Source organism: Intrasporangium mesophilum (genome assembly GCF_054783095.1).
The window spans coordinates 230687-461372 of the sequence record NZ_BAAGRF010000029.1 but is presented as its reverse complement, the minus strand read 5'-3'; the positions used below and the strand labels follow the sequence as shown (position 1 = coordinate 461372).

Here is a 230686-nt window from a genome sequence, read left to right as displayed (position 1 = left end):
AGGTGTCAGGCTCGCGTGGGAATCGGAGGTCGATCGTGTCCAGCACGACGGTGTCCGCGCCACCGATCAGCACCGGCTGGTACGTGCCTTCGTCCGGAGGTCGGAAGTCGGGGATCTCGAACCCGACGGCGGCAGGGATGGTCAGCGGCCTGCCCGGCGCCAGGTCCGACAGGTCGGTGCGCGGCGAGGGCGACTGCGCGGGAAGGCCGATCGAGAGCTGGGGCAGGCCGGCGAGGTCGGCTCCAGGTCCGACGACGTACTCGACGCCGCCGGCCGCCGGTAGCCAGCCACCGGGCGGCATCCACGCCGACGGTGCCGAGGCAGGAGGCGCCGGGAGTGTCACCAGTGGCACTGTCCCGCTGGCGGGCTCCTCGGCAACAGGAGTCTGCGACGGCCCTCGGGCCGGCCGATCCTGCCCGGAGACCACCCAGGACGTCCCGCCGGCGGCGAGCAGGGCCACGAGGACGGCTGCCGCGATGAGCCCTCGCCGTCGTCGCGACCGCCATCGTCGGCGAGCCGCCCCCCGCCAGGCGCGCTCGGCGCAGTCGACCTCGTCGACGTCGGCGGCGATCTCCTCGAGCAGCTGCCCAAGTCGGTAGAGGCTCCATGGCCCACCGCCTTCGGTGACCGCGAGGGACGGGACGAGCTCTCGGATCCGGGCCAGGGCGTCGTGGGTCTGGCTCTTCACCGTTCCGATGGAGACGCCCAGCGTGTGGACGGTCTCCGCCTCGCTGCGGTCCTCGAAGAACCGGAGCACGACGACGGCTCGCTGGCGTGGGTTCAGCTGCCCCAGAGCGCGTTCGAGGTCTACCCGGGTCGCGACAGGGGTGTCTCCGGCAGGTCGCGGGAGCACGGGGACGGCGATCGGCTGCGGGAGACGGGTCCATCGCCGGGACGGCATGGCGTCCCAGTAGAGCACCGTGCGCACGAACTCGTCCGGGTGCTCGTCGCGAGTCGTGTCCCAGCGCAGCGCCAGCTTCTCGAGGGCAACCTGGACCAGGTCCTCCGCGCCCTGCAGGTCACCGCACAGCAGGTATGCCGCCCGGAGCAGCTGGTGCTGCCGGGCCCGCACGTAGATGGCGAAGTCTCGGTCGACCTCACGCATCGGCTCTCTTCCCATCACCTAGTAGAACGCTTGGCGCGCCCGATCGGTTGGGTCCACAGCCAGCCACGAGGTCTCCTGACTGGGTTCGCCACGCGGCCGACCCGTCCGCCGGACCCTGAGCATCCGAGGTGGGCCCGCCTGCCTCAGGCCGTGACCCGGTCGTCCCTGCGGCGGGTCCAGGCGGCCAGCGCGATCGACAACGCCCCGACGAGGGCGGTCATCGCCCCGAGGAGCACGTGGTAGTCGACGAGCGCGACGAGGCCGGCACCGATGGCGATGGAGATGACCTGGGGCGTGCCGATGAGGGCGTCGAGCGTCGTGGAGACGCGGCCCATGAGGCGGTTCGGAGTGCGGATCTGGGTCAGTGTGTTGATCGCGACGAGAAGGACGGGTATGCCGAACCCGAGTGGGATCGCGCCGATGACGACGAGGACGAGGTTGGGCGCCAGGGCGATCACGGCCAGGCTCAGGGTGAAGAGCATGAGTGACAGGACGATCGCCCGCACATGTCCGAGTCGCATGACGATCCGGCCCGACAGCAGCCCGCCGGCGAGCGCACCGACTCCCTGGACCGAGACGATGACCCCGACGAAGGTGGCCGGTCGGCCGAAGGCGTCGGTGATCGCGTAGACGATCGACTCGAGGAAGCCGAACGCGAAGATGCATCCGGCGATGGCCATGAGCGGCCACCAGAGCAGCTTGTCGCGGTAGACGTGCGTGATCCCCGCGACGAACTCCTGCCGCCACCGGAGCTCGGGCGGATGCACCACGTCGCCCTCGATCCGGAGTGTTGTGACGGCCAGGATCGCGATGACGTAGGCACACGCGATGAGCACCAGCACGCTGCCGACGCCCCAGGCGGCATACATCGCGGCACCGAGCAGCGGGCCGAAGAGGCGCAGCCCTTCGCGGAACGTACTGCTCGCTGCGTTCGCGTGAACGAGCTGCTCCTCGGGCACGATGAGCTTGAGCAGGCCGGTGACGGCCCCGGGCAGCATGACGAGCGCGATCCCGTAGGTGAACGCGACCGAGTACACGATCCATACGTGACTGGCGTCCTTGACCCAGGCGAGCGGGACGAGGCTCGCCACCGCGAGCGGGTATGCCGTCAGCAGGAAGCGTCGGCGGGGGAACTGGTCGACGACCCAGCCAAGGAGTGGGGCGACGAGGGATGGGGCGACGACCCAGAAGATCGCCATACCGGCGGCGCCGCTGTTGCCGGTCAGCTCCTTGGTCATGATGCCGAAGGACAGCAGCAGGACCGAGTCGGCGACCATCGTGGCTGCGAGCGCGACGAAGAGGTGCCGGAAGGCCGGGATCGCGAAGGCCTGCTTCATCGCGGGTCCACGCTCGTCAGGGCCAGCACGTGCACGTGCCGGGCGTCGTCGGGGACGGCGTCGTCGCCGGTGAGGCGCCCGTGGTGGCGCAGGATCAGCTGTTCGAGGTCAGCCGAGAATGCCTTCGCCTCGTCCTCGGTGAGCAGAGCGACTGTCTCGGAGACCCCCAGACCACCCCAGTTCCGTTGCCCTGCAGCGAGATTGCGCCGCCACCGCGCAACCTCCCGGTCGACGAGCTGAGCGGCAAGGGCCTGGCCGGCGGCACGGTAGCCGGGGGAGTCGTCCGCGGTCTCGTCCCAGGTCAGTCCTACCCGCGACACCCGCCACGGTCGGCGTCGGCCCAGGCCGTCCCCGGTCTCCTCGACGAAGCCGTGCTCGGCGAGCTTGCGCAGGTGCCACGAGCAGTTCGCCGGCGTCTCCCCGAGCGCTGCGCCCAGGTCGGAGGCGGTCATCGGTCCGCGGAGCGTGAGCTGCTCGAGGATGTCGAGCCGGAGCGGATGAGACAGCGCCCGCAGCTCGTTCGACGTGGCCAGCCGCCGAGGGTTGAAAGACATGTTTCGACACTAGGGTATGGAAAGGTTTCTTTCAATACCCGGATCGACGATTGCGGCGTAGTGTGCGCGCATGCGGTTTGGTCTCGTGGGTACCGGTCCCTGGGCGACGATGACACATGGTCCCGGGCTGGCCGCGGCCGGCAGCGCGGACCTGGTCGGCGTGTGGGGACGCAGCCCGGACAAGAGCCGGGCGCTGGCCGAGAGCCTGCGCACGACCGCCTACGAGGAGTACGACGCGCTGCTCGCGGCTGTCGATGCGGTGGCCTTCGCCGTCCCGCCCGATGTCCAGGCGGAGCTGGCCCTGGCTGCCGCGCACGCCGGGAAGCACCTGTTGCTCGACAAACCCGTGGCCATGGATGTCGAGAGCGCGCGCGGTCTTCGTGATGCCGCCCTCGATGCAGGGGTAGCCACGCTTGTCTTCTTCACGGACCGGTTCGTCGAGGTGTCGCGGGCCTGGTTCGGCCAGGTTGCCGCCCAGGACGGGTGGCGCGGAGGCTGGCTTCGATGGTTCAGCTCGTTGCAGGACGCCGACAACCCGTTCGGCTCGTCGCCGTGGCGCCAAGAACGCGGAGCGCTGTGGGACACCGTCCCGCACGCCATATCGACCTTGAGCGCGTGCCTGGGTCCCGTTCAGTCAGTGACCGCGGCCAGTGGTGCGGGAGACCTGGTCAACCTCGCGTTCCGGCACGAGTCCGGCGCGCTGAGCACGGCGACGCTGACGCAGTTCGCGCCACCCGGTGCAGACGGTTTCGAGGCGGCGGTCTGGGGCGAGGCCGGCCTGTCCTACATGCCCCATCGACCCGACGATGCCTACGTCGACGCGTACCGCTCTGCCACCGACCAGCTCGTCGCCGCCGCCGTGAACGGCCAGCCGCACGCGCTGGACATCGTCTTCGGCACCCGAGTGGTCGAGCTCATCTCCGAAGCCCAGGCCCAGCTGGACGCCTGAGGGAGAACGCGTTCCGCGTCCTCCCTGGTTTGCACGCGTCATCCTGCGGCCGGCGTCGAGATCCGAGGTGGTTCGCGTCCACCCAGTTACGAGGTGCACTCGATACTCTGCGACGACTGGTCACACTGAGCGTCAAGAGCCACAGGAGGCGCCATGATCATCGACTGTGCCCTGTACCGAGACGGACGTCGCCAGCACGTCGACACCCTGACCTTGGAGCAGGCGGCCGCGTTGCACCAGGACGGCAGCGAGGGGTTCGCCTGGCTGGGGACCTTTGAGCCCGATCCAGATGAGCTGCTCCACATCCGCGACAGCTTCGGCCTGCACGAGCTCGCGGTGGAGGACGTCCAGAGCTTCCACCTGCGACCCAAGGTCGAGCAGTACGACGAGGGGGTCGAGCTCGTCATCTTCCGCACCGCCCGCTACGACGACACGCGCGAGGAGGTGGACTTCGGCGAGATCAGCGTCTTCATCGCGCCGACGTTCGTCATCACCGTTCGGCAGGGGCCCGCGAGCGAGCTGCACTCGGCCCGCACCAAGCTCGAGCACCATCCTGACCTGCTGACCATCGGCACCCCGGCGGTGCTCTGGGCCGTCCTCGACCAGGTCATCAAGAGCTACGGACCGGTGGTCGCCGAGCTCGAGCGTGACATCGAGCAGGTAGAGAGCACCGTCTTCGCCGGTGAGGCCGCACCGACCGAGCGGATCTACTTCCTGCGGCGCGAGGTGACCGACTTCTACCGCGCCGTCCACCCGCTACTGACCGTCCTCACGACGATCGAGAAGTCGCACCGGGAAGGCCCCCTGGCACCGTACTTCCACGACGTGCACGACTACCTGCTGCTCATCAACGAGGAGGTTGCGGCCCAGCGCGACCTGCTGGCCACCATCCTCGAGGCGAACATGGCGGTGATCTCCGTCGAGCAGACGCAGCTCAGCGTTCATCAGGGGCGGACGATGGAACGCCTGACGATCCTGGCCACCGTGTTCCTGCCGCTGACCTTCGTCACCGGGTTCTTCGGACAGAACTTCCAGTGGCTCGTCGACAACATGGGCGGGTTCGGACACTTCCTCGTGCTCGGGATCGGTCTCCAGATCGTGCCCCTGATCCTGCTCTGGTGGTTCATGCTCCGGCGCGACCGCGACCGTCCCACCTGACCGGCGGCGAGATCGCTTTCGTGGACGAACGCCATCAGGCCGCGTCGACCAGGGCACCTCGTCCCGACCGTCACAACCAGGGCAGCCTGACCGTGCTCGTGTACTGATCCCACGAGGTGCCGAAGTCCCGCGACAGCTCGGCCTCCTCCGCCGGCGCGTACCTCCGGGTCCCGACGTACATCGCGATGCCGAGGGCGGCGCCCAGCCAGGTGTCGAGGAGGAAGCCCGCCCAGGGCAGGACCAGGAGCGCCACGCCGGTGTAGAGCGGGTGCTTCACAACGGCGAACGGTCCGGTCGTGATCAGCTCTGCCCGAGGGACTTTCGTAAGGATGAGCACGACGGACCAGGCCCACACCACGATGCCCGCGACGAGGATTGCGATGGACGCAGCCCGGAGGCCGGGGGGTGGCCCACCGACCTCGAACGCTGCGGGGAACGCGATGTTGAGGCTCAGCCCGACCACGACGAACGGCACCATGAACAGGCCGATCCGGTCACCGCTACCCACGAGTTCCTTGACCTTCATCTCGCCCTCCTTCAGGCGTGGATCGCGTCGCAGATGACACGACGCGCCTGGATCCGCCAGGTCACCCGCGTCTCGGTCGACGTGCCGGCTCTGGCTTCGACCGGGCCGGCATCGGCGGGGACGGCATCGGTGGGGACGACCACGACGTCGCCGCGGAGCTGCACGTAGCGCGAGGTGTTGTCGGGGTCGACGACGAGCAGGGCGACCCGCGCGTCGACCCGCAGGTCCCGGTCTGGTTGACCCTCCCGCGAGGTGGTCACGAAGGCGGCGTCGCCGTCGTAGGCAACCGACACGAGGCTCGAGTGAGGCTGTCCGGTGTCTCCAATCGTCGTGAGGACGCCGTAGGTCGCTCCGCTGAGCAGGTCGACGTGTGAGGGCGGCACCAGGCACTCGGAGAGCGACCCTGTCGGCGTCGTAGGACTGCGCTTCGGCCGCGTGTCTGTGGGGCTCGACGCGATCGGGCCCTGGCCGACGACGACACAGGTCGGCGCGATGCGGCACAGGACAGGAATCTCGGTTTCGGCGAAGCGAGCGGGGATCACGTCGCCGAAGTAGCTGACCCGCCGGCCGGCATACCTCGAGGCGATGTCGTCGAGATGGGTCCGCGCGCCGTCCTCGATGAGATCGACGACGATGCCGCGTACCTCGAGGTAGCGGGCGAGTCGTCGAGGGTCGTAGCAGAGCAGGGTGACCCGCGGGTCGCGGCGCATGTTGCGCTCCTTGGCGAAGCCGCGCATGGTGTTCACTTGCACGAAGCCGCCGTCATAGTCGCACCAGACGACCGAGGTCTGCGGGGAGCCGTCGCGCGAGACCGTCGTGAGGGCGGCGACCGGTGGGCACTGGACGAGGTCGACGTGCCGGGCCGGGATCTCCCCGATGGCGTGCCCTCGAAGCAGGTCGGTGGCTGGACTCCTCATCTCTTCAGCCTCGCGACATCGCGGCCGGGCGGTCAGGGCCGAAGGTCCTCCAGCGGTCGGCACGTCAGCGCTGACGGAGCGCGGCGCGGCCGCGTGCGAGGGCCTCCGCGTCGATGTCTCCACGGGCATAGCGCATCTCGAGCTCGGCCTCCGCGGGGCTGCCCGCGGCACCGTCTGTCGCCGACACGTCTTCATCGGTTCGCCCTCGGTCGCGGGCCCGCTCATCCCGGGACAGGACGAGCACCGCAACCACCGTGCCTCCCGCGATGAGCGCGAACAGGACCACCCAGAACAGGACCTGCGAGCTCCCCATGCTCATGTGTCCCCAATCCCACATCATCGACCGCACTCCTTCGCGTTGCACGGAGACTCTCTCCAGCACCTTCACCGTCGTTCGTGACGCTCGGCGAAAGCAGTGCCGAAGGTCCTGACATGGCGGCTCGTCGCCATCGGTCGGCGCACCACACGGCGTCGAGCTCGGGCGTTTCCCCCGGCTGACGGGGGATCGTCCAGGGCGGGGAGCGGGCGTAGCCTGATCGGCGGACACGTTTGTCACGGCCCAGGCCATCCCCTGTGGTGAACGCTCCGCTTGCCCGGACCTGGGTCGCGCGGAGAGGAGTCCACCGTGCGTTTCTTGCGACGATGGCTGGTCCTGGCCACTGCACTGGAGCTCGGCGTGGCCTTCGGAGCTCAGGCGGCGTATGCCGCACCGGCCTCCGACGCGCTGGTCAGCGTGGCCAGTCCCACTGACCACCATCCACAGAACTCGTCCAACGAGCCGTCCCTGGCAGTCAGCGCCGTTCGGCCGAACGTCCTGGCTGCCGGCTCCAACGACCTGGTCGACATGCAGCCGTGCTCCCAGGCGGCCGCAACCCAGCATGCGGCCTGCTCGTTCCCGCTCGGTACGTTCAACCTGGGCGTCGGCCTGTCCGCCGTCCACTTCTCTTTCGACAGGGGCCACCACTGGGTCCAGCCGACCTACTCCGGGCTGACCGCGGCTGACTGCAGCCCGACCGTGGAGCCGTGCACCCCCCACGTGGGCCCGATCCACACGGTGCCCAACTTCTACGAGAACAGCCTGCGCTCGCGAAGCGACACCGGAGTGACTTTCGGGCCGGCACCGGGGCCCAACGGGTTCTCCTGGGCCAACGGCGACCGGCTGTACTTCTCGAGCCTGGCCACGAACCTCACCGACACGGTGATGCGCGACGTCAGCCAGGGCCAGAACGGCACCTTCGGCGTGACGGTGTCGCACATCGACAACGTGACGCCGAGACGGGTCGCGGACCAGTCCAACTGGTCGCGCCCGTACTTCGCGGCTGCGCACGCAGCGTTCAGCTCGGGCCTGGACAAGGAGCAGGTGTGGGCGGACAACGCGGCATCCAGCCCCTTCTTCGGCAACGTCTACGTGTGCTACTCCGACTTCCACAGCCTCAGCGGTGGCAACTCGTTCCCGCTCAAGCCGATGGTGTCAACGTCTCGTGACGGCGGCGTCACGTGGAAGCAGCACCAGGTCGCCCCGGCGATCGCCAACGCCAAGCAGGGCCTCTACGACGGGTGCACCGTGCGGACCGACAGCCATGGCGTGGTCTACGCCTTCTTCACGCACTACGGCGGGTCCGGCCTCGCCGGCAACCACGCCGTCGTCAAGTCACTCGACGGCGGCCAGACCTGGCGGGCGCCGCAGGACGTGGTGGCGATCACCGATCCGTGCTTCCACACCGACAGCGTGACCGGCCGATGCATCATCGACGGCATCGCTGGTGCTCGGACCGACCTGGCCGCCATGCCGAGCGTCGACATCGCCAACGGTGCGCCCACCGGGGCGCAGGCGACGAACGAGATCGTCGACGTCTGGGTGGATGGGGCCCAGGGCCCCGACAAGGAGCAGACGATGTTGGCGTACTCGACCGACGGCGCCGCCTCGTTCAGCACGCCGGTGGCGATAACCCAGCCAGGCGACATCCCGACCTACGCAGCTCCGGCGATCAGCCCGAACGGTGGTCGGGTGTACGTCGTGTACCAGGCCTTCACCGTGCCGTTCCAGACAACTACGGCCGCTGAGCGACCCGAGCACGGCGTGCTGCTGTCTGCGGCTCTCGGGGCAGGTGGTGCGCCCGGCGGCTGGGTGGCTGAGTACACAGGGCCGCTCGGCGATGCTCGCGGTGCGACTCAGGGCCGGATCCTCTACAACGAGTTCCTCGGTGACTACGTGTACGCCGTTGCGACGGAGTCCTACGGTGCCGGGGTCTGGACCGATACCCGGCGCACCGTCGACTGCCCGGCGTTCGACTCCTGGCGTCAGGCGTCGTCGGACGCAGGACACGTGGTCCTGCCGGCGCCGTGGCCGCTCGACTGCGCGGGCGGCTTCGGCAACAACGACATCTTCAGCGCGACCACGGGTTGACAGGGCGGCGTTCCGGCAGAACTTCACTAGAGGCGGGTCAGGGATCCGGCCCACATGGCCCCCTCGAGTGACTGGTGGGACGGGGCGCTCACTCGACCACGAGGGAGGCCCGGTCGGCTGGACCGGTGCCAGGGTCGCTCGCCGTCAGGGTCGCTCGGCGCCAGGACTGCTCGCGGCCAGGGTCGCGCGCAAGTCACCCCTGGCGGGTGTGCCGTCGCACAGGCCATCGCCAGCAGCATGGATCCGACCGCACCGGGCTCCCCGCGAGGCCTAGGTCCGGTGTGGAGGCGAGGAGGGTGCGATGGTCGCGGCGATCTGTGTGTTCGCGCTGCTGGTCATCGGGTTCGTCAGCCTCTCGGCCCGCTTCAGCCGCGCCTACCTGACCGGACCGATGGTCTTCCTCGTCGCGGGCAGTGGTCTTGCGCTGCTGTCGGTGATCAAGCCTGACGGCGAGGGTGCAGCGATCCGGACGCTTGCCGAAGTCACGCTGGTCCTGGTGCTCTTCCACGATGCAGCGGAGCTCCAGCCGCGTGAGCTGCGGTCGGACGCGGGCTTCACCGCGCGACTGTTGCTCGTGGGTCTGCCACTCACCATCGGCGCGGGCTTCCTTCTGGCGCGGTTCATGTTCCCGGAGATCGGCGTGTGGCTCGCGCTGCTGCTGGCCGCGGCCCTTGCGCCGACCGACGCCGGCCTGGGCGCCGCGACCGTGCAGAACCCTGTCGTGCCTTCACGGGTCCGCCGCATCCTCAACGTCGAGAGCGGCCTCAACGACGGACTGGCAACTCCCATCGTCCTGTTCGCGGTGGCCGCGGCCAGCGGGTTCGCCGACGGCTCCGTGGAGCATGGCTTCGTGACGGCCGTGCGGGAGATCGTCGTCGGTGCCGTCGTCGGCGCCTGTGTCGGATACCTTGCCGGGCTCCTTGTCGAGCTGGCCCGAAACCGCGCCTGGGCGGAGCGGGCTCTGCTCCCGCTCGCGGCGCTTGCCGTCCCGGTGCTCTGCTACTACGGCGGGCACGCCCTGGGCGGCAACGGCTTCATAGCCGCGTTCGTGGCCGGGACGGCATACGCGGCGAGCCAGACGAGCGTGACGGACGCGCACGACACGGTCGCCTACACCGGTCTGACCTCGACGTTCCTGGGCTTCGGCGTCTGGATGGTCTTCGGTGCCGTCGCGACGGCACATCTTGCGCCGCTTGTCACGTGGCAGAACCTGGTGTTCGCACTCCTGTCGCTGACGGCGCTGCGCATGGTGCCGGTCGCTCTGTCGCTTCTCGGGTCCGGGCTGCGGCCGCAGACCATCGCGTTCGTCGGCTGGTTCGGCCCGCGCGGACTGGCGTCGATCATCTTCGCGCTGATCGCGTACGAGTCGCTCGATGCTGAGCCCGCGGTCGCCACCGTGCTGAGCGTCGTCGCGATGACAGTCGTGCTCAGCGTGCTCGCGCACGGCCTCACGGCGTCGCCGTGGGCGCAGCGCTACGGGTCGTGGGCCCGCAGCACCCGTCCGGCGGTCGAGTCTGCCGACGCGGTCGAGCCACTACGCCGCCATGGCCACATTTCGTCGCGTGGCGAACGCACGTAGGACCGCCCGCCCCGGCCCTGCCAGCTTCGGAGGTTACCGCGTCGCCCAGCGTGGACGCGGCACGGCTGACAGCAGCAGCCGGGTGTACTCATGCCGCGGGTTGCCCAGCACCTCGGCCGTGGCACCGTCTTCGACGACCTGGCCCCGGCGCATGACCAGGGTGTGGTCGCACACGTAGCGGACGACAGCAAGGTCGTGGCTGATGAACACGAGCCCGATCCCGGTGTCGCGCCTGATATCACCGAGAAGGTTGAGCACCTGCGCCTGGACCGAGACGTCGAGCGCCGACACCGCCTCGTCCAGGACGAGCACCTGGGGCTCGACGGCGAGCGCCCGAGCGATCGCCACGCGCTGGCGCTGGCCTCCCGACAGCTGCCGGGGGAGTGCATTCGCCTCCCGAGGGCCAAGCCCCACCTGGTGCAGCAGCTCGGTAGCCCTGGTGCCACGGGCGCGACGCCGCAGACCGGTGTGCAGCCGCAGAACGGCCTCGATCGCAGCGCCGACGGGCACCCGGGGGTCGAGCGAGAGGTACGGGTCCTGGAACACGATCTGCATACCCTGTGCCCGCGCCAGCCTGGCCCGTCGCCCCCGGGATCCAGCCGGCGCGGCCCCGTGCAGGAGGATGTGCCCGGCGTCGGGCTCCTCCAGCCCGACCAGCAGCCGGGCGGTGGTCGACTTGCCCGACCCGGACTCGCCGACGATGCCGAGCGACCGGCCCGGTCGGAGTGTGAACCCGATCCCGGAAACCGCGTCGACCGTGGTCCCGTGACTCCGGTAGCTCTTGCGCAGGTCCCGCACCTCGAGCAGCGGGGGAGCGGTCGTCGTCATGTCGTGCTCCTCGCGATCTCGCGCGACCCGTCGAGAGACTCGCCGAGCTCGTCCTCGCGGACACAGCGCAGGGACCGGCCGGCTGACTCGACCAGCGGTGGAGTCCCGCTGTCGCAGACCCCCGGCCGTGCGAAGGCGCAGCGCGGTGCGAACGCGCAGCCCGGGGGGTCCTCGTGCAGGCTCAGCGGGCTTCCCGGGATGGGCACGAGCCGGGTGCTCACCGAGTCGAGGCGAGGCGTCGAGCTCAGCAGCCCGGCAGTGTACGGGTGACGCGGTGAGTCGAAAAGCTCACGGGCAGTGGCGTGCTCGACGATCCGCCCGGCATACATGACATACACGCGGTCGCAGACCTCGGCCGCGAGGTCGAGGTCGTGGGTGATGAACAGCATCCCCATCTCCTGCTCCCGGTGAAGCCGCCCGAGGATGGTCATGATCTCTGCCTGGGTCGTGACGTCGAGGGCTGTCGTGGGCTCGTCGCACAGCAGCAGGCTCGGGCGACCCATCAGCGCGCCGGCGATCATGACGCGCTGCAGCATTCCGCCGGACAGCTCGTGAGGGTACTGACGCAGGTGCCGTTCGGGGTCCGGGAGCCCCACGGCGCCAAGGAGCTCAAGGGCACGAGTGGTGGCCGCGGCGACGTCGACCTTGGCATTGAGCCGCAGCGACTCCGTCAGGTAGTCGCCGATCCGCCGCAGCGGGTTGATCCCCGCTCGGGGGTCCTGGAAGACCATTGAGACGGTCTCGGAGCGGAGCGCCCGGAGCGCGTCCGTCCTCGCGGAGAGGACGTCGACCCCGTCCACCGTGATGCTGCCCGACACCTCAGCACCTCGGGGCAGCAGGCCGAGGACCGCGCGCGCCGTGACGGACTTGCCTGACCCGGACTCGCCGACAAGGCCCACGACCTCGCCCGGCCTCAGCGTCAGGTCGACGTCGGCGAGCACTGGACGTGCAGCGCCGGGTACCTGCACGGTGAGGCCGGACAGGTCCAGCAAGGGCCGACGGTAGAGCGAGGCGGTCATCTGTTCCTCCCCGAGATCCGGTCGCCGATCTCCTCGCCGACCACGTTGAACGCGACCACCGTGAGGATCACTGCGAGCGAGGGCACGACGGCGCTCAGCGGCTCCCCGAGCAGCACCGCGCCGCGGCTCTCGTTGATCATCGCGCCCCAGTCGGGCGTCGGCGGCTGCACGCCGAGCCCGAGGAACGACAGCGCCGCCAGATCCAGGAGCGCGTAGCCGAACATGACGGTCGCCTGGGCCAGCACGGTCGGTGCGATGTTGGGCAGCACCCGGCGGAAGGCAACGTCCGTGGGGGCGAAACCCTGCACGAGGTATGCCGCGACGTAGGTTCGCGACTTCGCCGACAGCACGAGCCCGCGCACCTGCCGTGCCAGGAACGGCGTGTACGCGATCGCCATCGCGACGACGGGAGCCCCCAGGCCCTTTCCGAACAGCGACACCGCGAGAATCGCCAGCAGCAGACCGGGGAACGCGAACAGGATGTCGAAGACGCGGCTCAGCGTCGCGTCGAGCCAGCCGCCGCGCCAGCCGGCGACGAGTCCGAGGACGACGCCGAGAAGCGTGGACACGACGACGACGGCGAGCGGGCCGATCAGGCTGCTGCGAGCGCCGAAGACCAGGCGAGACAACGTGTCACGGCCGAGCTGGTCCGTGCCGAGCCAGTGCTCCGGGCTGGGTGGGGCGAGCGGGTTGGCGAGGTCGGGAGTCGTCGGGTCGTACGGTGCCAGCAGCGGCGCGAGCAGGGCCACGAGGACGAACGCCAGCAGGACAGCACCGGACACGACGACGAGCCAGGATCCGCCCCGCCTGCGCAGCGCGGTCATGCGACCCGAGCCGAGCGCGGTCGCGGCCAGCGCGGTCATCGGGCACCTGCCCCGGCGACCGTGCGCGGGTCGATGACCGGCTGCAGGAGGTCGACGACGAGGTTCACGAGCACGAAGGCCGAGACCACGATCAGGACGATTGCCTGCACGACGGGGAAGTCGCCGATATCGACCGACTGCACCAGCAGTGACCCGAGACCGTTGAGCCCGAAGGCGGACTCGACGACCGAGCTGCTGACGAGCAGCCCGGCCACGAGCAGACCGGAGATCGTCGTGATGGGTCCGAGTGCGTTGCGCAGGACGTGCCGACGCACCACGGTGTGCCGAGGCAGTCCCCGGCTCATCGCGACCTCGACATGCTCGCGGCTCAGCTCCTCGAGCATGGCCGACCGCGTCACGCGTCCGACGAGCGCGATGAAGGTGAGAGACAGCGCGACGGCCGGCAGGACGAGATGCTGGATCCGGTCCCACCCTCCGTCGCCGGGACCGAAGGTCGGGAACCACCCGAGCCGGACCGCGAACACGGAGATCAGCAGGATCGATGCGACGAAGGATGGCACCGCGGCGAGCACCGTCGTGAGCACGAGCACGGAGCGGTCGGCGAACGCACCCGCGGCGAGGGACCCGATGATCCCTGCTCCGAGGCCGACCAGGGTGATCAGCACTGCTGACATCGCAAGCAGCGTCAGCGTGGTGCCGAGCCTCGCGCTGATGAGCGTCCCGACGTCCTCCCGGAAGAGGAACGAGCGGCCCAGGTCACCGTGCAGCACCCCACTGAGCCAGTGAAGGTACTGCGAGAGGAACGGCTGGTCGAGCCAGTACTGCGCCTTGACCGCGGCGACCGCCTCCGCCGACGGGCTGCGACCCCGGATGAGGAAGTCGATCGGGTCACCCGGTGCGACGTAGAGCGATGCGAACACGAGGAACGACGCCGCGAGCAGGGTCGTCAGTACGGCGGCGAGCTTCCGTGCGACGTATGCCGCCCCCGACGTCATGGGGTCGGCCACCATTCGCCGCTGGTGGTGAGGGCCAGGGCGCGTTCGAGGGCGGATCCCAGCCGGAAGACGGTCACGTCGTCGTACGTGCGCCCGACGATCTGGACACCCGTCGGCACGCCGTTGGGCGAGCTGCCCGATGGCACCGAAAGCACGGGGACCCGACCGATGATGTTGAACGGCACGGTCAGCAGAGCGTCGATCCAGGGGACGAGCCGGTCTCCGACGGAAACGAGCGGCTCAGCGTCGTCAGGCGCGGCTTCGATGCCCTGGGTGCCGACCGTGGGGCAGAGCAGCGCGTCGTATCTCTCCAGGAGCTCCCCGAGGGGCTGGTACACCTCGGCCTCGGCAGCCAGCCCGGCGGCATACGAGGAGCTCTTCTCGCGCCACTCGCGCGCTCGGGCGGCGAAGCTGCGCGTGTAGGCCATGAGCTGGTCGCCCGACTCGCCGGCGACCTCGTCGATGAACGGCCCGAAGATGGCCCCGAAGTGCGCCCAGGCGGTCTCGGCCAGGCGCTGCCGCACCCACGGCAGCGTGACCTCCTCCACGACGACCCCGTCCGAGCGGAGCGCCTCGGCCGCGGCCCGCGTGTTCGCCTCGATCACCGGATCGACCTCGTAGTCGCCCAGGTTCATGCAGAGTGCGACGCGCATGCCGCCCACCGGCCGCGAGTCGGCCGGCACCGCGAGCGCGGGTCGCAGGGACGCCTGGTCACTCGGGTGCGGCCCGGCCAGGACGTTCTGGAGCAGCGCCACGTCGGCGACGCTGCGTCCCATCGGCCCGTCCGCGCAGTAGGTGTCGGAGTTGAACGGCGCCATGCCGGGGACCCGCCCGAATGGCGGCTTGAAGCCGACCACGCCGCAGAAGGACGAAGGGATCCGGATGGACCCGCCGATGTCGGATCCCGTTGCCAGCACGGTCTCCCCGGCCGCGAGCACGGCTCCGGCGCCACCAGACGATCCGCCGGGTGTCAGGTCCAGGTTCCACGGGTTCCGGGTGACGCCCCACAGCTTGCTGTGGGTGAAGGGGGCGCAGGAGAACTCGGGGGTGGTGGACCGGCCGTGCACGACGGCACCCGCGCCATACACCCGTTGCACGATCGGGTGGCTCACGTCGGAGGTGCGACCGCGCTCCAGGATGGACCCCTCCTCGATCGTCCGACCGGCGATCGGCTGCTCCTCCTTGAACACCAAGGGGATTCCCTCGAGCGCGCGCGGCTCGGGACCGTCGCCGGCGAACCGCCGCTCCGCCTCGAGCGCCGCGTCGTAAGCCTCGTCCAGCATCGTCTCGGTGAGCGCGTTGACGAGCGGCTCGACCTTCTCGGCACGCGCGACCACCGCATCGAGCAGCTCGACGGGCGAGAGCTCGCGCCGACGGAACAGGTCACGGGCCTCGGTGGCGGTCAGGTGGTGCAGCTCCATCACCGGGCTCCGATCGTCGCGGCCCACGGGTAGTACATGAAGTCGATCGAGGGCTGGACTCCCGTGATGCGGTTGCCAAGCCACACGCTCGTCGGCGCGGTGTAGAGCGGCAGCCAGGGCAGCTCGTCCATGGCGATCTTCTCGGCGTCGGCGATGTGCTGGTTGCGCGCCGGATCGGTCACCGGGGTCGCGATGGCGCTCTCCATGGCCGTGTCGAACGCCTTGTTCGACCAGGCTCCGTAGTTGCTGAACTGTCCGGTCTGCAGGACGCTGTAGAACTCGACCGGGTCGGCCGACGAGGTGTACCAGACCGTCAGGAACAGGTCGATTCCCTTGCGCGCCGCGGGGTCCGAGAACAGCGTCGTGTACTTGTCCGGCGAGATCGTCTCGATCTTGGGGTCGAGGCCGATCTCCTTGGCTGCCTGAGCGACTGCTGCGGTCGCGACGTCAGAGGCCTGGAAGACGGGGCTCGTCGCGATGACGATCCGCTGGCCCTTGACGCCCGCCTGCTTGGCCAGCGCCTTGGCCTTGGCCGGGTCGTACGTGTACCTCGGCAGCGCGCCGGTCACGGCGCTCAGCTGCTCCGACGACATTCCGGAGCGGGTGCTGTCGGTGACGAGGGAGGAGGCGATCTCGGCCACTCCCTGCTCGCCGGTCCTGACCACGCCGGCCCGGTCGGTGGCCATCAGGAGCGCCTGCCGCACACGCTTGTCTCCGAGGATGCCGGAGGTGTTGCTGACGATCTGGTCAACGACGGCAGTGTTGACGCCGTAGTAGACCTTGCCGGCGCCGCTGGCGTTGAGCTGAGCGTAGGCGTTTGCCGGCACCATCCAGCCGCCGTCGACCTGCCCGGAGGACCACGCGTTCACGCGGGTGTTGGGGTCCGAGAGGAAGACGAACTTCACCGACCCGGCCTTGGCCTTGAGTGCCGGGTCCCAGTAGCCGGCGGCCCGCTTGAGGGTGATGCTCTCGCCCGGCTGCCAAGAGTCGAAGGCGAAGGGGCCGGTGCAGTTCACGCCGGTCGAGGCGTTGCCGTAGTTCTTGCCGGACGCGGCAAGAGTCCGCGCCGACTCGACGGTGCCGGGGCTGGCCGCCATGAGCTGGTTGAACATCGAGTCCGGCTTGACGAGGGTGACGGTCACCTGTCGGTCGCCCGTCTTCGCGATCGACTTGACGTTCTGGAACACGCTGGCCCAGTAGGACCCGACGTTCGGGTCCAGGTGGCGCTCGAGCGATGCGACGACGTCGTCCGCCGTCAGGGTCGTCCCGTCGTGGAAGGTCACGCCGTTCCTGATCGTGTAGACCCACGTGGTCGGGGTCGGGTTCTCGTACTTCTCCGCGAGCCCGGGTGCGACGGTCAGGTCGGGCTTCCAGCGCAGGAGGCTCTCGCAGACGTTGGCGAGCACCTGGTTCGGCGGGTAGTCGAACGCGTACGCGTAGTCCAGCGAGCCGGGCTCGGCGTAGACCGACCAGGTGAACGAGTCGATGTCGCCCCTCGGCTGTGGGGTGGACTCCGTCAGCCGGTATGCCGCCTGGGCGGCTGAGGCGTCACCGCCCGGCTTCTGAGCGGCAGTGCCGCTGCACGCCGTGGCTCCGAGTGCGAGGGCGACGAGCCCGGCCCACAGGGCGGGTCGACGCGCGGTGCGCAGGGTCATGGGTTCCTCCGACGTCATTGTTGGGGAAGGGATTTCGGGTACTTCGAGGTCTGTCAGAAGGGTGCAGCTGGCGGGCTCGGCCGGCCGGTGGCCGGGTCAGGTGGCCGGGTCGGGTGGGTCAGGTGGAGGTCGCGTCACCCGGCGGCATACACGAGCTCGCCGCCGACGTAGGTGCGAGTGACCTGCGTCTCGGCGATCTCCTCGGGCCGACCCGCGAACGGGTCGCGGTCCAGAACCGCCAGATCGGCCAGGGTGCCCACGCGGAGCTGTCCCGTCTCGTCCTCGTGATGGTTGATGCGGGCCGATCCGAACGTGTATGCCGTGAGTGCCTCGGCCAGCGTGATGCGGTTGCGGGGGTGGAAGGGACGCGGGTGGATGGCGTTCGGGTACGTCCTGTTGACGGCAACGTGGATGGCCGCCATCGGGTCCGGGCTGCTGACCGGCCAGTCACTGCCCGCCGCGACGGAGCTGCCCGCCGCGACAAGGTCGCCGAACGGGTACTGCCAGGAGGAGCGGCGCTCGCCGAGGAACGGGATGGTGAGCTCGTCCATCTGGGGCTCGTGGCAGGCCCAGAGGGACTGGATGTTCGCCGTCGCGTCGAGCCGGGCGAAGCGCTCGATGTCGTCAGGGTGGACGACCTGCAGGTGGGCGAGGTGGTGCCGGTTGTCGCTGGGGCCGTTCGCGCGGCGCGACGCCTCCAGCGCGTCCAGTCCCTCGCGGACCGCGCGGTCGCCCAGCGCGTGGAAGTGCACCTGGAACCCCTCCGCATCGAGACGGGTCACGAACTCCCGCAAGGAGATCGGATCGATGAAGGAGAGGCCGCTGTTTCCGGAGGCGCACCCGCAGCCGTCGAGGTACTGCTCCGTCATGGCCGCTGTGAAGTTCTCGGCGACCCCGTCGAGCATCATCTTGACCGAGCGGGGGCGGAAGCGACCGACCGTGCCTCGAGCTCTCAGGTCGACCAGCTCCTCGACCTGTTCGATGCCGCGGGCGCGGTCCCACCACAGGGCGCCGACGACCCTGCCCTTGAGCTCGCCGGACTCGGCTGCCTTCACATACACCTCGAAGACGTCGCCGAGGCCGAATACGTCGCCGACCGCTGCGTCCTGCCACGAGGTGATGCCGTGGCTGAACAGGACGTCCTGAGCGGCGAGGAGGCCCGCGTACTGGTCGTCGAACCCGACTGGGCCCGTGTGGTTGGTCACGAGTGCCATCGCGCCTTCGTGCAGGGTCCCGCTCGGGGTCCCGTCCTGCTCGCGTTCGATCCGGCCGTCTGCGGGGTCGGGGGTCCTGGCGTCGATTCCCGCGCGGACGAGGGCAGCCGTGTTGACCCAGGCGCCGTGCCCGTCGCGGTTGGTGAGGAAGACGGGACGGTCCGGCACGACGGCGTCGAGCAGCTGGCGCGTCGGAGTGCCACCGGCGAAGAACTCCATGGACCACCCGCCGCCGGTGATCCACTCTCGCCCAGGGTGAGCCGCGGCATACTCGGCGATGCGGTCCGCGCACTCCTGCGCGGAACGGGTGCCGTGGAGCTCGCAGCGCAGCAGGTCCACGCCGGCCATGACGGGATGAACGTGGGCGTCCTGGAAGCCGGGCACGAGCAGCCCGCCGGCGAGGTCGACGACCTCGGTGTCAGTGCCGATGAGCTCGGCCGCGTCGTCGCCCACGGCGACGATCCGGTCATCCGTGACGGCGAGTGCCCCAGGGCGAGAGTGTGCAAAACCCGCGGTGAACAGGGATCCGTTGACGAACACGACATCTGCGTAGGGACCCATCAGGACCTCTCTCACTCGGTGTTGCGGCGAGAGTAGGTGGCGTCGGACAATGCAGTCAACAGTGTTGACTACGTTGTTTACATCGAGGTTGGATGGTCGGTGCCGCCGGATCTGTCAGGATCGGCGAACGCCCGACCGGGCGACGCCCGACCGGTGGGCGAACTTCGAGCGGGAGACCCAGATGAGTGTGGAGCGCGTCCAGCGGGTTGGTCGACGACGCGCACAGCTGAACCGCGAGTCGATCCTCGAGGCGACGAGAGGCATTGCGGCAGAAGGCGGCCAGATCACCTTCCGTGCCCTGGGCTCGGCCCTCGACGCGGACCACACCGCGGTCTACCGGCACTTCCGCGACAAGGAGGAGCTCGTCCGCGCGACCTTCGACCAGCTCCTGTCCGAGGTCTGCGAGGCGGTCGACCGGACTCTCCCGTGGCGTGACCAGGCCTACGCGCTCGCGCGGCTGACCTGGGACGCATGCGCGTCGCATCCCTCCATCGGTGTCGAGGCGCACACCCTCACCACAGGCGGCCCGGGCGAGATGTGCTGCGTCGAGATCCTCCTGTCCCTTCTGACGAAAGCCGGCCTGCCCGCGAGCGAGGCCGTGCACTTCTACGCAGTCCTGTCGAACTATGTGCTCGGAGTGGCAAGCACGAAGGCCGCACATCGGCTGGCCGGTTCACCGGGCAGCAGCGACGTCACCGCGACCTGGCTCGGCGACCTCGCCCCCATCGACCCCAGCGTCCACCCGCATGTCGCCCGAGTGCGGGCCGAGCTGAGCTCGCTGCGTGACGACGACGTGTACGCCATGGGACTCGACGTCATCCTCGACGCCGCCGAGCGCACGGTTGACCGGGGGTCAGCCGGACATCCGTAGGTCGCACACGCTGGGACACGTCTGCCCGCCGCCGTGGGCTGGCGATCAGGTTGCGCGGTGGGGTTCCATGAGTCCCGGCTCTTTCGGCTCGCGTGCGAGCGGCACGCCGCGTGCGGTCGCAGCGGCTGAGTCGCGGGGCTAGGGTCGGAGACGTTGGCTCGCGGGAAGGGTTCTCATGACCGATCGGATCGTCGTCGGCATCGACGGCTCGCCTCAGAGCGGCCGGGCGCTCGAGTGGGCTGTGGCCCGCGCGCGCCTCGGGAGTGAGCAGCTCGAGCTCGTCCACGCGTACAGCCTCACTCCCGATCTCGACTTCTTCGGCTACCACGGGATGGCATCCAGCCAGCCCGCCGAGTGGTTCGTGCAGTTCTCCGAGGAGGTGCTCGAGGCCGCGGCAGCGCGCGTGCACGCGCTGGCGCCCGCTGTGACCTGCACCCTGAGATCGACGCTGGGCCATCCGGCCCCCACGCTGGTGGCGGCTTCCGAGGATGCCGTCATGGTCGTCGTGGGCCGGCGCGGTCTGGGCAGTGCCGCGAGTGCCCTGCTGGGTTCGGTGAGCAACCGGCTGACTGTCCAGGCGAGGTGCCCGGTCGTCGTCGTGGGGGAGGGGGAGCTCCCGACGACTGGCCCGGTCGTCGTCGGCCTCGACGACTCGCCGTTCGGGACGAACGCTCTGCGCTACGCCATCGCCGAGGCGGCTGTGTGTGGGACTGGCGTGAGGGCCGTCGCCGCGTACGACGTCATGCACCAGGCGTTTCCGGCCGACCCGGAGCTCATCGAGCGGTTGCGCGCCGGCGTGGAGGCGGAGGTGGAGGAAACCATCACGCGGGCGCTTCGCGACGCGCAGGGCGGCACCGCGTCGGTTGAGGTCGAGCGTGTCGCGGTGGAGGGCCTTGCCCCAGAGGCGATCCTGAGCCATGCCGACGACGCGCAGCTGATCGTCGTCGGCACGCACGGCAAGGGCCTGGTCCGCCGGGCCCTGCTCGGCTCGGTGAGCCGGCAGGTTCTCCACGACGCCGACCGGCCGGTGGCCGTCGTCGACCTTCCTGAAGCCTGAGTATGCCGTCCGGGCGGCTGAGGCATGCCGGCCGGCTTGCGTGACCGGCCCTGCAAGCCGCCGATTGGCGGGCTCGCGACGCACACTGTAGGGGTGAGCTCCGCGGCGCAGCAGGAAGCAGGAATCGGTCGTCCCGAGTGCTGGTGCTGTGGCGGCACCTTTGAGGAGTCCGAGCTGACCCGGCTGGGCCAGCACCCGGAGGTCGGGGTCTGCGCCGACTGTGCGAGGTGGCTGCTGCGCCGGTCACGATCCGGGGCCGGCCAGGGACCACCGTCGATGTCGGCACGCTTCGCTCGGACGGTCGACTCCGTCCGCGGCTTCGTGATGGAGCACCACTGGCACGAGAAGCCGGTGGTCGGACCGCTGCTGCGCCGCCTCGACCGGCATCTGCCCTGATCCCGAAGCGGCCTAGCCGGCGTCCGCGCCGCCGGCGCCGCGGACGAGTCCCTGCCCGCTCCAGGTCGACAGGCAGAACGGGTGTCCAGCCGGGTCGGCATACACGAAGCAGTGATCCGCGTTGGGCTGGAAGTCGAGCAGCCTGGCCCCGGCGGCGACGACTCGCGCGCCGGTCGCCTCGAGGTCCTCGACGAAGAAGTCGAGATGCATCTGCATCGGGACGTCGTTTCCGGGCCACTGCGGGGGCCGGAAGTCCTCGACCTGCTGGAAGGCGATGCACCCGTTCGGGCCGGTGACTGCTGCCCGGTGCGAGGTGCCCGTCGCGACGCCGCCGGTGATCTCGGCATAGAACTGCGCCAGCGCGAGCGCATCGGGTGCGTTGACCGTGGTCCCGTCCAGCGTGATGAGGTCGGACATCATTGGGTCGCCGGGTCCAGGTACGCAGGAGTGAGCTCGGTCCAGCGCGCGTGCCAGCCTGCTGCCGGGGTCTGCTCTGACCAGCCGCCGGCATGTACCGGCCCGTCGATCGCAAGCGATCGTCCGAGGTCCTCCAGGTGGGCCTGCCAGCCGGCCCCGTGGAAGCGCAGGGCGCTGAGCGGCAGGCCGCGCTCCTCGACCACGAGCCTGGTCTGCCGACCCTCTGCGGTGAGCCAGGCCTCGACCTGGCCCTCGTCGTCCGTGCCTGGCTCGGACGTGAGCAGCAGATGGTGGGGGGCGTCGCAGACCTCGATCCTGGCGGGGCCGCTCCACGTGCTGGTGAAGACGGCATGGACCGTCCCACCTTCGCGCAGGTCGCCGGAGACGTGGGCCATCCAGCGCGCGAGCCGCTCCGGGCTGGTGCACGCCTGCCACAGGTCTTCGATGTCGGTGTCGTAGACGTCCTCGACGCGCACCGCTCCGCGGGTGTCGTCGAGTGCCCGCATGGTTCCGATGGTTCTCATCTCCTCGCCTTCTTTCCTCGTGCGATCTCGGTGTGCAGCGCATCGAGCCGGTGCTCCCACAGCGCGCGGTACCCCTCCAGCCACTCGTCGACCTCGATCAGCGCCTCGGGCCGCAGGCTGTAGATCCGTCGCTGCGCCTCCTGGCGTACGTCGACCAGCCCGGCCTCCCGCAGCACCCGCAGGTGACGGGACACGCCCGGACGGGCGATCGGCAGTGCATCGGCCAGCTCGCCGGCCGTCGCCGCGTGGTCCCTCAGGATCTCCAGCACCGTGCGGCGGCTGTGATCTGCCAGAGCCTGCAATACCGCGTCCATTCCCATAACGTACCCAATCAGTTACGTAACCGCAAGGGTACGCCGCGACGGATGACGCTCTCATCTCGCCGCGCATCCCTCGGGACTTTCGTCCGTTGGCATGGGCCGTGGCGAACACGAGCATCGTCTCGAGGGCTGACGGTTCGGCCATCGGGACCGGACCGCGCCCCCCACGACCAGGAGGGTTGTCCCATGAAAGCGCTCGTCTACCACGGACCCGGTCAGAAGGCCTGGGAGGACGTACCTGACCCGACCATCAAGGACCCGACGGACGCCATCGTCCGCATGGAGACGACGACCATCTGCGGCACGGACCTGCACATCCTCAAGGGTGATGTCCCCGCCGTGACCGACGGTCGGATCCTCGGCCACGAAGGTGTGGGCGTCGTGACCGAGGTCGGTCCTGAGTGCACGACGACCAAGGTCGGCGACCGGGTCATCGTCTCGTGCATCAGCAAGTGCGGGACCTGCGAGTACTGCCGGTCGGGGCTGACGTCGCACTGCCAGACGCTTGGCGGCATCGGCTGGATCTTCGGCCACCTCATCGACGGCACCCAGGCCGAGCTGGTCCGGGTCCCGTTCGCCGACAACGGCCTCATCTCGCTCCCGGAGGGAGTCACAGCCGAGCAGGGTGCGATGCTCAGCGACATCCTGCCGACCGGATACGAGATCGGCGTGCTCAGCGGCGCGGTCAAGCAGGGCGATGTCGTCGCCGTCATCGGCGCCGGCCCGGTCGGCCTCGCCGCGATCATGACCGCGACCCCGCAAGGTGCATCGCGGATCATTGCGGTCGATGGCAACGCGTACCGGCTTGCGCAGTCGAAGGACTTCGGCGCGACGGAGACCATCGACATCACGACGACACCAGACGTGGTCGGCGAGCTCAAGCGCCTGAGCCGTGACGGGCTCGGCGTCGACGTTGCCATCGAGGCCGTCGGCCTGCCTGCGACGTTCGGCACGGCGCTCGACTCGATCCGTCCCGGCGGGCGCGTCGCGAACGTCGGCGTCCACGGTGCGCCCGTCTCGTTCCCCATCGAGCGCGACTGGATCAACAACATCACCATCACCACCGGTCTCGTCAACGCCACGACGGCGCCCGACCTTCTCGAGCAGATCACCAAGGGCGAGATCGACCCGGGCAAGTTCGTGACGCACCGGTTCACGTTCGACCAGATGCTCGAGGCCTACGACACCTTCGCGAATGCCGCAGAGCAGCACGCGCTCAAGGTGGTCATCAGCACGGAGTGACCAGTCCGCGCGGCTGAGTCCACCGACAACGTATGCCGCCCACCTCGCTCGCGCGCCCGAGCCGACTTCCCGGCTCGGGCACGAGTGCATCCGTAGCACTCCTACATTCACGAGGCAGTAAAGTACGGCTGCCAAATAGTAGGGTGAGTCATGAGTTTTGGCTGGGAACTCCATAAAGAACCTATAACGATTCCGGCGACGCCGAGATGGTCCTGGGACCGGCTATTCCCGTTCTAGGTCAAGCAACGCGGATCCAGTTCGGTTGGTGCACAACGACTTTCAGTCACGCCACCGATGACTACCAGTGACTCCGAGAAACTGCCCATCTTTTGGAAACGGGACATCTCCGGGTGATTGACGCGGCGCGCAACTTCGAGGACGGTTCGCGTTCGAAGCGCCATGTCGGAGTGGCGTGTGCGTGGGTCACGAGTTCACAGGGGTGTGATGTGTCGCAGGCGAGGGGTTCTTACAAGCGCTCGGGACGTGCGCGTCGGTTCTGTTCGGTGATGGCGGCTTTCGCACTTGGGGCCTGTCTTCCAGGCGCGGTGGTCAAGGCCGAGGCCACCTCCGCGGCAGCCACTCCCGGGGCACCGGCCGTCCTCGGAGCAGACGCAGCCGCGGAGCAGGCCCGGTCCTCTGGCGTTGCCGTGGAGGTGAGTGCGGAGACATCGGAGACCGAGCAGCGGTTCGCGAACCCGGATGGGTCCTTCACCCTGAAGGTGGCCTCGGAACCGGTGCGTGTGCGTTCCGGCTCAACATGGGTGCCGGTCGACACGACCCTCATGCAGCAGCCGGACGGGACCTGGTCCCCGGTCGCCGCTACCTCGCTGATGTCGTTCTCCGGTGGCGGCAGCTCGACGCCGCTCGTGTCGTTCTCGCGAGGTGGAACGACGATGGCCTGGTCCTGGCCCGGCACCCTGCCCGTGCCATTGGTCGCGGGTGACACCGTCACCTACCCGGACGTGTTCACGGACGTGGACCTGCGACTGGTAGCCCATGCGGACGGGTTCGGCGAGGCATTGGTCGTCAAGTCAGCGCGTGGCGCGGCGCAAACCCAGCTGGAACACATCGCTCTCGGCGTCCACACGACCGGCGGCTGGCTCGCGCGAACGGCACAGGGCGGGTTCGAGGTCCGCAGCGACTCCGGAAGCCTTGTCATGCAGGGCGGAAGCCCGTTGATGTGGGACGCCTCCGGGGCGCTGCTCGGTAGCGGCCCGAACGCGCCCTCGGTCGATGGAGCGGGCGCCTCGACGAGGCTGCAGCAGCCCGTGGCGGGCGACCACGCAAGCGGCGTCGCCCTGGCCGTGACGTCATCCGCGATGACCATAGCGCCGAATCTGGCTCTCCTGCGGGGGGACTCGACCCAGTACCCGGTTGTCATCGACCCGGACACCTACAGATCGTCCCAGTCGGCTCACGCGATGGTGGACAAGAGCTGGCCGACTACCTCCTACTACAACTGGAGCGACACCGACCAGGGCGTCGGCTACCAAGACTTCTCCGGCGTCTCGACCAAGCGGCTGCTGTTCAAGTTCTCGCTGGCGAAGATCGCAGGCGCCAAGGTCAAGACGGCGACATTCTCGGACGTGGAGACCTACGCGTCCACCTGTACAGCGGAGCCCCTCGAGCTGTGGCAGATCGGGTCCTTCGGGACGGCGCCGACGTGGAACGCCCAACCATCCTGGACGAGCCGACAGGACACCCGCTCCTACTCGTACGGCCGGGCCGGCTGCCCGACCTCGAGCAACCAGAGCCCCAACGACACGACTGCAGAGTTCACCGCCACAACTGCGGTCGCGAACCTGGCCACGGCCAAAGCAGGCGTCGGCTACTTCGGACTCAAGGCACCGAGCGAGACCAACGACCTGGAATGGAAAAGGTTCAAGTCGGCCGCCATCCTCAGCGTGGACTACGACTTCCCGCCGAACACACCAACGAACCTGTCGGGACCCGGAGGATGCTCTTCATCGACCGCACCAGCGGTAGTCCCCACGACCACAGTCACGGTCCAGGCGAGCATGACCGACCCGAACCCCGCCACCAGCACGCTGGACCAGCTGACCGGGACCTTTGCCATGTATCCCGCCTCAGGATCGGCCACGACCAAGTCCGTCGGACCACACGCCCAAGGGACCTTCCAGACATCGTTCACCCTCGCGCCCGGCGCATACCACTGGCAGGCATATTCGTCGGACGGCCGCTACACGAGCCCAACAGCAGGGACCTGCTACTTCACGATCGACACCTCTGCGCCGTCGGCACCGGCCGTGACTCTCGATCTCGGCGGGACTCCCACGGCCCCGCCTGCTGACGGGTCATCGGTGACCGTCGCGGCCGGTACCCCGTTGTCGTTCACGTTCGCTCCCGGCGCAGTCAACCCGAATGACACGGTCAAGTACCGGTGGTCCGTCAACAGTGACACCCCGAACGCTGAGTGGCTGCCCAGCTCAACAGCGACCACGGGTGGGATCTCCCAGTCCAAGTCGATCACCTTGGCCGCGTCCGGTCCGAACCTGCTGCGCGTGTGGGCCTACGACAAGGCCGGCAACCAGTCCGGCCTCACCCAGTTCCCGTTGTGGACCGACGGACTGAACCCCGCGCGGTGGTCGATGGACGAGGCCACCGGCCCGTCCGCCGTCGACCCGACATGCATCCCGACCGGGGTTGGCCCCGCCGCGTCACCCATGACGTGGGGGACTGGCGTCACTGCCGTGCCGGGCCACAAGAACCAGGCTATGCCCGGCGACATGGCCGTCGAGGTCGGCGGCACCGCCACAGTGAGCACGACGGGGACGTCGCCCGTTGCGAACGGTACGAGCACAACCCAGAGCGTCGGCTCCACCACCACAGCGTGGGTGCACCTGGATCCATCGATGATCGACCGGACGGACCCGAACAACCTGAAGCTGGCAGCCGGTGGGCCCCGGGACATCCTCAGCATGGCGGGAGCCACCACGCCCGCTGTCGCCGTACAGCTGAAGGCCGATCCGACAACCGGAGAGCCTCGGTTCTCGGCCACGGTGACTGGCACCGGCAAGACATTCACCAGTGTGTCGGTGATGGATGTGACCACGCCGGTGAACGACAGCGACTGGTACGAGCTCGCCGTGACCGTCGACCCTGCGGATCGGCTCATTGAGCTGGTTCTCGTGGACGACGACGGCTACACCACACCGGGCGCCGTAGTCAGCCAAGGGACGTGGGCCCAGCAGGACCTGTTCACGCCCCAGGCTGTGGCCGGACCGCTGCGTCTCGGAGTGAGCGCCCTCGGCACGGGCTGGAGCGGCGCGATGGACGAGGTACGCCAGTTCCGCGGCGGTTTCGTCTCGCCGAACAGCGCCACCGCGTCAACGCAGCTCAATCAGTGGCTCAGCGCGGTACCGCCCTTCACCACCGGCACCTCGAGCCCCTGCACCTGACCCCGCTCAGCGGAGTCCCTCGTCAAGGATCCCGGCCCGCGACAGGGCCGCCACCCCACGCGTCAACCCACGCCCTTCTCGCCTGATGTCCCGCCCGCTCCGCGGGTGGACTCGCCAACCGGAGGTGCCCCATGCGGACTCACCCGTCACATCGCCTCGCAGGCATTACTGCGGCAGCAGTCGCGATCCTTGCCGCCCAGACCTGCTTCGCCACCATTGCCGACGCCCGGCCCGCGGGGAGCCCGATCCGGCTCACCGCCCACCAAGACCGTGCAGTCGATCTCACGTCGATCGCGCCCAAGCATCAAGCCTCTCCGCCGACGCCGCCGTCCGCAGGAGTGGTGCCCGACCTGCAACCATCAGCGGCCGCGGACGCGACCATCACCGTCCCTGCGCGAGGGACGGTAGCCGTCGCGGGGACCCCGGTTCGGCTCGCGCGCACCTCCACCTCGTCCGCCAGTGTCCATGTCCACGTGTTCGACTCGGCGACACCTTCCGCCCTCGGGCTGGGTGACCGTGCCATGCTCGTCGGCATCTCCAGCGCGGACCACGCGCCCATGACGGCCACGCTCGACGTGAAGGCGATAGCCGCCGGATCCGGCGGTGACTGGCTCGCACGCGCCCACCTGGTCCAGCTCACCGGCTGTGCTCACGCCAACAGCGGTGTCCGTTCCGTCAGCCCAACCTGCTCCGGCCGGACCGACCTGCCCACTACCAGCGACGGCCACGGACACCTCTCTGCGAGGCTTCACGCCGATAGCACCTCTGCGAGCTCGGCCGGCGGGGCGAGCGGCGCCGGGTCGGCGACTGCACTGACGTCGACGGGGACTACAGCACCCGCGGTCGAGCAGACGATGATGGTCGCTGCCACCGCAGCGCCAGCAGGTTCCACCGGCACGTATGCCGCGACGCCACTGGCACCGGCGTCCTCCTGGCAGGCCGGCGGGAAGGACGGATCCTTCACCTGGACCTACCCCATGCCCGTCCCGCCCGTCCCAGGCAGCCTCTCACCCACCGTCGAGATCAGGTACGACTCCGGGTCCATTGACGGGCGAGTCGCCGCAGCAAACAACCAGCCATCCTGGGTCGGCGACGGGTTCGACCTCGCCCCAGGCGGATACATCGAGCGACGCTTCATCGGCTGCGCCGACGACATGACCGGCTCCAACACCACCACCAAGACCGGGGACCTGTGCTGGAAGAGCGACAACGCAACTATCAGCCTCGCCGGCCACTCCGGGCCAATGGTCAAGGACAAGACCTCCGCGGCATGGCGGATCTTCGAGGACGACGCCTCCAGAATCACCCATTACGGCACACTCGGATCCCCGACGGAGTACTGGACGCTCACCACCACCGACGGCACGGTCTACACGTTTGGAAAAGGCACACCCGCCGTCGGCACGACCGCGACCAACAGCGCCTGGACCGTTCCGGTCTTCGGCAACCAGAGCGGTGAGCCCTGCTACGTCGCAGGCAACTTCGCCGGATCCGCCTGCGCCAGCACGATCTGGCGATGGAACCTCGACTCAGTCGTCGACATCCACGGCAATGCCATGAACTTCTACTACAAGAAGGAGACCAACGAGTACGGCGAGAACCTCAACCACACCGTCGTCTCCTACACCCGAGGCGGCCACCTGCTGCGCGTCGAGTACGGCCTACGCACTGACAACGCCACCAAACCGGCCGCCGCCGAGGTCGTCTTCAACGGCACCAGCCGTTGCATCAGCACCTCCACGCTGACGTGCGACACGACCGGCAAGATGAGCAACTGGCCCGACATCCCGACGGACCAGGTCTGCACCGCCAGCCTGGGCACAGTGGCTACGCCCTCCACCGGCGGGTGCGTCAACAAGTACTCGCCCACCTTCTTCACCGACACCCGCCTCACCAGCCTCGACGCCGACGTATCCAACGGAGCGACGCCACCGGCATACACGCCGGTCGACTCCTGGGCGCTGAACCAAAGCTTCAAGGACCCCGGCGACGGCACCTCGAAGGTCCTGTGGCCCGACTCACTCGTTCAGACGGCCAAGGACGGCGGGACCATCATTGCGCCCACCGTGGCACTCCAGACCACCCCGGCCACCCCGAACCGGGTCGACGCCGTCGGCGACGGGGCACCCCCGATCAACCGCTTCCGCCTCTCGGCGATCACGAACGGCCTGGGCGGCACCGTCAGCATCGGCTACACCCCGATCGACTGCACCGCCACGGACAGGCCTGCCAACGCGGCCGCCAACAACAACACCCGACGCTGCTTCCCCGTCCAGTACGTCATCCCCGGCGCGACCAGCCCCACCCTCAACTGGTTCCACAAGTACCTCGTGTCCCGAGTCGACACCAGCGACGCCGTCGGCGGACAACCCGACCTCGTCACCTCGTACCAGTATCTCGGCGGTGCCGCCTGGCACTTCGACCGTGACGACCTGGTCCCAGCCAAGCAGCGCACCTGGGGCCAGTTCCGCGGTTACAGCACAGTGCGGACCATCACCGGCGCGCCAGGCAGCACCCTGTCGGCCACCGAGGACACCTACATGCGCGGCATGGACGGCGACTGCATGGACTCCGCCTGCGCCACCAAGCGCACCGCCACCGTCACCGACTCCCGAGGCGGCAGCATCACCGACGGCGATCTGGACAACGGCGTCCACCGCGAGACCCGCGCGTTCGCAACCGTCACTGCGAGCTTCGACAGCGCCGGCAACGTCACCGGCTCGACCCTGTCAAACCCCGTCACGGAGGAGCTGCAGACCCCCGTGCTAGGAGCCATCACCGCTGACGACGGCACCCGCCAAGCCAGGATCCGCTCAACGGGAACCCGTTCAAGCCGGACCATCCGCAACGACGGCACCTACCTCCAGCGCGACGACACGAGCACTTACGACACCTACGGCATGCCAGTCACCCAAGAATCGGCCACCAGCGACGCCGGCACGACCTGTGTGCGCACCACCTATGCCAACGACACCACCCACTGGATCCACACCGCCAGCACCAGCGTGCAGAGGGTCAAGGTCGGCTGTGCCGCAACCCCAGCCATCCCGGGGGATGTCGTCTCCGGAAGCGAGACCCTCTACGACGGAGCAGCCACCTGGACCGCGAACCCGGCCCTGACGAAGGGCGACCCGACCAAGGTCCTCACGCTCAAGAGCTACTCCGGCACGACGCCGAACTACGTCACCACCGCGACGACGACCTATGAGAGCACCTACGGCAGGGTCACCAGTGTGACCGACGCCGTAGGGCACCAGACAACGACCAGCGACACGCAGAACACGGCCGGTCTCACGTCCTCGCAGACCGTGACCACCGGAGCAGGGACCACCACGCCCCAGGCGACGACGACCACCTTCGACGTCAACCGAGGGCTGCCGCTGACGGTCACCGACCCGAACAACAAGGTGACCACCACCACGTACGACGCGATGGGGCGCCTCACCGGCGTCTGGCTCCCCGGCCGCGCGACCACCGCCACAGCCAGCCGCACCTTCGGCTACACCCTCGGCAACGCCACGGCCCCGAGCCTCGTCTCCGCCGGTGAGCTGCGTAACAACGGCACGTACACCACGGCATACGGGTACTACGACGGGATGCTGCGCCCGGTCGAGACCCAGACACCTGCCGCCGACCTCACCACAGGCACCAGGATCGTCACCCAGACGCTGTACGACTCCCGAGGACTCACCGCTAGCACGCTCGGACCCGTGAAGGCCACCGGAGCACCCGGCACGGGGCTGGTCAATGCCGACAACGGCGCCCTGCCCGCCAGAACCGACTTCACGTACGACGGCGACAGCCGCCAGCTCACGTCCACCATGCGCGCCGGGATCGGCACGTACCACTACTACCCGACCGTCACGGCATACGACGGCCCGACCACGACGGTCACCCCACCCTCCGGAGGCACCGCGACCGCCACGGTGACAGACTCCCGCGACCAGGTCATCACTCGTCGGCAGTACACCACCACCTCGGGAACCGCCGGCGCATACCAAGACACGACCTACGCCTACGACGCCAACGGCAACCCCACCGCAATGACTGACCCCGCGGGCAACTCCTGGACCCGCGGATACGACCTCATGGGACGCCGAACGACCAGCACCGACCCGGACGCCGGGACGAGCGCCACCAGCTACAACGATGACGGCACCATCGCCACTACGACCGACAGCACAGGATCCACGCTCGCGTTCGTCTATGACCCGCTCGGCCGCAAGATCGAAGAACACACCGGCAGCAGCGCGGGCCCCAAGACCGCCTCCTGGCTGTACGACACCATCGTGAAAGGCCAGCTGACCTCGTCCACCACCTACGACGCGGCCGGCAACGCATACACCCGTGCCGTCACCGGCTACAACAACCTCTATCAGCCCACCGGCACCAACCTGAGCATCCCCGGCTCCGAGACCGGACTGTCCGGCACCTACACCACCACGGAGACGTACAACCTCGACGGGGGCGTACGGACGTACGTGCAGCCCACCATCGCCGGAGTCGCGGCCGTGGGCCAGGGCCCTGGCTATGACTCCTTGGGCCACCCGTACAGCCTCAACGGAGGCTCCAGCGGCCTTGTCGCCGGGACGTCTTACTCCGCCTACGGAGAGGTCGGGCTGCTGACCGAGGGCGTGGCCACGTCCAGCATCTACACGGCATACAGCTATGAGGACGGCACCCGGCGTCTGCTCAACCGGCAGGTCACCCGCGACAAGGGGACCGGCTACCTCGAGAACGAGAGCTTCACCCGCGACGACGCCGGAAAGCTCACGTCGGTCGTGGACAGCCCGACCGACCCGGGAGCGGGAACCACGTCAGACACCCAGTGCTTCGGCTACGACCCGCTGGGCCATCTAACTCTTGCCTGGACACCCGGCAGCGGCGGGTGCGCCCAGACCCCGGCCGCCGGCCTGCTCGGCGGGCCCGCGCCCTACTGGCAGAGCTGGACCTGGGACAACGCCACCGGGAACCGCACCACCCAGACCAGCACCACCACAGCTGGCGATACCACGACAACCAGCTACGCCTACCCAGCGGCCCAGGCTCGCCAGCCCCACACCGTGTCCCAGGCGTCCACGACGGGCGCAGCCTCCTCGAGCACCACCTACGGGTGGGACGCGGCCGGGAACGCGAAGAGCATCAGCACCGGCTCCGCGACGACGACCCTAACCTGGGACGCCCACGAGCGGCTCACCGGAACGAGCGGGCCAACGGGTACGACCTCCAACGTGTACGACGCGGACGGCAACCTGCTCATCGCCCGCGACGCCGGCGGCGCCACCCTCTACGCGGACCAGGGCCCGTTCGGGTCCACCGAGATCCGGTACGCCACCACCAGCGCGACCGCGAGCCTGGTGCACCACTACACGTGGCTAGGCCAACCCATCGCCGACCAGACCGGCACCGGTAGCGTGACCTTCGTGACCTGCGACCCGCACGGCACCGGCCAGCTCGCGATCACCGACGCCAACCAGGTCGTCGGGGTCCGCCGGCTCAACCCCTTCGGGGAGACCCGCGGGCCCGGCGGCCTGACGGGCACCACAGGGACCTGGCCTGATGCTCATGGCTTCATCGACAAGCCGGTCAACCCCACCACCGGGTTCAGCCACATCGGGGCGCGGGACTACGACCCCGGCCTCGGGCGGTTCCTGTCCACCGACCCGGTCATGGACCCCGACGACCCCTCCGGGTGGAACCCCTACAGCTACGCCTCAGGCAACCCTGTAGACAATTGGGACCCGTCTGGCCTGATGCGCGTCGCCGACGATCTCGGCCCCTCCTATGTCCCGCCGCCGGTCCACCACACCCAGGCCGCGTCGACGTCGCACCGGTACGTGCCCGCGGCACACCACGGGTTCCGGTACGAGTTCGAACAGGAGCGGCACGAGATGCTCGCCCTGCGTGCCAGGGGGCGCACCCTTCAGGCCGATCGCCGGGTGGAGCGCCCCGCCGAACCGCATGAGAGCACATTCGAACGCATCCATGGCGGCGGCGAAGCGTCACACGTCGCCACCGACTACGTCATCGCTCAGTCCGCCAAGGGAATTGAAAAGACGGACGAAGCCGCTGCAGAGATTCTCCGCGGCTCGCAGAAGAGCGATGGTCTCATCACGGGCCTGGACGTCGCCAAGAAGTGCTTACTAGGAGTTAGCGGAGTACTTGCTGCGGCTGATAGTTGGCAGCACGACTCGGAGCACGATGGGACATCCGAGCAGATCGACAACACCACCAAGCTTCGACACGCGTTGGTGATCGGCGGCTTCACCACCGCCTTTACGGCCGGCGGCGCCGCTCTCGGCGAAGGCGCGGGAGGCGTCTGCGGAGGAATCGGCGATCTGATCTGCGGCCCAGTGCTCGGCGTGATTGGCGGATATTTTGGGGGTGTAGGCGGCAGCGCCGTTGGCGAGAAGGTAAACGGGTTTATCGACTCTCTCGTGGTCGGGCCGACTGATCCGGAGGATTATACATGGGTCCCAGCGATCTAGGGAGTGGCGCGGCAGGCTCTCCTGTGCAGTCGTACTATTGGGCCCACGGACGTGAATCCCTCATCGGACGCATTAGCCCCTTGGGTCTCGGCGCGGGCGGAATGATGTTCATCACGGCCGGAATGGCGTTGTCTCCGAGAATTGCCGAACGCCTCCCCGAGGCGCCTCTTGTGGCGTTGAGCGCGACATTCTTGATACTCGCGATGCTCGACATTGGCCTCGCCGTGCTTGTTGGGGCGCGCCCGCCGGGCTCGATTCCATCGCGGAAGCTCGGCGGTTCAGTCACCTTCGGATGTGACCGGCAGAGGCTGGTCTCAACCGTCGTGGGTCTGATTGGGCTTTCCACATTGGGTGCCGCGCTCGTCAGCACCGGCAAAGTTTCGAGCTGGTTCGGCATCTTCGTTCCCGTGTGTGCCGCCGGCGCCGTCTGGGCCTGCTACCTGGTCGCGCGAAGCAAAACGCTGACGGTCCGCATGGACGATGACGGGGTGCATGACGACTCGTTTCCCTTCCGGCGGCGTCTGGCAGCGTGGGGGGACATCACATCGGTTGGTATATCCGCGACGACACCGGCAAGCGCCCAAGTTGTTCTGCATGTGAATCTCGAGGCCGAGCATAACCGCGAATCAAGGTTTCGTCGCCGAGATGACCGCCACCTGCGCGTCTCAACCTCGTTTCTGACCGTGTCAGCTTCAGAGTTACGTGATGCGATCCTGTCCGATCCGGCATTTCACGTCACTCGTGCTGACGAGCGTGGACACTAGTGGTCTGGCGCGTCGAGCGCGAGTGTTTGGGCTGCAGACTGGGCAGCCGCGACGACATTCGCCGTGCCCGGCGCCGGCTGGATGGCAGGCGCGACGCCCGGCCTTGTGGCCGCCGCGCGTGAAGGTGCCGCGGTCGGCTCGGCTGTGCCGGCGGTTGGGCAGCCGTCGCCGCGGGAGGAACGCAAGGCTCGAGAGCTTGAAGTTGAGGCGCAGCGGCAGAGGCACGATGGCTAGGCGTCACGTCCATCAGCCCGGGTCCGATTGCGGATCTGTTGCCGTGATTGGGCGGGTATGTTGACGCGGGATGTCTGTGAATGGCCGGGATTCAAAGTCGGACCCGCCGATGGAGGCGGGCACCAGCTGATCTTCGTTCCGAGATTTACATGGCGAACCGGCGCTGGAACGTTCTTCTTGCATGCGTTGGCCATACGCTTGTTGCGATCTCGGGCTCGAGAGATTCCGAAAGTTGGAGGCTTCGTGCGCTCTTATTGGGAGTTCTCGCCGTCTGCTTTCACTTATGGCACTGCCGTTAGCCGTCTTCAAGCTGGGACAGTTGGTCCTCTCACCTCGTGGTGTGATAACCAGGGCGCGACGCGATGTGGTGACATCGGAGTGGTCCTTGCGGGATTGTCTGTCTCATCGGCGTCGCTTTTCTGTGGGTGGTGGTACTGTCCGCGATTGACGGTGCCGCCGCATGAGCGGGACCAGCCATCGCCGCGGCAGCAGCGGAAGGCCCGGCGTCTAGCTGAGCCAACGGAGGCCAGGAGTGAGCAGCGCCAACGAGGAAGACAGCGTCGGATTGATGATCTTTCGACGTAACCGGACGTGGCAGGACATGATCAGAAAGTACACAATCGAAGTCGATGGTCACGATGTCGGTCGAATCTCCAGTGGAGGGACTTTATCCGTGGCGGTCTCCCCTGGAATTCACGCATGCAGGGCCAAGATAAGCTGGACGGGAAGCCCTGTGATATCTGTAAAGGTGTTGCAAGGGCGCCCAGCCGTCGTGTGGGTGACGCCGGGACGCACGGGCTCGCTCGAAAACGCAGCGTCAGAAGACCAATATCTGGCAATATCCGTTGAGGAGTCCGGCGGCGACTAAGGTCACGAACTGTTTCCGGTTTCGATGATGCGGTCGGAATGGTTCGGTGGAGCTTTGATCTGGAGGATATGAATCATCGATGAGTGCATCAAGAACGAACGGCGGGACGTCAGGAATTGCGAGTCGCACGAGAACCATTTTCGGGCTTTGGAGTCATTCCTGGGTGATCTACCCTGGTGCAGTGCTGCTGTTCGCCGGGTACGCCTTGGCGCACTGGGTAGATCAACGTCACTCGATCATGTGGACGATCGTCTCATTCGTCGCGGTGCTTGGTGTGATCATTGACGTTATCTGGTGTTATGTGCTGCCACATGACGGCCGGCCGCCGGATCGGTAGCCAACGAGGTGAATGTTCCAGAGCCTTCGCACCCCAGGAGTCGCCCGTAGGTGATGTCCGGGCTGCCGCGGCGACGCTGGGTCCCGCTGCAGAACCGCCTTCCAGGGGTGATGCCCCTCGCCGGGCAGCGGTCGCAAGGTGGGTCGCAAGAGCGCTCGAAAGGCCACGTCATGACCGACCTCCCCCGTACGTCCTTGCCGATTCCTGACCCCGAGGTGACCTCGCCGCCTGTCCTCGATGCCAAGGACCCGGCCGCGACCTATCCGCCGATCGAGCCCATGTACCCGCCCCAGGGGGCTCCCAACGTGCTGGTGGTGCTCATCGACGACTGTGGCTTCGGCGCCTCGAGCGCGTTCGGCGGGCCGATCCGCACCCCGACCTTCGACCGGCTGGCCGCGGCGGGCCTGCGGTACACGCGTTTTCACACGACGGCCTTGTGCTCGCCGACACGGGCGGCGCTGCTGTCCGGTCGGAACCACCACACGGTCGGGATGGGTGGCGTCACCGAGATCGCGACCTCGGCGCCCGGATACAACTCGCTGCGCCCCAAGAACTGCGCACCGCTTGCGGAGACGCTCAAGCTGAACGGCTACTCGACCGCCCAGTTCGGCAAGTGCCATGAGGTCCCCGTCTGGCAGACCAGCCCGATGGGCCCGTTCGACAACTGGCCCTCCGGTGGCGGCGGGTTCGAGCACTTCTACGGGTTCATCGGCGGCGAGACCAACCAGTACGCGCCGGCGATCTACCGCGACACCGTCCCGGTCGAACCAGACCGCACTCCGGAGGAGGGGTACCACTTCACGGACGACATGACCGACCACGCCATCGACTGGGTGCGCCAGCAGAAGGCCCTCATGCCGGACCGGCCGTTCTTCGTCTACTACGCACCAGGTGCGACCCATGCTCCGCACCATGTCCCGACCGAGTGGTCCGACCGCTACCGCGGTGAGTTCGACGCCGGGTGGGACGTCCTGCGCGAGCAGACGCTGAGCCGGCAGAAGGAGCTCGGAGTCGTCCCTTCCGATGCGGAGCTCACCGCCAGGCCGGACGAGATCCCGGCATGGGACGACATGCCCGACGACCTCAAGCCGGTGCTCGCCCGCCAGATGGAGGTGTATGCCGGCTTCCTCGAGCACACGGACCACCACGTCGGGCGGCTCATCGACGCCATCGACGAGCTCGGCGTCCTCGAGGACACGCTCGTCTATGCGATCGTCGGCGACAACGGGGCCTCGGCGGAGGGCACGCCCGAAGGGTGCTTCAACGAGCTCATCGTCCTCAACGGCGCCAACGCGCTGCAGACCACCGAGTTCATGGCCTCGCGGATCGACGACTTCGGCACCCCAGCGGCATACAACCACTACGCGGTCGGCTGGGCCCACGCGATGGACACGCCGTACCAGTGGACCAAGCAGGTCGCGTCGCACTGGGGCGGCACCCGCAACGGCACGATCGTCCACTGGCCGCGAGGCATCGAGGCCAAGGGCGAGCTGCGGCACCAGTTCCACCACGTCATCGACGTCGCTCCGACCATCCTGGAGGCTGCCGGTCTGCCTGAGCCGACGTTCGTGCACGGCATCCAGCAGCGCCCTTACGAAGGGGTCAGCATGGGCTACACCTTCGACGCTGCGAGGGCAGAGGACCGGCACCGCACGCAGTACTTCGAGATGTTCTGCAACCGCGGCATCTACCACGAGGGATGGACCGCGGTGACGCGGCACTCGACCCCGTGGATCATGGAGGCGCTGCCGTCGTTCGCCGAGGACCAGTGGGAGCTCTACAGTCCGGACGACTGGACACAGGCTCGCGACCTGGCCGCCGAGCACCCCGACCAGCTCGCGCGGCTGCAGTCGATGTTCCTGCTCGAGGCCGCCAAGTACAACGTGTTCCCGCTCGACGACCGCCGCGTCGAACGGTTCGACCCGGGCATGGCCGGCCGTCCCTCCCTGATCGCCGGCAAGAGCCAGGTGCTGTTCGGGGGGATGGGCCGCCTCACCGAGAACTCCGTCCTCAACATCAAGAACCGATCGCACGCGGTGACGGCCGATGTGACGATCCCCGGCGACGGAGCCAGGGGAGTGGTCGTCGCCCAAGGAGGATCGTTCGGTGGCTGGAGCGTATACCTCCATGAGGGCGTACTCGCCTACTGCTACAACCTTTTCGGCATTCGGCTGTTCAAGGTCTACGGCGAGGAGCCCGTCCCGGAGGGCAAGCACCAGCTCCGCGTCGAGTTCGCTTACGACGGAGGCGGCCTGGGCAAGGGCGGCTCGGTCGGCCTGTTCGTCGACGGCCGGCGTGCCGGCGGCGGCCGAGTCGAGGCCACGGTCCCGATGGTCTTCTCCGCCGACGAGACCATGGACGTCGGCAGCGACAGCGCCACCCCCGTCAGCGACGACTATGACCTTCGGACCGGGATCTTCACGGGCAGCGTCCGCCGGGTCCAGATCGACGTCGACGAGAACGCCGAGGACCCAGACCACCTCATCAGCCCCGAAGACCGGATGCGAATCGCGTTGACCCGGCAGTAGCGTGGGTCTTCGACGAGGGTGCTCGCCGCGGACGTGTTAGCAGATGTAGCGAATTGGGGTTGGCGACATGTCGTTGGCCATGCGTATCGAAGTGCTCCCCGCCCGACTGGGAGACTGCCTGCTCGTCGAGTGCCTGCGGCCCGGTGACCGACCGTGGCGAATGCTCGTGGACGGCGGTCCGCCGGACACCTGGCCGCTTCTCGAAGCGCGCCTGAGACGGCTTCCCAAAGACGACCACACCATCGACGTCGCCCTCGTCACGCACATCGACAGCGACCACATCGGGGGCATGCTTCCGCTGCTGTCGAGCGACCTCGCCGGTGACATCAGGGACTTCTGGTTCAACGGCCGCACGCATCTGCCCGGCGCAGACGGCAGAGCTCGCAGCATCGAACAAGGCGAGGGGGTGGTCGCCGACCTGCTCGGCAGCCCTGGTCCAGGGGCAGGCGCCGCCAGTCGCGCCGCACTGCCGTGGAACGTCGCCTTCGGGGGTGGGCCGATCGACCTGGGGACGCAGAAGGGCTTCCCGAGGGTCAACGTGCCGGACGGACCCACGATCTCGGTGGTGTCTCCCACGACCGAGCGGCTCCGCGCCTTGAGCGCGAAATGGGCCCAGGCGCTTCAGGACGCTCGACGTGCAAGCCGGCCCCTTCCGGCCCCCGACGTCCTCGAACCGTTGGACGACCTCGTGCGCATTGCCGCCCGCAAGACAGCCCGGGACACGTCGGTCCCCAACGGCAGCAGTGTCGGCCTCATCGTGGAGCATCGCGGGGTGACTGCGGTGCTCGCGGGGGACTCCTACGGGACGGTGCTCGCGACCGGCCTCACCGCCGCTGCGAAGGCCCGCGGCAAGGACCGGCTCGACGTCGACGTGTTCAAGCTGCCGCACCACGGGAGCGAGGCCAATGTGCTGCGTGCCCTCGTCGCTGCGGCTCCGGCCAAGAACTACATCGTCTCGAGCAACGGCGACGTCTTCCACCACCCCGACGACGCGGCCGTCGCCAGAGTCGTCACCGGCGGTCCACCTGGCGCGACGCTCTGGTTCAACTACAAGAACGACCGGACTGCGCGCTGGGGCGATCCCGACCTGATGAGCCGCTACGGCCACTCGGTCGTCTACCCAGACCCGGCGGACCCGGCCGCGGGTGTCGTCCTGGAGCTCCCAGCCGGGTGAGGGCCCGACTGCTGACGACCCGAGGATCCCCGATCTCACCCCATGGCGGATCGGGCCGCGTCCCAAGGCAGTCGGGAACCTCTCCCGACCGTCCGGATCCCCACTGCGGGCTCGCCAGGCGTCCCTCGCTCACCGCGGGGTCGGGTCATCGAGCTCCGAGCTTGCGGCCCGGCCTTGCACCCCACTGCGTCAGCGGGGGCCCTCCTCCCACGTGGAGTCGCGGTGGAAGTACGAGATCGAGTTCGTCGCCGCCGCGATCGGGGGCCAAGCGGCGGCACCGTTGGTCTCCGTGGGCCGGGCAGACGATGTCGGCCTCGGGGCAGTCGCCGACGGCTCGCTCGGCCGCCACGGATCACTGGGCTGCCACGGCGGCTCTGTCGCCGAGGTCGGCGCAGGCCCCGCGGGTGGCTGGCCTGCTGCGGACCCGTACGTGCCGGGCGTGGGCCGCGGGGCCTCCCGCGTGGCTGGAGGTGCCGGCGGTGCGGCCCGTGGTGCGGGCGGTGGTGCGCTCGGCGCGGCGGGCGCCGAGGCGCCCTCGGCCATCGCCGCGAGCTGGTCGAGCTCGTCGTTGAGAGCCGCAAGCACCGACTTGAGCTGGGTGTGGGCCACGCGAGCGTAGGTCCGCACGTAGGCAAGCTGCTGGGCGTCCACGGCGCCACCGCCACCCCCGGCCTGCTCGGCGCGCGCGCCTTCGGCGGTGGCCACCTGCTGAGCGGCCGTCTGGGCACGCTGGAGGATCTGCCGGTACTGCTCGCGGGCGGACTTCTCGAGGTCGCGTGCGTAGGACTGGGCCTCGGCGACGGCCTCGTCCGCCGCTCGCTGTGCCTTGGCGAGCAGCTCGACTGCGCGGAGGCTCACCTCCGTGTACTTGTCTTCCTGGGACGTCGTGACGTTGTTCGCACCGTCGTTCACGGCAACCCTCCTATCTTGTGGGCTGACCGACGGCCGTCGCCTCGACCGGCGGTTCCGAGGTGATGGCGAACTCCTCGAAGGAGATGGACTCGGGAGCCCGCGGGCTCGCCATGAGGGCCGCCGCCGTGTGCGACACCATGAGCGGCGACCCGCAGACAAGCGCGTCATACGCCCCGGGCATCGTCACCGAGGCTGCCACGTCTCCGACGAGACCGCGAGGGCCGGGGTAGGTCGGGTCGTCCGACACCGCCTCGGTCGCAGAGAACCAGGGGTACTGGGCGAAGTGCCGCAGGCGGTCGCTGGCATACAGGCTCCACGCGAAGCGGGCGCCGTGGACGAGGTGCACCCGACGGGTCGTCCGGCCCGCGAGCCAGGCCCGCTCGATGTCCTCGAGGAGGGCAAGGAACGGCGCGATCCCCGTGCCTCCGCCGACCATGAGCAGGTCCTGCTCGGCCGCGGCGTCGATGGTGAGAGCCGTGCCGACCGGGGCGCCGAGGCGGATCCGGTCGCCCGCTCGGGCGGACGCCACGAACGGCCGGCTGACCAGGCCACCGGGTACCAGGCCGACGTGGAACTCCATCCAGCCGTCGTCCCGGGGGGCGTTCGCCGGGGTGAAGTAGCGCCACACCCGCGGCGCCTGCGGGATGGTGACAGCCAGCGACTGCCCGGACTCGTACGGGACGGGGGTGTCCGGCCGGACCCGGACGATGGCGATCTCCCGGCTCACCCGGGTCGCCTCCATGATCTCAGCGTCCCACCAGGCAGGCTGCGTGTCCTCGGCCGCCTCGGCCGCCCCGACCATCGTCGTGGCGACGACGCCGTAGGCGTCGGCCCAGTCGCGGGCCACGTCTGCCGACCACCCGTCGCCGAGGAAGTGCTTCAGGGTCCACAGCAGCGAGGCACCGACGGCGTCGTAGTGCTCGGCGATGACACTGAACCGGCGATGGTCGCGACCGAGCTGCTCGACGTAGGGCACGACCTCGCCCAGCTGGTCGACGTTGCTGACGATGCGGCCGAGCGCGCCGACGAGGCGGTCGCGCTGGGCGTCCATGGTCAGCGGGAACATGTCCCGCAGCTCTGGGTGCGTGACGAACAGGTGCGAGTAGAAGTACAGCGCTACATCGTCACCGTGCAGGGTGACCTCGTGCCAGGTCGACTTGAGTCGATCTGTGTCCATGTGGTCAGGGTGCGGTCACGATGGACTCGCGCACCTGTCCGAGCGCAGCCCCCACGCGGCCCTGGATGTCGTCCGGCACGCCGGCGTCGTCGAGGGTGGACATGAGGTGGGAGCCGACGCGGTCGTAGTCGCCATGAGTGATGCCGAGTGGCGCGTGTGCCTCGTCGAGAGCACGGCCGTCGTACCCGTTCGGGCCACCGAGGATGGTCGTGATCATGAGCACCTGGTGGCGCTTGAGGGTCGGGAGCGACACGTCGTCGAAGTAGTGGCTGACCTGGTCGTCCGCGGTGAGCCGGCGGTAGAACTCGTCAACCACCGCGCTGACGGCGGGGCCGCCGCCGATCCGCTCGTAGTCACTGGCCATGTCGTTGCCTCCAATGCGTTCGATGTAGCCGGGCACTGGGCGCCACTTAACCACAATCAGCCCGAACAGCGCAGGTCGGAGAATCTGGACTAAAAGTTGCGGATTCGCCAACACTGTGATCCCGCGGTCATGCGCGTATCCTGCCCGGCCGGCCGGGCGGCATACGGTGCCCGCCCAGGGCTACCGCCTCAGACCACGGCGCAGCAGTCGTCAAGCGAGCGTCGGCAGCCGGTCAGGCATCGAGCAGGGGGAACCCTGCGAGGATCTGCTGCAGGTGCATCACCTGGCGGGGCACGAACTCGGCGATGGTCATGGCCACGACAGCTGAGGCTTCGTCGACGTCGGCGATCACGCGGCGGGCCTGTGCGCTCGTGAGCCCGCCGCGGTCGGCGCCGAGGCCCAGCTGGATCTCGTCCGCGTCGATGGTGTCGACGTCGAAGTGGATCGCCACCTTGGTGGCACCCGTACGAGCAAGCCAGTCGAGGAGCGCGGTACTGCTTGACCGCAGCGTGTCCGGTGCGAACACGTGCAGGCCCCAGTCCGCAGCGATGGCGGGCAGGGTCGGGTCCGTCCAGTCGTGCATTCCCACGAGCGCAACCATGCCCGCGTGAGTGGTCGCTGGCAGGACGCCGAGCACGTCGGGGTCGCCATGACCCGTCAGGGCGGACACGACCATGGCGTGGAACCCCGGGTATGCCGTCTCGCCGGTGCCCATGTCAGGGTGCGAGTCGATCCAGATGATGGCGAGGTCGTCGCCGTGCTTGGACAGCAGGTGCGAGAACGGAGCCAGGCTCACGTCGGATCGACATCTGCTGCCGCCTCTCTGGCGCCCGCCTGATGTCATCTCCGGGGCGAAGAGCTGGATCTGGACATCTGGCCGCTTGTTGCGATTCCGCCGTGGGCGGAAGGGAAGAGCGGGAGCATGGAGGCATGCCCCGTCCCTGGACGGTGGTGCGTCGCCTACCCCTGACGAGCGCCCTCGTCGTCGCCATTCTGGCGCTCTCGGTCGTGACCCGGACTCTGTGGAACCCGCTCCTCGACCAGCCTTTCCATGCCTCGGTGGCGTACGGCCTGCCAGCCTTCGAGGAGGGCAGGTGGTGGACCGTCGTCTCTGGCGCGTTCTTCGCGACCCAGCCGCTCAGGTACATACCGATCCTTTTGGGGCTCATGGCTTTCGGCGGTTTCGCCGAGTGGCGTCTCGGGACGGGCCGGTATGCCGTGGCCTTGGTGACCTGTCACGTCCTGGCCGTCGTGGGCGCCGCCGGTCTGTTGTGGCTGACGCGGGACCACGGCTATCTCTGGACGACCACGCTCGCGCGAGCCGTGGACGCTGGGCCTTCTGCCGGCTTTCTCGGGGCGGCCGCCGCGGCCTCGGTCACCCTTATGCCGCCATGGCGAGGCCGGCTGCGAATACTGCTCGTGGCGTATGTGGTGCTGTTCGTCATCTACATGGGCTCGCTGGCGGACGTCGGGCACGTCATCGGCGTCGCCTGGGGCCTGGCCCTGGGGCCGCTGCTCTATGGCAGGGCACCGTCTCTGACGTTCCGCCAGCTGACCCGCCGCGACTACCGGCTGCTCGCCTCGGGACTGTTCGTGCTCGCCGCGATCGAGGGCCTCCTCCAGCCCTTCACTACCGCGAACGGCCCGTTCGACACGACCCTGTCGGCGGCCGCACGGGCGGAGGAGCTGGCGAACCGCGACCTGCTCGCCGGCACGATCCTGGCGGTGATCTGGCTCTGGCTGGCCCGGTCGCTGTACAAGGGCCGGCGCCGGGCCTGGCGCTGGGCGATCGGGGTGCTCGTCGTCGTCATGGGGATCCAGGTGGCGAACCTCGCCTACATGTTCGTCGTCGGCGAACCGGGAAAGGTCCCGATCGTCTGGGACCTGTTCGGGAACTCGCTCGGCCTCGCGGTGCTCCTTGTCGGCCGTCGTGCCTTCCGCAACCCGTCACCCCGACGGGCTCGCCGCACGACCGGGAACCTCGTCGCACCGGCGGACGACGACCAGCGGTCCCGAGCCGCGGACCAGCTGCGCAAGTACGGCACGGTCAACCGGCTCGCGTGGATGACGACGTGGCCGGAGAACCGGTGGTTCGAGTCGCGCACGGTGCCCGGTTTCGTCGCCTACCGGGTCCACGCCGGGGTGGCGATCGGGCTGTGCGACCCGGTCGCGGCGACGGCCACAGACCGGTCGGCGCTGCTCGGCGACTACGCCGACACCGTCCACGCCCAGGGACTCGTGCCGTGCTTGTTCACGGTGACGTCCGAGGCATCGGCCCAGGCGAAGGCCCGGAGCTGGCACTGCCTCCAGGTGGCCGAGGAGGCGTGGATCGACCTGCCGACGCTCGACTTCGTCGGCAAGGCGTGGCAGGACGTCCGGACCGCGCTGAACCAGGCGGGCAAGCTCGGCGTGCGGTTCCGGCTCGGACCCCTGGCCGACATGCCCCGCGGGATCCAGATGCAGGTCAAGGCGATCTCGTCCGAGTGGGTCGAGGACAAGGGCCTGCCCGAGATGGGCTTCACCCTCGGCGGTGTCGACGAGGCGCTCGACCCGGATGTCCTCGCGGGCCTGGCCATCGACGAGGACGGGACCGTCCACGGCGTCACGTCCTGGATGCCCGTCCACCCGGGCGGGGGCGCTGACCCGGTGGGCTGGACGCTCGATGTCATGCGCCGGCTGCCCGGAGGCTTCCGCTACACCATGGAGTACCTCATCGCGTCCGCGTGCATGGACTTCAAGCAGCAAGGGTGTGCCGTCGTCTCCCTGTCGGGTGCTCCCCTCGCCCGGACCGCGGCATCGGCGGGTGACGAGGGCCTCGACCGCGGGACGCTCGACACCTTCCTCGACCGGCTCGGCGCGTCCCTGGAGCCCTACTACGGGTTCCGGTCTCTGCATGCGTTCAAGGCGAAGTTCCAGCCCCGTCCCGAGCCCTTGTTCCTCGTCTTCCCCGACGAGGCCGCGCTCCCGCGCATCGGGCTGGCGCTGAGCCGGGCCTACCTGCCCGAGGCGAGCGTCCGTGACCTGGTCGCCCTAGCCCGGTCGGGGCACGGCTGAGGCGTAAGTCTGCTGCGGGCAGCCTCAGGCCGGAACGCCGTTGCGGGGGGCGTGCGGCCGCGTGAAGGCACGCACGATCTCCGAGCACGCGAGCGCGCCGACCACGGTGCAGCCCATGACGAAGGCCATGGCGATGTTGCGGGCGCGAGGCGCCAGTGTCTGCAGGGTCATCTCGACCTCCTCTCGCGTTCCCCGATCTCCGGTGGCCGACCGTTGGGCCATGGCCACGCTTCCTCCTTGACAGAGTCGCGAAGCCCATGGGCGATACTCACCTTCGCGTCCTCATGTGGTCTCGAAACGGTTGCGGAGACCGCCAGGGCGGGGGAGGGCCGGCGCACGCGGAGGCCGCTCTCCTCGAAGGGCTCGCACGGCATACTCACCGGCTGGTGAGCCCACCCGGCAGGTCGGTCACGGTTCAGGCCGTGACCTCCGACATCGCCGCCAGGACCAGCTTGCGGACGTCGTTTGCGCTGGGCATGGTCAACGCGCGCTGCGCCAGCGCGGCGCATCGGTCGACATTGAGCTCTCGGACCGCCGCCTTGACCCTCGGAACGGCCGGAGGCGCCACGCTGAGCTCCCGTACGCCGAGGCCGGCCAGCACCGGGATCGCCAGATCGTCCGATGCGGCCTCGCCACACACGGCGACGTCGATGTGCCCCGCTGCCGCGCGACACACGTGGTCGACCAGGCGCAGCACCCCTGGGTCGAGAGCGTCAGAGAGAGCAGCGACGCCGCTGTTTCCCCGCTCGGCCGCGAGCGTGTACTGGGTCAGGTCGTTGGTGCCGATGCTGACGAAGTCCACATGGGGCAGGAACGTCTCGATCTTCAGGGCGGCCGAGGGGACCTCGATCATCGTGCCCAGTCGCAGGCCGGCCGGGAGGCCGGAAGGTCCCGCAGCGTCGGTGAGCACCTGACGTGCCTCGACGACCTCGTCGAGCGTCGACACCATCGGGATCATGATGCTCGTGGGGTAGCGACGCGCCGTGTGACACATCGCCACCAGCTGGTCGCGAAGGAGGTCTCGATGCTCGAGGCTCAGGCGTATGCCGCGCCGGCCGAGGAAGGGGTTGGCCTCGTCGGCCATTGTCAGGTAAGGCAGCGGCTTGTCCCCTCCGACGTCGAGCGTTCGCAGCGTGACCCGCCGCCCGCCCATCGCCTGAGCGATCCGGCCGTACTCCTCCTGTTGCTCCTCGACGCTCGGTGCGGCAAGTCGGTCGAGGAAGAGGAACTCGGTGCGGACCAGTCCGGCCTCGTCGGCGCCGGCGTCGTGCGCCGCCTGAGCGTCGCCCACCGACCCCAGGTTGGCGGCAACGACGAACTGCACGTCGTCCCGGGAGACCGCCGGCTGGTCCGCGAGGGCCACCTGCTCCGCACGCAGGCGTGCGGCATCCGAGGCACGTCGGTCGAACTCCTCGACCACGCTCGAGGGTGGATCGACGTGCAGCTCACCCGTGTCTCCGTCGAGCACGACGACGGTTCCCTCTCGGACGTCCAGGACCTCGGGCCCGGCGGCAACGACGACCGGAATGTTGCGGGCCCGGGCCAGAATGGCGGCGTGGGAGGTCGGACTCCCCTGAGCGAGAACGACTCCCGTCACAAGAGTCAGATCCAGAGCTGCGGTCTCGGCGGGCGTCAGGTCGTCGGCCACGAGGACGCCGGGTCCCGTCATGGCGCGGGCGAGTCGACCCGTCATCGCCCGGAGCACCTGGTCGCTCACGGCGCGGACGTCTGCGGCCCGCTCTCGCAGATAGGGGTCGGGAAGGCCTGCCCATTCGCGCTCCACGGCGGCAAGGCTGTCCGCCCATGCCGCATCGGCCCCCATGCCCGCGCCGATGCGAGCCTTGACATCGGCGAACAGCTCGGCGTCGGACAGGAGCGACAGGTGTGCGTCGAAGATGCCGGCCTGCTCGGCCCCGGCTTCGCGCGCGGTCAGGACCCGGACGTGCTCGATCTCGCGACGCACGGCCGCAACGGACTCCACGATGCGTCGCCACTCGGCCGCGGGCTCGCCGATGGGGTGCGCCTCGACGTCGACCGGGGCGGCGACCAACCGCCGGACGGGTCCGATGGCGATTCCCGGCGACGCGGGGACCGGCCCGGTGCTGCCCGTGGCAGCCGAGCCCGGGCGGGACGACTCGATGACCCTCTGGGCCGGCTCGACCGAGGCCGGCGACCCGACCGGTTCGTCGAACCGGCGCTTGGCCAGAGCGAGCACATGCTCGACGGCCTCCTGGGCCTGTGGCCCCGACGCACGGACCTCGACGTCGTGGCCTGACAGGGCGGAGAGGGTCGCCACGCGGCTCAGGCTGCCGGCCGGGACCGGGCCCACGCCGGTAGTGAGGTTGCGGAGCTGGACGGTCGCGTCGAGCGCGCGCACCTCGCTGACCAGGTGGGCTGCAGGTCGTGCGTGCAGCCCGTGGGGGTTGTCGACGCGGAAGACTGCGACGACCTCGTCGAGACTCACGTCGGCGACCTCGGGCTCCTTGCCCTCGACAGTTGTCGACAGGTGAGCAGCCTTGCCCATCAAGGCTCCCCGCGCCTCGGCTGCGACCTCTGCTCGGCTGGCCCCACCCGCAGCTGCGACGGCTGCGACGACGAGGCCCTCGACGAGAGGAGCGGGGGACAGCGTCACCCGGTCGCGGACGGACGGATCCGGAAGCAGGTCGAGCGCGAGCTCGGCACTCAGCAGGGCACTGCCGAGATCCATGAGGACGACGACGCCAGCGGGCCCGTCGGCGCGCTCGATCGCCTCCATGATGCCGACCGCGTCCGTCCCGAACGTCGTGTCGTCCAGTCCGGCGGCGACCTCGACAGTCAGCGGGCGGCCGTGGAGCATCTCCGCAGCCAGCGCGACGGCGGCACGCGCCAGCGCACGGCTGTGCGAGACGACGACGAGTCCGACCCGCGTCTGGTCGTCCGGCGGCGGCGCGTCGGCCGTAGGGCTCTGAGTCATGTCCACTGCGCTCCTCGCTGGTCAGCCGTTCGTATGCCGTCGGCGATGTCCCGGGTCATGTGCCGGTGTCGGCCGCACCGTCCACGGCGGCCGCATCGTCCGCACTGTCCACGGCGGCCGCATCGTCCGCCCTGATGGCGCTGGGTGCGCCCGCCGCGGCTGCAGCGGCGGCCTCGAGCAGCAGAGCCACGCTCGCAGCGCCGGGGTCCTGGTGCCCGACGCTGCGCTCACCGAGGTAGCTCGCCCGGCCCTTGCGGGCCAGCATCGGGGTGGTGGCGTCGCGACCGGCCGCTGCGGCATACCGGGCTGCTTCGAGCCCCTGCGCCAGCGAGCCGTCGACGGCAAGCGAGCGCTCGAGGGCCTCGACGGCGGGGGCCAGGGCGTCGTACATCGTCTTGTCACCGGGTGCGGCCTTGCCGCGGTCGACCACCCCCCCGAGCCCGGCTCGAAGTGCGGCCGCGAACGCGTCGCCGGGGACCGTGTCGCCCGACATGGTCTCGCCGGCGGGTCCGAGCGAGGCCCCCATGCGCATGAACATCGTCCCGAACAACGGCCCGCTCGCTCCACCGACGGTGGAAACCAACGTCATCCCCACCTTGGACAGCAGCGCGGAGGCGTTCGGCGGCGGGTTGTCGTCCAGCGCGGCCACGGCGGCCTTCATACCTCGGTCCATGTTCGACCCGTGGTCGGCATCGCCGATCGCCGCGTCGAGCTCGGTGAGGTGCTCCCGGTTCTCCGCGATCAGCTGGGCGAACCTGCGCACCCAGTCCTCGAAGACCGCCGTGGTCACGTCGTCGCTCATGCTCAGATGCCCCATCTCAACGCGGGAGTGTTCACAGGAGCGTCCCAGAGCGAGAGCAGCTCGTCATCGACCCGAAGCAGGGTCACCGAGACGCCCGCCATGTCGAGTGAGGTGATGTAGGTCCCCACCAGCGACCTCGCGACGGGCAGGCCGTGCTGGTCGAGGAGCTGCTGGATCTCGTTGTACATCACATAGAGCTCGATGAGTGGAGTGCCGCCCAGGCCGTTGACGAAGGCGATCACCGGCTCGCCCTTGGCGAACGGCAGGTCAGCGACGATGGGCTCGACCAGCATCGAGGCGATCTCACGCGCGGGCGCCAGCGGGACCCGCTCCCGACCGGGCTCGCCGTGGATCCCGACACCGAGCTCCATCTCGTCCTCGCCGAGGTCGAACGTCGGGTGGCCCACTGCGGGCACCGTGCACGACGTCAGGGCAAGGCCCATGCTGCGACCGTTCGCGTTGACGGAACGGGCGATCCGGGCCACCTCCTCGAGATCTCGCCCCTGCTCGGCGGCGGCCCCGGCGATCTTCTCGACCAGAACCGTCACGCCGACACCGCGGCGTCCCGCCGTCCAGGTGCTGTCCTGGACCGCGACGTCGTCGTCGGTCACCACCGACAGGACGCGCGCACCCGTCTCCGCTGCAGCCATCTCGGCAGCCATCTCGAAGTTCATCACGTCGCCCGTGTAGTTCTTGACCACGTGCAGGATGCCGGCACCGCCGTCGACCAGCTTCGTGGCCGCCAGGATCTGCCCGGGCACCGGCGAGGTGAACACGTCACCGGCACAGGCTGCGTCGAGCATCCCCAGACCGACGAACCCGCCGTGGAGCGGTTCGTGCCCCGAGCCGCCCCCCGAGATGAGTCCGACCTTGCCCGGCTTCGGGGCTCCGCCCCGGTAGATGACCTTGTTCTCATGGTCGACCCGCAGCTCTGGATGAGCCGCCTCGACGCCGCGCAGGGCCTCCAGTACGACGTCGCTGGGGTCGTTGATCAGCTTCTTCATGGTCAGTCCCTTTCGGTGTGCAGTGGTGAGGGACCGTCAGACACTGCTCGGTTGGCGAGCGTCAGACAGCTGTGGCTCTGGGTCCGCCAGGTCAGGCCCCGCGGCGGGACCAGACCGGTCGGCGGGCGTGCGGGCCAGCAGGCCGTACGCCAGAGCGGCGACGACCCCGGCGAGGATCTCTGCCGCGAGGTAGACGGGCAGCTGGGACCACTTCACCGTGCCGCCCGCGAGCTGCTGGACGAACATGGGACCAACGGTACGAGCCGGGTTGATGGATGCGCCCGTCGTCGGGGCAACGGGAATGATGGCCGCGAAGACAACCAGGCCGATCGCCACGCCGGCGAACCCGGCAGCGGCCTTGCGGTGGATGACGCCGAAGATGGTGAACACCAGGATGAAGGTGCCGACGAACTCCGCGGTGAATGCCTGGACCCAGCTGATGTCGCCGTAGGAGGCGACCCCGAGGCCCACGTCGCTGGCCTTGTGGCCGAGGACGCCGATGATCGCCCCAGCGCCGATCACCGCGCCGACGACCTGTGCGCCGATATATGCCGGCACCTGCGACCAGGGGAACTTGCCGGAGACGGCAAGGCCGATGGTCACGGCCGGGTTGATGTGGTTGCCGCCGACGTGCCCCAAGGCGTACACCGTGGCGATCACCACGGTGCCGAACGCCAGGGAGATCACGCCGAGGTCGGCCATGGTGAACGGCGCATTGCCGTTGACGATCAAGGTGGCGGGGACGGACCCCACCCCGATGAACACCAGGAACGCGGTCCCGATGACCTCAGCGCCCAGGCGCTGGAGGAAGTTGGTCTCGTCAAGCATCGCCCTTGCCCCTTTGCAAGTTGTACGAATGATATTCGACATTGTCGAATGTGATTTGGAGGCTACACCTGTGATTCACTGGGAGGCAAGGGTCTTCGTGAACGGACCGCAGTAGAGGGACAAAAGTGATCCAATCGGTCGACCGCGCCATCCGCGTCCTCAGCGCGCTTCAGGGCGCGCGCCGCCTGAGCCTGTCCGAGCTGGCAGCCCGGCTCGAGCTCGCGCCGTCGACGACGCACGGCATCGTCCGAAGCCTCGTCGAGCACGGCATGGTCGTGCAGGAGCGGGGTTCCAGCCGCTACCAGCTCGGACCCGCGGTCCTGCGGCTGGGCAACGTCTACCTCGACACCCTCGAGCTGCGATCGCGGGCGATTCCCTGGGCCGAGGACCTCGCCCGCCGGACGGGTCTCGCGGTGCGCACCGGTGTGCTCCTCGTCGACGACGTCGTGATCATCCACCATGAGCCGCGCCCTGACGGGAGCAGGCAGATGCCCGAGGTCGGCATCGTCATCCCCGCCCACGCCAGCGCGCTCGGCAAGGCCATGCTCGCGTTCCTGCCCGACGACGAGAAGCGGGTGCTCGCCTCCGGTGAGCTGCGCAGCATGACCGGGGAGACCATCACCTCGCCCGCTGGGCTCCGGGCTCAGCTCGAGGACATCCGGGCGAGCGGGTTCGCCGTCGAGCAGGATGAGGCGGTGATCGGCGAGAGCTCGATCGGGAGCCCGATCTTCGACTCCTACGGGGAGGCTGTCGGGGCCATCGGTGTCGTGATCCCGTCCGACGGAGACGTCGCTCGCCACAGCGCACGCGACCTCGTTCGTGAGGCCGCGAGGTCGGTCTCGCGGGAGCTCGGTGCAGACGTCTGGCCTCCCCGCGCGCCCTCCGGGGCGTAGTCACACCTGGTCGAGAGGCGCTGCGGTGAGCTCGAACCAGGCGGCGCTGTTCGGTGGCATCTTCTCTCCCGTCTCTGGGTCGCTCGCGAGCAGGAGCTGACCGTCGACAGGAGTCCGCACGAGGCGTGACGAGCAGTTGACGACGCACGCGAATCCGTCGCCCCGGGTGAACGCCAGCACACCTGGTTCCGTTGGGAGCCAACGCAACTCGCTGGAGGACGGTGCGGCGAGTCGGCGTCGCAAGGCGATTGCCTCGCGGTAGAGCTGAAGCATCGACTCATCCGACCTGAGCTGGTTGTCGACGGAGTAGTACTCGAACCACGCCGGCTGCGGCAGCCATGGTCGCCGGCCTCCCGCGGTGGGGTCTGCCGGCGAGAAGCCGAAGGACTCGGCAGGAGACGAGGTCCAGGGCAGCGGGACCCGGCACCCGTCTCGGCCACGTCGGGCTCCACTGGTGCGATAGAACATCGGGTCGGTGAGCACGTGGTCGGGCAGGTCGGTGACCTCGGGCAGCCCGAGCTCCTCGCCCTGGTAGAGGAACGTCGATCCCGGCAGAGCCAGCATGAGCAGGGCTGCGGCGCGGGCCCGCTCGGTGCCGAGGTCGACGTCGCCGGGCTCACCGCCCGGCGTTCCACCGGCATACCGGGTCACCACCCGGGGCATGTCGTGGTTGTTGAGCACCCAGGCGACCGGAGATCCGTGCGTGGACACGGTTTGTAGGCCGCGCTCGATCGAGTCGTGCAGGTCCGCGGCGTCCCACGGTGTGCGGAGGAAGTCGAAGAAGAAGCTCTGGTGCAGCTCGTCCGGCCGCTGGTAGTCCGCGAGCTGCGCGGCGTCGAGGACGCCGACCTCGCCGATGAGCACGCGTCCCCGGCCGGTCGTCGCGGCGTAGTCTTCGGCGATCCGGCGCCACCGGCGCCAGACGTCGTGGACCTCGGGCTGGTTCCACGCGTACGGGTTGACCGGGTCACCCGTGAGCTCGTCCATCGGGGCCAGGTCGTGGTCGGGCAGGTCCTTGCCCTTGTGCAGACCGTGCGCAACATCGATCCGCAGCCCGTCGACACCGCGGTCGAACCAGAAGCGGATCACCTCGTCGAAGTAGTCGTTGACGTCGGGGTGCCTCCAGTTGAAGTCGGCCTGCTCGGGGGCGAAGGTGTGCAGGTACCACTGTCCTTCGGTGCCATCCGGCTCGGAGACGCGCCGCCACGCCGGCCCGCCGAAGATGGAGCACCAGTTGTTCGGCGGGAGGTCCCCGTGCTCGCCGCGGCCGTCGGCGAAGTGGAACCGTTGCCGCTCGGAGCTGCCGGGGCCGGCTGCGACCGCGGCGGTGAACCACGGGTGCTCGACCGAGCAGTGGTTCGGGACCATGTCGGTGATGACCTTGAGGTCCAAGCGGTGGGCGTCGCGAAGCAGGGCGTCGAAGCCCTCGAGGGTGCCGAGCTCGGGGTTCACGTTCAGGTAGTCGGCCACGTCGTACCCGTGGTCGTGCTGCGGCGAGGGGTAGAAGGGACTGATCCAGATCGCGTCGACTCCCAGCTCACGCAGGTAGGGAAGCCTGCTGCGCACGCCGTCCAGGTCGCCCACGCCGTCGCCGTCGGAGTCCTGGAAGCTGCGCACGTACACCTGGTAGGTGACCGCCTGGCGCCACCAGCCGCGGTCCGGGCCCGGAGCCTGCGCACGCACCGGCGCACCGACGACGCCCGACGGGCTGAGCGTGATGCGTGAAGTGGAGTACATGGCAGGCCCTAGGAGGACTCGAGGTGTTCGCTTGCATGCCAGAGTCCTCAGCCACGCGTCCACGTACATCCGGGAAAGTACGCATCCCGGTACCTATTCCCCCCTGGTTGATCTCAGGGAGATGTCGTCGTGGCGATCAGGGTGCCGGTGGGGTGTGAGACCCCTGGCCGCCAGTCGCCCCGCCACACGCAGCAACGACAACGGATTGTCGGCAACGCCTCGGGAGCGGGTCCGGGGTCACCTGGGGACGGTCCGGGGCCGATCTGGGCGCGTCGGGGACCACATGTGGACGGCGGTGTCAAAACTCGCCTACTATTGACATCAGACGGTTCCTAGGGAACCGGATAGCCAGGTCGGGACCTCCTGAGGCAATTCAGGCGCCCGACCTGACGCATGTCCGGGGTCAGACAGCCCCAAGGTCGATGCGCGCAACGAGCTCGCCCAACTCGCTGTAGACCGCGTTGCGGCCGACGCGGTGATCGCCAGCCGCCGGCGACAGCATCGGCCAGCCACAGCAGCGGCTCCTGCAGCGGCTCGCCGTGGGACACGACCAGTCGCCTGGACACCAGCCGGGCGTCACGGAAGTGACCGATGGATCTCAGGTCGTGCCGGTCACGTTCCGCGTGTCTCGACTCGAGCATCAGGTGGGCGACCTCGCGCCGGTCCAGCTCGTACAGGAGTGCCTTGAGTACCTGGGCGCGGGCGCGCTCTTGGTTCTGGTGGTCGACCATCGCGCCGACGACTACGAGAGATTCGACATGCATGGCTGCGATCGTCTTGACGATCAGGACCTTGGCTGACTCTTCCTCGTCGCGCCAGTGGACGCGCTGCAGCTTCTTTCGCGCCAGCGGGCGCAATGCGTCCCGGACGTCCTCGCACTGTGGCGCCGGCAGGATCGCGGCGGCCATGAAGTAGCACATCGTCGTCGAGTCGACGCGTCTCATCGACTCGTCGCCGAAGGCGAGCAGCGGCGCCGGGATATCGGACCGGATGGGCGGGTCGGAGAGCAGCACGAGGGCAAGGCTAAGCCTGCCCACGGACGCCTCTCGGTGTGTCGCGCGGGGTCCGCGCGCTAACGATGGTTCTCACACAACTTCGCGCTCCCGGCTATCCACCCTCGGCCATGTAGAGCGGGTTGCCGTCGGGATCCGCGAAGTACGCCAGCTTCAGTCGGCCCTCGGCATCGGGATCGGGCCCGACGACGGCAACCCCGCGCTGCTTCAGCGCGTCGGCGACCTGTTCGATGGGCTCATCGACGCTGAGCCCCACGGTCACGGCACCGGCCGTGCCAGGTGCCGGGGCGCGTTTGCTGGCCGGATGCAGACCGAGCTGAAGGCCCTCCCCGGCGTCGATCCCGGCCCAGTGATCGCCCGCGCGGTAGACGAGCCGCAGGCCCAGCGTGTCGGTGTAGAAGGCAACCGCCCGGTCCATGTCCGTGACGTAGATGGTCACGGTGCCACCCTTGAACATGGTGCATTCTCCGCCCGGCCGCGAGGGCAACTCCAGCCTCTCGGTCTGCCTGAACGCGCAGCCTCATCCAGCAAGACCGGACGTCAGGCCGGGGGGCCGTATGCCGCTGCGGTGGTGGTGCAGCGTCAGGAACCTTTCGGGTGAGGGCAGCTCGGTACCACCGCTCGCCATCCAGTCGAGGGCGCTCCGACGGCCGCGGGCGACGAGCTCGGCCGCGTGGGTGAAGTCGGTGGCAGGAACCGCGAGGGGGCACAGCGGCGGCAGGACCCTCAGCTTCGCCCGGTCCGCCAGGGCCGCGACCTCGGCGACCAGCCGTTGCTCGAGCAACAGGCTCAGCGCGTGGGTGGCCAAGCCGATGGCCGACGCCGGCGGGTGCGCCAGCGCACATGGTGAGCCGGAGGGCAGGAGGTAGATCTCCGTGGCGCCGAGGTCGACGGCGTGGCTGACTCCGGAGCGGTCGGCGAGAGCACCGTCCATGAGGACGCGTCCGTCCATGGTCACCGGCGGGAAGACGCCCGGGATGGCCGTGCTCGCCAGGAGCCCTGTCGTGACCGGCCCGTGGCTGACGAGCACCGAGCGCCCGCTGAGCACGTCGGCTGCCACGAAGTGGACCGGGATCTTCGCGTCGGCCAGGTCTGCGAAGCCGGTGTGCCTCGTAACGAGGTCGCGGAGGCCGTCCTCGGAGGCGACCGCGGCCCGACGCCCGAGCAGGCCCCCGACGACCCGGCGGAGCCCGACGTGGAACACGTCGGACCGGTGCAGCCCGACCCAGACCTCCGCAAGCTCGTCCAGGGAATCCGCCGACATGCCGTGACCGCCGACCCAGGCAGCGTTCATCGCCCCCGCCGAGGTGCCCACGAGCAGGTCCGGCCGGATGTGGTGGTGGGCCAGCGCCTGAAGCATCCCGACCTGCACCGCGCCGAGGCTGCCGCCTCCGGAGAGGACGAATGCGGTGGTCGCTGTGCTCATGCCCAGTTTGCCGCGGCTCGACGGCGTTTCTTACCGCGGAGTCGACCACACGACGTTCCGCCGTTTGCTCGGCCCACTCGACGTGGGGCGTTCACCAGTCGAGTGAGCGCTCGGTCGCACTGGTCCCTCCCGTCCCTCACGACTCGTACCCGAGTGCGCCGGAGCCAGGCGAGCGCGGGTCAGGCGCCGACGGCCTCGCGCACCTGGTCGAGCATGGCCTGTTCGCCCTCGCTGACCTGTTTCGCGCCGAAGCCCATGAAGCCGCCGTCCTTGGCAGCGTCGGCCGCGGCCTGCGCTGTCGCGAGCAGCCAGCGTGCGAAGGCGGCCGCCTCGTCCGCGGTGGCCTTCGCTACGACGAGTGTCATGACGCCTCGGAGCTCGTCGAGCACCTGGGAGCCGGGCGCCGCCCCGCCAGTCGGTTTCCAGCCTTTCAGCGGGTTCTGCCTGTCCTGGGTCATCGCCTGGATCTCCAAGGCGACCTCGGCAAGCAGCTGCTCGCGGCTGGGCGGGTTGGTGGCCGACTTGATCGTGGCCATCGTCTCCTTGCCCATCTCGAACGGCCCTCCGGGGTCAGCCAGCGAGATGGCCATGCCGGCCACGAACGGTGCCCGCACGACGCGGGTCCAGTCTTCCGCGGGGAAGTCGCTCTTGGTCGTCACGGTATGCCGTCCTTCCAGTTCGAGAGTGCCGTCACCGTGCGAGGTTGGCCGGCCTGTCCTGCCAGTCTCTCCGGGGACCGGACGCGTGTCACCCGCCCGCGGTGGCTCGCGCGTGAGTTGCTCAACCGTGTTGAAGGACGCGCCACAGCGTCTCGAGGTGGTCGGCCATGTCGATGGACGGGTCGAGCATCCACTGGGTCTGAAGGCCATCGGCCGCGGCAAGCAGGATGGTGGCCGCGCTCGTCGCGTCCAGCGCATCGGGCAGCTCACCCTGATCCTGAGCCGCCTGGATCTCGGACGCGAGAGCGGTGCGAAGCGATGCGTACCGCTCCACGAAGTAGCCGTGCGCCGCGTGCTCCGGATGCGTCGCCTCGGTGGAGAGCTGGGCGTACAGCTGGACCAGGCCCGGCACGGTCGCGTTGTGCCGAACCACCTCGATGAGCCCACCGACCATGGCTCCACCGCCATCCGGCATACGCTCGCGGTCGACCTCATCGCGCTTGCGCAGGATCTCGGCGAACAGCTCCTCCTTGGAGGAGAAGTAGTGCAGCAGACCCGCCTGGCTGAGCCCGACCGCGTCGGCGAGGTCGCGCACGGACGTCCGCTGGTAGCCGTTGCGGGCGATGACGTCGAGGGCAGCGGTGAGGATCTCTTCGCGCTTCGCGATGCCCTTCGCGTACGAGCCCCGTGGGGTCCTGCCGCTCATGGCAGTGAATCGTACGGATCCTCTTGTCAGATGAAAACCGAGCGCCGTATGGTTTTGGGAGCCCGTCGCGCGACTGCGACCCGAAAGGACGACGATGACCGACCTCGTGCCCTCGATCCACACCTCCGCGCCCGAGGAGGTGGTCGCTGCCCTGACGCTCGAGGAGAAGGCGTCGCTGACCAGTGGCGCGAGCTTCTGGTTCACGAAATCGCTTGAACGCGTGGGGATTCCGGAGGTGATGCTGACCGACGGGCCGCACGGTGTGCGCAAGCAGCGGGTGGGCGGTGACCTGGTCTCTCTCGCTGACAGTGTCCCGGCAACGTGCTTCCCGCCCGCCGTGGCGCTCGGCTCGACGTTCGACCCGGAGCTGCTCGAGCGGGTCGGTGCGGCGCTCGGTGACGAAGCAGTGGCCGAGGAGGTCGGCGTCCTGCTCGGTCCGGGGATCAACCTCAAGCGGTCACCGCTCTGCGGCCGCAACTTCGAGTACTTCTCGGAGGACCCCTTCGCCTCCGGCGTGCTCGGCGCCGCACTCGTGCGCGGTCTGCAGAGCCGCGGCGTCGGCGCCTCGGTCAAGCACTTCGCCGCGAACAACCAGGAGACCGACCGGATGCGCGTGTCGGCCGACGTCGACGAGCGGCCGCTGCGGGAGATCTACCTCCGTGGCTTCCAGCGCGTCGTGACCGAGGCTCGCCCCTGGACGGTGATGTGCTCCTACAACCGCATCAACGGCACCTACGCATCCGAGAACCCGTGGCTGCTCACCGAGGTGCTGCGCGACGAGTGGGGCTACGAAGGCCTGGTCATGTCCGACTGGGGAGCAGTGAACGACCGGGTCGCCGGGCTCGCGGCAGGTCTCGACCTGGAGATGCCGTCCAGCGGTGGACGTACCGATGCCGAGATCGTCGGCGCCGTACGTGCCGGGGAGCTCGACGAGTCGGTCCTCGACCGGGCCGCGGTCCGTGTCGTCGACCTCGTGCAGAAGGCGCTGACCCGCGATGGCCGCCTCGCGACAACCGAATCATCAACGCGGTCAACGAGTTCCGGCTCCGGCGACGGCTGGGATGTGGACCAGCATCACGCGCTCGCCCGTGAGGCGGCCGGCCGAAGTGTCGTCCTTCTCAAGAACGACGGCGACCTGCTGCCCCTGTCGCCGACCCAGAGCGTCGCGGTGATCGGCGCCTTCGCGACCGAGCCGCGGTACCAGGGCGCCGGCAGCTCGTTGATCAACCCGACGCGGCTCGACCGAGCCCTCGACGGGCTGACCGGGTATGCCGGCGAGGGCCAGGTCGGGTACGCCGCCGGCTTCGTGCTGGGTGGCCCGTCGGAGTCGCGGTCGCCCGAGGTGTTGGTCGAGGAGGCCGTCGCACTGGCTGCTTCCAAGGACGTGGCGGTGGTGTTCCTGGGGCTGCCGGCAGAGCTGGAGTCCGAGGGCTACGACCGCGATGACATCGACCTGCCCGCTGACCAGCTGACCCTCCTGTCCGCGGTGGTCGAGGCGAACCCACGCACCGTCGTCGTGCTGTCCAACGGCGGTGTCCTACGGCTCGGCGAGGTCGCCGAACGGGCTGCGGCGGTGCTCGAGGGATGGCTGCTCGGCCAAGCCGGCGGCAGTGGGGTGGCCGACGTCCTCTACGGCACGGTCAACCCGTCGGCGCGCCTCACCGAGACGGTGCCGCATCGCCTCCAGGACTCACCGGCATACCTCGACTTCCCCGGCGAACACGGCCACGTCCGCTATGGCGAGGGCATCTTCGTCGGTTACCGCTGGTACGACGCCCGGGACGTCGACGTGCAGTACCCCTTCGGCCACGGCCTGTCGTACACGACGTTCGACTACTCGTCCCTGTCGGTCGGCCAGGCCGACGCGGGGCTCACCGTTAGCCTCACCGTGACCAACTCGGGCGCCCGCGACGGGCGCGAGGTGGTGCAGGTGTACGTCGGGATGCCCGATTCCACCGTGACGCGAGCGCCCAAGGAGCTCAAGGGATTTGCCTCCGTTGACGTCCCGGCGGGCGAGAGCCGCGAGGTGCAGGTACAGGTGCCGCGCTCAGACCTCGCGTACTGGAACACCCAGGTGGGCGGGTGGGTCGTCGAGAGCGGCACATATGCCGTCCACGTCGGCGCGTCGAGCCGTGACCTCCGCCTGCACGGCAGCGTCGAGGTGGCCGGCGACCACATCGCGGTCCCACTGACCGTCGACTCGTCGGTCGCGGAGATCCTGGCCGACCCGCAGGCGGCCGAGCTCGTGCGGGCCGCGCTCACGGGCGGTGGCACGACGGGAGGCACCGGTCGGCCGGGTCCTGCATTCCTGCTCGACGACGTCGAGATGCGAAAGCTGCTGGACAACGCCCCCATCGGACGGATCGCGGGCTTCCCCGGCAGCCCAGCGACTCCGGGCGAGGTGGGCGCGGTGCTGCGCGACCTCAACTCCGCTCGCGGCATCGGCTGATATCGGGCACTGCAGTCGTCGCAGACCGGCCCGGCGCCCAAGGCGTCCGTCGCCTTGCTCTCAGCACCCTGTGCCATGCTCGATGAGTATGAGTAACGACGAGCAGCACCACGACAAGGACACGCGCGACGAGAGCTCCGAGGCCCTGTTGCACTGGGCCAGCGAGGACCTGGAACGACCCGCCGGGGAAGAGGACGAGCGGGCCGAGCGACAGGCCGAGGCCGACGAGAAGCGCAAGGTAGGTCCGGAGGCGGACGACCCCTGGGTCGAGTGAGCGGCGCGCCGGTCGTGAGAGCCGGACTTCGCCGAACTGCTTGGACCGAGGGCCGTATGCTGCTGACCCGCGCCCTGCTGGAAGGTGAGCTCGGGCGCGCGGGGCGAGCCAACGGCATACGGTGAGTTGACGAAAAGGACTGGGAGTCAGAGGCCCTCGGCGAAACCGACTCGCCATGTCGGGTACCTGAGCGTCCAGTCGAGCTCACGCTTGGCCTTGGCATTGGACGACCCGCGCGCGTTGGTCATCGTGTTGACGCCGTGCTCGCCGATGAGCATCCTGGCGAGCCAAGCCGGGACGTGGCGTGGCGGTTCGGCGCCGAGCTCGCGGGCGAGTGCAGGGAGCCAGTCGGACACCGGGGCCGGCTCGTCGTCGACGATGTTGTAGAGGCCGCGGTCACCATGGTCGACGGCGGCGACGGTCGCTGACGCAGCGTCGACGGCGTGGATGAACGACCAGAGCCCTGCGCCGCTGCCGACGATCGGGAGCCGGCGCCGGGTGACGAGCTCGAGCATCTCGGAGTCCTCGCCCCGGGCGATACCGGTTCCGGGGCCGTAGAAGCCGCCGTAGCGCAGCACGATCCCATCGAGGTCCGGCGTGGCGGGGACCGTGTCCTCCAGCCAGCGGATGGCCTGGAGGGTCTCGCGCGCCTCACGGCCCGGGTGCGGGTCGAGCGGGGTCGACTCGTCGGCGAGCCCGTCGGGTCCGGACGGACCGGTCCGCTCGTTGGTCCAGCCGGTGAAGCTCTGCGCGATGAACCGGCTGACACCGTTGCGGCCCGCGGCCTCGAGCAGGTGCCGCGTGGCCTCGGTGCGGAGGCGGTTGGTCATGGCGAAGTCGCGGTCGAAGTGCTTGGGGTTCAGGCCGCCCTTGAGCGCAGTCAGCTGGTGGATGATGACGTCCGGTTTGGCCTCCTCGACTGCGCGCAGGACGGAGTCGCGGTCCAGCCCGTCCATGACGACGGGGGTCGCGCCGGCCCGCTCGATCGCGGCGGCGTGGTTGTCGCTGCGCGTGGTGCCGTGGACGGCATGGCCGGCGGCGACGAGCGCCGGGGTCAGGGTGTGGCCGATGGCGCCGCTGGCGCCGGCGAGCAGGACTCGCATGATGGGCTCCTTCGTGGGCGGGCTTTCCTGGTGGAAGGCCTCGTTGCCCCCTCGACGAGATGGGCGTTCGATCTGTGACAGCAGCCGTGCCAGGGTGGTCACGTGACGCTGATCGCCACCTCCCACGACGACCTCCGGCCGCTGATGTTCTCGGTCGCCTACCGCATGCTCGGGAGTGTGGCGGAGGCCGAGGACGTGGTGCAGGAGGCGTTCATCCGGATGACGCAGGCTGAGAGCGGCGGCGCCAGCCCCGACAACCTCGATGCCTGGGCGACGACCATCACGACCCGACTCGCGATCGACACCCTCCGTTCCGCCCGGGTGCGGCGCGAGTCGTACGTCGGGCCGTGGCTGCCGGAGCCGCTGGTCGCCGGGCGCGGGCCCGACCCCGCAGAGGTGGTCGAGCTGGATGACACCGTCTCGACGGCGATGCTCGTCCTGCTCGAGACGCTCACTCCGCACGAGCGCGCGGTGTTCATCCTGCGCGAGGCGCTCGGCTACGACTACGCGGCGGTCGCCGAGGTCGTCGAGCAGTCTGAGGCGGCGTGCCGCCAGCACTTCTCGCGGGCGCGGCGACACGTGGAGGCTGGGCGGCCGCGGTTCGAGGCCTCACCGCAGCGGCGGGACGAGCTGGCGTCCGCATTCCTCGACGCGGTGCGCGGCGGTGGCCTCGACGAGCTCGAGGCTCTGCTGGCCGAGGACGTGACCTTCTGGGGAGACGGCGGTGGCAAGGCGCCGGCGATCCAGAAGCCGTTGGTTGGTGCGGTCGCGGTGGCGCGGTTCCTGCTCGGTCTGGCTCGACGCGGCGACCCGCTCGGCGTGCGCCTGGAGCCAACACACGCCAACGGCCAGCCGGCCCTGATCACCCTCGGTCCGGACGGGGAGCTCTTCGGCGTCATGACGATCGACATCGGCGCTGACGGCCGGATCACCGGGCTGCGCAACCAGATCAACCCCGACAAGCTCCGGCATCTTGGCGCGGTCGGCGACCTCAACGCCCTGATGCGCGCGGACTGACGAGTCGGCAGGACCCAGGCACTCAGCGCGTACCACCGCACCGGTTGCCGGCGGGTGGCCTACGTCATGAGACCGTCGTGGCTCCACCGTGGCGTGGGACCGGGATCGCCGAGGTCGGTGCCGGATGGTGACTGAGACACGTCCTGTGCGATCTGAGTGCCCCAGCTGAAGTAGTCCATCAGTGTCGTCGCCAGCTCGGGTCTCCCCGGCAGCACCGAGTCGATCGCTTCCGACATGAGCTGCAGCCAGCGCTCACGGTGTTCGTCACGGATGCCCAGCCCGAGGTGGCTGCGCAACAGCGCCTGATGGCCTCCGAGCCTCGCGGTGTAAGCCTCGGGACCGCCGAACACCTCCGCCAGCCACACCGCGACGTGGTCGACGTGGGTCCGCGTGAAGTGGACGAACACCGGCGCAAGGAGCTCGTCTGCCAGCACGCGGTCGTAGAAGTCCGCGCTCAGCGCGCGCAGCCCGGCCAGCCCGCCGACGTCGTCGTAGAGAGAGCCCATGGAGACATCGTCGGATGCGAACCTCCTGAGGGGCAACGGATTCTGCCAGCAGTGAACGAGCCGCAGCTCGCCCTGCCGTGAGCACGATCGTCGCAGGCGCCACGGGTAGGCCTGTCGATCGGTGGGGTCGGCGTTCGTATAGGAGGTGAAGGCGCCGGCTGGCCGGCCGGCGCTCCTGGCGAAGTGAGGAGAGGTCCATGTCCGAGCCGAAGGTCCTGCTGACCGGCCTGGGATTTCCCGAGTCACCGCGGTGGCACGAAGGCCGTCTGTGGTTCTGTAACTGGATCGACCGCCAGGTGGTGGCCGCCGGCCTGGACGGCCAGGCCGAAGTCATCGCGACGCTGGGTCCCGACAGCCGCTCGATGGGCTACTCGATCGACTGGCTGCCCGACGGGAGGCTGCTGGTCACTGGCGACAAGCTGCGGCGCCGGGAGCCCGACGGGTCGATCGTGGTTCTCGCCGACCAGCCTGCCAACGAGATCGTGGTGGACGGACGCGGCAACATCTACCTCAACGGCGCGGACTTCGACTTCGTCGCTGGAGCGCCGCCCGAGCCGGGCTACATCAAGCTCGCGACCCCGGACGGCCGGATCCGACAGGTCGCCGACGACATCCAGTTCCCCAACGGCATGGTGGTCACCCCGGATGACCGGACCCTGATCATCGCCGAGTCGTTCGCCGGTCGGCTGACCGCGTTCGACATCGACGCCGACGGAGGGCTGTCCAACCGTCGGGTCTTCGCCGACGGACTCGGCCCTGACGGCATCTGCCTGGACACCGAAGGGGCGGTCTGGGTCGGCACCGCCGACTACGCAGTGGCCCGCGTCGCGCAGGGCGGCGAGGTCCTGCAGCGCGTCGAGCTGCCGGAGAACCGGGCCTCGTTCGCGCTGATGCTCGGAGGTCCGGACCGGCGCACCCTGTTCATCCTGACGGCCGAGTGGCGGCCGGGGGACGGCCCGGTCGAGAACCTCGATCGGCTGGCCAACGGGCCTCGCACCGGGCAGGTCCTCACCGTCCCGGTGACCGTGCCCGGCGCCGGTCGCCCCTGACGCAGGCGTTGGTTACGCGACGCAACGGGGCTACGTTCGTGCTGTGACCACGATGACGGAGCGGCTGAGGGATGCGGTGAACTCCCACGACGCACAGCAGGTGGCCTCGCTGGTCGCCGTCGACTACCAGAGCTCCCAGCCCATCCATCCGAACCGCGGGTTCGGGGGACGCGCACAGGTGCTGGCGAACTGGACATCAGTCTTCGCCGGCGTGCCGGACATCGTCGCCGAGCTGGTCGCGTCCTCCGTAGACGGGCAGACCGAGTGGGGCGAGTGGGACTGGCACGGGCACCACGAGGATGGCTCTGCGTTCGCGATGCGCGGTGTCACGATCCTGACAAAGCGCGACGACCTTGTCGCAGAGATGCGCCTCTACCTGGAGACCGTCGAGATCGGCGGCGCAGACATCGACGCTGCGGTCGAGCAGGTGTACCAGCCGCCCCCGGGACCATCCCGCTGAGGCCGCTCGCGCCATGGACTCCCAGCACTGATCCGGCAACGCAAGGCAAGAGGATGACCATCCAGGACGCGCGCTATCTCGACCCCTCGGCGACGATCGGCCAGAGGGTCGCCGATCTGCTGGACCGGATGACGGTCGAGGAGAAGGTCGGCCAGATGATGCAGCTGGACGCCCGGGGCGATCTGGACGAGCTGGTCCTGCGAATGCACGCCGGGTCGATCCTGCACACCTCACCGGAGCGGGTGATCCGAGCGCACGACCTCACTGAGCAGACCCGGCTGCGGATCCCGTTGCTGGTCGGCGAGGACTGCATCCACGGCCACTCCTTCTGGGAGGGCGCGACCATCTTCCCGACCCAGCTCGGGATGGCGGCATCGTGGGACGCCGGACTGCTGGAACAGGTGGCCCGCGCCACCGCAGCCGAGGCCGCGGCCACGGGCGTGCACTGGACGTTCTCACCGGTGCTCTGCATCGCGCGCGACCTGCGCTGGGGCCGAGTGGGCGAGACCTTCGGCGAGGACCCGTTCCTCATCGGCGAGCTCGCCTCCGCGATGGTGCGCGGCTATCAAGGCGCGGGGCTGTCTGACCCCACGGCCATCCTCGCGACGGCAAAGCACTTCGCCGGCTACTCCGAGACCCAGGGCGGCCGGGATGCGAGCGAGGCCGACATCTCTCGGCGGAAGCTCCTTTCGTGGTTCCTCCCGCCCTTCGAACGCGTGGCCCGCGAAGGCTGCCGCACCTTCATGCTCGGCTACCAGACCATCGACGGCACTCCGATCACGGTCAACGACTGGCTGCTGAACGATGTGCTCCGCGGCGAGTGGGGATACTCGGGAACCCTCGTCACCGACTGGGACAACGTCGGGCGGATGGTGTGGGAGCAACGGGTTCAGCCCGACTACGCTCACGCGTCCGCGGCCGCGGTGAGGGCCGGGAACGACATGGTGATGACGACTCCGGGCTTCTTCGACGGCGCGCAGGAGGCCATCCGGACGGGACTGCTCGCCGAGGACGACCTCGACGCTGCCGTGTCCCGGATTCTCACAGTGAAGTTCGAGCTTGGGCTGTTCGAGAACCCGCGCCGACCCGACCTGGAGCGCATCCAGCTCGCTGTCGGTACCGACGAGCACCGGGAGCTCAACCTCGAGATCGCGAGACGGTCGCTCGTGCTGCTTCGCAACGACGGCGTGCTGCCGCTCGAGGGTGGGCTCGCCTCGGATGGCACGGAACGCGCCGACGCGGCCGGTCGGGCCCCGAAGCGGGTGGCGCTCGTCGGGCCGCTGGCCGACGACGCTCAGACCCAGCTGGGCGACTGGGCGGGCGGCTCGGGCCAGGCGGGATGGCTCGAGGGGCAGCCGAGGGCGATGATCACGACCGTGCTCGACGGGCTGCGCGCCCACCTGCCGCGCGGGTGGACGCTGACCCATGCGCCGGGTGCCCGAATCCTCGAGCTGGTCCCGGACCCTGAGGGCGAGTTCTTTCCTGACGGCCAGCCCCGGCCACCGATCGTCGAGCCGGCCGAGCCCGACCCTGCGATGGTCGCCGATGCGGTCGCGCAGGCCCGTCGAGCGGACTATGTCGTGGTCGTGGTGGGGGACCGGATCGAGCTCGTGGGCGAGGGTCGCTCGACGGCGACTCTCGAGCTCGTCGGAGGCCAGCGTGACCTCCTCGAGGCGCTGGCCGCGACCGGCACGCCGATGATCGTGGTCCTGCTAGCGTCCAAGCCCCTCGTCCTGCCGCCAGCGGCGTTGCACGCATCGGCGCTGCTCTGGGTTGCCAACCCCGGGATGGAGGGCGGTCGGGCGATCGCCGAGCTGTTGCTCGGCCTGATCCAGCCGAGCGGGCGCCTGCCCATCTCACTCGCACGACACGTCGGCCAGCAGCCCACCTACTACAACCAGATACGCGGCCAGCACGGTGACCGGTACGCCGATCTCACCCAACAGCCGGCCTTCGTTTTCGGCGAGGGGCTCTCCTACACCCGCGTCGAGTACGAGGACCTGCAGGTCGGCGAGAACGTGGTGGCCCCCGACGACACCGTTCGCGCCACGGTGACGGTGCGGAACACGGGCACGCGTCCCGTCCGGGAGACCGTCCAGGTCTACGTCAGCGACCAAGTCACGTCGGCGAGCTGGGCAGACCAGGAGCTCAAGGCGTTCCGGCAGGTCGAGCTCGAGCCGGGGGAGTCCCGAAGAGTCGAGATCGACGTCGCGGTCCGGGACCTGACGATCGTCGACGCTCAGGCCCGTCGGGTCGTGGAGCCCGGCGAGTTCGAGCTCCGCGTCGGTGGTTCCAGCCGACGGGAGCGCCAGCAGTGCGCCCGCTTCGTGGTCGAGGGCATGTGAGCTGATCTGGTCGGTCGGCTCAGAGAGTCGTGACTCTCATGGGGTCTTGCGCGGCTGAGGTGTGGCCGTCCGCCAGACCGCGGTATGCCGCGTAGTCAGCCAGGCGGCCACCGCGACGAACGCGAGCAGTGCCGTGCCGGCGATGAGCGGGATCACCGCGCCCTGGTGAAGCACGAGCAGCGCCCCGACCACTGCACCGCCGAACATCGAGACGACCGCCAGGAGGCGACGTGCGAGGGGCGCCCGGCGGGCGCCTGTGCGGAGGTCTGCGGCCAGCCCGGTGAGCGTCATGGTCAGGACGGTGGTCGTGAGGTCCGGCACTGCCAAGCTTCGGGCGGCGGCATTCTGGGCGCCTGTTGCGATGGCGAGCAGGAGGACCGCAACGTCCCGGCCGATGACGTCTACCGAGGCATCCGCGTGGGCGACCACGACTGTCGCGACGCCGGCCAGCACGGCCTCACCGCTCACGGTGATCGCCAGGAGTCGGGCCCGGTCGCTTCCGGACGAGGAGATCAGCCGTCCGCCCGCACCTGCGCCGACGAGGAATCCGGCGAGGCCGACCACGGAGGCGCGGAGGGAGAATCCGGGTGCGCCCGCGACGGCGAACCCCACGAACACGACGTTGCCGGTCATGTTGGCGACGAACACGCGTCCCAGGGCGAGGATGCTGACCGCGTCGACGATGCCGGTGAACACGGTCAGCGCGACCAGCAGGAGCGGGAGGGGCCCGTGTGCCGGGTCTGCGACGAGCGAGCTGGGCACGAGCCTGCGGGTCAGGGGTTTCATGTGCCGTCGGGGAGCAGGCGCGTCCGCAGAGCGCGGCTGATCTCGCCGGCCGCGACGAGCTGGTCGGGTGTGAGGACATCGATGAAGAGCTCCCGCACCGCACGCAGGTGAGGCGCGGAGGCGCGTCGGAAGGCCGTCGCCCCCGCCTCCTCGAGCACCACCTCGGCACCGCGGCTGTCAGTCGCGCAGTCCTCGCGGCGGACGAGGCCGCGCCGCTCCATGCGGCCCAGGTGGTGGGAGAGGCGGCTGCGCTCCCAGCCGACCGCTGTGGCCAGGTCGGAGGATCGCAGCCGGCGGCCAGGGGCCTCGCTCAGTGCAAGCAGCACGGCGTAGTCACCTGGGGACAGCTCTGACTCGCTCTGCAGGCGTCGCACGAGCTCGGCTCGCACGGCCTCTGTCGACTCGATGAAGTCGCGCCAGATCTGCAGCTCGTCCGCGGTGAGCCCCCGACGCGTGGACCGGCTGGCCATCGCCACCTCCTTGATTGACACGTCAATCATATCCGAGCATACTGATGAAGAACTATTGACACGTCAATCACTTCGGCCGACTGCCGTCGGGACGCCCGAGGAGGAACCCATGACCGACATCGAGTTCGGACTCGACACCTTCGGTGACGTGCCGGAGGACGACATCGGCGCACTCACCACGTATGCGGCAGCGATCCGGCAGACCGTCGACGAAGCGGTGCTGGCCGACGAGCTGGGCGTCGACGTGTTCCTCGTGGGAGAGCACCATCGGCCGGAGTTCGCGATCTCGAGCCCGGAGACCGTGCTGGCCGGGATCGCAACGCGGACGACCCGGATCCGGCTGGGCTCGGGCGTGACGGTGCTGAGCTCGGACGACCCGGTTCGGGTGTTCCAGCGCTTCGCCACGGTCGATGCCCTGTCCAACGGGCGGGCCGAGGTCATTCTGGGCCGGGGGTCGTTCACCGAGTCGTTCCCGTTGTTCGGCTTCGACCTGACCGACTACGACGTCCTGTTCGAGGAGAAGATCGAGCTGTTCGCCGAGCTCCTCAAGGAGAAGCCGGTGACCTGGTCGGGGACCAAGCGCTCCGCGCTCGTGGAGGCCGACGTCTTCCCCAAGACCGAGTCCGGCCACCTGAGCACCTGGGTGGGTGTCGGAGGTTCCCCGCAGTCCGTCGTGCGCACGGCGCAGTACGGGTTCCCGCTCATGCTCGCGATCATCGGTGGCGCTCCCGAGCGTTTCGCCCCCTACCTCGAGCTGTACCGGCGGGCCGCAGAGCAGTTCGGCACCACCGCCCATCCAGTGGGCATGCACTCGCCGGGCTTCATCGCCGACACGGACGAGGAGGCCAGAGAGCTGGTCTGGCCGCGCTACAAGGTGATCCGTGACCGCATCGGAGCGTTGCGCGGCTGGCCGCCCATCCGGCGCGCCGAGTACGACGCGGAGATCGCGCACGGATCCATGTACATCGGCTCCCCGGAGACCGTCGCGAGGAAGATGGCGCGCGCCATCGCGGCCCTCGGGGTCGGCCGCTTCGACCTGATCTACACGACAGGGACGATCCCGGCCCGCGCGAGAATGCGCGCTGTCGAGCTCTACGGCACCCAGGTGGTCCCGAGGGTCCGCGAGCTGCTTGCCGAGCAGTCGGCAGACGTCTCGGCCGCGGGGCCACGGCGATGAGGAGTCCTGCGACGACCCTCGGGATCCTGGGAGCCGGAAAGGTCGGAACCGTGCTGGCCCGCCTTGCCGTCGCCGCCGGCTACCGCGTCCTGATCGCCGGCTCCGGCGACCCCGCACGGATCGCGCTCACCGTCGAGGTCCTCGCTCCCGGTGCCACCGCGACCACCGCAGAGCTCGCGGCCGCCGAGGCAGAAGTCGTGATCCTGGCCCTCCCGCTCGGCAAGTACCGCACGGTCCCCGCCGATGCGTTGAGCGGCAAGCTCGTGATCGATGCCATGAACTACTGGTGGGAGGTCGACGGCCTCCGCGACGATCTCAACGACCCGACGACGTCGAGCAGCGAGACCGTGCAGGACTTCCTGCCTGCAGCCCACATCGTCAAGGCCTTCAACCACATGGGCTACCACGACCTCGAGGACGAGGCCCGGCCGCCGGGAGCCCCACACCGCAAGGCGATCGCCATCGCGGGAGACGACCCCGACGACCTCGCCGTCGTCGAGCGCATCGTCGACGACCTCGGCTTCGACCCCGTCGTCGCGGGCTCGCTGGCGGACGGCATCCGGCTGGAACCCGGCGCTGAGGCCTTCGGCGCCAACCTCGGTGCCGGACAGCTGCGCGCCGTCCTCGGGCGGTTTGCCGACTCTGAGCGCGGCCGGCATGTCGCCCGCGCCCGTGCCGCGTGACTCGGGCGGAGGTGCCACGTCCCGCATCGGGCGTGCCGCATCGGGCGACCGATCACCTCGACCCGGAGACGCGGAGGGCGTCGCGGGCAGTGCGGACCGCTGCGGTAAGCGTCTCCAGGTCGAACGCGCCGTGGTGGCGCTGTCCATTGACGAAGAACGTGGGTGTGCCGGCGACACCGGACAGGTCGGCCGACTCGACGTCGCGGGCGACCCGAGTCTCGTGGCGGCGACGACGAAGGTCGCTCTCGAAACGGGCGGTGTCCAGCCCGAGCTCGTCGGCGTAGCGCAGCAGGTCCGCAAACCTGAGGTGCTCCTGGCGGGCGAGCAGGAGGTCGTGCATCTGCCAGAACGCGCCCTGAGCTGCGGCCGCCTCGGAGGCCTCGGCGGCGAGCTGGGCCTGCGGGTGGACGTCGGTCAGGGGCAGGTGTCGCCACACGTATCGGATGTCGGTGTCGTCCGCGAGCAGCTCGCGGACGGCCGGTTCGGCCTGGCCGCAGTGAGGGCATTGGAAGTCGCCGAACTCGATGACGGTGATGGGCGCCTTGACGGGTCCGCGGACGTGGTCGTGCTCGACGTCGACCTCCGGGACGAGGTCCTGGATGAGGGTCAGGTCACCGACGAGTGCCCGGGCCCGAGCCTCTTCGGGTAGCCGCCCGATGAGACGGTAGACGACCCAGGTGACGGCCGCGGAGAGGGCGGCGGCAGTGAGCGCACCGAGCTTGGCCTCGGCCAGATGGGTGTCGTGGAAGGCGCGGCTGGCCACGAGCAGGGCGACCGTGAACCCGATGCCCGCGATGGTGCCGCTGCCGAGGACGACACCCCAGCCGACGGGCGGACGGATGCGGCCACGGCTGAGGACCGTGACGACCTTGCTCGCCGCGACGATGGCGATGGGCTTGCCCACGACGTAGCCGACGATGACGCCGATGGTGACCGGTGCGGCATACGCATGGCCGAGGAAGCCGGGGTCGAGTGTGATGCCGGCGTTGGCCAACGCGAACAACGGCACGATCAGGTAGCTGGTCCACGGGTGGTAGAAGGCCTGCAGCCGCGCATTGGGTGACAGGGTGGCCAGCAGCCCGGTGCGGGCGGACCGGGCGAGCTCGATGGTCGGTTCCTCACGGAAGCGACGCACGAGCCCGGTGGCGTCCTCGAGGTCGCCGCGACTGGGCGTGTATGCCGGGCAGGCCAGCCCGATGACCAGACCCGCCACGATCGGGTCGATGCCAGAGGTGCGCAGAGAGAGCCACAGCGCGACCCAGATCAGCACGTACACCCAGATCTGCTGGACACGGAGCCGGACGGCATACAGCAGCAGTGCGAACACGGCAGCGGCGACCAGCAGCGGCGGCCAGTGAATACTGCCGCTGTAGGCGATGGCGATGACCACCAGTGCGGCGAGGTCGTCGACGACGAGGATGGTCACCAGGAACACGCGCGCCCGTTCCGGGGCGTGGGTGCCAAGCAGGGCGAGCATGCCCAGGGCCAACGCGGTGTCGGTGGACATGGCGACACCCCAGCCGTTCGTGGTGCCGTGGCCGGCGTTGATGGCGAGGTAGATGCCGATGGGGAGCGCCATGCCGGTCAGGCCCGCGACGAGCGGGAGGACGAACCGGCGACGCTCGCGCAGGTCGCCGAGGTCGAACTCTCGTCGAGCCTCCAGACCGACGACGAGGAAGAAGAACGTCATCAGGCCGTTGTTGAGCCAGCCGCGCAGGTCCTCGTCGATGGCGTGGTCCCCCAGGGTGATCGACAGCCGCGTCGTCCAGAACGACTCGTAGGTCTGCTGGCTGAGGTTGGCCCACACCACGGCGAGGACGATCGCGGCGGCAAGCACGCCGGCACTGCCTGACTCGGTGAGCAGGAAGTCGCGCAGCGGCGCGCCGCGGCCACTGCGGGGCCGGAGCGTCATGGTCCTCCACAGCGTGGACTTGGACGGTTCGGACACGGTTGAGCACCTCGCCGAGGTGCCGGGACCTGCCGAGACCTCTCGCTCACTCTCGCAGATCATTGGCCTCCCGGCGGCCAACAGGCCAGCGCCGTGGACTGCGCCGGGCTCGATCCTGTCCGCCAGCGGGCAGCCCCCGTGCGACCGGGTCGGGGTGAGCTCCCTTTCCCGGTCGATTGCGTCGGCCTCGGATGGGCCCAACATTCTGTCGATGAAGGAATGGACGATGTCCCGGGCGGAGTAAGTCGCAACATTTCCGCACGTTGGACCAGAATGCGTCACGTTTCCAACAATTGGCGGCCAAAGGGACGACTGCGAAGAAGAGACGAGCGCAGTGCCCGCGTTTGTATGGCGCTCCAAACAATGATGCGAGTACATTTTCGAGCGTCGCGAAAGGAGAGCGTCATGAGCTTTGTCGGTCGAGCACTGGGCGTCGGAGCTGCCCTCGTCGCGGTGGTCGCCACCGCCGGGTCGGCCCACGCGACGCCTGGCAAGAGCCCACAGTGGACGCTCCGGCTGGTGGGCACCTGCAATGGTGTCCCGGCAGTCGTCATCGATCCGCCCGGGCCGGGGCCCACGGGCTTCAGCCTCACCGACGGCCGGATGGGCGTTGGGAGGTTGTTCGAGGGCGTCAACACAGCGACGGGCGAGATCGCCTTCTCGGATGAGTACGGAGTGGCGCTCGAGCACGCCAACCAGCCGATCACCACGTGTGAGTTCCCGATCCCACCCGCCCTGTCACCCGACGGCACGGCCGACTGGGTCTTCAGGGTGACCGGCTTCTTCCGCTGAGCCGGGAGGATTCGCTGGCAACAGCGGCTCGTCCGAGTACGGGGTGAGCCCGGGCAGGTCCGCGAGAAGAGGCGCTCGAGGTAGAGGACCTGGTTGCCGTCCCGGATCGCGAGGTGGACAGTGGCCAAGGTGGCGTACACCGCGCCCGTGGTCGGCACCCGCGTCACGCCGACCGCGTCAGTCACCCATCGTCGCAAGGAAGCCGATGACAGCGCGCGTCACCTCGACCCAGGTGGGGATCGTCGGAGGCGGACCGGCGGGGCTGATGCTCTCGCATCTGCTGGCCCTGGAGGGCATCGAGTCGGTTGTCGTCGACAACAGGTCGCGGCTCGAGATCGAGAACACCGTGCGCGCTGGGATCCTCGAGCGTGACAGCGTTCGGCTGCTTGTCGAGTCCGGTGCGTCCGAGAGCGTGCTGACCGAGGGACAGGAGCATCGGGGCATCGAGCTCGGGTTCGGCGGGACCTTGCACCGGATCGACTTCCAGTCCTTGGTCGGCGCCTCCGTCTGGCTCTACCCGCAGACGTCGGTCTTCATGGACCTCGCGGCCGCTCGCGAGGCCGCTGGTGCGGACGTGCGTTTCGGTGTGAGCGACACGGCGGTCGATGAGCTCACCACCGAGCGGCCGGCCATCAGGTTCACGGACCATGACGGGATGCCGAGCGAGATCCACTGCCGGTACCTCGTGGGCGCCGACGGCTCGCACAGCACCTGTCGGCAACAGATCCCGCAGGCGCAGGCCCGCCAGTACTTCCAGGAGTATCCGTTCGCCTGGTTCGGCATCCTCTGCGAGGCGCCCAAGAGCGCGCCCGAGCTGATCTACAACCACGCCGAGCGGGGATTTGCCCTGATCAGCCAGCGGACCGAGGCGATGCAGCGTATGTACTTCCAGTGCGATCCCGACGAGGACGTCACGTCGTGGTCCGATGACCGGATCTGGTCCGAGCTCCAGGCCCGGGTCGGCGCCAACGGCCACACCCTGGTGGAAGGCCCGATCACGGACCGCGCCGTGCTGCGGTTCCGAAGCTTCGTGCACGAGCCGATGAGGTACGGCAACCTGCTGCTCGCGGGCGACGCGGCGCACACCGTGCCGCCTACGGGAGCCAAAGGACTCAACCTCGCGCTCGCGGACGTGCGCGTCCTCGCGGACTGCCTCGAGCGTGCCTTGCGCAAGGACGACGTGGACGCGCTCGACGACTACACCGACCGGGCGCTGGCCCGCGTGTGGAAGGCGCAGCACTTCTCGTTCTGGATGACCCGGATGCTGCATCGACTGCCGGAGTCCACGGACTTCGACGGTCGGCGTCAGCTCGCCGAGCTGCAGTCGCTGGTCGACTCCGCGGCGGGTCGCACCTACCTCGCCGAGGGCTACACCGGCTGGCCCGTCACGTGAGCGGCCGAGCACGATGCCGTCGACCAGGCCAGCACGATGCGGTCGGCCTGCCGGGCGCCTCTCCAGACCGACAGGGCCGGGCAAGGCCGGGCATGGCCGAGCAAGGCCGAGCAAGGCAGGCTAGGGCAAGGAGATCGACATGAGTGAGACGGCGACCGAGGGTCGCGAGGCGCCGGCTGACCGCGACAGCCAGGCGGCGCTCAACGCCGAGATGGCGGCGGCGCGCGCGCAGGACGACGCCGAGGGCATCGCCCGCGTGCAGCCGCGACTGGACTTCCCGGCATACCGCAGCTCGTTGCTTCGGCACCCGACCAAGGACCTGCGCCACGCCGACCCGGAAGCGATCGAGCTCGCCGCGCCCTGCTTCGGGCACCGAGACGTCGACCCGCTCGAAGCAGACCTGACCGTCCAGCATGGCGGCGAGCCGATCGGCGAGCGGATCCGGATCACCGGTCGGGTTCTCGATGGCGACGGTCGTCCGGTCCAGGGCCAGCTCGTCGAGATCTGGCAGGCCAACGCCGCCGGCCGCTACGTGCACAAGCGCGACCAGCACCCCGCCCCGATCGACCCGAACTTCACCGGCGCCGGCCGCACCATCACGGGCGACGACGGCTCCTACTCGTTCCTCACGATCAAGCCGGGACCCTATCCCTGGCGCAACCACCGGAACGCCTGGCGCCCCGCCCACGTCCACTTCTCCCTGTTCGGCACCGAGTTCACGCAGCGCCTCGTCACGCAGATGTACTTCCCGGGCGACCCGCTCTTCCCGCTCGACCCGATCTACCAGTCGATCACCAACCAGGCGGCCCGTGACCGTCTCGTCGCGGCATATGACCACGACGTGTCCGAGCACGAGTGGCTGCTCGGCTACCGCTGGGACATCGTGCTGACCGGATCCCACGCAACCCCCTTGGAGGGCGAGCATGCCTGAGGCACAAGAGAACCCGACGTATGCCGTTGCCCACCATCTCGCGCCGACGCCCGGTCAGACGGTGGGGCCGTTCTACCACTTCGCGCTGCCGTTCGACGGGGGCGAGCATCTCGTCCCCGCCGGGTCGCCCGGCTCCGTCCGGCTGCACGGCACGGTCTTCGACGGCGAGGGCGCGCCCGTCCCCGACGCCCTGCTGGAGATCTGGCAGGCGGACGCGGACGGGCGGATCGTGCGGGAGGCCGGCTCGCTGCGGCGTGACCCAGGCGTCTTCACCGGGTTCGGGCGCACCGCGACCTGGCGTGATGGTGGTTACTCGTTCACGACCGTCGAGCCGGGCCCCACGTCCGAGCGTGCGGCGCCGTTCATCGCGATGACCGTCTTCGCCCGCGGGCTGCTCAACCGGCTGTTCACGAGGGTCTACCTGCCGGAATCCGGCGCAGCCAACGAGTCTGACGCACTCCTCGGCTCGCTCGACGAGGACGAGCGGACCACGCTTGTCGCGAGACGTGAGCCGGACGGGTCACTGCGGTTCGACGTGCACCTGCAGGGTGAGCGGGAGACGGTGTTCGTCCGCTACCCGAGGCACGATCTATGACTGGCCTGCTCGAGCCGGGCGCAGCCCGGTCAAGGGGCATGACGGACGACCGGGCGGCACTCCAGGCCATGCTCGACGTCGAGGTGGCCTGGGTGCGCGTCCAGCGGCGCCTCGGGCTGGTGTCCGAGGACGTCGTGTCCGTCGTGAGCGCCGCCGCGGTCGCCGACCGCCACGACCTCGCGTCGATCGCCCTGCAGGCCGAGGCGGGCGGCAACCCTGTCATCCCGCTGGTCTCCTCGCTGCGCGAGCAGGTCCGGCACGGTGCGGGCTCGCCCGACGTCGCTGGTCGGATCCACCAGGGTCTGACGAGCCAGGATGTCCTCGACTCGGCCCTCATGCTCGTCGCGTCCCGCGTGGTCGGGCAGCTCGGCGGTGACCTGTCCGGCGCCGCCGAAGCGACCGCCCGGCTGGCGGTCGAGCACCGTGACACTCTCATGGTGGCCCGCACTCTCGGCCAGCCGGCCCTGCCGACGACGTTCGGGCTCAAGGCCGCCGGCTGGCTCGGGGCGTTGGACGACGTGCTCGACGAGCTCTCCGCGGCCGGTCGCTCGCTGCCGGTCCAGTGCGGGGGAGCGGCGGGCACGCTCGCAGCAGTCGAGGCGCTCGCGCCCGGCCGTTCGGTCGAGGCCGCGGCCCTGCTCGCCGAGGAGCTCGGTCTCGCGTACCTGGGCCGACCATGGCACACCGACCGCGCGCCGGTCACCCGACTCGGAGACACCCTCGTGCGGGCGGCGGACGCGCTGGGCAAGCTCGCCAGCGACGTGGTCACCCTGTCGAGGGCCGAGATCGCCGAGCTACAGGAGCCCTCCATGGAAGGCCGAGGTGGGTCGTCCACCCTTCCGCAGAAGCGCAACCCGGTCCTGTCGGTGCTCGTCCGCGCAGTGGCCATCGAAGCGCCACAGCTCGGGGCGACGCTGCACACCGCTGCGGCGCTCGCGGTCGACGAGCGTCCCGACGGCGCCTGGCACGCCGAGTGGGGTCCCTTGCTCCGCCTCATGCGCCGCGTCGTGGTCGCGGCCTCACAGACCGAGGAGCTGCTGCGCGGCCTCGTCGTCGACCCCGAGGCCATGCGGCGCAACGTCGACGCGGTCGGGCCGAGCCTCGTCAGCGAGCGGCTCCTGCGCGAGGTCTCCTTGCTCCCGCAGGGCGCATCGGCTGTCAATGCGCTGCGGCCCGCGCTGGCCGGCGGCGCAAAGGCGCGACACCTCACGCCGATCCTGCGTGCGTACCTGCCCCCGGACGCCCTGTCCGACGAGACCATCCTCGAGCTGCTCGACCCCGCCCGCTACCTCGGGGCCACGGGCATCCTCGTGGACCGTGCCGTGGCCCGGCACCGAGCGGCATACCCAGCGCAGCGCAACGACGGGAGGAGCGCGTGACGATTCCGATCACCCTCACCAGCCTGCGGGCCCCTGAGCGGCAGCGCGGTGTGCTCGTCGTCGGCCCGTCGCTCGGCACGGCCGTGGCGCCGCTGTGGACCGCCTGCGCGGGCTTGCTCCCAGCGGACCTCGCGGTCGTGGGCTGGGACCTCCCCGGACACGGGGCAAGCGCTCCCTACGACGAGCCGTTCTCGGTGCAGGACCTGGCCGACGCCGTCATCGCGGCAACCGCCGGGCTGCGCGCCGCCGTTGCCGGGCCGACCGTGTATGCCGGTGTGTCCCTCGGCGGGGCCGTTGGACTCGCGCTCGCGATCGACCACGGACACGACCTCGCCGGGCTGGCCATCATCGCCTCCGGGGCCAAGATCGGCGAGCCCGAGGGCTGGCACGAGCGCGCCGACCTTGTCCGCCGCGCCGGGACGCCAGTCATGGTCGACGGGTCGGCCAAGCGATGGTTCGCTCCCGGCTCGACCGAGCGGGACCCGGCCACCGCGACCGCACTGCTCGCGTCGTTGCAGGACGCCGACCGGTTCAGCTACGCCCGCTGCTGCGAAGCACTTGCCGCCTTCGACGTCCGCGCTGAGCTGGGCCACATCGAGATCCCCGTCCTCGCCATCGCAGGTGAGCACGACGAGGCCGCACCGGTCGCGCTGTCCGAAGCCGTCGCCGCCGGCACCGGCGGCGCCCTGCGGGTCGTCACCGACGCCGCACACCTGCCGCCCGCGGAGCAACCGGCAGCCACGGCGCGCGAGCTCGCCGCGTTCCTGTCCGGGACGATCCAGGGAGTGCGGGCATCATGAGCGACGACAGCCCGTCTCGCAGCTCGTCGCGCGGCTCGTCTCGCAGCTCGTCGCGCGGCTCGTCTCGCAGCGCGGCCGACGCGCACGCTGAGGGCATGATCGTGCGGCGCGAGGTGCTCTCCGATGCCCACGTCGACCGGGTCGAAGCACGCACGTCGTCCTTCACCGAGCCCTTTCAGGACCTCATCACCCGCTACGCCTGGGGTGAGATCTGGACCCGCCCCGGCCTCGACCGGCGCATGCGCAGCGCCGTCACCCTGACCGCGCTCATCGCCCGCGACCACTGGGACGAGTTCGCCATGCACGTCCGCGCCGCCCGTCGCAACGGCCTCACCGTCGAGGAGATCCAGGAGGTCCTGCTCCAGGCGGCCATCTACCTCGGAGTCCCCGCCGCGAACCACGCGTTTGCGATCGCCGAGCAGGAGATCGCCCACTTCGACAAAGCCGAGCAGTCCGCGCGGAGCGAGCAGTCCGCGGACAGCCAGCAGAGGGAGCCAGATGATCGACATCACTGACAGCGCGGTCGACGCCGTCGCGGACATCCCCGACGGGGCGACCGTGCTGGTCGGCGGGTTCGGAACGGCCGGACAGCCTGTCGAGCTCATCGAGGCGCTGGTGCACAGTGGCGCTCGTGACCTGACGGTCGTGAGCAACAACGCAGGCAACGGCGATGTCGGCCTCGCCGCGCTGATCGAGGCCGGGCGGGTGCGCAAGATCATCTGCTCGTTTCCGCGCCAGAGCGACAGCCACCACTTCGACGCGAAGTACCGCGCCGGCCAGATCGAGCTCGAGCTGGTCCCGCAGGGCAACCTCGCCGAGCGGATCCGCGCGGCGGGCGCGGGGATCGGCGCTTTCTACACCCCGACCGGCTACGGCACCCCACTGGCCGAGGGCAAGGAGGTCCGCGAGATCGACGGGCGGCACTATGTGCTCGAGCTGCCGATCCGTGGCGACATCGCGCTCATCAAGGCGCACCGGGCCGACCGGGCCGGCAACCTGACGTACCGCAAGACCGCCCGCAACTTCGGTCCGATCATGGCGGCCGCGGCGGCCAGGACGATCGTGCAGGTCCACGAGGTCGTCCCTGTCGGTGGGATCGACCCGGAGGTCGTCGTCACTCCCGGCATCTACGTCGACCAGGTCGTGGTGGTGCCGACCGCTGCCCGGCCTGGGCTGGAGGACGGACAGTGACCGGCCGGCCGGGACCCACGACGTTCATGGAGGGGCCCGGGAGGCTCGGCGCGGACGCGCTGGCCGCGCTCGTGGCCGCCGACATCCCGCACGGGGCGTATGTCAACCTCGGCATCGGGCAGCCGACCCTCGTGGCCAACCATCTCGCGCCCGAGCGCGGCGTCACGCTCCACACCGAGAACGGCATGCTCGGCATGGGGCCCGAGGCGCACGGCGAGCAGGTCGACCTCGACCTCATCAACGCCGGCAAGATCCCGGTCACCGAGCTGCCGGGCGCGTCCTACTTCCACCACGCCGACTCGTTCGCGATCATGCGCGGCGGCCACCTCGACATCTGCGTCCTGGGTGCCTACCAGGTGTCTGCGCGAGGCGACCTGGCCAACTGGCACACCGGCGAGCCGGACGCCATCCCAGCGGTCGGCGGGGCGATGGACCTGGCCATCGGAGCGAAGGACACGTTCGTCATGATGAACCTGCTCACCCGCGAGGGCCGCAGCAAGCTCGTGGCCGACTGCACGTACCCGCTCACCGGCGTCGGATGCGTCAGCCGCGTCTACACCGACCTGGCGGTCTTCCTCATCGACCCCGGGGGTCCCGGTGGGACGGTGCTCGTGCGGGAGACCCACGGGATCACGTTCCGTGATCTTCAAGAGCTGGTGCCGATACCGCTGCGCACCTGATCCCCGCTGTCGTACTGGACGGGACACTCAGGGTCCTGTTCGGGCCTCCAGGGACAGAATTGATCCAGCTGCGAGCAAGGAGTGAGGACGATGACCATCATCGGGACCGACTGGCACGGCAAGATCTTCCTGAGCGGGTGGGTTCACGGCTCCGGCGAGCCGATCACCGTCACGTCGCCGGGATCGGGGGAGGCGCTCGGCATCGTCGGATCCGCGACGGCCGACGATGTCGCCCGCGCTGCCAAGGAGGCGGCCGCTGCCCAGCGGGACTGGGCCGCCCGGCCGCCGTCGGAGCGGGCCGCGGTCCTCCGTCGCGCGGGTGACCTCTGGGGGCAGCACGCGGAGGAGGTCCAGTCGTGGATCGTCAAGGAGAGCGGTTCGATCCCGCCCAAAGCGGGGCTGGAGACCCAGATCGCGTCGGACGAGTGCTACGAGGCGGCGGCTCTGCCGACCCATCCGGCCGGTGAGGTGCTGGCGACGAACCAGCCGCGCTGGAGCCTGGCCCGCCGCCGTCCGGTCGGCGTCGTGACCGTCATCGCGCCCTTCAACTTCCCGCTGATCCTGTCGATCCGCTCCGTCGCGCCGGCTCTCGCACTGGGCAACGCGGTGCTGCTCAAGCCGGACCCGCGCACGACCGTATGCGGGGGCGTGTCCCTCGTGCAGATCTTCCGCGAGGCCGGACTTCCCGACGGACTGCTGGCCCTGGTGCCGGGTGGACGCGAGACCGGCGAGGCAGCGATCGCCGCGCACGAGGTGCGCGTGGTGTCGTTCACCGGCTCGACAGCTGCGGGACGGGCGGTCGGTGCCCTCGGCGCGCAGCATCTCAAGCGCACGCACCTCGAGCTGGGCGGCAACAACGCCCTGATCGTGCTGCCCGGAGCGGATCTGACCAAGGCCGTCTCCGCGGGTGCGTTCGGCTCCTTCATGCACCAGGGGCAGATCTGCATGACCAGTGGCCGGCACCTCGTTCACGAGAGCCTGCACGACGACTACGTCGAGGCTCTCGCCGCGACTGCCGAGCATCTACCGGTCGGCGATCCGGCGGTGGAGCAGGTCGCGCTCGGCCCGGTCATCGACCACGGACAGCTGAAGAAGATCGACACGCTGGTTCAGGACTCGGTCGGTCAGGGGGCCACGCTCGCCGCGGGTGGCACCTACGAGGGCCTGTTCTACCGCCCGACGGTGCTCGCTCAGATGACCGAGGCCATGCCGGCTTGGCGAGAGGAGATCTTCGGCCCGGTTGCGCCTGTTCGCCCGTTCTCCTCCGTCGACGAGGTCGTCGCCCTCGCGGCCGACAGCCAGTACGGCCTGTCGCTTGGCATCCTCGGGGATGTCGGTGAGGCGATGAAGCTCGCGGATGCGATCCCGAGCGGCATCGTGCACATCAACGAGCAGACGGTGGACGACGAGGCCAACGCACCGTTCGGCGGCGTTGCGGCGTCCGGCACCGGGTCCCGCTTCGGCGGTGCCCGGGCGAACCTCGACGCGTTCACCGATACCCAGTGGCTCACGGTCCGGCCCGACATCGCTCCATACCCCTTCTGACCGACCTCGCACGGCAGGCGACGGTGGTGCCCGGGACCCTCGATGTGGCCCCGGGCACCGATGACCGGCGCGGCTGATCAGGAACGCCGTGCCGGTCGCGGCCCGCGGTCGGTCGTCACGTCTCCGCGTCTCCACCCACGACTTGTGCGAGGCGGCTAGACCGCCGCCCTCCCCGGGCCGCGGCCTGTGTACCGCGCCCGTATGCCGTCCGAGGTCTTCGAGGCCTGGCTCGGGCTGGCGCTGCAGTTGGGCAGTCGAGGTGGGGTGCGGCACATGCCTGCCGGATCGCGGATGGGTGCGGGGCCGGGGGGTCACCGTGCGAGGTATCAGTAGCCGGGGATTGAAACGTATCGATCAATGTGCGCGAGCGACTTTAGGAGCGTCGCGCATCGATGTCAACGGTGCAGTCGGCCCAGGCCGACCACGGCCAAACAGCAACGCGGATGGATCTGGTGGATCCGGTCGCCTTGTCAACCAACAGGTCATGAAAGCCTCATGAAACGTGTCAGCCGCAGCCCCATCGAGGCTTCTGGGCAACCCCTTGACGATCGTCAGCGACCGCGTTAGCGTCGCACTGCTTGAAACCTTTCAACGAGGCAAGGTGCTCATGAACGGACCACATCGACCCCTCACCCTGGAACGACGGCAGATATCCAGGTCCTTCGGCCCTGCCGACCTGAGAGCCGCGGCGATCGTCGTCGGCCCGCCACGGCGCCCGGGCCTTTCCTCAGAGCACCGCCCTCAGTCGGCGAGCCCCACGTCGTCGATCTCCGCGCTCGCCGACGTGTTCGGCCGGGCACTCGTTCTCGGCGTCGACCGGACACACCTCCCTGCGCGGCCGCATGCCGTCCTGCGCGCCAGCAATGTGCGTCGTCGTGAACCGCACGACCTCCACTGTTTCGCGGCGAAAGCCCGCACCGTCATCCCCTGACCCAGCCCCCAAACATCCGGAAGGAACCCCGTGTCCCGACCCCTGCCTTCGTCCGGGCCCAGTCGCCGGTCCCTGCTCGCTGCTGCCGCCGCATCGTTCGGCGCCGCCGCTGTCGTCGGCCCCGCGGCTGCATCCGCGGCGGCATCCACATCGGCATCGGGATCCGCCGGCGCCGGCCCTGTGGGCTTTCCCGACGCGCTGCGCCAGTCGTTCAAGCACCCCGGAACCGGCACCGCCGCCGGATTCCGCTGGTGGTGGCCGCACGGGCTTGTCGACCCATCCGAGATCGAGCGCGAGGTGGACGAGGTAGCACGTGCGGGCTTCGGCGTGCTCGAGGTCGCCGACGTCACCCACAGCCTGCGGGCGCGCAACATCGAGATCGATGTCGCCACGCACGGCTGGGGCACCGCGCCGTGGGTCGCCGGCGTCAAGGCAGCGCTCGCCCGTGCCGCCCAGCGCGGCGTCCGCGTCGACCTCACCGTCGGCCCGTCCTGGCCGGCAGCCGTCCCGACCATCACGCCCGACGATGACGCCGCCTGCACCGAGCTGGTGCACGGTCAGGCGACGGTTGCCGCCGGCGCGTCGTACGACGCAGCACTGCCGGACCCGGTCGTCGCGGCGGCGTCCTCGGTGACCACGTCCGAGCTGGTCACCGTGCAGGCGTACCGGATCACCGGCTACGTCAAGGACCGCAACGGCGTCGTCACCAGCACGATCCTCGACCCGGCGTCCTACACCGACCTCGCGGACTCCGTGGCCGGCCAGCATCTCACGTGGACCGCCCCGTCCGAGCCCGCCGACGGCACCTGGCAGCTGCTGGCCACGTGGCGGCGCGGATCCGGCCAGGAGCCCGAGGCCGGGCCGCACACCTCGCCTCGTGCCTACGTCGTCGACCACTTCAGCCGGCGAGGTGCCCAGGCCGTGATCGACCTCTGGCAGGCCCGGGTGCTCGACGGCGAGCTGAGGGGGTTGCTCCGCGCCGCCGGCGGCTATTTCTTCGAGGACTCCCTCGAGATCGAGACCAAGGCGACCATCTGGACCGCCGACCTCCTCGACGAGTTCGAGGCGAAGCACGGCTATGACCTGCGACCCTGGCTGCCGTTCGTCCTGGAGAAGAGCGAGAAGTACCAGTTCTCGCTGCCCGCAGCGGACCCCACCACGGCCGACAACCTGCGCACCAACGAGATCCGGGATGACTACAACCAGGTCCTGTCCGACCTCTACCGCGACCAGCACTTGCGCCCGATGCAGGACTTCGCGCGAACCCTGGGCATGGGGATCCGGATCCAGCCCTACGGCCTGGAGACCGACACCATGCAGCACTCGGCGGTGGTCGACGTCCCGGAGACCGAGTCGCTCGGCTTCAAGAACCTCGACGACTACCGGGTGATGGCCGCCGGGCGCGACCTGGCCGGCCACACCGTCCTCTCGTGCGAGGCGATCTGCTACAACGGAGCGGCCTACAACACCACCTGGGGCGCCAACAGCGTCAGTCCGACCGCGCAGAACCAGGCGCTGTTCACGATCAACAGCATCTTCGTCGCCGGCGTGAACCACCTGCAGGTGCACGGCTTTCCCTATGCGCAGGCGCCTCATGTCACCTGGCCGGGCTTCGCCGCCTTCTCGCCCTACTACAACAACGCGATCGGGTTCGGCGAGGCGTGGGGCCCCCGCACCCCGCAGTGGGAGCACGTCCCCGGCATCGCGGCATACCTCGCCCGGACCCAGCTGGTGCTGCAGACCGGCGCCCCGAAGTACGACGTGGCCTTCTGGCGGCACAAGGGCTGGGCCTCCACCGGCATCGGCCCGCAGTGGATCACGAACAACGGCACCAAGCTCGGCTGGTCGCACTCGTTCGTCAGCGCGTCGCTCCTCGCGCTCGACGGCGTGGATGTCGCGGGCGGCCGGCTGGCGCCCGACGGCCCGTCCTACAAGGCGGTCGTGGTCGGTCCCGACTCGCTGCGCAGCAACGCCGTGACGATGGACATCGACGGCGCCGAGCGGCTCCTCGCGCTCGGACGCAAGGGCCTACCCATCGTGCTCATCGGCGACTGGTCCCAGGTGACGCCGATCGGGCACGAGGATGCGGCCGCGACCGCAACGGTGCGCTCACTGATGGCGGCGATCGCCGCACTGTCCACGACTCGCACCGTCCCCGAGGCCGAGGTCGGTACGGCGCTCGCTGCGCTCGGCGTGGTCCGTGACGTCGAGCACACCGACTCGACCGTCATGCACGTGCGGCGAGTCACCGGCGACGTCGACCTCTACTACCTCGCCAACGCACGGCACGCCGAGAACCGGCGGCTCAACCCGGTGGCGCAGGACGTGTGGCTGACCGCCACCGACCGCGGCTCCGTGCCGTGGCTGTTGGATGCGTGGACCGGCGACGTGACTCGGATCGCCGCGTTCGAGCGGTCCGGCGACCGGGTCCGCGTGCGGGTCGACCTCGTGCCCGGGCAGTCGACGATCGTCGCGCTGGCGCAGCCTGGCGCGGGCGTCGCCCGGTCGGTGCTGCCGGTCGCGACCGCCGGCCAGACCGTCGTGCCTCGGGGCGCCAACGCTGCCCTGCGCACGACGACCGCCGGCACGTTCGACCTGCCGAGACCCGATGGTCGCACGACCAGGGTCGTCGTGGACCGGGTGCGCGAGCCCGTCGTCCCGGCCTCGTGGAGCCTGGAGCTGGAGGACTGGAAGCCGGCGAGCCCGACCGACCCGGAGGACCTCGACACCAGCAAGGACGTCGTCACCCGCGACCTCTCCACGCTGCAGTCGTGGTCGAAGGTCGCCGGCTTGGAGGACGTCTCCGGCATCGGGCGCTACCGCACGACGGTCGACCTCGGCGCCGACTGGACGGACAACGACGGCGCCTATCTGGAGCTGGGCGAGGTCAACGACACCTTCCGGGTGCGGGTCAACGGTCTGCTGCTGCCGCCCCTCGACCCGATGGACTCGGTGGTCGACCTCGGCCGCAACCTGGTCGCCGGCAGCAACGTGATCGAGGTCGAGGTCGCCTCGACTCTGCTCAACCGGCTCCGCGTGGTCACGCCGGCGGTCTACGGCGCGGCCGCGCGCCAGAGCTACGGCCTGGTCGGGCCGGTCCGTCTCGTCCCGTATGTCGAGCAGGTGGTGCCCGCCTGATCGTTCGGCGCGACCGGTCGGCACCGCGTCCGGCCAGCGAGTGACCAGGCAGGAGACAAGGTGTTGCTCGCATGCGATCACGGGCCGGTAGCTCGGTGTCGCAAAGCATGCCAATCATGACGAATACAGCAGTAGTCGCTTCAGAGTGAAGGAGTTGCCATCGTGCAGTCAGGACGTGCATCACGACCGGCCGACGGGAGGAGGACGGTGCTGCAACGATGGTGTGTTCCGGTCGCCGTTGCCTCCGTGGTCGCGGCGGGCACCCTCGCCAGCAGCGCTCCCGCGCTCGCGGCGGGCACCCCGAACGCAGCGGCCGCTGCAACCGCCGCGACCGTCACCGTCGGCGGCCTGCGAGTCGACAACCGCGCCGACCGGCCGCTGGGTGTCGACGATCCGAACCCGAGCCTCAGCTGGCAGCTCTCCGGCAGCGGCGCCGCCGCGCGGCAGACCGCCTACGAGGTGCGCGCGACCGACGCGTCGGGTCGGGAGCTGTGGGACTCCGGGCGGGTCCTCGGCTCGGCGCAGCAGCTGACCTACGCGGGCCCGGCGCTGACCTCGCGCGCCGGCGTCTCGTGGCAGGTCCGGGTGTGGGACGGCAACGGTGACCTCTCACGATGGAGCGCGCCGTCCACGTTCGAGATGGGCCTGTTGCAGCCCACCGACTGGGGCGCGGCGAAGTGGATCCAGCTCCCGCCGCCCCCTCTGAACCGCGGTGTGGTGATCGACGTCGGCGAGCAGGACGCCCGTTACGTGCGGCTCGACGTGACCAAGCTGGGTCTGCCGCTCTATGAGTCGTCCTACGGGACGGTGTCGCGTATCCAGCTCGCCGAGATGGAGGTGCTCGCCGACGACGGCACGAACGTGGCGCTGGGCGCGAGCGTCTCGGCATACGACCAGTTCTCGTCGCAGGGCTGGGGCACCAAGCTGCTGACCGACGGCAAGATCATCAGCCCCGGCTACATGAGCCGCCAGTCGACCACGCAGGAGGTCAACCCGTCCAAGTGGGTGCAGGTCGACCTCAAGACCGTCCAGCACTTCAACAAGATCGTCCTCTATCCGCGCAGCGACTCGCGCACGCCGGACGGGCAGATCCCGAACTTCCCGGTCGATTTCACGATCCGAGCCTCCGCGACCTCGTCCACGCCGACGACGGTGATCAAGACCGTTACAGCTGAGCCGAACCCGCAGGGCCCCGACCTCAACAACCCGCTGCCGATCTTCGCGCGCTCCTTCACCGCGGCCCGGACGGTCAGCAAGGCACGCCTCTACGTCGCCGGCCTCGGCGCCTACGAGGCGACCGTCAACGGAAAGCCGGTCACCGACACGGTCCTCAACCCGGGTGTCACCAACCCGCTGCGCTCGGCCGAGTACGGCACGTACGACGTGACGAGCCTTGTACGCGACGGCGACAACACGGTCGGTGTGGCGCTGGGCAACGGCCAGACGAACGTCAACCCGCAGGCCAACGCCGCCGCCGGCCGCAGCGACGTGTACACGAAGTTCAACTCGACGCCGGTCCCGACCGGCACGCTTGCCGCGTCGGTCGCCGCGGGCGACACGACCGTGCAGCTCTCGAACGTGCTCGGGTATGCCGTCGGCGACACCGTCAACGTCGACACCGGGGACGGTGGGAGCCGCCTCGAGTCACGCAAGGTGACGGCCGTGGGCGCCAACACCCTCACCGTCTCGGCCGCGTTCGACCAGAGCCACGCCTCCAGTGCCGTGGTGCTCGGCTCCGGCGCGTCCACGAAGGGTGAGATGGCCGTCTCACCGCGGCTGATCGCGCGCCTGGAGCTGACCTACGCCGATGGCTCGGTCGACACGATCGTCACCAACCCGTCCTGGCGAACCAAGGCCGGCCCGACGATCACCGACAACTGGTACGCGGGCACCGACTTCGACGCGCGCGCGGTCCAGGCAGGCTGGGACGAGCCGGGCGCGGATCTCTCGGACAGCACGGGCTGGGAGGACTCGTCGATCACCTCGCCGCCATCGCTCGACACGAAGCTCGTGTGGCGCGAGGCCCCGCCGGTCCGCGTGCAGAACACGTTCAAGGCGGTCGCCACCAAGCACCCGGGCGCCGGCTCGTGGTCGTTCGACCTCGGCCAGAACTTCGCCGGTATGCCGCGCCTCCACATCCCCGGGGGCACCGTCCCCGCGGGCACGGTCATCAAGATCACGCCGGGGGAGGGCTGGAGCGGGAACGGCACCGTCAGCACCGCTTCCGCCGGGTCGCCGACCGGCATCTTCGACACCTACACGACCTCGGGTGACCCCGCCGGTGAGACGTTCACGCCACAGTTCATGTACCACGGCTTCCAGTTCGTTCAGGTCAGCGGGCTGCCCGCGGACTTCACGCCGGACGTGGACATGATCGTCGGTCTGCAGACCAACGCCGATGTCCCAACGGGTGGTTCGATCTCCACGGACAACGACCTGATCAACACCATCCACCGGATGTCGGAGTACTCGATCCGCTCCAACATGCAGTCGATCTTCACCGACTGCCCGCACCGCGAGAAGCTCGGGTGGCTGGCGGACATGATCCAGTCGATGGGGGCGATCCACTCCAACTTCGATGTCTCCGCGTTCCTGCGTGGGATGGAGCGCCAGATGCTCGAGTCCCAGCAGCCGGGCGGCCTCGTCCCGGGCACTGCACCAGAGTTCCCGAACTTCGGCGGCGGCTACCGCGACGACGTGAACTGGGGCGGAGCGTTCATCATCACGCCGTACTTCCTGTGGCAGAACTACGGCGACACCCGCACGATGAGCCAGTACTACGGCGCGATGCAGGACTACCTCGCCTACGTGCGTGCGCAGATCACGCCCGACGGACTGCTGACGAGCGGGCTCGGCGACTGGATCGCGGGTGACACGACGACGCCGAAGAACGCGACCGGGACCTACGGCCTGTACGTGATCGCTCAGGACCTGGCGGACATCGCGGACGAGCTCGGCAACGCCGGTGACGCGGCCGACTACCGCGCGCTGGCGCAGAGCCTCGCGAACGCGTTCAACGCTGCCTTCTTCAACCCGCAGACCAAGACCTACACGTCTTCCGGCCCTGCCGGGACCACCGGTTCGCAAGCGCTCGACGCCCTCCCGCTGGCCATGGGCATCGTGCCCGACGGCGCGAAGCAGTCGGTGCTCGACGACCTTGTCACACGCATCTACGCCTACCACCCGAACGGCGGCGGCCCGCACATCAGCGGCGGCGAGGTCTCGCTGCAGCCGATCTACGAGGTGCTGATGAACGAAGGCCGTGGCGAGGTCCTGTGGGACGTGCTCCAGGAGACCACTGCGCCGAGCTACGCGTACTTCGTGAACCAGGGCCTGACGACGATCCCGGAGTCGTGGAACCTCGCCGGATCGCAGAACCACATGATCCTGCTCCAGATCGACGAGTGGTTCAGCGCGGGGCTGGCCGGGATCCGGCAGGCGCCGGGCTCGGTGGGCTTCGACCGGCTGATCATCAAGCCGCAGGTGGTGGGGACCCTCACGCACGTGTCGGGCAGCCGTGAGACCCCGCACGGCACGGTGTCGAGCAAGTGGACCCGCGGCGCGAAGGGTCTCTCGACGATGCAGGTGTCGATCCCCGCGGGCACGACCGCCACGGTGTACGTGCCGGCGGCGGCCAATGAGTCGTTCGTCCCCGTGGGCGGCGAGGCGACGTCGGCGGGACGCGTGGCCGGGTACCAGGTGTTCTCGGTCGGCCCGGGCGACGTGACGTTCCGCAAGGGTGCGTGAGCGGGGCCCGACCTACAAACTCGGGTCACGTCTGCGCCGACGTCACCCGGCTCGCTCGTCCTGCGGGACGGCAGCGAGCCGGGTGACGACAGGCGTGCAGAGCGAGGAGCTGCCTGCCTCCGATGTATCAATGGGGTCGAGTCTCGCATCTGCTCCATTGAGTGGTATGCCGCCGCTCGAGAGGGGAGTTCGCCATGCCCGACGACGGAGCTCGCACACGCACCAGCCCTGAGGCCAGCATCGACAACGGTGAGGTGGTGTTGCGCGGAACCCCCATCACCGTGTCGGCGCGGTCCAAGCTCGCAGAGGGCGAGCATCGCTTGGTCAGCGTGCTCGGCCACCGCGCCAGGGTGTCACTCGCCGACGACTCGAAGTCCGTTGTCATCGACACCAGCACGCTGCCCGCCGGCCGGCACGTGCTGCACACCGACGGACTCGCTCTCGGCAGGGGCGCGCGACTGTCAAGCCTGGACGTGGAGTTCGTCATCGTCGACTCCAACGCGCCCATCCCCGAGGGCTATTCGCTCCTTCACGCCACACGCCTGCGCATCGACGAGCTCGACGTCGAGCCCCTCTCGATGGACGGCGTCCCTGATGGGCCCTACATCGACGTGTTCAAGGCGGAGGACCGCCGACGTCGCCGACGCACCCCCGTCGACCTCGCCTTCGACGAGCACGGCAGTGAGGTCGATGTGAACGACGCCCTCGCCCAGCTCGCGAGTCGTCGGCGGGAGGCCTTCGGGCGCGTGCACCCAGCACTGCACGAGCTGCTGCCTCAGCAGGATCTCGTCCCCGTCGCGGTGTGGCTTGTCACCGATGACGATCCAGAGCGGGTCGAGAAGTCCACGAAACGGGCGACCCTCCGGCGACCGCGACCCGAGGTGGCGACGGAGCGTCGCTGGCGAGCCGCGGTCGAGCGCGTGCGCCCAACCCTCGAAAACCTTGGGCTCGAGGTCCAGCGCGTAGACGAGCGCGCTCCGGTCATCTTCGGCGTGATGCGGTCTCGTGCCGTCCGCGAGCTCGCCGACCACGAAGCGGTTGCTGCTGTGTTCCTCCACAGCGAAGAGAGCATCCTCGACCTGACCGACTCCATCGCGATCGCCAACTCCGACGACGCCCACAGCGCCGGCTTCGACGGCACCGGGGTCAACGTCGCTGTGTACGAGGACGGTCCGGACGACACCACCAACCTCGCGATCACCGCGAGGTACACGACGACCCCGGCGACCACACAGCACTCCCGGCACACGCACGGCATCGTCAAGAACGTCGAACCCAACCGTCCGCACGGCCATGCACCGGACTGCAACCTCCACTCCGCAAACAGCACCGACCTGGCGGCCGTCCGCTGGGCCGCCCAGGACCGCGGCTGCACGGTCATCAGCCAAAGCTTCCACCGAGACGCCGAACAGACTTCCTCCGGGCTGTCCTTCGACGACGTCTACAAGGACTGGCTAGCTCTTCAGTGGCCGTACCCGACCATCTGCGAGGCTGCGGGAAACGGCCCCGACAGCGAGTTCGTCAATCACAAGGGCTACAACCGCGTCACCGTCGCGAACCACAATGACACCGCCTCAGGGATGGCCTCCGACACCTGCTTCCGCAACCCGTCGTCCTCGCATGGGGACCGCGAGCTCCCGGAGATCGCCGCCAACGGCACGAACGTCACGACTGTGGGGCTGACCTTCTCGGGCACGAGCATGGCTGCCCCCGCAGTGGCCGGCGCGGTCGCCTGCATGCAGGAGGCGAACGGCACGCTGAGATCATGGCCGGAGGGATGCCGGGCGATTCTGCTCGCGTCCGCCTGGCGCAACCCCGCCGGTGGCACCTGGCGATCCGACCTCATCGCCGGCGTGGACGGGTTGGACGGGTCCGGTGCGCTCGACACCAAAGCGGCAACGGACATCGCTCGTAGCCGGTCCTCGCGCAACGGCACCGCGAGGCGCCGTGGTTGGGATGTGGGGACGTCGCGGTCGTCGGACTACGGCACGGACAGGTTCTCCACGTACTCGTACCGGATTGCCGTGCCGAGAACGACTCTGTGGCCTCACGTCAAGGTCGCGCTGGCTTGGGACTCTCACGTCACCTCGTTCGACTTCTTCGGCATTCACCTGCCGCTGTCGTCGACGTTGACCGTCGACCTCGACCTACACGTACGCGACTCTCACGGGAACCAGGTGGCCGTCAGCAACTCGTTCGACAACAGCTACGAGATCGCCGAGTTCGTGGCCACGCCGGGGGAGACCTATGAGGTGAAGATCCGGCGGTGGTCGGGCACCGACGACGTCTGGTACGGCGTCGCGTGGACGGTCACGGGTCTCGACATCCTCGTAGGGCGCGTCCTCAACGGTGGCACAGTCCTGCGCCGCGCCTGAGGCACGCTGTGCCGTCCTCGAGGCATCGGGCGATGCACGAACCCGTGACACGCCGACGGTGAGACGGGGAGAGTGGCGCCCTGCTAGCGCTCCCACTCGATGCGGGTGGCCCCATCGTGGCCGTGGATGGCGAGCACGTCCTCGATCTCGTCCCACACAGCGACCGAGGTGGGGCGACCCGGCACGCACCAGCGAAGCGCGACCCTGCCGTCGCCGAACTCGACTCCCTCGGCCACGAGGCCGGTTCCGGAGATGCCGGTGGGGTCGGCATCACGGACCATCTGGAAGGTGCGCATGCGCTCCTTCCTACTCCTGAGGCGGCTCGGCCGGAGGCGGAATCGGCCCACCCGACGGTGACGTCGCAGGGCCGACACCCGAGGTGCGGTGTTCCTGGATCGTCCCTCGCACGGGTCGCTGGGAGTCTCTGGGCTGACCACCGGACTGTCCGAACGGACAGGAGTCCCGCTCCCTGTTGCGCGATTGAACGGATTCAAGCAGCATGAGATCACGCCGCGACGAAGGGGCGGGTGAACGAATGTGAGCAGCGTGAGCAGCCCGATGTCGGGCGGGCATCCCCATGCGCGGATCAGCGACGTCGCGCGCCGTGCCGGCGTCTCCGTCGGCACGGTCTCCAACGTCCTCAACCGCCCGCAGATCGTGGCGGAGGCGACCCGGCAGCTCGTCCACGCCGCCATCGAGCAGCTCGGCTTCGTGCCGAACGCCTCAGCCCGGCAGCTGCGAGCAGGCGCCTCCCGCACGGCCGGAGTGCTCGTCCTCGACATCGCCAACCCGTTCTTCACGGAGGTGGCGCGGGGCATCGAGGACCGGCTCATCGAGGACGGCCTGACGATGCTGCTCAGCAGCTCGGACGGTGACTCGGCTCGTGAGCGGCTGATCCTCGACACCTTTGCCCAACAACGGCTGCGGGGTGTCCTGCTGACCCCGTCGCAGCGGACCGTGGACAACCTGGAGCGACTGACGGACCAGGGCACCGAGGTCGTCTTTCTCGACCACCGCCCTCGGGTCAAGGACTTCGCCTCCGTGGTGACCGACGACGCCGCCGGCGGCCGCACCGCCGTTGCGCACCTGCTGTCGCTGGGCCATCGCCGGATCGGCTTCGTCAACGGGCCCCTGTCGCTGCAGCAGTGCCGCGCCCGACGGGTCGGCGCGCGTCGCGCCATCCGGGCCGCGGACGGCGCAGCCGAGCTCGTCGAGCTGCAGGTCGACTCGCTCGATGCCTCCGGAGGCGAGCTGGGCATGGCGCGACTGCTCGCCGAACGTCCCGATGTCACCGGGGTCTTCTGCGTCAACGATCTCGTCGCGCTGGGCGCGATGCGGCATGCGCGCAACCGCGGGCTGGACGTCCCGGACGAGCTCTCCGTGATCGGGTACGACGACGTCTCCTTCGCCAGCGAGCTCGCTGTCCCGCTGACCTCGGTGCGCCAGCCGACGTACCAGCTCGGCTGGTCCGCCGCCGACCTCCTGCTCAGCTCGACCGCGCCGCGCCACGTCGTGTTCCAGCCCGAGCTCGTGGTGCGCCGGTCGACCGGGCCGGCCTCGGACCCGGCCAAGCGGCCGGAACGACGACCCGGAACGGTGGGAGGTGGCGCCCCCGAGTAGGGGCGCCGTACATGTCCGCCGTGTGCCCTGGACCGCCCCCCGCGACTCCCTCCCCGCCCCGCCCGGGTGGGGGACCAGGTCGTACCCACGAGGTTCGACCCGTCCACCCCGGCAGCAGTGCCCAGGGAGCCCAGACGACCTCGAGACCGCAGCTCAGCCGGCAGGACCTGACGCTGCTGGCTCTGACCGCCGGCGGGCTGCGGCTCGACCTCGTCGCCCGAAGGCTCGGGGTGTCGGAGCGGACCCTCCGGCGCCGGATGAGGCGGGTCTGCGATCGCATCGGCGTCATCTCACCCATCGAAGCAGTGGTCTGGGCCGTGCGGCGAGGCCTCATCTGACCGGTGTGACCGGTTCCGGACACTTTCGTTCCCAGGCCGGGTCGGCGGCCTCTACATTTCGCTGAATGAATCGATTCATTCAAGGAGGAATGACGTGAGATCCCGACCAGTACCGCGTCTCGTGGCCGTCGTGGCCGCGATCGGCTGCGCGGTCATGACACCGGCGGCGGCCCGGGCGGACACGCTCGCCCCGACCGCGACGGTCACCGCCGCGACGGCCGCCACGAGCGTCACTGCCCTTCGGACCAACGCGCTCGTCGACCCGCTCGGCATCCCCGGCACCGCCCCTTCGCTCAGCTGGCAGCTCGGTTCCTCGCGACGCGGAGTGAGCCAGACGGCATACGAGATCCGGGTCGGCCGGACGGCCGGTGGCTCCGACGTCTGGTCCAGCGGCCGCGTCACCTCGAGCGACTCCGTCAACGTGGCCTACGCGGGCCCGGCCCTGGAGTCGCACACGCGCTACTACTGGTCGGTCCGGGTGTGGGACGACACCGGGGCTGCCTCCGACTGGAGCAGCCCGGCGACCTTCGAGACCGGCCTGAACACCGCTGAGTGGACTGCCGACTGGGTCAGTGCCGTCGGCGCGAACCGCTACGGCCCGGAGTGGACCAACTACACCATCGACTTCACGGCGTCGAAGATCTCCGGCGCACTGGGCGTGTACTTCCGCGGTCGTGACACCGAGCACGCCTACATGTGGCAGATCAGCGAGGCGTCCAAGGCGCTTCGCCCACACGTCAAGAACGGCGGCTACAGCGTCCTGTCCGCCACCCCGTTCCCGGCCGGTTTCAGCTTCGCCGACTCGCACCGCTACACCATCGCCGTCTCGGGCAGCACGATCACGACGAGCGTCGACGGCGTGGTACTCGACCGACGCGACGACCGGACGTTCGCCGGCCCCGGCATCATGGGCTTCCGCACGAGTGGCGCCGAGACCGGGCTGGTCCGGAACGTCACCGTGACCGGCGCCGACGGGAAGGTGCTCGCCCAGACGTCCTTCCTCAGCGGTGACCGGACGTTCACCGCGGGGACGGTCACGCCCGGTGGTCTCCAGGTCCAGGGCGACGCGGGGGAGGCCTGGCTCGCGATCGGCAACGAGGTCCCGCTGCTGCGGAAGTCGTTCGACGTGGCCGACAAGCCGATCAGGAGCGCACGGATCTACGCCTCCGCGCGTGGCCTCTACTCCTTGCAGCTCAACGGCGCCCGGGTCGGGGACCGTGAGATGGCTCCAGGCATGACGGACTACTCGAAGCGAATCGCCTACCAGACGTACGACGTCACCTCCCAGCTGAAGGCCGGCACGAACGCCGTGGGCGCCGAGCTGGCCAGCGGCTGGTATGCCGGGAAGGTCGCGATGTTCGGCACCGGGGTCTGGGGCGACCGCACGTCCCTGCTCGCTCAGCTGCGCGTCGAGTACGCCGACGGAACCACCCAGACGGTGGGCACCGACAGCACGTGGCGCACGACGCCCGGTCCGCGGACGTCTGCGGACCTGCTCGACGGCGAGTCCTACGACGCCCGCCGGGCCGCCGCGGTCGGCGACTGGAGCAACCCGACCTATGACGCGTCGGCATGGAGCGGCGTGACCGTGGTCCCCTCGGCCACGAACCTCCTGGAGCCCCAGACCGACCAGCCGGTCCGGGTGACCCAGCATCTCGCCGCGCACCGGATCGCCTCACCCTCGGCCGACACCTACATCTACGACCTCGGTCAGAACATGGTCGGTCGGGCCAAGGTCACCCTCAAGGGAGCTCCGGGCACCACCGCGCGGCTACGGTTCGCAGAGGTGCTCAACAAGGACGGGTCGATCTACACCGCCAACCTGCGCAGTGCCAAGGCGACCGACTACTACACGTTCGGCGCCGACGGCTCGGGCACGTACGAGTCGCGGTTCACCTTCCACGGCTTCCGGTACATCGAGGTGACCGGCGTCAGCGAGGCACCCGCCGACTCAGACATCGTCGGTGTCGTGCTCGGCACGGACGGCCCGCTGGTCAACGACTTCGAGACGTCCTCGGCGCTCGTCAACCAGCTGAACAGCAACATCGAGTGGGGCATGCGCGGCAACTTCCTGTCGATCCCCACTGACACCCCGGCCCGCGACGAGCGCATGGGCTGGACCGGCGACATCGACGTGTTCGCACGGACCGCCGTCTACAACATGGACTCCCAGGCCTTCTTGTCCAAGTGGCTCCAGGACCTTCGGGACACCCAGAACGCCGCCGGCGCGTTCCCCGGCGTCGCTCCGGTCATCCCCGGCCGTTTCGACGGCGGCTACGGTGCGGCCGGGTGGGCCGACGCTGGAGTCCACGTCCCCTGGACGCTCTGGCAGGCCTACGGCGACACGAAGGTCATCGGTGACAACTACGACGCGATGAAGCGCTACGTCGACTATCTGGACCGCGACTCCACCAACCACATCCGGTCCACCGGTGGGTACCTCGACTGGCTCAACCTCGACGACAACACCCCAGCGGACGTCCTCGACACGGCGTTCGTCGCACGCAGCACCCGCGAGTTCGCCGAGATGGCCGAGGCCGTCGGCAAGAAGGACGACGCCGCCGCGTACCGCGCCCGCCTCGCCGACATCACCCAGGCCTACCAGGCCGCCTTCATCGGCGCCGACGGCACGGTCAAGGGGAACAGCCAGACGGCATACATCCTGACGATCAACAACGGGCTCGTCCCCGCGGACCGCAAGGCCCTCGTGGCCGCGAAGTTCGTCGCCTCCATCGAGCGGCGTGACTGGCACCTGTCGACCGGGTTCCTCGGGGTGGACGGGCTCCTGCCCGCGCTCACCGCGATCGGTCGCACCGACGTCGCCTACCAGCTCCTGCAGAACACCGACTACCCGTCGTGGGGCTACGAGATCGGCAAGGGCGCCACGACCGTCTGGGAGCGGTGGAACTCGATCATGCCGGACGGCAGCTTCGGTCCGGTCGAGATGAACTCGTTCAACCACTACGCCTACGGCGCGGTCGGGGAGTGGATGTACCGGACGCTCGCGGGAGTCTCTGCGCTCGATCCCGGGTACCAGCGGTCCGTCGTCGCTCCCCAGCCGGGTGGCGGCATCGACTGGGCCCGGATGAGCCATGAGACGCCCTACGGCACGATCGCCTCGTCCTGGCGCACCGGGTCCGGCGGCCTCACCATGGACGTCACCGTGCCCGCGAACACGACCTCCGAGGTGCATGTCCCGGCGCCGAGCCGCTGGGCCGTGCTTGAAGGTGGGACGCCGGCGTCCGACGCCGAGGGCCTGACCTTCCTCCGGATGGACAACGGGGCGGCCGTCTTCAAGGCTGGCTCCGGCACGTACCACTTCTCCGTGGACGACGTGCTGGGATCGATCGGAGACGCGCGCGCGGGGGTGACGGGCTTCACGGCACCGGCATCGATCGCGGCCGGAACGGCCAACCACGTCGCCGCCCAGTGGAGCAAGCTCGACCGTGAGGTCGGGGCGACGTGGACCGCCCGTCTCGCCGCCGACCCCGATACGGCATCCGTGCTCCACCGGGCGCTCTCGACGGCGGCGGACCTTCGTCGCTGGGTCGAGACGAAGCGGAAGACCGGCGACCTGACGGACGCGGAGGCCAAGGCGGTCCTCGACGTCCTGGCCACCGTCACCGCCCGGCTGTCGTCTGCCTCTGGACGCCTCGTCGGCGCGGTGGTCAGCCTCGTGCCACCGGACGGGACCCTGGTCCAGGGTGGCGCCGGCACCGTCAAGGTCGTGGTCGACAACCGCGGCACGGACACGATCCGCGGCATCGACGCGAGCATCACGTCGCCGGCGGGCTGGACCGTCCAGCCTCAGGCCGGTCCCACGGAGGTCGCGCCAGGCCAGCGGCTCACGCTCGGGTTCAGCGTCGCCGTCGCGCCGGACGGCGCTCCGGGTCCCGTCGAGCTCGCTGCCACCGTGAGCTACCGGTTCCACGAGTCCATCGCGACACTTCCCGTCAGTGCCACGGTGACCGTGGCGCCCGCCGTCGTCGTCGACTCCGTCAGCGGACCGGCGACGGCGACGGGACCGGGCCAGCCCGCGGTGATCACCGCCATCGTGCGCAACCAGGGAGCGACCACGCGGAGCGGCCAGCTCGCGGTGAAGCTGCCGGACGGCTGGACGGCGCCTGCCGCTCAGGCGTTCACGGTCCCGGCCGGGAGCACGGCCACGGTCACGGCGACCGTGGCGGTACCCCTCGACCTGACGACGGGGGCGGTTCCGGTGACGGCGTCCGTCGGCGCCACCGACCTCGAGCGCGCCACCGGCTCGCTCAAGGTCGTCGTGCCGACGCCACCCGCGAGCTTCACCGACCACGTCGACCTCGGGGTCGCCGCCAGCGAGACCGCTCACCGGCTCACGGCGTCGGAGCACTCCGGCACCAACGTCGAGGCGGGTCTCACCCGGCGGTACACGCACTCGTCGTACCCCGGCGGGTGGTTCGAGATGGACGTGACCGTTCCGACCGACGGGCCGTTCGCGCTCCGCATGATCGAGACGTACGACCAGTCGCAGACGAAGACCTACGACGTCCTCGTCAACGGCCAGGTGGTAAACCAGCGGCGCTACTCGTTCTCGACGAACGGACAGGCAAGCCTGGCCTACCAGTTCGTCGTCGACCGTCCTGACCTGGTGAAGGGCTCCGTCGTGCGAGTCCGCTTCCAGGACGTGGACGGCGACTACGACCCGTCCATCGCCGACCTGTGGGCGGTCCCGATCAGCTGAGCCTTTGCCCCCACCTGGGCCCGGCGGCATACGAGCACCGTATGCCGCCGGGCCCGCTCACGCACGGGGGGCTGGGGAGAGGGGCGGCGGGCGCCCCGGGCTCAACGCAGCTCTTGAGCGAGCCCGATGAGAATGCCTTCAGGTCCTCGGACATAGCAGAGCCGGTACACGTCTTCGTACTGGACAACCTCAGTGCTGATGAGCTGCGCACCGTGCTTCCGGAGCCTAACGAGCGTCTCGTCGATGTCGTCCACCGCGAACATGACGCGCAGGTAGCCCAGAGCGTTCACCGGGGCGTTCCGGTGGTCGGCGACCACCTGCGGCGCGAGAAAGCGCGAGAGCTCGAGCCGACCATGGCCGTCGGGTGTGCGCATCATCGCGATCTCGACGCGTTGGTCGCCGAGGCCGGTGACGCGTCCTGCCCACTCGCCTTCCACCATGCCTTGCCCTTCGAGCTCGAGGCCGAGCTCGCGAAAGAACTCGATTGCCACTGCGAGGTCTTCGACGACGATGCCGATGTTGTCCAGCCTGAGAGCCATCCGGCCAGCCTAGAGAAACCATCGGCCCCGCGACGTTTGCCAGTCACGGCGATGCGAGGCTCGACTGCGCGACCGAGTCACCGACGTGGAGGGCTTGATGCCTGTCCGCTCGCCTGCATCGAGGCTGTCGGTCAGCGCGCTCCGAGCATCGTGGTCGTTCCGGCGATGCTGGCGCCCACGAACGACACCCTCACGTCGGTGCCGGTGACCGTGGCTGGCGCGACCGTGAGGCCGACGCGGGGCGCCATGTCCATGGTGCAGGCCGCTGTCGCGGGCGCGGCGAACCTGACGGTCAGCGTCCCTGCGCTCTTGGATGTGACTGACTCCACCGTGGGCACGCAGGTCGACGATCCCCAGGTGAGGAACGCGAAGCTGCCCTGGGGGACGTCCGAGGCTGCTGGCGAGGTCTCGACCCATCCGGCGCTGGGGGTGTTCTGGCCAGCGGAGGCCGGCGACGCGGAGAGCGCGCTGAGTGTCACCGAGCCCGCGAGCGCGCCGGTCCCGACGATCTGGACAGCCTTGGTCACATCCACGCCGGAGGGCAACGCGACGTAGGACGCCCGCGGCACGTAGTCCAAGGTGCACGGCGTCGTCGCCGCTGGCTCCGTGAACGCGACGGTGACGGTCTGACCACTCGCCGTGATGTCACCGGCCTGGGGGACGCAGGTGGAGCTGCCCATGCTCACGACAGCGGCGCCATGACCGGCGTCGAGCCAGGCCGCACCGGCGGGCGCGGGCCCAGCTGCCGATGTGGAGGTGGAGGTGGATGGTGTGGCGGACGCGGACTGTGTCGCCGATGCCGATCCGGGCGACGACGACCCGCAGCCCGCCAGCACGAGGAGCGCCACAGGGACGACGGCCAGTGCGCCACCCGAGGCGCGTCGAGATCGTGGCATTCGAGTCTCCTTTCCCCCGCTCGCCACCATATAGTCCGAAGATTTCGACAGCTTGAGAATTCGTGAAAGCGGCACCCGACAACGTCAGCCGGAGCCGACGGAGTCGACGACCTCGTCCGTACGGAGCCGGCGGACGCGCGTCGTGCCCGGGTGGCCGTCGACGAAGCCGATCCGCACCTCGAAGCTGGGGCCTGACGGCCCGACGAGGCGAACCTCCCACTCGCTGCCGAGGTGCTGTTCGGCACTGACCGACAAGGTGGGACCCAGCGCGTCAGGGAAGATGTCGGCCAGTCGCCGCCTGGCCGTCGCCATGGCCTCGTCGTGGCCGAGCACATGAGTGGGGGCGTCCGCGGTCTTGGTCATCACGGTCCGGAAGGCGGCGGCGACCGCCGCCTCGAGGGCCTGCTGCTCGTGGCTGCGCTCGGTGGGGTCGGTCTCGTCGGCGTGGGGGAGCGGCCTCGGGAGGGAGAGGGAGACGGCCACGGTGCTGCTCCTGTGGTCCCCGAGCTGGTGCTCGCGGCCGATCCGCACGGTGCCTCCTTGCCCGTGATCCGTCAGCGCGACGACGGGGGACAGCGCGGACAGGTACGTCGCGTCATCGGCAGCCTCGGTCGGGGCGGCGAGGTGGAGGTCGAGGACGAAGACCTCCTCCGGTCCACCCTTCCCGCCGAAGACGACTGCGACGTGGACGTTGTCGACGAGCGTGAGGTCGGTGAGGGGCGGCGGCGCCATGGGACCAGCGTCTTCCCTGCTGCGCGGGCGGTCAACGCCGGTAGCTGCACCGTCAGGCTCGGGAAGCGCCGTAAGACGCTCGCCGCGGGCCTCACGTCAGTCGTGATCTGGTGCGACCGGTTCAACCTCGCCTTCGGCAGCGCGCCGCTCACCTTCCGCGCGTGACACTCGCGGGAGCCGAATCTCGAATCGGCACCCCGGGCCTGAGTTCCGGACGCTGACCGTCCCGCCATGACCCTCGACGATCGCCTCGACGATGGCGAGCCCGAGGCCGGCGCCGGCGGCGTCGCCGGGTGTCCGTGCCGACGAAGCCCGATAGCCCGGCTCGAAGACCCGCGGCAGGACGTCCTCGGGTATGCCGCCGCACGCATCCGACACGTTGATGCACACGTTGTCGTCGGCCGAAAGCCCCACCACGACAGCGGATCCCGGCGGTGTGTAACGCACGGCGTTGGATACGAGGTTGTCGACGGCGCGGGTCAGCTCGCGCGGGTCGACGAGGGCTGTCGTGGCCCCGTTGGCGGATGCGGCCTCGGCTACGGATGCGCTCACGTCCACCAAGGCGGCCGCGGCCACCGGTCGCGCAGCCGCCACGACGTCGGACACCAGGTCCGACACGTCGACGATCTCACGGTGCCGCGCGACGTCGCCCGCGGTGATCCGCGACAGGTCGAGAAGGTCGCCGACCATGCCGTCGAGGCGTTCGACCTCGCGGCGCAGCTGCGCATACGCGGCGGCAGGATCAGCCGTGACGCCGTCCTCGAGTGCCTCGGTCACGGCGCGCATCCCCGCAAGAGGACTTCGCAGGTCGTGCGACACCCAGGCCACCAGCTCGCGCCGCCGCTCCTCGACGAGCTGGTCGCGTAGCCGCATCTCCTCCGCCCGCGCGATGGCCCGGCCGAGGACCTGCACGTGCCTGGCCATGACCCATCCGGCGGCCACGGCGACGGGGATCGTCGCGAGGAGCCCGAGCAGTACAAGCCCGGAGTCGTGCTCGGAAAGGAGCATCGCCCGGGCGCTGGCCCAGATGCCGGCCGCCACCGCGAGGACGACCACGAGGGGCGCGGCGAAGGCCGCTGCCAGCGCCGCACGGATGGTGGGCCGTCGTGTCGCGAACTGGACGAGCCACGCGCCGAGGGCCCCGACGACGGTTGCCACCCCGGCCGACAGGAGGACCGCCTGGACGCCCTGGCCGTCCATCAGGAGGGCACCTCGTGCGTGGCCGGGTCCCACCGGTAGCCCACCCCGAAGACCGTGACGAGACGGCGCGGCTGCGCGGGGTCGGCCTCGACCTTCTCCCGGACCCGCCGAACGTGCACGGTCACGGTCGACTCGTCGCCGTAGTCCCACCCCCACACCTGCCGCATCAGATCGGATCGCGTGAACACCCGTCCCGGGTGAGCGACGAACCAGGTCAGCAGGTCGAATTCCCTTGTCGTCAACGTGGGCTCGCGAGCACCCAGGAAAACCCGGTGCCCGGGCACGTCGATCCGCAGGTCGCCGTCGACGAGGTCGAGCGCTGAAGTCTCCGGCCGGGCCGCGACGTCTGTCGACGTGGCCGGGCCACCGGCGGTTTCTGCCTCGGCCGTGGCGCTCACGCGCCGGAGGATCGACCGGGCACGCAACACGAGCTCGCGCGGGCTGAAGGGCTTCGTGACGTAGTCGTCGGCGCCAAGCTCCAGGCCGAGTATCCGGTCGTGCTCCAGTCCCCGGGCCGTCAGCATGATGACCGGCAGGCCGGGGTGGACGGCCCGCAGCCGCCGGCACACCTCCAACCCGTCGAGGCCAGGCAGCATGAGGTCGAGGAGCACGAGATCGGGTCGGCGTGCGGAGGCCACCGCGACCGCGACCAGACCGTCGGCGACGACCTCGACGCCGAGCCCGGCCCGTTCGAGATATGCCGCCACGACGCCCGACACGGTCACGTCGTCGTCGACGACGAGCACCTGTTGCACGTGCTCAGGATAGGTCTCATCGGCCGGCAGGCCGGGGGAGAGGGCCATCCCCGGCAGCGACGTCACGAGCCCGTAAGAACCCAGGCAACGGTCGTGGCGGCGATGGCCGCTGGCAACCTCATCGACACGCGCGTCGTAGCGCTTCGGTGCACTGTGAACCCGGTGCCTTGGGGGTGGGCCGAACGTTTGACGCTGTGGGGCGCGGATGGTTGTCTGCCCGCATGGAGCCGATCCGGTTTGCCGGCCGCATCCGGTACTGGAACCCGGAGAAGGCCAGTGGCCTGGCGGTGTGCGACGTCCCGGCCGAGCATGTAGCGGCCCTCGGGGGCCTGAAGCAGCAACGTGTGCGCGGCCGTATCGGCGGCGCCGAGTTCGCTTCGAACGTCATGCCTGCGGGGGGCGGACGTCTAGCGCTCAGCGTCAGCAAGGCGATGATGAGCTCCGCGGCAGTCGGCGTGGGCGACCAGACCGAGATCGAGATTCATGCCGTGGGCCGCGACTGAACGGCCGCTCTGGTGCCGACGAGTGACGATGCTTTGACGACGCGGTGACGACATCGCGCCACGCTGGCACCACAGCCGATGTCATGCGCCACACCGACCATCTGAGCCATGCTCGAGCACGGTTGGGTAGCCGAACGAGGAGGCAGCTCATGGCCGCGACACGAAGTCCCCTGAGGACGTCGCGCTCTCCTGGTTCGCACTTGGCGCAGGCCCCTGCGGGTCCGTCACGAGATGCGCACGATGTTCCTGCCCGGACTACAGGGCCCATCGCCGCGGCTGGAGCAGGGAGAAGCGTCTCTCCAGATGCCCTTCGAAGAGCCGTTCAGTCAAGGCTTGCGCACAACATCTCCCGGCTCCGGGTCCGCGCTGAGCCGCACCAGGCAGTCTCCACCGCGTCCCAGGTTCCGTCCATCGTGCGCAATGTGCTGTCTTCCGCTGGTCGGCCACTCGACGCGGCCACCCGCGCCGTCATGGAACAGCAGTTTGCGAAGCACCACATCGGCGTTCACCCCTCGGGGCACCATGTTGCCAAATACGGCATGAGGGCCAGTCGTCCGAGGGACCCCGACGAGTGGGAAGCCGATCGCGTAGCAGAACAAATCTCACCAGTGCGTGAGGCCGACCCGCCGGCAAATGCGGGCCCTGACCTCCGGCAGGGACCGGAACCTCGGGCGACCCACGATTTCAGCAAGGTCCGGGTCCATTCGGACGCAACAGCGGCGTATGCCGCCCGGGCACTGAGCGCGGCGGCGTTCACGGTGGGGCAGCACGTCGTGTTCGGAGCTGACCAATATGATCCGTCAACGATGGCCGGCCGCTCGCTCCTTGCCCATGAGCTGACTCATACGGTTCAGCAACGGGGGGTCGAGGTCCCGATCGCTCAACGCCGGCTGATCGCCACAGGAAGTGAGGCGGACGTTGACAGCTTCATTGATCTGGTCGCACCCGCCATCGGGCTGGATCTGAAGCGGGATCCCCTGACGAACGAAATCCAGGCCATCGCGTCGAGAGTGGCTCCAGCAACGTCACCCGCCCTTGAGGGAATACTGACCACCATCATGAACGACGGGGTGCAAGATGCCGAGGTCAATTTCGGCACACACCAGACCGGCGTGTCTGTGGGCGCCTTTCCAACCCCTCCGGACCTGACGGGGAGCAGGGTGCAGCGCATAGATATGGATGACGTCCTTGCCATTGAGGGTGGCGCGCCGGGAAATGGTATCGCGAAGCTGGCACATGAGATCTCCGAGAACTATCACGCGCATGCCGCCGTTCCGGTTCCTGGTCAAGACCTGTTTGGGGATGCTCATGAGGCGGGTCTGCGGGCCGAGAGCTCGGTCACGGAGGAGCTCGTGGGACCCGGGCGCCGTGTGGCGGCGGCTGGCCTGACGGTGGGGGACGTGGAGACGCGAATCCACGACTTCGAGAACTACTACCTCATGTTCGACCGCACTCGTCATGCAGGTGGTGACTTCACCATCTCCAATGTGCGCCGCGTCGCCAAGAACGTCGCATCCATAGATGTGATAGACCATTTCGTGATTGATTCCGACGCGCTTCCCGGCGGCGGGGGAGCTGCGATTGCAGGCGTCGCTGCCGCTCTCGCGATCGACACTCTGTCTACCGTTCTTGTCGAGGGTTTTACGGACTCGACAGGCACCGCCGCTCATAATCTGGATCTATCTCGTCGTCGCGCAGAACGAGCACGTGACGGGCTCGTGGCCGCGGGAGTTGATAGTACCCGTATCCATATGGAAGGACGAGGCGCGACCAGATTTGTCGCATCGAACACTGCAGAAGTGGATCGAGTGCGGAATCGTCGCGTGGTGATCACGGTGACGCGTCCGGCGCCGTAAGGAAGCATGATGGAAGGCGACCTGCTTGTTGACGCCACCGTTGACACCTGTGGCCCGCAAGCGCCCGACGCCGGGGACGAGTACATGGTGTCTGTGACGCGATATCGTGTCATCAAAGCCCTGGAAGGGACCTACTCGAGTCCGATGATCTTGGTCGGGCATGCGCGGGCCGACATGAGCTCGCCTGCGTTTATGGTCGGCGCGCGCCATCGCCTCAGTCTGACGCGACAGTTCCCAAGACACTCGAGCCTCCTCAACCAGTTTGCCGATGAGGCATCGACCGTCGGGGTCTACTTCTGCACCTCTTTTGAGGTTCTCGGATGACGTGACGCCGCACCCACCGGACCTGTGCTCGGCGGTCCTTCAGAGAGGACGGGCGGGCCGCCGGCGCAGGCGCATGATGAGGTATGCCGTGAGCCCTACCGTGACCGATGCCACGAGAGCACCGGCGAGGATCCACGCCCCAGCGGTCGGACCGCTCGGCGGCTGTGGGCGAGCCGTGGAGGCCGGCGCCCGGGCGACGTCAGCCGCAGCGGCATACCCGGCATGGCTGGGCGGCTGGGCCGCGGGTGGTGGCGTGGCTCTCGCGCCCGGGGCGAGCACCGGCTCCGCCTGGTCCGGGCGTTCTCCCGCCGCCGGCGGGGCGGCACCGACGGTGAGGGCGACCCGGCCGACCGGGTCGCCACCGACGACGGCGACGATCGACCACGCCCCGACCCGCGTCGAGGCCGGCACCGTGACGGGGACCTCGAAGTGTCCGCTGGGTGGGTCGTCGACACGGCCGACCTGGGTCATCCGTCCCGCCGAGTCGACGAGCAGCAGGTGGACGTCGCTGGTCACCGGCAGGTCGCCACGCACCATGACCGTGCCACCGGGCCACGTGGCGTGCGGCTCGACCAGCAGCGCCTCCTCCCCGCCGTGGGCCGAGGCGGTGGGCGCCGCGAGCACGGGCAGGGCGACGGCTGCCGCCGCGACTGCGGCGACGATCGCGCCCCACGCCCGAAAGCGCTTCAGTACCAGCACCTTCCGCCTTTCAGGGCACCACGACTGGACAGGCCGTCGCACCGGACGTCGTGCAGTGGCTCCGTCCGACGATCTCCGGGCTCACCGGTGAGCTGGCCGTGATGTGGTCGGCGACGACCTGGTCCATGATGTTCTGGGTGGTCGCGCGGCTCGCGAAGTTCGGGTAGCCGTCACCACCTGACGCCATGAAGTCGTTCTCGGCGATCTTGTACGTGCCCGCCACCGTGAGGTCGACGGGAGCCCCCGAGCACGAGCCGTCGGCGGCCTGCCGTACTGCACCCGTGACGCGTGACCCGATCGCCGCCGAGATGTCGTACGTGAAGCACAGACCAGAGACCTGCGGGTAGCGACCGTCGATCGCCGGCATCCGGGAGATGCCGTTCTCGAGCATCGACTTCAGCTCGGCGCCGTTGACGGTGAGCGTCACGACGACGTTGCCGAACGGCAGGACCGTGAGCACCTGCCCGCGACTGATCGGGAAGGGTGGTGGCGAGTATGCCGGGCAGAAGTCCGACGGGTTGTCGACCGTCGGGCACGTGAGCGCGTCGCGCAGCCCGCCCGAGTTCGTGATGGCGAACTCGACCCCGATCGACGCGTACGTCGTGCGCATGGCGTCGCTGACGACGTTGCCCACGAGCGACTCACAGGTCCGGCCCGCGGACTGACCGCAGGCGTCCGCGCGCGGGATGAAGCGCGTGGACGACCCGATCACGCCGGCGAGGATCGGCTGGAGCTGCGCGTTGAGGCTGTCGATGCGGGCCTGGATGGTCGCGTCCGGCGTGACTCCGATGTCCCAGGGCTTGTGGAAGTCGGCCGTCGCGTAGACCGGTGCCTTCGTCGCCGGGTCGACGACGATCCGAACGCGGGTGAAGCGGATGCCCTTGCTTCTGTTCTCCGTGACGAGAACGCCGTTGGCCCGCGTGCTGACCACCTGGAAGTCCGTGTGGTCGCCGATGACGACGTCGACGTTGGACACGTTGTCGGCGAGGTCCAGGAGCGGGCCGGTCGGGTTGACCAGCGTGCCCGCCGTCGCGCCGAGGTGGCCCATCGCGACGATGGTCCGCAGGCCGGTCGACCTGAGGCGCGCGGCTTCGGCGTTGACCGCCGCGAGAGAGTCTGCGACATGGAACGGGTCGAAGGCGGTCGGCGACACCAGGGTTGGGGCGTCGTCGTTGGTGAACCCGACAAGGCCGATCTTGGCTCCGGCGAAGTTGAAGACCTGCGACGGCTTCCACTGTGCGGGCGTCCTGCCGTTGGCGTCGACCACGTTGGCCGACAGGAACGGGTACTTCGCCAGGGGGATCAGCGTGTTGCGCAGGTAGGCCGAGCCCCTGTCGAAGTTGTGGTTGCCGAGGCCGTCCGCTGAGACGCCCATGTCGTTCATCGTCTCGATCGTCGGGGTGTCGCCGAAGAAGGCGCTGATCGGCGGCGTCGCCCCGACCGAGTCTCCGGCCGCGACGAGCAGCGACCCGTCGGCAGCCTCGCCGGTGCTCCGGTACCAGTCGAACCACGTCTTGAGGAATGCCGAGCCGCCGATGGTGAACGCCGGCGTCGCCGGCGTCGGAGGCGTGGTGACCGGCGTGCTCGGGTTGTCCGGCACCTCGGCGAGTGGGATGAGCTGGCCGTGGAAGTCGCTGATGTCAAGGATCGTGGCCGTCTTGAGGTTCGGCGACGTCGTGAGGTCGAGGCGGATCTTGCCCCGCGCCTGCTGCGGCCCGGGGATCCGCATGAGGAACGCAAGCGTCGGCGCGATGTCGACGGCCCGCATCCCCGCGACCGATGCCTGCTTGCGGATGCCGGGACCCGCGGCCACGAAGGTCGCGTGCATGTTGATGTTGTGGGGCAGGTCGACCAGGTCGGGCAGGTAGCCGTGCTGACCGAAGAAGTTCGACAGCGCGATGGTCTGGCCCGGGGTCGCCGCGTCGAACTGGTAGGGCGGGGCGGCCACGACGACGACGTCGCCGCTGCGGCTGGGGTGCAGCGAGTCGCTGCCGTCGACGTTGCGCAGCTCCTCCTTCTTGAAGATCTTGAGGATCACCGGATCGCCGGGGTTGTCCTTGTCGGTGAGGTGCTGGAAGGCGTCGATCACCTGGGTCCGCACCTGCTCGTACGTCGTTCCCTGGGGGAGCGTCTGGTTGATGTAGATCTGCGCGGTGCCGCCGGCCCAGCAGGCCTTCGCCAGGTTCGTCGTGGCGGCGGCGCGGCAGTTGGTCGGCTGCTCAGGAGACTGCAGGCCCGCGTCGGAGAGCACCTTGCCGGCGTTCACGGCATACCACTGGGGCCCGAACCCGTGGTCCGACGCGGCGATCGTCGTCGGCGACCCACCCATGAGCGAGCGCGCGAGCCCGAGCTTGGCGTCGGCCTCGTGGTAGGCGCTGCGGATGTACCCCTCCCGCTGCGCCACCCGGCCGTCCGGTATGCCGTTGTAGTCGGTGTCGTCGAAGACCGGGTTGGGCCCGCCATCGGGAGCCGTCGGCGTGACGAGCGCCATGAACTGGTGGCTGAACTCGTCCGTGACGGGGTAGCCGACGAGCGCGAGGTCGGTGTTCGGTTGGAGGGTGCCGAGGATGTACCTCAGCACGGCGTCGCCATAGGCCTTCTCGAGGTCGCGCCCCTGCTGCACATAGGTGTCCTCGTCGATGACCCGAGCCTCGAGCGGGGCGAAGTCGGCTGCGATGGCTGTCGGCAGGTTGTCGGCGATGTACTTCTCGAGGCGGTCCTCGCCGCTGCCACCGGCCGGCAGAGCCGCACACGCGGCGGTGGAGCAGGTCGCGATGACGCGCTCGACAGACGTGAAGTAGAGCTTGAAGCTCGACAGGTCAGGCGACAGCGAGATGAGCTTGGTGTAGAAGCCGGCTGTCTGGCCGGTCCGGACCCCGATGAGCCCGTTCGCGCCGGTGAGCTTGACCTCCTTGAAGTCTCCGACGCCGAGGTTGGTGGCGGCCTGCGAGCCGTCCTTGAGGGCCGAGGCACGCACGAGCAGGGCCCGGTCGTACGCCGAGATGCCGTCCACCACTGAGTCGTAGACGTAGATGTCGTAGAGACGAGTCGGGTTCTGCGCGGCGAACGTCGTCGCCACCGTCAGCTGGGTCTCCTGCGGCGGCGCGACCGGGTCGCCGGCCGGGACGTTCGACCACCCGCTCGATCCGGCGAACCCCGCCACCTGGTAGCTGATCCCGAAGGCCGCGGCGCCCGACTGCTCCGCCGGGACAAGCGGGGAGGCAAGCACGCCCCGCGTCGAGAAGAAGTTGGTGAAGTCGACTGTGGGGCCGGCGATTCCAGCCTGCGCACCACCGACCCACTCGATCTGCGCGACCTTCTTGCCGGCCCGCTCGGCCGCCGCAGCGATGTGGTCGGCCTGGAGGGTTCCCGGCGCGGAGAAGGCCGTGCGGTTGTTGAACACCTCGCCCGGCCGGTAGTACGTGTTGTTGGTCGAACCGTGCTCGGACGGGTAGGTGCCGGTCGCGATGGTGTGCCAGCCGACTCCGGTGTTGGGCGGGAACGCCTGGACCATGCCGTTCTCGCCGCGCACGCCACTGGCCATCATCGCGGCATAGGTCGGCATGGCCCCCTGCGCGGCATACCTCTCCATGAGGTCGGGTCGCATGCCGTCCGACGCGTAGAGCACGGCCTTGTTGGTCTGAGCCGGAGGACTGGCTGCCGCGGGCGCCGCCGCTTGGGCGACGTCAGGCGCGGCCTGCGCGAGAGCGCCCTGCGCTCCGGCGACCAGAACGGCCGAGATCGTCACGAACGTCAAGAGTCGAGCGCGCGCACGGAACACCGGTGCCTCCAAGTGCAACGGGGCTCGCGTCCGGGCCCCCGGAAACGTGACCTGTCGACGCTATTCCTGCGCGGGTCGGTAGGTGAGCGTTTCCCGAAAGTCCGCTGGGAGAAGCCTTCGAGGTATGCCGTCGCGACCCGCCGCGCGCTTCGGTCAGGTGGGTGTCGACGACGGCCGCTCGACGCTGTCGATCCTGCTCGACGCCGTTCGTGTAGCAGGTGACCGACCAACCATGAGGAGTTCCATCATGAGCACCTTCGCAAGCGTCCTCGTCGCCACCGCCGCCGCCTTCGTCGCCAGCTTCGTCTGGTACGCGGCTCAGGGTCGCCGGCTCGCGGCGCTGTCCCCTGCCTACGCCGCCGATGCCCGGCCCGCTGGGGCAGTGGTCCCCCTCGAGCTGCTCCGCACGCTCGCGGTCGTCGTCGCCGTCTCCGTGCTCGTCACCCGGATCGGCATCGACTCCGCAGCAGGTGGTGCAGCGCTCGGAGTGTTGCTATGGGTGGGCTTCCCGCTCGTCATCCTCAGCGGCTCGGTGCTGCACGAGAAGGTGCCGTGGCGCCTTGCCGCGATCCACGTCGCTGACTGGCTTGCCAAGCTCGTCATCGTGGCCACCATCGTCGCCGCCTGGCGCTGAGGCGCTCGTCAAATGCCGCGCCCTGGCGTCTATTTTCTGTCTCCATGTGAATCTTTGGCAGAGGCCGGAGTTTCGCATCCTCCCACGAAGCAGTTCGCCTTTTACCCTTCTTATGGCGTGGTAGAATAGTAAAGTTAGTCGGTTCGTCTATTCCCAAGTCCACGACCAAGCGGGTGCGACGATGTTTGCTCCGAAAGTCGCTACGTCGCAGACGAAGACCGCTGCAGATCCCGCAACTAGTGTGGCGCGCCAGCTGCCACTGCCTGCAGGACGGGGGTCTGGCAGCGGTTCGGTCGACCAGCCGGTTTTTCTCCCGCGCACCAGCCAGACAGCCGTCGTGCAGGAAGTGCTGCGTTCGCCCGGCACACCTTTCGATACCCAGTCGCGATCGTACTTCGAGCGCCGTTTCGGTCACGACTTCAGTCGCGTGCGCATTCATAGCGACGAGCGTGCTGCGGCCTCCACCGATGCCCTCGGCGCGCGCGCGTACTCATGGGGATCTCACATCGTGCTCGCGGGTGACCACCTGCAGCACGATCGGCAGCTCATCGCTCATGAGCTCGCGCACGTCGTGCAGCACCAGGATCAATCGCCACAGGCGCCGTCGAGGATGTCACGGCCCGACGAGCGCGCGGAGTCCCAGGCCGAGGCTGCCGCGGGTGAGGTCGCTCGTGGTGCGTCGCCGGCCGGTGCGAGATGGGCCGCGACCCAGCCAGGGACGGTCTACTGCCAGCGGCGTTCACGGTCGCCCGCGCCCGATCCCAACCTGCTGAACGCACCCCCGCCAGCGGCGGCAACGATGTCGCGCACCGAGTTCGAGCAGGCGATGCGCAGGTACGGGGTGACCCGTATCGCCACCGGCACCGAGGCGGAGCAGACCTCACTCTCGACGCCGCAAGGTGGTGCGCCGCCCGGCGGCATCTCGCTACCGAACTGGCAGTCATGGGACCCAGGAACGAGCTCACCGGTGTACCGCTCCATCGTCGACAGCTTCGAGGACTTCGAGGCACGCCTGGGGGGATATCCCGCGGTAACGGAGATTCTGTTCTTCAAGGTCGACTACCACGTCAACGCAGCGGGCATCGGGGTTCCGGACCCGGACACGGGCGCATCGTTCGGCGCGGGTCAGCTGACCGTCTACGACTCGTCGACGACCTCGAGGCGTGGACTGCCCACGGGCCGCAGCACGGCCGCCGCCAACTATCCCCCGGTCGTCATCGGCCTCTCAGCCCCCGGCCAGGTCAGCGGTGCACCAGTCCCGTTGCCGACGCGGGAGCAAGACATTCGCCGTATCTTCACCCACGAGCTCGGTCACGGCCTGGCCGAGGCCGCCATGGCTGCTGACCCCGCGACCTTCACCACGTACCGCCGCGAGATCGGCTGGACGGCGACCTCGGCAGCGCAGCTCTTCGATATCGGTGTCCCCGCCGTGCAAACGGCTATTGCGAACGGAACCCCACCGCCGGCGCAGTACGAGATCACCGGTCAGAACTGGAACTCATCGCTGTGGATCGAGCAGCCACTCACCTCCTACACGGTCTCCGGCGGGCCGAGTGAAGACTTCGCCGAGGCCGCGATGGCGTACGTCGAAGAGCCGAACCTGCTCGCCGCACGCTCGCCACGACGTTTTCGGTTCCTCGACCGAAACAGGGCGGCGTGGCTGCCGCGGCTCGTGCAGACGCCTCCCCTCGGGGACTTCTTCACCACGGATCGGATTCGCTCGACGGCGTGAGCCTCGCTCGGGGAGACCGCGCCGCGTCTGCCGGGCGAAGGCCTCCTGCTTCGGCGTTCCGGGGCGACCGGAAGCTGCCGCCGGGTGCCCCACCGGGTCCTTCCCCTTACGCCGTGTCACGCGGGCCTCGAGGGCCTCTGTGGCTGGACGCTGAGGTCAGGCTCCTTCCAAAAGGCGACTTGGTTGCCGCCACCACCCCGACGGCTCCGCTAGACTGTATCCCCGTCACGTTTGAGTGCTCGTGTTCGCACGCTCGCAAGGACGACCAGCGAGCGCAGTTTCTTCAGGTTCTGAAGTGGGTGCGTCCCCTGATGACTCGGGGCCAACCGACCGGTCGGTCCCACCTCAACCTGAAGGAGCCAGTCATGGCACAAGGTACTGTCAAGTGGTTCAACTCCGAGAAGGGGTTCGGCTTCATCGCCCCGACCGAGGGTCCGGACGTCTTCGTCCACTACTCCGAGATCACCGGCGGTGGCTACCGCAGCCTCGAGGAGAACCAGACCGTCGAGTTCGACATCGAGCAGGGTCCCAAGGGCCCGCAGGCGATGCGGGTTCGCGTCATCTGATCTGGACCATCTGAGCATCTCGGCAGAGCACACCCGCCGATGCCGACCGAGGCCGGTCCCAGGCTGGGACCGGCCTTCGTCGTGTCCGCGACCTAGAGACGGGTGAGCCGGTCGTACGGGCTCTTGACCCGGATCAGCGCTGACTCGAACCGGAGCGTGACCGTCGAGTCGCTCTGCCCCACGACGACGCCGAGGCCGTGCTTGATATGGGTGACCCGGTCCCCGATCTCGAAGGTCTCGGCTTCCGTCGCCACAGCGGCTGGGAAGGGGCTGGTGGCGAGGTGGCGTCGGCTGGAGGATCCGTATGTGGGCACCCCTCAGTATGCGCCATGGTCCGGCTGGTCCAGATCACGAAGCGATGACGAGTAGGGCCGGCGGGTCACCCATGTCCGCGCGTTCGACTCATCCGCTCGGCCCACTTGGGCCGTCAGACGGCATACATGGATCGACGTGTGAGCTCCTCTGGGTCGGTGTACGCGATCTCCTGGAGCAGGATCCGGGCCGACTCCACGCGGGCCGCGCCGAACGGCTCGAAGATCCTTGCCGTCACCTCGTTGATCCGGTCCCGAGCGCGGGTGTACCGGGAGACGCCGGCGTCCGTCAGTGAGACCGTATCGGCGTGCAGCTCGACGAGCCCGGAGCCGGCCATGCGCGCCAGCAGGTCGAGCGCGGCCGAGGAATCCAGCCCGTTGCCGGCAAGCAGCCCGGTCACGACCTCGGTGCGCGTCGTGCCGCGAAGCCCGAGTCCGTTGAGGGTGAACCACTCCAGCATGGGCAGCCGCTCGTCCTCGAGGACCGCCGAGAGGGGCGCGCTCAGGGTGCGCTGGGCGAGTGCGAGTGCGGTGCCGAACGGCAGCTCCGGCGGGGGCGTCGGTGCCTTCGCTGTGGCGTCTGTCGATGTCATGGTGTCCTCCTGTGTTAGACAGTTACCTGTCCACCGTAGAAAAATGACAGGAGCCTGTCAATCATGTCAGTCCGCGACAACCCGACACCGCTGGTCGGTCTCCTCCTGCGCCTCGCGGCTCAGCAGTGGGGCGCAGACATGGATGCCGCCCTGCGTGATCGTGGCGTCTCGGGTCTCACCCCGGCGCACGCCAATGTCATCCCCTTCGTGCCCCCGGAGGGGATTCAGGTCGGGGAGCTGGCGCGCTTGGCCAAGGTGCGCAAGCAGTCCATGGCTCAGTCGGTCGACCTGCTCGTCGCATCGGACTACGTCACCCGGCGTCCCGACCCCGACGACGGACGGGCCAGCCTCGTCTTCCTCACCGACAAGGGCCGCTCCCTCGGACCGGTCTCTCTGGACGCCGGCCGCCGGGTCGAGCAGGACTGGGCGGCCGTCGTCGGTCGCGACGACCTCGAGCGCGTGCGCCGGACTCTCATGCTCCTGCTCGGGCTCGAGCCTGATGCGCAGTGACACCACGCTCATCAGGTCGATCACTCATTTCAGGGCGCAGCGACGCCTTCGCTCGGCGCAGGGCGCAGGGCTGACCTGGGACGCACATGGACGTTGGGCTCCGTCAGAGGCGCCATGCCACTCGCGCCCTCAACGAGCCGAGGCGAGGGCCCTTCCTCGAAGCCCGTCCCTCGTCTTCTTCAGCTGTTGCAGCCGGCAGCTCAGGTCACTGTCGACGAGGATGCCCAGATCTGCGGTCTGGATGGCCTCAGCCAGGGCGAGGGCACGGTCCTGGCGGGCAGTGTCCGTCTCGGAGGGGGACAGCTCGGCGTTCCGAAGGCCCACGGCGGCCAAGGACATGAGCACGTCGGCATCGGAGGTGATGAGGGACTCGACCTCCTGCGCGAAGTCCGGGGCGGCGGGGTCGATGTCGAGCAGGAACTTGATGCGGGAGGTCCTCACCAGCCGGCCCTCGATGTCGAGCAGCAGGCGCGAGTAGTGGTCGCGTGTGCCGGGATCGGTCCACTGGTCCAAGGCGTCGGCCACGGCGCGACCGAGGACGTGCAGCGTGTCGCGCAGCGGCCGGTCGTGCCTGCGGACCTCGGCCAGCTGCTGCCGATGCTCGAGCACGACGTTCTCGCCGACCTCGATGGCGCGCTCGATCTGTTCGAACGGCTGGCCCGGGAGGGTCGCGGCTATCAGCCAGTGGTGCAGCGGGGAGGCCAGTCCGTTGGAGCGTGCGCGGAGTGTGACGAGGTCGCCGGCGGTCACGTCCACGCCGAGCCTGGCGAACGCCTTGTGCCAGGCCTCCAGCAGCGCTGCGGCGGCCCGATCGGCCGTGTCCTCGTCGACACGCCGCAGGTTCAGGATGGCCAGCGACAGGGTCGGGGAGATTCTGTCCAGGCAGTGCAGCCATTCCCCTGCCGGCCACGTGTCAGACGTCTCGAACAGCCGGAGGCAGTCGTGGACGGTCTGCTGCGACAGGCTGGGCAGGTCCCGGTAGGCGTCGAACTCGCTTGCCGATCCGCGCCGCAACGCGGTGAACAACATGTCAGCGTAGAGACACCGCACCGTCAGGGTCTCCTCGTGGTCCTCTCCGAACAGCTCGGCGGCAAGCTGCACCAGGCCCAGCGCGCGCTTGCGGCATTCGATGGAGGTGTCAGGCGGGATGGTCGCCTGCATGCTGCGAAGAGCACGGATGAGGTTCGCCAGCGACCGGATGGTCGCAGACCGGACGGTTGTCGAGCTGCGCAGCATCTCGAACTTCGAGGGGACTCGCGGCACCAGGCGCTGCCAGTGGCTGGGCAGTCCCAGGTCGAGCTGCTCGGACCCGTGGTTTCGGGGTGCTTCGAACGGGAGGATGTCGTTGAAGAGACGCAGGTTTGCATCGATGTATGCGGCGAGCACCGGGGTGCGGTTGACGACGACGTCGAGGTGGCGTCGACCGCGCGAACCGGCCGAGATCCGGGCGAAGCCGGTGTCGGCCACGGCATTGGCGATGTGTGAGAGCAGCCGGTTGGTGGTCTCCTCCACGAGCAACCTGCTGCTCATCAGGCCGTCGGCCGTGCTCACAGCGACGGGCGAGACAACCTTGTCCATCAGGCTGTCCACGATGTTCAACGAGGCCGCGTCGGCGCGCGATTCCCCGACCATCGCGGGCTGCGCGGTCTCAGGTTTCGAGGCGAACTCGATCGTTCGCCCGCTGCTCTGAGGCGGTTGCTGGGCTGGGGCATCCACCAACGGCGTCCACCGCACGCTCGCCGCCCTCTGGATGGCCCGGGCCTGGTACGCGGCCATGGCCAAGGCGGGCTGGGCGACAAACGCATCGAGCTGCAGCGAGGCCCAGATGCAGATGCGACTGGCATCGGCCAGCGGTTGCCCATCGTCGGCCAGCCCGGTGATCTCGAGAACCTCTTTCATCGGGCCCATCAACGAGCCGAACAGCTTGTTCGATCCCGTCAGCACGATCGCCGACTTCACCTCTGGTCCGAACTTGCTCAGGGTGGCTGAGGCGATCCGTGTCCCGTCCAGAGGCGCCCAGCCAGGCGGCGATCCCCTGCCGATGTCGACGATGGTGAGCTCGTTGTAGTCACACAACCATGGAGCGTCGGATACCTGGGCATGAGGCACCGGCACGCCGAACAGGGCCGCGACGTTGCGGGCCAGCTTCGCGGTCGTCGCGTCGCGTGAGGTCTCGACCTCCGGATACTCCGGGACCGCCACGCGCAGGCCCCGGGACCAGGGTGTTACATGCTTGGTCACGCCTCGAAAGCGTAGCAGGGCTAGATGGATCCTGCACTCTTGTCGAGAAGTTTGCTAGAGCATGAAATATTTAGCGAAGACTATTGCAGTTGCATGGGAAGTGAAGGATCATGAGAGAGTGAACTCACTCGCCGCCTCCGTTCCTCGGTAGCTGACCGGACCTGGCGACCACGCCCTTCTGGCACTTCGGATCGCTCTACGACATCCCGCGGGAGGTCGACTGAGATGAACGCCACCTGGACCCTGACGATGGGTGCGGCTGCGGTGGTCACCGCCGTCCTGGCGGCCGGGCGCGGCCCCGGCGTCGGACGCGAGCGATCGAGCGGCACGACCGGGTCCGCGTTCTCCGGTCTTGGCGGGGTGGGCGTGGGCTCGGTCCCCAGCAGCGGCGGTGGAATGTCCGCCTGGGTCACGCCCTCGCTGGCGGACGGCGATCAAGCCGGTGCCTGCGGTGGATCTCGCTGTCCACCGCGCGGTGCATCTGCGGACTCAGCTGGATGTTGCTCGCGAACCGTCATCGGAAACTGAAGGGGTGAGTGCGATGACCTATAGGGGATACGCAAGCTGGGCGGAATACGAGGCTGCACTCGACGCGCGCGAGGCCGCGCTGACGGCCCGCCTCGATGCGTACGCGGCAGAGAGGGCACGCGCGGAGTCGGAAAAGAGAGCGGGTTCAGACGACGCTGCACGACCGTCCGCAGAAGACGACTGAGTGTTAGGCTGTGCCGCTGCTGGGGCACCATAACGCAATGCTCCTGGCATGGGGCTGGGGATAGTCGTGGCCACTCAGATGCAGCGCGGGCGTATGGTCGCGCCATGAGCCAGACCGCCCTCGTCACGGGCACCTCGACCGGCATGGGCCTGCACACGGCCATCGAGCTCGCGCGGCGGGGGTTCACTGTCGTCGCGACGATGCGCGACACATCGCGGCGCGATGCCCTCGACGCCGCCGCGTCCGAGGCGGGCGTTGCTCTGGACGTCAGGTCCCTCGACGTCACCGAGCACGACGCCGCCCGCGCGTGCGTCGAGAGCGTCCTCGCCGACCATGGCCACATCGATGTCCTGCTCAACAACGCCGGCCGCGGCGCCGTAGGGACGGCCGAGCAGCTGTCCATGGACGAGGTCCGCGCCCAACTGGAGGTCAACTACCTCGGCCCGGTCGCTATGACCAAGCTCGTCCTGCCTTCGATGCGCGCACGGTTCTGGCCGCGTCCTGACGGTGACCAGCGTTGGCGGGGCCGTCGGTCAGCCCTTCGCCGACGCCTACTGCGGGGCGAAGTTCGCCGTGGAAGGCTTCATGCAGTCACTGGCGCCGGTGGCCCTCGCCCACGGGGTCCGCGTGTCGGTGGTCGAGCCGGCCGCCGTGGCCAGCGACTTCGTCGCGAACGTCGCCCGCCCCGAGGTCGGCGACGACGCATACTTCCCTCAGCTGTCCGCCTACATAGACCGTACGACTGCAGCCTTCGCCGCGGCCCAGGCATCACAGGACGCGGCACGCGCGATCGCCGACGCCGCGACCGCCGGGGAGTACCGCTTCCGGTGGCAGACCTCCGACCAGGCCTCGGCATTCGTCGGCGCCTCGCTCGCCGACCTGGACGGGATGCGGGTTCTGGGCGTGACCCGGACGTGGATCGGGGCCACCGGGGCTTGACCGATCCCGGGGACTCGAGCGGCCGAAGGCTGAGCTCCTTCCCTGACGCCCCGTTCACCCCGTGTGGGCGAGTCGTCGCGGAGGGACCCCAGGTGAGTCTTGGGTCATGTCTGCCGACTCCAAACAGGTGACCTCTTCGATGGTGGATCAGCAGCGGCTCGTGCGGGAGTCGATGGCGTTCTCCGATACGCGGGACTTCGACGAGGCCTCACGGGGGCTCATCGCACGGCTGGAACCGTGCGTGATCCGCGCCGAGGACGGTCGCGTGGTCTGGGACAACGACTCCTACGCGTTCTTGTCGGGAGAGGCGCCGGACTCGGTGAACCCGAGTCTGTGGCGTCAGTCATCGCTGGTGTCGATGCAGGGTCTGTTCGAAGTGGTCGAGGGCCTCTACCAGGTGCGCGGGTTCGACCTGTCGAACATCACCTTCGTCGAGGGCGAGACGGGGGTGATCGTGATCGACCCGCTGATCTCGACCGAGACCGCGGCCGCGGCGCTCGGCCTGTACCGCGCCCACCGGGGCGAGCGCCCGGTCACAGCGGTGATCTACACGCACTCCCATGTCGACCACTTCGGCGGCGTCAAGGGCGTCATCACCCAGGAGGAGGTCGACTCGGGAAGGGTGCCGGTGATCGCTCCTGAGGGCTTCCTCGAGCACGCGATCGCCGAGAATGTGTACGCGGGCACCGCGATGGGCAGGCGTGCGGGCTACATGTACGGAGCGGCGCTGGCCCGAGGTCCCCAAGGGCAGGTGGGCGCGGGACTGGGGCAGACGACGTCCACCGGCACCGTGACGCTGATCGCTCCGACGGTGCACATCTCCACGACCGGTCACGAGGAGGTCGTCGACGGGGTGCGCATCGTGTTCCAGATGGCGCCGGGCACCGAGGCTCCCGCCGAGATGCATTTCTACTTCCCGGACTTCCGGGCACTGTGCATGGCCGAGAACGCCACCCACACGCTGCACAACATCCTGACGCTGCGCGGGGCGCTGGTCCGTGACCCGCATGTGTGGTCGCACTACCTGACCGAGGTCATCGACCTGTTCGGGTCCGAGGCCGAGGCGGTGTTCGCATCCCACCACTGGCCCACGTGGGGCAACGAGCGGGTGGTGCAGTTCCTGGCGACCCAGCGCGACCTGTACGGCTACCTGCACGACCAGACGATGCGGATGCTGAACCAGGGCCTGGTCGGCGCGGAGATCGCCGAGCGGATCCAGCTCCCCCCGGCGCTGGAGCAAGCATGGAGCACTCACGGCTACTACGGCTCGGTCAGCCACAACGTGAAGGCGATCTACCAGCGCTACATGGGCTGGTTCGACGGCCACCCCTCTCATCTGTGGGAGCACCCCCGGCCTGAAGCGGCCGTGCGATACGTCGAGTTCATGGGCGGCGCCGATGCCGTCGTGGACAAGGCACGCGCCTCGTCCGCGGCCGGGGACCTGCGCTGGGTCGCCGAGGTGTTGGCCCATGTGGTCTTCGCTGAGCCTGAGCACGCCGCGGCCCGGGAGCTGCTGGCCGACACGTACGAGCGGCTCGGCTACGGCTCGGAGAACGGCACCTGGCGCAACTTCTACCTCTCCGGCGCCGTCGAGCTGCGCGACGGCAGTTTCGGCACCCCGACCCAGAGCGCCTCCCCGGACATCATCACGAACCTGGCCCCGGAGATGGTCTTCGACGCCCTGGCCATACGCATCGACGGGCCTCGGGCCTGGGACGAGAGGATCACCATCGACGTCCGCCTGACCGACGGTCCCGATGTCGACGGGGCCGCATCGGCATACCGACTGCGCCTGTCGAACGGCGTCCTTACGTACACCAGCGCCGCACGCGGCGATGCGGCCGACGTCGTCGTGGCTGGCGCACGCGGCGCGCTTCCGGTGCTGGCGCTCGGCCGCCTCGACGCAGCTACGCTGGCCGCGGCGGGACTCGAGGTGACGGGTGATCCGTCCGCGCTCGAGCGACTGGCGGCTGTCCTCGATAGCCCGGACCCCGACTTCGCGATCGTGACCGCCGAGAAGGAGTAGGAGCGCGTGACCCTGCAGGAAGGCACCCCGACGGTGACGCACCGACCGGGAAACGCCAAGCCGGCCAAGACGATCGGCAACTCGAACCCGCTCATGGACTACCAGTACGGCGCCGACCCGTTCGCCATGACCTATGACGGACGCGTGTACGTGTACATGACCTCGGACGGATCCCAGTACGACGCGAACGGGAACGTCGTCCAGACGTACGAGTACGACGGCAGCGGCACCATCACGGACAACACGTACCGCCAGATCCGCACCCTGACCATCATCTCGTCTGTCGACATGGTGAACTGGACGAACGAGGGACAGGTCAAGGTCGCCGGCTCGGCTGGCGCCGCACAGTGGGCATCCAACTCCTGGGCTCCGAGCGCGGCGCACAAGACGGTCAACGGCACGGAGAAGTTCTTCCTGTACTTCGCCAACAGCGACGGTGGCATCGGTGTGCTCACGTCGGACTCGCCGGTCGGGCCGTGGACGGACCCGATCGGCAGGGCCCTTGTCAGCGAGTCGGCTCCGGGCGTCGCGGGAGTCGTATGGCTCTTCGACCCCGCCGTCCTGATCGACGACGACGGCGCGGCATACCTCTACTTCGGCGGGGGCCTGCCGACCGGTCAGGTCGACCACCCCAAGACGTCCCGTGTCGTCAAGCTCGGTGACGACATGATCAGCACCATCGGTTCGGCCGCCACGATCGACGCGCCCGGGCTGTTCGAGGACTCGGGGATCAACAAGATCAACGGGAAGTACTACTACAGCTACTGCTCGAACTTCAGCCATTCCTCGGTCATCGACGGCCACCCGATGAAGACCGGCACCATTACCTACATGGTGTCCGACAACCCCATGGGGCCGTTCACGTATGCCGGGCAGATCCTCGACAACCCAGGCACGTTCTTCGGGGTCGGGGGCAACAACCACCACGCGATGTTCGAGTTCGGTGGCCAGCTGTACATCGCCTACCACACATCGACGGTGCAGTCGGCGCTCGTCGCCGGTGGGTCGCTCGACAAGGCGCACGGCTACCGTTCGACGCACATCGACAAGGTGACGGTCAACCCTGACGGCACCATCGCGCCGATCACCGCCACCTACGAGGGCGTGAGCCAGCTCCGGACAGTCGACCCGCGCCAGCGGATCGAGGCCGTGTCGATCGCGTGGGACTCCGGGATCCAGGACGCCTACGTGGGTTCGTCCGGTGTGCGCGTGCTGCCCGTCGGGTCCGACACGACCGGTCAGCAGAAACTGACCAACATTCACAACGGCGAGTGGACGTCCGTCGCCCAGGTCGACTTCGGCAGCGACCAGGCCGCGGGCGCTACAGCCCTGTCCGCCGACGTGCTTGCGAAGGCCGGCGGGCAGGTCGAGGTCCGCCTCGACAACCTGGATCCCTCCGTCGCGGCGAACCTTGTGGGCACGCTGACCATCCCGGCCTCCAGTGCTGGGGAGTGGACGACCGTGCGGACCAACCTGACCCGGACGGTGACCGGCGTGCACCATGTGTTCTTCGTCTACAACGGAGCCGCAACGAGCGAGCTGTTCGACGTCGACGCATGGCAGTTCGGCTTCGACCACACGGGGCCTGTCGTGACCATCCGCACGGCGGTCCCGGCAGACCTCTCCGAGCTCCAGCGGATCTACCGGTCCGCCTCGTTGTCGAACTCCGGAGACGCGCCGCTGTTGATGGCCCGCCCCGAGTTCCTCCACTTCGCCGGCGACGGCGTCGTGGACGGCCGCACGCGCGTAGCGATGGCCGACCTCGAAGGAGTGGGGACGATCGTTGGCTTCGCGACGGTGACCGTGGGAGCCGGAGCAGGCGGCGAGCCCGAGCTGGAAGACTTGTTCGTCGACCCCCAGTGGCATCGACGAGGTGTTGCACGGCAACTCATCGAGGACGCCGTTGAGACCCTGCGTAAGGCAGGGCGCCGGCGGTTGTGGGTTACCGGCAACCCCCACGCCTCTGTCTTCTACGCCGCTGTCGGGTTCGTCGGCGACGAACACGTCGCCACCGAGCTCGGCCCCGGCCTGCGTCTGCACCTCGACGTGAGCTGATGCGACGCACCGGACGGCGCACACGCAAACCCGGATCGGATGCACGCCGGAACGCTCGGTGACCACCGCGCCGGCGCGTCCGGAGCAGACGGGCCGCTACGCGTGCATCCCTTTGTCGCACGGCGCTCAGCGAGCGCTCAGCCAGTGGGGCGCAGCTCGGGGCTGGTGGGGGCGGACGGGGTGCGGCTGCCACGGAGGAGGCCGAGTGCGCCCACCGGGAAGATGAGGATCGACAGAACGCCGGCGGCTACCAGCGCCGCGGCGTTGACCGGGGAGATCAGCCTGGTGTCGACACCGATCATGGACGCGGTAACCAGGAATGGCAGCGACGTCGCCTGGAGCAGACCGGCAGCCGCGGTCTCGCGCCCGGACAGCCGGCCGCGGAAGACCAAGGCGGGGAGGCCGCGCGCGAGGAGCAGCGCGGCAAGGAAGACCGGAGTCCGGGCCAGCGCCGCCGGATCGGCGACCAGTCCGGCGACATCGAGCCTCATGCCGCTGGCAATGAAGAAGACCGGGATCACGAACCCGTTGCCGATGGCCTCCAGCTTGGTGCGGAACTGGGGATGGGTGCTGGTGTCTCGGTCGATCGCGCCGACCACTGCGCCTGCCAGCAGCGCCCCGAGGATGGTCTCGAGTCCGAACCGTTCGGCGAGCACGACGAACCCGAGCAGCAGCACGACCGCAGCGCGGACTCGTATCTCGGCGGTCGTGTCCTGCAGCCTCAGCAGGAGGTCACCGAGCGGTCGCCACCGCCCGGTGAACACCAGCCCGGCGGCGACGAGGATGACGACGCCGGCGAACGAAACGAGCAGCACCACCCGCGCACCGACGCTCGAGGCTCCCTCGGAGAACAGCAGCGTGAGCAGCAGGATCGCCGCGACATCCGCCAGTGTCGCCGCCGCGATCGTGAGCCGACCGAGAGTCGAGTCGAGCCGGCCGGCATCCTTGAGCACGGGACGACGAGGCCGAGGGAGGTGGCCGAGAGTGCGATGGCGATCAGCAGCGGCCCTTGCACCCAGCCGGCCGCGGTCACCGCGAGGCCAACGCCGCCGCCCAGCGCCAGGCTGAGCAGGTAGCCCAGCGCCGCGAGGCGCAGCACCGTGCCGCGCAGCACGCGCACGTCGAGCTCGAGGCCGACCATGAACAGCAGGAAGGCCAGGCCGATCACGGCCATCACTTGCACCGCAAGGTCCGCCTCGGCAACGCCCAGGACCGCAGGCCCCAGCACGACCCCGGCGACGATCTCCATGACGACAGCCGGAAGCCGCACCCGGGGAATCACGCTCACCAGCAGCGGCGCGGCGAGCGCAACCACCACGACGATGAGGAGGTTCTCGAATCCGATGGCGGGCATGGTGCTTCCTTCCAGACGCGTGCTCAGGAGTCGGTGCACGCAGTGGTGGCTGGCGTTACGGCACCGCGGGACCGGGGTTGTCGCGCCAGTCGGCGAAGGCGTCCAACAGCCGCTGCCGTCCCGGTGCGGACAGGGCCTCCTCTGGCAGCGAACCAAGCAGCTTGATCGTCAGCCGGAACTGGGCCAGGTACTGGTCGCACCAGGGGCACAGCCGCAGGTGCTCCTCGAACGCCGCCCGCAGCGCGGAGGGCATCGCGTCCTCGAGGTAGGCCGTCACCAGCTCCACGAACTCCTGACAGGTCATCGGGCCACCTCCCCGGAGGGCGCCTCCACGCCGGCGAAGTAGCGCTCCAGGTGCGCGCGGACCACGGCCCGGCCCCGGTGCAGCAGGACGCGCTGGTTGCTTGCGGTGATTCCCAACATGCGGCATACCTCGTCGGAGGTGTGTCCCTGCAGGTCCCGCAGGACCACCACGGCGCGCTGCCGGTCAGGCAGGCCGCCCAGTGCGACCCCCACGACGTCATGGACCTCCCGGGTCAGCGCCACCTGCTCGGGCCACTCGTGAGGGAACTGCCGCCACCCACCCGGGGCCGGGTCGTGCGGCCCCTGGAACCGTGAGGCGTCGACCGTCGGCGCCCCGTCCTCCGCGGCGAGGCTGGCGAACGGGATCGTGCGGTGCTCCCGCACACCGCGGCGCTTGGCCTGGTTGACCAGGATCCGGTACACCCAGGTGCGCAGCGACGCGTCCCCGCGGAACCTGTCCAGCCCGTGCAGCACGGCAAGCCACGTCTCCTGGACCACGTCCTCGGCCACACCATCGGTGGCCACGTACTCGCGCGCGAGGCGCAGCATCCACCCCGACCACCCGTCGACCAGCGTGGCGAACGCCTGCTCGTCGCCCGCCTTCAGGCAGGCCACGAGACTGACGTCGTCGGGCGACCCGACGTGCGCCGTGGTCCCGGCCATGGGCCGAACGTACCGAACCGGGCCACGGAGCGGCCATCGTCGTGACGCCGCGATCGGTGCCGTCACCAGCATGGGTGACAAACGATGGCGTCAGCGGTACTCCGGGTTCTCGAAGTCGTAGTGCATGCCGGCCTCCCACTCCGTCCGTAGGTTGCCGTATGCCGGTATGCCGCCGGCCTGCCTCAGCAGCGTTGCCATGTGCATCAGGTTCCAGGTCATGAAGGTCGTGTTGCGGTTGGTGAAGTCGTTCGCCGGACCACCGCTGCCCGGGTCGAGGTAGGACGGGCCAGGTCCCGCCTCACCGATCCAGCCGGCATCCGCCTGCGGCGGGATCGTGTAGCCGATGTGCTGCAGCGAGTACAGGATGTTCATCGCGCAGTGCTTGATGCCGTCCTCGTTGCCGGTGATGAGACACCCGCCGACGCGGCCGTAGTACGTGTACTGCCCCTTCTCGTTCATGTCCCCGGACCCCGCGTACAACCGCTCGATGATCCGTTTGGTCATGCTGGAGTTGTCGCCGAGCCAGATCGGGCCGGCGATGACGAGGATGTCACTGGCCATGACCCGGCGGTAGATCTCCGGCCACTCGTCCGTGTCCCAGCCGTGCTCGGTCATGTCGAGGTAGACCCCGGTGGCGATGTCGTGGTCGACAGCCCGCAGCACCTCGACCTCGACGCCGTGCTTGGCCATGATCGCGGCGCTGACGTCGACCAGCCCCTGCGTGTGACTCAGCGCCGGTGACCTCTTCAACGTGCAGTTCACGTACATCGCCCGCAGCCCCGAGAAGTCGTAGCTGGTGTCAGTCATCGTTGCTCCTTCGTCCTGCAGCTCTCGTGCGGCCCGGCGCAGCTCGCGCGTTTGGTGGACTGTTCCGACAAGGCACAGTTCCGCGGGAGCGGCCTGCCGTTACGCGGCGCCTCTACGCCCTGCTCGTCTTGGCTACTCAGACGGCAGGCGGGATGGTCGGGCCCCGCGTGCTACAGTTAACCAAACAGTTAAGTGTTTGGGGATGGGATGGACGAGCTCAGCGTCGTCTTCGACGCCCTGGCGAACGAGCACCGGCGCCGGATTGTCGGCGCGCTCGCAATCAGGCCCGCGTCGATCAGCGAGCTCGCCGCGATGTGCGATCTGTCGCTCCCGGCCGTCCACAAACACATCCGGGTCCTCGAGTCCGCCGCATTGGTGCGACGTCGCAAGATCGGCCGGGTCAACTTCCTGGCTCTGCAACGCGGGCCGCTCCGGTCGCTACAGGGCTGGGTCGATGAGTTCCACCCCTGGTGGGGCGATGACTCGGAGTCCCTGGAGACCTACGCGACCCACTTCCAAGGACAGTCATCCACGACCAAGGAGTCCCCATGAAGAAGTTCGTTCTCCTCGCGCACGGCGCCATGGAGCGCACGCCCGAGTTCATCGCCGCGCAACAGGCGTGGTGGTCATCCATGCAAGGCCACGTCGTCGACTCGGGCAATCCGCTGTTCAACGGGCACGACGTCTCCAAGGAGGGCTCGGTCGCCCAGGTCGGCGCCGACCTTCCACCTGTGCTCGGGTACTCGATCGTGCAGGCCGAGTCGATGGATGCCGCGGTGTCGCTGCTCGAGTCCTGCCCTATGGACATGTGGGTCTACGAGGCCATGCCGATGTAGGACGGGCCCTGCCCACGTAGGCGAGACCACCTCGCTGACCTGGAGTGCTCCGCCAGGTCCCGCGATGGGGTGGTCGTGCAGCAGCTCGGCCGCGGCCCACGGACGCCCGCCCACGCATCGCTCATGAAGGACGGACCGCGGACCTCCAAATCGACTTGCCACGCAATCGACCGTTTGCTTGCGGTTTCGACCATAATGTCGTCTCGTCCCCTGCTGGAGGGGGCACGCGAGCCCGGAGGTGCCAATGTTCGCTCGGTCAGCATCCACCACCCGCCGAGCCCGGACCCCGCTTCGGCTGGGCATCGGGCTGTCCGTGGTGCTGGCCGCGGCGTTCGGTCCACCCGCGGCCGCGGCCGGTGATCATCAAAATTCCGGTGACGCGCCGTACCGCGGCAAGGTGATCTCGCTGCTGCAGCACATGACGCTGGAGCAGAAGGTCGGCCAGTTGTTTGTCATCGAGGTGGCCGGTCGCGATGCCAACACAGTGAGCGCCACGGCTAAGGCGACCAACCAGCGCCTGTTCGGCGTCGACACCCCGGCCCAGGCGATCGCGAAGTACCAGCCTGGTGGGGTCATCTACTACACGACGCGCAACAACGACGACAACATCGGTGACCCGGCGCAGGTGGCCACCCTGTCCAACGGCCTGCAGACCGCATCGCTGGCGCAGCCCGGCCACATCCCGCTGCAGATCTCGGTCGACCAGGAGGGCGGTGCGCTCGTCGCTCGCTTCGGCACCCCAGCGACCCAGATGCCCGGCAACATGGCGCTGGGCGCCGGACGTTCGGCCGCCGACGCGCGGCGCTCGGCGGAGGTCATCGGCACCGAGCTGGACGCCGTCGGCGTCACGCAGGACTACGCGCCCGTCTCCGACGTCAATATCAACCCGAACAACCCCGTCATCGGGATCCGCTCCATCGGCGGCGACCCCGGCCTCGTCTCCGACCTCGCGTCGGCACAGGTCGGGGGCTTCCACTCGGGTGGGATCTCAGTGGTCGCGAAGCACTTCCCCGGCCACGGCGACACCGGCGTGGACAGCCATTTCGGGCTTCCGCAGGTCACGCACTCCCTGGAGCAGTTCGAGGCAATCGACCTGCCCCCGTTCAGGGCCGATATCGCCGCCGGAGTCGACACGATCATGACCGCCCACGTCGTCTTCCCCGCCGTGGACCCGTCCGGAGCCCCAGCGACCATGAGCCACAAGATCCTCACTGGCGTGCTTCGCGACGAGCTCGGCTTCGACGGTCTGATCGTCACCGACGCACTCGACATGGCGGGTGCTACGGCGACGTACCCGCCGAACGTGGCACCGGTCCAGGCGATCCTCGCCGGAGCAGACCAGCTGCTCGTCCCGCCGCAGATGGACGTGGCGCACGCCGCCGTGCTCGACGCGGTCCGCAGCGGCGAGATCAGCCAGCGGCGGCTCGACGAGTCGGTCTACCGGATCCTGCTGCACAAGTTCCAGCGCGGCATCTTCGGCGACCCGTTCGTCGACCCTGCGGTGGCGCCGCAGATCATGGGCGCCCCCGCGCACCTGGCCGACGCGCAGGCGATCACCGACCGCACCACGACTCTGGTCAAGAATGACTCCGGCCTGCTGCCCCTGACTGCCGGCCCGCGCCGCGTGCTGGTCGCCGGCTGGGGCGTCGGCACGACCCAGACGATGGCGACGGCGCTCACCGCACGCGGAGCGACGACCCAGGTCCGCGAGTCCGGCACAACGCCGTCGGCAACGGCCATCTCCAACGCGGTCGCGGCCGCGCAGAACTCGGACCTCGTCGTCGTGTCGACCAACAACGCGTACGCCATCGACGCGACCACGGGGCAGCCGACCGCGGCCGCGGCGGCGCAGACCCGACTGGTGCGAGCGCTGCTGGCGACCGGGAAGCCGGTGGTGGTCGCGGCCATGCGCAATCCGTACGACGTTGCGTCGTTCCCCGAGGCGCCGACCGTGCTCGACACGTTCGGCTACACCGCCGACCAGATCGAGTCGCTGGTGCGTGTGCTCTTCGGCGAGGTGAATCCGGCCGGCCGGCTGCCGGTCTCGATCCCCCGCGCGGACGGCTCCGGCGAGCTGTTCCCGTTCGGCCACGGCCTGGGCTACTGACGACAAACCCGACCGAGGGCGGCGCACGCTCCCGGCAGGGAGTGCGCATCACCGTGTCGATCACCCCCACCACGCTCGACGCCGGCGATGCCCGGTTCCAACACACGCGAGCGTCTACCGCCGTCGTTGTGGAAGGTTTCGTATGCGGGCCACAGTTTCGTCAAGCGCGGCCAGTAGCGGTCGAGCTCCTCGCCGGTCGCTTCTCGCGAGGTCACCGCGAAGGTGTCTGCCCCGACCTGGACCTGTACTCCGCCCACCCGTTGCACCATGTCCAGGAGCGCGTCGCGGACATGCCGTGTCGCCATAAGCGGATCATCAAGAGAGATGCGACTCGGCACCAGAGGCGGACGTCCCACGATGACGACGGGTCCGAACGGGATGCTCATTGGTTTGCGGCGACACGACGTCTGAGGTTGCGAAACTGGCGGGTCTGCATGGCGAAATGCATGGGTTCGCCGAGGAGAAAGGCAAACGGACGAGTGATCCACGGTGGGCCGCCCACGTTGCGCGACCGAGCGATCAGGCGTGTTCCTCCGTCGGCGGGACGCAGATGGAACCCCACACCCCATCGACCCAGACCCCGGGCGCCGGACCGGAGCGCGGATCGAAGTCACGCCCGGTGGACAACCCGTAGCTCGACCTCATCACCAGTGTCCGGTTCGGTTCCAGCCTCACCGCGGTGAAGGACCCTGGTTCCTGGCCCGGGGCCGCGACGCGGGACAACCGCTGGCCGACCTCGAGGTCTTGCCATCCAGGCACGATCTGCTCCGCGCTGGGCTTTCCGTTGTTGTCCAACCAGTCGCGGCCGTACCAACCGCCGCGGTCGCCACCCATCTGGGCCAGCCACCGCCAGACGCTCTCGGGGGATGCCGGAAGGGTCGTGGCCATCGTGGCCCAATCGTCGGGATCTGGGATGAGCTCATCCCCGGGGTAGTCGCTGGCGAGCTCATCCGGGGTCGCGCCCCAGGTCCGGAGTCGGGGCCTGAGCCACAGCACGTATGCCGCTGCTGCTGACGCCGCCGCGAGGGTCAGTAGCGGGGCTCGTCGCCGGTTGCCGGTCATGGCTTGACTACCTCATCGGTGAGGTCAGCGGCCATGGGCAGGTCTTCGCGTGGCACGGGCGTGATGCGATCTTGGCAGGATGGCGTCAGGTCGTGGTCGTCCCGGACTCCACGCTGGGAGGGGCCGCGTGAGTGCTGTCGACATGGCCGGGCCAATGCCTTCAGTTCGACGCTGGTTGGTCGAACTGGTCAGCGAAGTGTTCGGCGAACCGTTTGACGGCGTCCCATTCGGTGTAGACGTAGTCCCGGGAGAGGTCGAGCCCGAGGTTGCCCGGCTTGTCCCGGGCGATCTTCTTCATCATGTGCCGCTTGAGGTATCCGTACTGCGTGTAGAGCAAGGCGCCGCCGAAGAACGCCACCTTGTCGGCGTGCCAGCCGGTCTCTTCTTCGAACTGGTCGACGTACCCCTCCGCCTCCCGCCGGTCGCCGTAGGCGGCAAGGCTCACCGAGAAGAACGCCGAGGGAAGGCGTGCCAGAGTGTCCAGATTCTTCTGGACGAAGTGCACCACGTGTCGGTCGTGCTTGCCCATGTGAATCGAGGCGCCGACGACGACGCCGTCGTAGCCGTCCGGGATCGTGTCGGCCAGGCTCTTCACGTCGAGGCGATCGGCCTCGTGGCCCCGCTCGCGCAGGATCTGGGCGATCACCTCGGCGATCCGGGCCGTCTGGCCTTCGGTTGTTCCGTAGGGGATGAGGACTCTGGACACTGTGGTCTCCCTTCGGCGTTCTCAGGTTTGAGATGCGTGCGCCTCTTCGCACACACGGCACCTCGCCACCCTCCAATGAGACTGACGCGCTGACCTTTCGCGGTGAAGGGGCGAAGGTCCCATTACCTCCTGCCGTTTCGGCAAGGGTGCGGATGACGCATCTGGTGACGGAACCCGAGGTCAACGTCATGCTTGTGCCGTGGGCATGAACGCCATCGTTGACCGGCGCGGCGGACGGCTGGGCAGGCGGCTCGTTGCAGCCCTTTTTGCGCTGTTTTGGGCAACATTCTTCTTCGGCATCATCGACCTGACGGTCGTCATGGTCCAGAACCTCGAGTTCTTCGAGCATTACCTCCTGGAAACGGGATGGGGACTGCTGTTCACATTCCTGGTGCCACTGCCTTTGCTGGCATGGGCAGTTCGGCCGCAGAAATGGAATGGCCCTCAGGTGGCCGCCGTGGCATTGGCGATTCTTTTCGCTGGGCTCGTTGGGCTCGCGCCAGGTCAGGTCGTGGCGGGCTGCCTCGTGGCAGGCTCGGCAGCCGTCACAGGCATCGGGCGGCCGCAGCTCGCGGATCTTCGCGGGCTGGGGCGTGTTGCCTGCTGGCCGCTGGACCTCCTCGTGCTGGCGGCTTTCGGCGGGGCACTCTGGTACGGCTGGGAGATGGTGGTCGCGGCACGCGATGGCGCGTCGGATGACAACACGAATGGACTGATGCACCTACCGATGCAAGCGGGTTTTGGCCTCGCCATCGCCGCCTCCGCAGCGGCCGCCTCGTGGGCCTTGGTGGCTCGGAGCCCGGGCTGGGCCGTTGCCTTCATCCCGGCGGCCCTCTCCGCATCATGGTTCGGCGTCGTGGCCCGGGCCTACCCCGCTCATCTCGGCAGCATCGGCCAACTCGGAGGCAGTCTCGCGATTGGCTGGGGTCTGCTTCTGCCACTGACGGCATGGGTTACCGGCTTGCTGACCCGCGAGCATCAATAGGTGCAAATCCCGGCGTGGGGTTGCGCACAGCTTTGGGCGAGCCGCATCGGCAGCCCGGACTCTCGGCCTTGGGTCCCACCGTCACAAGTGCGGGGGCTGCCTTGTCATACCTGTTGACGGGCGGCCATGGGTGCCGCCGGAAGACAGAGAGGTATGCGATGAGGATCGTGGTGATCGGCGGTACGGGCCTGATCGGGTCGAAGCTGGTGGCGGAGCTCAGTGGGCACGGACACGAGGCGGTGGCGGCGGCCCCGAACACCGGCGTCAACACGTTGACGGGGGAGGGGCTCGCTGAGGTGCTCGAAGGGACCGAGGTTGTGGTCGACGTGGCGAACTCGCCGTCGTTCGAAGCCAAGGCGGTGATGGACTTCTTCCGAACCTCGACCGGGAACCTGCTTGCTGCCGAGGCGATTGCCGGTGTGCGACACCACGTGGGGCTGTCGATCGTGGGGACCGAGAGGATGCCGGAGAACCACTACTTCGCGGCCAAGATCGCCCAGGAGGAGCTGATTCGCCAGTCGAGCGTCCCGTTCTCGATGGTGCACGCGACGCAGTTCTACGAGTTCGTGCCAGCGATCGCAGACGATGCCACCGTAGGCACAACCGTGCACATCGCACCCACGGCGTGGCAGCCGATCGCCGGTGAGGACGTGGCCACGAACCTGGGCCGCGTCGCCGTCGGGGAGCCGCTCAACGGGCGCATCGACATCGCCGGGCCGGAGCAGTTCCAGATGGACGAGTTCTTCCGCAAGGCTCTTGCCGCTCGCTACGATCCGCGCGACGTGGTGACCGACCCACACGCCAGGTACTTCGGCTCGGAACTGTCCGAACGGTCCCTGGTCCCGATCGGCGACGCCATCCTCGGTGAGGTCCGTTATGACGACTGGGCGGCACGAGCCACCATCGGAAAGTGACTGCGAGACATGAGCGATTACGAGTTCCTGCACAGCCTCGAGGTGGAGGTCGAGACGCGCCTCGAGCTCGCCGGTCCGACCGAGCAGGCCGTGTATGCGGCCCTGCCGTCCGCCGAGTGGCAGATCGACCCGACCGACGTGGAACGTGAGGTCGTCGGTTTGAGAAACCTGATCGGGGCGATCGAGTCGTTGGAGTCGGACATCGCAGCGACCGGCCTCGACAAAGGTGTCTGACGACCTGGACGAGGCTGCCGCGACGTTCGATGCGGTCCGCCGCCGGCTGATAGGGATCGCGTACCGCATGCTGGGCAGTCACAGCGAGGCCGAGGACCTCGTGCAGGACGTGTGGATCCGGTGGCAGGCGGCGGATCGCGGCTCCGTGGTCAGCCCCGTGGCCTACCTGTCGACGGCGGTGACCCGGTTGGCGATCAACGAGCTCAAGACGGCGCGGGCGCGGCGCGAGACGTACATCGGTCCATGGTTGCCCGAGCCGGTCGATACCAGTGCCGACCCATACCTGGGCGCCGAGCGTGGCCAGGCGCTGAGCTTTGCCGTCCTGCTGCTCATGGAGAAGCTCACGCCTACTGAGCGTGCGGCATACATCCTGCGCGAGGCGTTCGACTACCCGTACAACGAGCTTGCCGGCATCCTGCAGACCACGGAGCCTGCGGTCCGCCAGCTCGTCAGCAGGGCACGCAGGCGGCTGGCTGCCGAACAGCGCCGAGAGATCAGTCCGACCCAGCAGCGGGAGCTGCTCGAGGCGTTCGTCGCCGCAGCCCGCTCTGGTGACCTCGCAGCGTTGGAGCGGCTGCTGGCCAAGGACGCCATCAGCTACTCCGACGGTGGTGGCGCCGTGCGCGCCTCACGGTTCCCCGTCGTCGGCGCGCTGCGGGTGGCGAAGTTCCACCGGGCCTTCGCCCCGCGGTTCTGGGTGGGCGTCGAGGTGCGCTGGGGCACGGCGAACGGTCAGCCGGTCGCGGTGCTGCACCACGACGGCGACGTCTTCGCGGCGCTCACGGTCACCGTCTCGACAGACGGAATCGAACAGGTGCTATGGATGATGAACCCGGTCAAGATCACCGCGATGACCGCCTGACCGTTCAGCCACAGGGAGCAGACGTGCATGGTGGAGCGGCCGACTCGGCGGGCGGCATACGCGATGAGGATCTGGTCGTCCTCACCTTCGCCGCGGCGTGCGAGGCCGGCAGCGTTTCGGCGCTTCGCGACCTGCTGGCGGCAGACGCGAGCGTCGTCACCGACACCGGCCGCTCGGCCGACACCGCCGTGCAGCCGCTGCGCGGCGCAGACGAGTGCGCACGGTTCGTGGTGGACCTGCTGAGCCAACATGCCGGCGCGACTCTCACCCTCGAGGCGGTGAACGGCCGGACCGGCGTTGCAGTGCGCAGGTTGGGCCAGCTCGTCGCGATGGTGACGCTCGGCGTCGTGGCGACAAAGATTGTCCACGTCTGGATCGTGCTGAATCCCGATAAGCTCCGGCACTGGCAGCACGGCTGATCGGAGCAGGCTCAGTGGGTGCGGGGTAAACCACACCGTGATCAGGGTGGCCGTATGCCGGTGTCCGCGTGCTCCCCGTGTTGAGTCCGTGCCCGCTAGTTATCGTCCAAAGGCGGACAGTTACGCGGCCGAAAGGGGCCCGTAATAGGTCCAGTCCGACGAGCAGTCGGCGCGAACGCCGTCGTGTGCCTGAGATGCGCCTGAAGGCATCGTCGTCGCTTCATCGTTCATGACTCAGGAGGGAGTCGCGACAGGAGGTGAGCATCGACTGAAGGTCGGCTCGCTGAGCTGGGCTCAGCCCTGCGGTCATGCGCTGGGCGATCCCGGCAATCTCCGCGTGCGCCTGGGAGAGCACGCCGAGCGCACGGGCGGTTGGGACGGTCGCACGTTCACGGCGAGGACCGGGCTTGTCTGACCGCTCCACCAGGCCGCGCTTCTCGAGTCCCTGAAGAAGGACGTTCATGGACTGGCGCGACACGAAGGTGCGGCGGGCCAGATCGGAGCTGGTGATGCCCGGATCGTCTCGCAGGTTCTGTAGACACGCGTACTGCGGAACGTTGAGCCCCAGCGGCCGCAGGGCCTCATCCATCCGTTGATGTAACACCGCCTGCGTCTCCTTGACCAACACGCCCAACTCCTCCGGCACCGTGCGACGCACCTGTTCGCTCATGTCAACAGTTTGACATATGGATCCGGTCAGTGTCAGACTATTGACACTGCCCTACTACAGACATGGAGGCGATCCCCATGAACAGCACAACGACCGGCCCCGATTTCGTGTCCTTCCAGGTCCGCGACCTTGCCGCCGCAGCGGCGTTCTACGAGAACACGGTTGGGCTCAACCGGCTGCCAGCGCCGAATCCGGAGGTGGCGGTGTTCTCCGCAGACGGTGTGTCGTTCGCAGTGCGCAAACCCTTCCCGGGTGTCGACCTCGACGCCGTCGGCCAGCTCGGGGCAGGCGTCGGCGTGTGGTTCCGCACCGACGACGTGGTCGGTCTGCACCAGCGGTTGATCGAGCAGGACGTGGCCATTTCCCAGGACCTGTTCGAAGGGCCCTTCGGCACCCAGTTCTCGTTCCGCGATCTCGACGGGTACGCGGTCACCATCCACTCCAGGGCCTGACCGGAGAGTGGCCGCCACCTTCGTGACGGCCACTCATCTGTCTTGCTGGAGCGGTCGACCGTGTCCCAGATCGCACTTCGTGCTGCGTTGCGCGTCCGGTCAAGCCGCGGTTGCGGCCGGACTGGTCGTGGTTGTGCTGTTCGAGCCCGCGGGCTCGAGGGCGGCGGCGAGGATCTCCTTGACGTCGGAGACCAGGCTCACGGTCACCGCCTCCAGGACCTCCTTCGGGACGTCGTCGAGGTCGGGCTCGTTGCGCTTGGGCAGGAACACCTCGGTCAAGCCAGCACGTTGCGCGGCGAGCAGCTTCTGCTTCACGCCGCCGATGGGCAGGACTCGTCCCGTCAGGGAAATCTCACCGGTCATGCCGACCTCGGCCCGCACCAGTCGGCCGGTCAGGAGCGAGACCAGGGCGGTCGTCATCGTCACGCCCGCTGATGGCCCGTCCTTGGGGACTGCGCCGGCCGGGAAGTGCACGTGTACCGGTCGGTCCAGCTGCGCCGGGTCGATGCCGAGCTCGTCGGCGTGGGCGCGGACCCACGAGAGCGCGATCTGCGCGGACTCCTTCATCACGTCCCCGAGCTGGCCAGTGAGGGTGAGGTTCTGCCTGTCGCCGGGGACCGAGGTGGCCTCGACGAAGAGAACATCTCCGCCCATTCCCGTGACCGCCAGCCCGGACGCGACACCGGGAACCGACGTGCGTTCCCGCGACTCGGGGGTGAACCTGGGGCGGCCGATGAGGTCTTTGAGGTCGTCCAGGTCGATGGCCACTGGGGTGTTCCTCAGTGATGCCTTCCGGAACGCCTTGGCCAGCAGCCGCTCCATCTGCCTCACGCCGGCTTCGCGGGTGTGGTTCGCGGCAATCTCCCGCAGCGCGTCGTCGGTGATGGTGACCTCGTCCGGGGTCAGCGCGGCGCGCTCGAGCTGGCGGGGCACCAGGAAGTCACGCGCAATGGCGACCTTGTCCTCCTCGGTGTACCCGTCGATGGTCACCAGCTCCATCCGGTCCAGCAGAGCCGGTGGGATGGTCTCGAGCACGTTCGCGGTCGCGATGAACAGCACGTCGGACAAGTCGAGGTCGAGCTCGAGGTAGTGGTCGCGGAACGTGTGGTTCTGCGCCGGGTCGAGCACCTCGAGCAGCGCCGCGGCCGGGTCGCCCCGGTAGTCCGAGCCCACCTTGTCGACCTCGTCGAGCAGCACGACCGGGTTCATCGACCCGGCCTCCTTGATGGCCCGCACGATTCGGCCCGGGAGCGCACCGACATAGGTGCGGCGGTGGCCGCGGATCTCGGCTTCGTCACGAACGCCACCCAAGGCGACCCGGACGAACCTACGGCCCAGGGCTCGGGCTACCGACTCACCCAACGATGTCTTCCCGACGCCTGGAGGGCCGGCCAGCAGAATGACGGCGCCAGAGCCACGGCCGCCGACGACCGACAGGCCACGCTCGGCGCGCCGGGCCCGGACCGCGAGGTACTCCACGATCCGCTCCTTGACCTCGTTCAGGCCGTGGTGGTCTTCGTCGAGCACCCCACGGGCGGCCTTGATGTCGGCAATATCCTCGGTCGTCACGCTCCACGGCAGGTCCAGGACCGTGTCGAGCCAGGTGCGGATCCAGCCCGCCTCGGGGTTCTGGTCGCTGGAGCGTTCCAGCTTGTCGACCTCGCGCAGCGCCGCCTCACGGACAGCCTCCGGCAGGTCGGCGGCCTCCACCCGCGCCCGATAGTCATCCGAGCCGTCCGGCTCGCCCTCACCGAGCTCCTTGCGGATTGCGGCGAGCTGCTGACGGAGCAGAAACTCGCGCTGGTTCTTCTCCAGTGACTCCCTGACGTCGGACTCGATCTGGTCGTTAACCTCGGACTCGGCCAGGTAGGTCTTCGTCCACTCGATGAGCAACGGGAGCCGCGCTGCCACGTCGGGCGTCTCGAGCAGCTGGTGCTTGCGCTCGGTCGACAGGTACGGAGCCCAGCCGGCAGTGTCGGCGAGCAGGTCTGGGTCGGTGATGGCGTTGATCGAGTCGATGATCTGCCAGGCCTCGCGCTTCTGCAGCAGCTCGACGACGAGCTTCTTGTAGTCGCCCGCCAGAGCGCGCAGCTCGTCGGTCACAGGTGTCGGGTCGACCGGTTCGGCCTCGACCCACAGGGCGGCGCCGGGGCCGGTCACGCCGACGCGGATGAGCGCACGTGAGCCGGTTCGTAACACCGCGGCTGGTGCGCCGCCGCGGAACGTGCCGACCTTCTCGACCTGCGCGACCACGCCGTATGAAGGGTAGGCGCCGTCGAGGCGGGGTGCTACGAGGAGTTCGGGGGTGCCGCCGTTGGCGGCAGACTGTGCCGCGTCGACCGCCGCGCGTGCTCCGTCGGTGAGCTCGATCGGCACGACCATCCCCGGCAACAGCACTACGTCGTCGAGGAACAGCACCGGAAGTTGTTTCGAGGTCATCAGAGTCCTTGTCACAAGTTGAGTTGTCCTCACTCAACCCTGGAATCTGGCCTGTTGTTCCCGGTGGCACCTCCAGAAGGGTGGCGCTGCCTATGACCAGTGGGCGACCAGTTCGCCACGTGGGCCTTGGCGGTGTTGGCGAGCATGACGGTGATGTGCCAGTTTGGGTCGACACGGGTCAGTCGAGCTGGGGAGACGCGAGGTCCTGCGCTGGCCGCAATGTGTGGTCGAGAAACGAGCCCGTGCTCAGCACGTCTCGTCATCGAGTCGGCCCAGGATCTGGCGGGCTGCGTCGCGTAGGGCGTGCTGCGCGCCCGTGTCGAGGGCATCGAAGACGAGGCCGCGTACGCGTTCGACGTGCCCCGGCGCCGCCTGGACGAGGTAGTCGTAGCCGGCGTCGGTGAGGATCGCGTTGGTGAACCGGCCGTCGCTCGGATCGGGCTCGCGGCGCACCAGGCCGCGTTTCTCGAGGCGGGCCATCAGGTGAGAGAGCCGAGAGAGCTCGGAGTTGGCCAGGACCGCGAGCCGGCTCATCCGGATGGTGCGGTCCGGCTGGTCGGACAGGCCGGCCAGGACGTAGTACTCGACGAAGCCCAGGTCCGAGTCGCACTGCAGCTGACTGCTCAGGGCCGCCGGCAGCCTGGCAAGCAGCAGGTTCAACGCCTGCCAGGTTTCCAGCTCGTCGGAGGTCAGCCAGCGCGCTTTGCGCGTCGACGGCCTCTGGCTTCCACCCATGCGCCCAGTGTAGGGCCCCGTCGCCCATGACTTGAACATTCATGTGTTCTGATGGACCATGGCTGTTACATGAACATTCAAGTCAAATCTGAAGGAGAAGCCCCGTGAGGGATCTGAAGATCGCCGTCATCCTCGGCAGCACCCGCCCCGGTCGCAACGGCAAGGCGGTGGCCGACTGGGTGATCGAGCAGGCCCAGGGCCGTTCCGGCGCGACCTACGAGCTGGTCGACCTGCTGGACTACCCGCTGCCGCACCTGGACGAGCCACTGCCCGCGGCGACGGGCCGCTACCAGCACGAACACACCAAGCAGTGGGCGGCGACCGTCGCCCAGTTCGACGGGTTCGTGTTCGTCACCCCGGAGTACAACCACTCCACCAGCGGGGTCCTGAAGAACGCCATCGACTACCTGCAGGCCGAGTGGCACAACAAGGCAGCCGCGCTGGTCGGGTATGGCGCCGTCGGTGCCGCCCGCGCGGTCGAGCACCTGCGCAGTGTGCTCAGCGAGGTCCAGATCGCGCATGTCCGGCAGGCGATGGCGTTCTCGTTCTTCACCGACTTCGAGAACTTCTCGGTCTTCACGCCCGCCGACCTGCACAAACAATACGCCGGTGTGATGTTCGACCAGCTCGAGGCGTGGGCCGGCGCGCTCAAGCCCCTGCGCGCAAACCAGGAGGCCGCGGCGTGAACGTCGTCGTCTGGATCGTCACCGTGCTGCTGGCCGCGGTCTTCCTTGCCGCGGGAGTTATGAAGCTGACCAGGGCGCAGTCCGAACTGGTCCGGGCCGGGCAAGGCTGGGCGGGTGACCTCCCGGCAGGACTCGTCAAGGGCATCGGCGTCGCGGAGGTGCTCGGGGCCATCGGCCTCATCGTCCCAGGCGTGTTCGGCGTCGCCACCTGGCTAGTGCCGGCGGCGGCGATTGGTTTCGCGATCGTCATGGTCGGCGCGGTCATCACGCATGGACGACGTCACGAGTACCCGAACGTCATCGTCAACCTCGTGCTGCTCGCCCTGGCGCTCTTCGTGGCGATCGAGCGGATCGGCCCGCAGAGCTTCTGAGCGCCGCCGAAAAACGCGACCTTGTCGGCGTGCCAGCCGGTCTCTTCTTCGAACTGGTCGATGTACCCCTCGCCCTCCCGCCGGTGGCCGTAGGCGGCAAGGCTCACCGAGAAGAACGCCGAGGGAAGGCGTGCCAGAGTGTCCAGATTCTTCTGGACGAAGTGCACCACGTGCGCCCTTGGGTGCGCCGCCAGGCGATATGACGCTCCGCGAAAGACCCTCAGCGGAGACTGTCCACTCGTACCGTGTGCGAGTAGAACCGTGGATCACTACCAGGAGTAGTCGTGGCACTGTGGCCAGCACGGCGAAGGACCAAGGGATGGATCGGCTCCGCCGACGAGGCGATGCAGCTCGACCCGACCTTCGTTCCCTCCTGTGACTACGTTGCCTGGAACCACGACAACACGACAATCCTTTGCCACCGGGAGGCGACCCATCGACACGTGATCCGTGCCGGAAGGGACGCTGGGAGCGGCGAGCTCGTCACGTCAGCGCTCTTCTTCTGCGATGAGCACTCAGAGGCGTGGGCAACTGAGAACCCCAATCGCACCATCAGCACGGAGGCGCTGCAGCGATGAAGCCAGCGTGCTCCAGGTGCAACACCGTGAGACAGTGGCCTGCCCGTGAGGCGGGGAAGTGACGCACCTTCCCGCGTCGTTTGGGTGGGCCTTGGTGCCGTTACGTGTTTATGGTGCGGCCATGAGGTGGTGCGCCGCGGGGTGGGGATCGGCGTGAGGGCGGCCGTCTATGACCGGTACGGGGGGCCCGATGCCGTGCGTGTCGAGGACGTTCCTTTGCCGCGGCCCGCCCCGGGGCAGGTGAGGGTGAAGATCGCAGCCACTTCTGTCAATCTCAGCGACTGGGAGGGGCTGCGCGGATCGCCCGCGTACGCTCGCCTCGGCGGTTGGCGTCACCCGACGCGTCGCATCCTCGGATCTGACATTGCCGGCGTGGTCGACGAAGTCGGTGACCGGGTCGCCCGCTTTCGGCCCGGCGACGAGGTGTACGGCGACAATCTCGCGATGATGGGTGGATTTGCGGAGTTTGCGCTGGCCTCAGAATCGGCTATGACTCACAAGCCGGCCCAGCTGACGTTCGCGGAGGCGGCGACGCTGCCGCAGGCGGGGGCGATAGCTCTGCAGGGCACGCAAAGAGCGGTCGCGGGCAGCCGGGTCCTTATCAACGGCGCGGGCGGGGGGTCAGGAACCTTCGCGATCCAACTGGCCAAGCGGCTCGGCGCGCACGTGACCGGTGTCGACAATGCCGCCAAGCAGGCCTTCATGCGGTCGGTGGGGGCGGACGAGGTGATCGACTACCGGCGGGACGACTTCACCCGGACGAGCCAGCCCTACGATCTGATCCTTGACCTTGTCGCGCACAGGTCGGTCCTGGCCTACCGGCGCGCGTTGGCACCCGGTGGCACGTATCGATGCGTGGGCGGGTCGGTGCGCGCCCTGCTGCGCGTGGTCACGCTCGGCTGGGCGGTCGGCCGAGTCACCGGTCGCTCTCTGGGCGTGCTCGTGGTCAAGGAGGGTCCGGCTCATTTCGACCCGATCGCCGAGCTGTGCGTCAGAGGTGAGGTCAGGATCCACATCGACCGCACCTTCAGGCTCGACGAGGTTCCCGCCGCGCTTGCTCATGTCGGTGAGGGTCGGGCACTCGGCAAGGTCGTTGTCGTTTCCGCCTAGTCGCAAGAAACGTGCCCCCGTGCGGCCAGAGGGCGCTGGCCCGTCGACCGCTCGTCACCAGCGCGCCCAGCGGTGGTGCGGCGCAGCTCGTCGTCGACGCGTCCGGCCCAGGCCCGAGCCCCAGCTCGGGTGAAGATCCCCCGGGGGCCGGCATGGACGCGTGGCAGCAGGCCGGGGGCCGAGGTCGTCACCGGCTGACGCGCAGGCCAAGATAGGCCCATGAATGACGGCACGTCGGCGGCCACTGGCCGCGGGCCGAACGGTCTGCCGCCGTATCTCACTGCTACCGCAGCGGAGCTCGCGGCCGAGCGGGTCGCCGGGGCAGACGAGGACGTCCACTTCACCGAACGCCTCGCGTCGGAGGTCATCACCCGCCTCTCGGGGCCGGGTGACCGTGTCCTCGACCCGTTCGCCGGGTTCGGCACAACCCTGGCAGTCGCTCACCGCCTCGGCCGCACGGCGGTCGGCGTAGAACTGCTGCCCGAGCGGGTCGAGCTCGTGCGGTCGCGGGTCCCCGAAGCGACCATCATCGAGGGCGATGTGCGCGGCCTGCACCGGCTCGTCACCGAGCCGGTCGACCTCTGCCTCACGTCGCCGCCCTACCTCACCGCCAACGACCACCCGCACGACCCGCTGAGCGCCTACACCCGGATCGGTGGGGACTACGGCACCTACCTTCGGGACCTGGCTGCGATCGTCCGGGACGTCCGCGACCTCCTCCGGCCGGGCGGTTACCTCGTCCTCAACGTCGCCAACATCCGCCACGCCGGCCACACGACGACCCTCGCGTGGGACGTTGCGAGAACCGTGAGCCGGGTGCTGCCCTTGCTCAGCGAGACCGTCATCTGCTGGGACACGCTCCCGCACGACCTCACCGGCGACTACCTGCTCACGTTCCGCGGCGAAGGGTGAGCCGAGAGCGGGAGCCGGCCCAGCGGCATACGGGCAGGTCGTATTCCGCTGGGGCCGGGACTGCGCTTCCATACCCGGGTGCCGGGCTCAGCCGCGTGTAGGCCCCGTGTCGCGTCCTTGCTCGCTGCTACCCGTCCAAAGTCGAACGGTTACGCGGCCACAAGGTGGTTGTGTCTTCGACGTCTACAGAGTGGCATGCAGCGCGGAGTGCTTCGCTCAGATTCGGCGGCGAGGCCGACCGACCGCGACGCCGTGCCAGCTCGTACGCCGTGTGCGTGGTCCTGCGACAGACCTCGCGAGAGTCACTTCGGCGTCGAGACGGTGCCGTAGCCGACCGGTGTGGCGGTGGTGAAGGTCAGGCTTTTCGACGGACATCCTTGCTGCGGCAGCGTGATCACGGTGGGGGCGTCGGCGGTGCCGCCCGTCCGAAGAGCCTGGACGCTGCTCGCCTTGCACCCCAGGGCAGACTTGCCCGCACTGTTGAGAGTGAGCGTGACCAGACTGACGTTCGCACTGTCCGGGGGTTTCGGGTTAGGCGCGAGGGCGAGGCAGATGACCCCGGAGGCGATGAACACGACGGCGAACCCAGCAGCCCATTGCGCCGCCAGGTATCGTCTGCGCACCTCGTCCGAGGCGGCCAGCAGGTAGGCCTGCTCGCGAACCGCGAGCCGACGAGTCACCTGCTGCCTCCAGATGTCGACGCGTCCCGCGCTGGCGGTCGCCCGCGCCTCCGCCGCCACGGCCTCGCGCTCTTTGAGCGAGGCTGTCAGGCGCGCCTCGGCCGCGTTACGTTCCTGTGCCTCGTCGTTCGGCGACGCCTGCGCCAGCGCCTCGGACTCCTCGGCGATCGCAGCCAGGCCCTGCGCCTCTACCTTCAGCTCAGTCGCTGCTTCAGACTGGGTGTCGAAACGCTCCTCGGCGTCGATCAGGCTCTTACGCGCGCCCTCCAGCTCGTTGTCGAGCTGGATCCAGTCGGGAATGGTCACGGCCGGCAGGCGGGAGAGCTGGACCTTCTCTCGCACCTTGCTCTCCTCCAGGCCCACCGGCGCGACGACTCGCGCGAACCCGAGCACCCCGATCAGGGCGCCGGTCGCCGCGAGGATCACCCCGATGCCCAGCAGCCACCCGTTGAAGCCGGCGTCTCCAGGACTGCGGAGGATCGCGCCGAGGACCGCCAGGGACGGGATGGCACCAAGCGCCAAGGCCAGCCACCGCGAGGCGGTCCTCGTGCCTTCGGCTGCGTGGAGCGCGTCGTCGACGACGGTCGCGGCCTCGCTCGTCGAGGCGGTCGAGCTCGTGTCGTCAGCCATCGACTACTCCTCGGGAGCTCGAGAGGGTAGGACGCCGGTCGTCCCGTCGAGGCCGCGCTCGCCGGCCTTGGGGATTCCGCGAAGGCGTTCATGAATGATCCGACCAGGCGGCCGAACGACATCCACCAGCAGCTGCGGCATGTGGTTGCTCCGTCCCCGGTCGAGCCCTTTGCCGAAAAGGGTACTGAAGCACCCGTTTCACATGGGGGGAATCGGATCTTGGCCTTGTGCTCCACTCATCCGCGAGGGCGTCGAGTTGACCCAGCGTGAAAGCACGGTCCGGGCGATGGTCATCGGGGTGGCCTCGGCAAGACGTCGTTGCTGGACGGTCTTGCTGTCGCCGGGATCGTTTCGGCTCACGCGGGCGAGCATCGGGCGATCGCTGCGGCGATCTGCTCGAGGCTGTTGGTGAGTTGTGACCGCTCTGCCGTCCTTCCGGAGGCCACCGCGGCACCTTACGTGCGGGACACGCGCGGACGGAGTCGAGCTGAGACGCGGGATTGGCGCGATTCGAGGACTCGGAGCAGGTTGGCCCGGATGATCGGCGCATGGACAAGTCCATTCATCCCGACGGCCCGTCGCCGGAATACCTCAGGCTTGTGGGCACCCCTAGTCGCGAAATGGCTGGGATCATGCGGCGTGGCGAGGCACCCGACGTCCAAGCAATCTCGGGCTGGGAGTGGCGCGGCACGAACCTGCCGGCCGCATCGGCGCGGCTACTCGGAATACGGCGCTTCATCAAAGGCTTCCACGCGGTCGACGATCGGTTCGCGGGGTACAACGTCTCGGTGGCCGGCAGCGTCCTCGAGTCGCCGTGGCTTGAGCGGCGGCAGCGTGACGGTCGGCGCGAGTGGGCGCGTTTCGCCGTCGCGGCGGTCGACGCGATCACTATCGATAGCCGCCACAGCGACGCCTTGCTCCTGGACTACGGCGCGGTCGATGCGCCAGAGCCGGGGCTCGCTCGGCGGTTGCGGGACTTCGTGGTGCGGGTGTCGCCCGGCTCGGACGAGATCCTGCTCGGTCATGCCTTCATAACGGTGGGCAGCCGGACTCTCGCCGTCGGCTGGTTCGTTCTCGAACGGCTCCAACCGATCGCCGGGGACTGACGGGGTTCCCATCGCGTCATGCCGTCGGCACGACCAACCCGGTGCCACGCCGCGGCTTCGTCGGCTGGTGTGCGTCGCGTTGCGGCCGGGTGCGCCCGCGGGCAGAGGGGTCGCGGATCGGAGCATGTTCGTGAAGCCTGCCGGCGTCGAACCCCGAGACCTTGCGATACGAGTCACACCGCGCGCCCGCACCCGTCACCGCTCCGTGAGGCTCCGTGAGGCCGATGGGCAGCATCCGTGACGGTTGGTCGTTGCCCGTTGGTGCTCGTCGTCGCCCTGTCGCGGGGGAAAGCGGATGGTAACGCGGCCCTGGACGCCGAAAGCCCGAGAGTGACGAGCACTCTCGGGCAACAACGAGGCTGTGACCAGCACTGACGAGTGCGCCGCCAGGGACTCGAACCCCGAACCCAGTGATTAAGAGTCACTTGCTCTGCCAATTGAGCTAGCGGCGCAACGGAGGGAAACGTTAGCAGTCGCCCATGGTCCCGACAAAATCGGTTCGGACCCCCCGAACCGCCTGTTACGCGACCCCCCGGACGGGGCATGTGGATGGCGAGGCGCGCAGTCATTGAGGGATGGCTGCGCGCCCGCGACCATCCATGCCTGCGTCATGTACGCTCCGCGCCATGTCTCGCCTCGCGGCCTTCGCCGTGCCCGTCGCCGTGTCCCTTGTCGCACTCACCGCCGCATGCTCAGGACCGGGCGCTCCAGCAGCTTCTCCGGCCACCTCGGTGCCCGCATCCTCAGCCGCCGCGACAGCGACCGAGAGCCCCACAAGCAGGCCCAACGCGACCGCGACGACGCAGTCCCCCCAGGCGCGGTCGCGGACGAAGGCCGAACTCGAGGACGCCCTGCTGACGCTCGATGACATGCCGTCCGGCTTCTCGGCAGAACCTGTCGGCTCGGACGAGGGCGGTGCGCCGCGGATCACCTCGACGAACCCCAAGTGCGCCGAGTTCGTCAAGTACTCGAACGCCGAGAAGGCTCCGGGATCACTCGCCAGCGCCTCGGCTTCCTTCTCGGGCGGCCAGGACGGACCGTACATCGACGAGTACCTCGACGCCCTCGGCAAGCCTGCGAACGTGGCGGCGCTCCACAAGAAGCTGAAGGCCGCGGTGGCCTCGTGCTCCAAGGTGACACTGACGCTGCCGGGCGTCGGCAAGTCCACGATGCTCGTCCGGGCCGTCAAGGCTCCGGCCGTCGGTGACGCCCCGGTCGCCTTCCGGGTGACTGCTGACGGCGGCGCCCTCGACGGGTTCGAGCTGACGCAGGTTCTCGTCGGTGCTTCGGACGTCGAGATGACCATGGTGTTCATCGGTGCCTACCCCGAGGAGATCGAGGGCGCGACCCAGGCCGCACACGAGAAGGCGACCGCCAAGCTGGGTGTCTCGGCCGGACAGCTGAGCAGCTGACCGACGGCGACACGAGACGGTCGCTCGCCCGTCTACTGGGGAGGCGGGCAGTTCGCCTTGCCACCAAGGTGGGGGAGGTATCGCGGTGGGGCTGGGGCTGAAGACTGCTGCGCTCGAGGCCCTGAGCAGGGTGCCGATGTCCGCGGCCGTGCCCGATCGGCATCGGTGGCGGATGCTTCGGTGGCTCGGTTGGCAGGGGGTCGCCGAGTCGTGGATCAGCGCCGGCTGCCGGTTCACCGGCAAGGACCTCCACCTGGCGTACTGCTTCCTGAACCGTGAGGTGTTCATCGAGGCCGAAGCCCCGGTCAGGATCGGCCGGAACACCCTGATCGGTCCGCGCGTCACGATCATCACAGCGACTCATGAGATCGGTGGCCCCGACTTTCGGGCAGACCGACTCACCCACCTCCCGGTCACGATCGGCGACGGATGCTGGATCGGGGCGGGCGCGACCATCCTCGCGGGAGTGAGCGTGGGGGAGGGGTGTGTCGTCGGGGCGGGTGCGGTCGTCACTCGGGACGCCGATCCTCACGGCCTCTACGCGGGCGTCCCCGCCAGGCGGGTCAGAGACCTCGACGCCTGAACCCTCGAACGCCGAGAGGCTCCGGTAGCGCCCGTTGCAAGCGCCAGCTGCCCAGGTCGCCGTATGCCGTCCGCTGCTCCTCGCGGGGGACCGCTGGCTCCCCGGTCGCCGGGTACGTCAAAACCCCGACAGCCGCCAACCGGCGGAGCACACTGGAGCCAACGAAGCAGTGGCCTCGTGGTCGAGCGCCGATCGGCCCCAGATTCAAGCGGCGTCGACCGGAGGAAACATGAAGCGATCCCGTGCCCTGTTGTCGGCCGGTCTGCTGGTAGCGGCGGCCGTCCTCGCAGCCCCGCAGGCTTCGTCGGGAAGCCCAGGCGGGTCGATAGCGCCCCTCTGCGAGCGGCATCCGACGTTCTGTCCCGACCCGAGCTCTCGTCAGGACTACGAAGGCGACTACGTCGGCCACGACGAGCCTGCCCTGCTGTTCTACTCGAACCGCGCCGGATCCGGGAACACGAACACGTGGCAGCTCCGGCTTCCGCAGGAGGCGCCGACACTGCCGAAGCAGGACGGGACCGGTGGGACGTGGAACTTCCAGCGCAGCATCGCGTTCTGGTTCGGCATGGATCTGTGCGAGACGCAGAGCTATCCCAACCCCGGCGTGCCGTGCACGCCGGACTCGGACGCAAACATCAAGGACAGCAGCGACCACGCCTCACCGGACTGGATGGGCAACCACGTGGGGTCCGGCTTCCTGGAGCTGCAGTTCTATCCGCCCGGCTGGGTGCCGGAGCCGAACGTGTCCTGCGACCGGACCAAGTGGTGCGCTGCGATGGCCGTGTTCGGCCTGTCCGCGACCCGCACCCAGGTGAACAACGCCGACTGCCTGAACCGCGCGGGTGAGGAGTGGGCGGACTTCGCGTTCATCACCAAGAGCGGCGCACCCCAGGCGCCCCCGGACCCGCTGAACGCGACCGCGGCGACCTTCACGCCTGATCCTGCGCGGGTGCTGCTCATGGACGCCGGCGACTCGCTGCAGATCTCGATCCACGACTCTCCGTCCGGGCTCGTCAACTCGATCAGCGACCTGACCAGCGGACAGAGCGGGTCGATGACCGCCAGCGTCGCGAACGGTTTCGCACACCCGCTGTTCCAGCCGTCGGCGGCCACGTGTACCGAGGAGCCGTACGCGTTCCACCCGATGTACAGCACATCGAGCGAGCACACGATCGTGCCCTGGACGGTGCACACCTACAACGCGTCCTTCTCCGACGAGATCGGCCACTTCGAGTACTGCGACCACGCGAACGTGCAGGGCAGCTGCGTCAACCCGGGCGTCGGTGAGGCGAAGAAGGATGCAGATGACACCGGCTGCTTCAACGCCAGTGCCTCCCTGCTTGCCCCGGTCGGTGGCTGCATCGGGACCGAGTTCGACTTCGATGGGACGTCGTATCAGCGCGACTGGTCCGGCACCCTCGCCGACCCAGCGCAGGACCGGCTGTTGCACTCGGAGTCCTTCGTGGTCACGAGCCCACAGACCAACGGCCACAACTACAGCCGGATGTCGTTCGAGGCGGACCTGCCGGCCATCGAGCCGTGTTCGCTGGACGGAACCGGCTGTGTCAACCCACCAGCGGGCGCCCAGTTCTACCCCATCTACTCGACCCGGTCTGGCCCCCAGGGCGGATGTGCGTGGCAGGAAGGAGGGACCTTCATTCCCGGCACGACGAACACGTTCGGAGGCAGCTCGACCGCCGAGTACGGCCCCCAGCTGGCGACCTACTACCCAGGCGATCCCGGTTTCCCCGAGGGCACCTTCGTGGAGAACTTCCGCAACGTGCTGCCGGACAACCCATGCGTGAGCAGCGGCCGTCTCCCGTAGGCCAGGGCCGACGCGGCGTCGATCCGTGACTATCGACGATCACGGGTCGCTACCGCGTTGCGTCCTGGCAGGCGAGGCGTCATGGTGAGCACGTGCGGTTCCTCGTCGGAGCGTTGGTCGGCCTGGTCTTCGTCGCGGGCTGCTCGGCACCGTCGATCCAGCCACCCCCCACCTCACCCCGGACCTCACCCCTCTCCTCACAACTGACCTCGGGCGCGGAGGGCACACCCCCCGGCTCCAGCGTCGAGGCGGGTATCCCGCTGGACTGCAACGCGATCGGCGACGAGCTACCTACACCCGACCGCCTCGTCGTCCTCGGCCGGGTCGCGCTGCCCTCGGTGCGGGCACCCGCCCTGCAAACGGCCCGACAGCCGGATCACGCGTCTCCGCTCTTGGCCTACTTCGCCAAGACGGGTCTGGGGTTCAAACGCGGGAGCCACTGGAAGCTGAGAGTCGCACCCGAACATCTCGCGCACCTACGCATCGGCTGGGGATCGCCCGGTGTCCCGACGACGCTCGTTGTCCCGCCCACGACCTGCAACCCTGCCTCTGGCACCGGGTGGCTGTGGTACCCCGGCGGCTTCTGGACCGATCGTCCCGGCTGCTACGCGGTTGTGGTGCAGATCGGCGACCAGAGCAGGCGCGTCCCCGTCGGGGTGGGCGCTCCGTGTCCGGGACAGAAGCCGCCACTGGAGCCGTCCGATCGCTGACGGCGCGTTTCCGGTTGGCAGCGTTTGGCATGGCAGGGCAGCAGTGGCAGAGGCACCCGTGACCTGGGTGCGTGACCGCGGGCCCACGTAGACCCGAGTTTCTGTGTCCATTGCTTAGATGGCTTCACGACAACGGCCCCCGATCCGCGTTTCCGCAGGTCAAGGGCCGTTATCACCAACTCGATGTGGGGTGAGCGACGGGACTTGAACCCGCGACCACCTGGACCACAACCAGGTGCTCTACCAGCTGAGCTACGCCCACCATGCAGACCACGAGCCGAGCCTTCATCGGCTCGGCGTCGTGAGACAGCGTCGCCAATCGTACATGCTCGGACGGGGTGCTCGTGACCACCCCGCCGGGCGGCATACCCGGGCACGGCGCCCACCGGCATACTGCCACCGAGTGCCCCGGGGCGAGCCCGGCGGGCGCCTTCAGTGCTCGATGACGTGTGCAGTGGCGAGCGCCTTGGCGGTCGCGCTGTCGGGCCCCGGCGGCGGGACGAAGACGGCCTCGCGGTAGTAGCGCAGCTCGGCGATGGACTCGCGGATGTCGGCGAGGGCGCGATGACCACCCGACTTCTTCGGTGCGTTGAAGTAGACGCGCGGGTACCAGCGGCGCGACAGCTCCTTGATCGAGCTGACGTCGATGATGCGGTAGTGCAGGTACGACTCCAGCACCGGCATGTCGCGGGCGAGGAAGCCGCGGTCGGTGGCCACGGTGTTGCCCCCGAGCGGGGCCTTGCGCGGCTCGGGCACGAAGGTGCGCACGTAGTCGAGCACGATGTGCTCGGCCTCCTGGATCGAGACCCCGCCGTCGAGCTCCTCGATCAGCCCGGAGGTGGTGTGCATGTCCCGGACGAAGTCGTCCATCTGCTCCAGCGAGTCGGCCGGAGGCTTGATGACGACGTCGATGCCGTCGCCCAGCTGGTTGAGCTCGAAGTCGGTCACGAGCGCGGCCACCTCGACGAGGGCGTCGGACTTCAACGACAGGCCCGTCATCTCACAGTCGATCCAGATGATCCGGTCGGCGATGGCGCGGTGGTTCGTGTCGCTCACCGCTCCACCATAGATGCTGGGCGGCCTCGCCCGGACCGGTCAGGCCCGACCCGGCTCCAGGGCAGGTTGCTGCACTAGCCTGCCGACATGACTGCAGGGGATGCGTCACACGGCCCTTCCGACAGCGTTGGCACGAGCGGCCAGCTGCCGCAATGGAGTCCGGCGCCCAACCCGACCCGGCGGCCGATGCTTCGCACGGCCATCACGATCGGCATCATCGCCTCGCTGTTCCTCGCCTGCCTGCTGCTTCTGGTCAGCATCGTCGGCGAACGACTCGGCGCCCAGACCATCCTCGTCTCGGTCCTCATGGCCATCATCCCGCTGTTCATCATCGTGCCGACCTACCTCTGGCTCGACCGCTACGAGGCTGAGCCGGTCAGGTACCAGGTGGGGGCGTTCCTCTGGGGTGCGGTGGTCGCTGTCGTGGGGGCGTTCTTCCTCAACACCTTCGGACTGAAGCTCCTCGTCGAGGCCCGCTGGACCGAGCCCCTGGAGACCGGCGCGGTCTATCTGGCGCCTGTCACGGAGGAGACGCTCAAGGGCCTGGGCATCCTGCTCATCTTCCTGCTCCGGCGGCGCGAGTTCGACGGGATCATCGACGGCATCGTCTACGCAGGCCTGATCGGCGCCGGCTTCGCGTTCAGCGAGAACATCCTCTACCTCGGCCAGGCATACACCCTCTACGGGGACGAAGGGCTCACCTCGACCTTCATCGTCCGCTGCCTCATGGGGCCGTTCGGCCACCCGCTCTTCACGTCCTGCATCGGCATCGGGATCGGCATCGCAGTGACCACGCGAAACCCCGTCGTCCGGGTCCTCGCGGTCGTGGTCGGCTGGGTCTGCGCGATCGTCCTGCATGGCCTGTGGAACCTGTCGGCCCTGGCCGGCATGGACGGCTTCGTCGAGGCGTATGCCACGTACCAGGTGCCGCTCTTCCTGGCGTTCATCGGTTTCCTCGTGTGGCTGCGTCGTCGTGAGGGCAGGCTCATCGGGCAGTACCTCTCGCCGTACGCCGACGCCGGCTGGCTCACCTATGGCGAGGTGACGATGCTCTCCAGCATCCAGCTGCGCCGGGCCGCGCGGGACTGGGCGAAGCAGACCGGAGGCAAGGCGGCCAAGCGATCGATGGACTCCTTCCAGGACAGCGCCTCCGATCTCGCGCTGCTTCGCTCGCGCCTCGTCCATGGGACGGCCGAGTCCAACGCGTCCGAGCGCGAGATGGTCCTGCTCAACGCGATCACCGCCCACCGGCGCGACTTCGTCGGCTCACCCGTCACCTGAAGCCGGCCTCACCGGCTGGCTCCGGAAATCATCCGGGGCGGATGACGCACGAACCGGTCCCGTCGGACATCGTCGTGGAGATGAGACCCAGGTGAGCGCCCGGGACGTCCGCGCGCCACCGCCCACTCATGACGGGAGAAGCATCCGATGGCGCCGACAACCCTCACCGAGCCGAAACCGGCGGATGTGCTCGTCATCTTCGGCATCACGGGCGACCTCGCCCGGGTCATGACCTTCCGGTCGCTCTATCGGCTCGAGCGCCGCGGGCTGCTCAGCTGCCCGATTGTCGGCGTCGCCGTCGACGACTGGAGCCGCGAGCAGCTCGTCGAGCGCGCCCGGACCTCGATCGAGGGCACCGGGGAGACGCTGGACCCGTCCGTCTTCGACCGGCTCGTCGCCCGGCTGTCCTACGTGAGCGGCGACTTCAACGCGCCGGACACCTATGCCGCGGTGGGCAAGGCGATCGCGGGCGCGCAGACGCCGGTGTTCTACCTGGAGATCCCGCCCTTCCTCTTCGGTCGCGTGGTCAAGGGGCTCTCCGAGGCCGGCCTGACCGACAGCGCCCGGGTGGTGGTCGAGAAACCGTTCGGTCACGACCAGCAGTCGGCGCGGGCCCTCGCCGAGGAGCTGCACACCTACATCGACGAGTCGCAGCTTTTCCGGATCGACCACTACCTCGGCAAGATGGGGCTCGGCGAGATCCTCCAGCTGCGTTTCGCCAATGCGATCCTCGAGCCGATCTGGAGCCGGCAGTACGTCGACTGTGTGCAGATCACCATGGCCGAGGACTTCGGGGTCGAGGACCGCGGCCACTTCTACGACCCGGTGGGCGCCCTGCGTGACGTCGTTGTCAACCACCTCATGCAGGTTGTGGCGGCTGCCGCGGCCGAGCCGCCGTCGCGCGGGGATCCCTTGACTCTCAAGGAGTCCCAGGTCGCGCTCTTCCGCGCGATCGAGGAGGCCGACCCGGCGCACTACGTGCGGGGGCAGCACACCGGATACCGGGACATCGCCGGTGTCGCCCCGGACTCCCAGACGGAGACGTATGCCGCACTCCGCCTCGACATCGAGAACTGGCGTTGGGCGGGCGTGCCGTTCTTCATCCGCACCGGCAAGCTGCTCCCTGTGACCCAGACCGAGGTCCGGCTCGTCTTCCGGCGCCCGCCACGCCTCGGGTTCGGCGGTGTGGACTTCACTCCCGAGGCCAACATGCTCGTCGTCAAGCTCGACCCGATGACCGGCATTCGCATCCAGGTCGATGCCCACCGGGCCGACATGGCGAAGGTCGCGCCGATCACCCTCGACATGGAGTTCGCCGAAGAGGGCGGTGAGGGCCCGACCCCGTACGAGGTGCTGCTGAATGCCGCGATGACCGGGGACACCATGCGCTTCACGCGGCAGGACGCCGTCGAGGAGACGTGGCGCATCATGCAGCCGTTGCTCGACGCGCCGCCGCCGGTTCATCCCTACGCCCCGGGCTCGTGGGGGCCGACGGAGGCTGAGGCCGTGACAGCGCACCACGGCGGGTGGCGTGACCCCTGGATCAGCTGACCCGATCTGACAACACACCGGGCAACGGCCATCACCGCTGGTTATTTCCGGCGGAGTTGGCGGTTGCTCGGTGTGTTGCCGGGGGGAGATGCGCCGGACGCGAAGCGGGTCAGGCCAGGCGCGCGACCAGGTGGTCGCCGACGCGCAGCGCGTTCGCCATCGCGGTGAGGGCCGGGTTCACGGCACCGATGCTGGGGAAGAAGCTCGTGTCGACGACGTAGAGGTTGTCGACCTCATGGGCCTTGCAGTCGCGGTCGAGCACGGAGGTGGCGGGGTCGGTCCCGAACCGCACGGTGCCGGCCTGGTGTGCACAGCCCGCCACGGGCACGTCGTTCTTCATGTAGACGTCTCGGGGGACGAGGTGGTGGGGGTGCATCCCCAGGCGGCTCAGGTGCTTCTTCACCCGCCGGTAGAGCTGCTCCATCGGCTCCTGGTTGTTCGGCTTGTAGTGCAGGTGCACCTTGCCGTCGCCGTCGAGCGTCACCCGGTTGTCGGGGTCGGGCAGGTCCTCGACCGACAGCCAGAAGTCGACGGCGTGCTCGGCGACATCGCGTAGGGCGAACATCGGCGCGAGCGCGGCCTCGATCGGCTTCTCACCTCGGTACATCGGCGCCGACGACTTGCCGACCATCTGCAGGTTGCCCATCGGGTAGTCGAAGTCGGCGTCGCCGAAGTAGTAGTCGTTGAGGCCCAGCGTCTTCTGGAACCTCGTGTCGTTCTTCTCGGTCGACACGGCCAGGAACGCTCGGCTGTTGTGGAACACGTAGTTGCGCCCGACCTGGTCCGAGCCGTTGGCCAGGCCGTTCGGGTGGCGGTCGTTCGCGCTCGCCAGCAGGAGCTTGGCGGAGTTGACCGCGCCGGCCGAGACGACGACCACGTCGGCGGCGAACCGCTGCTCCTCGCCGTCGACGTCAGCGACCACCGACGTGACGGTCCGCCCGGACGCGTCCGTCTCGAGCCGGCGCACGCGCGCGTTGCGCAGCAGGGTGACGTTGTCGTAGCCGATGGCTGGGCGCACGGCAATGACGTCGGCATCCGACTTGGCGTGCACGAGGCACGGGAACCCGTCGCACGTCGCGCAGCGGATGCAGGCGCTGAACGCAGGGCGGCTCTCGTCGAGCATCACGCCCGACGGCGAGTGGAACGGGTGCAGGCCCACCGCCTGCATGTCGTCGAAGAGCTTCTGGATGCGCGGCTCGTGCGAGACGGGAGGGTACGGATACGGCGCCGACGCCGGCGGCTCGGTCGGGTCCTGACCGCGGGCCCCGTGCACTTGGTAGAGCTCCTCGGCCTGGGTGTAGTACGGCTCCATCACGTCGTAGCCGATGGGCCACGCGGGGGACAGGCCGCCGTGGTGCTTCAGCTCGCCGAAGTCGCGCTCGCGCAGCCGGTAGAGGGCGGCGCCGTAGAACTTCGTCGCGCCGCCGACGTAGTAGTGCACCTGCGGCTGGAAGGCCTTGCCGTCACTGTCGAACCACTGCTCGGGCGAGACGTACCGGTTGTCGACGAAGACGGCCTCGGCATCCCAGTTCTGCGGCTCGCGCGGCAGCCAGTCGCCCCGCTCGAGGATGAGCACTCGCTTGCCGGATGGTGCGAGCCGGTGAGCGAGGGTGCCCCCGCCGGCCCCGGATCCGACGATGATGACGTCGTAGTGGTCGGACATGTCTTCGCTCCTCCGATAGGTCAGGGTCAGGGCGTCGATGAACCGCCGGGCTCGACCGAGATGGTCGGCATGTCCACGTCCTCGTCCCCCCAGGCGATGCGCCTGGGCGTCGAGGATCCTTCGACGATGGCGGCATGGTCGCGGTCGAAGTAGTCCCACGCCCAGGACAGGAAGGCATCGGTCTTGCTGTGCGCCCCGCTGAGCAGCATCGCGTGGACGCCGAGCCAGGCGGCGAAGGCCACCGGTCCTTCGACCTGGTGGCGGTGGTGGCCGACCTCGGCGACGGCGGCGTTCCGGCCGATCATCGCCATGATGCCCTTGTCCTTGTACTGGAACGCCGTCGGCTCCTGGCCGCGCAGCCCGCGCAGGATGTTGCCCGCTGCCCAGCGCCCGGACTGCTGGGCTACCGACCCGAGCTGGGGAAGGGTCCCACCGCCCGCCGCGGGGATGTTCGCGACGTCGCCGACGGCATACACCTGCGGGTGACCGGGCAGCGTGAGGTCGGGCTGCACGTCCAGCCGCCCACCGCGGCCGGTGGCGAGCCCGCTGGCCTGCACGACGGCCGCGGCCGACTCGCCGCCACCCCAGACGACCGTAGGGGTATGCAGCGTGGTGCCGTCGTCGAGGTCCACGCCGTGTGGGTGCACGGCCTTGACCCCGGTCTGGAGCCGCATGACGGCGCCTTCGCGGGTGAGCTTCTGGTGGGCGTACTCGTGCGACTTGTCCGAGAACGCCCCGAGCACCGTCTGGCCACGGTCGACCAAGGTGACCGTCCCGGGTCGCGGGATCGCCTTGGTCGCCGCCAGCGCCGCCATGAGCTCGGTGAGAGCCCCGGCAACCTCGACGCCGGTGGGGCCGCCGCCGACGACGACCACGTCGAGCGAGGCCACTGCATCGGGGTCCGCGGTGGCCGAGGCAGCCTCGATCAGCGCCTGCAGGTGACGGCGCAGCCGCTCTGCGTCGGCGACCGAGTAGAGCGGGTAGGCGTGGTCGGCGGCACCCGGCACGCCGAAGAACTCCGGCCTCCCTCCCGCAGCGAGAACCAGGTGCGACCCGGCGACCGTGTCTCCGTTCCCGAGCGTCACGCTGGGCCCCTCGATGTCGACCGCGACGACCTCCTCGGTCCTCAGGTCCACGGACGGGTAGTCGCGGAAGATCACGCGGTGGGGCCGGGCGATGTCCTCGGCGGGCAGCTGCGAGGTCGCGACCTGGTAGAGCAGCGGCTGGAACTGGTGGTAGTCGTTGCGGTCGACCAGAGTGACACGGATCCCTTCGTCACCCAGCCGGTGGGCACAGGCGACGCCCGCCAGCCCGCCGCCCAGGACCACGACGTGCGTGCTCTGCGCTGGCCGATCGGTCACAACGACAGCTCCTCCCGGAAGTCGGCGAGGATGATGCGCCCGGCCGCCTCGATGAGCGCGAGGTGGGAGAACGCCTGCGGGAAGTTGCCCAGGTGCCGGGCCCGATCGACCTCGAACTCCTCCGCGTAGAGACCCAGCGAGGACCTGATCCGCAGCAGGCGCTCCATGAGGGCTCGGGCGCGGTCCATCTCCCCGACCATCGCGAAGGCGGACACCAGCCAGAACGAGCAGATGAGGAACGTGCCCTCCTTGCCGGAGAGGCCGTCGTCGGTCTCGTCGGTCCGGTAGCGCAGCACGAACCCGTTCTCGGTCAGCTCGCTGTCGATCGCCTCGACGGTGTTGCGGATCCGTTCGTCCGTGCCCGGTAGGAAGCCGAACAAGGGGGCCAGCAGCGTCGAGGCGTCGAGGGCATCGGTGTCGTAGTGCTGGCGCAGGACACCGCGATCGCTGACCCCGCGGGTGAGGATGTCCTCGCGGATCTCCTCGGCGGTCGACTGCCACTGCTCGGCCAGCTTCTCGTCGTTCCGGATGCCGGCCAGCCTGGCGGCGCGGTCGAGGGCCACCCACCCCATCAGCTTCGACGAGACGTAGTGCTGGGGCTTGCCGCGAGCCTCCCAGATCCCCTGGTCGGGCTCTTGCCAGACCGCCGTTGCGCACTCGGCCTGCGACTGGACGAGGGGCCACAGGCGAAGCGGCAGATGTTTGCTGCGGATGGTGTGCAGCAACAGCGAGTCGAGCACCGCCCCGAACACGTCGTTCTGGCGCTGGTCGAAGGCGCCGTTGCCGATCCGCACCGGGCGCGCGCCCTCGTAGCCGCCGAGCTCGTCGCGGGTCGTCTCGGTCAAGTCCCGGCGCCCGTCGATGCCGTACATGATCTGCAAGGCCCCGTCGGGGTTGGGCTCGAGGTCCGCGACGAACTGCATGAACTCGTCGGCCTCCCAGTCGAGGTTCAGGTAGTGCAGCGCCTGGAGGGTGAAGGTCGTGTCCCGGATCCAGGTGTAGCGGTAGTCCCAGTTGCGCTCACCGCCGGGGGTCTCCGGCAGTGACGTCGTCAGGGCCGCGACGGTCGCGCCGGTCGGCATGTAGGTCAGGCCCTTGATGGTCAGGGCGGACCGCTCGAGCGGGTGGCGGAGCGGGTGGTCGGGCACCCGGGCGCGCGCCAGCCACTTGCGCCAGAAGCGGACCGTCGCGGCGATCCGCGCCTCGGCGTCCGCCACGTCCGTCGGCGAGGCGAGTCCCTCGGCCCACGAGAGGCTGCAGAACGTCTTGTCACCCTCCTGGAGCAGGTGCCGGGCGCGGACGGCTCCGCCTTCGATCCCGACGAGCATGTCGGTGCTGAGGCGGAAGACCTTTCCCGCAGCGGCCGCGTCGGCGGCATGGTCGTCGTCGCCCACGATGGTCCACTGGGCGCGTTCGCGTCCGTAGTCGAAGGCGGGCTCGCAGACGAGCTCGACCTCGACCGAGCCCTCGATGCACTCGGCAATCCGGACCAGCAGGTGGTCGGCATCGTCATCCGAGGGCGGCCGCGTGTGTGGCGTCACCGTGTCGGGACCGCGTCGCGGGCCCATGGTCAGCGCGTCGTGGACGGCGAGCCAGCCGCTCGGCGTGTGCCAAGTGGTCGTCATGACGTTGGTGCCGGGGACGTAGTAGCGCGCGTTCGGCACGTTGATGCCATAGGGGCCGAACCGGAACGAGCCCGCTCCGCGGTCGAGCAGGTTGCCGAAACAGCTGGGCGCATCGAAGGCCGGGATGCAGAGCCAGTCGATCGAGCCGTCCGGCGCGACGAGGGCGCCGGTGTGGCAGTTGGACAGGAACGCGTAGTCGGCGATCGGCGGGAATGGTGACGTCGTGGCGCTCATGTCGGGGGCTCCTCACACGTGCCGTCGGGGAAGGCACCTGCCCTCCACCATCGAAGGTTTGCCTGCACAGGGGATCCCCCGCCGCAGATGAACGGGCCACCGCGGATGGGTGGACTCACTCACGCGGACCATCGACGGCCAGGTCGCTCTCGTCCTCCACGCCCTCCTCGGGAAGCAGGCCGCGTTGGTCCAGCAGGTACAGCACCACGAAGCCCGGCACGACGATCACCACGGCGGCCCCGGTGGCGACCAGCAGGGCTGTCAAGGTGCCCGTGGGTGCCGCGGCGTCGGCGAAGGTCAGCGTCTCGGGCAGGATGTAGGGCCACTGGGCCACGCCCCACCCGCCGATGATGCTGGCGACCGCGAGCGCAGCGAGCACCCGAGCGCCCCGGGTGGCCCGCCGGACGAGCAGTACGAGCGCGCCGGCGCCGCAGAGCACGGACAGGACGAGCAGCGGCAGCGCCCGCGACGTGAGCCCTTGGTAGACGTGCGGCGCCCGGTCGTGGGCGACGACGAGGCCGACGACGGCGAGCACACCGGCGACGCCGGCGGCCAGAACCGCGCGGCGTCGGAAATACGCCACGAGGGCCGCGTCCCCACCGCGCTGCGCCTCCCACACGAGGTACACCGAGGCCAGGTATGCCGCGAGCACCACCCCGAGCGCTCCGGTGACCAGTGACGTCGGGTTGAGCCAGCTCTGGACCGGGTCGCCCGCACGGCCGCCGGAGGGGACCTGTCCCGATGCGATGCCACCCGCGATCGCCCCCATGCAGAAGGGCACGAGCACCGAGGACAGGGCGAAGGCGCCTCCGAAGATCCGGCGGTATCGCGAAGAGACGACGGCCTTGCGGAAGGCGAAGCTCGCGCCGCGCAGCACTATCCCCAACGCCGCGATCGTGAGCGGCACGAACATCGTCAGCACGATGGACTGGTACGCCGAAGGGAAGCCGGACCACGTGACGACGAAGATGAAGATCAGCCAGACATGGTTCGCCTCCCACACGGGCCCGATCGACTGCTCGATCAGCGCCCGCGGCCGTTCGCCCCGCCGGGCGTCGCCCGCGGCCAGGTCCCAGAAGCCCGCGCCGAAGTCGGCACCCCCGAAGACGGCATACGCGACCAGGGCGACGAGCAGGACGACGGCGACGGCGGTGCTCACGGGACCGGCTCCGTCTCGGCCGCTGCTTCCGTCTCCGGGTCGGACGGACCGCGGATCGCCTTGGGCCCGTAGGGCGTGTCGTGGTCGACGAATCCACCGGCCCGACGGAACCGACGGCTCATCGTGCGCAGCACCAGGATCGTCGTCGTCCCGAGTGACAGGTAGAGGACCGCGATGGCCAGGAACGTGACCCACACCCCGCTGTTCGCCGTCGCGGCATCCTCGACCCGCATGAGGTTGTAGACGATCCACGGCTGGCGGCCGACCTCGGTGACGACCCAGCCGGCCTCGAGGGTCACCACGGCGAGGACGCCTGAAGCGGCCGCGACGCGCAGGAACCACCGGCTCGCCGGCATCCGTCGGCGGAAGAGCCAGGTCGCGCCGTACCAGAGCGACACGAGGAACAGGAGCGTCCCCAGGCCGACCATGACGTCCCATGCAAGATGCACGACGTTGGTCTCGCGAACAGTCGGGCGGTCGTCGGCCGGGACGCTGTCGAGGCCCTGCACGACGGTCGAGCGGCCGGTGCTCGGGTTCGACAGCCACGACGCGAGGCCCGGGATGGGGATGCCACCCGAGACCGTCCCGTCCTCGTTGAGGTGGCCCAGGAGCGTCTCGGGCACGTCCGAGCTCGTCGTCGGCACGAGCTCGATCGCCGCGAACTTCACCGGCTGGTTGTCGTAGACCCACCTGGCGAGCGCGTCTCCCACCCCCATCTGGACCGGGGTCATCACGGCGGCGACGGTGAAGGCGATGAGGAACCCGAGCCGGTGGTAGCGGTCGGTGCGGCCCCGGAGCATCGCCGCGGCATACACGGAGGCGACGAGGAAGCCTCCGACGAGGTATGCCGCCACGAGCATGTGGGCGGCCTGCAGCGGCATCGAGTCGTTGAAGATGACGCCGATCGGGTCGACGTCGACGACAGCGCCGCTCGCGTCGAGCGTGAACCCCGACGGCGCGTTCATCCACGCGTTCGCCGCGACGACCGAGACCGCGCCGAAGAGGCCCGCGAGCACGATGGGCACACCGGTCCAGAAGTGGGTCCAGGGCCGCAGCCGGCGCCAGCCGAAGATGTAGATCGCGACGAAGATCGCCTCGGTGAAGAAGAACAGGCCCTCGAACGCGAACGGCACCCCGAAGGCCTGCCCCCACGCCCCCATGAACTTCGGCCAGAGCAGCCCGAACTCGAAGCTCAGCACCGTCCCCGTGACAGCCCCGACCGCGAACGTCACCGCCATGTACTTCGACCAGCGTTGCGCGAGCAGCAGGGCAGCGCCGTCGCCGTGCTTGATGGCGCGGTAGTTGGCGACCAGGGTCATGAACGCCCAGGACACGCCGAGCGGGACGAGGATGATGTGGAAGGCCAGGGTGAAGGCCATCTGCGCGCGTGCCCACGGCACCGGGTCGACGGCGGTGATGAGGCTTGCGGTGGTGATCATGGTGGTGGAGATCATGGGTCGTCCATCTCGGTCGCGTTCAGACCAGGTCGAGCTCGCGGGCTCGGCGTACGGCCTCGTGGCGACGGGAGACCGAGAGCTTGCCGAGAATCCTGCGGATGTGGGTCCGCACGGTGTTGGCCGAGATGAACATCTCGGCAGCGATCTCCTCGGTGGTGAGCAGGTCCGAGAGATGACGAAGCACCTCGAGCTCGCGCTCCGAGAGATCCTCGACGACCGGTGCACGCTCCCGTCGGCGGCGCCGGTCCTGCGAGGTGGTGGTGTGGTTGGGCCGCAGCCAGTTCGCCTGCGAGCGCAAGGCCGGGTCGTCGCGGAGCAGGGCGCGGATCTCCGGTGATGCGTGCGTGAAGGGCCGGCGGCGCTGTTCCCCCTGCGCCCGAGCCAGCGCCGCCGCGACGGTGGACCGGCTGGCGCGCTGGTCTCCCCGGAGCCAGTCGATCCGTGCGGACTCGAGCATCGCGTTGACCTGAGGCGTCGCGGCGACCGTGCGCGAGTCTGGCTCGTCGAGGCCGGACGCCGGCGTGCCTCGGTCCGGGTGGAGCTCCGCCACCGAGGCGAGCAGACCCACCGCGGCAGCCTCCTCGTCGAAAGCGTCGCGCAGCCAGCCGACCCGCGAGTCGACGCCCTGAAGCAGGCGCCGCGCCCCAACGCCATCACCGTGGTCGCGCTTGAGCCGCACCCGCAACAGCAACGAAACCCATTGCAGCAGTGGGGGATCGACTCCATCGGTGAGCTGACCGACCCTGGCCAGCGCGTGAGCGGCGCGCGGCAGATCCTGTCTCTCGAGGGACACCCAGGCGCGTGCGAGCTCGAGCGCCGGGGGAGGAGCCGGGGCACCCGACCGCTCGACGCCAGACCCAGCCGCGTGCTTGGCGATCTGTTCAGCGGACCGTTCGGCGATCTGGTCGGAGACCCGGTCGGCGACCTGGTCAGCCGCGTCCGCAACCTCCTGCGCACGGGTGAGCCTCCCGAGGCACGCCTCGGCGAGGGAGAGCATCGACATGCAGCGGAGCGTGAGGTCGCCGCGGCCGCCCTCGGCCGCGGCGGACACGGCAGCCTCGAGCGCGACCGACGCCTCCTGGAGCCTGCCGGCGTGGGCGTATGCCGTCCCCTCCGAGCACCGCGCCAGTGCGGTCACGCTGGCGAGCCCGGGGGTGCTGTCCTCCGCGATCGTTGCCAGCAGGCTGTGCGCTCGGTCGGCCGCAGCCAGGGTCGCTTCATCGTCGCCGGCCAGCTCGCCGAGGCGAGCAGCAAGGACCGCGGCCCACACCCGCCCGCTGTCCTCCGCTTCCGAGTAGTGCGCCGGTAGCCCGCCCGACCGGCGCTCGCTGCTGGGCCGCTCGCCGACGTGCCTGGGGGCCGGGTACTCCTGGGCCAGGTGTTCTCGGGCGCGGTCGACGTCGCCCTGTGCCAGAGCCATCGCAGCGCGGACCACGGTGATCTCGGGACTGCCACCGGCCGGCATACCCGTGAGGCGATCCGCGACAGCGGCGCCCTGAGGCGCCCGAAGAAGCAGCCCGGCGAGGCCGTCGAGCCGTACCGTCCAGGCGGCCGCCCGCTCCCAGTCGCGGGCAGAGACGGCATGGTCGACGGCAGGGACCAGCTGCCCGGCGGCGCCGAACCAGTCCGAGGCAATGCGGTGCAGCTCGTCCTCCCGGCTCTCGCCGGTCGCCCGCCGCCGTGCATCGAGAAGGATTCGCAGGAGGGGGTGGAGCCGGTGGTGGCCGGGGCGGCTGCGGACGACCTGCACGAAGGCGTTGCGCCGCGCCAGGTCCCGCAGGCATGCCTCGGCATTGCGTTGCCCGCTCAGTGCGGCCGCCAGGTCGGGGGAGACCTCCTCGACGACGGCCACGCTCAGCAGCACGTCCTCCTCAGCCTCCGAGAGGGAGTCCAGCACCTCGGCGGCGAGATACTCCCCGGCGAACCGCTCCAACGTGGAGCCGTCGCCGTCGGGCTGCAGGGCCAGGGCGGCCATCCTCGCGCCCGCCGCCCAGCCCTCGGTCTGCACGAGCACGTCCCGGACCGTCTGGTCGCTGGCGTCCAGGTGATGCACCTCGAGCAGCGTCGTGAGCTCGCCGCTCGTGAACGCGAGGTCGTCCTGACCGAGCTCGGCAACAGTGCCTTCCAACCGGAAGCGGTGCAGCGGCATCGGTGGCTCCTGGCGGGTCGTCATGACCACCCGGAGGAGTCCGTCCGCTCCGTCGACAAGGGCCGCGAGGCCGGCGAAGACCTCCTTCCCGACGAGCCGGTCGGCAGCATCGATCACGAGGACGACCGTCCTGCCGAGGCGCAGCAGCTGGTCGGCCAGCAGGTCGGGATCGTCTGCCTCGTCGGCATCGACCGCGCTTTCCGCACGATCGACGAGCTCGCCCCGTGCGCCGATCCGGACCGCGTCACCTTCGGCGAGCGCCGACCACACATGCGACCAGAAGGCACGCGGGTCGCTGTCGCGCTCGCTGGCAGTCATCCACCCGAGGGGCGGCCGGGCGCTCCTGGCCCAGTGGGACACGAGGACCGTCTTGCCCGAGCCGGCCGGCGCGGACAGGACGGTCAGCGGCGCAGAGTCAACGGCGTCGGAGAGCATGTCGAGCAGCCGGTGTCTCTCCACCAGTGCCGCCGGCAGCGTCGGGACCCGGAACCGTCCCGACCGCCTCGGCGCACCGCGGTGCGGGACGGCCGGAGGCCCGGAAAGCGGCCCCATCCCCGAGTCGACTTTCATGGCTACCCCTGACCGTCGCTAGCAGATGTCTTCCATCCCGCGCGACAGCCCGCCAGCGCGACGTGAGGGAAGGTCGCCCTTCGATGGTCACCCGCTCGACCGCCGAGGTCAACGCCCCGACGCGATGGTGTGGGACCGGGACGACACACGGCGCCCTCGGGAGACAGCGACGTCCCCCGCATCTCGTGCCGTTCACCCCTGGCGGACACTCTGTCGAAACTACCGGGGCGCCTTGGACCAGTTGGCCGGAACCGCCGAAACCCATCCGCGAACAGCGCAAACATACGAGGGTGAACGCGATGCCAGCACACGAGTTCAGCGACGCCCGGACGAGGGCGACGTCAATGGGCACCACTTGAGGCGATGGGGCAGGACGATGAGCGACGAACCGACCCTCGAACCGGATACGCCGGTGCTCGAGGCCCGCTGGCCGATCCTGCTCGCCGTCATCGTCATCATGACGCTGACGGCCCTGCGACCAGCAGAGATCCGGGTGGCCGCCCCGTGGGTCCTTCCAGCGATCGAGCTGGTCTTCCTCGTCGCGCTGGTCCTGGCCCACCCCGCTCGGACCGGTCCGCGGGCGCGACCGCTGCGCATGATCTCGATCGTCGTCGTCGGACTCGTCGTGGTCGACACGCTCGCAGCCACGGTGCGCCTCATCAACGTCCTGGTCAACGGCGGGCAGGCGACGAACTCCGCAGAAGAGCTCCTGGCGGTCGGCGGCCTCATCTGGGTGTCCAACGTCATCGCCTTCGCGCTGCTCTACTGGCTCCTGGACAGCGGAGGTGCCGCAGTCCGGGCCGCAGCCGGCTCGCCGACCCCTGACCTGGCGTTCCCGCAGCACATGAACCCGGAGCTGGCGCCCGCTGGATGGCGACCCATGTTCGCCGACTACCTCTACCTGGGCCTCACGGCGTCCACGGCGTTCAGCCCTACGGACGTCATGCCGCTGGCCCGGTGGACCAAGCTCGCGATGGGCGCGCAGTCGCTCATCTCGCTGGCGGTTCTGGGCCTCGTCGTGGCGCGCGCCGTCAACGTCCTCACCTGATCGGGCCCGCGGTCGCCGTCCGGGCGACCGATGCCCTCCTGGCGCGCCGGGGCCGGCCCCCGGATGCCTATCATTGGACGGCGCCCGGATCGGGCGAACGGCCCCTGTAGCTCAGTGGATAGAGCAAGAGCCTTCTAATCTCTTGGTCGCAGGTTCGAGTCCTGCCGGGGGCGCTGCGCGACCGGGGTCCGGGGGTCGCGGAGTCCGACTGTCTCACGCCAGTCGGGAATGTTCCGGAGCCCCCATGCGTCAAGTCATCGAGTGGACACCGAGCGCACATGCCCGTCGTCCGGTTTGTCGCTGTCTGCGAGACAGGGAAGGATTGTGGCGTGGCAGGTGATTCAGGGGTGGGCGTCGCCCGTCTCCTCGCGACGGTCCAGGCCCTGCGGTCTGCCGTCGCCGAGACGACCCTCCCGCTGGACCTGCCCTCGGCAGGGTCGGCGCGCGCCACCCGCAGCCGTCTGCTCGACCAGCTCGACGACTACGTCATCCCGCGGCTCACTTCTCTCGACGCGCCCCTGCTCGCCGTCGTCGGCGGCTCCACCGGCGCAGGCAAGTCCACGCTCGTGAACTCGATCGTCGGCCGTGAGGTGACCCTGCCGGGCGTGCTGCGCCCCACGACGCGATCACCTGTCCTGATCCACCACCCCTCCGACTCCGCCTGGTTCTCCGGGCAGCGGATCCTGCCGCGCCTCGCTCGGATCACCGGCAGGCACTCGGCCTCCGACGGCCCGGGGGCCGTGCGTCTCGTGTCGACCGACTCCGTCACCGCCGGGCTGGCGCTCATCGACGCGCCCGACATCGACAGTGTCGTCGAGGCCAACCGCGAGCTCGCAGCGCAGCTCCTCGCCGCGGCCGACCTCTGGATCTTCGTCACGACGGCTGCGCGCTATGCAGACGCGGTCCCGTGGGAGATGCTGCGCGAGGCGTCAGAGCGCGGCACCGCGGTCGCCGTGGTGCTCGACAGGGTGCCGCCGGTCTCGGTTGACGAGATCCGCACCCACCTCGCATCGATGCTGCGCGAGCAGGGCCTCGGGCAGGCACCGATCTTCACCGTGCTCGAGTCCGAGCTCACGGACGGCCTGCTTCCCGCCGACCAGACCGAGCGGCTCACCGGCTGGCTCGCGGCCCTGGCGAGCGACGCCCAGGCACGGGCGGTTGTCGTCCGGCAGACGCTCGACGGCGCCCTCGGGTCCCTCGACGCGCGCACGGACGGCCTCGTCGACGCCTCGAAGGAGCAGACCGCGGCAGGTCACGCGCTCGTCGAGGCAGCCCGCACGGCATACGACGAGGCGACGGCCCGCGTCCAGGACGGCATGGTCGACGGCACCCTGCTGCGTGGCGAGGTGCTCGCGCGCTGGCAGGAGTTCGTCGGCACCGGTGAGTTCTTCCGGCACGTCGAGACGACGGTGTCGCGGATGCGCGACCGGTTCACCTCGTTCATCAAGGGCGAGCCCGCCCAGTCGGACCAGCTGGGGGAGGCCCTGCAGTCCGGGGTCGAGTCGCTCGTGGCCGACCAGGCCGAGCGGGCTGCCGGCTCAGCCGGACGCGCCTGGCGCACGCTGCCCGGCGGTGACCAGCTGCTCGCCGCCGATGCGTCGCTGCTGCGGTCCAGCGATGCCGCCACCGAGCACATCCAGCGTCTCGTACGCGACTGGCAGGGCGACATCCTCCAGATGGTGCGCGCGGAGGGCAAGGACCGGCGCACCACCGCCCGGATCATGGCCTATGGCGTCAACGGCCTCGGGGTGGTTCTCATGCTCGTGACCTTCGCGAGCACGGCGGGCATCACCGGCGCCGAGGTGGGCATCGCGGGTGGCACGGCCGTCGTCGGCCAGAAGCTGCTCGAGGCCGTGTTCGGCGACCAGGCCGTGCGCGACCTCGCCCGCAACGCGCGCGAGCGCCTGCTCGCACGCGTCGAGGACCTGTATGCCGCAGAGCTCGCACGATACGAAGGAGCAGTCACGACGTTGCAGGTCGACGACGAGCAGACCAAGGTCCTCGAGCACGCTGCGGCGGCCGTGAAGGCAGCACGATGAGCCCGATCCGCATGGGCCGGGCGACCGTCACGAAGGTCACGGCGGCCGAGCTCGGCACTCGCACGACCGCCCTGTCGATGGCGTTGCTGGCGGGCTCCGACGAGCTCGACCCCGTCGGGGTGGGCTTGGCCCGGCGTGCGGTCGACAAGGCGGTCGAGCGGTCGAGCATCGCCGGTGAGCACACCGTGGTCGCCCTGGCCGGCGCAACCGGGAGCGGCAAGTCGTCGCTGTTCAACGCGCTAGTCGGCGCCGAGGTCGCCACGATCGGCGCGCGGAGACCCACCACGGCGAAGCCGACGGCGGCGATCTGGGGAGACAGCGATGCGAGCGAGCTGCTCGACTGGCTCCGCATCGACGCGCGGCACGGGGTCGAGTCCGAGCGGCGCCCTGGCGCAGGCCCAGAGCCGGAGGGCGACGGGGCCAAGGCCCACGAGGTCGTCGGCTCCCTCGACGGGCTCGTCCTGCTCGACCTTCCCGACTTCGACTCTAGAGAGCTGGAGCACCGGCGCGAGGCGGAGCGGGTGCTCGAGCTGGTCGATGTCTTCGTCTGGGTCACCGACCCGCAGAAGTACGCCGACGCGAAGCTGCACGACGAGTTCGTCAGCCTCATGTCGCACCATGACGCCGTGACGCTCGGCGTGCTCAACCAGAGTGACCGTCTCCCCGAGGCAGCGGTGCCGACGCTCTCCGAGGACCTGGCGCGGCTCCTCGTCGCCGACGGCGTCCGGGACGCGAAGGTGCTCGTCACCTCGACGGTCACCGGCAAGGGGATCACCGAGCTGACCCAGCGGCTTGCGAATGCCGTTGCGGGACATGCCGCTTCGCGGCAGCGGCTCAAGTCCGACGTGGTCACGGTCGCCTCGCGCCTCCGTCGCGACGTCGCCGACAGCGAGCCGGTCGTCGCCGAGCTCAAGCGGGACGACCTCGACGCGGCCCTTGCGCGTGCTGCCGGGGTGCCGATCGTTCTCGACGCCGTCGCCCGCGACTACCAGCGCGAGGCGTTCGCCCGCACCGGGTTCCTCTTCGCCCGCTGGACCAGGGCCTTCACCGTGAAGCCGCTGCGCCGGCTCAGGCTCGACGGGAGCGGAGGCCGGACACCCATTCCGGTCGACATCGAGGGCGCCGACGTCCGCGCGGTGCTCGGCCGGTCCTCGATCCCCGCGCCGAGTGCATCGGCGGTGTCCGCAGTCGACCTCGCGACGCGGCGGTTCGTCCGGGACGCCACGACGCCGCTGCCCCCACGGTGGCAGCAGGCGGTCGAGGAGACGGTCGAGGGTGGTGAGGTCGACCTCAGCGATGCGCTCGACCGGGCGATGATGAGCACCTCCCTGCGCGCGCGGCGGCCGGTCTGGTGGTTCGTCGTCGACGTGCTTCAGTGGGCTGCCGGGCTCGCCGCCGTCGCCGGGCTGGCGTGGTACGTCTTCTTGTGGGTGACCGGCCTGCTGCAGCTGCCGCGGCCAGAGGTGCCGACCGTGTGGGTCCTGCCGGCCCCGCTCGTCCTGCTCGCCGGTGGGGTGCTCGCCGGCCTGGTCCTCGGCGCCCTGTCGCGCTGGTGGGCCCGGGTCGGTGCGCGGCGCCGCAGGTCGACCATCGGCAGGCGCCTCACCGAGGCGGTGGCCACGGTCGCCGACCAGCGCGTCCTCATCCCCATCGACGAGGTGCTTGTCCGGCATCGCGAGACGCGCGAGCAGCTCGACGCGGCGGCAGCCTGACGGTCGTCCACATCCCCTGAGGCCACAGGGGGCTCGTCCACAGCCGTGCGCCTGTCGGTGTCGTCAGACGCCGCGGCGCCCGAGGGTGGTTCTGGCGGAACACCGCCCGCGGACCACCCTGGAGGAGCTAAACCCATGAACGAGACCCGAATCACCGTCCACGGCAACGTCGTCAGCGAGCCGGTCGAGCGCCAGGGGCGCAACGGCTCGGTCTTCACGACGTTCCGGGTCGCCACGACGCCCTACCGCCGGCTGCCTGACGGCCGCTTCATCGACGGCGACACGAGCTTCTACTCCGTGATCGCCTTCAACGCCCTGGCCGCCAATGTCGCCGCCGTTGTCAGGAAGGGGCACCCGGTGGTCATCGAGGGCAAGCTGGCGATCAAGCAGTACGTCGACGGCGATGGGCTGACCCGGACCTCACCGGAGATCGACGCCGACCACGTCGGCCACGACCTGTCGTGGGGGCGCTCGCGGTTCGAGCGGGTGAGCAAGGCCGCGGCCCTCGGCCACGACCGCACGGCCGACCCGCAGGTGCGCGCCGAGATGCTGGCCATGACGGAGTCGGCCGACAACCAGCAGCGCCCGCCGCATGTCGACGCCAACGGCGTCGTGAGCAATGACTACGACCCAGGTCCGGGCCTCGCCGGACCCGACGACGCCGTGGTCGAGGCCGACGCGGGCACAGGCGGGCCGGCCGACGGTCTGGGCGACCCCGAGACCGACGACTACGAGGTGGTCGACAGGGCGTCGGCCTGACCGGGCCGATTCGGTCGCGGGGTGCGGCGACGGATAGCCTTCAGGGCATGGCCGAGTACATCTACACCATGACCCGTGCCCGCAAGGCGCACAACGAGAAGGTCATCCTCGACGACGTCTCGATGTCGTTCTACCCGGGCGCCAAGATCGGCATGGTCGGTCCCAACGGTGCCGGCAAGTCGACGATCCTCAAGATCATGGCCGGACTCGACCAGCCGTCCAACGGTGAGGCACGCCTCGCGCCGGGGGCCTCCGTCGGCATCCTCCTGCAGGAGCCGCCGCTGAACGAGGAGAAGACGGTCCTCGGCAACGTCGAGGAGGGCGCAGGCGCGATCAAGGCCAAGCTCGACCGGTACAACGAGATCTCCGTCGAGATGGCCAACCCGGACGCGGACTACGACTCCCTGCTGGCCGAGATGGGCAAGCTGCAGGAAGACATCGACCACGCGGACGCCTGGGACCTCGACAGCCAGCTCGAGCAGGCGATGGACGCGCTCCGCTGCCCGCCCGGGGACTCCCCGGTTGCGAACCTCTCCGGTGGCGAGCGCCGCCGGGTCGCGCTGTGCAAGCTGCTGCTGCAGAAGCCCGATCTCCTGCTGCTCGACGAGCCCACCAACCACCTCGACGCGGAGTCGGTGCAGTGGCTGGAGCAGCACCTCGAGTCGTACCCGGGCGCGGTCATCGCCGTCACCCACGACCGGTACTTCCTCGACAACGTCGCGCAGTGGATCGCCGAGGTCGACCGTGGTCGGCTCTACCCCTACGAGGGCAACTACTCGACCTACCTCGAGAAGAAGTCCGAGCGGCTGCAGGTCCAGGGCAAGAAGGACGCCAAGCTCCAGAGGCGCCTCAAGTCCGAGCTGGAGTGGGTGCGCAGCAACGCCAAGGGCCGGCAGGCCAAGAGCAAGGCCCGACTCGCCCGCTACGAGGAGATGGCGGCAGAGGCCGAGCGCACCCGCAAGCTCGACTTCGAGGAGATCCAGATCCCGCCCGGTCCGAGGCTGGGGTCCACGGTCATCGAGGTCAAGGACCTCCGCAAGGGCTTCGGCGACCGCCTCCTCATCGACGGCCTCTCGTTCTCCCTGCCGCGCAACGGGATCGTCGGTGTCATCGGCCCCAACGGCGTCGGCAAGTCGACGCTGTTCAAGACCATCGTCGGGGTGGAGCAGCCGGACGCGGGTGAGGTCAGGATCGGCGAGACGGTCAAGATCTCGTACGTCGACCAGGCCCGTGAGGGGCTCGACCCGAAGAAGAACCTCTGGGAGCTCGTCTCCGACGGCCTCGACCACATCAAGGTCGGCCAGGTCGAGATCCCGTCCCGCGCCTACGTGTCGCAGTTCGGGTTCAAGGGCCCCGACCAGCAGAAGCTCTCGGGCGTCCTGTCCGGCGGTGAGCGCAACCGTCTCAATCTCGCGCTCACGCTCAAGCAGGGCGGCAACCTGCTCCTGCTCGACGAGCCGACCAACGACCTCGACGTCGAGACTCTCGGATCGCTGGAGAACGCTCTGCTGGAGTTCCCCGGCTGTGCGGTGGTCATCTCTCACGACCGGTGGTTCCTCGACCGGGTTGCGACGCACATCCTCGCCTACGAGGGTGACGACGAGAACCCTGCGAAGTGGTACTGGTTCGAGGGCAACTTCGAGTCCTACGAGGCCAACAAGGTCGAGCGCCTCGGGCCTGAGGCCGCGCGCCCGCACCGTGTCACCTATCGCAAGCTGACCCGCGACTGAACGGCCGCCGCGCGACTCAGCGTCTGCGCGACCGGGCTGCCGCGTGACCGGGCTGCCGCGTGACCGGGGTGCCCTGTGCGAGTGCCCACTCGACCGATCGAGTCGAGTGGGCACCTCCATGGGCGGTACTCGCCGCGTTGTCGGCGTGCTGATGGGTCGCTATGCGATGAGCGGGGTCAACGGCTCGCTCGTCGAGCGGCTGCCCAGTGCCAGCTGCCAGGCCTCGGCGAGCCTGCGACCCACGTCGTCGCACTCGTCAGCGGGCACGGAGTAGGGCACCCGGACGAACCGGTCCATCCCGCCTCCCACCCCGAACTGGGTTCCGCGCGCCAGCCGCAGGCCGACCGACTCGGCAGCCCGCGACAGCGCGTCGCCACGTTCGACCGGCAGCTCGCACCACAGCGTCAGACCGCCGGCGGGCACCGTGAAGCCCCAGTCCGGCACATGGGTGCGTAGGGCGGTGACCATGGCGTCCCGACGGGTGCGGGCCTCGGCTCGTCGGTCGTCGAGAACCGCATGGCCCGCGCGAAGGAGCTCCACGAGGACCAGCTGCTCGAGCACGGCAGTTCCGAGGTCGAGGCTGTGCCTCGCCTCCAGGACCGGTGACACGAGATCGCGCGGTGCTCGGACCCAACCGACGCGCAGCCCGCCCCAGAACGTCTTGCCCGCGCTGCCGAGGGTGATGGCCGACGCCGAGGTGGTGGCGAACGGCGCCGGAGGCGTGACATCCAGTCCCAGCTCGACGAAGGTCTCGTCGATGATGGGCTGGGTGCGGGTGCGCTTGAGCACGTCGGCCACCGCACGGCGCTCATCGGCTCCCATGAGGCGACCGGTCGGGTTCTGGAAGTCGGGCACGAGATAGGCCATCCGCGCCGCGCCCTGCCGGAGCGCGAGCTCGAGCGACTCGGGCTCCCAGCCGAGCGGGTCGATGGGGTACGCGACCGGTCGCAGTCCCGACCGGCGAACGCCGACAAGGGCGTTCGGGTAGGTGGGCGACTCGAGCAGCACCCGGTCCCCGGGGTCCAGCACGGCCCGGAGCACCGAGGAGAGTCCCGCGTGGGCGCCGCAGGTGATGACGATGTGGTCGGGGTCCGTCGTCAGGCCGCGGGACTCGTACCAGTCCGCCAGCGCCTGTCGGGCCTCGGGCAGGCCGTGGGGGTCGTAGCCGGCCGATGCGAGGTACCGCGGGAGCTTGGCCATGGCCCGCTCGTAGGCACCGGTCACGCCCGACGCGGCCGGCAGTGCGGCATACGTCAGGTCGACGACGTCCTCGGGCAGTGCCGTGGGCATCAGCCCGGCGCTCGACAGGGCCAGGCCGCTCGGACCGGCGGGCAGCGCGGCAACGCTTCCGGACCCGCGGCGCGTGACGACGAAGCCTTCGGCGCGGAGCGTCTCGAAGGCACCACCGACGGTCGTCCGGCTGAGGCCGAGCTCGGCCATGAGCGTGCGCTCGCTCGGTAGGCGGGTGCCGACCAGCACGCGGCCGTCGCAGACGAGCCGCCGGATCCCGTCCGCAAGGGACCGGTAGGCGGGCCGGGCGAGCGGCTCCCCACCGAGGAGGAGGGCCAGCGACCGGGCCGAGATGGTGCGCATGGGTCCACTGTCGCACGATTGGCTCTCAAAAAGGAGACCAGTTCCGATCACGCTGGACCCTATGAGACGTCAGGTCGCCTTGCAGAACCTCACCCCAGGCCAACAGGTGCGCGCCGGCCGGCTGCCGCGCCGCCTGGCGCAGCTGCTCGTCGGCCTGACCCTCTACGGCATCTCCATGGCGATGATGGTCCGCTCGACCCTTGGCCTCGATCCCTGGGACGTCCTGCACGCCGGTATCGCGGCCCACGTGCCGCTCAGCTTCGGTCAGGTCACGATCGTCGTGGGTGCGCTCGTGCTGCTGCTCTGGGTGCCGCTGCGCCAGTGGCCCGGCCTCGGGACCGTCGCCAACGTCGTCGTCATCGGCCTGGCCGCCGATGCGGGGCTGGCGCTGATCCCGGCGCCCGAGTCGCTGTGGACGCGGGTGCCCCTGCTCGTCGTGGGCATCGTCCTCAACGGCATCGCAGGCGGCCTCTACATCGGCAGCCAGCTCGGTCCGGGCCCGCGCGATGGGCTGATGACCGGGTTCGCCCGACGGACCGGGCTCTCGATCCGCTTGGTGCGCACGACGATCGAGGTCGTCGTCCTCGCGGTCGGCTGGCTCCTCGGCGGCCCCGTCGGGCTCGGCACCGTCCTCTACGCAGTGACCATCGGGCCGCTCGTGCAGTTCTTCCTGCCACGCCTGACCGTTGACCTGACGCCCGCCGAGACGGCGTCCGGGCGTCTGGAGCCCTCGACAGTCCCATGACATCGCGTGGAGGATCGAGTCATGCGACTCGGACTCCAGATCTCTCACTTCGGCTGGCCGGACGCGCCGGCGTCTATCGGGCCCACCTTCGGCCGCATCGCGCGTGACGCCGAGGCCGCGGGCATCGCCAGCCTGTGGGTGATGGATCACTTCTTCCAGATCGGGATGATCGGTCCGCCGGAGGACGAGATGCTCGAGGGCTACACCGCGCTGTCATTCGCCGCGGGCCAGACGTCCACGATCGAGCTCGGCACGCTCGTCACCGGGGTGACCTACCGCCATCCGGGGATCCTCACGAAGATCGTCACGACCCTCGACGTCCTGTCAGGCGGGCGGGCGTGGCTCGGGATCGGCGCCGCGTGGAACGAGCAGGAGCACCGCGGGCTCGGCATCCCGTACCCCTCGACGAGGGAGCGGTTCGAACGGCTGGAGGAGACGCTCCAGATCGCCCTGCAGATGTGGGCGGGCGACGAGTCGCCGTATGCCGGACGCCACCACCAGCTCGAACGCCCCCTCAACCACCCGCCGGCGATCCGCAAGCCGCATCCGCCGATCCTCATCGGCGGCATGGGCCAGAAGCGGACGATGCGTCTGGTCGCGACCTATGCCGACGCCTCGAACTTCTTCGACGTGGGATCCGACGGCCTTCGAGCCGCCTGCCAGAACCTGCGCGGGCACTGCGCCGAGGTCGGCCGCGACTACGCGGACATCACCAAGACGGTGCTGACCCGGATCAGCGTCTCGGACGACGGCGCCACGGCTCCGTCGGGGGAGCCGACGATGTCCGTCGCGGCAGCTGTCGACCGGCTGGGCGGTCTGGCTCAGGACGGCATGGACTACGCGATCCTCGGGATGGGCAACGCGACCGACCCGCGGGCCTACGAGATCCTCGGCGACGTGGTGCGCCAGGCAGCGGGAATCACGTCGGCGGACCGCTGACGCGAGACCGCTGCAGCGCCCTGACCGAGCCGCTGCAGCGCCCTGACCGAGCCGCTGCAGCGCCCTGACCGAGCCGCTGCACGCGCCCTGACCGAGCCGCTGACCGAGCCGTCTGACGGGTGGGTCAGGGTGTGGCGCTCACGAGCCGCAGGGCCAGGGCGGCGTTCGTGGCGCCGATCTGAGTGGGCGTGCGCCGGATCGTGGGGGAGTACCAGCGGGCCACGTCGACGGCGAGCGACAGCAGGGCCAGCGCCGTGTCGCCGCTGTCGTCGACGACGAACGCACCGTCGGCCACGCCTCGGTCGAGCACGTCCCTCACGAGGGCGTCCATCTCCTTGCGCAGCGCCAAGACCTCCGCGTGATGTTCGGGACTGAGGTGGTGGTGCTCGTACTGGACGACGCGTGCGAGCTGGTACCCCTCGGCATGCCACTCCGAGAAGCGGGCGACGAGGTTGTGCAGCTGCTCGGTCGGAGTCCCACCGTCGGCGATCGCGGAGCGCAGCAGCCGCAGGGCGGACTCGTGCCCGCTGCGGCTGAGGTTGAACAGCAGCTCCTCCTTGGAGCCGAAATGGACGTACACCCCGGCCGGGCTGAGGCCGGCGCCGGAGGCGATGTCGCGGGTCGTGGTGGCATGGAAGCCCTTGTCCGCGAACGCATGGGCGGCCGCCACCATGAGGCGGTCGACGGTGGTCGCGTCGGCCGGCGCGCCGGGACTGGTCGACGCGACCAGCTCGGGGCTCACGCCGCCTCTGACACCAGGGCGCGCGTCGGGGCTCGTCGTGGGCTGCGGCACGTTGACAGCATGCCGCAGGGAAGGGACACTAAGCAAGCGCTTAGTGACCGGTGAGTAACCCGCGATGGAGGACCGATGCCCCGCAACATCTACGACGAGGACCACGAGGCAGTGCGCTCGTCGGCCAAGGAGTTCATCGACCGCGTCATGCGCCCGCGGGCCGAAGAGCTGATCGAGCTGAAGTCCATCCCGCGCGACATCTGGCGCGAGGCGGGCAAGCAGGGCCTGTTCGGCTTCGACATCCCTGAGGAGTTCGGTGGCGCGGGCGCGGACGACTACCGGTTCAACGCGATCGTGGCCGAGGAGTTCGCCCACTTCAACATGGCGACGAGCTCGTGCTTCGGCATCCACGCCGACGTCTGCCCGCCCTACATCGTCGACCTCGGCACCGACGAGCAGAAGCAGCGGTGGCTGCCCGGGATCGCCAGCGGCGACCTCATCATCGGGATCGGCATGACCGAGCCCTCCGGCGGCTCCGACCTCGCCGCCCTCAAGACGACCGCCGTGCGCGACGGAGACGACTGGCTCCTCAACGGGTCCAAGACGTTCATCACCAACGGGTACCAGGCCGACCTGGTCATCGTCGCGGCCCGCACCGACGCGAGCAAGGGCGCCAAGGGCATCACGTTGTTCATGGTCGAGCGTGGCATGGAGGGCTTCGTCAACGGCCGCAAGCTCGACAAAGTGGGCCTCGAGGAGTCGGACACCGCTGAGCTGTTCTTCGACAACGTGCGCGTGCCCGACGAGAACCGCCTGGGCGAGGTGGGGATGGGCTTCATCGCCATGATGCAGCGGCTCCCGCAGGAGCGCATCGGCTCGGCCATCGCCAACACCGCGCATGCCAAGGCGATCCTCTTCGAGACGATCCAGTACGCCAAGGACCGCAAGGCGTTCGGGCAGTCGATCGGCGCCTTCCAGTGGAACAAGTTCCTGCTCGCCGAGCTGGTCACCAAGATCGAGGTCGCGGAGGCGTATGTCGACGACTGCGTCCTGGCGCACACCAAGGGCGAGCTGACCGCGATCGACGCCGCCAAGGCGAAGTGGTGGACCGCCCAGGTGCAGAACGACGTGCTCGACGCGTGCGTCCAGATCCACGGTGGCTACGGCTTCATGAACGAGTACCGCGTCGCGCGTGCCTGGCGCGATGCTCGCGTGACGAAGATCTGGGCGGGCTCCAACGAGATCATGAAGGAGCTCATCGGCCGGGACCTCGGCTTCTGATGGCGGGGGAGGGCGGCGCCCGGCGTCACGAGGGCGCGGTCGCGATCGTCACCGGTGCGAGTCGCGGCATCGGCCTCGGGATCGCCGAGCGTCTGGTCGCCGACGGCGCGAAGGTGGTCATCACGGCCCGCAAGCCAGAGGTGCTTGCCGAGGCGGTGGCCCAGCTGGGCGGCCACGCGAACGCCATCGGGATCGCCGGCAATGCCGCGGACGAGGAGCACCAGGACGTCGTGATCGAGGCTGCTCGGGAGACCTTCGGGGGCCTGCACCTGCTCGTTAACAACACCGGCATCAACCCGGTCTACGGCCCGATGCTCGACACGAGCCTCGACGTGGCCCGCAAGGTGCTGGACGTCAACGTCGTCTCGGCATTCTCGTGGATCCGCAAGGCGGTCGCGGCCGGCCTCGGCGACGAGGAGCACCCGGGTGCCGTGGTCAATCTCGCGTCGGTCGCCGGCCAGGGCGCCAGCGGCGTCATCGGCTGGTATGGCGTGTCCAAGGCAGCCCTGATCCACCTCACCACCGAGCTGGGCTATCAGCTCGCCCCCGCCGTGCGGGTCAACGCGGTCGCCCCCGCCGTCGTCAAGACGAAGTTCGCCGAGGCGCTGTACGAAGGCCGTGAGGCCGAGGTCGCGCGGACGTACCCGATGCAGCGGCTCGGTCTGCCACAGGACATCGCTGGTGCGGTGAGCTTCCTGCTCTCCAGCGACGCCGCGTGGATCACCGGCCAGACACTCACCATCGACGGCGGTCGGACGCTGGGCGGGGCGCTCTGACCAGCGAGCCCCGTCACCGCCCCGGGCGTGGCCGCCGCCTCCTCGCGGGCGAGCAGGGCCGGTCGCGTCGCCAGGTCGCCTTCATCGGGTACTTGAAGGTCGGCCGGAGCGGCTGAGCGCGCCTGCGGGACGCCGGCGGGGCGGCATACCCCTTGGTGTTGCGCGGGACGCAGCCGGTCACGGAAGAATGGCGCTCCCGACAATGGAAGAGGGTCCATGGAGATCTGGCCCGGCAGGCCCTACCCGCTCGGTGCGACCTACGACGGCACCGGCGTGAACTTCGCCGTGTTCTCGGAGGTCGCCGACCGCGTCGAGCTCTGCCTCATCGGTGACGACCTGGCCGAGACCCGCGTCGACCTGCCCGAGATCGACGGGTTCGTGTGGCACGGGTATCTGCCCAACGTCCAGCCGGGGCAGCGCTACGGCTTCCGCGTGCATGGCCCCTACGATCCCGCCGAGGGCGACCGCTGCAACCCCAGCAAGCTCCTGCTCGACCCCTACGCCAAGGCTATCGAGGGCCAGGTCGACAACAACCAGGCGCTCTACTCCTACCCCTTCGGCGACCCCAAGGCCGCCACGACGACCAAGATCAACACCGACGACAGCATCGCCCACACGATGCACTCCGTCGTCGTCAACCCGTTCTTCGACTGGGCGAGCGACCGTCCGCCCCGGCACGAGTACCACCAGACGGTCATCTACGAGGCGCACGTCAAGGGCCTGACCAAGCTCCACCCCGACATCCCCGAGGGGCTCCGCGGCACCTACGCCGGCATCGCCCATCCGGCGATGATCCGGCATCTCACCGAGCTCGGAGTCACCGCGATCGAGCTGATGCCAGTCCACCAGTTCGTGCACGACGCCCCGCTGGTCGAGCGGGGCCTCTCGAACTACTGGGGCTACAACACGATCGGCTTCCTCGCTCCGCACAACGGGTATGCCGCCGGGGGACAGCGCGGCCAACAGGTGCTCGAGTTCAAGGGGATGGTGCGGACGCTGCACGAGCACGGGATCGAGGTCATCCTCGACGTCGTCTACAACCACACCGCTGAGGGGAACCACATGGGGCCCACCCTCGCGTTCCGCGGCCTGGACAACAACAGCTACTACCGCCTCGTCAGCGACGACCTGTCGCACTACTACGACACGACCGGCACCGGAAACTCCCTGCTCATGCGCCACCCGCACGTGCTCCAGCTGATCATGGACTCGCTGCGCTACTGGGTCACCGAGATGCACGTCGACGGGTTCCGGTTCGACCTCGCCGCCACGCTCGCACGGCAGTTCCACGAGGTCGACAAGCTGTCCGCGTTCTTCGACCTCATCCAGCAGGACCCCGTCGTCAGCCAGGTGAAGCTCATCGCCGAGCCGTGGGACGTTGGTGAGGGCGGCTATCAGGTCGGCAACTTCCCGTCCCTGTGGACCGAGTGGAACGGGCAGTACCGCGACACCGTGCGCGACTACTGGCGCGGACAGGGAGGCACCCTGGGGGAGTTCGCCTCACGGCTCTCCGGGTCGAGCGACCTCTACGAGCACTCGGGTCGCAAGCCGATCGCCTCGATCAACTTCGTCACCGCCCACGACGGTTTCACGCTGCGCGACCTCGTCTCCTACGACGAGAAGCACAACGAGGCGAACGGCGAGGGCAACAACGACGGCGAGAGCCACAACCGCTCGTGGAACTGCGGCGTCGAAGGCCCCAGCCCCGACCCGGCCGTCCGTGAGCTGCGGGCCCGCCAGCAGCGCAACTTCATCACGACCCTCATGCTGTCCCAAGGCGTCCCGATGCTGCTGCACGGCGACGAGCTCGGCCGCACCCAGGGCGGGAACAACAACGCCTACTGCCAGGACAACGACATCTCGTGGACCCAGTGGGTGCTCGACGAGGACGACGAGAAGCTCCTGGCGTTCACCCAGTCGGTCGTCGCGCTGCGGCGCGAGCACCCGGTGTTCCGCCGTCGCCGCTTCTTCGCGGGCAGCGCCGACCACGGCGGGGAGAGCGAGCTCGGCGACATCGTGTGGTTCATGCCGAACGCCGAGCACATGGACGACGAGGCGTGGACCAACGGGCTGGCCAAGTCGCTCATGGTCTTCCTCAACGGCTCGGCCATCCCAGAGCCCGACCCGCGCGGGCAGCAGATCCTCGACGACTCGTTCCTCATCATGTTCAACGCCCACTACGAGCCGTTGACGTTCACCGTGCCCGACGACGAGTACGGCGCTGCGTGGGTCCCGGTCGTCGACACCGCCCAGCCGAAGGTCGACCCGACCCCGCTGGAGCCAAGCTGGCAGCGCCCGGTCGACGCGCACAGCATGGTCGTGCTCCGATGCTCGAGGAAACCGGCGAACGGATCGGCGGTGGTGGCGGAGGTCATCTCGTGAGGGGTCGCGAGGTTCCCGTCTCGACGTACCGGCTCCAGCTCGAGCCGGGATTCGCCTTCGACGATGCGGCCGCGCAGGTGGACTACCTTGCGGCACTGGGGATCTCGCACCTCTACCTGTCGCCCGTCCTGCAGGCGGCGCCCGGGTCGCGACACGGCTACGACGTCGTCGACCCGACGCGCCTGTCGGATGCCCTAGGGGGCGAGACGGGCTTCGCGCGTCTGGTCGACGTGGCCCGCCAGGCGGGACTGGGCATCGTCGTCGATGTCGTGCCCAACCACATGACCACGCCGACCCCGCTGACGCAGAACCGTCCACTGTGGTCCGTGCTGCGCGACGGACGTCGGTCGCCCTACGCCGCGTGGTTCGACATCGACTGGGATGCCCAGGACGGGCGCGTCCTGCTGCCGGTGCTCGGCGGGTCCCTCGAGGATGCCGTCCGGGCGGGGGAGGTCGCGATCGGGCGAGTCGACGACGAGCCCGTGGTCCGCTACTACGACCACGTGTTCCCTGTCGCTCCGGGCACTGACCTCGCGGGCCCGCTGGGCGACGTGCTTGCGGCGCAGCACTACCGCCTGGCGTCCTGGCGGGCCGGTGCGAGCGACCTCAACTATCGCCGCTTCTTCGACGTGACGTCTCTGATCGCGGTGCGGGTCGAGGACCCTGCGGTGTTCGAGGCGACGCACGCGCTCCTGCTGCGGCAGGTCCGCACGGGTGCCGTCGCGGGGCTGCGGATCGACCACCCCGACGGGCTGGCCGACCCGGAGGGTTACCTCGACTCGCTGGCCGACGCCACGGACGACGCCTGGGTCGTGGTGGAGAAGATCCTGGAGGGCGACGAGCGTCTGCCCAGCTCGTGGCGCAGCGCGGGCACGACCGGGTACGACGCCATGCTCCGCATCGGCGGGCTCTTCGTTGACCCCGCCGCGGCGGACCCGCTCGCGGATGTCGCCGCTGAGGTCCTCGGAGAGCGACAGGACCTGTCGCGGATGGTGACCGAGGCGAAGCGGTATGTCATCGAGCAGGTGCTCGTGGCCGAGGTCAACCGCCTCATGCGCGTGATCGGGCGGGCGTTGCCCGGGCTCGACCAGGCGCGGTCTCGCCGCGTCGTCGAGGCGCTGCTGCTCGGGATGGACCGCTACCGCGTCTACGTGCGACCGGGCGAGCCGGCCTCGGGCGCCGCTGCGGTGCAGCTCGAGAGCGCCGCTGCGCGGGCTGCAGAGACCGTCGGTGAGCTCGACCGGGCGGTGCTCGATCCCGTCATCGACCTCGCGCTGGGGCAGGCCCCTGGGGCGGACCCCGCGGCGCAGGCCGAGTTCGTCGTGCGGTTCCAGCAGACGTGCGGCCCGGTGATGGCCAAGGCGGTCGAGGACACGGTCTTCTACCGGTACGTGCGACTGGTCGCCCTCAACGAGGTCGGCGGCGACCCAGGGCACGTCGGTGTCGACGTGCCCGTGTTCCACGGTTTCAGTGGGAGCCTGCTCGGCGACTGGCCGACCTCGTTGACGACGCTGTCGACGCACGACACGAAGCGGTCCGAGGACGTCCGGGCCCGGCTGTTCGTCATGTCTGAGCGCCCCGCGGCCTGGGCCCAGTGGGTTCGCGACGCGCGCCGCCTCCTCGCCGACGTGCGTCCCGCTGAGCTCGACCCTGCGACCGAGTACCTCCTGCTCCAGACGGTCGTGGGCTGCTGGCCGGTGTCTCGGGACCGGCTCGCGGCATACGCGCAGAAGGCGACACGGGAGGCGAAGACGCGCACGACCTGGACCGACCCCGACGCCGCCTACGAGGGGGCCGTCGAGGCGTACGTCACCCAGCTCGTCAGCGACCCGGGGGTCGCGGCGCATGTCGAGGGCTGGCTGCAGCGGACCACCGCCGAGGTGCGCGCCAACACCCTCGGCCAGAAGCTCGTCCAGCTGACGATGCCTGGTGTGGCCGACGTCTACCAGGGCTGCGAGCTCGTGGACCTCTCGCTGGTCGATCCCGACAACCGTCGACGTGTCGACTACGCCGAGCGTCGAAGGCGCCTCGGGAGGCTCGACGGCGGCGGTGCACCGGCGGACCTGGCCGACGAGAAGCTGCTGGTCACGGCCGCGGCCCTGCGCACTCGCAAGGACCGGCCCGAGTGCTTCGTCGGACCTGAAGCGACCTATCTGGCCCTGGACACGGGCTCGCCGCACGCGGTCGCCTTCGGTCGGGGCCCTGGGGGCAGGGGCGGGAGTGATGGTCGCCCGGACGAGGCCGTCGACGTGGTCACCGTGGTCACCCGGCTGGCCGGGCAGCTCTCTGACGCGGGTGGGTTCGGCGAGGCGACCATCGACCTCCCGACCGGCACCTGGTCCGACGTGCTCTCAGGTCGCACGCTCGGCGGAGGCCCGACGCTACTTCGGCACGTCGTCGGGCCCGATGCTGGCGAGGTGGGGCTGCCTGTGGCGTTGCTCGTCCGGGTACGACCTAGGGCATGACCTCACAGATCCGCGTCTGGGCGCCGGCCGCAGAGCGGGTCGACATCGCCTGGTCGGCGGCCGACCCCGACCCCGGCACCGGCATCGCCGCGTCAGAGACCCAGGCGACCAGGACCCCGGCGAGTCCGGTGACCACGACCCCTATGGCTCGCGGAGACGACGGGTGGTGGACCTGGTGGCCGGAGGCCCTCGGCGCACTCGACTATGCGTTCCGCCTCGACGGAGGCGACCCGAGGCCCGACCCGCGAAGCCCCTGGCTGCCCGACGGGGTCCACGGCGCGACCAGGACCTTCGACGCGTCGGGGCACGCCTGGCAGGACGCCGGATGGCGCGGTGCCCGTGACAGACGGGGCCTGCTCGGCGGCGTGGTCTACGAGCTGCACGTGGGCACCTTCACGCACGCCGGCACGCTCGACGCTGCCGTCGAGCACCTCGAGCACCTGGTCCGCCTCGGAGTCGACGTCGTCGAGGTCATGCCGGTCGGCGCCTTCGGAGGCACCCATGGCTGGGGCTACGACGGGGTGCAGCCGTATGCCGTCCACCAGCCCTACGGAGGCCCCGCGGCCTTCCAGCGGTTCGTCGACGCCTGTCATCGCGTCGGCCTCGCCGTCTGCCTCGACGTCGTCTACAACCATCTCGGCGCCACGGGCAACTACCTGGCGGAGTTCGGTCCGTACTTCACCGACCGCTACTCGACACCCTGGGGGCCCGCGGTCAACCTCGACGGCCCGGGCAGCGCCGTGGTGCGACGGTGGGTGGTCGACAACGCGCTCCGGTGGTTCCGCGACTTCCACGTCGACGCACTCCGGCTCGATGCAGTGCACGCCTTCCACGACGAGTCCGACCGTCACATCCTTGCGCAGCTGTCGGACGAGACCGCTCTCCTGGCCGCGGAACTCGGCCGCCCACTCGACCTCGTCGCCGAGAGCGACCTCAACGACCCGATCGTCGTCGCGCCCACGGCCCAGGGCGGCCGGGGCATGACTGCGCAGTGGGACGACGACATCCACCACGCGCTCCACGTCGTGCTGACCGGCGAGACACAGGGCTACTACGCCGACTTCGCCGGCGGCACCGCCGCGTGGCCTTCGGGTGGGCCGCTGTCCGTGCTGGCCAAGACGCTCTCGGAGGTATTCCTGCACGACGGGCGGATGTCGACGTTCCGCAAACAGTCCTGGGGTGCCGCCGTCGACCGGTCGAGCACCCTTGGTCAGCGGTTTCTGGCCTACCTGCAGACCCACGACCAGGTGGGCAACCGGGCGCGCGGCGACCGGATCAACCACACGGTCGACGAGGGGCTCCAGGCGATCGGCGCGGCCATCTATCTGCTCTCGCCCTACACCGCGATGCTCTTCATGGGCGAGGAGTGGCGGGCGAGTACGCCGTTCGCCTACTTCACCTCGTTCGACGAGGACTGGCTCGCAGAGGCCGTCCGTCGCGGCCGACGGGCCGAGTTCGCGGCCCATGGCTGGGCCGAGCAGGACGTGCCCGACCCGCAGGACCCCTCGACCCGCGACGAGAGCGTGCTGCGCTGGGACGAGGTCGACGGACCCGGGCATCGCGGCACCCTCGAGTTCTACCGGCGGCTCATCGAGCTCCGCCGGACGGAGCCCGATGTGGCCGACGGCGACCTGTCGACGATCGCGACTCGCTTCGACGAGGCGGCCCGATGGTTCGTCATGACGAGGGGCAGCGTCCAGGTCGTCGCCAACCTCGCCGCCGAGGCGCAGGTGGTCCCCGTGCAGGGCGGAGTCGGCGAGGTGCTCGCATCGTGGGGACCGGCCCCGAATCGGGTGGCCGGAGGCCTGTGGCTTGCCGCCCACGACGTTGCCATCGTCCGCACCCCGTGACCACTCGACCAGTGAGCTCAGTCGAGTGCTCACGCTGCCACGCCAGCACCAAGACGCGTGGTCAGGTCCATACGCATTGGGGCGTCCGGAAGCGAGCGGTCATCACAAGGCAGTGATCTCATCGAGCACGACACGCGCGACGTCGTGCGCCGCAACGGCGTGATGGAGGTGCTCACCCTTCAGACGAACAACCGGCCAGCCGGCTGCCTCGGCGAATGTGGTCTCCTCCGCGTAGGTGTCGCCGAACGCGACGTACCCGTTGCGCGCCGCCACCCACCCCGTGGGGGGACGGATCACTGCGTCGAAGTACGTCAGCGGGAGCTGTGGGCAGTCACGGTCGACCGCCTCGAGCAGCGCGGCCGGGGCCAGTCCCGCGAGCTCGTCGGGAGGCCACCAGCGGGTCCACCGAGGGAGGAGACCCGTCTCGTCGGCGATGGTCTCGAGGAACGACCGAAACTGTTGGGGTGCAAGGGCGGTCGGCTTGGAGGTTGGCAACAGGGCGGCGTCCATGAAGATGAGCGGAAGATCACCGACGAGACGCTCCCGCACCAGGGGAGCGAGGTATCCCGCGTTGCTGTGCGCCACGAGCGCGGTCGCGTCGAGGCTTTTGGCGTGCTCTGCCCACGCCGCGACGAGCCGATGGGCCGCTGTCTCCGGCTTCGGCCTGCCGCCGTCCGCCTGCGCGGTCCCGGGGCCCTGGCCCACCGCACCTGCGGCTGTCGTGATCGACGCCGACGCGAGCTCGGCGCTGACGCCGGCGCGGGCGAGCGCCTCGACGAAGGGGCCGTATGCCGCAGGGCCGAGCAGTGGGCTCGGCAGGACGAGGACTCGGGCTCCCACGGCGATCTCAGGACTCCTTGAGCCGGACCATGCCCTCCTGCGCCGTGGTGGCAACCAGCGTGCCGTCCTCGGCGAACATGTGGCCGAAGGCCAGGCCGCGCCCACTCAGGGCCGAAGGCGACTCCTGGGCATAGAGCAGCCACTGGTCGGCGCGGGCGTCGCGATGGAACCACATCGAGTGGTCGAGGCTCGCCACCCGAAGGCGGCGGTCGGTCCATCTCAGCCCGTGCCGGCGAAGGACCGGCTCGAGCAGCGTGTAGTCACTGGCGTAGGCCAGGACCGCGGAGTGCAGCAGCGGGTCGTCGGGGAGGTGCCCTATCGCGCGCATCCATACGTGGTTGGCGGCGACCTGCTCCGCACCGGCGTCGAGGAAGAGGTTGCTCTCGACGGGGCGCAGCTCGAACGGCCTCGACTCGGCGACGTGGCGCGCGCCCGGGTGGTCGATCCCACGGAAGTCGTCCGCCAGTGAGGACAGGCCGTCCGGGCCGTGCACCGCCGGCATCAGCTCCTGGTGGTCGAGGCCACCGGCCCGCTCCTGGAAGGAGCAGACCATCGACATGATCGGCGCTCCCTTCTGGACCGCATGGACTCGCCGCGTCGAGAAGGAGTTGCCGTCGCGCATCTCCTCGACGGCGAACCGGATGGGCAGGGTGTCGTCGCCGGGCCGCATGAAGTACCCGTGGAGGGAGTGGATCGGCCGCGGTCCGTCGCCGTCGTTGACGTCGCGCACGGTGATCCCGGCGGCCATGACGCACTGCGCCAGCACCTGTCCACCGAAGACCCGTCCATGGGGCATCTTCTGGGATCGCCCCTCGAACACCCGAGCCGAGGTTGCCCCGATCGACTCGGCGGCATCGCGACCGCGCACGTCCGTGACGGCGATGTGCGCGGTCCCGACGTCCTTGAGCGTCAACACGTCGATGAGGTCGTCGATGGGCGACAGGACTGGCAGCTCGTCGGTCACGAGAGGACACTACCGAGCGCCGGCGCGACCCTGCCGTGCCATTCGGCGCGGTCAGGCATCGGCGGCCAGGACGAACGGCAGCACCGCAGAGGCCCCGACCTCTCGCAGCAGAGCCGCGGCCACCGTGAGCGTCCACCGCGAGTCGGCCACGTCGTCGACCAGCAGCACCGGGCCGGGGATGCCGCGCAGCCGCGATGCGAGGTCCGGGCCGACCTGTAGACGGCCCCAGACGTTGGCCAGCCGGAAGGCGCTGTTGCCACCTGGGTCACCGACCGGTCCACCGTCGACGAGGTCCAGTGCGCCGAGGTATGGCAGCCGCCCGAGCTCGCCGAGCGAGGTCGCCAGGGACTCGACCAGCTGGGGTCGCCGCCGGGACGGGATGGCCACGACGGCGGCGGGACGCTCACTCCAGGACCAGTCGGCGAGCACCTCGACGGACGCCCGGACCACCTCTGGGGGCACGGCCCGGTCGTCGCCTCGAAGCAGGTCGCGGAGCCGCTGCCCCCATCCGAGGTCGCTGAGTCGGGCCACTGCCCGGCCCTCGTCCATCGCGACCGTCGGGGAGATCTTGCCCTTCAGCGGGACCCCGAGCCGGTCCATCCCGCTCGGCCACTGGGCCCGCGGCTCGAGCACGACGCCGGGCCGTTCGAGCCTGGTCCGCGCGGTGTTCACGGCGGCCTCGGGGATGGTCGTGTCGAACCAGGCGCCTGAGCAGCTGTCGCAGCGCCCACACCGGGCGGCGGTGTCGTCGTCGAGACATCCCTGGAGGAAGGCCATGCGGCACGAGTCGGTGCGTTCGTAGTCGACCATGAGCTGCTGCTCCCGCTCACGTGCCTCGGTGACCCGCTCGTACCGCTCGGCGTCGTAGGTCCAGGGCTCGCCCGTCGCCGCCCAGCCGCCGGACACCCGCTGGACCGCTCCGTCGACGTCGAGCACCTTGAGCAGCAGCTCGAGGCGGGTGCGGCGGACGTCGACGACGGTCTCGAGCGCGACCGTCGACATCGGTCGGTCGCTCGTGGCGAGCGCACGCAGCACGGCGTCTGCCTGGTCCTGTCGGGGCATCGAGGCCGAGGCGAAGTAGCGCCAGATGTCCTTGTCCTCCGGCCCAGGAAAGAGCAGGACGTCGGCACGCTCGGTCGCTCGCCCGGCCCGGCCCACCTGCTGGTAGTACGCGACCGGAGATGCCGGTGCACCGAGGTGCAGGACGAACCCGAGGTCCGGCTTGTCGAAGCCCATGCCGAGCGCGGAGGTCGCCACCAATGCCTTGACCTGGTTGTCGCGCAGCGCCTCCTCGAGGCGGATGCGCTCGGCGGGCTCTGTGCGCCCCGTGTATGCGGCGACCTCGTGGCCGGCCTCCCGCAGAGCGACCGCGACGTCCTCGGCGGCCGCGACGGTCAGCGTGTAGACGATCCCGGAGCCCGGCAGCTCGCCCAGGTGCGCGATGAGCCAGGCGAGCCGTTGCTCAGGGGCAGCGAGCGGCAGCACGCCGAGGCGCAGCGACTCCCGGGCCAGGGGCCCCCGGAGCGTGAGGACCTGATGCCCGCCGGTCCCGAGCTGTTCGACGACGTCGGTGACGACGCGGGCGTTGGCGGTGGCCGTGGTCGCGAGCACGGGGGTGTGCTCCGGGAGGGTCACGAGGAGGTCGCGGATGCGGCGGTAGTCGGGGCGGAAGTCATGACCCCAGTCGCTGATGCAGTGCGCCTCGTCCACGACGAGCAGACCGCACGACCGAGCGAGCGCGGGGAGCTGCTCGTCGCGAAAGCGCGGGTTGTTCAGGCGCTCGGGACTCACGAGCAGCACGTCGACCTCGTCGCGCGACAGGGCCTCGGACACCGTCCCCCACTCGTCCGCGTTGGTCGAGTTGAGCGTCACCGCCCGGATGCCGGCGCGGTCGGCGGCGGCGATCTGGTCGCGCATGAGTGCGAGCAGCGGGCTGACGATCACGGTGGGGCCGGCGCCGTCGGCCCGGCGCAGGGCGGTGGCCACGAAGTAGACCGCGGACTTGCCCCAGCCGGTGCGCTGGACCACGAGCACCCGGCGGCGGCCCTCGACCAGCTCGCCGATCGCCTCGAGCTGTCCTTCGCGGAACTCGACGTCGTCGCGGCCGACGAGCCGCTGCAGCGCCCCGAGGGCGCGCTGCTGCAGGTCGGTGGTCGGTGGCGCGGCGGGTGAGCTCGACATGCCACCCAAACTACGGGGCCCCACCGACTGGGCCGGACGGCATACCCGGAGCTGTGGACGGGCGTGGGCGACGACAAGGGGGTGTGGACGGGCTGCAAGGATGGCTGCCATGAGTGACCGCACGCCGTACGCCGCGCAGGTGTCCCTCCGGTGGTCCGACATGGACGCGTACGCCCACATCAACAACGTGCAGTTCCTGCGCCTTCTCGAGGACGCCCGCGTCATCGGGTTCCGCGACTGGTTCAACCAGGACCGGTCGCTGCTCGACGAGGGGGTGCTCGTGTCGCGGCACGAGATCGAGTACCGCGCCCCGCTGGGCTTCCGCCACGAGCCTGTGGAGATCCAGATGTGGGTCTCCCGCATCGGAGGCGCCGGCTTCGACGTGGCGTACATCGTGACCGACCCGCATGGCGTCGGCGAGGCCACCTCGCGCAGCATCTATGCCGTGGCCGAGACCGAGCTCGCTCTCTACGACTTCACCACGGCCTCACCCCGGCGCATCCGGCCCGAGGAGAGAGCCTCCCTCCAGCCACACGTGGGCGACCCGGCGCCGTTCCGGCGTCGTCGGCGGTGAGAACGGCCGTGCAGATCGACTTCGGTGACCCCCGGGGACTGGCCGACCTCGAGACCTACCTCGGCCGGGCCCGCCGGGCCAACCCGGACGGCGCCGTGCGTCTGCACGTCATGGGGGACCTGCTCGTCGCCACCGTGGCGGTGATCGAGGGCAGTGGACTGATGGGGGAGGGGACGGTGCTCGGCATGCGCGTCGTTCGGGTCGCCGGCGCGACACCGCTGGATGCGACGGTGTCGTTCGCATCGGTCGCGGACCGCCTCGCACGGCCCGGCGCCGGGTCCACGCTCAGCGTCCCGCCCGTGACGGTGCGCGTGGCGTGGACGGCGCTCACCCCGCCTCGAGACGGCTGGGAGCCCGTCGGCAAGCTCCCGTCTGCGGCGGTGGAGTCCATTGCGCGACAAGGGATCGAGGAGATCGCAGCAGGATCACCAGAGGGCGCGGGGAGCCATGCGGTCGACGCGCTCCGGCGCCGCGTGTGGGCCAGGATGAGCGACTCGGCGCCGCCGGTCGCAGGCGGTCTCGCCTTCGGCGCGCACGTGCTCGGCTTCCTGGCGCCGGCGGAGCAGGCCGCTGTCGCCGCGCAGGGTCGCTGGACCCGGCTGTCGACGTCGCGGGGGCACGTGCTCGTCCGATGAGCGCAGCCCTCAGGCCGTGCCCGTCCAGGTGCCGCGGTCGAGCAGCACCTGTTTCAGCACATCGATCCGGTCGCTGACGAGCCCGTCGACACCGAGGTCGAGCAGGTGGTTCATCTCGGCCGCGTCGTCGATCGTCCACACATGCACCTGCTTGCCGTGCTCGTGCGCGGTCTCGACGAGCCGTGGGGTCACCACGGTCACCTCGCGTCCCCGCAGCTGGATCGAGGCCGGCACCTGGAACACGTCCGCCGGACTCCTGAGCACGCGTGTCAGCAGCCGCGGCGCGTACCGCGCCAGCGCCACCCCGGGTGGAGCCGCCGACGTCGCGACCCGACCCCGTGCCAGCCGGCGGAACTCGGAGATGCGCCGCTGCGAGAACGACCCGACGCACACGCTGTCGTACAGCCCGCGCTCCTCGATGAGCGCCCACAACGGCGCACCGGTCCCGGCGGCCTTGAGGTCGACGTTGAGGTTGATCCCGGGCCAGGCGTCGAGGACGTCCGTGAGGAGTGGCACGCGCTCGAAGTCGCCCAGGGTCGCCTCACGGACCTGTCCCCAGGTCAGGTCCCTGATCAGCCCGCTGCGGTCGCTGACCCGGTCCAGGCGGTTGTCGTGGAAGGCGACGAGCATCCCGTCACGGGTGACGTGCACATCGGTCTCGAGGTGGGTGTAGCCCATCGCGACGGCGTTGCCGAACGCGGTCATGGTGTTCTCGAGCCCGAGGTTCGGCCCATAGAGCGCACCGCCGCGGTGGGCCAGTGCCACCGGAGTCTGTGCCAGGAACGCCCGCGTCGACATGGCACGACCCTAGAGCGTGGTCGTGGCAGGCCGACGCAGCGGCTCGCGACATGAAAGGCACTGCCAGGCGCGTCGCCGGCGCACAGATCGGTCGACGACGAGCTGCTACCGGCTCAGGACCAGTGCGCCCACACCGTCGTGTCGGTCGGGACCAGCCCGTCCTCCAGTGGCGCGGACGACAGGATCACCTCGGCGCCGGCGGGGAGCGCGACCGGCTCTGCCCCGAGGTTGGCCACCACGAGGACCCGCCCACGCTCGGACGAGCCGTTGGTCAGCGCGACGACGTCGGCGGCGTACCCCTCGACCCACGTGAGCGAGCCGATGCCGAGCGCCAGCGCGCGGCGCGTCGCGAGCAGCGAGCGGTACAGCTCCAGCGTCGAGCCGGCGACGCCCTCCTCCTGGTCGACCGCGTACGAGCTGTATGCCGCAGGCTGGGGGAGCCAGGTGCGCTCGCTCGGGCCGAAGCCGAGCGACGGCGCGTCGGCGCGCCAGGGGATCGGGACGCGGCAGCCGTCGCGACCGGTCTCCTCACCGTGCGTGCGCGCGAAGGTCGGGTCCTGGCGGAACTGCGCCGGCATGTCCGTCGAGTCCGGCAGGCCGAGCTCCTCGCCCTGGTAGACGTAGGCGCCACCGGGGAGCGCGAGCATGAGTGTCGTCGCGGCGCGGGCGCGGCGGAGCCCCACGACCTGGTCAGGCTGAGGGTCGGTGGCGGCGATGCCGTTCATTCGGGGCGTGCCGGGGGCGAAGCCGAGGCGCGACGCGTGCCGCACGACGTCGTGGTTCGACAGCACCCAGGTGGAGGGTGCTCCGACCGAGTCGGCGGCCTCGAGCGAGGAGGCGATGACGCGGCGCAGGTCGGTGGCGACCCACGCAGCCGTGAGGAAGTCGAAGTTGAAGGCCTGGTGCATCTCGTCCGGCCTCACGTAGCGGACCGCGCGCTCCTGCGGCTCGACCCAGGCCTCTGCGCACAGGATGCGCTCGGGCGCGCCGTAGGAGTCGAGGACCCGGCGCCACGCGCGGTAGACCTCGTGCACACCGTCCTGGTCCCACTGCGGCGCTCGCTTGGTGTGGTCGATCCGCGGGCGCTCCACGGCCGTGCCGTCCACGTCGGCGTCGGGCTCGGCGTCGGGCTCGGCGTGGCCGAGCATCGTGGTGCGCTCCTCCTCGGTGTCGGGAAGGCCCTGCTCCTTGATCAGGCCGTGGGCGACGTCGACACGGAAGCCGTCGACGCCGCGGTCCAGCCAGAAGCGCAGGATGTCCTCGAACTCGGCCCGCACCTGCGGGTGCTCCCAGTTGAAGTCGGGCTGCTTCGGGTCGAACAGGTGCAAGTACCACTGGCCAGGCTGCCCGTCCGCCTCGGTGACGCGAGTCCAGGCCGGCCCGCCGAAGACGGACTCCCAGTTGTTCGGGGGCAGCTCGCCGCGCTCGCCACGTCCCTCACGGAACATGTAGCGCTCCCGCTCGGCACTCCCCGGCCCCGCCGCGAGCGCGGCCCGGAACCACAGGTGCTCATCGGACGAGTGGTTGGGGACCATGTCGACGATGACGCGCAGGCCCAGCTCGTGGGCGCGGGCGAGCAGCGCGTCGGCGTCCGCGAGCGTGCCGAAGATCGGATCGACGTCGCGGTAGTCGGCGACGTCGTAGCCCGCGTCGGCCTGGGGCGAGGTGTAGAAGGGCGAGAGCCAGATCGCGTCGACCCCGAGCGCGCGCAGGTAGTCGAGCCGGGCCGTGATGCCGGGGAGGTCGCCGATGCCGTCGCCGTTGCCGTCGGACCACGACCGCGGGTAGATCTGGTAGATGACGGCGTGCCGCCACCAGGCCGAGTCGGGGCGGTCGGCGGCGTGCACCGCCGCATCGGCCTCGTGCACGGACAGCGCCTGATGGGTGCCGGCCGACAGCGCGTGGGACGACGGCGCGGACAGGGTCGCAGCAGCGGATCGAGTCACAAGCCACCATCGTTCCGCATCAGCCGCAAAAACCAAAACAGAAATGAAAGATCTTGCAGAGCGGGACGCGGTGTCGGCGCCGCCTGGTAGGCCTGTGTGCATGAGATACGGGTTCGTGGTGCCGTTCACGACAGAGGCTGAGTTCGTCGAGCTCGCCCGGCTCGGTGAGGCCCGCGGGTGGCACGGCGTCTTCACCTGGGAGGCCCTCTACGGCATCGACGCCTGGGTCCTGCTCGGTGCCACGGCCGCGGTCACGGACACGATCCGGCTGGGCACACTGCTGACCCCGGCGGCGCGCCACCGCCCTTGGGATCTCGCCTCCGACGTCGGTTCGGTCGACCGGATCAGCGGCGGGCGCGCCATCCTCTCGGTCGGGCTCGGGGCCCTGCATCCAGGGTGGACCGCCTTTGAGCCCGACGAGGGGCGCGCCGTGCGTGTCAAGCGCCTCGACGAGTGCCTCGACATCTATGCGGGCCTGCTCAGCGGTGAGGAGCTGACGTATGCCGGGGAGTACTACCAGGCGACGCCCTACGACTTCCCGAAGCCGCCGCTGACACCGCAACGCCCGCACCCGCCCGTGTGGGTCGTCGGCGCGCCGACTCGGGGACGGGAGCGCCAGCCATCGTTCGAGCGAGCTGCCCGATGGCAGGGGCTGATCCCCGCGATCCATCCAGTGGATGAGGGGCCGAAGACGCTCGATGCGTTCCGTGCTGTCGTCGAGCCGGTGCGCCGGATCCGGGCGGACCTGGGCCTGCCGTGGGATGGCTATGACGTCGTCATCGAGGCTGACTCGTGGGGCAGCTTCACGACGCTCGAGCCGGCCGAGCCCGCGGCCTGGGAGGACGCGGGGGCCACCTGGTGGATCGAGAGCTGGTGGGACGTGCCGCACGGTGAGGACGGGCTGGCCGAGCTGCACCGACGGGTCGGCGCCGGTCCACCAGCGGCCTGAGCGGCCTGGGCGCTCTCAGTTGTCTCCACCGCCGGTCAGCCTTTCGCGGTGCTCGTCCGTGAGGTCACGGATCCGCACGAGGTAGTCCAGCATGAACTCGAGCTGGTCGACGCTCAGCTCGTCGAGCATCGGTTGACCCGCTGCGACGAGGGGTCCGTACACCTCCCAGGTGCGGGCGTGACCGAGCTCGGTCATCTCGACGAGAACGGTGCGACGGTCGGTCTCCGGTCGCCGGCGACGCACGAGACCCCGGCTCTCCAGGCGGTCGATGAGGGCCGTCGTCGCCGCAGGTCGCAGTCCCGTGGCTCGGCTCAGCACGCCCGCGGTCTTGGGGCCGTCGGCCAGCCAGTCGAGGCAGCGAAGGTCGGCCGGCCCGAGTCCCAGGCGCCGACCGACGGCATCGTCGAAGGCCTGCACGGACCGCTGGTACTGCTGCATCGCCTCGCCGAGCGCGCGCACCAGGTCGCCTCTGCCGGGTTGACGGGAGGGCGGCATACCCTTAGCCTTTCGAATATCGAACTATATGAATCTCGTAGGAAAGGGTACCAGGATGAAAGCTGTGATCGTGGGAGGCGGCATCGCGGGGCCGGCCACCGCACTGGCCCTGCAGCAGGTCGGGATCGAGGCCGTCGTCCTCGAGGCCTGGCCGAAGTCGGATGGTGAGGTCGGGTCGTACTTCACCATCGCGCCCAACGGGCTGCATGCCCTCGAGGTCATCGGCGCACGCACTCTCGCCACCCAGGTGGGCTTCCCGTCCGAGCGGAACGTGATGGTAGGCGCCACCGGCTCGGTGCTCGGCTCGATGTCGCTCGGCTCGCCGCTGCCCGACGGGACCGTGGCACTGACCATGAAGCGTTCGCGCCTCGGACGCGCGCTCGCAGACGAGGCGGAACGACGGGGGATCGAGGTCAGGTACTCCAGCCGCGTCGTCGACATCGAGAGCCGGACGGACTGCGTGACCGCGACGCTCGCCGACGGCTCGATCGTGGAGGGTGACCTGCTCGTCGGCGCCGATGGCGTCCACTCCGTCGTTCGACGCACCATCGACCCGAAAGCGTCGCAGGCCCGCTACGTCGGGCTCACCAACTTCGGCGGGATCACGCAGGCGTCCCCGCTCGCTGACAGCCTTCCGGCCCGTCAGTGGCACTTCGTCTTCGGCTCCGAAGCCTTCTTCGGAGCGCACCCGACGCCGTCGGGAGATGTCGTCTGGTTCGTCAACCTGCCCCGCGATGCGATCAGCCGGCAGGAGCGGGAGAGCACCTCGGTGACAGAGTGGAAGGACCGGCTCGAGAAATGCATGGCGCCCGACACCGGGCCCGCCGCGGAGCTGATCCGCACCGGGCGGCTGGAGCTCTGGGCCGACAACACCCATGACCTCGGGCACGTGAAGCACTGGCATCGGGAGCGCATGGTGGTGGTCGGCGACGCCGCTCATGCGCCGTCGCCGAGCTCAGGCCAGGGTGCCTCGATGGCGATCGAGGACGCCGTGGTGCTCGCGACCTGCCTGCGCGACGCGGCCACGATCGAGGAGGCGTTCACGGCATACGACGCGGTCCGGAGGACGCGTGTGGAGAAGATCGTCGCAGTGGGTGCGCGGAGCAGCAGCTCGAAGATCCCGGGCCGCATCGGTCGCCTCGTCCGCGACGCGATGATGCGCCTGGCCTTCCGTTACGTCGTCACCGAGAAGTCCAGCGCGTGGATCAGCGGCTACCGCGTCAGCGAGGTCCGCGCCCCATCCCGATGATGCCTTCCTTGGCCGCCTTCTTGACGGCGTCTGCTTCGGACTGGGTCAGCTTCCCGTCCTTGACGGCCTGGTCGAGCCGGTCGTCGAAGGCCTTCTGACGGTCTGCCGCAGCGGCTGTCCGCACCTCGGCCAGGGCCGTCTTGACCTTGTTCACGTCGAGCCCGAGCTCCTTGGCGAGCAGCTGCGCGAACTGGTCCTGCAGGGCGCTCACGTCGGGCTTCGCGCCGGGCGCAGCAGACTTCCGCGCGGCCTTGAACTGGTCCTTGAGGTCGTCGCCGACCTTCTTGAGCGCGTCGCGCAGCGTCGTCTCGTCGACACCGAGCTTGCTCGCGAGCGCCGAGAGGTCCGCGCCCTTGCCGACGCCGCCGACACCGCCGAAGCGGCCGCCGGGGCCCCAGCCCTTGCCGTGTCCGTGGTCGCCGGGTCCGGGTGCCGGGTTCGTCGCGCCGGGGCTCGGAGTGCTCGGCGAGCTGGTGGGGCTCGGCGTCGGCGTCGTGTCTGCGCGGGCCGCAGCGGAGATCCCGAGGCCGATGGCCGCGGCGGCCGCGCCCACGACGACGACGCTGGCAGTCTTCCTGTTGATCGAGACCATCTGGCGTCCCTCCATCAGCCCTCGGGCGCGTCCGCCCAGGGGTCCTCAGCACCAGCAAACACCTCGAGCGTCCCGCCCGCGCCGGCTTTCGCCTGTGACTTGCTGTGAGTCCTGGGCGTCCCTTTCAGAACGTCCCGTCGGGCCCAGCCGTGTTCACCAGGCTGTATGCCGCACGCGTGAGGTAGTCGCGCAGCAGGTCGTCGTGCTCCGGTGCCAGCTCGAGCGTGTCGACGGCGCTCATCATGTGCAGCAGCCAGCGGTCGCGCATGTCGGGACTGACCGCGAACGGCATGTGCCGCATCCGCAGCCGCGGGTGTCCGCGCTGCTCGGAGTAGGTCGTGGGCCCGCCCCAGTACTGCTCGAAGAACATCCGCAGCCGGTTCTCCGCGGGACCGAGGTCGTCCTCCGGATACAGCGCGCGCAGCGCCTCGTCCTCGGCAACCCCGCGGTAGAACTCGCGGACGAGCTTGGCGAACGTCTCGTGGCCGCCGAAGTCGTCGTAGTACGTCACGGGTGCAGTCTCTCAGCCGGCGCTCACACCGGCGCGGCGCCCCCGAACGGCGGCATCACGGCGACCGGGCTGCGGATGCCCTCCTTGTCGAAGGCACGCTTGACCCGCTCGCGGATCTCGCGCTGCAGCCCGAACTGCTCGTTGGCGATCGTCTTGGCCAGGACTCTGATCGTGATCGCGCCGTTGCCCATCGACTCGACCCCGGTGACGTTGGGCTCCTCGAGCAGCACGGCCTTCCACTGGTCCTCCTCGCCCATCGTCGAGACGACCTCGCGAATGACCTGCAGCGACCGCTCGACGTCCTCGTCGTAGGCGATCTGGATGTCGACGGTCGCGGTCGACCAGCCCTGGGTCCGGTTCCCGATGCGCAGGATCTCCCCGTTGCGCACGTACCACGTCATCCCGCTCCCGTCGCGCAGCTGCGTGATCCGCAGCGAGACGTTCTCGACGGTGCCGATGACCTCACCGGTGTCGATGACGTCGCCGACGCCGTACTGGTCCTCGATGATCATGAAGACGCCGGACAGGAAGTCCTTGACGAGGCTCTGCGCGCCGAAGGCGAGAGCGACACCACCGATGCTCGCCGACGCGAGCAGCGGGCCGAGAGGGATGCCGAGCAGGGACATGACCGTCAGGCCGACGATGGTGTAGACGAGGAACGTCGTGATGCTCTTGAGCAGGGCGCCCATCGTCTCTGTGCGCTGGATGGTGCGCTCGCCGGCGACCCCGACGGCCTGGAGGGCGCGGTTCGCCCCCGGCAGCTTGGCCAGCCGCTCGTTGGCGCGGGCGGTCGTCGAGGCGACGACGCGGTTGATGACCCGGATCAGCAGCCACCGCGCGATGATGCCGGCCACGACGGTGATCAGGATCAGGACGGGTGTGCCGATCACCCAGTTGTAGACCTGGTCCCACGTGACGCTGGGCATCGAGAGCACCAACTGTCCCTCCTTTCCCAGATGGACAGGCCAGTCCACGGACGGGTCGTGGGCCTGGACTGTGGGCGCAAGCATCGTGAAGGTGTCAGTCACAGCGTCTCAGTCGTTTCGGTGTCGTGGCGAGGTCGGGTCAGGTGTCGATGTCGGGGCCACGTCGTCGGAGCCTTGGCGTCGGCCTGGTGTGCCGTGCGCCGGGGGGGTATGCCGTGTGCCCGGTGTATGCCGCCGCGCCGGGTCACCGTCGAGGGTGACCCGGCGCGACGGCGTCGCCGGATCTGACGCCGGCCTCGTGGCCGGCCTACAGGCTCACGCCTGTCGGTCGCGTTCCTGGGCGGCCAGGGCCCGGGCGATCGTGTCGCGGTTCTCCGACACCGTGCGCACCAGGCCTGCCTGGGCGTCCGGGTGCCGAGCCAGCCAGGTGTCCGAGGCGTCCTTGAGCTCGGTGCTGGCCAGGGCGAACGGGTAGAAGCCCTGGACCACCCGCTCGCCGATCGCGACGCTGCGCTCGGCCCAGGCGTCGACGAGCATGTCGTGGTACTTCGCGACGTAGGGCTCGAGCAGCGACACGTCGGCTGAGCGCCTGAAGCCGGCGCCGATGGCCTCGACCATCTGGTTGGGCAGGACGTTCTGTTCGACCGCCTTGGCCCAGGCGTCGGCCTTGGCCTCCGCGGTGGGACGGGCCGCCAGAGCCTCAGCGTGGCGTTCCTTGCCGGTCGAGGTCGGGTCGCGGTCGAGCTCGGACTGCAGCTCGTCCGCACCGAGCACCCCGAGGGCGGCCAGTGCCTTGGTGAAGGTCCAGCGCAGCTCGGTGTCGACGCCCAGGCCAGGCAGCGACTCCTCACCGGCGAGCAGGGCCCGGAGCCGGGCCTCGTCGGCGCGGTCGGCGGTCGTGTTGGCCCACGCCTCGACGAGCTGGAACTGGGCGTCGCTGCCCGGCTCTGCCGCATCGGCGAGGGTCCGCAGCGAGGCGGACAGGAGCGCGGCCGTGTCCGACCGGCGCTCCGGAGCGGTGTAGAGGCGGGTGGCCGTGACGATCTGGTTGACGAGCACGCGCAGCAGCGTCGAGTCGCTCTCTCCCGGCAGCGAGTCGAGGACGAACCGCACGAAGTCGCGGGCGGGCATCTCGGCGTCGCGCGTCATGTCCCACGTCGCTCCCAGGACGAGCGAGCGCGGCAGCGAGCTCTGGAAGCCACGCGGCAGGGCCAGCGCCGTCGCGAGCGAGCGCTCGTCGAGGCGGATCTTGGCGTAGGCGAGGTCGTCGTCGTTGATCAGCAGCAGGTCAGGCTGCTCGAGCCCGACGAGCTCGTCGATGTCCGTGAGCTCTCCGGCGATGTCGATCTCGTGGTAACCGACGCGCTCGAGCGCGCCGTCCCTGACGGCATACCGGCCGATGCCGAGCCGGTGGGGTCGCAGCGTCGGGTGCTCCTCCGTGGACGTCTGGGCGATCGCGAACGAGGTGTACCGCCCGTCCGCGCCGACCTCGAAGACCGGGCGGAGCGTGTTGACGCCCGCCGTCTCGAGCCACAGCTTGGACCAGTCGCTGAGCTGACGGCCCGAAGCGGTCTCGAGCTCCGCGAGCAGGTCGGCGAGCGTGGTGTTCCCCCAGGCGTGCTTGCGGAAGTACTCCCGCAGCGCGGCGACGAACGGCTCGCGGCCGACGTAGGCGACGAGCTGCTTGAGCACCGAGGCGCCCTTGGCGTAGGTGATGCCGTCGAAGTTGACCTCGACGTCCTCCAGGTGGCGCATGTCCGCCGCGATGGGGTGCGTCGACGACAGCTGGTCCTGGGTGTAGGCCCACGCCTTCTCGGCCGTGCCGAACGTCGTCCAGGCGTTCGTCCACTCGGTCGCCTCGGCCTGGCAGGTCGTCGAGGCCCACTCGGCGAAGGACTCGTTGAGCCACAGGTCGTCCCACCACCTCATCGTGACGAGGTTGCCGAACCACATGTGCGCAAGCTCGTGCAGGATGGTCAGCGCGCGACGCTCGATCTTCGCCTCGGAGACCTTGGAGCGGAAGACGTAGATCTCGGTGAACGTCACGGCGCCGGCGTTCTCCATCGCACCCATGTTGTACTCGGGCGTGAAGATCTGGTCGTACTTCTCGAACGGGTACGGCTGGTCGAACTCAGCCTCGAAGAAGGCGAAGCCCTTCTTCGTGCAGTCGAAGATGTTGTCCGCGTCGAGGTACTGCGTCAGCGACCTGCGGCAGAAGACGCCGAGAGGCACGACGCCGTTGCGGGTCCGGACCTCGTCGCGCACCTCGTCGTACGGCCCGGCGATGAGGGCGGTGATGTAGGACGAGATGCGGCCCGTCGGCGAGAACTCCCACGTGGCGCGCTCGACCCCGTCGACGACCTCGGCCGCAACCGGCTGCGGGGTGGGGGAGTTCGAGACGACCTTCCAGTGCGCCGGGGCGGTCACCGTGAACTGGAACGACGCCTTGAGGTCGGGCTGCTCGAAGACGGCGTACATCCGCCGTGAGTCGGGCACCTCGAACTGGGTGTAGAGGTACACCTCGTTGTCGACCGGGTCGACGAAGCGGTGCAGGCCCTCGCCGGTGTTCGTGTAGCGGCCCGTCGCGTCGATGGTCACGACGTTGTCGGCGGCGAGGCCGGGCAGTGCGACTCGCGAGTCGGCGAAGACCTCTGCCGGGTCGAGGTCGACGCCGTTGAGGGTCACCCGCTCCACGGAGTCGGCGATGAGGTCGATGAACGTGTCGGACCCCGGCTCGCGGCAGGTGAAGCGGACCGTGGTCACGGTGTTGAAGTTCTCCGGGCCCGTGGTGAGGTCGAGGCTGACGTCGTAGCTGTCGACGCGCAGGACTGCAGCGCGGCTCGCCGCCTCGTCGCGGGTCAGGTTCTTGCCGGGCACGTAGGGACCTCCTGGGGACGGATGCGGGCAGACGCGGCGCCGATCGGGCGCCGTCGTCGCGGGCCATCCTCGCACGACTCGCAGAGCGTTCGGCCACCCGCGGGCCGGTCAGGTTCGGGTGCCATGATGGCGCCATGGCTGCCGCGAACCCTCCCACCGCCGCCACCGAACACCACGGCCGTGCCTCGGTCGAGATGTGGTTCGACCCCATCTGCCCGTGGGCCTGGATGACCTCGCGCTGGCTCATGGAGGTCCAGACACTTCGCGACGTCGACGTCACGTGGTCGGTCATGAGCCTCGCTGTTCTCAACGAGCACCGTCATGACCTCGACGCCGCCTACCGCGCGCGCATGGACGAGGCGTGGGGGCCCGTCCGGGTCATCATCGCCGCTGCCGAGCAGCACGGTCCCGGCGTCATCAAGCCGCTCTACGACGCGATGGGCACGCGCATCCACCTGCGCAAGATGAGCGACTTCGACGAGGTGATCCGCGAGTCGCTCGCGGAGGCCGGGCTTCCGGCCCCCTTGGCCAAGGAGGCACACCACAAGAAGTACGACGCGGCCCTGCACCGCAGCCACAAGCGCGGGATCAGCCTCGTCGGCACCGACGTGGGCACGCCGATCATCGCGGTCGACGGTGTCGCCTTCTTCGGACCGGTCGTGACGCCCTCACCCAAGGGCGAGGACGCCGCACGACTGTGGGACGGCTGCCTGCTGGTGGCCGGCACGCCGGGCTTCTTCGAGCTGAAGCGCACGCGCACCCAGGGCCCCATCTTCACCTGACCGAATCCAGACCGGCTCCAGACCGGCTTCGACGCACTCAACCAAGGACGGACATGCGCATCCACATCGGTGGCGACCACGCGGCATACGACCTCCACAAGGTCCTCGTCGCCCACCTCAGCGAGGCAGGCCACGATGTCGTCGACCACGGGCCGTTCGCGTACGACCCCGAGGACGACTACCCCGTCTACGTGCTCCGCGCGGCCGAGGCTGTCGCGGCGGAGGACGGGACCCTCGGCATCGTGCTCGGCGGCTCGGGCAACGGCGAGCAGATCGCCGCCAACAAGGTCTCCGGCATCCGGGCAGCACTGGCCTGGTCGCCCGAGCTGGCAGCCCTCGCCCGCGAGCACAACAACGCACAGGTCGTGTCGATCGGAGCCCGCTTCACCGCCGACGACCTGGCCAAGCAGATCGTCGACACGTTCGTCTCCACGGAATTCACCGATGCGGAGCGCCACAGCCGTCGGCTGGGTATGGTTTCCGCGTACGAGAACACGGGGAACTTGCCGGCGCTGCCGGACTCGGACGCGGGCTGACCACCATCGGTCCGGCGGGCCCGGTTCGGACCCCTCGAGACCTGCAAGGGAGGCACGTGGCCACCAACGAGAGCATGGTCTCTCGACGCTCGCGCTACGCTGCCGGACCGATCCGCCGCCTCCGACTCCTCGGGCCTTCGCTGTCCCGGGCACCCTGGGCCCTGGTCGCGTTCTTCCTCCTGTTGAGCGTGGCCACCACCTGGGCCGTCAAGATGTGGCCGACCACGGTGCCGTGGGGGGTCTATGGGCTCATCGTCGTCGCCGCGGGTCTGTTCCTCGAGCCCCGCTACCTGCTCGTGGTGTATCTCGGGCTGTTCCTCGCGATGGCCATCCTCGGGGCGTACCTCGGACCCGACAAGCCCACGACGACCGGCGCGCAGATCGTCACGGTCGCCACGATGATGCTCATGCTCTGGCTCTCCCATGCGCGGGCGCAGGTCGGTGTCGTCGGGGTCAGTGGCGAGTCGATGCTCGTCGACATGCGTGACCGGCTCCGGGCGCAGGGGGAGCTGCCCGTGCTCCCCCCGTCGTGGGGCGCCGAGGTTGCTCTCGAGTCCGCCTACGGCGACGGCTTCGCCGGGGACTTCGTCGTCGCGAGCCGGTCCACCGACGGGCGCACCCTCGAGGTGGCGCTGGTCGACGTGTCGGGCAAGGGGCGCGAGGCCGGCACCCGCTCGCTGCTGCTCTCGGGGGCACTCGGCGGCCTCTTGGGGGAGATGAGCGAAGCAGGCTTCCTGACCTCGGCCAACAACCACATGCTCCGTCGGCGCTGGCCCGAGGGCTTCGCCACTGCGGTCCATGTCGCGATCGACCTCGAGAGCGGCAACTTCACCATCGGGTATGCCGGGCACCCCGCCGCCGCGCAGTTCACCGCAGGCTCCGGCCGGTGGCGGATGCTCGCAGGGGGACGTGGGCCGCTGCTCGGCGTCATCGAGCGCGCCGAGTACCCGCGCGAGAGTGGGACGATCCGCCGCGGCGACGCGCTCGTGCTCTACAGCGACGGTGTCATCGAGGCACGTGACAAGGCGCTCGTCGACGGGATCGACCGCATGCTCGGCCGAGCGGAGTCATTCATCCGGACCGGCTTCGAGGGCCTGGCCCAGCGACTGTGCGACCAGGCCGCAGCCGGCCTCGGTGACGACCGTGCGGTTGTCACGATCTGGCGCAGCTGAACGGCCTGGGACCCTGCTGGTCAGCTGATGTCGTCGTCCTGACCGTCGAGGTTGTCGAGGGCGTCCTTGGCGGCCGCCTGGCCCTGGTCGACCTTGTCGGCGTACTGCCCACCGGTCTTCTCGTCGATGAAGTCGCCGGCCTTGTCGACGCCCTCACCCACCTGCTCGCCGTGCTCGTCGACGAGGTCGCTGACCTTGTCCTTCATGTTGTCGAACATGCTCATGGGCGCCCCTTACGGTCAGCGGGGACCGCCGATGGCCCCCGACCCTCATCAACCTAGCGCCGTCGGTGGCGACCGCAACCCACTCAGCCCGTGAAGTTCGGGTGAACGCGTCCTCACTACGATGCGGTGGTGACCGACGAGCCCACGAGCGCCACGCCCCGTCCCCATCGCAAGGACCACGTCGTGCCCGAGCTCCCCGAGGGCGTGACCCCCACCCGCGTCCGCAGCTTCGTGCGGCGCGGTCGGCTGTCCGCGCTCACCGTCGACCGGGTGGAGCGGCTGGGACCAGGCCGGGCGCTGCCGGCCGGACCGTTCGACCCCGTCGCAACCTTCGGCCGCCAGGCCCCCGTCGTGCTCGAGATCGGCTGCGGTCACGGCCACGCCGCCATCGCGTATGCCGCTGCCTTCCCTGAGCACGACATCGTGGCGATGGACGTGCACACCCCCGGGCTCGCCCGCATGCTCGCCCGCGCCGACGAGGCGGGGGTGCCGAACCTGCGGATCGAACAGGGCGATGCGGTCGTCTTTCTCGAGGAGCGCGTGGTCGACGACACGTTCGAGGCCGTGCACCTGTTCTTCCCGGACCCGTGGCGAAAGAAGAAGCACACCAAGCGGCGGTTCGTCAGCCCGACCAACCTCGACCTGCTGGCCCGCGTCCTCAGACCTGGCGGCCGTGTGCTCATCGCGACCGACCAGGACTACTACGCCGAGCACGTCCTCGCCGAGGTCGCCGCGCACCCTCGCTTCGTCGCCTCCCGGACCGAGCGGCCGGTGTGGCGACCCCAGCAGGGCTTCGAGGCCAAGGGGCTCGCGGCGGGCCGAACCATCAACGAGCTACGTCTCGACCTCGTCGACTGAGTTCTGCAGCGGCGGGCTCGATGGCCGGTCATGGTACCGGTCATGTCGCCGGTCATGTCGTCCTTGATGCCGCTCCGGCAGCACCTACGACGACCTGACGGGCGACATGCCATGCGACCAGCTCGTTCCTCGCCGCGCCTGCTCGGCCTCCCTGCATCCTGTGGCTCCGACGAAGCGAGCCGGGGAAGGAGGGCCGACTCCGTCGGCTTCCTTCCCCGGCTCGCAAAGTCGGGGCAACAGGATTTGAACCTGCGACCTTCCGCTCCCAAAGCGGACGCGCTACCAAACTGCGCCATGCCCCGTCGTGTGACGTGCGCCCGAGGTGCACCGCACGAAGAGACCCGCGGGCGGGTCGATTTCGGCGGTCGGACGCGAACCAGTAGGCTAGCGCCTCGGATCGCCGGTCGTGCACAGATATCTGCGCACACGACCGGAGGCCTGCGGGCGTAGCTCAATGGTAGAGCCTCAGTCTTCCAAACTGATTACGCGAGTTCGATTCTCGTCGCCCGCTCCGATTTCTGAGCACGGCGGTGCGCCTTGGCGCGACCCACGTACACATCACGTACGCATCTGGGGTCGCCTGACGGCGCGTCGGGGAAGACGTCTGTCGACATCGCACGCATGGGTGACGCGTCTTGGTCGGTGAAGGTAGCGGCGTTCGCGCCCTTGGCCCGACGGGTCAAGGGTGACCGGTCGCTTGGGTCCCGACCACTGTTTGGAGGCGCGTGTGAGAAGAGCACATCGTTCGTGCAGGCGACTGCGGGTCGCCAGAGGTACTTCCCGCGGCGCGATGCGGCTGGTTCGGCAGGAGGGTCGGCTGTGACCGATGCGCGAAGGACACTGATCGGATCGGCACTGGGGCTTGGCGCGACCGCGCCAGGGCGGGAAGCGCTTCCGCAGGGACTGCAGGCGCTCAGAACTCCGCGCCGGATCTCCTCCACACTGGCCTGAGCAGGCAGGCGTGGCAGGCCATCCGGGGCTCGCTTCAGGCCTACTTCGATATGCGGGCGCAAGCTGTGGTGACTGGTGCGACGTCTTCGGCCGGCCATCGGCGCCTGCTTAACCAGGATGACCTCGCGGGGATTGCGCTGGGAGGGTGAACAACTGGGGCACCAACGGCGCTCAACGGGTCAGCACACGGGCCGAGTCGAACGGCTACGAGGCACGCTGGACCCACCCACAGTGACACCGGCATCAAGCTCACGATCGTTGAGACATGCAGCAAGGCTCAGTGCTCGATCGCGGGCGCCTCGACAGACTGCGTGACCACGGTTGAGGACGCGCGCGCCGCAGCGAAAGCGTCCAGCGCCTCGTCACGCCCGTCCGTCACCATCTGGCCGTAGACGTCGATCGCCCGGGCGCCACCACCGCCGGTCACCTGATCGGGGTGAGGCAACCGACCGCCGCCGACGCGAAGACTCTGAGGCTCAGGGGACTCATCGCCATCACAGCGGCGACGACCCGCCACACGAGCAGACGACGGGGACTCGGAGGAACGACGATGGCTGACACGGTGAGCAGCGCAAGCGCGGACGACATGGAACGGAGCCTGCAGGCCGTGAGCACGCCGAGCCGGGTCTCGACACCGCTCGGCGAGTACGAGCTCTTCGACGGGGTGCCGACGGACGACACCGTCGCGAAGCTCTATGCCTCGCTCGACTTCATGCGTGCTGTCGAAGTGTTCCTCAACACCGCGCCCGGTGCGTCCCTCGTCGCGATGAGGCGCGGGTTCCGGAGCATCGGGCTCACCGAGCCGACGCAGCTGGCGTACACCGACCCCCGAGCCAACTCGGGCGCCCTGTTCCTCACCCCGAACACCGAGACGACCTACGGGACGATGTTCATCGACCTCCGCTCCGGTCCGGTCGTGATCGAGCCGCCCAAGGAGTCGCTGTGCGTAGTCGACGACTTCTGGTTCCGCTATGTCGCGGACATGGGGATCGCCGGCCCCGACCGAGGCGAAGGGGGCCGGTACCTGTTCCTGCCCCCTGGCTATGACGGCGAGGTTCCGGAGGGGTACTTCGTCTACCGGACGCCGACCTTCACCAACTGGGTGGTGTTCCGCGCCCTCGGTGGTGTGCCCGCGCTGAAGCAGACCAAGGTGTACGCCCTGGCGGAGGCCGACAACCCACCCGCCATGGACTTCGTCAACGTCGCGGACCTTCAGTTCAACACGGTGCACGCCAACGACATCTCGTTCTTCGAGGAGGTCGACGAGCTGGTGCAGGAGGAGCCGGTCGAGTCTCTGGACCCGGAGCGGGCGGGACAGCTCGCCGCAATCGGGATCGTGCGCGGGCAGCCCTTCGCCCCGGACGACCGGCGGCGGGAGCTCCTCGAACAGGCAGCCCATGCGGGCGCGGCGATCAGCCGGGCCCTCGTCTTCGCGCCGCGTGACCCAGCGGCATACCTCTATGAGGGCTCGCGCTGGCTGCAGGCGTTCGTCGGCGGCAGCTACGAGTTCATGCGTGACGGCGCCCGGCTCCTCGACGCGCGCACCCAGTTCCACTACTTCGCAACGGTGATCACGCCCGCCATGGCGCACGCGCAGGTGGGCGCTGGCTCCGCCTACGCGTACCTCGTTCACGACGCCGAAGGCGCCATCCTCGACGGGAGCCACACATACCGCCTCACCCTCCCGCCGAACCCGCCCGCGAAGAACTTCTGGTCCGTCGACGTCTACGACACCCAGACGCGCTCCCTGCTCCAGACCGACAACCCGTACCCCAGCCTGATGAGCCTGAGCGGCACGGTGGTCAGCGAGGACGACGGCTCGGTCCACCTGTGGTTCGGGCCGGAGGCTCCGGAGGGCAGGGAGGCGAACTGGATCCAGACAGTGCCCGGGAAGAGCTGGTTCCCGATGCTTCGGCTGTACGGGCCGCTGGAGCCGTGGTTCGACAAGACGTGGCGACCCTCTGAGCTGGAGCGCGTCGACTGACCGGAATCCAGTTGGCGTGTGCCGAGTCGACGCCTAGCGTGGGCCGAATGTTCCGCCCTGACCTGCAGGACGCCCTGCGCGACAAGGACGCCGTGCTGCGAGCCTTCGTCGCGCCGGACGGCAGCCTGAAGAGCATCCCGACCAAGATCCGCAAGAGGCTCGTCATCCTCGACCACGTCGCCCAGGAGTTCGAGCCGGGGGAGAGGTACGACGAGACGAGCGTCAACAACCTGCTGCGGCCCTATCACCCGGACGTCGCCGCGCTGCGCAGGTACCTCGTCGAGGAAGGGTTCCTCGACCGTGCCGAGGGCGTCTACTGGCGCAGCGGCGGCACGGTCGAGTGACGAACGCCGGCCGCCCGCGTCAGCGGAAGCCGAGCGCCTCGCTGAGGTAGCTCTCGGCGCCATCGGCCTCGAGGCCCTCCTCGACGGCCGCGGCGGTGCGTGGGGACGGCCAGGCGTGCACCCAGAACAGGGCGATGCCGCCGGGCAGCGCGATGATCAGCGGCAGCCACGAGTGCGGCAGGAACGCGAACGACGCCGCGAACGCCACGAGGACCGGTGCCTCGGACAGCGCGCTGCGCAGGGTGGTGGTCGAGGTGAAGAAGCGCAGGCTGGTCGTCTCGGCGTTCTCGCGAGGCAGTCCGAGCGGGAGGGCCGGCACCGAGTAGCCCACCGCCCGGATGGCCATCGCCGACCCGACGAGCGCCACCAGCACGAGGGCGACCGCCCATGGGGAGGGCATCGGGGCCGTCGGGTCCACCAGGATCCGCACAGCCGACAGCATGATGGCTCCCATGCCGACGATGCCGCTGATCATCTGGACGGGGCGCAGCGCGGCCCGTTCGGGCGACGAGTTGGGGGTCAGCCACTGGCTCATGGCCACCGAGCATAGGGCCGCCTGCGCGATGCCCATTTAGCCTGCGGGCGCGTGGCCTATAGCATGGTGCGTCGGTCCGTCAATGTCCCGCCGACCGTCAGGTCGGCACCCCATCCCAAATGGAGTAACCCGCAGTGAAGAGCGCGCTCGAGACCCTCAGCCCGACCCGGGTCAAGATGACCGTCGAGGTCCCGTTCGAGGAGCTCAAGCCGAGCCTCGATGCGGCGATCAAGCACATCGGAGAGCACATCCAGGTGCCTGGCTTCCGCAAGGGCAAGGTCCCTGCCCGCATCATCGAGCAGCGTGTCGGCCGCGCCGCCGTGCTCGAGGAGGCCGTGAACAACGCCCTGCCCGACTTCTATGGCCAGGCCCTGGAGGCCAACGCCGTGCGCCCGCTCGGCCAGCCCGAGATCACCGATCTGCAGGTGCCCTCGAGCGACGGTGACGACTTCAGCTTCACGGCCGAGGTCGACACGCGCCCCGAGATCGACCTGCCCGACTTCTCCGACATCGAGCTGACCGTCGACGAGGCCACCGTCGCCGACGAGGACGTCGCCGCCCGCCTCGACGACCTGCGCGCCCGCTTCGGCACCCTCAAGGGCGTCGACCGTGCGGTTCAGGACGGCGACTTCGTCTCCATCGACCTGGCCGCCGAGATCGACGGCGAGGAGATCGACGCCGTCAAGGGCGTGTCCTACGAGGTCGGCAGCAAGAACATGCTCGAGGGCCTCGACGAGGCACTGGTCGGCATGAGCGCCGACGAGACCAAGACCTTCATGGCCCCGCTGGCCGGCGGCGACCGCGAGGGCCAGGACGCCGAGTGCGTTGTCACGGTGACCGCCGTCAAGGAGCGTGAGCTGCCCGAGCTGGACGACGAGTTCGCCCAGCTGGCCTCCGAGTTCGACACCCTGGAGGACCTCAAGGCGGACCTGGTGAAGAAGGCCGAGATCGACGCCAAGTTCGCTCAGGGCGTGGCGGCTCGCGACCAGCTCCTCGAGGCGATCCTCGACAAGGTCGAGGTGCCGATCCCCGAGGGCGTCGTCGAGGCGGAGGTCCACTCGCACCTCGAGGGCGAGGGCCGCCTGGAGGACGACGAGCACCGCGCCGAGGTCGACGAGAGCACCCGAAAGGGCCTCAAGACCCAGCTGCTGCTCGACGCGATCGCCGAGAAGGAGGAGGTCCAGGTCCAGCAGGCCGAGCTCATCGAGTTCCTCGTCATGAGCTCGCAGCAGTACGGCATGGACCCCAACGCCTTCGCCCAGCAGATCGACAAGGACGGCCAGATCCCCGCGATGGTGGCCGAGGTCGCCCGCCGCAAGGCGCTCGCGACGGTCCTCGAGAAGGTGTCGGTCAAGGACACGGCGGGCAACGTCGTCGACCTCAACGAGGCTGTCCCCGGCACCGAGGGTGACGACGAGCTCATCGCCCAGCTGTCCGACCAGGCGGAGCAGGGCGAGGCGGCCGACGAGGCCCCGCAGAAGGCCGACGCCTGACCTGATCACGCTGTATGCCGGGTGGCCGGCCTGGAGCTTGCCTCTGGGCCGGCCACTGGTGTGTCCAGGCGGGTTCGGTGGTGCCTTCGGGCCCTGACGGGGTACGAGTCTGATGGCCGTCGGCAGCTGGCGGACCGGGCCGACGGCCCTGACACCGTGTGTGAGGAGCACCGATGACGAGCTTCGACGACCTGACCGACTCGAGCCCCGAGGGACCTGTCGGCGTCCCGGAAGGGCTGACGGAGGACGAGTCGACGACAAGGGAGCGTGACCCGCGAGAGGACGCCGAGCGCGGCAACCTCGATGGCAGCACCGCCCACGACGACACGAGGGCCGACACCCTCGACGCGTCGCGGCAGGCCGTGCGCGACCCCTCGGGCGCCGGATCGCACCAGCGCGACCTCGGGTCCGATCCTGCCTACGACCCGCAGTCGGCCGACGCCGGCGAGTCGGGCCAGGACAACGGACGTAACGAGTAGTTGCGCAGTCTCGCAGACCACCACCGACACCGGTCCGCCCTGTAGGGAGACCGGTCGGGCACGAAGGGCACCGTGCCCGGGACCCCGCCGGACGGCATACCGGAACGAGGGGGAGACGGGGAGCACGCTCTCCGTCCCCGTTTCGGCTCCACCCGGCGGGGTCCTTGCGTCGCCCCGGCTCAGGTTTGTGCGCTCACGGCGAACACGACGCGGTTCGGGAAATCTGGTCCCCACGGCGGGCGTTAGGGTCAGTGACGAGCCAGCCGGCGACTCCCGACCCACAGCGGAGACCCGTGCGGCTGGACCACTTCGACGATGGAGACTTTGGTGATTTCGGAGACCTCCGCCAACGGCAACGGCGCACCTGGTGGTCTGGACGACCACATCTACAACCGTCTGCTCAAGGAGCGGATTATCTTCCTCGGCTCCGACGTGCGTGACGACAACGCGAACGCTATCTGCGCTCAGCTGCTGCTGCTGTCCGCCGAGGACTCGGAGAAGGACATCTGGCTTTACATCAACAGCCCCGGTGGCTCGATCTCGGCCGGAATGGCGATCTACGACACCATGAACTGGATCCCCAACGACGTCGCCACGGTCGCGATGGGCATGGCTGCCTCGATGGGCCAGTTCCTGCTGTCGGCGGGCACCCAGGGCAAGCGCTACGCCACGCCCCACGCGCGGGTCATGATGCACCAGCCGTCCGGCGGCATCGGCGGCACTGCGACTGACATCAAGATCCAGGCCGAGCAGATGCTCTACGTCAAGAACCAGATGGCAGAGCTGATCGCCGAGCACACCGGCCAGTCGATCGAGCAGATCACCAAGGACTCCGACCGCGACCGCTGGTTCAGCGCCGAGGAGGCCAAGGAGTACGGCTTCGTCGACCACGTCTTCACGCGCTCCGACCAGGCGGTCGAGGGCACCGGTGTCGGCAGTGCCGACGCCAAGGGCGACAAGTGACCACGGCGGCCTGACCAGGAGTTTGGAGACCCACCCATGATGATCGAACCCACCAGCCGGCTCGCTGTCCCGCAGCCCTCGAGCCGCTACATCCTGCCTCAGTTCGAGGAGCGCACGTCTTACGGCATGAAGCGCTCGGACCCGTACAACAAGCTGTTCGAGGACCGCATCATCTTCCTCGGCGTGCAGGTCGACGACGCATCCGCCGACGACATCATCGCCCAGCTGCTCGTGCTCGAGTCGCTGGACCCCGACCGCGACATCCTCATGTACATCAACAGCCCGGGCGGCTCGTTCACGGCGATGACGGCGATCTACGACACGATGCAGTTCGTGCGTCCCGACATCCAGACCTTCTGCATCGGCCAGGCGGCGTCAGCCGCGGCCGTGCTGCTCGGCGCCGGCGCACCCGGCAAGCGCTTCGCCCTGCCGAACTCTCGCATCCTCATCCACCAGCCGGCCCTGTCCGGCGGTGACTACGGCCAGGCCTCCGACATCGAGATCCAGGCCAACGAGGTGCTGCGCATGCGCACCTGGCTCGAGGAGACGATCGCGAGCCACACCGGCCGCACGGCCGACCAGGTCCGTGAGGACATCGAGCGCGACAAGATCCTGTCGGCCGAGGACTCCAGGGAGTACGGCCTCATCGACGAGGTGCTCGCCTCGCGCAAGGCCTCGCTCGAAGTCTGAGCCACAGCAGTATTCCGGAGGGCCGGGTTCCGCTGGGACCCGGCCCTCCGGCATACCGCCACTAGTCTGTGGGCATGGCCAGCGCACAGTTCGAATCGGCGGTCGAGGCGGTCAAGGGCCTCACCGATGACCCGGGCAACGACGTCAAGCTGCGGCTCTACGCCCTCTACAAGCAGGCGACCGAGGGCGATGTCGCCGGCTCGCGCCCGGGCATGATGAACCCTGTCGGACGCGCCAAGTACGACGCCTGGGCGAAGCTGTCGGGCACCTCGACTGACGCGGCCGAGGAACAGTACGTCGCGATCGTCTCCGACCTCACCGCCAGCTGAGGGTCGCGACAACTGACCAGTTGGTCGGCTGTGGTGGCCCCGAGCGGTGCCGGGCCACAACAAAGCGACAGCTGGTCGAATGTGGTGACGGCAAGAGGCTGTGGATAGCGACGGCGTCAGCACGTTGGTGTCGGCCAGCATCAGGCCATGGTTGCCTTCGGTCTGCGCCCATTCCGCGTACAGGTCCGCGTCGATTCCACCGGACGTCGCGAGCTCGTGCCGCCCGAAGGGCTGACGCCGTGGGACCTGCGATCGAGGCGCTACCGCCGCCTCTTCCATGGGGTCTACATCAGCGCCGCAGCTGCAGTAACACCATTGATCACGGCCGAAGCCGCCTTGCTCGTCGCCGGGGTGGGCGCTGTCGCCTCACACCAGTCGGCTGCGCGTATCTGGGGCGGGATCGTCCCGGACGACGGGCTGGCCCATGTCACCTGCGCGCGGCGGATCAGGGTCCAGGGACTCAAGTCACACCGGAGAAAGTCGGCGCAGCTCGGCACCACCCTGCGGGGTGTGAGAGTCACGACGCCGGCATCGACCTTCGTCGACCTGAGCGACGAGCTCGGTCTCGTCGACCTCGTCGTGCTTGGCGACTCGTTGGTCAAGGGCAGGCACGTCACACCAGGGCAGCTCGTGGAGGCGGCCGCGGCATACGACGGACGGTCGCGACGCCTGGCGCGGCGAGCGGCCGATCTCGTCCGGGCCGATGTCGACTCACCGATGGAGACGCGGCTTCGGCTGCTGATGGTGCTCGCCGGATTGCCCGAGCCCTGCGTGAACCACGTGGTCAGGTGGCCGGACGGTCGAGTGCGTTACCGGTTCGACCTCTGCTTTCCCGACTGCCGGGTCGTCGTCGAGTACGACGGGCGCCAGCACGCGGAGTCGGACGTGCAGTGGGGAGTCGACATCGACCGACGTGAGTGGATGGACAACAACCGCTGGCGCCGGGTAGTCGTGCGCTCCAAGGACATATTCCGGACGCCGGCCCGAACCCTGAGCCGCGTCGCGGGAGCGATGCGCGACCAGGGCATGCGTGTCCCGCGGCTGTCGGATGAGTGGCGACTGCACTTTCCGAGCCGGCACGATGACATCGCCGTTCCGACCTGACGCCGGCCCACCACCATCGGCCACATGGTCGGGTGTCGTGGTGTGACCTCGCTCAGGGCCACGACAGTTGACCGAGTGGTCGGAAGTTGCGGCCTAGGGTGGGATCTATGGATGCGGCGGTCGGCTTCGGGCCGCAGGTGTGGTCGCCTGCGTGGATCGTGCTCGTCATGCTCGGCGCGCTGGTCGTGCTGGTCGTCGGCGGCATCGCACTGGCAGTCCTGCTGGGCCTCTGGTCCGGGCGCTCAGGCGCGCAGGACGACCGCCGGAAGGCCCCTGACCAGCAGTGATTCGCTGGAACACGGTTCAAGTGACACCCGCGTCGTTTGTCAGCCATGAGCGGACAAACCGGCGTTGCGCGAGCGGTGGCGGGGCCGTCCGTCGTCTAATAGGAAGCGGCCCCCAGGTTGGGGCTCGAGCCGAACGCACCCCAGCGCTCGCTCGACGACGGACCAGGAGCTGATCGGTGGCACGCATCGGAGAAGGCGGAGACCTCCTCAAGTGCTCGTTCTGCGGAAAGAGCCAGAAGCAGGTCAAGAAGCTCATCGCCGGTCCGGGCGTCTACATCTGTGACGAGTGCATCGACCTGTGCAACGAGATCATCGAGGAGGAGCTCGCCGAGAGCAGCGAGCTGGGCCTTGACCACCTGCCCAAGCCACGGGAGATCTTCGAGTTCCTCGAGAACTACGTCGTCGGGCAGGACACCGCGAAGAAGTCCCTCGCCGTCGCCGTCTACAACCACTACAAGCGCATCCAGGCGGGTGAGGGCCCGAAGCGCGACGACGAGCATGTCGACATCGCGAAGTCCAACATCCTGCTCATCGGCCCGACGGGCTCGGGCAAGACCTACCTGGCCCAGACCCTGGCGAAGATGCTGAACGTCCCGTTCGCGATCGCTGATGCGACGGCGCTGACCGAGGCAGGCTATGTCGGCGAGGACGTCGAGAACATCCTGCTGAAGCTCATCCAGGCTGCCGACTACGACGTCAAGAAGGCCGAGACCGGGATCATCTACATCGACGAGGTCGACAAGATCGCCCGGAAGAGCGAGAACCCGTCGATCACGCGTGACGTCTCCGGCGAGGGCGTGCAGCAGGCGCTGTTGAAGATTCTCGAGGGCACCACTGCGTCTGTGCCGCCGCAGGGTGGGCGCAAGCACCCGCACCAGGAGTTCATCCAGATCGACACGACGAACGTGCTGTTCATCGTCGGTGGGGCGTTCGCCGGGCTCGAGAAGATCATCGAGTCACGCTCCGGGCGCAAGGGCCTCGGCTTCGGTGCCGCGCTGCACAGTCCCAAGGACCTCGCCGACACCTTCGCCGACGTCATGCCCGAGGACCTGCTGAAGTTCGGCCTGATCCCCGAGTTCATCGGCCGGCTCCCGGTCATCACGACGCTCGCCCCGCTGGACCAGCAGGCCCTGGTCAACATCCTCACGGCGCCGCGCAACGCGCTCGTGAAGCAGTACCAGAAGATGTTCCAGATCGACGGCGTCGAGCTCGAGTTCACCGACGACGCGCTCGAGTCGGTGGCCGACCAGGCCCTGCTGCGTGGCACCGGTGCTCGCGGTCTGCGGGCGATCATGGAGGAGGTCCTGCTCCCCGTGATGTTCGATGTGCCGAGCGACGACGAGATCGCCCGGGTTGTGGTCACACGCGAGGTCGTCCTCGACAACGTCAACCCCACCATCGTGCGCCGCGAGGCCGAGCCTCGTCCCAAGCGGCAGCGCAAGGAATCCGCCTGATCCAGCCAGATCCCGCCTGACGAGAGGCTGAGCCGTGGTCGCGCCGTTCGTTCTCCGGGCCGGTGACGCCGCCCCGACCCAGCAGTCGCGCACCACGTGCGGCTCAGCGTCCCTGACGATCGCCCGGATGCTCGTCAATCCGCAGTTCGCCGAGTGGATCCGTGACGGGGTGGACAAGGACGCCCGCGACGGCGACGTCCCCGACGCCGGCACCGAGACCCAGCGGTTCGCGGCATACGAGCAGGTCGTCGCTCGTCGCACCAACGGCGTCGTCGGCGCCGGCGGTCGACTCCAGCTGCCGTGGCCCCGCGCCCTCGGGACGCCCCCGTGGGGAGCGCTGCACGAGCTCGAGTTCGGCGCCGCGGACCCTTCGGCCGACTACGACGTCGCGTGGTTCCGGTTCGGCTCCAGCGGTGCTCTCGATGCGACCTATGCCGCCCTCCGCACCCGGGTGCGCGCCGGCCGTCCCGCACTCCTCTACATCGGCAACGCCTGGAGCCCGCGTCACGTCGTGCTGGTCATGCCCGCGACGGGTGCCCAGGAGCTGGACGTCTACGAGCCGTCGATCGGGCGCGTCGTCGACCTGCCGCACGACGCGTTCGTCGGTCGGCGCCTCCAGATGGCCGGCTGGGACGTGCCGTGGGCCGCGGTCTGGGACGGCTCTGCCGGCTGAGCGGACTGCGGAGAGCAGCCGGGCGACGCCGCAGCACTGCCGCGACCGGCCACTCGCGTGCGCTCGTGGGCCGCGCTACTCGCCGGTCGCCGGCGGGTTCGACCTGACGAGCCACAGGCCGAGCGCCAGACCGAGCAGCCCGATGACGAAGGCGACCGGGCCGATCGCGAGGTCGCGGTCTCGCACCGCCCCGACGAGCAGCGCGACGGGGATCGCCGCGGCATACGCGATGCCCGTATGCCGTGCCCACCGCAGGAGCGCCTCGCGCGCGATCTGCCCCTCGGGTGGGGTCGTCGCGGACAGCGCGCTGGCCGCATGGCCGAGGGCGACACCGGTCGCGCCGAGAAGCGACCACCACGAGAAGGCGCCAGTGGGGGACAGGTAGAACCAGATCGTCACGAGCAGACCCCAGAGCACCAGGGGCACCGCGGACCCCGCCCAGGACATCGTCAGCAGGGGGACGGTCGCGAGGGCCCAGATGATGCCGTCGAAGCCTCCCGTGGCCTGGCCCATCGCGACGAGAAACAGCACCACAGCGAGAATCTGCGCGCCAGTGAGGGCGAGCTGGCGGAGGGACCACTCCGGTCCCGCGCCGAAGTGGAAGGTCCACACGCGCCTCGGTCGGGTCGGGGTCGCACTCATCGGCTCACCGCCTCGACATTCGTGGCGCGGAGGCACGGCGCGCGATGTCGCGCAGCACCTGGTCGAGCGATCCCGGGCCACGCCACGGGACGACCGGCACCCCGCGCAGCCGCAGGCTGTTGACCTGAGCATCGCGGGACAGCAGCCGGATCCGCCAGGCCAGCGACTCGTAGAGGTTGGTCGCCGAGTCCGTCAGGTGCTCAGGGAAGGTGTCGACGACGACGACGGTCATGCCGCGCGCCGCAAGTGTGTGCGCGAGCGAGACGAGTGTGGGCTCCACGAGCGGGGACAGCACGAGGCACAGGGCCATCGGGTCGACGCCGCGGATTGCGTTCTCACCGGTGTCGCGCCGCTCGGTCGCAGGCGTGATGGTCGCCAGCGTCTCGAGGACCCGCCGCAGGTGGTTCGTGCCGGAGCCCATCCCGAGCGTGGGGACGTTCGCCGCGCCGACCGTGCGCAGGGTCAGCCGGTCGTTGCTGCGCAGGAAGTGCTCGCTGATCGCACCGGCGGCCCGCACGGTCACGTCCAGGCTCGTCGGTCTCCCGTCGACGCCCTCCCGGGGGCCGAGGTCACTGAACGCATCGACCAGCAGGAAGACGTGGGCGTCCTCGTCGGTGAACGTCGAGGTGACGTGGAGCTCGCCCGTCCGGGTCGAGACCGGCCAGTGGATCCGACGCAGCCGGTCGCCGGGGTGGAAGCGCCGGATGGTGTTGAACTCGCTGCCCGAACCCGGACGGTTGGACCGGTTGAGCCCGACGATGCCGCGCGGGTGTGGGGTCGGGGCCTTGGCGTCGAAGTAGGCAGGAACGGGCAACGTCCCGCACTCCAGGTCGGGAAGGTCCGTCGGGCCGACGCGGAACGCTCCCCATGCGCTGGTCAGCGCCACACTGATGGTGCCGATCCGGCGCCGGCCCCACCGGGTGCTGCGCAGGCCGATCCCGGCCCGCCCGTCGTCGAGGCTCACGATGCCGCTCGCGGGCTTGCGCTCGATCCACGGCACCCGGGCAAGCGTCACCACCCCGTGGACCTCGTGAAGCACCGGCTCTGTGCGAACGACGACGCCGGTCGCCTCACCCTCGCGCAGCGTCGGCGTGAGCAGCTCGGCCGTCGCGCTCACGTCGGCCTTTGGTCGGCCTAGGTGTCCCCACACGGCAGCGACGACGAGCGGCGCGGTGAGGACCAGCAGGTCGGGCCGGCGGCCGAGCACGGCGGCAAGTGCCGCGGCAGCGGGGAGCAGGATCGCGCGCTGGTGCGCGGCGGTGGGCTCCCAGCCGCCGAGTCGGCGGGAGCTCGTCCGGAGCGGGCCCTGAGACACAGCCGCTCAGCGATCCGTAGCCTGCGGCAGGTGCTCCCGGGCTGAGGGAGTGGCCACAGTGCGCAACAGGCTGGCCACGACGGCGGCACCGCTGATGTTGCTCATCCACAGTTCCGGCTTGACGGTGATCCGGTGCGCGAGAACGGCCTTGGCCACGGCCTTGACGTCCTCGGGGACCACGTAGTCACGGCCGTCGATGACGGCATACGCCCTGGAGCACAGCAACAGCCCGAGCGCGCCACGGGGCGACGCCCCCATGAGCACGTCTCCGTGAGTGCGGGTAGCAGCAGTCAGGGCGACGCAGTAGCGCCCGATCGACTCGTCGACCACGGTTGCCTCGATCGTCGCCTGCATCTCGAGGAGCCGCTCGGCAGTGACGATCGGGCGCAGCTGCTGCTCCTCGCGCTGCCGCGCCATCCGGTTCGACAGGATCTCCCACTCCTCGTCGAGCGTCGGGTACCCGAAGGACACCCGCATGAGGAATCGGTCGAGCTGTGCCTCGGGGAGGGGGTACGTGCCCTCGTACTCGACCGGGTTCGCGGTCGCGAGCACATGGAAGGGTCGTGGCAGCGGGAACGTGTGTCCCTCGACGGTGACCTGCTTCTCCTGCATGGCCTCGAGCAGCGCGGCCTGCGTCTTCGGCGGCGTGCGGTTGATCTCGTCGGCGAGCAGCATGCCGGCGAAGAGCGGGCCTGCGCGGAACTCGAACTCGTGGCTGCGCTGGTCGTAGACGAAGGACCCCGTGATGTCGCCGGGCAGCAGGTCCGGGGTGAACTGGGCTCGCTTGAAGTCCAGGCCGAGCGTCTGGGCGAAGCTGCGTGCGGCGAGGGTCTTGCCGAGCCCGGGAAAGTCCTCGAGCAGGACGTGGCCGCCGGCCAGGATGCCGGCGAGGACCAGCGTCAGCGCGTCCCGCTTGCCGACCACGGCGTGGTCGACCTCGTCGAGGACGGCCTGGCTGAGGTCGCTCACCTGGCGGATTTCCATATGCGTCACCACTGCTCGATTCGTCGGAGGATCGCGTCAAGTCGGTCGGGCCGGTAGAGGTCCGGAGGCGGAAGGGTCACGAGGAACTCCCAGAGCTCGGGAGGCATGGCGCGCTGCGCCCACGTCGGCTCCTCCTCGGCGAGGATGCCGTGCTTGGCGAAGAGCCGCTCGCGAATGATGACCTGAAGCTGCACCTGCAGGTCGTGCACGAGGGGCTCGCGGCCCTCGGCCCGCGTGTTGGCGGCGTCGAGCCGCACGGCAAGGTTGGCCACCCGGAAGTCGTTGCCGCGGCCACTGCGGCCGAGCTCGCCGTCGACCAGGGGCCACGTCGTGACGTGCTGCGACGCGGCGTGGTCCATGGCGTGCCAGATGAGCACGGCGCCCGCGATCAGGATCGCGAGAAGCGCCGGCACGTCGGGAGCCAGGCCCAGGGCGAAGGTCGCTCCGACCGCCGCGAGCCAGACGATGAGCAGCCATCCGAGGCGACGGCGCCAGGGTCGCAGGGACGCCCGGAGACTGGTGGTCGGGCCGGTCATCGCGGCTGCCCCTGGTCACGGAGCGGGTCGCGGACCTGGCCGGTCGGCCCGGCGGACTGGCCGGCGGACTGGCCGGCGGCGACACGGTCGAGATCGGCATGAAGGACGTGCAGGTCCGCGATCGCGCGACGTCGGTGGTCCTCGCCGAGCGGATGAAGCGAGAAGCGAGCCTCGCGATAGAGGCCGGCGAGGTCGTCGATGCGCACGGGGTCGATGTCCCACGTCGCGAGGACCCGCTCCGTGTACTCGGTCGAGGTCTCGGCGGGGTGACGGGGGAGTCCGGTGGCCCCCGCGGACGTCTCGAGGTTGAGCCAGGCGGCCACGATCGCGTTGCGGGGGTCGCCCGTCTCGAGCAGCCGGATCCGCTCCTGCGCCGAGGCGAGCAGCTCCTCGGGAACCGGCGGCACGGCGAATCCAGGCTCGTCATGATGCGAGATCTTGGGCTTGCGAACGAGAGCCAGCAGCAGCTGAGCGATCACCAGGACCACGACCACGAAGATGAGCACGAGGACGACCTGCAGGAGCAGGATGATGATCGGCGAGATCTCGGCGGGGCCGCCGGTGGCGCCCGTGGTCGTGGTCGTCGTCGGCGCGCTGGTCGGCGGGAGCGTGAAGGTGGGCAGGGCCGAGAACGTCTCCTGCGACCTGGGGCGTGTCAGGATCGCGACCGGTCGTCCGGATGCGGCGACGACCAAGGCCGCCATGACGACGGCGCCAGCGGCGGTGACCGCGTAGACCCCCCGTCTTGACATGCGGCAAACCCTATGTCAGCGGTGGCCTCCGCACCCGGCGGGGGCCGCGATCGTTGCCGTCCCGATAGGAACCTTCGGACGAACCCGACAACGACCGCGGCAACCGGGAGATCAGGCCTGCGCGGGCGGCTTCTCGACGGGCAGGAGCTCGGCTTCGCGGACCTCGATCCCGTCGCCGTCTGCATAGGTCAGCTCACCGATCCGACCGCTCGCCCTGAGGTCGGCCTCGGCCGCCCGGACGTGCTCGAGCTGGCGTGCCGGACCCACGAGCGTCATGGTGCGCACCTCGGCGCGCATCCCCAGCTTGGCCTCCGACTTGACCTTGCGCACCCCGGCCAGCGCCTCGGCGACCGACGCGAGCAGCGCCGGGTCGCCCCCGGCGGGCAGGCTGTCACGTTCGGGCCACGTCTGGCGATGGACCGAGCCCTCCCCGAACCACGACCAGACCTCCTCGGTGACGTACGGCACGAAGGGCGCCAGGAGCCGAAGCAGCGTGTCGAGGGCCAGCCGCAGGGCGGCCCTGGCGCTCGCCGCCTCGGCCTCGCCCTGGCCGCCGTAGGCGCGGTCCTTGACCAGCTCGAGGTAGTCGTCGCAGAAGGTCCAGAAGAAGGTCTCCGTGACCTCGAGCGAACGGGTGTAGTCCCAGGCCTCGAAGCCGTGGGTCGCCTTGTCGACGATGTCGCCGAGCGCCGAAAGCATCGACAGGTCAAGGGGATTGGTCACTGCTGCGCCGAGGTCGCCCGTCACCTCGCCGAAACCGAGTGCGAACTTCGAGGCGTTGAGGATCTTGATCGCGAGGCGACGGCCGACCTTCATCTGTCCGGTGTCGTATGCCGCGTCCGTGCCCAGGCGACCAGACGCCGCCCAGTAGCGCACCGCGTCCGCACCGTGGCTCTTGACGACGTCCTCGGGCGTCTCCGCGTTGCCCTTGGACTTGCTCATCTTCTTGCGGTCCGGGTCGAGGATCCAGCCGCTGATAGCCGCGTGCCGCCAGGGCACGGTGCCGTGCTCCAAGTGGGCCCGGGTCACCGTCGAGAAGAGCCAGGTGCGGATGATGTCGTGGGCCTGCGGGCGCATGTCCATCGGGAAGATCGCCTCGAAGAGCTTGGCGTCCGAGCCGTGCCCGGACCCGTCGGCCACCGGCCAGCCGGCCGCGATCTGGGGAGTCAGCGATGACGTCGCCCAGGTGTCCATGATGTCCGGGTCGGCCACGAAGCCGCCCGCCTGTCCGCGCTGCGACTCGTCGTAGCCCTCGGGCACGTCGATCTGGGGGTCGACCGGCAGCGCCGACTCCGGGGCGAAGACCGGGTGGTCGTAGTCGGTCTCGCCCTCGGCCGTGACCGGGTACCAGACCGGGAAGGGCACCCCGAAGAACCGCTGGCGGGAGATGAGCCAGTCGCCGTTGAGGCCCTCGACCCAGTTCTTGTAGCGCGAGCGCATGAAGGTCGGGTGGAAGTCGACCTCGTCGCCGCGGGCCACGAGAGCTGCGCGCAGGTCCGGCTCCCGGCCGCCGTTGCGGATGTACCACTGGCGGGACGTGACGATCTCGAGCGGCTTGTCGCCCTTCTCGTAGAAGTTCGCCTTGCGCTGGGTCTTCTGCGGCTCACCGTCGAGGTCGCCGGACTCGCGCAGCGCGGCGACCACAGCCTCACGAGCACTGAACGTCGTCTTGGTGGCGAGCTCGCCGACATACAGCTGCTCGCCGGGGCCACCCGCGATCCACTCAGGGGTCTCGGCCTGCAGGCGACCCGTGCGGGTGATCAGCGAGCGGATGGGCAGCCGGAGCTCACGCCACCACATGACGTCGGTCAGGTCGCCGAAGGTGCAGCACATCGCGATGCCCGCGCCCTTGTCCATCTCGGCCGCCGCATGGGCCAGCACGGGGATCTCGACGTCGAACAGCGGAGATCGCACGGTCGTGCCGAACAGCGGCTGGTAGCGCTCGTCGTCCGGGTGGGCGATCAGCGCGACCACGGACGGGATCAGCTCCGGGCGGGTCGTCTCGATGTAGACCGGCGCCGTGGTGCCGTCACCCGTCGCCCGGTGGAAGGCCACGCGATGGTATGCGCCGGGGTAGTCACGTGCCTCGAGCTCGGCCTGCGCGACCGCCGTCTGGAACGTGACGTCCCAGAGGCCCGGCGCCTCTGACTGGTACGCCTCGCCGCGGGCGCAGTTGCGCAGGAAGGCCTGCTGCGCGACGGCGCGGGACCGCTCGTCGATGGTGCGGTACGAGATGTCCCAGTCGAGCGAGAAGCCGAGGCGGCGGAAGAGCGACTCGAAGGTCACCTCGTCCTTGACCGTGAGCACGTCACAGAGCTCGATGAAGTTCTTGCGGCTGACCGGCTGCTGGTCGGCCGGCTTGATCGCCTTGCCGTTGGCGTCGACACCCTCGGTGAAGGGCGGCTCGTAGCCCTCGACATAGGGCAGCGTCGCGTCGCCCCGCACGCCGTAGTAGTTCTGCACCCGGCGTTCGGTGGGGAGCCCGTTGTCGTCCCATCCGATCGGGTAGAAGACCTCGAACCCCTGCATCCGCTTGTACCGCGCCATGCAGTCGGTGTGCGTGTAGGAGAACACGTGCCCGACGTGCAGGCTGCCGGATGCCGTGGGCGGCGGCGTGTCGATCGCGAAGACCTGCTCGCGCGGCAGGGACAGCGCCCGCTCGCGGTCGAACGCGTACGTGGTCGCGTCCTTCCATACCTGCATCCACTTCTCCTCGATACCGTCGAGCGTCGGGCGCTCGGGGATCCGAGAGTTCGCGGGTGCAGGTGCATCAGTCATGCGCCCAATCCTTCCAGACGCACGGCGGTGACCTCGACCGGCTTTCGGGCACGAGCCACGGCAGGGCAGAGTGTCCCCCATGGAGCCCGTCTACTCGTCGGTCATCGGCTTCGCGCGGGGCGTATTCGCCATGCAGGGCCTGCGGTTCACCATCCTCGGCGACGAGAACGTCCCCCGCACGGGCGGGGCGGTCATGACGGTCAACCACACCGGCTACTTCGACTTCGCGTATGCCGGCCTGGCCGCCCAGCGATCGCAGCGGCTCGTGCGCTTCATGGCCAAGGACGGCGTGTTCACCCACCCGGTCAGCGGGCCACTCATGCGGGGGATGCGGCACATCCCCGTCGACCGCACGGCGGGCGCGGCGTCGTATGCCGCCGCGGTCGAGGCGCTCAGGGCCGGCGAGATCGTCGGCGTCTTCCCGGAGGCGACGATCTCGCGGTCGTTCGAGCTCAAGGAGTTCAAGACCGGCGCCGCGCGGATGGCTGCCGAGGCCGGCGTGCCCATCCTGCCCGTGGTCATCTGGGGCTCGCAGCGGGTCTGGACCAAGGGTCTTCCCCGACGGCTCGGCCGCACGAACGTGCCGATCATCCTCAACGTGGGCGAGCCGATCCCGGTCGCGCCCGACGCCGACCCCGAAGCAGTGACCGAGCACTACAAGGGGGTCATGGCGGACCTGCTCCAGGTGGCCCGCGCGGCATACGAGCCCTTGACGGGGGCGGACCTCAAGTACCTCCCGGCGAGCCTCGGAGGCACCGCACCTACCCTCGCCGAGGCCACCCGCCTGGACGACGCGGAGGCGGCTGACCGCCAGCGACGGGCCGACGAGCGCCGCGTCGGCGACGCGACCTGACCTCAGGCGGCAGCCACCACGGCGACGTGCGAGGCGGCTCGACTGTAGCCTTCCGCGCATGGCTCGACAGGCACGTCAGCGCGTCCCCGAGGGACCGGCGCCGGACCCAGCGGTCCAGAAGCTGCGGATCCGCTACGCGAAGCGCGGTCGCCTCCGGTTCACCTCGAGCCGTGACTTCCAGCGGGCCCTCGAGCGTGCACTGCGCCGCGCAGACGTGCCCATGGCGTTCTCGGCCGGCTTCCATCCGCACCCCAAGATCAGCTACGCCAACGCAGCGGCCACCGGGACCGCGAGCGAGGCCGAGTACGTCGAGATCTCTGTCACACAGCGGGTGGACGCTGAGTCTGTGCGTATTGCTCTGGACGAGGCGCTGCCGTCCGGGATCGACATCGTCCAAGTGGTCGAGGCCGCGCCGGGGGCGCTCGCCGACAGGCTGGAGGCCAGCGACTGGCTGCTGGAGTTCGCAGGCGTCGAGCAGGAGAGGCTGGCGCACGCGGTCGAGGCGGTGCTCGCCCTGGACTCGGCCGAGGTGACCCGCATGACGAAGTCGGGTCCGCGGACCTTCGACGTGCGCGGAGCCATCGTGCGGGCAGTGGTCCAGGGACCCTCCGAATTGCCTGTCGACCTCGTGTCGGCTCACGTCATCGGGCCCGACTGTGCGATACTTCGCATGGTCGTACGGCACACCACACCTGCCGTACGCCCCGACGACATTCTGACCGCGCTGCGTGAGATTGCCGACCTGCAGCCTCCGCGTCCGCCCCTGGTGACGCGTCTGGCGCAGGGACCGCTCGACACCGCAACCGCGAGGGTGGCCGATCCGCTGGCATGACCAACCCGGCATGACAGCGAAATGGCTGCCGACAAGAACGCCGACGGCATTCGATCACGGGGCCGCGCCCAGCGCGAACCGTTTTCGGGTGTAGCTCAAACGACTTCCGTCCCGCCGCACACACGGCGCGACGAATGCAACCGCACTCGTGCGGTGTTGACGGCCCCGGCCGGTGTGGGTCTGCACCGCACCTGACGGGAGGCTGCCTGATGGCAACCAACGACGAGACCGCTGCGAACAACCAGGGCGAGCAGACCCTGTTCGAGCCAGCGGACCAGCCCACCTCACCGGCGACCGACGCCCCGGCCGACACTGCCGCGGATACTGCCGTGGACACCGCGGCTGCCGGCGACGAGACCCCGGCGCCGCGCAAGCGCGCCAGCAGGCGGACCGCCAAGAAGGCGGCCCCGCGGGCCGCTGCATCCGCCGCCACCGCGGACCCTGAGCTCGAGGCTCCGGAGCGACCCGTCCGCAAGCGGGCCACCCGCAAGAAGGCGGCCGACGGCCCGCCGGCCGCGACGACGAGCAAGCGGGCGCGAGCTCGCAAGGCGACCTCCGCCGGCGATGCAGAGCGGGCCGCAGCGGCCGTCGAGGAGCTCGTTGCCGAGGTCCAGGCTGCCGGGCCAGCCGCGCCGAGAAGGGCCAGCGAGGCGGGCGAGACGGTGGAGGTCGTCGAGACCCCTGAGGCCGCTGAGGCCGCTGAGATCGGTGAGGCCGCTGGCGACCTCAGTGTCGGCGCAGCCGTCGTCGACGACCTCGCCGAGGTCGACGAGGCCGATGAGGTCATCGGGGCTCAGGAGACCGAAGAGGCGAATGAGTCGGACGAGGCGCAGGAGGCCGACGAGGATGCACCCGTTGCGGTAGTCCGGAGCTTCAGCCTGCTGTTCCAGGCCCCTGACGCGAGCCATGTCGCACCGCGACGCCGCCGGGCTGCCGCCCTGACTCCCGTCGAGGAGCCGGAGCCCGAGCCCGAGGAGCAGCACGAGGAGGACGCCGGCGCCGAGCCGACGGACGAGGAGGCGGCACCGCGGCGTGCCCGCCGCCGCCGCGGAGGCAAGGGACGCCGCGGCCGAGCCGCCGACGAAGGCGCGGAGCCGGATACCGGCGAGGCATCAGAGGACGAGGAGCCGGCCGAGGAGCCGGCAGAGGCCGAGGACGCCGAGGCCGAGCAGGAGACGGACGAGGAGGCCGGCACGACGCGCCGGCGTCGCCGCCGTCGGCGTGCTGGATCGGCAGCGGACACCTCGGACGACGGCCCGAACGTGTCCACCCGGGTGCGCCAGCCGCGCAGCGACGAGCCGGTTGCCGTCAAGGGCTCGACCCGCCTCGAGGCGAAGAAGCAGCGCCGCCGCGAGGGGCGCGAGGCGGGCCGTCGCCGCACGATCATCACCGAGGCCGAGTTCCTCGCCCGGCGCGAGTCCGTCGACCGGGTCATGGTCGTCCGCAACAAGGACGGTCGCACCCAGATGGGTGTGCTCGAGGACGGTGTCCTCGTCGAGCACTACATCGACCAGGCCACCAACGTGTCGATGGCAGGCAACATCTACCTCGGCCGGGTCCAGAACGTGCTGCCCTCGATGGAGGCGGCATTCGTCGACATCGGCAAGGGACGCAACGCTGTGCTCTACGCCGGCGAGGTGAACTGGGACGCGGCAGGTCTGGAGGCCAACCAGCCCAAGCGCATCGAGAACGCCCTGACCTCTGGCCAGACGGTCCTGGTCCAGGTGACCAAGGACCCGATCGGTCACAAGGGGGCGCGCCTGACGTCGCAGATCTCGCTGCCGGGCCGTTACCTCGTCTACGTGCCGAACTCCTCGATGACCGGCATCAGCCGCAAGCTGCCCGACACCGAGCGCGCCCGGCTCAAGAAGATCCTGCGCGACGTCGTGCCGGACACAGCGGGCGTCATCGTCCGTACCGCGGCGGAGGGCGCCAGCGAGGAGGAGCTGCGCGCGGACGTCGAGCGCCTGACCCGCACCTGGGAGGACATCCAGGCCAAGGCCGAGGCCGGGTCGACCCCGCGAGCGGGCAAGAGCAAGGGCCGCAAGAAGAACGGCGGCACAGGTTCGGCCCCGGCAGGCTCGGCGCCGCTGCTGCTGCACGGTGAGCCGGACCTGACGGTCCGTGTGATCCGCGACGTGTTCAACGAGGACTTCAAGCAGCTCCTGGTCTCCGGAGAGCAGGCCTGGCAGGAGATCCACCCATACATCTCGTCCGTCGCCCCGGACCTCGCAGACCGGGTCACCAAGTGGACCTCGAACGAGGACCTGTTCACGCACCACCGCGTCGACGAGCAGCTGGCGAAGGCCATGGACCGCAAGGTCTGGCTCCCCAGTGGTGGATCGCTGGTCATCGACCGCACCGAGGCGATGACCGTCGTCGACGTCAACACCGGCAAGTTCGTCGGCTCGGGCGGCAACCTCGAGGAGACGGTCACCAAGAACAACATCGAGGCGGCCGAGGAGATCGTTCGCCAGCTGCGGCTGCGCGACATCGGCGGCATCATCGTCATCGACTTCATCGACATGGTCCTCGAGAGCAACCGCGACCTCGTCGTGCGGCGCCTGCTCGAGTGTCTCGGTCGTGACCGCACCAAGCACCAGGTCGCCGAGGTCACCTCGCTCGGGCTCGTGCAGATGACCCGCAAGCGGGTCGGGTCCGGTCTCATCGAGGTCTTCTCCGAGACGTGCGACCGTTGCAACGGACGCGGCTTCATCATCCATACGGACCCCGTCGACCGCGGCGCCCACCAGCACGAGACCCCGAGCGGCGGCGACTCGCGACGCCGTGGGGGTCGCGCATCGGGTGGCTCGGGTGCTCAGGGTTCGGCCGCTTCCAGCACCGGCGGCAACGGCACGGGCCATGGCTCGGGAGGCCACGCCGCAGGCGGCTCGGCTCACGCAGGTCAGGCCGGCTCGGCCCAGCCCGAGCACAAGCCGAGCGGTCCGACGGCCGCCCAGATCGCGGCCGCCGCCCACGCGGCGGCGATCAAGGGCAACGGACCGCACGTCTCAGGGAGCGACGGTCACCCGCACGCGTTCCCCGAGGACGCCGGGCCGTGGGCCGGTGACGACGTCCCGATCGAGGACGAGGAGCGCGACGGAGGCGCTGGTCCCGAGCTGGTCGAGCTCGAGTCCGACATCACCGACGCGGACACGGTCGAGGTCGAGTCCACGGCGTCCGACGCGGCAGAGTCAGAGGCCGCCGAGCCCGACGACACGCGGTCCGTTGTCGACGCCGGCGCCCCGGCTCCCGCCGACGCGACCGCCGACGCGACCGCCGACGCGACCGCCGACGCGACCGCCGACGCCCCCAGCGTCACAGGCGCGGCGACCGCCGATCAGGCGTCTCAGCACACGCCCGAGCCGGCTCCCCGCGGCCGGAGACGCCGGGGCCGCGTCGTCGCACCCGCCGGACCCCCGCGATCCAGCAGCGGGTCGGCGGAGACGTCCAAGCCCGCAGGCGAGCACGACGGCGCCTGACCTCGGTTTGGAGCTGGACCGTTCTGGCCGGTAATCTTGTTCCTTGGTGCGCCCACCGGGCCCGTGTTGACGGGCCGGTGCTGAAAGCGGCGCTCCATCCCTGATGAGAGAGTGAGTTTCACGTGTACGCGATTGTTCGCGCTGGCGGTCGCCAGGAGAAGGTGTCGGTGGGCGATGTCCTGCTCGTCGACAAGGTGACGGGTCAGCCCGGCGATGCCATTGAGCTCACGCCGTTGCTTCTCGTGGACGGCACGACCGTCACGTCCGACGCCGACAAGCTGGCGAAGGCCTCGGTCAAGGCTGAGGTCGTCAAGGCCGCCAAGGGCCCGAAGATCACGATTCTCAAGTACAAGAACAAGACGGGCTACCGCAAGCGTCAGGGTCACCGTCAGCCGCTGACCCAGGTCAAGATCACTGAAATCAACGCGTGATCGACGTCCGCGTCGCACGGCACACAGACCTCTGAAGGAGTAACAGACATGGCACACAAGAAGGGTGCGTCCTCGACTCGCAACGGTCGCGACTCGAACGCCCAGCGACTCGGCGTGAAGCGCTTCGGCGGCCAGCAGGTCAACGCGGGCGAGATCCTCGTCCGTCAGCGTGGCACGCACTTCCACCCGGGTGAGGGTGTCGGCCGCGGCGGCGACGACACGCTGTTCGCCCTCGTCGCCGGCGCCGTCAAGTTCGGCACCAAGCGCGGCCGCAAGACCGTCAACATCGAGCCGGCCGAGGCCGTCTCTGCGGAGTGACCGACTGGTCACCCACTGAACGTCGCGAAGGGGCGGGCCGCCTGGCCCGCCCCTTCGCACGTCCCGGGCGGACGGCATACCTGCTGGGTATGCCGTCCCGCCCGGCCGATCTGGAAGAGTGAAGTCCCATGGCAGTGAACTTCGTCGACCGCGTGGTGCTGAACCTCGCCGCCGGCAAGGGTGGCAACGGTGTCGCCTCTGTGCGCCGCGAGAAGTTCAAGCCGCTCGGTGGGCCCGACGGCGGCAACGGGGGACACGGCGGCTCGGTCGTGCTGCGGGTGGACCCGCAGTCCACGACGCTGCTCGAGTACCACCGGCATCCGCACCGGCGGGCCGCCAACGGCGCCCCTGGAGCGGGCGACGAGCGCAACGGCGCTGACGGCGACGACCTCGTGCTGCCCGTGCCCGAGGGGACGGTCGTCAAGGACTCGTCGGGCGCGATCGTCATCGACCTCGTCGGCATGGGCACCGAGCACGTGATCGCCCGCGGCGGGCGTGGCGGGCTCGGCAACAAGGCACTCGCGTCGCCGCGCCGCAAGGCACCGGGCTTCGCACTGCTCGGCGAGCCGGGGGAGGAGGTCGACGTCGTCCTCGAGCTGAAGACGCTCGCCGACGTCGCCCTGATCGGGTTCCCCAGCGCGGGCAAGTCCTCGCTCGTGTCGGTGCTGTCCGCGGCCCGTCCGAAGATCGCCGACTACCCCTTCACGACGCTCGTGCCGAACCTCGGCGTCGTCACCGCGGGCAGCAGCCGGTTCACCGTGGCCGACGTGCCGGGCCTCATCCCCGGCGCCCACGAGGGCAAGGGCCTCGGGCTCGAGTTCCTTCGGCATGTGGAGCGCTGCTCGGTCCTCGTGCACGTCATCGACTGCGCCACTCTGGAGGCGGGCCGCGACCCGATGACCGACCTCGACGTCATCGAGAACGAGCTGTCCCTGTACGTGCCCGACGCCGACCTCGGCGGCCGTCCGCTCTCCGATCGCACGCGGATCGTCGTGCTCAACAAGGCCGATGTGCCGGAGGCGCGCGAGCTCGCCGAGCTGGTCAAGCCGGATCTCGAGGCGCGTGGCCTCGAGGTCTTCATCGTCAGTGCTGTTGCCCACCAGGGGCTGCGTGAGCTGACGTACGCGATGGCCCGCCACGTCGAGACGGCGCGCCTGGAGGTCGAGCAGGTGGTCCCCAAACGGGTCGTGCTGCGGCCCAGGTCGGTCGACGACACGGGTTTCGTCGTCACCAAGGAGGCCGGCCCGGACGGGTCGTTCTACCGGGTCACCGGCGAGCGGCCGGTGCGATGGGTGCGCCAGACCGACTTCAGCAACGACGAGGCCGTCGGCTACCTTGCCGACCGGCTCGCGCGTCTCGGCGTCGAGGACCAGCTCTACAAGGTCGGGGCGCTCGCGGGCGACACCGTGGTGATCGGCGCGACCGACGACGCCGTCGTGTTCGACTGGGAGCCGACGCTCCAGTCGGGTGCCGAGCTGTTGGGTGTCCGAGGCACCGACCTGCGGCTCGACGAGCCGTCGCGCCCGACGCGCGACCAGAAACGCGAGTCGATGCGCGACCGGTACTCTGCCCGCGCCGCGACGCAGGAGGAGCTGGAGGCCGAGCGCCGCTCGGGTCTGTGGCATCTGCGCGACGAGGACGACGAGGACTGACGGCACGCTCTCGGGTGGAAGTTCCGGCTTTGCCGGGGTCGTCCCCTGAGTCAGGCACGATCGGGCAGCCTGGCGGCTGACGCGTTCCTAGGCTGGGAGGCGTGGATGAGTTCGACGAGCTCCAGTCCCACCTCGTCGACGTCTGGCCTGCGCTGACGTTGCGCACCACCGCGCCCCAGCTGCGCACGGTGATCATGCTGCACAGCGTTCCGACCGACATCGTGCCCGGTCACCTCGCACCGGTCTTCCCCGCCTATGAGGAGCGATTCCTCGCGGTCGTGCTCAGCCTGCTGCGGGCACCGGGGTCGCGGGTCATCTACCTGACGTCCCAGCCGATCTCGCCGCGAGTGGTCGACTACTGGTTCGGCCTGGTGCCCGGGGTCGACGCCGAAGAGGCGCGCAGCCGGCTCTACCTGATCACACCCTGCGACGGCTCGCCCCGGCCCCTGACCGACAAGCTCCTCGACCGTCCCCGCCTGCTCGACCGGATCCGCCGCCTCGTCATCGACCCGCGCCTGGCCGTGGTCGTTCCCTTCGTATGCCGTGAGGCCGAGGCCCGCTTCGCCCTCGAGCTCGGCGTCCCTGTCTACGGGTCCAACCCGCGGCTGTGGGAGCTCGGCGGCAAGTCTCGCTCGCGCCGCGTCTTCAAGCAGGCCGGCGTGCCCATCGCGGCCGGGGTCGAGGATGTGCGTTCCCGCGCCGATCTCCTCGCGGCGCTGTGCGAGCTCCGAGAGCGGGTCCCCGGCGTGCGACGCGTCATGGTCAAGCTCGACCAGGGCGTGAGCGGCTACGGCAACGCCGTCATCGACCTGACCGGCGTGAGCGCTGCTCCCGACGACCTGGCCGCCGCGATCGATCGGCTCGAGGTCGAGGACCCGGAGACGAGCGCCGGGGAGCTTCTCGACCGGCTCGCCGACGGGGCGTGCGTCGAGGTACTGCTCACCGGGGACGAGGTGCGCAGCCCGAGCGTGCAGCTTCGCAACAGCCCGACAGGTGAGGTCGAGGTGCTCTCGACCCACGACCAGATCCTCGGCGGTCCCAACGGCCTGAGCTTCCTCGGGTCTCGGTTCCCGTGCGACGCCGAGTACGGCCCCCTCGTCGCCGGCCTCGCGATGCGCGTCGGTCGGCTCCTCGCCGATGAGGGGGTACTCGGGCGGTACTCGCTCGACTTCGTCGTCGTGCGCGACTTCGGGGGGCCGTGGCGTGCGTACGCCATCGAGATCAACCTCAGGTGCGGTGGCACGACGCACCCTTTCATGGCGCTGCAGACGCTGACGGACGGCGAGTTCGACTCGGGGACAGGCATCTTCACCGACCCGAGGGGCCGACCCAAGTTCTATGCCGCGAGCGACCACCTCGAGGACCCGTCCTACGCCCGGCTGACGCCGGACGACCTGTTCGACATCCTCTCCGAGCGGCATATCGGCTGGGACGAGCGGACGATGACGGGCGTCGCGGTCCACATGGCCAGCGCGCTCGCCGTGTCCGGCCGGGCGGGAGCGACGGCCATCGCGGGCACGCCCGGGCATGCCGACGCGCTGCTCGCGGCGGTGCGCCACGCCCTCGACGTCGAGGCCGCCCGCGGCACCTGACCCTCTCGACTTGGACGCTCCTATGGGTGGTCAAGGGGGTTGAGAGGGTTCTCCAGGAGCCGGTAGAGGTCTCGGGCGATGTAGCGCTTGAGGCAGCGTCGGATCTCGCGGGGGGTTTTGCCGTCGGTGGTGCGGCGTTGGGTGTAGTCACGGGTGGGTTCGTGGTAGCGCTGGCGGCTCAGGACGATGGTGTGCAGGGCTCGGTTGAGCTGTCGGTCGCCGTGGCGGTTGAGCCGGTAGCGGGTGGTGGTCTGGCCGCTGTTGGCCGGGATCGGGGCGACGCCGGCGAGCATCGCGAACGCGGCCTCGGACCGGATCCGTCCCGGGTGGGACCAGGCGCATAGGACGGTCGCGGCCACGATCGGGCCGATGCCGGGCTGGGCCAGCACGTCGGGTCGCCAGCGGCGCACGATGGCCAGGATCTGGCGTTCGAGGTCGGCGGCCTCGGCGCCCAGGGTCTGGGCGCGGCGGGCCAGGGTGCGGAGCACGGTGGCGGTGATGGTGGTCTCGGTGTCCCAGCCGGGGTGTGCGGGGGTGATCCGGAGCCGGGCGGCGGTGCGGGTCATCTCGGTCAGGGTGCGGCCGCGGAACCGGGCGCGCAGCGTCTCGGGTGCGGCGATGACCAAGCTGAACAGCTGGCGTTGGGCCACCGCGGCGCCCTCGACCGCGGACCGGCGGGCCGCGACCAGCACCGACAGCGCCTGCCGGTCCCCGCCGGCCCGGGGGGTGCCCAGCACGGGCCGGGACAGGGCCTCGCGGGCGGCGCGGGCCGCGTCGAGGGAGTCGGACTTGGCGCCGTGGCGGCGTCTGGGGCGGTGCGGACGGTCCAGCTCGACAACGACCTCGTCGCGGCGCGCTAGGGCCCGGGTCAGGCCGGCGCCGTGGCCGCCGGTTCCCTCGACCGCCCAGATCCGCAGCGGCGAGTGCTGCTCGGCGAGCTCGACCAGCTCGTCGTACCCCTCGGGGGTGGTCGGCACGGTGAGCTCCTCGAGCACCCCGCCGGTGCGGGCATCAACCACGGCCGCCGTGTGGGTATCGACGTGGGTGTCCACCCCGATCACGACATCCACGACATCACCGAGCCGATCACCGGCTCGGTCGCCGATCACGAGCGGGTCGGTCACACTGGTCATGCGTTCCTCCTAAGCTCCGGATGGGACGAAGGGTCCGGTCCGGCAGGAGTCACGGCAGGACTGTGACGGGACACGCCGGCGACGTGAACGCCGGCGGTCAAGCTCCTGATCAGGCCAGTCGCTCCGACCGGGCCGGGTCCGATGACCCCGGGGCGGACAGGTCCGGGGAAAGGCACCGACGGCCAGTCGAGTGAAGAGTCACGCCCGGGATCATCGAGCACAGCCCATCAGCAACCGGGCCGCCACGCCATCCTCACAGTCGAGTGAGCGCGTGGTCCCACCAGCCACAGGCCGCCGTGTTGTGCCCGCGGTGTGGCGGGTGGGGCGCAGCGCTCACTCGACCTGAAGGTTGCCGCCGATGGCGCGCGGCTGCGCGCTGCGCGCGGCACGTGGCCTGGTCTCACCCTGATCGAGTGGGCGCTTGGTCCCACCAGCCACAGGCCGCCGTGTGTGCCCGCGTGTGACGGGTGGGACGCAGCCTCACTCGACGTAGGGCGGGGTGTGTAGTGCGGAACGGGGGGTGAACGGCATACGGCCGTCCGGGGTCGGGGGCGCGCATAGGGTGTCCCTCATGAGTTCGTGGGGCGCGCTGCTGCGCCGGGACCACCTGGGCACCCAGGCGGACCGGGCGACCTACCGCACGCTGCACACCGCGCTGCTGGCGTCGCCACCACTGCGGATGGGACTGACTGCGGCATCGGCCGAACGGTCGCTCAAGCACCTGCGCACCCTGCTCGGCGCGCCCGCGGCAGCGATGACCGACACCACGACCCTGCTCGCCTGGGAGGGCGGCAGGGCTCACCACTCAGGACAGCCGGCGACGATCGCCGCGGGCACGCTCACACACGGGCGCACCACGGTCGTCGACGGCGCCGACATCGCCTGCGCGGAGCCGTCGTGCATCGTCCGACAGGCGATCGTGGCGCCGCTCGACGTCGATGAGAAGGTCGTCGGAACGCTGCAGGTGTTCACCGATCGAGCATCGGCCGGTCTCGTGCGGGCGACCGACGAGGTCGCCCGCTGGGTCTCGGGACAGCTCGAGCTAGCCGAGCTCGACGCGTCCCGGACGCGCCTCATGGAGGCCGAGGTGCGCGCGCTGAGGGCACAGATCAGCCCGCATTTCATCTACAACTCGCTGACCGCCATCGCGTCCTTCACCCGCACCGACCCCGAACGGGCCCGCGAGCTGCTGCTCGACCTCGCCGAGTTCACGCGCTACTCCTTCCGCCGGCACGGTGAGTACACGACCCTCGCAGAGGAGCTGCGGTCGATCGAGGCCTACCTCGTCATCGAGAAGGCCCGGTTCGGCGACCGGCTGACGGTGACCCTGCGGGTGGCGCCGGAGGTGCTGCCCGTCGTCGTGCCGTTCCTCTGTCTCCAGCCGATCGTCGAGAACGCGGTCCGGCACGGCCTCGAGCGC

Annotated in this window: 194 protein-coding genes, 5 tRNA genes and 2 pseudogenes (2 of these 201 cut by a window edge); 110 read left to right on the top strand and 91 right to left on the bottom strand. The window is 69.4% G+C overall.

What is annotated here, in order from left to right; all coding sequences use genetic code 11:
* The 3 genes from ACYVLP_RS21955 to ACYVLP_RS21945 all read right to left on the bottom strand — a co-directional run.
* A protein-coding gene (locus ACYVLP_RS21955; protein ID WP_460629431.1) for a sigma factor-like helix-turn-helix DNA-binding protein crosses the window boundary here: on the bottom strand, positions 1–1105 show its 5' portion. 731 nt of this gene lie to the left of the window's left edge; the window shows 1105 of its 1836 coding nt (coding positions 1–1105); its start codon is at positions 1103–1105; its stop codon lies beyond the left edge, outside the window.
* 143 nt (positions 1106–1248) lie between these two features.
* Positions 1249–2442, bottom strand: a complete 1194-nt coding sequence (locus ACYVLP_RS21950; protein ID WP_460629430.1) for an MFS transporter — start codon at positions 2440–2442, stop codon at positions 1249–1251.
* On the bottom strand, positions 2439–2996 hold the full coding sequence (locus ACYVLP_RS21945; RefSeq protein WP_460629429.1) for an ArsR/SmtB family transcription factor: 558 nt from the start codon (positions 2994–2996) through the stop codon (positions 2439–2441). Before ACYVLP_RS21945 ends, ACYVLP_RS21950 begins: the two co-directional genes overlap by 4 nt.
* Positions 2997–3066: 70 nt before the next feature.
* Between ACYVLP_RS21945 and ACYVLP_RS21940 the strand changes: the two genes are divergently transcribed.
* Both ACYVLP_RS21940 and ACYVLP_RS21935 read left to right on the top strand, forming a co-directional pair.
* Positions 3067–3945 carry a Gfo/Idh/MocA family protein gene (locus ACYVLP_RS21940; protein ID WP_460629428.1) on the top strand — a complete coding sequence of 293 codons (879 nt, stop codon included), beginning with the start codon at positions 3067–3069 and terminating at the stop codon, positions 3943–3945.
* A 153-nt stretch (positions 3946–4098) separates the two neighbouring features.
* Positions 4099–5103 (top strand): CorA family divalent cation transporter, encoded by a 1005-nt coding sequence (locus ACYVLP_RS21935; protein WP_460629427.1) that lies wholly within the window; start codon positions 4099–4101, stop codon positions 5101–5103.
* A gap of 70 nt (positions 5104–5173) precedes the next feature.
* Here the strand turns inward: ACYVLP_RS21935 and ACYVLP_RS21930 are convergent, their stop codons facing one another.
* From ACYVLP_RS21930 to ACYVLP_RS21920, 3 genes are all read right to left on the bottom strand, one after another.
* On the bottom strand, positions 5174–5629 hold the full coding sequence (locus ACYVLP_RS21930; RefSeq protein WP_460629426.1) for a methyltransferase family protein: 456 nt from the start codon (positions 5627–5629) through the stop codon (positions 5174–5176).
* Between the two features lie 11 nt (positions 5630–5640).
* The gene (locus tag ACYVLP_RS21925; RefSeq protein ID WP_460629425.1) at positions 5641–6546 is read right to left on the bottom strand and encodes a TIGR03618 family F420-dependent PPOX class oxidoreductase; all 906 of its coding nucleotides are present in this window, start codon (positions 6544–6546) and stop codon (positions 5641–5643) included.
* Positions 6547–6610: 64 nt separating this feature from the next.
* Positions 6611–6886: an SHOCT domain-containing protein gene (locus ACYVLP_RS21920; RefSeq protein ID WP_460629424.1), complete on the bottom strand. Its 276-nt coding sequence runs from the start codon at positions 6884–6886 to the stop codon at positions 6611–6613.
* Positions 6887–7171: 285 nt separating this feature from the next.
* Here ACYVLP_RS21920 and ACYVLP_RS21915 point away from each other — a divergent pair, with 285 nt between their 5' ends.
* Both ACYVLP_RS21915 and ACYVLP_RS21910 read left to right on the top strand, forming a co-directional pair.
* Entirely contained in the window at positions 7172–8953 is a 1782-nt protein-coding gene (locus ACYVLP_RS21915) for a sialidase family protein (RefSeq protein WP_460629423.1), read from the top strand.
* A 301-nt stretch (positions 8954–9254) separates the two neighbouring features.
* A complete protein-coding gene (locus ACYVLP_RS21910; protein ID WP_460629422.1) occupies positions 9255–10532 on the top strand; it encodes a cation:proton antiporter domain-containing protein in 1278 nt (425 codons plus the stop codon).
* A gap of 33 nt (positions 10533–10565) precedes the next feature.
* Here ACYVLP_RS21910 and ACYVLP_RS21905 read toward each other — a convergent pair whose 3' ends face one another.
* The 7 genes from ACYVLP_RS21905 to ACYVLP_RS21875 form a co-directional block, all read right to left on the bottom strand.
* Complete coding sequence (locus ACYVLP_RS21905; protein WP_460629421.1) at positions 10566–11360, bottom strand: ABC transporter ATP-binding protein; 795 nt, start codon at positions 11358–11360, stop codon at positions 10566–10568.
* The gene (locus ACYVLP_RS21900) at positions 11357–12379 is read right to left on the bottom strand and encodes an ABC transporter ATP-binding protein (protein ID WP_460629420.1); all 1023 of its coding nucleotides are present in this window, start codon (positions 12377–12379) and stop codon (positions 11357–11359) included. The genes ACYVLP_RS21905 and ACYVLP_RS21900 overlap by 4 nt, the downstream gene beginning before the upstream one ends.
* Positions 12376–13242 carry an ABC transporter permease gene (locus tag ACYVLP_RS21895; RefSeq protein WP_460629419.1) on the bottom strand — a complete coding sequence of 289 codons (867 nt, stop codon included), beginning with the start codon at positions 13240–13242 and terminating at the stop codon, positions 12376–12378. Before ACYVLP_RS21895 ends, ACYVLP_RS21900 begins: the two co-directional genes overlap by 4 nt.
* Positions 13239–14198 carry an ABC transporter permease gene (locus ACYVLP_RS21890; protein ID WP_460629418.1) on the bottom strand — a complete coding sequence of 320 codons (960 nt, stop codon included), beginning with the start codon at positions 14196–14198 and terminating at the stop codon, positions 13239–13241. The genes ACYVLP_RS21895 and ACYVLP_RS21890 overlap by 4 nt, the downstream gene beginning before the upstream one ends.
* Entirely contained in the window at positions 14195–15619 is a 1425-nt protein-coding gene (locus ACYVLP_RS21885) for an amidase (protein ID WP_460629417.1), read from the bottom strand. Before ACYVLP_RS21885 ends, ACYVLP_RS21890 begins: the two co-directional genes overlap by 4 nt.
* Positions 15619–17274, bottom strand: coding sequence for an ABC transporter substrate-binding protein (locus tag ACYVLP_RS21880; protein ID WP_460629416.1), 1656 nt, complete (start codon positions 17272–17274; stop codon positions 15619–15621). The genes ACYVLP_RS21885 and ACYVLP_RS21880 overlap by 1 nt, the downstream gene beginning before the upstream one ends.
* A 134-nt stretch (positions 17275–17408) precedes the next feature.
* Complete coding sequence (locus tag ACYVLP_RS21875; RefSeq protein ID WP_460629415.1) at positions 17409–19049, bottom strand: amidohydrolase; 1641 nt, start codon at positions 19047–19049, stop codon at positions 17409–17411.
* A gap of 181 nt (positions 19050–19230) precedes the next feature.
* Between ACYVLP_RS21875 and ACYVLP_RS21870 the strand changes: the two genes are divergently transcribed.
* From ACYVLP_RS21870 to ACYVLP_RS21860, 3 genes are all read left to right on the top strand, one after another.
* Positions 19231–19920: a TetR/AcrR family transcriptional regulator gene (locus ACYVLP_RS21870; protein ID WP_460629414.1), complete on the top strand. Its 690-nt coding sequence runs from the start codon at positions 19231–19233 to the stop codon at positions 19918–19920.
* A 175-nt stretch (positions 19921–20095) separates the two neighbouring features.
* Positions 20096–20977 carry a universal stress protein gene (locus tag ACYVLP_RS21865; protein WP_460629413.1) on the top strand — a complete coding sequence of 294 codons (882 nt, stop codon included), beginning with the start codon at positions 20096–20098 and terminating at the stop codon, positions 20975–20977.
* A 93-nt stretch (positions 20978–21070) separates the two neighbouring features.
* Positions 21071–21373, top strand: coding sequence for a hypothetical protein (locus tag ACYVLP_RS21860; RefSeq protein ID WP_460629412.1), 303 nt, complete (start codon positions 21071–21073; stop codon positions 21371–21373).
* Positions 21374–21385: 12 nt separating this feature from the next.
* Here the strand turns inward: ACYVLP_RS21860 and ACYVLP_RS21855 are convergent, their stop codons facing one another.
* Genes ACYVLP_RS21855 through ACYVLP_RS21845 form a run of 3 tightly spaced genes read right to left on the bottom strand, consistent with a single transcriptional unit; the run spans position 21386 to position 22628 of the window.
* Complete coding sequence (locus tag ACYVLP_RS21855) at positions 21386–21790, bottom strand: VOC family protein (RefSeq protein ID WP_460629411.1); 405 nt, start codon at positions 21788–21790, stop codon at positions 21386–21388.
* Positions 21790–22314, bottom strand: coding sequence for an SRPBCC domain-containing protein (locus ACYVLP_RS21850; RefSeq protein ID WP_460629410.1), 525 nt, complete (start codon positions 22312–22314; stop codon positions 21790–21792). The genes ACYVLP_RS21855 and ACYVLP_RS21850 overlap by 1 nt, the downstream gene beginning before the upstream one ends.
* Positions 22311–22628 carry an ArsR/SmtB family transcription factor gene (locus ACYVLP_RS21845; RefSeq protein WP_460629409.1) on the bottom strand — a complete coding sequence of 106 codons (318 nt, stop codon included), beginning with the start codon at positions 22626–22628 and terminating at the stop codon, positions 22311–22313. Before ACYVLP_RS21845 ends, ACYVLP_RS21850 begins: the two co-directional genes overlap by 4 nt.
* Before the next feature lie 192 nt (positions 22629–22820).
* On the opposite strand from ACYVLP_RS21845, the gene ACYVLP_RS21840 reads away from it, so the two are divergent.
* The 7 genes from ACYVLP_RS21840 to ACYVLP_RS21810 all read left to right on the top strand — a co-directional run bounded on the left by ACYVLP_RS21840 (position 22821) and on the right by ACYVLP_RS21810 (position 39688).
* Positions 22821–23876: a zinc-dependent alcohol dehydrogenase family protein gene (locus ACYVLP_RS21840; protein ID WP_460629408.1), complete on the top strand. Its 1056-nt coding sequence runs from the start codon at positions 22821–22823 to the stop codon at positions 23874–23876.
* Positions 23877–24382: 506 nt separating this feature from the next.
* Positions 24383–27295: a hypothetical protein gene (locus ACYVLP_RS21835; protein WP_460629407.1), complete on the top strand. Its 2913-nt coding sequence runs from the start codon at positions 24383–24385 to the stop codon at positions 27293–27295.
* A 131-nt stretch (positions 27296–27426) separates the two neighbouring features.
* Positions 27427–33783, top strand: a complete 6357-nt coding sequence (locus ACYVLP_RS21830; protein ID WP_460629406.1) for an RHS repeat domain-containing protein — start codon at positions 27427–27429, stop codon at positions 33781–33783.
* Between the two features lie 101 nt (positions 33784–33884).
* Complete coding sequence (locus ACYVLP_RS21825) at positions 33885–34547, top strand: hypothetical protein (RefSeq protein ID WP_460629405.1); 663 nt, start codon at positions 33885–33887, stop codon at positions 34545–34547.
* Positions 34548–35830: 1283 nt separating this feature from the next.
* Complete coding sequence (locus ACYVLP_RS21820) at positions 35831–35986, top strand: hypothetical protein (protein WP_452269152.1); 156 nt, start codon at positions 35831–35833, stop codon at positions 35984–35986.
* A gap of 170 nt (positions 35987–36156) precedes the next feature.
* Complete coding sequence (locus tag ACYVLP_RS21815; protein ID WP_460629404.1) at positions 36157–38514, top strand: arylsulfatase; 2358 nt, start codon at positions 36157–36159, stop codon at positions 38512–38514.
* 79 nt (positions 38515–38593) lie between these two features.
* Positions 38594–39688, top strand: a complete 1095-nt coding sequence (locus ACYVLP_RS21810; RefSeq protein ID WP_460629403.1) for an MBL fold metallo-hydrolase — start codon at positions 38594–38596, stop codon at positions 39686–39688.
* Between the two features lie 189 nt (positions 39689–39877).
* On the opposite strand, the gene ACYVLP_RS21805 is transcribed toward ACYVLP_RS21810, so the two are convergent.
* The 4 genes from ACYVLP_RS21805 to ACYVLP_RS21790 form a co-directional block, all read right to left on the bottom strand.
* The gene (locus tag ACYVLP_RS21805; RefSeq protein WP_460629402.1) at positions 39878–40600 is read right to left on the bottom strand and encodes a hypothetical protein; all 723 of its coding nucleotides are present in this window, start codon (positions 40598–40600) and stop codon (positions 39878–39880) included.
* 10 nt (positions 40601–40610) lie between these two features.
* Positions 40611–41777, bottom strand: coding sequence for a globin domain-containing protein (locus tag ACYVLP_RS21800; protein ID WP_460629401.1), 1167 nt, complete (start codon positions 41775–41777; stop codon positions 40611–40613).
* Positions 41778–41781: 4 nt separating this feature from the next.
* Positions 41782–42141 carry a group I truncated hemoglobin gene (locus ACYVLP_RS21795; RefSeq protein WP_460629400.1) on the bottom strand — a complete coding sequence of 120 codons (360 nt, stop codon included), beginning with the start codon at positions 42139–42141 and terminating at the stop codon, positions 41782–41784.
* Positions 42142–42373: 232 nt separating this feature from the next.
* Complete coding sequence (locus ACYVLP_RS21790) at positions 42374–42937, bottom strand: arginase family protein (RefSeq protein WP_460629399.1); 564 nt, start codon at positions 42935–42937, stop codon at positions 42374–42376.
* 134 nt (positions 42938–43071) lie between these two features.
* Here ACYVLP_RS21790 and ACYVLP_RS21785 point away from each other — a divergent pair, with 134 nt between their 5' ends.
* The gene (locus ACYVLP_RS21785; protein WP_460629398.1) at positions 43072–45195 is read left to right on the top strand and encodes a bifunctional lysylphosphatidylglycerol flippase/synthetase MprF; all 2124 of its coding nucleotides are present in this window, start codon (positions 43072–43074) and stop codon (positions 45193–45195) included.
* Positions 45196–45219: 24 nt separating this feature from the next.
* On the opposite strand, the gene ACYVLP_RS21780 is transcribed toward ACYVLP_RS21785, so the two are convergent.
* The 5 genes from ACYVLP_RS21780 to ACYVLP_RS21760 form a co-directional block, all read right to left on the bottom strand.
* Positions 45220–45366 carry a hypothetical protein gene (locus ACYVLP_RS21780; protein WP_452269141.1) on the bottom strand — a complete coding sequence of 49 codons (147 nt, stop codon included), beginning with the start codon at positions 45364–45366 and terminating at the stop codon, positions 45220–45222.
* A gap of 244 nt (positions 45367–45610) precedes the next feature.
* Positions 45611–48148 (bottom strand): phosphoenolpyruvate--protein phosphotransferase, encoded by a 2538-nt coding sequence (gene ptsP, locus ACYVLP_RS21775; RefSeq protein ID WP_460629397.1) that lies wholly within the window; start codon positions 48146–48148, stop codon positions 45611–45613.
* A gap of 55 nt (positions 48149–48203) precedes the next feature.
* Positions 48204–48950 (bottom strand): dihydroxyacetone kinase subunit DhaL, encoded by a 747-nt coding sequence (dhaL, locus tag ACYVLP_RS21770; RefSeq protein ID WP_460629396.1) that lies wholly within the window; start codon positions 48948–48950, stop codon positions 48204–48206.
* A 2-nt stretch (positions 48951–48952) separates the two neighbouring features.
* Positions 48953–49954 (bottom strand): dihydroxyacetone kinase subunit DhaK, encoded by a 1002-nt coding sequence (dhaK, locus tag ACYVLP_RS21765; protein WP_460629395.1) that lies wholly within the window; start codon positions 49952–49954, stop codon positions 48953–48955.
* 36 nt (positions 49955–49990) lie between these two features.
* Entirely contained in the window at positions 49991–50782 is a 792-nt protein-coding gene (locus ACYVLP_RS21760; protein WP_460629394.1) for an MIP/aquaporin family protein, read from the bottom strand.
* A 125-nt stretch (positions 50783–50907) separates the two neighbouring features.
* Here ACYVLP_RS21760 and ACYVLP_RS21755 point away from each other — a divergent pair, with 125 nt between their 5' ends.
* A complete protein-coding gene (locus tag ACYVLP_RS21755; protein WP_460629393.1) occupies positions 50908–51675 on the top strand; it encodes an IclR family transcriptional regulator in 768 nt (255 codons plus the stop codon).
* Here the strand turns inward: ACYVLP_RS21755 and ACYVLP_RS21750 are convergent, their stop codons facing one another.
* From ACYVLP_RS21750 to ACYVLP_RS21725, 6 genes are all read right to left on the bottom strand, one after another.
* A complete protein-coding gene (locus ACYVLP_RS21750; protein WP_460629392.1) occupies positions 51676–53412 on the bottom strand; it encodes a glycoside hydrolase family 13 protein in 1737 nt (578 codons plus the stop codon). It lies immediately after the preceding gene.
* A gap of 332 nt (positions 53413–53744) precedes the next feature.
* Positions 53745–54425, bottom strand: coding sequence for a hypothetical protein (locus ACYVLP_RS21745; protein ID WP_460629391.1), 681 nt, complete (start codon positions 54423–54425; stop codon positions 53745–53747).
* 94 nt (positions 54426–54519) lie between these two features.
* A complete protein-coding gene (locus ACYVLP_RS21740; protein ID WP_460629390.1) occupies positions 54520–54864 on the bottom strand; it encodes a VOC family protein in 345 nt (114 codons plus the stop codon).
* 81 nt (positions 54865–54945) lie between these two features.
* Positions 54946–55851, bottom strand: coding sequence for a patatin-like phospholipase family protein (locus ACYVLP_RS21735; RefSeq protein WP_460629389.1), 906 nt, complete (start codon positions 55849–55851; stop codon positions 54946–54948).
* A gap of 179 nt (positions 55852–56030) precedes the next feature.
* Positions 56031–56510, bottom strand: coding sequence for a hypothetical protein (locus ACYVLP_RS21730; protein ID WP_460629388.1), 480 nt, complete (start codon positions 56508–56510; stop codon positions 56031–56033).
* Positions 56511–56631: 121 nt separating this feature from the next.
* On the bottom strand, positions 56632–57216 hold the full coding sequence (locus ACYVLP_RS21725) for a TetR/AcrR family transcriptional regulator (RefSeq protein WP_460629387.1): 585 nt from the start codon (positions 57214–57216) through the stop codon (positions 56632–56634).
* A 94-nt stretch (positions 57217–57310) separates the two neighbouring features.
* On the opposite strand from ACYVLP_RS21725, the gene ACYVLP_RS21720 reads away from it, so the two are divergent.
* Together ACYVLP_RS21720 and ACYVLP_RS21715 are read left to right on the top strand one after the other, a co-directional pair.
* Positions 57311–59665, top strand: a complete 2355-nt coding sequence (locus ACYVLP_RS21720; protein WP_460629386.1) for a glycoside hydrolase family 3 C-terminal domain-containing protein — start codon at positions 57311–57313, stop codon at positions 59663–59665.
* An 88-nt stretch (positions 59666–59753) separates the two neighbouring features.
* The gene (locus ACYVLP_RS21715; protein WP_460629385.1) at positions 59754–59939 is read left to right on the top strand and encodes a hypothetical protein; all 186 of its coding nucleotides are present in this window, start codon (positions 59754–59756) and stop codon (positions 59937–59939) included.
* Positions 59940–60085: 146 nt separating this feature from the next.
* On the opposite strand, the gene ACYVLP_RS21710 is transcribed toward ACYVLP_RS21715, so the two are convergent.
* On the bottom strand, positions 60086–61042 hold the full coding sequence (locus ACYVLP_RS21710; RefSeq protein ID WP_460629384.1) for an NAD-dependent epimerase/dehydratase family protein: 957 nt from the start codon (positions 61040–61042) through the stop codon (positions 60086–60088).
* Between the two features lie 102 nt (positions 61043–61144).
* Here ACYVLP_RS21710 and ACYVLP_RS21705 point away from each other — a divergent pair, with 102 nt between their 5' ends.
* Positions 61145–62059: an RNA polymerase sigma-70 factor gene (locus tag ACYVLP_RS21705; RefSeq protein WP_460629383.1), complete on the top strand. Its 915-nt coding sequence runs from the start codon at positions 61145–61147 to the stop codon at positions 62057–62059.
* A 59-nt stretch (positions 62060–62118) separates the two neighbouring features.
* Here the strand turns inward: ACYVLP_RS21705 and ACYVLP_RS21700 are convergent, their stop codons facing one another.
* A complete protein-coding gene (locus tag ACYVLP_RS21700) occupies positions 62119–62565 on the bottom strand; it encodes a group II truncated hemoglobin (RefSeq protein WP_460629382.1) in 447 nt (148 codons plus the stop codon).
* 197 nt (positions 62566–62762) lie between these two features.
* Between ACYVLP_RS21700 and ACYVLP_RS21695 the strand changes: the two genes are divergently transcribed.
* Genes ACYVLP_RS21695 through ACYVLP_RS21685 form a run of 3 tightly spaced genes read left to right on the top strand, consistent with a single transcriptional unit; the run spans position 62763 to position 66419 of the window.
* Positions 62763–63614, top strand: coding sequence for an SMP-30/gluconolactonase/LRE family protein (locus ACYVLP_RS21695; protein WP_460629381.1), 852 nt, complete (start codon positions 62763–62765; stop codon positions 63612–63614).
* 52 nt (positions 63615–63666) lie between these two features.
* On the top strand, positions 63667–64074 hold the full coding sequence (locus tag ACYVLP_RS21690) for a nuclear transport factor 2 family protein (RefSeq protein WP_460629584.1): 408 nt from the start codon (positions 63667–63669) through the stop codon (positions 64072–64074).
* 53 nt (positions 64075–64127) lie between these two features.
* Complete coding sequence (locus tag ACYVLP_RS21685; RefSeq protein ID WP_460629380.1) at positions 64128–66419, top strand: exo-beta-d-1,3/1,6-glucosidase; 2292 nt, start codon at positions 64128–64130, stop codon at positions 66417–66419.
* 36 nt (positions 66420–66455) lie between these two features.
* Here ACYVLP_RS21685 and ACYVLP_RS21680 read toward each other — a convergent pair whose 3' ends face one another.
* Together ACYVLP_RS21680 and ACYVLP_RS21675 are read right to left on the bottom strand one after the other, a co-directional pair.
* Positions 66456–67205: a YoaK family protein gene (locus ACYVLP_RS21680; RefSeq protein WP_460629379.1), complete on the bottom strand. Its 750-nt coding sequence runs from the start codon at positions 67203–67205 to the stop codon at positions 66456–66458.
* A complete protein-coding gene (locus ACYVLP_RS21675) occupies positions 67202–67705 on the bottom strand; it encodes a MarR family winged helix-turn-helix transcriptional regulator (RefSeq protein WP_460629378.1) in 504 nt (167 codons plus the stop codon). The genes ACYVLP_RS21680 and ACYVLP_RS21675 overlap by 4 nt, the downstream gene beginning before the upstream one ends.
* A gap of 79 nt (positions 67706–67784) precedes the next feature.
* On the opposite strand from ACYVLP_RS21675, the gene ACYVLP_RS21670 reads away from it, so the two are divergent.
* Together ACYVLP_RS21670 and ACYVLP_RS21665 are read left to right on the top strand one after the other, a co-directional pair.
* The gene (locus ACYVLP_RS21670) at positions 67785–68852 is read left to right on the top strand and encodes an LLM class flavin-dependent oxidoreductase (RefSeq protein WP_460629377.1); all 1068 of its coding nucleotides are present in this window, start codon (positions 67785–67787) and stop codon (positions 68850–68852) included.
* Complete coding sequence (locus ACYVLP_RS21665) at positions 68849–69535, top strand: NADPH-dependent F420 reductase (RefSeq protein ID WP_460629376.1); 687 nt, start codon at positions 68849–68851, stop codon at positions 69533–69535. Before ACYVLP_RS21670 ends, ACYVLP_RS21665 begins: the two co-directional genes overlap by 4 nt.
* Positions 69536–69587: 52 nt before the next feature.
* On the opposite strand, the gene ACYVLP_RS21660 is transcribed toward ACYVLP_RS21665, so the two are convergent.
* Positions 69588–71483, bottom strand: a complete 1896-nt coding sequence (locus ACYVLP_RS21660; protein ID WP_460629375.1) for a Na+/H+ antiporter NhaA — start codon at positions 71481–71483, stop codon at positions 69588–69590.
* A 405-nt stretch (positions 71484–71888) separates the two neighbouring features.
* Between ACYVLP_RS21660 and ACYVLP_RS21655 the strand changes: the two genes are divergently transcribed.
* The 13 genes from ACYVLP_RS21655 to ACYVLP_RS21595 all read left to right on the top strand — a co-directional run bounded on the left by ACYVLP_RS21655 (position 71889) and on the right by ACYVLP_RS21595 (position 90980).
* Positions 71889–72275: a hypothetical protein gene (locus ACYVLP_RS21655; RefSeq protein WP_460629374.1), complete on the top strand. Its 387-nt coding sequence runs from the start codon at positions 71889–71891 to the stop codon at positions 72273–72275.
* 205 nt (positions 72276–72480) lie between these two features.
* Positions 72481–73668, top strand: a complete 1188-nt coding sequence (locus tag ACYVLP_RS21650; RefSeq protein ID WP_460629373.1) for a 4-hydroxybenzoate 3-monooxygenase — start codon at positions 72481–72483, stop codon at positions 73666–73668.
* Positions 73669–73807: 139 nt separating this feature from the next.
* Positions 73808–74599 carry a protocatechuate 3,4-dioxygenase subunit beta gene (gene pcaH / locus ACYVLP_RS21645; RefSeq protein ID WP_460629372.1) on the top strand — a complete coding sequence of 264 codons (792 nt, stop codon included), beginning with the start codon at positions 73808–73810 and terminating at the stop codon, positions 74597–74599.
* Complete coding sequence (gene pcaG / locus ACYVLP_RS21640) at positions 74592–75194, top strand: protocatechuate 3,4-dioxygenase subunit alpha (protein ID WP_460629371.1); 603 nt, start codon at positions 74592–74594, stop codon at positions 75192–75194. The genes pcaH and pcaG overlap by 8 nt, the downstream gene beginning before the upstream one ends.
* Positions 75191–76573 (top strand): lyase family protein, encoded by a 1383-nt coding sequence (locus tag ACYVLP_RS21635; RefSeq protein WP_460629370.1) that lies wholly within the window; start codon positions 75191–75193, stop codon positions 76571–76573. The genes pcaG and ACYVLP_RS21635 overlap by 4 nt, the downstream gene beginning before the upstream one ends.
* Complete coding sequence (locus ACYVLP_RS21630) at positions 76570–77373, top strand: alpha/beta fold hydrolase (RefSeq protein WP_460629369.1); 804 nt, start codon at positions 76570–76572, stop codon at positions 77371–77373. Before ACYVLP_RS21635 ends, ACYVLP_RS21630 begins: the two co-directional genes overlap by 4 nt.
* Positions 77370–77888 (top strand): 4-carboxymuconolactone decarboxylase, encoded by a 519-nt coding sequence (gene pcaC / locus ACYVLP_RS21625; RefSeq protein ID WP_460629368.1) that lies wholly within the window; start codon positions 77370–77372, stop codon positions 77886–77888. Before ACYVLP_RS21630 ends, pcaC begins: the two co-directional genes overlap by 4 nt.
* Complete coding sequence (locus ACYVLP_RS21620; RefSeq protein WP_460629367.1) at positions 77872–78564, top strand: 3-oxoacid CoA-transferase subunit A; 693 nt, start codon at positions 77872–77874, stop codon at positions 78562–78564. Before pcaC ends, ACYVLP_RS21620 begins: the two co-directional genes overlap by 17 nt.
* 26 nt (positions 78565–78590) lie before the next feature.
* Complete coding sequence (locus tag ACYVLP_RS21615; RefSeq protein WP_460629583.1) at positions 78591–79244, top strand: 3-oxoacid CoA-transferase subunit B; 654 nt, start codon at positions 78591–78593, stop codon at positions 79242–79244.
* Positions 79245–79334: 90 nt separating this feature from the next.
* Positions 79335–80789, top strand: coding sequence for a benzaldehyde dehydrogenase (locus ACYVLP_RS21610; protein ID WP_460629366.1), 1455 nt, complete (start codon positions 79335–79337; stop codon positions 80787–80789).
* 961 nt (positions 80790–81750) lie between these two features.
* A complete protein-coding gene (locus ACYVLP_RS21605; protein WP_460629365.1) occupies positions 81751–84858 on the top strand; it encodes a glycosyl hydrolase in 3108 nt (1035 codons plus the stop codon).
* Positions 84859–85065: 207 nt separating this feature from the next.
* Positions 85066–88605: a family 78 glycoside hydrolase catalytic domain gene (locus ACYVLP_RS21600; RefSeq protein WP_460629364.1), complete on the top strand. Its 3540-nt coding sequence runs from the start codon at positions 85066–85068 to the stop codon at positions 88603–88605.
* A 194-nt stretch (positions 88606–88799) separates the two neighbouring features.
* Complete coding sequence (locus ACYVLP_RS21595) at positions 88800–90980, top strand: S8 family serine peptidase (protein ID WP_460629363.1); 2181 nt, start codon at positions 88800–88802, stop codon at positions 90978–90980.
* 83 nt (positions 90981–91063) lie between these two features.
* On the opposite strand, the gene ACYVLP_RS21590 is transcribed toward ACYVLP_RS21595, so the two are convergent.
* Positions 91064–91276, bottom strand: a complete 213-nt coding sequence (locus ACYVLP_RS21590) for a hypothetical protein (protein WP_460629362.1) — start codon at positions 91274–91276, stop codon at positions 91064–91066.
* 250 nt (positions 91277–91526) lie between these two features.
* Here ACYVLP_RS21590 and ACYVLP_RS21585 point away from each other — a divergent pair, with 250 nt between their 5' ends.
* Both ACYVLP_RS21585 and ACYVLP_RS21580 read left to right on the top strand, forming a co-directional pair.
* Entirely contained in the window at positions 91527–92600 is a 1074-nt protein-coding gene (locus tag ACYVLP_RS21585; RefSeq protein WP_460629361.1) for a LacI family DNA-binding transcriptional regulator, read from the top strand.
* Positions 92601–93032: 432 nt separating this feature from the next.
* Positions 93033–97658 carry a family 78 glycoside hydrolase catalytic domain gene (locus ACYVLP_RS21580; protein ID WP_460629360.1) on the top strand — a complete coding sequence of 1542 codons (4626 nt, stop codon included), beginning with the start codon at positions 93033–93035 and terminating at the stop codon, positions 97656–97658.
* A 101-nt stretch (positions 97659–97759) separates the two neighbouring features.
* Here ACYVLP_RS21580 and ACYVLP_RS21575 read toward each other — a convergent pair whose 3' ends face one another.
* The 5 genes from ACYVLP_RS21575 to ACYVLP_RS21555 all read right to left on the bottom strand — a co-directional run bounded on the left by ACYVLP_RS21575 (position 97760) and on the right by ACYVLP_RS21555 (position 101780).
* Positions 97760–98197, bottom strand: coding sequence for a VOC family protein (locus ACYVLP_RS21575; protein ID WP_460629359.1), 438 nt, complete (start codon positions 98195–98197; stop codon positions 97760–97762).
* 131 nt (positions 98198–98328) lie between these two features.
* A complete protein-coding gene (locus ACYVLP_RS21570) occupies positions 98329–99093 on the bottom strand; it encodes a hypothetical protein (RefSeq protein ID WP_460629358.1) in 765 nt (254 codons plus the stop codon).
* Positions 99094–99177: 84 nt separating this feature from the next.
* Positions 99178–99825 (bottom strand): hypothetical protein, encoded by a 648-nt coding sequence (locus ACYVLP_RS21565; RefSeq protein WP_460629357.1) that lies wholly within the window; start codon positions 99823–99825, stop codon positions 99178–99180.
* A gap of 96 nt (positions 99826–99921) precedes the next feature.
* A complete protein-coding gene (locus tag ACYVLP_RS21560; RefSeq protein WP_460629356.1) occupies positions 99922–101025 on the bottom strand; it encodes a sensor histidine kinase in 1104 nt (367 codons plus the stop codon).
* A complete protein-coding gene (locus ACYVLP_RS21555; protein WP_460629355.1) occupies positions 101025–101780 on the bottom strand; it encodes a response regulator in 756 nt (251 codons plus the stop codon). Before ACYVLP_RS21555 ends, ACYVLP_RS21560 begins: the two co-directional genes overlap by 1 nt.
* A gap of 221 nt (positions 101781–102001) precedes the next feature.
* Between ACYVLP_RS21555 and ACYVLP_RS21550 the strand changes: the two genes are divergently transcribed.
* The 3 genes from ACYVLP_RS21550 (at position 102002) to ACYVLP_RS21540 (ending at position 104463) form a co-directional block, all read left to right on the top strand.
* A complete protein-coding gene (locus ACYVLP_RS21550) occupies positions 102002–102283 on the top strand; it encodes a DUF1905 domain-containing protein (RefSeq protein ID WP_460629354.1) in 282 nt (93 codons plus the stop codon).
* Between the two features lie 413 nt (positions 102284–102696).
* Complete coding sequence (locus tag ACYVLP_RS21545) at positions 102697–104139, top strand: eCIS core domain-containing protein (protein WP_460629353.1); 1443 nt, start codon at positions 102697–102699, stop codon at positions 104137–104139.
* Positions 104140–104148: 9 nt separating this feature from the next.
* Positions 104149–104463: a hypothetical protein gene (locus ACYVLP_RS21540; RefSeq protein ID WP_460629352.1), complete on the top strand. Its 315-nt coding sequence runs from the start codon at positions 104149–104151 to the stop codon at positions 104461–104463.
* A gap of 39 nt (positions 104464–104502) precedes the next feature.
* On the opposite strand, the gene ACYVLP_RS21535 is transcribed toward ACYVLP_RS21540, so the two are convergent.
* On the bottom strand, positions 104503–105162 hold the full coding sequence (locus ACYVLP_RS21535) for a hypothetical protein (RefSeq protein ID WP_460629351.1): 660 nt from the start codon (positions 105160–105162) through the stop codon (positions 104503–104505).
* Positions 105163–105172: 10 nt separating this feature from the next.
* Positions 105173–108910 (bottom strand): alkaline phosphatase family protein, encoded by a 3738-nt coding sequence (locus tag ACYVLP_RS21530; protein WP_460629582.1) that lies wholly within the window; start codon positions 108908–108910, stop codon positions 105173–105175.
* Positions 108911–109190: 280 nt separating this feature from the next.
* On the opposite strand from ACYVLP_RS21530, the gene ACYVLP_RS21525 reads away from it, so the two are divergent.
* The 3 genes from ACYVLP_RS21525 to ACYVLP_RS21515 all read left to right on the top strand — a co-directional run bounded on the left by ACYVLP_RS21525 (position 109191) and on the right by ACYVLP_RS21515 (position 111875).
* Complete coding sequence (locus ACYVLP_RS21525) at positions 109191–109577, top strand: DUF1761 domain-containing protein (protein WP_460629350.1); 387 nt, start codon at positions 109191–109193, stop codon at positions 109575–109577.
* Between the two features lie 181 nt (positions 109578–109758).
* Positions 109759–111309, top strand: a complete 1551-nt coding sequence (locus ACYVLP_RS21520; RefSeq protein ID WP_460629349.1) for an eCIS core domain-containing protein — start codon at positions 109759–109761, stop codon at positions 111307–111309.
* Positions 111310–111674: 365 nt separating this feature from the next.
* Positions 111675–111875 (top strand): cold-shock protein, encoded by a 201-nt coding sequence (locus tag ACYVLP_RS21515; RefSeq protein ID WP_452269088.1) that lies wholly within the window; start codon positions 111675–111677, stop codon positions 111873–111875.
* Positions 111876–111967: 92 nt separating this feature from the next.
* Here the strand turns inward: ACYVLP_RS21515 and ACYVLP_RS21510 are convergent, their stop codons facing one another.
* Positions 111968–112129: a hypothetical protein gene (locus tag ACYVLP_RS21510; RefSeq protein ID WP_460629348.1), complete on the bottom strand. Its 162-nt coding sequence runs from the start codon at positions 112127–112129 to the stop codon at positions 111968–111970.
* A gap of 173 nt (positions 112130–112302) precedes the next feature.
* Positions 112303–112779, bottom strand: coding sequence for a MarR family winged helix-turn-helix transcriptional regulator (locus ACYVLP_RS21505; RefSeq protein WP_460629347.1), 477 nt, complete (start codon positions 112777–112779; stop codon positions 112303–112305).
* Between the two features lie 63 nt (positions 112780–112842).
* Between ACYVLP_RS21505 and ACYVLP_RS21500 the strand changes: the two genes are divergently transcribed.
* Entirely contained in the window at positions 112843–113289 is a 447-nt protein-coding gene (locus ACYVLP_RS21500; protein WP_460629346.1) for a MarR family winged helix-turn-helix transcriptional regulator, read from the top strand.
* 129 nt (positions 113290–113418) lie between these two features.
* Here ACYVLP_RS21500 and ACYVLP_RS21495 read toward each other — a convergent pair whose 3' ends face one another.
* A complete protein-coding gene (locus tag ACYVLP_RS21495) occupies positions 113419–115530 on the bottom strand; it encodes a hypothetical protein (protein WP_460629345.1) in 2112 nt (703 codons plus the stop codon).
* Between the two features lie 816 nt (positions 115531–116346).
* Here ACYVLP_RS21495 and ACYVLP_RS21490 point away from each other — a divergent pair.
* From ACYVLP_RS21490 to ACYVLP_RS21480, 3 genes and pseudogenes are all read left to right on the top strand, one after another.
* Positions 116347–117181: pseudogene (locus tag ACYVLP_RS21490) on the top strand (SDR family NAD(P)-dependent oxidoreductase).
* 106 nt (positions 117182–117287) lie between these two features.
* Positions 117288–119207, top strand: coding sequence for an alkyl/aryl-sulfatase (locus ACYVLP_RS21485; RefSeq protein WP_460629344.1), 1920 nt, complete (start codon positions 117288–117290; stop codon positions 119205–119207).
* A 6-nt stretch (positions 119208–119213) separates the two neighbouring features.
* On the top strand, positions 119214–121262 hold the full coding sequence (locus ACYVLP_RS21480) for a GNAT family N-acetyltransferase (RefSeq protein ID WP_460629343.1): 2049 nt from the start codon (positions 119214–119216) through the stop codon (positions 121260–121262).
* Positions 121263–121399: 137 nt separating this feature from the next.
* On the opposite strand, the pseudogene ACYVLP_RS21475 reads toward ACYVLP_RS21480, so the two are convergent.
* The 4 genes and pseudogenes from ACYVLP_RS21475 to ACYVLP_RS21460 form a co-directional block, all read right to left on the bottom strand.
* Positions 121400–122616 (bottom strand): annotated as a pseudogene (locus tag ACYVLP_RS21475) (cation:proton antiporter).
* A 55-nt stretch (positions 122617–122671) separates the two neighbouring features.
* The gene (locus ACYVLP_RS21470; RefSeq protein ID WP_460629342.1) at positions 122672–122920 is read right to left on the bottom strand and encodes an anti-sigma factor family protein; all 249 of its coding nucleotides are present in this window, start codon (positions 122918–122920) and stop codon (positions 122672–122674) included.
* Complete coding sequence (locus tag ACYVLP_RS21465; RefSeq protein WP_460629341.1) at positions 122917–123582, bottom strand: RNA polymerase sigma factor; 666 nt, start codon at positions 123580–123582, stop codon at positions 122917–122919. Before ACYVLP_RS21465 ends, ACYVLP_RS21470 begins: the two co-directional genes overlap by 4 nt.
* Before the next feature lie 90 nt (positions 123583–123672).
* Positions 123673–124389, bottom strand: coding sequence for a flavodoxin family protein (locus ACYVLP_RS21460; RefSeq protein ID WP_460629340.1), 717 nt, complete (start codon positions 124387–124389; stop codon positions 123673–123675).
* A gap of 207 nt (positions 124390–124596) precedes the next feature.
* On the opposite strand from ACYVLP_RS21460, the gene ACYVLP_RS21455 reads away from it, so the two are divergent.
* The 3 genes from ACYVLP_RS21455 (at position 124597) to ACYVLP_RS21445 (ending at position 127332) form a co-directional block, all read left to right on the top strand.
* Entirely contained in the window at positions 124597–124941 is a 345-nt protein-coding gene (locus ACYVLP_RS21455) for an ArsR/SmtB family transcription factor (RefSeq protein WP_460629339.1), read from the top strand.
* Positions 124938–125225: a hypothetical protein gene (locus ACYVLP_RS21450; RefSeq protein WP_460629338.1), complete on the top strand. Its 288-nt coding sequence runs from the start codon at positions 124938–124940 to the stop codon at positions 125223–125225. The genes ACYVLP_RS21455 and ACYVLP_RS21450 overlap by 4 nt, the downstream gene beginning before the upstream one ends.
* A 244-nt stretch (positions 125226–125469) precedes the next feature.
* Positions 125470–127332, top strand: a complete 1863-nt coding sequence (locus tag ACYVLP_RS21445) for a glycoside hydrolase family 3 protein (protein ID WP_460629337.1) — start codon at positions 125470–125472, stop codon at positions 127330–127332.
* On the opposite strand, the gene ACYVLP_RS21440 is transcribed toward ACYVLP_RS21445, so the two are convergent.
* The 3 genes from ACYVLP_RS21440 to ACYVLP_RS21430 form a co-directional block, all read right to left on the bottom strand.
* Complete coding sequence (locus ACYVLP_RS21440; RefSeq protein ID WP_460629581.1) at positions 127326–127601, bottom strand: nitroreductase/quinone reductase family protein; 276 nt, start codon at positions 127599–127601, stop codon at positions 127326–127328. The two genes, ACYVLP_RS21445 and ACYVLP_RS21440, sit on opposite strands and share 7 nt — an antisense overlap.
* 250 nt (positions 127602–127851) lie before the next feature.
* The gene (locus ACYVLP_RS21435) at positions 127852–128394 is read right to left on the bottom strand and encodes a hypothetical protein (protein ID WP_460629336.1); all 543 of its coding nucleotides are present in this window, start codon (positions 128392–128394) and stop codon (positions 127852–127854) included.
* A 160-nt stretch (positions 128395–128554) separates the two neighbouring features.
* The gene (locus ACYVLP_RS21430; protein ID WP_460629335.1) at positions 128555–129100 is read right to left on the bottom strand and encodes a flavodoxin domain-containing protein; all 546 of its coding nucleotides are present in this window, start codon (positions 129098–129100) and stop codon (positions 128555–128557) included.
* Positions 129101–129299: 199 nt separating this feature from the next.
* Between ACYVLP_RS21430 and ACYVLP_RS21425 the strand changes: the two genes are divergently transcribed.
* The 5 genes from ACYVLP_RS21425 to ACYVLP_RS21405 all read left to right on the top strand — a co-directional run bounded on the left by ACYVLP_RS21425 (position 129300) and on the right by ACYVLP_RS21405 (position 132514).
* Positions 129300–130085, top strand: a complete 786-nt coding sequence (locus ACYVLP_RS21425) for a hypothetical protein (RefSeq protein WP_460629334.1) — start codon at positions 129300–129302, stop codon at positions 130083–130085.
* Positions 130086–130243: 158 nt separating this feature from the next.
* Positions 130244–130999 carry an SDR family oxidoreductase gene (locus ACYVLP_RS21420; protein WP_460629333.1) on the top strand — a complete coding sequence of 252 codons (756 nt, stop codon included), beginning with the start codon at positions 130244–130246 and terminating at the stop codon, positions 130997–130999.
* Between the two features lie 9 nt (positions 131000–131008).
* A complete protein-coding gene (locus ACYVLP_RS21415; protein WP_460629332.1) occupies positions 131009–131233 on the top strand; it encodes a hypothetical protein in 225 nt (74 codons plus the stop codon).
* Positions 131226–132095, top strand: coding sequence for an RNA polymerase sigma-70 factor (locus ACYVLP_RS21410; RefSeq protein WP_460629331.1), 870 nt, complete (start codon positions 131226–131228; stop codon positions 132093–132095). Before ACYVLP_RS21415 ends, ACYVLP_RS21410 begins: the two co-directional genes overlap by 8 nt.
* A 23-nt stretch (positions 132096–132118) precedes the next feature.
* Positions 132119–132514 (top strand): sigma-70 family RNA polymerase sigma factor family protein, encoded by a 396-nt coding sequence (locus tag ACYVLP_RS21405; protein WP_460629330.1) that lies wholly within the window; start codon positions 132119–132121, stop codon positions 132512–132514.
* 220 nt (positions 132515–132734) lie between these two features.
* Here ACYVLP_RS21405 and ACYVLP_RS21400 read toward each other — a convergent pair whose 3' ends face one another.
* Complete coding sequence (locus tag ACYVLP_RS21400) at positions 132735–133184, bottom strand: MarR family winged helix-turn-helix transcriptional regulator (protein ID WP_460629329.1); 450 nt, start codon at positions 133182–133184, stop codon at positions 132735–132737.
* A gap of 77 nt (positions 133185–133261) precedes the next feature.
* Between ACYVLP_RS21400 and ACYVLP_RS21395 the strand changes: the two genes are divergently transcribed.
* Positions 133262–133636 (top strand): VOC family protein, encoded by a 375-nt coding sequence (locus tag ACYVLP_RS21395; RefSeq protein WP_460629328.1) that lies wholly within the window; start codon positions 133262–133264, stop codon positions 133634–133636.
* Between the two features lie 99 nt (positions 133637–133735).
* On the opposite strand, the gene lon is transcribed toward ACYVLP_RS21395, so the two are convergent.
* Positions 133736–136075 carry an endopeptidase La gene (gene lon, locus ACYVLP_RS21390; protein WP_460629327.1) on the bottom strand — a complete coding sequence of 780 codons (2340 nt, stop codon included), beginning with the start codon at positions 136073–136075 and terminating at the stop codon, positions 133736–133738.
* Between the two features lie 246 nt (positions 136076–136321).
* A complete protein-coding gene (locus ACYVLP_RS21385) occupies positions 136322–136810 on the bottom strand; it encodes a MarR family winged helix-turn-helix transcriptional regulator (RefSeq protein WP_460629326.1) in 489 nt (162 codons plus the stop codon).
* Positions 136811–136914: 104 nt separating this feature from the next.
* Between ACYVLP_RS21385 and ACYVLP_RS21380 the strand changes: the two genes are divergently transcribed.
* Positions 136915–137496, top strand: a complete 582-nt coding sequence (locus ACYVLP_RS21380) for an NADPH-dependent FMN reductase (protein ID WP_460629325.1) — start codon at positions 136915–136917, stop codon at positions 137494–137496.
* On the top strand, positions 137493–137867 hold the full coding sequence (locus tag ACYVLP_RS21375; protein WP_460629324.1) for a DoxX family protein: 375 nt from the start codon (positions 137493–137495) through the stop codon (positions 137865–137867). Before ACYVLP_RS21380 ends, ACYVLP_RS21375 begins: the two co-directional genes overlap by 4 nt.
* Here the strand turns inward: ACYVLP_RS21375 and ACYVLP_RS21370 are convergent.
* Positions 137777–138091, bottom strand: a complete 315-nt coding sequence (locus ACYVLP_RS21370; RefSeq protein WP_460629580.1) for a flavodoxin domain-containing protein — start codon at positions 138089–138091, stop codon at positions 137777–137779. The genes ACYVLP_RS21375 and ACYVLP_RS21370 overlap by 91 nt on opposite strands.
* A gap of 495 nt (positions 138092–138586) precedes the next feature.
* On the opposite strand from ACYVLP_RS21370, the gene ACYVLP_RS21365 reads away from it, so the two are divergent.
* Together ACYVLP_RS21365 and ACYVLP_RS21360 are read left to right on the top strand one after the other, a co-directional pair.
* Positions 138587–139555: an NAD(P)-dependent alcohol dehydrogenase gene (locus ACYVLP_RS21365; protein ID WP_460629323.1), complete on the top strand. Its 969-nt coding sequence runs from the start codon at positions 138587–138589 to the stop codon at positions 139553–139555.
* A 219-nt stretch (positions 139556–139774) separates the two neighbouring features.
* Positions 139775–140467, top strand: a complete 693-nt coding sequence (locus ACYVLP_RS21360) for a TRM11 family SAM-dependent methyltransferase (protein ID WP_460629322.1) — start codon at positions 139775–139777, stop codon at positions 140465–140467.
* Positions 140468–140769: 302 nt separating this feature from the next.
* On the opposite strand, the gene ACYVLP_RS21355 is transcribed toward ACYVLP_RS21360, so the two are convergent.
* Complete coding sequence (locus ACYVLP_RS21355; RefSeq protein WP_460629321.1) at positions 140770–141777, bottom strand: hypothetical protein; 1008 nt, start codon at positions 141775–141777, stop codon at positions 140770–140772.
* A 500-nt stretch (positions 141778–142277) separates the two neighbouring features.
* Between ACYVLP_RS21355 and ACYVLP_RS21350 the strand changes: the two genes are divergently transcribed.
* Entirely contained in the window at positions 142278–142883 is a 606-nt protein-coding gene (locus tag ACYVLP_RS21350) for a hypothetical protein (RefSeq protein WP_460629320.1), read from the top strand.
* A gap of 379 nt (positions 142884–143262) precedes the next feature.
* Here the strand turns inward: ACYVLP_RS21350 and ACYVLP_RS21345 are convergent.
* Positions 143263–143335 (bottom strand) — tRNA-Lys (locus ACYVLP_RS21345).
* A gap of 174 nt (positions 143336–143509) precedes the next feature.
* Here ACYVLP_RS21345 and ACYVLP_RS21340 point away from each other — a divergent pair.
* The 4 genes from ACYVLP_RS21340 (at position 143510) to ACYVLP_RS21325 (ending at position 147413) form a co-directional block, all read left to right on the top strand.
* Positions 143510–144295: a hypothetical protein gene (locus tag ACYVLP_RS21340; protein WP_460629319.1), complete on the top strand. Its 786-nt coding sequence runs from the start codon at positions 143510–143512 to the stop codon at positions 144293–144295.
* Between the two features lie 85 nt (positions 144296–144380).
* On the top strand, positions 144381–144878 hold the full coding sequence (locus ACYVLP_RS21335; RefSeq protein ID WP_460629318.1) for an acyltransferase: 498 nt from the start codon (positions 144381–144383) through the stop codon (positions 144876–144878).
* A gap of 229 nt (positions 144879–145107) precedes the next feature.
* Positions 145108–146703, top strand: a complete 1596-nt coding sequence (locus ACYVLP_RS21330) for a hypothetical protein (protein ID WP_460629317.1) — start codon at positions 145108–145110, stop codon at positions 146701–146703.
* A gap of 92 nt (positions 146704–146795) precedes the next feature.
* Positions 146796–147413, top strand: a complete 618-nt coding sequence (locus ACYVLP_RS21325) for a hypothetical protein (protein WP_460629316.1) — start codon at positions 146796–146798, stop codon at positions 147411–147413.
* A 186-nt stretch (positions 147414–147599) separates the two neighbouring features.
* Here the strand turns inward: ACYVLP_RS21325 and ACYVLP_RS21320 are convergent.
* Positions 147600–147675: transfer RNA gene (locus ACYVLP_RS21320), tRNA-His, on the bottom strand.
* Positions 147676–147845: 170 nt separating this feature from the next.
* Positions 147846–148469 carry an oligoribonuclease gene (orn, locus tag ACYVLP_RS21315; RefSeq protein ID WP_452268979.1) on the bottom strand — a complete coding sequence of 208 codons (624 nt, stop codon included), beginning with the start codon at positions 148467–148469 and terminating at the stop codon, positions 147846–147848.
* Between the two features lie 87 nt (positions 148470–148556).
* Here orn and ACYVLP_RS21310 point away from each other — a divergent pair, with 87 nt between their 5' ends.
* Positions 148557–149750, top strand: coding sequence for a PrsW family intramembrane metalloprotease (locus ACYVLP_RS21310; protein WP_460629315.1), 1194 nt, complete (start codon positions 148557–148559; stop codon positions 149748–149750).
* A gap of 147 nt (positions 149751–149897) precedes the next feature.
* Positions 149898–151301: a glucose-6-phosphate dehydrogenase gene (zwf, locus tag ACYVLP_RS21305; protein WP_460629314.1), complete on the top strand. Its 1404-nt coding sequence runs from the start codon at positions 149898–149900 to the stop codon at positions 151299–151301.
* A 109-nt stretch (positions 151302–151410) separates the two neighbouring features.
* On the opposite strand, the gene ACYVLP_RS21300 is transcribed toward zwf, so the two are convergent.
* The 6 genes from ACYVLP_RS21300 to ACYVLP_RS21275 all read right to left on the bottom strand — a co-directional run bounded on the left by ACYVLP_RS21300 (position 151411) and on the right by ACYVLP_RS21275 (position 161519).
* Positions 151411–152964 carry a GMC family oxidoreductase gene (locus ACYVLP_RS21300; protein WP_460629313.1) on the bottom strand — a complete coding sequence of 518 codons (1554 nt, stop codon included), beginning with the start codon at positions 152962–152964 and terminating at the stop codon, positions 151411–151413.
* 26 nt (positions 152965–152990) lie between these two features.
* Positions 152991–154325 carry an NAD(P)/FAD-dependent oxidoreductase gene (locus tag ACYVLP_RS21295; RefSeq protein ID WP_460629312.1) on the bottom strand — a complete coding sequence of 445 codons (1335 nt, stop codon included), beginning with the start codon at positions 154323–154325 and terminating at the stop codon, positions 152991–152993.
* The gene (locus ACYVLP_RS21290) at positions 154322–156184 is read right to left on the bottom strand and encodes a glycoside hydrolase family 15 protein (protein WP_460629311.1); all 1863 of its coding nucleotides are present in this window, start codon (positions 156182–156184) and stop codon (positions 154322–154324) included. The genes ACYVLP_RS21295 and ACYVLP_RS21290 overlap by 4 nt, the downstream gene beginning before the upstream one ends.
* Positions 156185–156299: 115 nt before the next feature.
* A complete protein-coding gene (locus tag ACYVLP_RS21285) occupies positions 156300–157343 on the bottom strand; it encodes a cytochrome d ubiquinol oxidase subunit II (RefSeq protein ID WP_460629310.1) in 1044 nt (347 codons plus the stop codon).
* Positions 157340–158797, bottom strand: a complete 1458-nt coding sequence (locus tag ACYVLP_RS21280) for a cytochrome ubiquinol oxidase subunit I (protein WP_460629309.1) — start codon at positions 158795–158797, stop codon at positions 157340–157342. Before ACYVLP_RS21280 ends, ACYVLP_RS21285 begins: the two co-directional genes overlap by 4 nt.
* A gap of 22 nt (positions 158798–158819) precedes the next feature.
* Positions 158820–161519 carry a LuxR C-terminal-related transcriptional regulator gene (locus ACYVLP_RS21275; protein ID WP_460629308.1) on the bottom strand — a complete coding sequence of 900 codons (2700 nt, stop codon included), beginning with the start codon at positions 161517–161519 and terminating at the stop codon, positions 158820–158822.
* 376 nt (positions 161520–161895) lie between these two features.
* Here ACYVLP_RS21275 and ACYVLP_RS21270 point away from each other — a divergent pair, with 376 nt between their 5' ends.
* The 6 genes from ACYVLP_RS21270 to ettA all read left to right on the top strand — a co-directional run bounded on the left by ACYVLP_RS21270 (position 161896) and on the right by ettA (position 168807).
* Positions 161896–162567, top strand: a complete 672-nt coding sequence (locus ACYVLP_RS21270) for a hypothetical protein (RefSeq protein ID WP_460629307.1) — start codon at positions 161896–161898, stop codon at positions 162565–162567.
* A gap of 100 nt (positions 162568–162667) precedes the next feature.
* Positions 162668–162740, top strand: a tRNA-Arg gene (locus tag ACYVLP_RS21265).
* A gap of 156 nt (positions 162741–162896) precedes the next feature.
* Positions 162897–164606: a dynamin family protein gene (locus ACYVLP_RS21260; protein ID WP_460629306.1), complete on the top strand. Its 1710-nt coding sequence runs from the start codon at positions 162897–162899 to the stop codon at positions 164604–164606.
* Positions 164603–166318 (top strand): GTPase, encoded by a 1716-nt coding sequence (locus ACYVLP_RS21255; RefSeq protein WP_460629305.1) that lies wholly within the window; start codon positions 164603–164605, stop codon positions 166316–166318. Before ACYVLP_RS21260 ends, ACYVLP_RS21255 begins: the two co-directional genes overlap by 4 nt.
* A 135-nt stretch (positions 166319–166453) precedes the next feature.
* Complete coding sequence (locus tag ACYVLP_RS21250) at positions 166454–167077, top strand: single-stranded DNA-binding protein (protein ID WP_460629304.1); 624 nt, start codon at positions 166454–166456, stop codon at positions 167075–167077.
* A gap of 47 nt (positions 167078–167124) precedes the next feature.
* Positions 167125–168807 (top strand): energy-dependent translational throttle protein EttA, encoded by a 1683-nt coding sequence (gene ettA, locus ACYVLP_RS21245; protein WP_460629303.1) that lies wholly within the window; start codon positions 167125–167127, stop codon positions 168805–168807.
* Between the two features lie 159 nt (positions 168808–168966).
* Here ettA and yczR read toward each other — a convergent pair whose 3' ends face one another.
* Positions 168967–170400 carry a MocR-like transcription factor YczR gene (gene yczR / locus ACYVLP_RS21240; protein ID WP_460629302.1) on the bottom strand — a complete coding sequence of 478 codons (1434 nt, stop codon included), beginning with the start codon at positions 170398–170400 and terminating at the stop codon, positions 168967–168969.
* A 61-nt stretch (positions 170401–170461) separates the two neighbouring features.
* On the opposite strand from yczR, the gene yczE reads away from it, so the two are divergent.
* On the top strand, positions 170462–171145 hold the full coding sequence (gene yczE, locus ACYVLP_RS21235) for a membrane protein YczE (protein ID WP_460629301.1): 684 nt from the start codon (positions 170462–170464) through the stop codon (positions 171143–171145).
* 21 nt (positions 171146–171166) lie between these two features.
* Positions 171167–172084 (top strand): LLM class F420-dependent oxidoreductase, encoded by a 918-nt coding sequence (locus tag ACYVLP_RS21230; protein ID WP_460629300.1) that lies wholly within the window; start codon positions 171167–171169, stop codon positions 172082–172084.
* A 124-nt stretch (positions 172085–172208) separates the two neighbouring features.
* Here the strand turns inward: ACYVLP_RS21230 and ACYVLP_RS21225 are convergent, their stop codons facing one another.
* Entirely contained in the window at positions 172209–172877 is a 669-nt protein-coding gene (locus tag ACYVLP_RS21225) for a TetR/AcrR family transcriptional regulator (protein ID WP_460629299.1), read from the bottom strand.
* Between the two features lie 75 nt (positions 172878–172952).
* Between ACYVLP_RS21225 and ACYVLP_RS21220 the strand changes: the two genes are divergently transcribed.
* The 5 genes from ACYVLP_RS21220 to treZ all read left to right on the top strand — a co-directional run bounded on the left by ACYVLP_RS21220 (position 172953) and on the right by treZ (position 181571).
* Positions 172953–174098 (top strand): acyl-CoA dehydrogenase family protein, encoded by a 1146-nt coding sequence (locus tag ACYVLP_RS21220; protein WP_460629298.1) that lies wholly within the window; start codon positions 172953–172955, stop codon positions 174096–174098.
* Positions 174098–174874 carry an SDR family oxidoreductase gene (locus ACYVLP_RS21215; protein ID WP_460629297.1) on the top strand — a complete coding sequence of 259 codons (777 nt, stop codon included), beginning with the start codon at positions 174098–174100 and terminating at the stop codon, positions 174872–174874. The genes ACYVLP_RS21220 and ACYVLP_RS21215 overlap by 1 nt, the downstream gene beginning before the upstream one ends.
* Positions 174875–175090: 216 nt before the next feature.
* Positions 175091–177256 carry a glycogen debranching protein GlgX gene (gene glgX / locus ACYVLP_RS21210; RefSeq protein WP_460629296.1) on the top strand — a complete coding sequence of 722 codons (2166 nt, stop codon included), beginning with the start codon at positions 175091–175093 and terminating at the stop codon, positions 177254–177256.
* Positions 177253–179721, top strand: a complete 2469-nt coding sequence (gene treY, locus ACYVLP_RS21205) for a malto-oligosyltrehalose synthase (protein WP_460629295.1) — start codon at positions 177253–177255, stop codon at positions 179719–179721. The genes glgX and treY overlap by 4 nt, the downstream gene beginning before the upstream one ends.
* Positions 179718–181571, top strand: a complete 1854-nt coding sequence (gene treZ, locus ACYVLP_RS21200; protein ID WP_460629294.1) for a malto-oligosyltrehalose trehalohydrolase — start codon at positions 179718–179720, stop codon at positions 181569–181571. Before treY ends, treZ begins: the two co-directional genes overlap by 4 nt.
* Before the next feature lie 102 nt (positions 181572–181673).
* Here the strand turns inward: treZ and ACYVLP_RS21195 are convergent, their stop codons facing one another.
* The 3 genes from ACYVLP_RS21195 to ACYVLP_RS21185 are packed head-to-tail and all read right to left on the bottom strand — an operon-like array spanning position 181674 to position 185556.
* Positions 181674–182411, bottom strand: coding sequence for a hypothetical protein (locus ACYVLP_RS21195; protein WP_460629293.1), 738 nt, complete (start codon positions 182409–182411; stop codon positions 181674–181676).
* A 7-nt stretch (positions 182412–182418) separates the two neighbouring features.
* A complete protein-coding gene (locus ACYVLP_RS21190; RefSeq protein WP_460629292.1) occupies positions 182419–183375 on the bottom strand; it encodes an acyl-CoA thioesterase in 957 nt (318 codons plus the stop codon).
* Between the two features lie 51 nt (positions 183376–183426).
* Complete coding sequence (locus ACYVLP_RS21185) at positions 183427–185556, bottom strand: RecQ family ATP-dependent DNA helicase (protein ID WP_460629291.1); 2130 nt, start codon at positions 185554–185556, stop codon at positions 183427–183429.
* 109 nt (positions 185557–185665) lie between these two features.
* On the opposite strand from ACYVLP_RS21185, the gene ACYVLP_RS21180 reads away from it, so the two are divergent.
* Both ACYVLP_RS21180 and ACYVLP_RS21175 read left to right on the top strand, forming a co-directional pair.
* On the top strand, positions 185666–186130 hold the full coding sequence (locus ACYVLP_RS21180) for an acyl-CoA thioesterase (protein ID WP_452268954.1): 465 nt from the start codon (positions 185666–185668) through the stop codon (positions 186128–186130).
* An 8-nt stretch (positions 186131–186138) separates the two neighbouring features.
* Positions 186139–186765 (top strand): hypothetical protein, encoded by a 627-nt coding sequence (locus tag ACYVLP_RS21175; protein ID WP_460629290.1) that lies wholly within the window; start codon positions 186139–186141, stop codon positions 186763–186765.
* A gap of 9 nt (positions 186766–186774) precedes the next feature.
* Here the strand turns inward: ACYVLP_RS21175 and ACYVLP_RS21170 are convergent, their stop codons facing one another.
* Positions 186775–187563 carry a glycerophosphodiester phosphodiesterase gene (locus ACYVLP_RS21170; RefSeq protein ID WP_460629289.1) on the bottom strand — a complete coding sequence of 263 codons (789 nt, stop codon included), beginning with the start codon at positions 187561–187563 and terminating at the stop codon, positions 186775–186777.
* A gap of 113 nt (positions 187564–187676) precedes the next feature.
* A complete protein-coding gene (locus tag ACYVLP_RS21165) occupies positions 187677–189461 on the bottom strand; it encodes a glycoside hydrolase family 13 protein (RefSeq protein ID WP_460629579.1) in 1785 nt (594 codons plus the stop codon).
* 148 nt (positions 189462–189609) lie between these two features.
* Between ACYVLP_RS21165 and ACYVLP_RS21160 the strand changes: the two genes are divergently transcribed.
* Positions 189610–190458, top strand: coding sequence for an LLM class flavin-dependent oxidoreductase (locus ACYVLP_RS21160; protein WP_460629288.1), 849 nt, complete (start codon positions 189610–189612; stop codon positions 190456–190458).
* 15 nt (positions 190459–190473) lie between these two features.
* Here the strand turns inward: ACYVLP_RS21160 and ACYVLP_RS21155 are convergent, their stop codons facing one another.
* Positions 190474–190953 (bottom strand): MarR family winged helix-turn-helix transcriptional regulator, encoded by a 480-nt coding sequence (locus ACYVLP_RS21155; protein WP_460629287.1) that lies wholly within the window; start codon positions 190951–190953, stop codon positions 190474–190476.
* A gap of 55 nt (positions 190954–191008) precedes the next feature.
* On the opposite strand from ACYVLP_RS21155, the gene ACYVLP_RS21150 reads away from it, so the two are divergent.
* Positions 191009–192202 (top strand): FAD-dependent monooxygenase, encoded by a 1194-nt coding sequence (locus ACYVLP_RS21150; RefSeq protein ID WP_460629286.1) that lies wholly within the window; start codon positions 191009–191011, stop codon positions 192200–192202.
* Here ACYVLP_RS21150 and ACYVLP_RS21145 read toward each other — a convergent pair.
* The 4 genes from ACYVLP_RS21145 to pepN all read right to left on the bottom strand — a co-directional run bounded on the left by ACYVLP_RS21145 (position 192174) and on the right by pepN (position 197108).
* Positions 192174–192794: a hypothetical protein gene (locus ACYVLP_RS21145; RefSeq protein ID WP_460629285.1), complete on the bottom strand. Its 621-nt coding sequence runs from the start codon at positions 192792–192794 to the stop codon at positions 192174–192176. The genes ACYVLP_RS21150 and ACYVLP_RS21145 overlap by 29 nt on opposite strands.
* A gap of 124 nt (positions 192795–192918) precedes the next feature.
* Complete coding sequence (locus ACYVLP_RS21140) at positions 192919–193305, bottom strand: globin (protein ID WP_460629284.1); 387 nt, start codon at positions 193303–193305, stop codon at positions 192919–192921.
* 23 nt (positions 193306–193328) lie between these two features.
* Positions 193329–194333: a mechanosensitive ion channel family protein gene (locus ACYVLP_RS21135; RefSeq protein ID WP_460629283.1), complete on the bottom strand. Its 1005-nt coding sequence runs from the start codon at positions 194331–194333 to the stop codon at positions 193329–193331.
* A gap of 213 nt (positions 194334–194546) precedes the next feature.
* Positions 194547–197108 (bottom strand): aminopeptidase N, encoded by a 2562-nt coding sequence (gene pepN, locus ACYVLP_RS21130; RefSeq protein ID WP_460629282.1) that lies wholly within the window; start codon positions 197106–197108, stop codon positions 194547–194549.
* A 134-nt stretch (positions 197109–197242) separates the two neighbouring features.
* Here pepN and ACYVLP_RS21125 point away from each other — a divergent pair, with 134 nt between their 5' ends.
* The 3 genes from ACYVLP_RS21125 to ACYVLP_RS21115 are packed head-to-tail and all read left to right on the top strand — an operon-like array spanning position 197243 to position 199598.
* Entirely contained in the window at positions 197243–197890 is a 648-nt protein-coding gene (locus ACYVLP_RS21125) for a mycothiol-dependent nitroreductase Rv2466c family protein (protein WP_460629281.1), read from the top strand.
* A gap of 53 nt (positions 197891–197943) precedes the next feature.
* Positions 197944–198426 (top strand): ribose-5-phosphate isomerase, encoded by a 483-nt coding sequence (locus ACYVLP_RS21120; RefSeq protein ID WP_460629280.1) that lies wholly within the window; start codon positions 197944–197946, stop codon positions 198424–198426.
* A 56-nt stretch (positions 198427–198482) separates the two neighbouring features.
* Entirely contained in the window at positions 198483–199598 is a 1116-nt protein-coding gene (locus ACYVLP_RS21115) for a PP2C family protein-serine/threonine phosphatase (RefSeq protein WP_460629279.1), read from the top strand.
* A gap of 20 nt (positions 199599–199618) precedes the next feature.
* Here the strand turns inward: ACYVLP_RS21115 and ACYVLP_RS21110 are convergent, their stop codons facing one another.
* A complete protein-coding gene (locus ACYVLP_RS21110) occupies positions 199619–199822 on the bottom strand; it encodes an antitoxin (RefSeq protein WP_452268932.1) in 204 nt (67 codons plus the stop codon).
* Positions 199823–199951: 129 nt separating this feature from the next.
* Here ACYVLP_RS21110 and trmB point away from each other — a divergent pair, with 129 nt between their 5' ends.
* Positions 199952–200680, top strand: a complete 729-nt coding sequence (gene trmB / locus ACYVLP_RS21105) for a tRNA (guanosine(46)-N7)-methyltransferase TrmB (protein WP_460629278.1) — start codon at positions 199952–199954, stop codon at positions 200678–200680.
* A 228-nt stretch (positions 200681–200908) separates the two neighbouring features.
* On the opposite strand, the gene ACYVLP_RS21100 is transcribed toward trmB, so the two are convergent.
* Positions 200909–200982, bottom strand: a tRNA-Pro gene (locus tag ACYVLP_RS21100).
* Positions 200983–201120: 138 nt separating this feature from the next.
* On the opposite strand from ACYVLP_RS21100, the gene ACYVLP_RS21095 reads away from it, so the two are divergent.
* Positions 201121–201191 (top strand) — tRNA-Gly (locus tag ACYVLP_RS21095).
* Between the two features lie 717 nt (positions 201192–201908).
* On the opposite strand, the gene ACYVLP_RS21090 is transcribed toward ACYVLP_RS21095, so the two are convergent.
* Complete coding sequence (locus tag ACYVLP_RS21090) at positions 201909–202058, bottom strand: hypothetical protein (RefSeq protein WP_460629277.1); 150 nt, start codon at positions 202056–202058, stop codon at positions 201909–201911.
* 123 nt (positions 202059–202181) lie between these two features.
* On the opposite strand from ACYVLP_RS21090, the gene ACYVLP_RS21085 reads away from it, so the two are divergent.
* Together ACYVLP_RS21085 and ACYVLP_RS21080 are read left to right on the top strand one after the other, a co-directional pair.
* A complete protein-coding gene (locus ACYVLP_RS21085) occupies positions 202182–203615 on the top strand; it encodes a DUF1254 domain-containing protein (RefSeq protein ID WP_460629276.1) in 1434 nt (477 codons plus the stop codon).
* Between the two features lie 47 nt (positions 203616–203662).
* On the top strand, positions 203663–203959 hold the full coding sequence (locus ACYVLP_RS21080; protein ID WP_460629275.1) for a DUF2087 domain-containing protein: 297 nt from the start codon (positions 203663–203665) through the stop codon (positions 203957–203959).
* A gap of 19 nt (positions 203960–203978) precedes the next feature.
* On the opposite strand, the gene ACYVLP_RS21075 is transcribed toward ACYVLP_RS21080, so the two are convergent.
* Entirely contained in the window at positions 203979–204494 is a 516-nt protein-coding gene (locus tag ACYVLP_RS21075; RefSeq protein ID WP_460629274.1) for a hypothetical protein, read from the bottom strand.
* Between the two features lie 134 nt (positions 204495–204628).
* On the opposite strand from ACYVLP_RS21075, the gene tig reads away from it, so the two are divergent.
* From tig to ACYVLP_RS21030, 9 genes are all read left to right on the top strand, one after another.
* A complete protein-coding gene (gene tig / locus ACYVLP_RS21070; protein ID WP_460629273.1) occupies positions 204629–205987 on the top strand; it encodes a trigger factor in 1359 nt (452 codons plus the stop codon).
* 173 nt (positions 205988–206160) lie between these two features.
* Positions 206161–206466 carry a hypothetical protein gene (locus tag ACYVLP_RS21065; RefSeq protein ID WP_460629272.1) on the top strand — a complete coding sequence of 102 codons (306 nt, stop codon included), beginning with the start codon at positions 206161–206163 and terminating at the stop codon, positions 206464–206466.
* Between the two features lie 327 nt (positions 206467–206793).
* Positions 206794–207429: an ATP-dependent Clp protease proteolytic subunit gene (locus ACYVLP_RS21060; RefSeq protein WP_460629271.1), complete on the top strand. Its 636-nt coding sequence runs from the start codon at positions 206794–206796 to the stop codon at positions 207427–207429.
* 36 nt (positions 207430–207465) lie between these two features.
* Positions 207466–208119 (top strand): ATP-dependent Clp protease proteolytic subunit, encoded by a 654-nt coding sequence (locus tag ACYVLP_RS21055; RefSeq protein WP_452268921.1) that lies wholly within the window; start codon positions 207466–207468, stop codon positions 208117–208119.
* A gap of 74 nt (positions 208120–208193) precedes the next feature.
* Positions 208194–208448, top strand: coding sequence for an acyl-CoA-binding protein (locus ACYVLP_RS21050; protein ID WP_460629270.1), 255 nt, complete (start codon positions 208194–208196; stop codon positions 208446–208448).
* 147 nt (positions 208449–208595) lie between these two features.
* Positions 208596–209552 (top strand): hypothetical protein, encoded by a 957-nt coding sequence (locus ACYVLP_RS21045; RefSeq protein WP_460629269.1) that lies wholly within the window; start codon positions 208596–208598, stop codon positions 209550–209552.
* A 107-nt stretch (positions 209553–209659) separates the two neighbouring features.
* On the top strand, positions 209660–209839 hold the full coding sequence (locus ACYVLP_RS21040; RefSeq protein ID WP_460629268.1) for a hypothetical protein: 180 nt from the start codon (positions 209660–209662) through the stop codon (positions 209837–209839).
* A gap of 176 nt (positions 209840–210015) precedes the next feature.
* Positions 210016–211293 (top strand): ATP-dependent Clp protease ATP-binding subunit ClpX, encoded by a 1278-nt coding sequence (clpX, locus tag ACYVLP_RS21035; RefSeq protein ID WP_460629267.1) that lies wholly within the window; start codon positions 210016–210018, stop codon positions 211291–211293.
* A gap of 34 nt (positions 211294–211327) precedes the next feature.
* Entirely contained in the window at positions 211328–211966 is a 639-nt protein-coding gene (locus ACYVLP_RS21030; protein ID WP_460629266.1) for a hypothetical protein, read from the top strand.
* A 75-nt stretch (positions 211967–212041) separates the two neighbouring features.
* Here ACYVLP_RS21030 and ACYVLP_RS21025 read toward each other — a convergent pair whose 3' ends face one another.
* The 6 genes from ACYVLP_RS21025 to valS all read right to left on the bottom strand — a co-directional run bounded on the left by ACYVLP_RS21025 (position 212042) and on the right by valS (position 218973).
* On the bottom strand, positions 212042–212608 hold the full coding sequence (locus tag ACYVLP_RS21025) for a hypothetical protein (protein WP_460629265.1): 567 nt from the start codon (positions 212606–212608) through the stop codon (positions 212042–212044).
* Positions 212609–212612: 4 nt separating this feature from the next.
* Positions 212613–213923, bottom strand: a complete 1311-nt coding sequence (locus tag ACYVLP_RS21020; RefSeq protein WP_460629264.1) for a DUF58 domain-containing protein — start codon at positions 213921–213923, stop codon at positions 212613–212615.
* Positions 213924–213929: 6 nt separating this feature from the next.
* Positions 213930–214907 (bottom strand): AAA family ATPase, encoded by a 978-nt coding sequence (locus ACYVLP_RS21015; protein WP_460629263.1) that lies wholly within the window; start codon positions 214905–214907, stop codon positions 213930–213932.
* 5 nt (positions 214908–214912) lie between these two features.
* Complete coding sequence (locus ACYVLP_RS21010; RefSeq protein WP_460629262.1) at positions 214913–215443, bottom strand: hypothetical protein; 531 nt, start codon at positions 215441–215443, stop codon at positions 214913–214915.
* Positions 215440–216195 carry a DUF4129 domain-containing protein gene (locus tag ACYVLP_RS21005; protein ID WP_460629261.1) on the bottom strand — a complete coding sequence of 252 codons (756 nt, stop codon included), beginning with the start codon at positions 216193–216195 and terminating at the stop codon, positions 215440–215442. The genes ACYVLP_RS21010 and ACYVLP_RS21005 overlap by 4 nt, the downstream gene beginning before the upstream one ends.
* Before the next feature lie 111 nt (positions 216196–216306).
* Positions 216307–218973: a valine--tRNA ligase gene (gene valS / locus ACYVLP_RS21000; protein ID WP_460629260.1), complete on the bottom strand. Its 2667-nt coding sequence runs from the start codon at positions 218971–218973 to the stop codon at positions 216307–216309.
* A gap of 79 nt (positions 218974–219052) precedes the next feature.
* Here valS and ACYVLP_RS20995 point away from each other — a divergent pair, with 79 nt between their 5' ends.
* The 7 genes from ACYVLP_RS20995 to ACYVLP_RS20965 all read left to right on the top strand — a co-directional run bounded on the left by ACYVLP_RS20995 (position 219053) and on the right by ACYVLP_RS20965 (position 228133).
* Complete coding sequence (locus ACYVLP_RS20995; protein WP_460629259.1) at positions 219053–219826, top strand: lysophospholipid acyltransferase family protein; 774 nt, start codon at positions 219053–219055, stop codon at positions 219824–219826.
* A gap of 58 nt (positions 219827–219884) precedes the next feature.
* Positions 219885–220658: a TIGR03936 family radical SAM-associated protein gene (locus ACYVLP_RS20990; RefSeq protein WP_460629258.1), complete on the top strand. Its 774-nt coding sequence runs from the start codon at positions 219885–219887 to the stop codon at positions 220656–220658.
* Between the two features lie 209 nt (positions 220659–220867).
* A complete protein-coding gene (locus tag ACYVLP_RS20985) occupies positions 220868–224140 on the top strand; it encodes an Rne/Rng family ribonuclease (protein ID WP_460629257.1) in 3273 nt (1090 codons plus the stop codon).
* A 122-nt stretch (positions 224141–224262) separates the two neighbouring features.
* On the top strand, positions 224263–224571 hold the full coding sequence (gene rplU / locus ACYVLP_RS20980; RefSeq protein WP_452268944.1) for a 50S ribosomal protein L21: 309 nt from the start codon (positions 224263–224265) through the stop codon (positions 224569–224571).
* 48 nt (positions 224572–224619) lie between these two features.
* Entirely contained in the window at positions 224620–224889 is a 270-nt protein-coding gene (gene rpmA / locus ACYVLP_RS20975) for a 50S ribosomal protein L27 (protein ID WP_452268906.1), read from the top strand.
* A 128-nt stretch (positions 224890–225017) separates the two neighbouring features.
* Entirely contained in the window at positions 225018–226541 is a 1524-nt protein-coding gene (gene obgE / locus ACYVLP_RS20970; protein WP_460629256.1) for a GTPase ObgE, read from the top strand.
* A 101-nt stretch (positions 226542–226642) separates the two neighbouring features.
* Positions 226643–228133, top strand: coding sequence for a peptide ligase PGM1-related protein (locus ACYVLP_RS20965; RefSeq protein WP_460629255.1), 1491 nt, complete (start codon positions 226643–226645; stop codon positions 228131–228133).
* A 20-nt stretch (positions 228134–228153) separates the two neighbouring features.
* Here the strand turns inward: ACYVLP_RS20965 and ACYVLP_RS20960 are convergent, their stop codons facing one another.
* Complete coding sequence (locus tag ACYVLP_RS20960) at positions 228154–229266, bottom strand: IS110 family RNA-guided transposase (RefSeq protein WP_460629254.1); 1113 nt, start codon at positions 229264–229266, stop codon at positions 228154–228156.
* A 571-nt stretch (positions 229267–229837) separates the two neighbouring features.
* Here ACYVLP_RS20960 and ACYVLP_RS20955 point away from each other — a divergent pair.
* A protein-coding gene (locus ACYVLP_RS20955) for a sensor histidine kinase (protein WP_460629253.1) crosses the window boundary here: on the top strand, positions 229838–230686 show its 5' portion. The gene runs 276 nt beyond the window's last position; only the first 849 of its 1125 coding nucleotides appear in the window; its start codon is at positions 229838–229840; its stop codon lies beyond the right edge, outside the window.

Excerpts from the sequence above, each read along its gene's own strand:
- ACYVLP_RS21950 (WP_460629430.1), bottom strand. The coding sequence starts at position 2,442 with ATGAAGCAGGCCTTCGCGATCCCGGCCTTCCGGCACCTCTTCGTCGCG.
- ACYVLP_RS21945 (WP_460629429.1), bottom strand. The coding sequence starts at position 2,996 with ATGTCTTTCAACCCTCGGCGGCTGGCCACGTCGAACGAGCTGCGGGCG.
- ACYVLP_RS21940 (WP_460629428.1), top strand. The coding sequence starts at position 3,067 with ATGCGGTTTGGTCTCGTGGGTACCGGTCCCTGGGCGACGATGACACAT.
- ACYVLP_RS21935 (WP_460629427.1), top strand. The coding sequence starts at position 4,099 with ATGATCATCGACTGTGCCCTGTACCGAGACGGACGTCGCCAGCACGTC.
- ACYVLP_RS21930 (WP_460629426.1), bottom strand. The coding sequence starts at position 5,629 with ATGAAGGTCAAGGAACTCGTGGGTAGCGGTGACCGGATCGGCCTGTTC.
- ACYVLP_RS21925 (WP_460629425.1), bottom strand. The coding sequence starts at position 6,546 with ATGAGGAGTCCAGCCACCGACCTGCTTCGAGGGCACGCCATCGGGGAG.
- ACYVLP_RS21920 (WP_460629424.1), bottom strand. The coding sequence starts at position 6,886 with ATGATGTGGGATTGGGGACACATGAGCATGGGGAGCTCGCAGGTCCTG.
- ACYVLP_RS21910 (WP_460629422.1), top strand. The coding sequence starts at position 9,255 with ATGGTCGCGGCGATCTGTGTGTTCGCGCTGCTGGTCATCGGGTTCGTC.
- ACYVLP_RS21905 (WP_460629421.1), bottom strand. The coding sequence starts at position 11,360 with ATGACGACGACCGCTCCCCCGCTGCTCGAGGTGCGGGACCTGCGCAAG.
- ACYVLP_RS21900 (WP_460629420.1), bottom strand. The coding sequence starts at position 12,379 with ATGACCGCCTCGCTCTACCGTCGGCCCTTGCTGGACCTGTCCGGCCTC.
- ACYVLP_RS21895 (WP_460629419.1), bottom strand. The coding sequence starts at position 13,242 with ATGACCGCGCTGGCCGCGACCGCGCTCGGCTCGGGTCGCATGACCGCG.
- ACYVLP_RS21890 (WP_460629418.1), bottom strand. The coding sequence starts at position 14,198 with ATGACGTCGGGGGCGGCATACGTCGCACGGAAGCTCGCCGCCGTACTG.
- ACYVLP_RS21885 (WP_460629417.1), bottom strand. The coding sequence starts at position 15,619 with ATGGAGCTGCACCACCTGACCGCCACCGAGGCCCGTGACCTGTTCCGT.
- ACYVLP_RS21880 (WP_460629416.1), bottom strand. The coding sequence starts at position 17,274 with ATGACCCTGCGCACCGCGCGTCGACCCGCCCTGTGGGCCGGGCTCGTC.
- ACYVLP_RS21875 (WP_460629415.1), bottom strand. The coding sequence starts at position 19,049 with ATGGGTCCCTACGCAGATGTCGTGTTCGTCAACGGATCCCTGTTCACC.
- ACYVLP_RS21870 (WP_460629414.1), top strand. The coding sequence starts at position 19,231 with ATGAGTGTGGAGCGCGTCCAGCGGGTTGGTCGACGACGCGCACAGCTG.
- ACYVLP_RS21865 (WP_460629413.1), top strand. The coding sequence starts at position 20,096 with ATGACCGATCGGATCGTCGTCGGCATCGACGGCTCGCCTCAGAGCGGC.
- ACYVLP_RS21855 (WP_460629411.1), bottom strand. The coding sequence starts at position 21,790 with ATGTCCGACCTCATCACGCTGGACGGGACCACGGTCAACGCACCCGAT.
- ACYVLP_RS21850 (WP_460629410.1), bottom strand. The coding sequence starts at position 22,314 with ATGAGAACCATCGGAACCATGCGGGCACTCGACGACACCCGCGGAGCG.
- ACYVLP_RS21845 (WP_460629409.1), bottom strand. The coding sequence starts at position 22,628 with ATGGACGCGGTATTGCAGGCTCTGGCAGATCACAGCCGCCGCACGGTG.
- ACYVLP_RS21840 (WP_460629408.1), top strand. The coding sequence starts at position 22,821 with ATGAAAGCGCTCGTCTACCACGGACCCGGTCAGAAGGCCTGGGAGGAC.
- ACYVLP_RS21835 (WP_460629407.1), top strand. The coding sequence starts at position 24,383 with ATGGCGGCTTTCGCACTTGGGGCCTGTCTTCCAGGCGCGGTGGTCAAG.
- ACYVLP_RS21830 (WP_460629406.1), top strand. The coding sequence starts at position 27,427 with ATGCGGACTCACCCGTCACATCGCCTCGCAGGCATTACTGCGGCAGCA.
- ACYVLP_RS21825 (WP_460629405.1), top strand. The coding sequence starts at position 33,885 with ATGATGTTCATCACGGCCGGAATGGCGTTGTCTCCGAGAATTGCCGAA.
- ACYVLP_RS21815 (WP_460629404.1), top strand. The coding sequence starts at position 36,157 with ATGACCGACCTCCCCCGTACGTCCTTGCCGATTCCTGACCCCGAGGTG.
- ACYVLP_RS21810 (WP_460629403.1), top strand. The coding sequence starts at position 38,594 with ATGCGTATCGAAGTGCTCCCCGCCCGACTGGGAGACTGCCTGCTCGTC.
- ACYVLP_RS21800 (WP_460629401.1), bottom strand. The coding sequence starts at position 41,777 with ATGGACACAGATCGACTCAAGTCGACCTGGCACGAGGTCACCCTGCAC.
- ACYVLP_RS21795 (WP_460629400.1), bottom strand. The coding sequence starts at position 42,141 with ATGGCCAGTGACTACGAGCGGATCGGCGGCGGCCCCGCCGTCAGCGCG.
- ACYVLP_RS21785 (WP_460629398.1), top strand. The coding sequence starts at position 43,072 with ATGCCCCGTCCCTGGACGGTGGTGCGTCGCCTACCCCTGACGAGCGCC.
- ACYVLP_RS21780 (WP_452269141.1), bottom strand. The coding sequence starts at position 45,366 with ATGACCCTGCAGACACTGGCGCCTCGCGCCCGCAACATCGCCATGGCC.
- ptsP (WP_460629397.1), bottom strand. The coding sequence starts at position 48,148 with ATGACTCAGAGCCCTACGGCCGACGCGCCGCCGCCGGACGACCAGACG.
- dhaL (WP_460629396.1), bottom strand. The coding sequence starts at position 48,950 with ATGAGCGACGACGTGACCACGGCGGTCTTCGAGGACTGGGTGCGCAGG.
- dhaK (WP_460629395.1), bottom strand. The coding sequence starts at position 49,954 with ATGAAGAAGCTGATCAACGACCCCAGCGACGTCGTACTGGAGGCCCTG.
- ACYVLP_RS21760 (WP_460629394.1), bottom strand. The coding sequence starts at position 50,782 with ATGCTTGACGAGACCAACTTCCTCCAGCGCCTGGGCGCTGAGGTCATC.
- ACYVLP_RS21750 (WP_460629392.1), bottom strand. The coding sequence starts at position 53,412 with ATGTACTCCACTTCACGCATCACGCTCAGCCCGTCGGGCGTCGTCGGT.
- ACYVLP_RS21735 (WP_460629389.1), bottom strand. The coding sequence starts at position 55,851 with ATGAGCACAGCGACCACCGCATTCGTCCTCTCCGGAGGCGGCAGCCTC.
- ACYVLP_RS21725 (WP_460629387.1), bottom strand. The coding sequence starts at position 57,216 with ATGAGCGGCAGGACCCCACGGGGCTCGTACGCGAAGGGCATCGCGAAG.
- ACYVLP_RS21720 (WP_460629386.1), top strand. The coding sequence starts at position 57,311 with ATGACCGACCTCGTGCCCTCGATCCACACCTCCGCGCCCGAGGAGGTG.
- ACYVLP_RS21715 (WP_460629385.1), top strand. The coding sequence starts at position 59,754 with ATGAGTAACGACGAGCAGCACCACGACAAGGACACGCGCGACGAGAGC.
- ACYVLP_RS21710 (WP_460629384.1), bottom strand. The coding sequence starts at position 61,042 with ATGCGAGTCCTGCTCGCCGGCGCCAGCGGCGCCATCGGCCACACCCTG.
- ACYVLP_RS21700 (WP_460629382.1), bottom strand. The coding sequence starts at position 62,565 with ATGGGCTCTCTCTACGACGACGTCGGCGGGCTGGCCGGGCTGCGCGCG.
- ACYVLP_RS21695 (WP_460629381.1), top strand. The coding sequence starts at position 62,763 with ATGTCCGAGCCGAAGGTCCTGCTGACCGGCCTGGGATTTCCCGAGTCA.
- ACYVLP_RS21690 (WP_460629584.1), top strand. The coding sequence starts at position 63,667 with ATGACGGAGCGGCTGAGGGATGCGGTGAACTCCCACGACGCACAGCAG.
- ACYVLP_RS21685 (WP_460629380.1), top strand. The coding sequence starts at position 64,128 with ATGACCATCCAGGACGCGCGCTATCTCGACCCCTCGGCGACGATCGGC.
- ACYVLP_RS21680 (WP_460629379.1), bottom strand. The coding sequence starts at position 67,205 with ATGAAACCCCTGACCCGCAGGCTCGTGCCCAGCTCGCTCGTCGCAGAC.
- ACYVLP_RS21675 (WP_460629378.1), bottom strand. The coding sequence starts at position 67,705 with ATGATTGACGTGTCAATCAAGGAGGTGGCGATGGCCAGCCGGTCCACG.
- ACYVLP_RS21670 (WP_460629377.1), top strand. The coding sequence starts at position 67,785 with ATGACCGACATCGAGTTCGGACTCGACACCTTCGGTGACGTGCCGGAG.
- ACYVLP_RS21665 (WP_460629376.1), top strand. The coding sequence starts at position 68,849 with ATGAGGAGTCCTGCGACGACCCTCGGGATCCTGGGAGCCGGAAAGGTC.
- ACYVLP_RS21655 (WP_460629374.1), top strand. The coding sequence starts at position 71,889 with ATGAGCTTTGTCGGTCGAGCACTGGGCGTCGGAGCTGCCCTCGTCGCG.
- ACYVLP_RS21650 (WP_460629373.1), top strand. The coding sequence starts at position 72,481 with ATGACAGCGCGCGTCACCTCGACCCAGGTGGGGATCGTCGGAGGCGGA.
- pcaH (WP_460629372.1), top strand. The coding sequence starts at position 73,808 with ATGAGTGAGACGGCGACCGAGGGTCGCGAGGCGCCGGCTGACCGCGAC.
- pcaG (WP_460629371.1), top strand. The coding sequence starts at position 74,592 with ATGCCTGAGGCACAAGAGAACCCGACGTATGCCGTTGCCCACCATCTC.
- ACYVLP_RS21635 (WP_460629370.1), top strand. The coding sequence starts at position 75,191 with ATGACTGGCCTGCTCGAGCCGGGCGCAGCCCGGTCAAGGGGCATGACG.
- pcaC (WP_460629368.1), top strand. The coding sequence starts at position 77,370 with ATGAGCGACGACAGCCCGTCTCGCAGCTCGTCGCGCGGCTCGTCTCGC.
- ACYVLP_RS21620 (WP_460629367.1), top strand. The coding sequence starts at position 77,872 with ATGATCGACATCACTGACAGCGCGGTCGACGCCGTCGCGGACATCCCC.
- ACYVLP_RS21615 (WP_460629583.1), top strand. The coding sequence starts at position 78,591 with ATGGAGGGGCCCGGGAGGCTCGGCGCGGACGCGCTGGCCGCGCTCGTG.
- ACYVLP_RS21610 (WP_460629366.1), top strand. The coding sequence starts at position 79,335 with ATGACCATCATCGGGACCGACTGGCACGGCAAGATCTTCCTGAGCGGG.
- ACYVLP_RS21595 (WP_460629363.1), top strand. The coding sequence starts at position 88,800 with ATGCCCGACGACGGAGCTCGCACACGCACCAGCCCTGAGGCCAGCATC.
- ACYVLP_RS21590 (WP_460629362.1), bottom strand. The coding sequence starts at position 91,276 with ATGCGCACCTTCCAGATGGTCCGTGATGCCGACCCCACCGGCATCTCC.
- ACYVLP_RS21575 (WP_460629359.1), bottom strand. The coding sequence starts at position 98,197 with ATGGCTCTCAGGCTGGACAACATCGGCATCGTCGTCGAAGACCTCGCA.
- ACYVLP_RS21570 (WP_460629358.1), bottom strand. The coding sequence starts at position 99,093 with ATGCCACGATCTCGACGCGCCTCGGGTGGCGCACTGGCCGTCGTCCCT.
- ACYVLP_RS21565 (WP_460629357.1), bottom strand. The coding sequence starts at position 99,825 with ATGGCGCCGCCGCCCCTCACCGACCTCACGCTCGTCGACAACGTCCAC.
- ACYVLP_RS21560 (WP_460629356.1), bottom strand. The coding sequence starts at position 101,025 with ATGGACGGCCAGGGCGTCCAGGCGGTCCTCCTGTCGGCCGGGGTGGCA.
- ACYVLP_RS21550 (WP_460629354.1), top strand. The coding sequence starts at position 102,002 with ATGGAGCCGATCCGGTTTGCCGGCCGCATCCGGTACTGGAACCCGGAG.
- ACYVLP_RS21540 (WP_460629352.1), top strand. The coding sequence starts at position 104,149 with ATGGAAGGCGACCTGCTTGTTGACGCCACCGTTGACACCTGTGGCCCG.
- ACYVLP_RS21525 (WP_460629350.1), top strand. The coding sequence starts at position 109,191 with ATGAGCACCTTCGCAAGCGTCCTCGTCGCCACCGCCGCCGCCTTCGTC.
- ACYVLP_RS21520 (WP_460629349.1), top strand. The coding sequence starts at position 109,759 with ATGTTTGCTCCGAAAGTCGCTACGTCGCAGACGAAGACCGCTGCAGAT.
- ACYVLP_RS21515 (WP_452269088.1), top strand. The coding sequence starts at position 111,675 with ATGGCACAAGGTACTGTCAAGTGGTTCAACTCCGAGAAGGGGTTCGGC.
- ACYVLP_RS21505 (WP_460629347.1), bottom strand. The coding sequence starts at position 112,779 with ATGACATCGACAGACGCCACAGCGAAGGCACCGACGCCCCCGCCGGAG.
- ACYVLP_RS21500 (WP_460629346.1), top strand. The coding sequence starts at position 112,843 with ATGTCAGTCCGCGACAACCCGACACCGCTGGTCGGTCTCCTCCTGCGC.
- ACYVLP_RS21485 (WP_460629344.1), top strand. The coding sequence starts at position 117,288 with ATGTCTGCCGACTCCAAACAGGTGACCTCTTCGATGGTGGATCAGCAG.
- ACYVLP_RS21470 (WP_460629342.1), bottom strand. The coding sequence starts at position 122,920 with ATGACCTGTCAGGAGTTCGTGGAGCTGGTGACGGCCTACCTCGAGGAC.
- ACYVLP_RS21465 (WP_460629341.1), bottom strand. The coding sequence starts at position 123,582 with ATGGCCGGGACCACGGCGCACGTCGGGTCGCCCGACGACGTCAGTCTC.
- ACYVLP_RS21460 (WP_460629340.1), bottom strand. The coding sequence starts at position 124,389 with ATGACTGACACCAGCTACGACTTCTCGGGGCTGCGGGCGATGTACGTG.
- ACYVLP_RS21455 (WP_460629339.1), top strand. The coding sequence starts at position 124,597 with ATGGACGAGCTCAGCGTCGTCTTCGACGCCCTGGCGAACGAGCACCGG.
- ACYVLP_RS21450 (WP_460629338.1), top strand. The coding sequence starts at position 124,938 with ATGAAGAAGTTCGTTCTCCTCGCGCACGGCGCCATGGAGCGCACGCCC.
- ACYVLP_RS21445 (WP_460629337.1), top strand. The coding sequence starts at position 125,470 with ATGTTCGCTCGGTCAGCATCCACCACCCGCCGAGCCCGGACCCCGCTT.
- ACYVLP_RS21440 (WP_460629581.1), bottom strand. The coding sequence starts at position 127,601 with ATGGTGCAACGGGTGGGCGGAGTACAGGTCCAGGTCGGGGCAGACACC.
- ACYVLP_RS21435 (WP_460629336.1), bottom strand. The coding sequence starts at position 128,394 with ATGACCGGCAACCGGCGACGAGCCCCGCTACTGACCCTCGCGGCGGCG.
- ACYVLP_RS21420 (WP_460629333.1), top strand. The coding sequence starts at position 130,244 with ATGAGGATCGTGGTGATCGGCGGTACGGGCCTGATCGGGTCGAAGCTG.
- ACYVLP_RS21415 (WP_460629332.1), top strand. The coding sequence starts at position 131,009 with ATGAGCGATTACGAGTTCCTGCACAGCCTCGAGGTGGAGGTCGAGACG.
- ACYVLP_RS21400 (WP_460629329.1), bottom strand. The coding sequence starts at position 133,184 with ATGAGCGAACAGGTGCGTCGCACGGTGCCGGAGGAGTTGGGCGTGTTG.
- ACYVLP_RS21395 (WP_460629328.1), top strand. The coding sequence starts at position 133,262 with ATGAACAGCACAACGACCGGCCCCGATTTCGTGTCCTTCCAGGTCCGC.
- lon (WP_460629327.1), bottom strand. The coding sequence starts at position 136,075 with ATGACCTCGAAACAACTTCCGGTGCTGTTCCTCGACGACGTAGTGCTG.
- ACYVLP_RS21385 (WP_460629326.1), bottom strand. The coding sequence starts at position 136,810 with ATGGGTGGAAGCCAGAGGCCGTCGACGCGCAAAGCGCGCTGGCTGACC.
- ACYVLP_RS21360 (WP_460629322.1), top strand. The coding sequence starts at position 139,775 with ATGAATGACGGCACGTCGGCGGCCACTGGCCGCGGGCCGAACGGTCTG.
- ACYVLP_RS21355 (WP_460629321.1), bottom strand. The coding sequence starts at position 141,777 with ATGGCTGACGACACGAGCTCGACCGCCTCGACGAGCGAGGCCGCGACC.
- ACYVLP_RS21340 (WP_460629319.1), top strand. The coding sequence starts at position 143,510 with ATGTCTCGCCTCGCGGCCTTCGCCGTGCCCGTCGCCGTGTCCCTTGTC.
- ACYVLP_RS21330 (WP_460629317.1), top strand. The coding sequence starts at position 145,108 with ATGAAGCGATCCCGTGCCCTGTTGTCGGCCGGTCTGCTGGTAGCGGCG.
- ACYVLP_RS21310 (WP_460629315.1), top strand. The coding sequence starts at position 148,557 with ATGACTGCAGGGGATGCGTCACACGGCCCTTCCGACAGCGTTGGCACG.
- zwf (WP_460629314.1), top strand. The coding sequence starts at position 149,898 with ATGGCGCCGACAACCCTCACCGAGCCGAAACCGGCGGATGTGCTCGTC.
- ACYVLP_RS21300 (WP_460629313.1), bottom strand. The coding sequence starts at position 152,964 with ATGTCCGACCACTACGACGTCATCATCGTCGGATCCGGGGCCGGCGGG.
- ACYVLP_RS21290 (WP_460629311.1), bottom strand. The coding sequence starts at position 156,184 with ATGAGCGCCACGACGTCACCATTCCCGCCGATCGCCGACTACGCGTTC.
- ACYVLP_RS21280 (WP_460629309.1), bottom strand. The coding sequence starts at position 158,797 with ATGATCTCCACCACCATGATCACCACCGCAAGCCTCATCACCGCCGTC.
- ACYVLP_RS21275 (WP_460629308.1), bottom strand. The coding sequence starts at position 161,519 with ATGAAAGTCGACTCGGGGATGGGGCCGCTTTCCGGGCCTCCGGCCGTC.
- ACYVLP_RS21270 (WP_460629307.1), top strand. The coding sequence starts at position 161,896 with ATGAGCGACGAACCGACCCTCGAACCGGATACGCCGGTGCTCGAGGCC.
- ACYVLP_RS21255 (WP_460629305.1), top strand. The coding sequence starts at position 164,603 with ATGAGCCCGATCCGCATGGGCCGGGCGACCGTCACGAAGGTCACGGCG.
- ACYVLP_RS21250 (WP_460629304.1), top strand. The coding sequence starts at position 166,454 with ATGAACGAGACCCGAATCACCGTCCACGGCAACGTCGTCAGCGAGCCG.
- ettA (WP_460629303.1), top strand. The coding sequence starts at position 167,125 with ATGGCCGAGTACATCTACACCATGACCCGTGCCCGCAAGGCGCACAAC.
- yczR (WP_460629302.1), bottom strand. The coding sequence starts at position 170,400 with ATGCGCACCATCTCGGCCCGGTCGCTGGCCCTCCTCCTCGGTGGGGAG.
- yczE (WP_460629301.1), top strand. The coding sequence starts at position 170,462 with ATGAGACGTCAGGTCGCCTTGCAGAACCTCACCCCAGGCCAACAGGTG.
- ACYVLP_RS21230 (WP_460629300.1), top strand. The coding sequence starts at position 171,167 with ATGCGACTCGGACTCCAGATCTCTCACTTCGGCTGGCCGGACGCGCCG.
- ACYVLP_RS21220 (WP_460629298.1), top strand. The coding sequence starts at position 172,953 with ATGCCCCGCAACATCTACGACGAGGACCACGAGGCAGTGCGCTCGTCG.
- ACYVLP_RS21215 (WP_460629297.1), top strand. The coding sequence starts at position 174,098 with ATGGCGGGGGAGGGCGGCGCCCGGCGTCACGAGGGCGCGGTCGCGATC.
- glgX (WP_460629296.1), top strand. The coding sequence starts at position 175,091 with ATGGAGATCTGGCCCGGCAGGCCCTACCCGCTCGGTGCGACCTACGAC.
- treZ (WP_460629294.1), top strand. The coding sequence starts at position 179,718 with ATGACCTCACAGATCCGCGTCTGGGCGCCGGCCGCAGAGCGGGTCGAC.
- ACYVLP_RS21185 (WP_460629291.1), bottom strand. The coding sequence starts at position 185,556 with ATGTCGAGCTCACCCGCCGCGCCACCGACCACCGACCTGCAGCAGCGC.
- ACYVLP_RS21180 (WP_452268954.1), top strand. The coding sequence starts at position 185,666 with ATGAGTGACCGCACGCCGTACGCCGCGCAGGTGTCCCTCCGGTGGTCC.
- ACYVLP_RS21170 (WP_460629289.1), bottom strand. The coding sequence starts at position 187,563 with ATGTCGACGCGGGCGTTCCTGGCACAGACTCCGGTGGCACTGGCCCAC.
- ACYVLP_RS21160 (WP_460629288.1), top strand. The coding sequence starts at position 189,610 with ATGAGATACGGGTTCGTGGTGCCGTTCACGACAGAGGCTGAGTTCGTC.
- ACYVLP_RS21155 (WP_460629287.1), bottom strand. The coding sequence starts at position 190,953 with ATGCCGCCCTCCCGTCAACCCGGCAGAGGCGACCTGGTGCGCGCGCTC.
- ACYVLP_RS21150 (WP_460629286.1), top strand. The coding sequence starts at position 191,009 with ATGAAAGCTGTGATCGTGGGAGGCGGCATCGCGGGGCCGGCCACCGCA.
- ACYVLP_RS21145 (WP_460629285.1), bottom strand. The coding sequence starts at position 192,794 with ATGGTCTCGATCAACAGGAAGACTGCCAGCGTCGTCGTCGTGGGCGCG.
- ACYVLP_RS21125 (WP_460629281.1), top strand. The coding sequence starts at position 197,243 with ATGGCTGCCGCGAACCCTCCCACCGCCGCCACCGAACACCACGGCCGT.
- ACYVLP_RS21120 (WP_460629280.1), top strand. The coding sequence starts at position 197,944 with ATGCGCATCCACATCGGTGGCGACCACGCGGCATACGACCTCCACAAG.
- ACYVLP_RS21110 (WP_452268932.1), bottom strand. The coding sequence starts at position 199,822 with ATGAGCATGTTCGACAACATGAAGGACAAGGTCAGCGACCTCGTCGAC.
- ACYVLP_RS21085 (WP_460629276.1), top strand. The coding sequence starts at position 202,182 with ATGGCTGACACGGTGAGCAGCGCAAGCGCGGACGACATGGAACGGAGC.
- ACYVLP_RS21080 (WP_460629275.1), top strand. The coding sequence starts at position 203,663 with ATGTTCCGCCCTGACCTGCAGGACGCCCTGCGCGACAAGGACGCCGTG.
- ACYVLP_RS21075 (WP_460629274.1), bottom strand. The coding sequence starts at position 204,494 with ATGAGCCAGTGGCTGACCCCCAACTCGTCGCCCGAACGGGCCGCGCTG.
- ACYVLP_RS21065 (WP_460629272.1), top strand. The coding sequence starts at position 206,161 with ATGACGAGCTTCGACGACCTGACCGACTCGAGCCCCGAGGGACCTGTC.
- ACYVLP_RS21055 (WP_452268921.1), top strand. The coding sequence starts at position 207,466 with ATGATGATCGAACCCACCAGCCGGCTCGCTGTCCCGCAGCCCTCGAGC.
- ACYVLP_RS21050 (WP_460629270.1), top strand. The coding sequence starts at position 208,194 with ATGGCCAGCGCACAGTTCGAATCGGCGGTCGAGGCGGTCAAGGGCCTC.
- ACYVLP_RS21045 (WP_460629269.1), top strand. The coding sequence starts at position 208,596 with ATGGTTGCCTTCGGTCTGCGCCCATTCCGCGTACAGGTCCGCGTCGAT.
- ACYVLP_RS21040 (WP_460629268.1), top strand. The coding sequence starts at position 209,660 with ATGGATGCGGCGGTCGGCTTCGGGCCGCAGGTGTGGTCGCCTGCGTGG.
- ACYVLP_RS21025 (WP_460629265.1), bottom strand. The coding sequence starts at position 212,608 with ATGAGTGCGACCCCGACCCGACCGAGGCGCGTGTGGACCTTCCACTTC.
- ACYVLP_RS21015 (WP_460629263.1), bottom strand. The coding sequence starts at position 214,907 with ATGGAAATCCGCCAGGTGAGCGACCTCAGCCAGGCCGTCCTCGACGAG.
- ACYVLP_RS21010 (WP_460629262.1), bottom strand. The coding sequence starts at position 215,443 with ATGACCGGCCCGACCACCAGTCTCCGGGCGTCCCTGCGACCCTGGCGC.
- ACYVLP_RS21005 (WP_460629261.1), bottom strand. The coding sequence starts at position 216,195 with ATGTCAAGACGGGGGGTCTACGCGGTCACCGCCGCTGGCGCCGTCGTC.
- valS (WP_460629260.1), bottom strand. The coding sequence starts at position 218,973 with ATGACTGATGCACCTGCACCCGCGAACTCTCGGATCCCCGAGCGCCCG.
- ACYVLP_RS20995 (WP_460629259.1), top strand. The coding sequence starts at position 219,053 with ATGGAGCCCGTCTACTCGTCGGTCATCGGCTTCGCGCGGGGCGTATTC.
- ACYVLP_RS20990 (WP_460629258.1), top strand. The coding sequence starts at position 219,885 with ATGGCTCGACAGGCACGTCAGCGCGTCCCCGAGGGACCGGCGCCGGAC.
- ACYVLP_RS20985 (WP_460629257.1), top strand. The coding sequence starts at position 220,868 with ATGGCAACCAACGACGAGACCGCTGCGAACAACCAGGGCGAGCAGACC.
- rpmA (WP_452268906.1), top strand. The coding sequence starts at position 224,620 with ATGGCACACAAGAAGGGTGCGTCCTCGACTCGCAACGGTCGCGACTCG.
- obgE (WP_460629256.1), top strand. The coding sequence starts at position 225,018 with ATGGCAGTGAACTTCGTCGACCGCGTGGTGCTGAACCTCGCCGCCGGC.
- ACYVLP_RS20960 (WP_460629254.1), bottom strand. The coding sequence starts at position 229,266 with ATGACCAGTGTGACCGACCCGCTCGTGATCGGCGACCGAGCCGGTGAT.